159 protein-coding genes and 1 pseudogene (1 of these 160 running past the window's edge) are annotated in these 230,686 nt (G+C 65.2%); 87 read left to right on the forward strand and 73 right to left on the reverse strand.

Annotated elements, in window-relative coordinates; translation table 11 throughout:
- Positions 1–96 precede the first annotated feature (96 nt).
- Positions 97–1,194 carry a sugar diacid recognition domain-containing protein gene (locus PSEEN_RS13325; RefSeq protein ID WP_011534046.1) on the reverse strand — a complete coding sequence of 366 codons (1,098 nt, stop codon included), beginning with the start codon at positions 1,192–1,194 and terminating at the stop codon, positions 97–99.
- Positions 1,195–1,356: 162 nt separating this feature from the next.
- Here PSEEN_RS13325 and PSEEN_RS13330 point away from each other — a divergent pair, with 162 nt between their 5' ends.
- The gene (locus PSEEN_RS13330) at positions 1,357–2,682 is read left to right on the forward strand and encodes an MFS transporter (RefSeq protein WP_011534047.1); all 1,326 of its coding nucleotides are present in this window, start codon (positions 1,357–1,359) and stop codon (positions 2,680–2,682) included.
- Between the two features lie 72 nt (positions 2,683–2,754).
- Here the strand turns inward: PSEEN_RS13330 and PSEEN_RS13335 are convergent, their stop codons facing one another.
- Together PSEEN_RS13335 and PSEEN_RS13340 are read right to left on the reverse strand one after the other, a co-directional pair.
- Positions 2,755–3,858 carry a DmpA family aminopeptidase gene (locus PSEEN_RS13335; protein WP_011534048.1) on the reverse strand — a complete coding sequence of 368 codons (1,104 nt, stop codon included), beginning with the start codon at positions 3,856–3,858 and terminating at the stop codon, positions 2,755–2,757.
- A 17-nt stretch (positions 3,859–3,875) separates the two neighbouring features.
- Positions 3,876–5,240: an APC family permease gene (locus tag PSEEN_RS13340; protein WP_011534049.1), complete on the reverse strand. Its 1,365-nt coding sequence runs from the start codon at positions 5,238–5,240 to the stop codon at positions 3,876–3,878.
- Positions 5,241–5,535: 295 nt separating this feature from the next.
- On the opposite strand from PSEEN_RS13340, the gene PSEEN_RS13345 reads away from it, so the two are divergent.
- Complete coding sequence (locus tag PSEEN_RS13345; protein ID WP_011534050.1) at positions 5,536–6,327, forward strand: helix-turn-helix transcriptional regulator; 792 nt, start codon at positions 5,536–5,538, stop codon at positions 6,325–6,327.
- A 70-nt stretch (positions 6,328–6,397) separates the two neighbouring features.
- On the opposite strand, the gene PSEEN_RS13350 is transcribed toward PSEEN_RS13345, so the two are convergent.
- The 3 genes from PSEEN_RS13350 to PSEEN_RS13360 form a co-directional block, all read right to left on the reverse strand.
- Entirely contained in the window at positions 6,398–7,780 is a 1,383-nt protein-coding gene (locus PSEEN_RS13350; RefSeq protein ID WP_011534051.1) for an aspartate aminotransferase family protein, read from the reverse strand.
- Between the two features lie 22 nt (positions 7,781–7,802).
- Positions 7,803–9,293, reverse strand: a complete 1,491-nt coding sequence (locus PSEEN_RS13355; protein ID WP_011534052.1) for an aldehyde dehydrogenase — start codon at positions 9,291–9,293, stop codon at positions 7,803–7,805.
- A gap of 68 nt (positions 9,294–9,361) precedes the next feature.
- On the reverse strand, positions 9,362–10,210 hold the full coding sequence (locus PSEEN_RS13360; protein WP_011534053.1) for a helix-turn-helix transcriptional regulator: 849 nt from the start codon (positions 10,208–10,210) through the stop codon (positions 9,362–9,364).
- 432 nt (positions 10,211–10,642) lie between these two features.
- On the opposite strand from PSEEN_RS13360, the gene PSEEN_RS13365 reads away from it, so the two are divergent.
- The 3 genes from PSEEN_RS13365 to PSEEN_RS13375 all read left to right on the forward strand — a co-directional run bounded on the left by PSEEN_RS13365 (position 10,643) and on the right by PSEEN_RS13375 (position 13,956).
- Positions 10,643–11,713: an enoyl-CoA hydratase/isomerase family protein gene (locus PSEEN_RS13365; protein WP_011534054.1), complete on the forward strand. Its 1,071-nt coding sequence runs from the start codon at positions 10,643–10,645 to the stop codon at positions 11,711–11,713.
- Between the two features lie 16 nt (positions 11,714–11,729).
- The gene (locus PSEEN_RS13370) at positions 11,730–12,881 is read left to right on the forward strand and encodes an acyl-CoA dehydrogenase family protein (RefSeq protein WP_011534055.1); all 1,152 of its coding nucleotides are present in this window, start codon (positions 11,730–11,732) and stop codon (positions 12,879–12,881) included.
- A gap of 184 nt (positions 12,882–13,065) precedes the next feature.
- Positions 13,066–13,956, forward strand: coding sequence for a universal stress protein (locus tag PSEEN_RS13375; protein WP_011534056.1), 891 nt, complete (start codon positions 13,066–13,068; stop codon positions 13,954–13,956).
- Positions 13,957–14,044: 88 nt separating this feature from the next.
- Here PSEEN_RS13375 and PSEEN_RS13380 read toward each other — a convergent pair whose 3' ends face one another.
- The 4 genes from PSEEN_RS13380 to ptrR form a co-directional block, all read right to left on the reverse strand.
- Positions 14,045–14,566: an acyloxyacyl hydrolase gene (locus PSEEN_RS13380; protein ID WP_011534057.1), complete on the reverse strand. Its 522-nt coding sequence runs from the start codon at positions 14,564–14,566 to the stop codon at positions 14,045–14,047.
- 209 nt (positions 14,567–14,775) lie between these two features.
- Entirely contained in the window at positions 14,776–15,522 is a 747-nt protein-coding gene (locus PSEEN_RS13385; RefSeq protein WP_044488129.1) for a phytanoyl-CoA dioxygenase family protein, read from the reverse strand.
- A gap of 81 nt (positions 15,523–15,603) precedes the next feature.
- A complete protein-coding gene (locus tag PSEEN_RS13390; RefSeq protein ID WP_011534059.1) occupies positions 15,604–16,047 on the reverse strand; it encodes a hypothetical protein in 444 nt (147 codons plus the stop codon).
- 109 nt (positions 16,048–16,156) lie between these two features.
- Positions 16,157–17,029: a putrescine utilization regulator PtrR gene (gene ptrR / locus PSEEN_RS13395; RefSeq protein ID WP_044488802.1), complete on the reverse strand. Its 873-nt coding sequence runs from the start codon at positions 17,027–17,029 to the stop codon at positions 16,157–16,159.
- Between the two features lie 105 nt (positions 17,030–17,134).
- Between ptrR and PSEEN_RS13400 the strand changes: the two genes are divergently transcribed.
- Both PSEEN_RS13400 and panB read left to right on the forward strand, forming a co-directional pair.
- Complete coding sequence (locus PSEEN_RS13400; protein WP_011534061.1) at positions 17,135–18,520, forward strand: aldehyde dehydrogenase family protein; 1,386 nt, start codon at positions 17,135–17,137, stop codon at positions 18,518–18,520.
- 172 nt (positions 18,521–18,692) lie between these two features.
- Positions 18,693–19,502 (forward strand): 3-methyl-2-oxobutanoate hydroxymethyltransferase, encoded by an 810-nt coding sequence (gene panB, locus PSEEN_RS13405; protein ID WP_011534062.1) that lies wholly within the window; start codon positions 18,693–18,695, stop codon positions 19,500–19,502.
- On the opposite strand, the gene PSEEN_RS13410 is transcribed toward panB, so the two are convergent.
- Together PSEEN_RS13410 and PSEEN_RS13415 are read right to left on the reverse strand one after the other, a co-directional pair.
- Entirely contained in the window at positions 19,490–20,884 is a 1,395-nt protein-coding gene (locus PSEEN_RS13410; protein WP_011534063.1) for an aminotransferase-like domain-containing protein, read from the reverse strand. The two genes, panB and PSEEN_RS13410, sit on opposite strands and share 13 nt — an antisense overlap.
- Positions 20,885–20,942: 58 nt before the next feature.
- Positions 20,943–21,842, reverse strand: coding sequence for a helix-turn-helix domain-containing protein (locus PSEEN_RS13415; protein WP_044488132.1), 900 nt, complete (start codon positions 21,840–21,842; stop codon positions 20,943–20,945).
- A gap of 150 nt (positions 21,843–21,992) precedes the next feature.
- Here PSEEN_RS13415 and PSEEN_RS13420 point away from each other — a divergent pair, with 150 nt between their 5' ends.
- The 3 genes from PSEEN_RS13420 to PSEEN_RS13430 all read left to right on the forward strand — a co-directional run bounded on the left by PSEEN_RS13420 (position 21,993) and on the right by PSEEN_RS13430 (position 25,914).
- Complete coding sequence (locus tag PSEEN_RS13420; RefSeq protein ID WP_011534065.1) at positions 21,993–23,351, forward strand: glutamine synthetase family protein; 1,359 nt, start codon at positions 21,993–21,995, stop codon at positions 23,349–23,351.
- A 165-nt stretch (positions 23,352–23,516) separates the two neighbouring features.
- Positions 23,517–24,605 (forward strand): polyamine ABC transporter substrate-binding protein, encoded by a 1,089-nt coding sequence (locus PSEEN_RS13425; protein WP_011534066.1) that lies wholly within the window; start codon positions 23,517–23,519, stop codon positions 24,603–24,605.
- Between the two features lie 13 nt (positions 24,606–24,618).
- Positions 24,619–25,914: an NAD(P)/FAD-dependent oxidoreductase gene (locus PSEEN_RS13430; RefSeq protein ID WP_011534067.1), complete on the forward strand. Its 1,296-nt coding sequence runs from the start codon at positions 24,619–24,621 to the stop codon at positions 25,912–25,914.
- A gap of 3 nt (positions 25,915–25,917) precedes the next feature.
- Here the strand turns inward: PSEEN_RS13430 and PSEEN_RS13435 are convergent, their stop codons facing one another.
- Both PSEEN_RS13435 and PSEEN_RS13440 read right to left on the reverse strand, forming a co-directional pair.
- Positions 25,918–26,223, reverse strand: coding sequence for a helix-turn-helix domain-containing protein (locus tag PSEEN_RS13435; protein WP_044488134.1), 306 nt, complete (start codon positions 26,221–26,223; stop codon positions 25,918–25,920).
- On the reverse strand, positions 26,204–26,587 hold the full coding sequence (locus PSEEN_RS13440) for a type II toxin-antitoxin system RelE/ParE family toxin (RefSeq protein WP_011534069.1): 384 nt from the start codon (positions 26,585–26,587) through the stop codon (positions 26,204–26,206). Before PSEEN_RS13440 ends, PSEEN_RS13435 begins: the two co-directional genes overlap by 20 nt.
- Positions 26,588–26,767: 180 nt before the next feature.
- Here PSEEN_RS13440 and PSEEN_RS13445 point away from each other — a divergent pair, with 180 nt between their 5' ends.
- From PSEEN_RS13445 to PSEEN_RS13470, 6 genes are all read left to right on the forward strand, one after another.
- Entirely contained in the window at positions 26,768–27,445 is a 678-nt protein-coding gene (locus tag PSEEN_RS13445) for a DUF3313 domain-containing protein (protein ID WP_011534070.1), read from the forward strand.
- A gap of 262 nt (positions 27,446–27,707) precedes the next feature.
- Positions 27,708–28,301 carry a DUF1842 domain-containing protein gene (locus tag PSEEN_RS13450; RefSeq protein ID WP_011534071.1) on the forward strand — a complete coding sequence of 198 codons (594 nt, stop codon included), beginning with the start codon at positions 27,708–27,710 and terminating at the stop codon, positions 28,299–28,301.
- A gap of 19 nt (positions 28,302–28,320) precedes the next feature.
- Positions 28,321–28,770, forward strand: coding sequence for a DUF1842 domain-containing protein (locus PSEEN_RS13455; protein WP_011534072.1), 450 nt, complete (start codon positions 28,321–28,323; stop codon positions 28,768–28,770).
- Positions 28,771–28,921: 151 nt separating this feature from the next.
- Positions 28,922–29,839: an AEC family transporter gene (locus PSEEN_RS13460; protein WP_044488137.1), complete on the forward strand. Its 918-nt coding sequence runs from the start codon at positions 28,922–28,924 to the stop codon at positions 29,837–29,839.
- Positions 29,840–29,887: 48 nt separating this feature from the next.
- Positions 29,888–30,499, forward strand: a complete 612-nt coding sequence (locus tag PSEEN_RS13465) for a cell wall hydrolase (protein WP_011534074.1) — start codon at positions 29,888–29,890, stop codon at positions 30,497–30,499.
- 165 nt (positions 30,500–30,664) lie between these two features.
- On the forward strand, positions 30,665–31,519 hold the full coding sequence (locus PSEEN_RS13470; RefSeq protein WP_011534075.1) for a CAP domain-containing protein: 855 nt from the start codon (positions 30,665–30,667) through the stop codon (positions 31,517–31,519).
- A gap of 64 nt (positions 31,520–31,583) precedes the next feature.
- On the opposite strand, the gene PSEEN_RS13475 is transcribed toward PSEEN_RS13470, so the two are convergent.
- Positions 31,584–32,549 (reverse strand): GlxA family transcriptional regulator, encoded by a 966-nt coding sequence (locus PSEEN_RS13475; protein WP_011534076.1) that lies wholly within the window; start codon positions 32,547–32,549, stop codon positions 31,584–31,586.
- A gap of 99 nt (positions 32,550–32,648) precedes the next feature.
- Between PSEEN_RS13475 and PSEEN_RS13480 the strand changes: the two genes are divergently transcribed.
- Positions 32,649–33,260 (forward strand): LysE family translocator, encoded by a 612-nt coding sequence (locus PSEEN_RS13480; protein WP_011534077.1) that lies wholly within the window; start codon positions 32,649–32,651, stop codon positions 33,258–33,260.
- Here the strand turns inward: PSEEN_RS13480 and PSEEN_RS13485 are convergent, their stop codons facing one another.
- The gene (locus tag PSEEN_RS13485) at positions 33,261–34,460 is read right to left on the reverse strand and encodes an MFS transporter (RefSeq protein WP_011534078.1); all 1,200 of its coding nucleotides are present in this window, start codon (positions 34,458–34,460) and stop codon (positions 33,261–33,263) included.
- A gap of 321 nt (positions 34,461–34,781) precedes the next feature.
- Positions 34,782–35,687 (reverse strand): LysR family transcriptional regulator, encoded by a 906-nt coding sequence (locus PSEEN_RS13490; protein ID WP_011534079.1) that lies wholly within the window; start codon positions 35,685–35,687, stop codon positions 34,782–34,784.
- A gap of 74 nt (positions 35,688–35,761) precedes the next feature.
- Between PSEEN_RS13490 and PSEEN_RS13495 the strand changes: the two genes are divergently transcribed.
- On the forward strand, positions 35,762–36,091 hold the full coding sequence (locus tag PSEEN_RS13495; RefSeq protein ID WP_011534080.1) for a cupin domain-containing protein: 330 nt from the start codon (positions 35,762–35,764) through the stop codon (positions 36,089–36,091).
- Here the strand turns inward: PSEEN_RS13495 and PSEEN_RS13500 are convergent.
- Positions 36,079–37,449 carry an MATE family efflux transporter gene (locus PSEEN_RS13500; RefSeq protein WP_044488139.1) on the reverse strand — a complete coding sequence of 457 codons (1,371 nt, stop codon included), beginning with the start codon at positions 37,447–37,449 and terminating at the stop codon, positions 36,079–36,081. The two genes, PSEEN_RS13495 and PSEEN_RS13500, sit on opposite strands and share 13 nt — an antisense overlap.
- A 104-nt stretch (positions 37,450–37,553) precedes the next feature.
- On the opposite strand from PSEEN_RS13500, the gene PSEEN_RS13505 reads away from it, so the two are divergent.
- The 3 genes from PSEEN_RS13505 (at position 37,554) to PSEEN_RS13515 (ending at position 42,654) form a co-directional block, all read left to right on the forward strand.
- Positions 37,554–38,147, forward strand: coding sequence for a TetR/AcrR family transcriptional regulator (locus tag PSEEN_RS13505; RefSeq protein ID WP_011534082.1), 594 nt, complete (start codon positions 37,554–37,556; stop codon positions 38,145–38,147).
- Positions 38,148–38,536: 389 nt separating this feature from the next.
- Complete coding sequence (locus PSEEN_RS13510) at positions 38,537–40,942, forward strand: glucose/quinate/shikimate family membrane-bound PQQ-dependent dehydrogenase (RefSeq protein ID WP_011534083.1); 2,406 nt, start codon at positions 38,537–38,539, stop codon at positions 40,940–40,942.
- A 320-nt stretch (positions 40,943–41,262) separates the two neighbouring features.
- Positions 41,263–42,654: an APC family permease gene (locus PSEEN_RS13515; protein WP_011534084.1), complete on the forward strand. Its 1,392-nt coding sequence runs from the start codon at positions 41,263–41,265 to the stop codon at positions 42,652–42,654.
- Between the two features lie 14 nt (positions 42,655–42,668).
- Here the strand turns inward: PSEEN_RS13515 and PSEEN_RS13520 are convergent, their stop codons facing one another.
- Entirely contained in the window at positions 42,669–43,421 is a 753-nt protein-coding gene (locus PSEEN_RS13520; protein ID WP_011534085.1) for a class I SAM-dependent methyltransferase, read from the reverse strand.
- 105 nt (positions 43,422–43,526) lie between these two features.
- On the opposite strand from PSEEN_RS13520, the gene PSEEN_RS13525 reads away from it, so the two are divergent.
- The gene (locus PSEEN_RS13525) at positions 43,527–44,198 is read left to right on the forward strand and encodes a class I SAM-dependent methyltransferase (RefSeq protein ID WP_011534086.1); all 672 of its coding nucleotides are present in this window, start codon (positions 43,527–43,529) and stop codon (positions 44,196–44,198) included.
- A 58-nt stretch (positions 44,199–44,256) separates the two neighbouring features.
- Here PSEEN_RS13525 and PSEEN_RS13530 read toward each other — a convergent pair whose 3' ends face one another.
- On the reverse strand, positions 44,257–45,165 hold the full coding sequence (locus PSEEN_RS13530) for an NHL repeat-containing protein (protein WP_011534087.1): 909 nt from the start codon (positions 45,163–45,165) through the stop codon (positions 44,257–44,259).
- A gap of 197 nt (positions 45,166–45,362) precedes the next feature.
- Here PSEEN_RS13530 and PSEEN_RS25855 point away from each other — a divergent pair, with 197 nt between their 5' ends.
- The 5 genes from PSEEN_RS25855 to PSEEN_RS13550 all read left to right on the forward strand — a co-directional run bounded on the left by PSEEN_RS25855 (position 45,363) and on the right by PSEEN_RS13550 (position 51,452).
- Positions 45,363–46,421: an RHS repeat domain-containing protein gene (locus PSEEN_RS25855; RefSeq protein WP_158020257.1), complete on the forward strand. Its 1,059-nt coding sequence runs from the start codon at positions 45,363–45,365 to the stop codon at positions 46,419–46,421.
- Positions 46,422–46,529: 108 nt separating this feature from the next.
- A complete protein-coding gene (locus tag PSEEN_RS25860) occupies positions 46,530–48,263 on the forward strand; it encodes an RHS repeat domain-containing protein (RefSeq protein WP_052299099.1) in 1,734 nt (577 codons plus the stop codon).
- A 271-nt stretch (positions 48,264–48,534) separates the two neighbouring features.
- Positions 48,535–49,371, forward strand: a complete 837-nt coding sequence (locus tag PSEEN_RS13540; protein WP_011534088.1) for a bifunctional allantoicase/(S)-ureidoglycine aminohydrolase — start codon at positions 48,535–48,537, stop codon at positions 49,369–49,371.
- A 124-nt stretch (positions 49,372–49,495) separates the two neighbouring features.
- On the forward strand, positions 49,496–50,095 hold the full coding sequence (locus PSEEN_RS13545) for an START domain-containing protein (protein ID WP_011534089.1): 600 nt from the start codon (positions 49,496–49,498) through the stop codon (positions 50,093–50,095).
- 187 nt (positions 50,096–50,282) lie between these two features.
- Complete coding sequence (locus tag PSEEN_RS13550; protein WP_011534090.1) at positions 50,283–51,452, forward strand: MFS transporter; 1,170 nt, start codon at positions 50,283–50,285, stop codon at positions 51,450–51,452.
- Here PSEEN_RS13550 and PSEEN_RS13555 read toward each other — a convergent pair.
- Together PSEEN_RS13555 and PSEEN_RS13560 are read right to left on the reverse strand one after the other, a co-directional pair.
- Entirely contained in the window at positions 51,411–52,460 is a 1,050-nt protein-coding gene (locus tag PSEEN_RS13555; RefSeq protein ID WP_011534091.1) for an alpha/beta hydrolase family protein, read from the reverse strand. The genes PSEEN_RS13550 and PSEEN_RS13555 overlap by 42 nt on opposite strands.
- A 133-nt stretch (positions 52,461–52,593) precedes the next feature.
- Positions 52,594–53,205, reverse strand: a complete 612-nt coding sequence (locus PSEEN_RS13560; RefSeq protein WP_011534092.1) for an FMN-dependent NADH-azoreductase — start codon at positions 53,203–53,205, stop codon at positions 52,594–52,596.
- A gap of 133 nt (positions 53,206–53,338) precedes the next feature.
- On the opposite strand from PSEEN_RS13560, the gene PSEEN_RS13565 reads away from it, so the two are divergent.
- Both PSEEN_RS13565 and PSEEN_RS13570 read left to right on the forward strand, forming a co-directional pair.
- Positions 53,339–54,241 carry a LysR substrate-binding domain-containing protein gene (locus PSEEN_RS13565; protein ID WP_011534093.1) on the forward strand — a complete coding sequence of 301 codons (903 nt, stop codon included), beginning with the start codon at positions 53,339–53,341 and terminating at the stop codon, positions 54,239–54,241.
- Positions 54,234–54,593, forward strand: coding sequence for an MmcQ/YjbR family DNA-binding protein (locus PSEEN_RS13570; RefSeq protein WP_044488142.1), 360 nt, complete (start codon positions 54,234–54,236; stop codon positions 54,591–54,593). The genes PSEEN_RS13565 and PSEEN_RS13570 overlap by 8 nt, the downstream gene beginning before the upstream one ends.
- Positions 54,594–54,695: 102 nt before the next feature.
- Here the strand turns inward: PSEEN_RS13570 and PSEEN_RS13575 are convergent, their stop codons facing one another.
- Together PSEEN_RS13575 and PSEEN_RS13580 are read right to left on the reverse strand one after the other, a co-directional pair.
- Positions 54,696–55,097, reverse strand: a complete 402-nt coding sequence (locus PSEEN_RS13575) for a DUF1294 domain-containing protein (protein ID WP_011534095.1) — start codon at positions 55,095–55,097, stop codon at positions 54,696–54,698.
- Positions 55,097–55,927: an undecaprenyl-diphosphate phosphatase gene (locus PSEEN_RS13580; RefSeq protein ID WP_011534096.1), complete on the reverse strand. Its 831-nt coding sequence runs from the start codon at positions 55,925–55,927 to the stop codon at positions 55,097–55,099. Before PSEEN_RS13580 ends, PSEEN_RS13575 begins: the two co-directional genes overlap by 1 nt.
- A gap of 388 nt (positions 55,928–56,315) precedes the next feature.
- Between PSEEN_RS13580 and PSEEN_RS27320 the strand changes: the two are divergent.
- Together PSEEN_RS27320 and PSEEN_RS27325 are read left to right on the forward strand one after the other, a co-directional pair.
- Positions 56,316–56,987, forward strand: a pseudogene (locus PSEEN_RS27320) (cache domain-containing protein); the annotation flags it as partial.
- 138 nt (positions 56,988–57,125) lie between these two features.
- On the forward strand, positions 57,126–57,860 hold the full coding sequence (locus PSEEN_RS27325; protein WP_373694307.1) for a methyl-accepting chemotaxis protein: 735 nt from the start codon (positions 57,126–57,128) through the stop codon (positions 57,858–57,860).
- A gap of 150 nt (positions 57,861–58,010) precedes the next feature.
- On the opposite strand, the gene PSEEN_RS13590 is transcribed toward PSEEN_RS27325, so the two are convergent.
- Positions 58,011–59,264 (reverse strand): DUF2599 domain-containing protein, encoded by a 1,254-nt coding sequence (locus PSEEN_RS13590; RefSeq protein ID WP_011534098.1) that lies wholly within the window; start codon positions 59,262–59,264, stop codon positions 58,011–58,013.
- Positions 59,265–59,478: 214 nt separating this feature from the next.
- On the opposite strand from PSEEN_RS13590, the gene pnuC reads away from it, so the two are divergent.
- The 9 genes from pnuC to PSEEN_RS13635 all read left to right on the forward strand — a co-directional run bounded on the left by pnuC (position 59,479) and on the right by PSEEN_RS13635 (position 68,631).
- A complete protein-coding gene (pnuC, locus tag PSEEN_RS13595; protein ID WP_011534099.1) occupies positions 59,479–60,045 on the forward strand; it encodes a nicotinamide riboside transporter PnuC in 567 nt (188 codons plus the stop codon).
- Positions 60,042–60,593, forward strand: coding sequence for an AAA family ATPase (locus PSEEN_RS13600; RefSeq protein WP_011534100.1), 552 nt, complete (start codon positions 60,042–60,044; stop codon positions 60,591–60,593). Before pnuC ends, PSEEN_RS13600 begins: the two co-directional genes overlap by 4 nt.
- 294 nt (positions 60,594–60,887) lie before the next feature.
- Positions 60,888–61,328, forward strand: coding sequence for a hypothetical protein (locus PSEEN_RS13605; RefSeq protein WP_011534101.1), 441 nt, complete (start codon positions 60,888–60,890; stop codon positions 61,326–61,328).
- A gap of 1 nt (position 61,329) precedes the next feature.
- Positions 61,330–61,902 carry a hypothetical protein gene (locus PSEEN_RS13610; protein WP_011534102.1) on the forward strand — a complete coding sequence of 191 codons (573 nt, stop codon included), beginning with the start codon at positions 61,330–61,332 and terminating at the stop codon, positions 61,900–61,902.
- Positions 61,903–61,954: 52 nt separating this feature from the next.
- Positions 61,955–63,439 (forward strand): hypothetical protein, encoded by a 1,485-nt coding sequence (locus PSEEN_RS13615; protein ID WP_011534103.1) that lies wholly within the window; start codon positions 61,955–61,957, stop codon positions 63,437–63,439.
- A 66-nt stretch (positions 63,440–63,505) separates the two neighbouring features.
- Positions 63,506–64,186, forward strand: coding sequence for a C39 family peptidase (locus PSEEN_RS13620; RefSeq protein ID WP_011534104.1), 681 nt, complete (start codon positions 63,506–63,508; stop codon positions 64,184–64,186).
- Positions 64,187–64,218: 32 nt separating this feature from the next.
- The gene (locus tag PSEEN_RS13625) at positions 64,219–64,965 is read left to right on the forward strand and encodes a hypothetical protein (protein WP_011534105.1); all 747 of its coding nucleotides are present in this window, start codon (positions 64,219–64,221) and stop codon (positions 64,963–64,965) included.
- Between the two features lie 47 nt (positions 64,966–65,012).
- Complete coding sequence (locus PSEEN_RS13630) at positions 65,013–66,296, forward strand: transporter (protein WP_011534106.1); 1,284 nt, start codon at positions 65,013–65,015, stop codon at positions 66,294–66,296.
- A gap of 145 nt (positions 66,297–66,441) precedes the next feature.
- Positions 66,442–68,631, forward strand: a complete 2,190-nt coding sequence (locus PSEEN_RS13635) for an LTA synthase family protein (RefSeq protein WP_373694306.1) — start codon at positions 66,442–66,444, stop codon at positions 68,629–68,631.
- 190 nt (positions 68,632–68,821) lie between these two features.
- Here PSEEN_RS13635 and PSEEN_RS13640 read toward each other — a convergent pair whose 3' ends face one another.
- From PSEEN_RS13640 to PSEEN_RS13665, 7 genes are all read right to left on the reverse strand, one after another.
- Positions 68,822–69,628 (reverse strand): CpsD/CapB family tyrosine-protein kinase, encoded by an 807-nt coding sequence (locus tag PSEEN_RS13640; RefSeq protein ID WP_044488146.1) that lies wholly within the window; start codon positions 69,626–69,628, stop codon positions 68,822–68,824.
- Positions 69,629–69,639: 11 nt separating this feature from the next.
- Positions 69,640–71,208 carry a GumC family protein gene (locus PSEEN_RS13645; protein ID WP_011534109.1) on the reverse strand — a complete coding sequence of 523 codons (1,569 nt, stop codon included), beginning with the start codon at positions 71,206–71,208 and terminating at the stop codon, positions 69,640–69,642.
- Positions 71,209–71,229: 21 nt separating this feature from the next.
- Entirely contained in the window at positions 71,230–72,345 is a 1,116-nt protein-coding gene (locus tag PSEEN_RS13650) for a hypothetical protein (protein ID WP_044488148.1), read from the reverse strand.
- Positions 72,346–72,372: 27 nt separating this feature from the next.
- A complete protein-coding gene (locus PSEEN_RS13655) occupies positions 72,373–72,930 on the reverse strand; it encodes a polysaccharide biosynthesis/export family protein (protein ID WP_044488150.1) in 558 nt (185 codons plus the stop codon).
- A 314-nt stretch (positions 72,931–73,244) separates the two neighbouring features.
- The gene (gene eppA / locus PSEEN_RS26870) at positions 73,245–73,421 is read right to left on the reverse strand and encodes an EPS-associated small membrane protein EppA (protein ID WP_167535660.1); all 177 of its coding nucleotides are present in this window, start codon (positions 73,419–73,421) and stop codon (positions 73,245–73,247) included.
- Positions 73,422–73,854: 433 nt separating this feature from the next.
- Positions 73,855–74,973: a glycosyltransferase family 61 protein gene (locus PSEEN_RS13660; RefSeq protein ID WP_011534113.1), complete on the reverse strand. Its 1,119-nt coding sequence runs from the start codon at positions 74,971–74,973 to the stop codon at positions 73,855–73,857.
- A gap of 45 nt (positions 74,974–75,018) precedes the next feature.
- A complete protein-coding gene (locus tag PSEEN_RS13665; protein ID WP_011534114.1) occupies positions 75,019–76,173 on the reverse strand; it encodes a hypothetical protein in 1,155 nt (384 codons plus the stop codon).
- A gap of 367 nt (positions 76,174–76,540) precedes the next feature.
- Between PSEEN_RS13665 and PSEEN_RS13670 the strand changes: the two genes are divergently transcribed.
- Positions 76,541–80,326, forward strand: a complete 3,786-nt coding sequence (locus PSEEN_RS13670; RefSeq protein WP_011534115.1) for a dermonecrotic toxin domain-containing protein — start codon at positions 76,541–76,543, stop codon at positions 80,324–80,326.
- 3 nt (positions 80,327–80,329) lie between these two features.
- Here the strand turns inward: PSEEN_RS13670 and PSEEN_RS13675 are convergent, their stop codons facing one another.
- Positions 80,330–82,564: an EAL domain-containing protein gene (locus PSEEN_RS13675; RefSeq protein ID WP_011534116.1), complete on the reverse strand. Its 2,235-nt coding sequence runs from the start codon at positions 82,562–82,564 to the stop codon at positions 80,330–80,332.
- Between the two features lie 147 nt (positions 82,565–82,711).
- Between PSEEN_RS13675 and PSEEN_RS13680 the strand changes: the two genes are divergently transcribed.
- The 4 genes from PSEEN_RS13680 to PSEEN_RS13695 all read left to right on the forward strand — a co-directional run bounded on the left by PSEEN_RS13680 (position 82,712) and on the right by PSEEN_RS13695 (position 89,638).
- On the forward strand, positions 82,712–85,984 hold the full coding sequence (locus tag PSEEN_RS13680; RefSeq protein ID WP_011534117.1) for a dermonecrotic toxin domain-containing protein: 3,273 nt from the start codon (positions 82,712–82,714) through the stop codon (positions 85,982–85,984).
- A gap of 115 nt (positions 85,985–86,099) precedes the next feature.
- Positions 86,100–87,719, forward strand: coding sequence for an NADP-dependent glyceraldehyde-3-phosphate dehydrogenase (locus PSEEN_RS13685; protein WP_011534118.1), 1,620 nt, complete (start codon positions 86,100–86,102; stop codon positions 87,717–87,719).
- A gap of 171 nt (positions 87,720–87,890) precedes the next feature.
- Complete coding sequence (locus PSEEN_RS13690; protein WP_011534119.1) at positions 87,891–88,358, forward strand: VOC family protein; 468 nt, start codon at positions 87,891–87,893, stop codon at positions 88,356–88,358.
- Between the two features lie 86 nt (positions 88,359–88,444).
- Positions 88,445–89,638 (forward strand): hypothetical protein, encoded by a 1,194-nt coding sequence (locus PSEEN_RS13695; protein WP_011534120.1) that lies wholly within the window; start codon positions 88,445–88,447, stop codon positions 89,636–89,638.
- Between the two features lie 97 nt (positions 89,639–89,735).
- Here the strand turns inward: PSEEN_RS13695 and yiaY are convergent, their stop codons facing one another.
- The 3 genes from yiaY to PSEEN_RS13710 form a co-directional block, all read right to left on the reverse strand.
- On the reverse strand, positions 89,736–90,884 hold the full coding sequence (gene yiaY, locus PSEEN_RS13700; protein ID WP_011534121.1) for an L-threonine dehydrogenase: 1,149 nt from the start codon (positions 90,882–90,884) through the stop codon (positions 89,736–89,738).
- A 145-nt stretch (positions 90,885–91,029) separates the two neighbouring features.
- Complete coding sequence (gene ilvA / locus PSEEN_RS13705; protein ID WP_011534122.1) at positions 91,030–92,592, reverse strand: threonine ammonia-lyase, biosynthetic; 1,563 nt, start codon at positions 92,590–92,592, stop codon at positions 91,030–91,032.
- 187 nt (positions 92,593–92,779) lie between these two features.
- Complete coding sequence (locus PSEEN_RS13710) at positions 92,780–93,217, reverse strand: PACE efflux transporter (protein WP_011534123.1); 438 nt, start codon at positions 93,215–93,217, stop codon at positions 92,780–92,782.
- Between the two features lie 317 nt (positions 93,218–93,534).
- Here PSEEN_RS13710 and wecB point away from each other — a divergent pair, with 317 nt between their 5' ends.
- The 5 genes from wecB (at position 93,535) to PSEEN_RS13735 (ending at position 101,970) form a co-directional block, all read left to right on the forward strand.
- Positions 93,535–94,689, forward strand: a complete 1,155-nt coding sequence (gene wecB / locus PSEEN_RS13715) for a non-hydrolyzing UDP-N-acetylglucosamine 2-epimerase (RefSeq protein WP_011534125.1) — start codon at positions 93,535–93,537, stop codon at positions 94,687–94,689.
- Positions 94,686–96,860 carry a cyclic di-3',5'-guanylate-activated glycosyltransferase NfrB gene (gene nfrB, locus PSEEN_RS13720; protein WP_011534126.1) on the forward strand — a complete coding sequence of 725 codons (2,175 nt, stop codon included), beginning with the start codon at positions 94,686–94,688 and terminating at the stop codon, positions 96,858–96,860. Before wecB ends, nfrB begins: the two co-directional genes overlap by 4 nt.
- Positions 96,857–99,859: a phage receptor gene (locus PSEEN_RS13725; RefSeq protein WP_011534127.1), complete on the forward strand. Its 3,003-nt coding sequence runs from the start codon at positions 96,857–96,859 to the stop codon at positions 99,857–99,859. Before nfrB ends, PSEEN_RS13725 begins: the two co-directional genes overlap by 4 nt.
- Positions 99,859–100,698 (forward strand): DUF4434 family protein, encoded by an 840-nt coding sequence (locus tag PSEEN_RS13730; protein ID WP_011534128.1) that lies wholly within the window; start codon positions 99,859–99,861, stop codon positions 100,696–100,698. The genes PSEEN_RS13725 and PSEEN_RS13730 overlap by 1 nt, the downstream gene beginning before the upstream one ends.
- Positions 100,699–100,881: 183 nt before the next feature.
- A complete protein-coding gene (locus PSEEN_RS13735; protein ID WP_011534129.1) occupies positions 100,882–101,970 on the forward strand; it encodes a GGDEF domain-containing protein in 1,089 nt (362 codons plus the stop codon).
- Positions 101,971–102,016: 46 nt separating this feature from the next.
- Here PSEEN_RS13735 and PSEEN_RS13740 read toward each other — a convergent pair whose 3' ends face one another.
- Entirely contained in the window at positions 102,017–103,315 is a 1,299-nt protein-coding gene (locus tag PSEEN_RS13740; protein ID WP_011534130.1) for an ATP-binding protein, read from the reverse strand.
- A gap of 6 nt (positions 103,316–103,321) precedes the next feature.
- On the reverse strand, positions 103,322–104,023 hold the full coding sequence (locus tag PSEEN_RS13745; RefSeq protein ID WP_011534131.1) for a response regulator: 702 nt from the start codon (positions 104,021–104,023) through the stop codon (positions 103,322–103,324).
- Between the two features lie 159 nt (positions 104,024–104,182).
- Here PSEEN_RS13745 and PSEEN_RS13750 point away from each other — a divergent pair, with 159 nt between their 5' ends.
- From PSEEN_RS13750 to mobA, 3 genes are all read left to right on the forward strand, one after another.
- The gene (locus tag PSEEN_RS13750; RefSeq protein WP_011534132.1) at positions 104,183–105,358 is read left to right on the forward strand and encodes an efflux RND transporter periplasmic adaptor subunit; all 1,176 of its coding nucleotides are present in this window, start codon (positions 104,183–104,185) and stop codon (positions 105,356–105,358) included.
- Positions 105,359–105,369: 11 nt separating this feature from the next.
- Positions 105,370–108,492: an efflux RND transporter permease subunit gene (locus PSEEN_RS13755; protein ID WP_011534133.1), complete on the forward strand. Its 3,123-nt coding sequence runs from the start codon at positions 105,370–105,372 to the stop codon at positions 108,490–108,492.
- A gap of 61 nt (positions 108,493–108,553) precedes the next feature.
- Positions 108,554–109,129: a molybdenum cofactor guanylyltransferase MobA gene (gene mobA / locus PSEEN_RS13760; protein ID WP_011534134.1), complete on the forward strand. Its 576-nt coding sequence runs from the start codon at positions 108,554–108,556 to the stop codon at positions 109,127–109,129.
- Between the two features lie 119 nt (positions 109,130–109,248).
- Here mobA and PSEEN_RS13765 read toward each other — a convergent pair whose 3' ends face one another.
- The 5 genes from PSEEN_RS13765 to peaA all read right to left on the reverse strand — a co-directional run bounded on the left by PSEEN_RS13765 (position 109,249) and on the right by peaA (position 115,589).
- Positions 109,249–110,919, reverse strand: a complete 1,671-nt coding sequence (locus PSEEN_RS13765; protein WP_011534135.1) for a fatty acid CoA ligase family protein — start codon at positions 110,917–110,919, stop codon at positions 109,249–109,251.
- A 171-nt stretch (positions 110,920–111,090) separates the two neighbouring features.
- Entirely contained in the window at positions 111,091–112,212 is a 1,122-nt protein-coding gene (gene peaD, locus PSEEN_RS13770) for a quinohemoprotein amine dehydrogenase subunit beta (protein ID WP_011534136.1), read from the reverse strand.
- Positions 112,213–112,231: 19 nt separating this feature from the next.
- Positions 112,232–112,555, reverse strand: a complete 324-nt coding sequence (gene qhpC / locus PSEEN_RS13775) for a quinohemoprotein amine dehydrogenase subunit gamma (RefSeq protein ID WP_011534137.1) — start codon at positions 112,553–112,555, stop codon at positions 112,232–112,234.
- Position 112,556: 1 nt separating this feature from the next.
- Entirely contained in the window at positions 112,557–113,987 is a 1,431-nt protein-coding gene (peaB, locus tag PSEEN_RS13780) for a quinohemoprotein amine dehydrogenase maturation protein (protein WP_011534138.1), read from the reverse strand.
- Between the two features lie 36 nt (positions 113,988–114,023).
- The gene (gene peaA / locus PSEEN_RS13785) at positions 114,024–115,589 is read right to left on the reverse strand and encodes a quinohemoprotein amine dehydrogenase subunit alpha (protein ID WP_011534139.1); all 1,566 of its coding nucleotides are present in this window, start codon (positions 115,587–115,589) and stop codon (positions 114,024–114,026) included.
- 445 nt (positions 115,590–116,034) lie between these two features.
- On the opposite strand from peaA, the gene PSEEN_RS13790 reads away from it, so the two are divergent.
- Positions 116,035–117,528, forward strand: a complete 1,494-nt coding sequence (locus PSEEN_RS13790) for an aldehyde dehydrogenase family protein (RefSeq protein WP_011534140.1) — start codon at positions 116,035–116,037, stop codon at positions 117,526–117,528.
- A 214-nt stretch (positions 117,529–117,742) separates the two neighbouring features.
- Here PSEEN_RS13790 and PSEEN_RS13795 read toward each other — a convergent pair whose 3' ends face one another.
- On the reverse strand, positions 117,743–118,546 hold the full coding sequence (locus PSEEN_RS13795; protein ID WP_011534141.1) for a substrate-binding periplasmic protein: 804 nt from the start codon (positions 118,544–118,546) through the stop codon (positions 117,743–117,745).
- 224 nt (positions 118,547–118,770) lie between these two features.
- On the opposite strand from PSEEN_RS13795, the gene PSEEN_RS13800 reads away from it, so the two are divergent.
- A complete protein-coding gene (locus tag PSEEN_RS13800) occupies positions 118,771–119,049 on the forward strand; it encodes a hypothetical protein (protein ID WP_011534142.1) in 279 nt (92 codons plus the stop codon).
- Here PSEEN_RS13800 and PSEEN_RS13805 read toward each other — a convergent pair.
- On the reverse strand, positions 119,046–119,738 hold the full coding sequence (locus PSEEN_RS13805) for an alpha/beta hydrolase (RefSeq protein WP_011534143.1): 693 nt from the start codon (positions 119,736–119,738) through the stop codon (positions 119,046–119,048). The two genes, PSEEN_RS13800 and PSEEN_RS13805, sit on opposite strands and share 4 nt — an antisense overlap.
- A 216-nt stretch (positions 119,739–119,954) precedes the next feature.
- On the opposite strand from PSEEN_RS13805, the gene PSEEN_RS13810 reads away from it, so the two are divergent.
- Together PSEEN_RS13810 and PSEEN_RS13815 are read left to right on the forward strand one after the other, a co-directional pair.
- Complete coding sequence (locus PSEEN_RS13810; protein ID WP_011534144.1) at positions 119,955–120,356, forward strand: MerR family transcriptional regulator; 402 nt, start codon at positions 119,955–119,957, stop codon at positions 120,354–120,356.
- A gap of 20 nt (positions 120,357–120,376) precedes the next feature.
- Positions 120,377–121,276 carry a hydroxymethylglutaryl-CoA lyase gene (locus PSEEN_RS13815; RefSeq protein ID WP_011534145.1) on the forward strand — a complete coding sequence of 300 codons (900 nt, stop codon included), beginning with the start codon at positions 120,377–120,379 and terminating at the stop codon, positions 121,274–121,276.
- Positions 121,277–121,811: 535 nt separating this feature from the next.
- Here PSEEN_RS13815 and PSEEN_RS13820 read toward each other — a convergent pair.
- A complete protein-coding gene (locus PSEEN_RS13820) occupies positions 121,812–122,339 on the reverse strand; it encodes an MgtC/SapB family protein (RefSeq protein WP_011534146.1) in 528 nt (175 codons plus the stop codon).
- A gap of 367 nt (positions 122,340–122,706) precedes the next feature.
- Between PSEEN_RS13820 and ccoG the strand changes: the two genes are divergently transcribed.
- The 3 genes from ccoG to PSEEN_RS13835 are packed head-to-tail and all read left to right on the forward strand — an operon-like array spanning position 122,707 to position 127,673.
- Positions 122,707–124,116 carry a cytochrome c oxidase accessory protein CcoG gene (ccoG, locus tag PSEEN_RS13825; protein ID WP_011534147.1) on the forward strand — a complete coding sequence of 470 codons (1,410 nt, stop codon included), beginning with the start codon at positions 122,707–122,709 and terminating at the stop codon, positions 124,114–124,116.
- A gap of 50 nt (positions 124,117–124,166) precedes the next feature.
- On the forward strand, positions 124,167–125,576 hold the full coding sequence (gene mapR / locus PSEEN_RS13830; RefSeq protein WP_011534148.1) for a GntR family transcriptional regulator MpaR: 1,410 nt from the start codon (positions 124,167–124,169) through the stop codon (positions 125,574–125,576).
- A gap of 54 nt (positions 125,577–125,630) precedes the next feature.
- The gene (locus PSEEN_RS13835) at positions 125,631–127,673 is read left to right on the forward strand and encodes an ATP-binding protein (RefSeq protein WP_011534149.1); all 2,043 of its coding nucleotides are present in this window, start codon (positions 125,631–125,633) and stop codon (positions 127,671–127,673) included.
- Between the two features lie 6 nt (positions 127,674–127,679).
- On the opposite strand, the gene PSEEN_RS13840 is transcribed toward PSEEN_RS13835, so the two are convergent.
- From PSEEN_RS13840 to PSEEN_RS13855, 4 genes are all read right to left on the reverse strand, one after another.
- Positions 127,680–128,426 carry an SDR family oxidoreductase gene (locus PSEEN_RS13840; protein ID WP_044488154.1) on the reverse strand — a complete coding sequence of 249 codons (747 nt, stop codon included), beginning with the start codon at positions 128,424–128,426 and terminating at the stop codon, positions 127,680–127,682.
- 161 nt (positions 128,427–128,587) lie between these two features.
- Positions 128,588–130,123 (reverse strand): DHA2 family efflux MFS transporter permease subunit, encoded by a 1,536-nt coding sequence (locus PSEEN_RS13845; protein ID WP_011534151.1) that lies wholly within the window; start codon positions 130,121–130,123, stop codon positions 128,588–128,590.
- Positions 130,120–131,313, reverse strand: coding sequence for an HlyD/EmrA/EmrK family protein (locus tag PSEEN_RS13850; RefSeq protein ID WP_011534152.1), 1,194 nt, complete (start codon positions 131,311–131,313; stop codon positions 130,120–130,122). The genes PSEEN_RS13845 and PSEEN_RS13850 overlap by 4 nt, the downstream gene beginning before the upstream one ends.
- 30 nt (positions 131,314–131,343) lie before the next feature.
- On the reverse strand, positions 131,344–131,817 hold the full coding sequence (locus PSEEN_RS13855) for a MarR family winged helix-turn-helix transcriptional regulator (protein WP_011534153.1): 474 nt from the start codon (positions 131,815–131,817) through the stop codon (positions 131,344–131,346).
- 387 nt (positions 131,818–132,204) lie between these two features.
- On the opposite strand from PSEEN_RS13855, the gene PSEEN_RS13860 reads away from it, so the two are divergent.
- Positions 132,205–133,212, forward strand: coding sequence for a FecR family protein (locus PSEEN_RS13860; RefSeq protein ID WP_011534154.1), 1,008 nt, complete (start codon positions 132,205–132,207; stop codon positions 133,210–133,212).
- A gap of 9 nt (positions 133,213–133,221) precedes the next feature.
- Here the strand turns inward: PSEEN_RS13860 and PSEEN_RS13865 are convergent, their stop codons facing one another.
- Positions 133,222–134,541 (reverse strand): Na+/H+ antiporter family protein, encoded by a 1,320-nt coding sequence (locus PSEEN_RS13865; protein ID WP_011534155.1) that lies wholly within the window; start codon positions 134,539–134,541, stop codon positions 133,222–133,224.
- A gap of 251 nt (positions 134,542–134,792) precedes the next feature.
- Here PSEEN_RS13865 and PSEEN_RS27500 point away from each other — a divergent pair, with 251 nt between their 5' ends.
- Positions 134,793–136,940 (forward strand): methyl-accepting chemotaxis protein, encoded by a 2,148-nt coding sequence (locus PSEEN_RS27500; RefSeq protein WP_011534156.1) that lies wholly within the window; start codon positions 134,793–134,795, stop codon positions 136,938–136,940.
- Positions 136,941–137,023: 83 nt separating this feature from the next.
- Here the strand turns inward: PSEEN_RS27500 and PSEEN_RS13875 are convergent, their stop codons facing one another.
- Entirely contained in the window at positions 137,024–137,938 is a 915-nt protein-coding gene (locus PSEEN_RS13875; RefSeq protein ID WP_011534157.1) for a site-specific integrase, read from the reverse strand.
- Between the two features lie 213 nt (positions 137,939–138,151).
- On the opposite strand from PSEEN_RS13875, the gene PSEEN_RS13880 reads away from it, so the two are divergent.
- Both PSEEN_RS13880 and PSEEN_RS13885 read left to right on the forward strand, forming a co-directional pair.
- On the forward strand, positions 138,152–139,333 hold the full coding sequence (locus PSEEN_RS13880; protein ID WP_011534159.1) for an NnrS family protein: 1,182 nt from the start codon (positions 138,152–138,154) through the stop codon (positions 139,331–139,333).
- A gap of 194 nt (positions 139,334–139,527) precedes the next feature.
- Entirely contained in the window at positions 139,528–140,175 is a 648-nt protein-coding gene (locus PSEEN_RS13885; protein ID WP_011534160.1) for a DUF1345 domain-containing protein, read from the forward strand.
- On the opposite strand, the gene PSEEN_RS13890 is transcribed toward PSEEN_RS13885, so the two are convergent.
- Positions 140,101–141,330 (reverse strand): pyridoxal phosphate-dependent aminotransferase, encoded by a 1,230-nt coding sequence (locus PSEEN_RS13890; RefSeq protein WP_011534161.1) that lies wholly within the window; start codon positions 141,328–141,330, stop codon positions 140,101–140,103. The two genes, PSEEN_RS13885 and PSEEN_RS13890, sit on opposite strands and share 75 nt — an antisense overlap.
- A gap of 283 nt (positions 141,331–141,613) precedes the next feature.
- Here PSEEN_RS13890 and PSEEN_RS13895 point away from each other — a divergent pair, with 283 nt between their 5' ends.
- From PSEEN_RS13895 to PSEEN_RS13905, 3 genes are all read left to right on the forward strand, one after another.
- A complete protein-coding gene (locus PSEEN_RS13895; protein WP_044488157.1) occupies positions 141,614–141,877 on the forward strand; it encodes a DUF1652 domain-containing protein in 264 nt (87 codons plus the stop codon).
- A gap of 107 nt (positions 141,878–141,984) precedes the next feature.
- Entirely contained in the window at positions 141,985–142,371 is a 387-nt protein-coding gene (locus tag PSEEN_RS13900) for a VOC family protein (protein WP_011534163.1), read from the forward strand.
- A gap of 76 nt (positions 142,372–142,447) precedes the next feature.
- Positions 142,448–143,017, forward strand: coding sequence for a hypothetical protein (locus PSEEN_RS13905; protein ID WP_011534164.1), 570 nt, complete (start codon positions 142,448–142,450; stop codon positions 143,015–143,017).
- 116 nt (positions 143,018–143,133) lie between these two features.
- Here PSEEN_RS13905 and PSEEN_RS13910 read toward each other — a convergent pair whose 3' ends face one another.
- Positions 143,134–144,813 (reverse strand): MFS transporter, encoded by a 1,680-nt coding sequence (locus tag PSEEN_RS13910; RefSeq protein WP_011534165.1) that lies wholly within the window; start codon positions 144,811–144,813, stop codon positions 143,134–143,136.
- A 173-nt stretch (positions 144,814–144,986) separates the two neighbouring features.
- Positions 144,987–145,766 carry an alpha/beta fold hydrolase gene (locus tag PSEEN_RS13915; RefSeq protein WP_044488160.1) on the reverse strand — a complete coding sequence of 260 codons (780 nt, stop codon included), beginning with the start codon at positions 145,764–145,766 and terminating at the stop codon, positions 144,987–144,989.
- Between the two features lie 167 nt (positions 145,767–145,933).
- On the opposite strand from PSEEN_RS13915, the gene PSEEN_RS13920 reads away from it, so the two are divergent.
- A complete protein-coding gene (locus PSEEN_RS13920) occupies positions 145,934–150,949 on the forward strand; it encodes a dermonecrotic toxin domain-containing protein (protein WP_011534167.1) in 5,016 nt (1,671 codons plus the stop codon).
- 1 nt (position 150,950) lies between these two features.
- Here PSEEN_RS13920 and PSEEN_RS13925 read toward each other — a convergent pair whose 3' ends face one another.
- Positions 150,951–153,455, reverse strand: coding sequence for a UvrD-helicase domain-containing protein (locus PSEEN_RS13925; protein WP_011534168.1), 2,505 nt, complete (start codon positions 153,453–153,455; stop codon positions 150,951–150,953).
- 186 nt (positions 153,456–153,641) lie between these two features.
- Between PSEEN_RS13925 and PSEEN_RS13930 the strand changes: the two genes are divergently transcribed.
- The gene (locus tag PSEEN_RS13930) at positions 153,642–154,340 is read left to right on the forward strand and encodes a pirin family protein (protein ID WP_011534169.1); all 699 of its coding nucleotides are present in this window, start codon (positions 153,642–153,644) and stop codon (positions 154,338–154,340) included.
- Positions 154,341–154,458: 118 nt separating this feature from the next.
- On the opposite strand, the gene PSEEN_RS13935 is transcribed toward PSEEN_RS13930, so the two are convergent.
- Together PSEEN_RS13935 and hisN are read right to left on the reverse strand one after the other, a co-directional pair.
- Positions 154,459–155,409 carry an AraC family transcriptional regulator gene (locus PSEEN_RS13935; RefSeq protein ID WP_011534170.1) on the reverse strand — a complete coding sequence of 317 codons (951 nt, stop codon included), beginning with the start codon at positions 155,407–155,409 and terminating at the stop codon, positions 154,459–154,461.
- Between the two features lie 278 nt (positions 155,410–155,687).
- Complete coding sequence (gene hisN, locus PSEEN_RS13940; protein WP_011534171.1) at positions 155,688–156,479, reverse strand: histidinol-phosphatase; 792 nt, start codon at positions 156,477–156,479, stop codon at positions 155,688–155,690.
- A gap of 229 nt (positions 156,480–156,708) precedes the next feature.
- On the opposite strand from hisN, the gene PSEEN_RS13945 reads away from it, so the two are divergent.
- The 3 genes from PSEEN_RS13945 to PSEEN_RS13955 all read left to right on the forward strand — a co-directional run bounded on the left by PSEEN_RS13945 (position 156,709) and on the right by PSEEN_RS13955 (position 159,181).
- Complete coding sequence (locus PSEEN_RS13945; RefSeq protein ID WP_011534172.1) at positions 156,709–157,359, forward strand: helix-turn-helix transcriptional regulator; 651 nt, start codon at positions 156,709–156,711, stop codon at positions 157,357–157,359.
- A 211-nt stretch (positions 157,360–157,570) separates the two neighbouring features.
- A complete protein-coding gene (locus PSEEN_RS13950) occupies positions 157,571–158,248 on the forward strand; it encodes an HAD family hydrolase (RefSeq protein ID WP_011534173.1) in 678 nt (225 codons plus the stop codon).
- 210 nt (positions 158,249–158,458) lie between these two features.
- On the forward strand, positions 158,459–159,181 hold the full coding sequence (locus PSEEN_RS13955; RefSeq protein ID WP_011534174.1) for a DUF899 domain-containing protein: 723 nt from the start codon (positions 158,459–158,461) through the stop codon (positions 159,179–159,181).
- Between the two features lies 1 nt (position 159,182).
- Here PSEEN_RS13955 and PSEEN_RS13960 read toward each other — a convergent pair whose 3' ends face one another.
- On the reverse strand, positions 159,183–160,172 hold the full coding sequence (locus PSEEN_RS13960) for a bile acid:sodium symporter family protein (RefSeq protein WP_011534175.1): 990 nt from the start codon (positions 160,170–160,172) through the stop codon (positions 159,183–159,185).
- A gap of 167 nt (positions 160,173–160,339) precedes the next feature.
- On the opposite strand from PSEEN_RS13960, the gene ampC reads away from it, so the two are divergent.
- From ampC to PSEEN_RS13980, 4 genes are all read left to right on the forward strand, one after another.
- Positions 160,340–161,479 (forward strand): class C beta-lactamase, encoded by a 1,140-nt coding sequence (gene ampC, locus PSEEN_RS13965; protein WP_011534176.1) that lies wholly within the window; start codon positions 160,340–160,342, stop codon positions 161,477–161,479.
- 3 nt (positions 161,480–161,482) lie between these two features.
- Positions 161,483–162,106: a glutathione S-transferase family protein gene (locus PSEEN_RS13970; RefSeq protein WP_011534177.1), complete on the forward strand. Its 624-nt coding sequence runs from the start codon at positions 161,483–161,485 to the stop codon at positions 162,104–162,106.
- Positions 162,107–162,416: 310 nt separating this feature from the next.
- Positions 162,417–162,749 carry a hypothetical protein gene (locus PSEEN_RS13975; protein WP_011534178.1) on the forward strand — a complete coding sequence of 111 codons (333 nt, stop codon included), beginning with the start codon at positions 162,417–162,419 and terminating at the stop codon, positions 162,747–162,749.
- A 205-nt stretch (positions 162,750–162,954) separates the two neighbouring features.
- A complete protein-coding gene (locus tag PSEEN_RS13980; RefSeq protein WP_011534179.1) occupies positions 162,955–163,377 on the forward strand; it encodes a group II truncated hemoglobin in 423 nt (140 codons plus the stop codon).
- On the opposite strand, the gene PSEEN_RS13985 is transcribed toward PSEEN_RS13980, so the two are convergent.
- The 4 genes from PSEEN_RS13985 to PSEEN_RS14000 form a co-directional block, all read right to left on the reverse strand.
- Positions 163,368–163,673, reverse strand: coding sequence for a hypothetical protein (locus tag PSEEN_RS13985; RefSeq protein ID WP_011534180.1), 306 nt, complete (start codon positions 163,671–163,673; stop codon positions 163,368–163,370). The genes PSEEN_RS13980 and PSEEN_RS13985 overlap by 10 nt on opposite strands.
- A gap of 145 nt (positions 163,674–163,818) precedes the next feature.
- Positions 163,819–164,007 (reverse strand): hypothetical protein, encoded by a 189-nt coding sequence (locus PSEEN_RS13990; protein ID WP_011534181.1) that lies wholly within the window; start codon positions 164,005–164,007, stop codon positions 163,819–163,821.
- 141 nt (positions 164,008–164,148) lie between these two features.
- Positions 164,149–164,469, reverse strand: coding sequence for a YbjQ family protein (locus PSEEN_RS13995; protein WP_011534182.1), 321 nt, complete (start codon positions 164,467–164,469; stop codon positions 164,149–164,151).
- A gap of 127 nt (positions 164,470–164,596) precedes the next feature.
- Positions 164,597–165,484, reverse strand: a complete 888-nt coding sequence (locus tag PSEEN_RS14000) for an O-acetylserine/cysteine exporter (protein ID WP_011534183.1) — start codon at positions 165,482–165,484, stop codon at positions 164,597–164,599.
- A 261-nt stretch (positions 165,485–165,745) separates the two neighbouring features.
- On the opposite strand from PSEEN_RS14000, the gene PSEEN_RS14005 reads away from it, so the two are divergent.
- Entirely contained in the window at positions 165,746–167,143 is a 1,398-nt protein-coding gene (locus PSEEN_RS14005; RefSeq protein WP_011534184.1) for a purine-cytosine permease family protein, read from the forward strand.
- Between the two features lie 130 nt (positions 167,144–167,273).
- Here the strand turns inward: PSEEN_RS14005 and PSEEN_RS14010 are convergent, their stop codons facing one another.
- Together PSEEN_RS14010 and eprS are read right to left on the reverse strand one after the other, a co-directional pair.
- Positions 167,274–170,258: an autotransporter outer membrane beta-barrel domain-containing protein gene (locus PSEEN_RS14010; protein WP_231845320.1), complete on the reverse strand. Its 2,985-nt coding sequence runs from the start codon at positions 170,256–170,258 to the stop codon at positions 167,274–167,276.
- Between the two features lie 176 nt (positions 170,259–170,434).
- Positions 170,435–173,434, reverse strand: a complete 3,000-nt coding sequence (eprS, locus tag PSEEN_RS14015; RefSeq protein ID WP_011534186.1) for an autotransporter serine peptidase EprS — start codon at positions 173,432–173,434, stop codon at positions 170,435–170,437.
- Positions 173,435–173,756: 322 nt separating this feature from the next.
- On the opposite strand from eprS, the gene chrA reads away from it, so the two are divergent.
- Entirely contained in the window at positions 173,757–175,127 is a 1,371-nt protein-coding gene (gene chrA, locus PSEEN_RS14020; RefSeq protein ID WP_011534187.1) for a chromate efflux transporter, read from the forward strand.
- Between the two features lie 76 nt (positions 175,128–175,203).
- Positions 175,204–176,511, forward strand: coding sequence for a substrate-binding domain-containing protein (locus tag PSEEN_RS14025; protein ID WP_011534188.1), 1,308 nt, complete (start codon positions 175,204–175,206; stop codon positions 176,509–176,511).
- A 5-nt stretch (positions 176,512–176,516) separates the two neighbouring features.
- Here PSEEN_RS14025 and PSEEN_RS14030 read toward each other — a convergent pair whose 3' ends face one another.
- Positions 176,517–177,851 carry an ATP-binding protein gene (locus PSEEN_RS14030; RefSeq protein WP_011534189.1) on the reverse strand — a complete coding sequence of 445 codons (1,335 nt, stop codon included), beginning with the start codon at positions 177,849–177,851 and terminating at the stop codon, positions 176,517–176,519.
- Complete coding sequence (locus PSEEN_RS14035) at positions 177,848–178,561, reverse strand: response regulator (RefSeq protein WP_044488165.1); 714 nt, start codon at positions 178,559–178,561, stop codon at positions 177,848–177,850. Before PSEEN_RS14035 ends, PSEEN_RS14030 begins: the two co-directional genes overlap by 4 nt.
- 155 nt (positions 178,562–178,716) lie before the next feature.
- Here PSEEN_RS14035 and PSEEN_RS14040 point away from each other — a divergent pair, with 155 nt between their 5' ends.
- The 3 genes from PSEEN_RS14040 (at position 178,717) to PSEEN_RS14050 (ending at position 180,871) form a co-directional block, all read left to right on the forward strand.
- Positions 178,717–179,055 carry a hypothetical protein gene (locus PSEEN_RS14040; protein ID WP_011534191.1) on the forward strand — a complete coding sequence of 113 codons (339 nt, stop codon included), beginning with the start codon at positions 178,717–178,719 and terminating at the stop codon, positions 179,053–179,055.
- On the forward strand, positions 179,052–179,708 hold the full coding sequence (locus PSEEN_RS14045; protein ID WP_011534192.1) for a DUF3313 domain-containing protein: 657 nt from the start codon (positions 179,052–179,054) through the stop codon (positions 179,706–179,708). The genes PSEEN_RS14040 and PSEEN_RS14045 overlap by 4 nt, the downstream gene beginning before the upstream one ends.
- A gap of 161 nt (positions 179,709–179,869) precedes the next feature.
- Positions 179,870–180,871 carry a TerC family protein gene (locus PSEEN_RS14050; RefSeq protein WP_011534193.1) on the forward strand — a complete coding sequence of 334 codons (1,002 nt, stop codon included), beginning with the start codon at positions 179,870–179,872 and terminating at the stop codon, positions 180,869–180,871.
- An 87-nt stretch (positions 180,872–180,958) separates the two neighbouring features.
- Here PSEEN_RS14050 and PSEEN_RS14055 read toward each other — a convergent pair whose 3' ends face one another.
- Positions 180,959–181,252, reverse strand: a complete 294-nt coding sequence (locus PSEEN_RS14055; RefSeq protein WP_011534194.1) for a DUF1330 domain-containing protein — start codon at positions 181,250–181,252, stop codon at positions 180,959–180,961.
- Between the two features lie 78 nt (positions 181,253–181,330).
- Between PSEEN_RS14055 and ribBA the strand changes: the two genes are divergently transcribed.
- The 5 genes from ribBA to PSEEN_RS14080 all read left to right on the forward strand — a co-directional run bounded on the left by ribBA (position 181,331) and on the right by PSEEN_RS14080 (position 186,934).
- A complete protein-coding gene (ribBA, locus tag PSEEN_RS14060) occupies positions 181,331–182,443 on the forward strand; it encodes a bifunctional 3,4-dihydroxy-2-butanone-4-phosphate synthase/GTP cyclohydrolase II (protein WP_011534195.1) in 1,113 nt (370 codons plus the stop codon).
- 603 nt (positions 182,444–183,046) lie between these two features.
- Positions 183,047–184,072: an ABC transporter substrate-binding protein gene (locus PSEEN_RS14065; RefSeq protein WP_011534196.1), complete on the forward strand. Its 1,026-nt coding sequence runs from the start codon at positions 183,047–183,049 to the stop codon at positions 184,070–184,072.
- A complete protein-coding gene (locus tag PSEEN_RS14070; RefSeq protein ID WP_011534197.1) occupies positions 184,069–184,986 on the forward strand; it encodes an ABC transporter permease in 918 nt (305 codons plus the stop codon). The genes PSEEN_RS14065 and PSEEN_RS14070 overlap by 4 nt, the downstream gene beginning before the upstream one ends.
- Before the next feature lie 6 nt (positions 184,987–184,992).
- Positions 184,993–185,802 carry an ABC transporter permease gene (locus PSEEN_RS14075; RefSeq protein WP_011534198.1) on the forward strand — a complete coding sequence of 270 codons (810 nt, stop codon included), beginning with the start codon at positions 184,993–184,995 and terminating at the stop codon, positions 185,800–185,802.
- A 19-nt stretch (positions 185,803–185,821) separates the two neighbouring features.
- Positions 185,822–186,934 carry an ABC transporter ATP-binding protein gene (locus tag PSEEN_RS14080; RefSeq protein WP_011534199.1) on the forward strand — a complete coding sequence of 371 codons (1,113 nt, stop codon included), beginning with the start codon at positions 185,822–185,824 and terminating at the stop codon, positions 186,932–186,934.
- Positions 186,935–187,040: 106 nt separating this feature from the next.
- On the opposite strand, the gene PSEEN_RS14085 is transcribed toward PSEEN_RS14080, so the two are convergent.
- The 5 genes from PSEEN_RS14085 to PSEEN_RS14105 all read right to left on the reverse strand — a co-directional run.
- Positions 187,041–189,044: a MacB family efflux pump subunit gene (locus PSEEN_RS14085; RefSeq protein WP_011534200.1), complete on the reverse strand. Its 2,004-nt coding sequence runs from the start codon at positions 189,042–189,044 to the stop codon at positions 187,041–187,043.
- A 2-nt stretch (positions 189,045–189,046) separates the two neighbouring features.
- The gene (gene macA, locus PSEEN_RS14090) at positions 189,047–190,201 is read right to left on the reverse strand and encodes a macrolide transporter subunit MacA (RefSeq protein WP_011534201.1); all 1,155 of its coding nucleotides are present in this window, start codon (positions 190,199–190,201) and stop codon (positions 189,047–189,049) included.
- Between the two features lie 86 nt (positions 190,202–190,287).
- Positions 190,288–204,798 carry a non-ribosomal peptide synthetase gene (locus PSEEN_RS14095; RefSeq protein ID WP_011534202.1) on the reverse strand — a complete coding sequence of 4,837 codons (14,511 nt, stop codon included), beginning with the start codon at positions 204,796–204,798 and terminating at the stop codon, positions 190,288–190,290.
- The gene (locus tag PSEEN_RS27100) at positions 204,795–230,276 is read right to left on the reverse strand and encodes a non-ribosomal peptide synthase/polyketide synthase (RefSeq protein ID WP_011534203.1); all 25,482 of its coding nucleotides are present in this window, start codon (positions 230,274–230,276) and stop codon (positions 204,795–204,797) included. The genes PSEEN_RS14095 and PSEEN_RS27100 overlap by 4 nt, the downstream gene beginning before the upstream one ends.
- A 278-nt stretch (positions 230,277–230,554) precedes the next feature.
- A protein-coding gene (locus PSEEN_RS14105; protein ID WP_011534204.1) for a LysR substrate-binding domain-containing protein crosses the window boundary here: on the reverse strand, positions 230,555–230,686 show its end. 750 nt of this gene lie beyond the right edge of the window; only the last 132 of its 882 coding nucleotides appear in the window; its start codon lies off the right edge, out of view — the gene reads right to left on this strand; the stop codon is at positions 230,555–230,557.

The raw sequence follows: 230,686 nt of genomic DNA on the forward strand, positions 1-230,686 counted from the left end.
TGCTGACAGGTGCGCAACACAACGGCCTCGGTCGAATGCACAAAACGGTAGGCCGGTTGTTTGGGCGGTTGCCTGCCCGCGCCCCTCAGGGGCGGATCATTGCGCCGGCAGCAACTGTAGCCCCAGATACAGGCTCAGCATGCCCTCGAGCCGCAAAGGGTCTACTTCCCCCAACTCGGCAACCCGCTCCAGCCGATAACGCAGGCTGTTGCGATGGATTCCCAGAGCATCGGCGCAGGCTTGGCTCTGGCCGTCATGCGCACACCAGGCGCGCAACGTGGCCAGCAGCTGGCCGCTGGCATCCTTGGCACGAATGCGCTGCAACGGTTCGAGCAGCTCGTCCAAGGCATCGTCATTGCGGTGTCGCCAAAGCAGCGCGGGCAAGCGGTAGCGAGTCAGCGACAGCAAGCACTCGCGGGGCAGCACCTCACGGCCGTAGGCCAACAGGTCACGCACGCGTCGGTAACCTCTGCGCAACTGCTCCAGGCTCTGGGCGGGGCTGCCCAGGGCCAGGCGCTCGACCTCCCAACCATGGCGCCGCAGCCGGTCGATCAACCGCGCCTCATCCAGTGCAACACCCGCCGGGCGGCACCACAGCAACGACTGCCGCGCCGGGCTGACGCACCAGCTGTCCGGGTAACGGCTCATCAACCACGCCGACAATGCATCAGCCGGTGGCCCCGATTGCAGTTCGAACAGGCAGGGAATACGTGGCAGATTGGGCTTGAGCCCCAGCTGCTGGGCCTCATCGACCAGCCGTGGCGAGTCACCGCTGCCGCCCAAAAGCAAGGCCAGCAGGTCATCGCAACGCTGGCGCCGCCATTGCTGCTCCACCTGCAGGTGACGCTGGGCCAACAGCATTTCTGCGGTCATGCGCACCAGTTCACCATAGGTGCGCAACTGCTGAGGATCCCCCGTCAACCCCAGCACGCCGATCAACCGGCCATCGAGCATCAACGGCAGGTTCACGCCAGGCTGCACGCCCTTGAGGCACTTGGCGGCCTCCACGTCGAGCTCGACGATCCGGCCGTTGGCCAACACCAGCTGGGCGCCTTCGTGACGGGTGTTGATGCGCTCGGGCTCACCACTGCCAAGGATCAGCCCCTGGCTGTCCATCACGTTGACGTTGCACGGCAGGATGGCCATCGCCCGGTCGACGATGTCCTGGGCCAGGTCGTGGTCCAGCTCGAACATGCAGGGTTCCTTGCAGTGACAGGCTTTGGTCGGCGGCACAGCAGACGGCGGCCGAGGCTGTGCGAAAGCACAAAGACAGCCGCGCTACACTCCCCGAGACTCCTCAAGGCGAGCGCCGGAACAGGCGACGCGGCGACAACCATAACAAAAGAGAACCCGATCATGGCACACAGCCCCGCCCTTGACCAAGGCACCGAGATCACCCGCGACGCGCTGTACCGGCGCGTCACCCTGCGGCTGATCCCGTTCATTTTCATCTGCTACCTGTTCAACTACCTGGACCGCGTCAACGTCGGCTTCGCCAAGCTGCAGATGCTCGACGCGCTGAAGTTCAGCGAAACGGTGTACGGCCTGGGCGCCGGCATCTTCTTCATCGGCTACGTGCTCTGCGGCCTGCCCAGCAACCTGGCGTTGAACCGCTTCGGGCCGCGGCGCTGGATCGCGCTGATGATGATCGCCTGGGGCAGCCTGTCCACCTGCCTGCTGTTCGTCACCACCCCCACCGAGTTCTACACCCTGCGCCTGCTGACCGGTGCCGCCGAGGCCGGTTTCTTCCCGGGCGTTGTGCTGTACCTCTCGCGCTGGTTCCCGGCTGATCGACGTGGCCGGATCATGGCCCTGTTCATGTCGGCGATCCCGGTGTCCGGGCTGCTGGGCGGGCCGTTCTCCGGCTGGATCCTCAACCACTTCGCCGCGGGTCAGCATGGCCTGGCCGGCTGGCAGTGGATGTTCCTGATCCAGGGCCTGCCTACTGTGGTGCTGGGGGCACTGGCGATCGTACTGCTCAGCGATGGCTACCAGAAAGCCGCCTGGCTGACCCCGGCCGAACGCCGGATGATCGAGGCCGACCTCCAGGCCGATGACGCGAGCAAGCCTGCCACCAGCGGCGACAGCCTGCTGGCAGTGCTGACCAACCCGTTGATCTGGACCTTCGGTTTCGTCTACTTCTGCATCCAGAGCGGGGTCTACGCGATCAACTTCTGGTTGCCGTCGATCATCAAGAACATGGGCTTCGACAACCCGTTGCTGATCGGTTGGCTGAGCGCCATCCCCTACCTGCTGGCCGGGGTGTTCATGATCGTCGTCGGCCGCTCGGCGGACCTGCGCAACGAACGGCGCTGGCACCTTGTGGTGCCGATGCTGATGGGTGCCCTGGGCTTGCTGATCGCGGTGAATTTCGCGGCCAACCCGACCATCGCCATCCTGGGGCTGTCGATTGCCACCATGGGTGCGCTCACTGGCTTGCCGATGTTCTGGCCGATGCCCACCGCTCTGCTGAGTGCCGGCGCCGCGGTGGCGGGCCTGGCGATCATCAACTCGGTGGGGCAGATGGCGGGCTTCCTCAGCCCGTACCTGGTGGGGTTCATCAAGGACCAGACCGGCTCGACCGACGCGGCGCTGTATGCGCTGGCGGGGTTGATCGTGGTGGGTAGCCTGGTGGCGTTGCGGGTTTCGCGTGCGGGTCGCAAGGCATTGGTCCAGGCCTAACCCTCGGTGGCGAACGGGGCGACGCTGAAATCGGCGTTGGCCCGGTTCGCCAGCAAGGCTGGCTCCTACAGGTTAGCGAGCGTCCGGCCTCCAGCCCGCTTCATGTAGCGCTGTCAGTAGCGTGTCGGCCTCCAGCGCCGGCACCACCACGCCCCCCTTGCCCTCCATCGTGCGCCCTGCCAGCAAGGCGTTGACGATAGCCTCCTCCACCGCCTCCGCCGCCGCCAGGAACACCGCCGAGATGTGGTCGTTGTTGAGCATGCGCACCTGCGAGCACTGCGCCAGTTCCTGGCGTGCGTAATCGGCTGGCGGCAGTTCCTGGTTGCCGGTGGAGAAGGCCAGGAAAATATCGCCACTGGAATCCTCGGTTCCGCCGCCGGTGCGGGCAATTCCGATCGATGCTCGCTGGGCCAGGCGCTGGCACTGGTGCGGCAACAGCGGCGCGTCGGTGGCGATCACCACCACGATCGAGCCCATGCCCGGCGTACCGGTGCGTTGCTCTGTGAATGGCGATGGCAAGTGCCCCAACTGGCGCCCGACCGGATAGCCGTCCACCCGCAATTCCCGGCGCTGGCCATGATTGGCCTGGACCAGGACACCGACGGTCCAGCCTTGCTCCAGCCGCCTCGAGGCAGTGCCAATGCCGCCCTTGAACTCATGGCAGATCATCCCCGTGCCACCGCCTACCGCCCCTTCTGCAACCGGCCCGGAGCTGGCGGCGTCCAGCGCCTGGGACACCTGCGCCGAGGTCACATGCTGCCCCCAGATGTCGTTGAGCACGCCATCGAAGGTTTCCATCACCACCGGCATGCACCAGTACACCGCATCGTCCGGCAGGCGTTCACGTTCGGCGGCGATCAGCGCGTCGCGCACCACGCCGACGCTGTGGGTGTTGGTGATGGCGATCGGCGTGGTCAGCACGCCGGCCTCGCGAATCCACTCCAGCCCCGTGGCGTCGCCATTGCCGTTGAGCACATGGCAACCGGCGAAGCATGGCTGCAAGCGCGCAGCACCGGCGCGCGGCTCGATCAGGGTCACCCCGGTGCGGACCGGCGCCGGGCGTTGTTCGTCGATCAGGGTGCTATGGCCGACCCGCACCCCCGGTACATCGGTAATGGCATTGAACGGGCCCGGGGTGCCGTGGCCGAGGGTGATGCCCAGTTGACGCGCACGCATGTCTGCTCCTTGGATGTTCACAGTTTCTGGAAGGTCGGGCTCAGCCGACCGTGGGTGCTGTAGAGGGTGACCGACACCGCCAGCAACCCGAGGATGATCAGCAGGTCGCGCCAGGACGCCTCGCCCAGCAGCGTTACCAGCAACCAGCCGGCGCCGCTGACCGCCAGCAGCGCCGGCAATGGCCACAGCGGCATGCGGTAAGGGTGTTCGCGGTCACGGCGCAGTACCCGGCTGCACAGGGCACAGGCGGCGACCACCAGGTAGATCAGCAACAGCAGCAGCACGGTAAACGAGGTCAGTTCCTCGAGGCTGCCGGACAGGCTCAGCAATGCCGAGGGGACCGCCAGGAACAGCGTAGCCAGCCACGGCGATTCCCAGCGTGGATGGATGACGGTGAAGGCGCGGTTCAGGCCCGGCGTCCAGATCGCGTCGCGGCCACTGCTGTACACCACCCGCCCGACCTGGATGACGATGGCGACGATGGCGTTGAACACCGAGAGGAAGATCCCGGCGCTGACCAGGCGCGCCAGGGTGGCGTTGCCATGGGCGGTGAGCAGGTAGCCGATCGGGTCGCCGCTGGCCAGCATCGCTTGCAGCGAGGGCGCGCCGATCAGCAAGGCCGCCAGCGGGATCACCTCGATCGCCACCACCACGACCAGCGACCACAGCACGGCGCGGTGCACGGTGCGCCCGCCGTCTTTCATGTCTTCGGCCAGCAGCACCGCGCCGCCGTAACCGTTGTAGGCGAACAGGGCCATGCCCACCGCGCCGAACACCAGCGCCCAGGGGGCGGCCACCAGCGCGCCCTGTTCCATCACCTGCGGCTGCAACAGGCTGGCGACGGGCTGGCTGGCGTTGCCGAAGCCCAGCACCACGATCACCAGCAGCGCGGCAACTTCGCAGATCAGGAACAAACCCGTGATCCAGGCGTTGAGGCGAATGTTGAGGATCCCCAGCGCGTAGCTGCCCACCACGATCACCAGCGCAACGGCCTGGGTGTCGAAACGGGTGCCCAGGGCATTGTTGAGGTAGGTGGCTGCGCCTGCGGCCAGCACGGGAGGGATGAACAACAACGAGGCCAGCACGGTGAGGAACGTGGCATAACCGGCCAGGCCACCGAACACGCGCTTGGCGTAGACGTACTCGCCGCCAGCAGTGCTGTGGGCGCGCCCTAGCTCGGCGTAGCACCAGGCGAACATCAGCGCCAGGGCCGCGGCCATGATGAAGGACAGGAAGGCGCCACTGCCGGCCTGCTGGATGGCGAACGGGGCGATGACGAACACGGAACTGGCCGGGGTCACCCCCGACACGGTGATGGCGACCACGTCGAACACGCCCAGGCGCGGCTTGAGCGCGCTGGCGGGAGCTTCGCTGGAGCTCATGGCGTTTTTCCTCTGAATTGTTATTGATGGTGAGGGGAAAACCGGTCGCGCGGCCGCTGGACCTGGCTGGACTGTAGGCTGGTGCGGTAATCGGGCCAATTACCTAAAGGGGGTACGCCCCTTGACGGAAGACAAGAAACATCCGAAGACTGGGCATGGCCAATGTAGGAGCGGCTTCAGCCGCGAAGCGGGCAGTACGGTGATGGCACCGGCTTCGCCGGTGTTCGCGGCTGAAGCCGCTCCTACAGGTGTGTGCCATGTCGACATAGACCGCAAATATCAGCAACGGGGCCGCATGCACAACCTGTTCACCGAAACCAGCACCCACGCGGGCTTGGCCCGCACCGTCGAACAGATCGGCCAGCCGCGCTTCTGGCGCCAGTTGATCCTGCTGTTGCAGCAGTGGCTACCGTTCGACAACGCCCTGGCGATGCTCTATCCCCGCGAAGGGCTCCCCAGGGCGTTGGAAATCTACGATGCCCAAGGTGAAGGCAACCCCGAGGCCATGGCCCTCTACCTGAGCGGGCTTTACCAGCTCGACCCGTTCTACCAGGCATGCCAGGAGCACATCGGCGATGGCCTGCACCGTCTTGAAGAGGTGGCGCCGGACCAGTTCCGCCAGAGCGAGTACTACCTCAAGTATTTCCACGACCATGTGCTGGAGGATGAAGTGCAGTTCATCCTGCAGTTAGGTGAAGCCGGAGCGCTGTCACTGTCGCTGGGCACTCGCGAACGGTTCGACACGGCGCGCCACGGGTTGTTGACGGTGATCTGCCCTTGGGTGCTGGCGCTGATGGGCCAACATTGGCAGAGCCAGGCCCAACGCCCCGCCCCGGCCATGGCCAGCCAGGTGCGCGATGCCATGAGCCTGTTCGGGGCGAAGGTGTTGTCGGAGCGCGAGCTGGAGATTGCCCGGCTGATCCTGCGGGGGTATTCGTCGAAGGCTATGGCCGAACGGCTGGCGATTTCGCCGGAGACGGTCAAGGTTCACCGTCGGCATCTATATGCCAAGCTGGATATCTCTTCGCAGCCGGAGCTGTTTTCGCTGTTCTTGCAATCGCTGGGGCATGACCCGGGGGACCCGTGAAATTCGCCGGCAAAGCCGCTCCTGTAGGAGCCAGCTTCGCTGGCGAACCGCCCTCGACCTCTTCCCTGAATCAGAGCCTCCCCACCAACCGAGCCGTCCGGTTCACGGCAATCCGAGTCTTCTCCACCAACTCGTCCAGCTCCGAACGGCTGGCCACCAACGCCGGCGCCATAATCATCCGCCCCAAGGTCGAGCGGATGATCACCCCTTCCTCAAAGCCGAACGTGCGGCACTGCCAGGCCAGGTCGTTCTCATTGGCGAAGCGCTTGCGCGTGTTCTTGTCCTCGGCGAACTGCAACGCCGCCACCAGCCCCGCACCCTGCACCTCGCCGATCAACGGGTGATCGGCGAACACTTCACGCAAGATGCGCTGCAGGTAAGGCCCGGTATCGTCCTTGACCTGCCGCACGATCCCATCGTCACGCAACGCCTTGAGGTTGGCGATGGCAACCGCCGCCGCCACCGGGTGGCCGGAATAGGTCAGGCCATGGGCGAACACCCCGCCCCGCTCCACCAACGCCTCGGCGATGCGCTTGCTCAGCACCAGGCCGCCCATGGGCACATAGCCGCTGGTCAGACCCTTGGCGATAGACAGGGTGTCTGGCTCGAAGCCGAAATGCTGGTGGGCGAACCACTCGCCGGTGCGCCCGAAGCCGCCGATCACCTCGTCGGCGCACAGCAGCACGTCGTACTGGCGACAGATGCGCTGGATCTCGGGCCAGTAGCTTTCCGGCGGGAAGATCATGCCACCGGCACCCTGGAACGGCTCGGCGATGAAGCCCGCGACGTTCTCGGCGCCCAGTTCGAGGATCTTTTCTTCGAGTTGCAAGGCGCAACGACGGCCGAACTCGGCCGGCGTCAGCTCACCGCCCTCGGCGAACCAGTAAGGCTCGTCGATGTGCGCGACGTCCGGAATCAGCCCGCCCATCTCGTGCATGAACTTCATGCCGCCCAGCGCCGTGGCTGCCAGGGTCGAGCCGTGATAGCCGTTCCAGCGGCCGATCATGATCTTCTTCTGCGGCTTGCCGACCACTTGCCAGTAGCGGCGCACGGTACGGATCAACACCTCGTTGGCCTCGGAGCCGGAGTTGGTGTAGATCGCATGGCTGTAATGCCCCGGCAGCAGGCTGAACAGCAGCTCGGAGAGCTCGATCACCGCCGGGTGGGTGGTGTGGAAGAACATGTTGTAGTAGGCGAGCTGGTCCATCTGCGCTGCGGCGGCCGCGGTCAGGTCCTTGCGACCGTAGCCGAGCTGGGTGCACCACAGGCCGGACATGCCGTCCAGGTAGCGACGGCCGTCGTTGTCCCACAGGTACAGGCCTTCACCGCGGGTAATGACCCTCGGGCCTTCGGCGTTGAGTGCCTTCTGGTCGAGGAAGGCATGGATGTGGTGGGCCGCGTCGCTGGCCTGGTAGTCGCGGGTGTCGCGCTTGGGCGAGAAAGGTGCGTTCATTGTTGTTCTCCTCGGGTGAATGTCAGCGCAGCTGGATCCAGGTGGTCTTGAGCTGGGTGTACTTGTCGAACGAATGCAGCGAGAGGTCACGGCCGAAGCCGGACTGGCGGCCGCCACCGAACGGCACGGTGACGTCCAGGGCGTCGACGGTGTTGACCGACACGGTGCCGGCCTTCAGGCGCCGGGCCACGCGGTGGGCACGGTTGAGGTCGTCGCTCCACACCGACGCGGCCAGGCCATAGATACTGTCGTTTGCCAGGGCGATGGCCTGGTCCTCGTCATCGAAGGCGCTGACCGCCAGCACCGGGCCGAAGACTTCTTCGCGGGCCAGGGCCATGTCCTGGCGCACACCGGTGAAGATCGTCGGCGTGATGAAGTTCTGCGAACCGTTCACGCTCAAGCGCTCACCGCCACACAGCAGGCGCGCGCCCTCCTCCCGGGCCTGGCCGATGGCAGCTTCTATACGCGCAGTCTGGGTGGCATCGACGATGGCGCCGGCGCGGCTTGCCGGGTCGAGCGGGTCGCCCGGCAACCATTCGCGGGCCTTCAGCGCCAGGCGCTCGACGAATTCATCGTGGATCGAGCGGTGCACGTACAGCCGCGAGTTCGCCGAGCACACCTCACCCTGGTTGAAGAAGATGCCGAAGGCAGCTTTCTGCGCCGCCAGGTCGAGGTCGCGACAGTCGTCGAACACCAGGTTCGGGCTCTTGCCACCGCACTCCAGCCACACCTGCTTGAGGTTCGACTGCGCCGCGTACTGCATGAAGTACTTGCCCACCTGGGTGGAGCCGGTGAACACCAGGCAGTCCACGTCCGGGTGCAGGCCCAGGGCACGCCCAGCCGTTTCACCGAGGCCAGGCACCACGTTGAGCACGCCTTCCGGCAGCCCGGCCTCCAGCGCCAGCTCGGCCAGGCGCAGCGCCGAGAACGGCGATTGCTCGGCGGGCTTGAGCACCACGCTGTTGCCTGCGGCCAGCGCCGGGGCGACCTTCCAGGCGGCCATGTCCAGCGGGAAGTTCCACGGCACCACCGCACCGACCACCCCCAGCGGCTCCCGGCTGATCATCGCCACGGCGCTGCTGGCGGTGGGCGCGACCTGATCGTAGAGCTTGTCCAGTGCCTCGCCGTACCAGGCGAACACCTGGGCCGCGCCGGGCACATCGATGCTGTAGGCGTCCATCACCGGCTTGCCCATGTTCAGCGAGTCGAGCAGCGCCAACTCCTCACGATGGGCCAGCATCAATTCGGCCAGGCGCAGCAACACCCGCTTGCGCTCGCCCGGTGCCATGCGCGCCCAGGGCCCCTGCTCGAACGCACGCCGGGCCGCGCGCACCGCCAGGTCGACCTCGCTGTCGGCGCAGGCGGCAACCTCGGCCAGGCACTGGTTGGTCGCCGGGTTGATGGCGGCAAAGGTGACGCCGTCACGGGCCGCGACCGGGCGCCCGTCGATCAACGCAGTGGTGATGAAGCTTTGCCGTGCAGCGCGCTGCTGCCAATCGCTTTTCGTATGCACGCAGGTCTCCCCTCCGGCCACACGCAAGGCCGGTGATTGTCGTTATATGGATGCGGTGTAGCGGTGGTTCAGCGCCGTCGCAGGTAGCTTTCCAGCGGGTCCTTGCTCAGGCCTTCCTGGGCCTGGGCGAGCGAGGCGATGAACAGTGAGAACAGCTCGGCCTGGGTGGCGATGTCGAGCTTGGCGTAGAGGTTCTTGCGGTGGGTCTTGACGGTGTCTTCGCTGATGCCCAGGCGCTCGGCCAGCGAGCGCGTGGAATGGCCGCGCAACAGGTACTGGGCGATATGGCATTCGCGCTCGGTGAGCAGCGACGAACCGAAATTGTTCAGCGCCGCGCTGATCTGCCGCCCCAGCGCACTCTCGAAGCGCCCGCCCAGTGCCTCGGCGTCCAGGTGCCCCCAGTGCCGGCGCACCACCGCCACCACCCAGGCGGCGATGCACTTGAGCTCGGCCACCTGGCGACTGCCCAGGCGCCGGGTGCTGCCCAGGGCCACGGCGATGGACAGCTGGGCGTCCAGCGGCACCAGGTAGTTGAGTTCGTCTTCCAGGTGGGCGTGGCGGTAGAACGCGGTGTAGTACTCGCTGCGGGTGAAGTGGTCGGGGGCGACATCGCTCAGGCGGTAGCAGCCGGCGACCACGCCGTCCATGCAGGCACGGTAGAACGGGCACAGCAGGTAGTAGCCTTCCAGGTACTTTTGCACATTGCCTTCGGGCAGCCACGGACCGTCTTCGTCCTTGGCGAACAGTGCCGAGGGCAGGCCCTTGCGCGGATACAGGAACACCGTGATCGCCTGGCACGGCGCCAACTGGTTGAGCGCGGCGAACAGTGCCTCGACGAAACCGGGCGTGCCGATGGCATCGACCACGCGGGCCATCCGGGCGTACCAGTCGGGTGAGTTCAGCTGGGCGTTGCTCATTATTATCGTCCCCGCCAGGGTGAGTACTGGACGGGATTGTTTCATGGGGACGAGGGAGCGGCTATCACCCTTCGGGGTGAGCGTGAGAACGCGCCTCGCCATTGCGGCGCCTGCACGGTCCCTGTGGGAGCGGCCTTGCCGAGGCGTCGGACCGGACGGAAAGGGCCGCAAAGCGGCCCCGGGGATCTTCGCTCAGGATTGAAATCCTGGGGCTGCTACGCAGCCCTTTCGCGACACAAGGCCGCTCCCACAGGTGACGCGCTATTGCTACAGTGCCGCATCGGGCCAGGAATGCGCGAAACGATAAAAATGCACGGCAACCCTGCAGATTTGCCAATTGTGCAGGGCAAATTTGCATGACAGGATCCAGCGACCCGCCCGCGCATTCCAGGACTTCACTTGGAAAATCAATAACAAAGCAGGGAGACCGCGATGACCGCGCACGCTCAACCCTCGGCAACGGATCAGGTACTGGCCGAGGTCCGCAATCACATCGGCCACCTCACCCTAAACCGTCCCGCCGGCCTCAACGCTCTCACCCTGGAGATGGTACGCAGCCTGCAGCGCCATCTTGACCAATGGGCCCAGGACCCACAGGTACATGCCGTGATGCTTCGTGGCGAAGGCCCCAAGGGCTTCTGCGCCGGAGGCGATATCCGCTCGCTGCACGACAGTTTCAAGGCCGGTGAGACGCTTCACGAAGACTTCTTTGTCGAGGAATATGCCCTCGATCTGTGCATCCACCGTTACCGCAAGCCGGTGCTGGTACTGATGGACGGTTTCACCCTCGGTGGCGGCATGGGCCTGGCCCAGGGCTGCGACCTGCGCATCGTCACCGAGCGCAGCCGGTTGGGCATGCCCGAAGTGGGCATCGGCTACTTCCCGGACGTCGGCGGTAGCTACTTCCTCTCCCGCGCGCCGGGCGAGCTGGGTATCTACCTCGGTGTCAGCGGCAGCCAGATCAAGGCGGCCGATGCCCTCTACTGCGGCCTGGCCGACTGGTACCTGGACAGCGAAAAGCTCACGGCCCTGGATGACGGGCTCGATCGCCTGAGCTTCGGCACCAGCCCGCTCAAGGACCTTCAAGGCCTGCTGGCCGGCCTGGGCACCCAGGCGCTGGAAGACGCGCCGCTGGCCAAACTGCGCCCGGTGATCGACCACTTCTTCGCCCTGCCCGACCTGCCAAGCATCCTCGAGCAGTTGCGCGCCGTGGCCATCGGCGACAGCCGCCAGTGGGCGCTGGACACCGCCGACCTGCTGGACACCCGCTCCCCCCTGGCCATGGCCGTGACCCTGGAACTGCTGCGCCGTGGCCGCCACCTGGCGCTGGAAGACTGCTTCGCCATGGAGCTGCACATCGACCGCCAGTGGTTCGAATACGGCGATATCATCGAAGGCGTACGCGCCCTGATCATCGACAAGGACAAGCAGCCGCGCTGGAACCCGCCTACCCTGGCAGGCCTGACTGCCCAGCGGGTCGACCAATTCTTCGAAGGCCTGTGAGCCCGGGAGTACACAGATGCAAGACCTTGAACTGAGCGAAGAGCAGATCATGATCCGCGACATGGCCCGGGACTTTGCCCGCGGCGAGATCGCGCCCCATGCCCAGGCCTGGGAGAAGGTCGGCTGGATCGACGACGAGGTGGTGCGCAAGATGGGCGAGCTGGGCCTGCTCGGCATGGTCGCCCCGGAGCAGTTCGGCGGCAGCTACACCGACTACGTGGCCTATGCCCTGGCGGTCGAGGAAATCTCCGCCGGCGACGGCGCCATCGGCGCGCTGATGAGCATCCACAACTCGGTGGGCTGCGGGCCGCTGCTGGCCTACGGCACCCCAGAACAGCAGCAGGCCTGGCTGCCCAGGCTGGCCACCGGCGAGGTGATCGGCTGCTTCTGCCTGACCGAGCCCCAGGCCGGTTCCGAGGCGCACAACCTGCGCACCCGCGCCGAGCTGGTCGATGGGCAGTGGGTGATCAATGGCGCCAAGCAGTTCGTCAGCAATGCGCGCCGGGCCAAGCTGGCCATCGTGTTTGCCGTGACCGATCCGGAGCTGGGCAAGAAAGGCCTGTCGGCGTTTCTGGTCCCCACCGACAACCCGGGGTTCAAGGTCGACCGCAGCGAGCACAAGATGGGGATCCGCGCCTCCGATACTTGTGCCGTGACCCTGGACAATTGCCGTATCCCCGCCGCCAACCTGCTCGGCGAACGCGGTAAGGGCCTGGCCATCGCCCTGTCCAACCTGGAGGGCGGGCGCATCGGTATCGCCGCCCAGGCGCTGGGCATCGCCCGCGCGGCGTTCGAGGCGGCGCTGGTCTATTCCCGTGACCGCATCCAGTTCGGCAAGCCGATCAACGAACACCAGAGCATCGCCAACCTGCTGGCCGACATGCAGGTACAGATCAATGCCGCACGCTTGTTGATCCTGCATGCCGCACGCCTGCGAACCGCAGGCAAGCCGTGCCTGTCGGAGGCTTCGCAGGCCAAGCTGTTCGCTTCGGAGATGGCCGAGCGGGTGTGCTCCATGGCCATCCAGGTGCATGGGGGGTATGGGTACCTTGAAGACTATCCGGTGGAGAAATACTACCGGGATGCGCGGATCACCCAGATCTACGAAGGGTCCAGCGAGATCCAGCGCATGCTGATCGCGCGGGAGCTGAAGCACTATCCGTTGTGAGCCCATTCGCCAGCAAGCTGGCTCCTACCCCGGACCGTAGGAGCCAGCCTTGCTGGCGAATGCAAGGCGCAGCCTTGCCCGCCGCACCCGACTAGACTCAATGGACGACACCCTGGCCGCAACGCACGGCCAAGGCCAGACAGACCAGGCATGAACGGGGGGCTGCCACACGTGGAGGTGTGCGATGAGCCAGTTCAAGCGGTTGTTCGTCATGCTCGGCCCGCAGATGCGCTACAGCCCTGCCCTGCAACGGGCCGCAGCGTTGGCCGAGTCCAGTGGTGCGCTGCTGGATATCAATATCTTCGTCGACGATGTCGATACTTTCGGCCTGATGAGCGACAGCCGCGAGCGTGAGCGCCTGCTCGACGACAACCGCCAGTGGCTGGCGGATGCGGCGGAACAACTACGCGACAGCGGGCTGGATGTCTCGACCGAACTGCTGCTGACCCGCGACCCGCTGAGCAGTGTCATCGAGCAGATCGAGCGCCTGGGCTGCGATCTATTGGTCAAGGACGTGCAACACGAACCGGTGCTCAAGCGGCTGCTGGTCACCCCCCTCGATTGGCAACTGCTCAAGGACAGCCCGGTGGCCGTGCACCTGGTCAGCGATATCCGCCTGCCCCTGCCCCGCCAGGTCGCCGCCGCGGTCGACCTCAACAGCCATGGTGCGGGCGAGCACCTGGACGAACAGGTGATCCATAGCGCACACGCCCTGGCCCTGCAATGCAACGCCGAGCTGCACCTGCTGCACGTCTGCGACGCGGCCAAGACCCATATCGCCGACTTCGGCGCCGGCACCGTGACCATGCCTGGGTTCGACGGTAGCGTACGCGCGGCCCAGCGGGCAGCGTTCAACCGCCTGGGTGATCATCACGAGATTGCCCTGGAGCGCCGGCACTTCCTGGAAGGGCCGGCGATCAAGGCGATCGCCCACTACATCGCCCAGAGCCGGGTGGATGTGATCGTCATGGGCAACCACCGACACGACGCGATGCAGACGTTCCTGGGGGGCACCACGGCGCATGTGCTGGAGCACCCGCTGTGCAATGTGCTGGCGATCAAGGCCGTGCGCTAAACCACACCCTGTAGGAGCCAGCCTTGCTGGCGAACCACGGTGGCCCGGTTCGCCAGCAAGGCTGGCTCCTACAGGGTCAGGCGTGGGTTCAGAAACCCTTGCTGTAGAACAGCGAGTACGACTCGATGCCGTCGTTCGGCTGCTTGAGGCCGGCGTTGGAGTAATGCATGGCGCGCAGGCCGATCTTCTGGTCGGCCGGCAGTTTCAAACCAAAGCCGATACGGTCTTCGAAGTTGACCGACGAGCCCATGCGCTGGTCGCCCACGTCAGTCTTGGAGAACGCCGCCAGGCCGATACCGGCCTCGATGAACGGGGTGTAGGTGAAGCCGCTGAACTCATAGACGAACACCGGGCTCAACGACAGCGAGTGAGCACCGCTGGCATCGCCCCCTTCCCAGTAGGTGTAGGCCGCGTCCCAGTAGCCGGTCACGTAGCCGGTGCTGCTTTCCAGCCACTTCTTGTCCCAGTCGAACGACAGGCCGATGCGGTAGGTCATGTCGCCCTGACCAGTGGCGCCCACGGCACCAGAGACCTGCGCGGCCTGGGCCAGATTGGCCCCGGCGAAAGCCAGCACGGCGGCTGCCAAGGAAGCGGCGAGACGGGTTTTCATCAATGACTTCTCCTGATGGTCTTCACGAACAGGCCATTGCTTTCCTGGCCTGCGGCAAGCGGGGGCTTCAGCCCCTCGTTGTGCACCTGAGCACCGGCACATCCCACCGGGTCACAAGTGGTAATAATTTTTTGATTATTGTCTGAATAATCTCAAAGTTGAAGTGTTTTGCCACTATTGATGAAGGACAGTTCGTCCCATTCGCAGGTTCAATCGTATTCCGACTCCACATGCTCGCCCAGCAACCTGCGTTGCCTGGGCGTGGCCGCCGCCAGCACCTTGGGGTTGAAGTGCCAGTCGAGATAAGGGGAGAACTTCTGCGCCACCATTCGCCGCCCATAGTGCATCTGGAGCATGTCGCGGATTTGCCCGTTGCTGCGGTTGGCGCCACCGGCGTGCCAGCAATCGCTGCGAAATACCAGCGCGTCACCGGCCTTGCACAGGATGGGTACGGCGCCCTGCCCCTGCCAGCTGTCCTCGCCCGGCCTGGGCGGGCGGCCTGCATGATGGCTGCCGGGCACGACCAAGGTCGGCCCCAGCGCTTGGTCGATATCGCAGAGATAGAGTTGCGCGGTGAGTATCTGCATGGGCTGGGTAAACCTTTGCAGGCTGCTCAGCCACTCGGGCAGTTCCATGGGGAGATGATCCAGGTGCAGCCCCATGCCAGGGTAGCCTGGGTGGCTGCGCCATGCCGTCTGGCCAATCACGTGGCAATCGGCCCCCAGCGCGGCTTCGGCAAGCTCGATCAACGGCGGCAGGTCGAGAAACGGCAACCACAACGGATCGCGGTTGAACACACACTTGTAGTGTTCAAGCAAACCTTGGTAATCCCAGTGGATCGGCTGCAGATCGTCGATGGCACAGCGAAGCAAGGCGATTTGCAGCGGCGCCAGCACACCGGGAATCACGGTGTACCCCTCTTCGCACAGCCCCTGCAAACACGATTCAGTACTCATGCTCTTCCCCTGTAGGAGCCGGCTTGCCGGCGAACCAATCCCCAAGCCAACCCCAAAGAGAACATTTGTACTCCAGTCGAATCAATGCCAATTCAGGTCCACCCTGGCAGGCGTCTTGCCATCGACCGCCACCAGTTGCTGCAAGGTCTGCCCACCCGCCGTGCCGGTTACCCGGTAGTGCCCCGGTGGCAGTTGCACGAAGATCAATGGGCCGACATCCTGCAGGGCCAGCACCGATTGCCCCTGCGCCGACTGGATGTCCACTGCGGCGCCGCTCTGGAACTTGCCATCGCGACCAATGGAAAGGGTGATGTGCAAATCGTAGCCTTGAGTACGACGCAGGGCGTTGGCTTCATCCTGGCCGATGCCACCCTGCAGGTAGCGAATGCCGTTCTGTTGCTGGGGTTGCAGCTGCACGCCCTGCGGGTCGATCGGGGCGTTGAGGTCGGCGGCCGCCGCCAGGGTCCAGGGCATGGCCAGGGCCAGCATCAGTGCCGCGCACAGGCCGTAGTGATGGGTACGCATGGTGCATTCCTCCCTCTGGGGGATGGTCTACACAGATTGGATGATTTCCAGGCGCCGGCGTTCGCAAAACGGCGCGCCGTTAGTCTGTGCATCGCGGCTGAAGCCGCTCCTACAGGGCGGCGTCGCGACGTTCCTCAAGCAGCTTGATGAACATGCTCAAACTGCGCGATACCGTCCCACGCCGCCACACCAGCCAAGTCTTGAGATAGCGGAAATCCTCCGCCATCGGCCAGGCGCTCACCGTGCTGCAACCGGGCATGTTGTCGAGCATGCTGCGCGGCATCATGGCCAGCCCCGCACCGGCGCTGACGCAGGCGAGCATGCCGTGGTAGGACTCCATCTCGTGGATCTTGCCCGGCACGGCCTGGTCGTGGACGAACCAGCTTTCGAAATGGTGGCGGTACGAGCAGTTGGCGCGGAAGGCATAGATGCTCGCGCCATTGACGTCACGGGCGCGGGTCACCGGGGCATGGTTGAGCGGCGCGATGACCATCATCTCCTCCTCGAACACCGGCATGCCCTCAAGGGTCGGGTGCAGCACCGGGCCATCGACGAAGGCCGCCACCAGGCGACCTGACAACACCCCTTCGAGCATGGTCCCCGAAGGGCCGGTGGACAGGTCCAGGTCGACCTTGGGGTAGCGCTGGTTGTAGGCCGCCAGGAGCGCCGGGATGCGCACCGCCGCCGTGCTTTCCAGCGAGCCCAAGGCAAAGGTGCCTTGCGGATCCTCGCCGGCCACGGTCAGGCGCGCCTCGTGCACCAGGTCGAGGATGCGCCGGGTGTATTCCAGGAAGTTCCACCCGGCAGGCGACAGGCGCAGCCGGCTCTTCTCGCGGATGAACAGTTCGACGCCCAGGTCTTCTTCCAGCTGCTTGATGCGGGTGGTCAGGTTCGACGGCACCCGGTGAATGTGCTGGGCGGCAGCGCTGATGCTGCCGTGCTCGGCCACGGCCTTGAACATCTCGAGTTGCACCAGGTCCACAATCATTCTCCAAACGTGAATGTTTCGCTCAGTATTATTCAGTTTTCATTAAAGCGCATCACCCCTAGTCTGGACTCACCCCATCAAAACAATGAGAGTCCTGCCATGAGCGAGATCAGCAGCCTGACCCACGCCATTTCCGTCGACCCCTTCAGCGGCGAACGGATCGGCCACTACGCCTTCGACACCGACGCCGCACTGGAGGCGGCGCTGCAACGCGCCAAGGTGGGCTATGGCCAGTGGCGCAAAGTGTCGCTGGGTCAGCGCAGCGAATACCTGCTCGCCCTGGCGCAAGCCCTGCAGGCCAACGCCGAAGCCTTCGCCCAGATGATCGCCCGCGAAATCGGCAAGCCGATCACCCAGGCCCGCGGTGAAGTCAGCAAGTGCGTCGGCCTGTGCCAGTGGTACGCCGAACACGGCCCGGCCATGCTCGCCCCCGAGCCGACCCAGATCGAGAAGGCCCGTATCGAGTACCGCCCGCTCGGCCCGATCCTCGCCGTGATGCCGTGGAACTTCCCGATCTGGCAGGTGCTGCGTGGCGCCGTGCCGGCCTTGCTGGCCGGTAACACCTACGTGCTCAAGCACGCCCCCAACGTGATGGGCAGCGCCTACCTGCTGGCCGACCTGTTCAAGCGTGCTGGCCTGCCTGAGGGCGTGTTCGAGGTGCTCAACGTCACCCCCGAGGGCGTCACCCGCGCCATCAACGACCCGCGCATCGCCGCCATCACCCTGACCGGCAGCGTGCGCGCCGGCATGGCCATCGGCGCCCAGGCGGGCGCCGCGTTGAAGAAATGCGTGCTGGAACTGGGCGGTTCCGATCCGTTCATCGTGCTGGCCGACGCCGACCTCGATGCCGCTGTGAAAGCCGCTGTGATCGGCCGCTACCAGAACACCGGCCAGGTTTGCGCGGCTGCCAAGCGCCTGATCGTCGAAGAGAGCATCGTCGAGGCATTCACCGAGAAGTTCGTCGCTGCCACCCGTGCGCTGACCGTCGGCAACCCGCTGGAAGAGGCCACCTACATCGGCCCGATGGCCCGCTACGACCTGCGCGACGAGCTCGACGGCCAGGTCCAGGCCACGCTGGCCGAGGGCGCCACCCTGCTGCTGGGCGGGCACAAGCTCGAAGGCGTGGGCAACTTCTACGCACCGACCGTGTTCGCCAACGTCACCCCTGAGATGACGGCGTTCAAGCAGGAACTGTTCGGCCCGGTGGCGGCAATCATCAGCGCCCGTGACGCTGACCATGCCGTGGAGCTGGCCAACGACAGCGAATTCGGCCTGGCCTCGACCATCTACACCGCCGACTACGCCCTGGCCGAGCGCATGACCGAAGCGCTGGACACCGGTGGCGTGTTCATCAACGGCTACTGCGCCTCCGATCCCCGCGTGGCATTCGGTGGCGTGAAGAAAAGCGGGTTCGGGCGTGAGCTGTCGCACTTTGGCGTGCGTGAGTTCACCAATGCCCAGACGGTGTGGCTGGATCGTAACTGATCCTTCTACCGCGATGGCGGGCACCGGCCTTGCCGGTGTTCGCCAGCAAGGCTGGCGCCTACAGAGGTGCGGTGCGCACGCTATCTGGGCTGCAATTGCGTCGTGATCTGTACCTTGAATCCCCCGCCCACAGGCTAATAATCGGACACCTCCAAACACGCCGGAGGTACCGATGAGCACCCTTCACCACCGCCTGACCATCACTGACCTGGCCGCCCTGAAAGGCCGGCAGAAGATCGCCGCCCTGACTGCCTACAGCACTCCCATCGCCCGTCTGATCGACCCGTTGGTGGACTTCATCCTGGTCGGCGATTCGACCGCCATGGTCGCCTACGGCCGCCCTTCCACCCTGGCCATGCGCCTGGACGAAACCATCAGCCATACCCGTGCCGTGGTCGACTGCACCCGGCACGCCTGCGTGATCGCCGACATGCCGTTCGGCAGTTACCAGGCGTCCCCCGAGCAAGCGTTTCGCAATTGCGCCCAGGTGCTGTCCGAAACCGGCTGCGATGCGGTCAAGCTCGAGAGCAATCGCGCCTTGGCCCCTACAGTCGCGTTCCTGGTCGAACGGGGCATCCCGGTGATGGCCCATGTCGGCCTGATGCCGCAGTTCGTCCATGTCATGGGGGGCTACAAGGCCCAGGGGCTGACCGAGGCCAGTGCTGAAACGATTGTCGAAGATGCCCGCGCCAACCTCGCGGCGGGTGCCTTCAGCCTGTTGCTAGAGGGTGTTGCCGAGCCCTTGGCGCGGCGTATCAGCCAACAGAGCCAGCAGCCGTGCATCGGCATCGGTGCCTCACCAGCCTGCGATGGGCAGATCCTGGTCACCGAGGACCTGCTCGGCCTCGGTGGGCCGCAGCAGCCGCGCTTCGTCAAGCAGTACGCCGACCTCACAGCGGTGATTGGCGAGGCCTGCGCACGCTATGCCAGCGAAGTGCGTCAGGGCGAGTTCCCCGAGCTTGCGCACTGCTACGGCAGTTGAGGCGCCTGGCGTATCACTTGGGCCAGCTTGATCAGCGCCCCTTCGATGTCCTGGCGCCAGTCGACGGTGAAGCTCAGGCGCAGGTAATCACGCCAATGGCCGGCCTGGCTGAACACCGAGCCCGGTGCAATGACGATTCCAGCCGCCAGCAACTGCTCGCAGACGGTGTCCATGTCCACCGGCCGCGCGGCCTGCAGCCAGAATGCGGGGCCAGCCACCGGCAAGACCAGCCGCAGGCAGTCCGCCGCATGGCGTTGCAGCAGGTGCGCCATGCGCGCCTGGCTGGCGGCGAGCTGCCCGGTCAGCGACTGCAGGTGGTGATCCAGACGCCCACTGGACAGCAGTTGTGCGATGGCCCGCTGGCGGTAGGCCGGCAGGCGGAAACCTCGGGCGACCAATGCCTGGGCCAGCATGGTCGTTTGCCGACACAGCAGGTAACCAAAGGGCGCCTCGGCGCCGATGCATTTGTCGAAACTGGCAAAGACCAGCAACCGTTGCGGATCGGCATGGTCCCTGTAGCGAGGCTGTGTGGGACAGAGTGCGCCGTAGCTGTCGTTCTCGAACAGCCACACCTGGTGCCTGGCCAGCAGCGTGCACAGGCGCTGCTTGTCCTCTGCCGGCATCACGCCCCCCTGGGGCATGTTGACCGCCGAGGACAGCACCGCCACGCGTACCTGCATGTCGGCCAGCACATGCGCCATTGCGTCGAGGTCGAACCGCCCCTGCCCGTCCAGCGGCACCTCCACGATCTGCAACCCCGCTAGCCGCAATTGCCGCAGTACCAACCAGGAGCACGGTGACTCGACCAGCGCCACCGCCCCGGCGGGTACCAGCGCGCGCAAGGCCAGTTCGAGCATGCTGCGCAGGTCGGCGCCGATGAACACCTGGTCGGCCTGCCAGTGATCCTCCAGGCCGCGGCTGTAGCGGCGTGCCAATGCCTCACGCAGTTCTGGCTCGCCGCATGGCTGATAGGGGGGCGATTCGCTGCGCTGCGCCTGGCGCAGCAGTTCACGCTCGATCATCGCCAGGGGGTGTTCGAGGGCCGCAAGCACGCTCGGCGCATCGCTGCTCAGCGCCAGCATCCCCGGTTGCCGGGCGCTGGCGAACACCCGGTCGACCAGGCTGGCCGAAGGCGCCAGCAGCATTGTCGGCGCACGCGGCACGCTGAAGTAGCCGACCTTGGGCCTGGAGAGGATCCGCCCTTGCGCCTCGAGCAAGGCAAAAGCCTGCTTGCTGCTCGACAGCGAGACCCGCAAACGTCGGCTCACTTCCCGCAGCGACGGCAAACGGTGCACTTGCCCGTGTGGCTGCGCGTCGAGCCAGTCACACAGGTAGCGGTGGACTTTCTGATAGGTAAAACGCGGTGCCTGTGCGGTATCCATACCCGCCCCTCTGCATGACAGCGGCAGGCACCCTAGCAAGTTTTCGCCGTCAGCGCCGCTACTGCCCGCGTCCGCGCCTGAGGGTTTCGCTCGGCAACTCCCTGAACAGCTGCCGGTAACTGTCGGAAAACCGCCCCAGGTGCCAGAACGACCAGCGCATGGCCACCTCGGCCACGGTCGCGTCACCGGCCAGCAGGTCACGCCGCGCGCCGTTGAGCCGGCGCAGCCGCAACCAATGCGCGGGCGGCATGTCGGTAAAGCCTTTGAAGGCATGCTGCAACTGGCGAACCGATACACCGGCGACCGTGGCCAGCTCCACCAGGTTGAGGGTTTCGTCAGGGCAGTCGGCGGCCCATTCACTGACCCGGCGCATGATCGCCCGCGCTTCATCGCGCTTGCCCAACGCATCGCCCTGCAGATGCTGGCCAGCATTGTCGAGGATGAACAGGCAGTCCTCCAGCAACTGCTCGGCCAGCGCCCTGCCCTCCAGCGGGCAGCCGGCCTGGCCCAGACGGGTGAGCGTGGCGCTCAGCCAGTTGCCGAACAATGCGTTCTGCTGGCAGGTCAAGGGCACCATGAACAACCCGCGCAGGCGCTCCACATCCAGGCCATGACGGGCCAGGAACGGCTGGTCGAACACCACAGCCACCTCCTGGTAGTTCTCGGGGGTGATCCAGATGTTGCGGCTGTCCTCGTTGAGCAGGTAGAGGCTGTTTTCGCTGCGGTCGAAACAAAATGCCAACGCGCCGCTGGGGGCGCGGAAGAACTGTTCGACCCGGGTATTGAGGCGCTCCTCGTAGACCTCCACGCCCTCGAGCCCCAGCCAGCGCAACTGGCCATTGAAATGCCCCGGGGACATCTGCCGGTACTGCTGCTGCCAGCCGGGGGTGGCGCGGGTCTGTTCGGTCACATCGGTGGTACGGAAATCCTGGACCTGCAAGGCATTTGGCGCTGTCACGCACTGTCCTATTGCACTCTTTTGGTGCATTCAACGGCGAAAAAAGTGGATAGATCGCCCTCGCGGGCTGCGCCCAAGATAGCCCTCAGCGTCACCCGTGGGAAGTGCCCACTGGCGAACGACGCACAACAACCCAACCAAGAGGTCTGTATGAACGCCCCCTTCGATCAGCTGTCCACCTGGCTGAAAGAACACCGGATCACCGAAGTCGAATGCGTGATCAGCGACCTGACCGGCATCGCCCGCGGCAAGATCGCCCCGACCGCCAAGTTCCTTCACGAGCGCGGCATGCGCCTGCCCGAAAGCGTGCTGCTGCAGACCGTCACCGGCGACTACGTCGATGACGACATCTACTACAGCCTGCTCGACGCCGCCGACATCGACATGGTCTGCCGCCCCGACCCCACGGCGGTGTACCAGATCCCGTGGGCCATCGAGCCGACCGCGATCGTCATCCACGACACCTTCGACAAGCAGGGCAACCCCATCGAGCTGTCGCCGCGCAACGTGCTGAAGAAGGTGCTCAAGCTGTATGCCGACAAGGGCTGGCAGCCGATCGTCGCGCCGGAGATGGAGTTCTACCTCACCCAGCGCTGCGAAGACCCGGACCTGCCGCTGCAAGTGCCGCTGGGCCGCTCGGGCCGTGCCGAAAGTGGCCGCCAGTCGTTCTCCATCGACGCCGCCAACGAATTCGACCCACTGTTCGAGGACGTCTATGACTGGTGCGAGATCCAGGGCCTGGACCTGGACACGTTGATCCATGAGGACGGCCCGGCGCAGATGGAGATCAACTTCCGCCATGGCGACGCCCTCGACCTGGCCGACCAGATCACCGTGTTCAAGCGCACCCTGCGCGAGGCGGCGCTCAAGCACAACGTCACCGCCACCTTCATGGCCAAGCCGATCACCGACGAGCCTGGCAGCGCCATGCACCTGCACCAGAGCGTGGTCGACATCGCCACCGGCAAGCCGATCTTCGCCAACGACGACGGCAGCATGAGCGAGCTGTTCCTGCACCACATCGGCGGCCTGCAGAAGTACATCCCCAAACTGCTGCCGATGTTCGCGCCCAACGTCAACTCGTTCCGCCGCTTCCTGCCCGACACCTCGGCGCCGGTGAATGTCGAGTGGGGCGAGGAGAACCGCACCGCTGGCCTGCGCGTGCCGACCTCAAGCCCCGAGGCGATGCGCGTGGAGAACCGCCTGCCGGGCGCCGATGCCAACCCCTACCTGGCGATCGCCGCGAGCCTGCTGTGCGGCTACATCGGCATGGTCGAGAAGATCGAGCCGAGCGCGCCAGTGCAAGGGCGCGCCTACGAACGGCGCAACCTGCGCCTGCCGATCACCATCGAGGACGCGCTGCAGCACATGGAGGATTGCGAGGTAGTGCGCGAGTACCTGGGGCAGCAGTTCGTCCAGGGTTATGTCGCGGTCAAGCGCGCCGAGCACGAGAACTTCAAGCGGGTGATCAGCTCGTGGGAGCGGGAGTTCCTGCTGCTGAGCGTGTGATTTGCAACGCCCCCTGTAGGAGCGGCTTCAGCCGCGATCACCCGCAAAGCGGGTGCCTGGCACCGCGGTGCCGGCATCGCGGCTGAAGCCGCTCCTACAACGAACGCCGCAGCACCGATTCATCGTTAATACCACGACCAAGAAAAAGACCAACGAGGTGTCGACATGCGTCATCCGAAAGCCCTGATCCCCGCAACCTTCGCCCTGCTGTTCGGTGCCGCCGCCCAGGCCCAGCCGACGGTGAGCGTATACAACTGGACCGACTACATCGGTGACACCACTCTGGCCGACTTCCAGGCCAGCAGCGGGATCAAGGTGGTCTATGACGTGTTCGACTCCAACGAAACCCTCGAAGGCAAGCTGCTGGCCGGGCGTACCGGCTACGACGTGGTGGTGCCTTCGAACCATTTCCTCGCCCGCCAGGCCCAGGCCGGCGCGTTCCTGCCGCTGGACCGCGAAAAACTGCCGAACTGGCGACACCTGGACCCGAAACTGCTCAAGCAACTCGAGCAGAACGACCCGGGCAACCAGTACGCCGTGCCCTACCTGTGGGGCACCAACGGCATCGGTTACAACGTCGACAAGGTCAAGGCGGTGCTGGGTATCGACAGAATCGATTCCTGGGCGGTGCTGTTCGAGCCCGAGAACCTCAAGAAGCTCAAGCAGTGCGGCGTGGCGTTCATGGACTCGCCCGACGAACTGTACCCGGCCATGCTCAACTACCTGGGCATGAACCCGCGCAGCGAGAAGGCCGACGACTACAGGAAGGCCGAGGCCCGCTTCCTCGAACTGCGCCCGTACATCACCTATTTCCACTCCTCCAAGTACGTCTCCGATCTGGCTAACGGCGACGTGTGCATCGCCTTCGGCTACTCCGGCGACGTGCTGCAGGCCGCGCACCGCGCCGAAGAGGCCGGCAACGGCGTCAAGGTCGCCTACAGCATCCCCAAGGAAGGCAGCAACCTGTGGTTCGACCTGCTGGCCATCCCCAAGGACGCCAAGAACCCCGACGAAGCCCTGGCGTTCATCAACTACCTGCTCGACCCCAAGGTGATCGCCAAGGTCAGCAAGACCGTCGGCTATGCCAATGCCAACCCCGACGCCAAGGCCGAAATGGACCCGGCGCTGGTCGACAACCCCGAGATCTACCCGCCCCAGGAAGTGCTGGACAAGCTGTATGTCTCCACCATGCAAAGCCCCGGGATCCTGCGGCAGATGACCCGCTCCTGGAGCAAGATCAAGTCCAACCGCTGAGCCGAGCACACCCATGCCACACATGACTGAACACACCGCTTCCTACTACGCCGCCAGCGCACGCCAGGGTACGCCCTACCCTGTGCTCGACCAGGACCTGCACGCTGACGTCTGCGTAGTCGGCGGCGGCCTGACCGGTGTCAACGCCGCCCTGGAGCTGGCCGAGCGCGGCCTGTCGGTGATCTTGCTGGAAGCCCGGCGCATCGGCTGGGGGGCCAGCGGGCGTAACGGCGGCCAGCTGATCCGCGGGATTGGCCACGACGTCTCGGGTTTTGCCCGGCATGTCGGTCAGGATGGCGTGCGCTACCTCAAGCAGGCGGGTATCGACTCGGTGGCGCTGGTGGCCCGGCGCATCGAGCAGTACGGCATCGAGTGCGACCTGCGCTGGGGCTTCTGCGAGTTGGCCAACACCCCGGTGCAGTTCGCCGCCTTCGAGGAGGAACAGAGCGACCTGGCGGAACTGGGCTACCGCCATGAGACACGCCTGGTCGAACCCAGGCGCATGCACGAGATCGTCGCCAGTGACCTGTACGCCGGTGGCCTGGTGGACATGGGCTCCGGGCACCTGCACCCGCTCGACCTGGTTCAGGGTGAGGCCCGTGCAGCCCATGGCCTGGGCGTGCGGATCTTCGAGCAGAGCCCGGTGCTGCGCATCGAGCACGGCAGCACCGTGACCCTGCACACCGCGCGGGGCAAGGTCCGCGCCCGGAGCCTGGTACTGGGCTGCAACGCCCACCTGGACGAACTGGAACCGCGCCTGACCGGCAAGGTGCTGCCTGCAGGTAGCTACGTGGTGGCCACCGAGCAACTGCCCGAACCGCTCGCTCGCGCCTTGATTCCCCAGAACATGGCGCTGTGCGACCAGAAAGTCGGCCTGGACTACTACCGCCTGACCGCCGACAACCGCCTGCTGTTCGGGGGAGCCTGCCATTACTCAGGACGCGACCCGAAGGACATCGGCGCCTACATGCGGCCCAAGGTACTCAAGGTGTTCCCGCAACTGGCCGACGTGCGCCTGGACTACCAGTGGGGCGGCATGATCGGCATCACCGCCAACCGCTTCCCCCAGGTAGGCCGCCTGGGCCAGTACCCCAACGTCTACTATGCCCAGGGCTATTCCGGGCATGGCCTGAACGTCACCCATTGGACCGCGAAGCTGCTGGCCGAGGCCATCGCCACCGAGCACAGCCATGGGTTCGATGTGTTCAGCGCCGTGCCGCACCTCACCTTCCCCGGCGGAAAGGCCTTGCGCTCGCCGCTGCTGGCGCTGGGGATGTTGTGGTATCGGGTGCGCGAGGCATTGGGCTGAACGCTAGAGAATTACCTGCAACCCTTTGTCAGCGATAAGGTTGAGTAGTTTAAGAGCAGGGCCGGCAGGCCGCGTTTCGCCCTGCTCCCACTTGCGTACCGTGGATGCACTGGTGTGCAGGTGCAGGGCGAACACGGGCTGGCTGAAATTCAGGGCCTCGCGCAGGCGTTTGATGTCCTCGGCACTGAATGCCCTGACTGGCGCCGGGCAGAGCGCCTCGAAGTCACGCAGGGTGATCTTGCCGACCGCGCCTGCCTGTTCCAATGCGCTCAGATCATCACGCAACGATTCAATAAGTTTGCGGGTCACAATGGACCTCCATCAACACACCGCAATCCAGCGCCTTGGCCAAGGCCTGCGGTGACAGTTCCAGAAAAACCCGGCCGGTGAACTGCAGTGCTTTCTGCTCGCTCGACGTGACATTCGCCACATCGTTCTTGGCAAAACCATGCAGAAACACATATCGACTGCCTACACGTGCGGACAGCAGAGTTCGGTATCCTCCACGTTTCCCGATGCCCCATCCGGCGACGCGCTTCTTGTACAGAAGCCCGCCAAGGCTGGCGTCCACAAGGCCGCTTTGCATTTCCGCCACCGCCTTGCACAACACGTTGTCAGGTACGCACTCCCGTACTTGCCAGCGAGCAAACTCCCTTCGCTTGTAGACATCCATGTGTCAACACCTCAAAACATACCCGTAAAGGGCATATTTTTCCAGTGCTGTACGCCACTGGAAAGTCGGCGCATTCAGGCCGTCATGTAGGAATCGGCAATGGCATCGGGCGAGGTGCTGGCCATCCGCCAAGCACCTGCTAGCGTTGTTCTGGCCACTTCCCTCATGGACCTCGTCATCATGAAGCACCTGCCTCGCACCACCCTGTTGTGCGCCGCCCTGCTGGCCTTGGTCGCCTGCTCCAGCAACCGGGTCGACCCCAAGGACTACTCCGGCTTTCTCAAGGACTACAGCCGGCTGAAGCCCGCCGAAAGCGTTTCCGGCGTGCCGGTGATGCGTTGGGTCGACCCGGACATCAAGGCCAGCCAGTACACCAAGGTGTTCATCGAACCGAGCCAGTTCTATCCCAAGCCGCAGCCGACCAATGTGATCTCGGCGCAGACCTTGCAGGAGATCACCCGCTACTTCAACGAAGCGATGCGCCGCGAGCTGGGCAGCGTGCTGACCCTGGTCAAGGAGCCCGGCCCGAACACCATCGTGGTGCGCCCGGCGATCACCGCGGTGTCCACCAGCACAGAAGGCCTCAAGCCCTATGAAGTGATCCCCATCGCCCTGGTGGCGGCGGCGGTCAACACCGCCGCCGGCGGCCGCGACCAGGCCGTGGACATCGCCGTGGAAGCCGCCTTCCTCGATGGCGGCAACCAGAAGGTGTTGGCCCAGGTGGTGCGCAAGGGCAGCGGCAAGGACCTGGAGAACGACACTACGCAGCTGACCCTGAACGACGTCAAGCCGGTACTTGACGGCTGGGCCAGCGACATGCGCCGCAGCTTCGTGGCCATGCGCGACAAAAAGCGCTGAGCCACTCGTCGGAGATAATGCAAAAAAGCCATCACTGCCTGCCGGGCCTGCTTAACTCAAGCGGGCTGCCAGGCAGGCGGCCCGTGTACCACGGATGGGTTGCCCAAGTTGGCTGCCAACAGCCTCTCGCACCCGTCGGCCCGTCTTCATGACGCAGCCCGACGGCCTTTCGAGCGCAAGCCAGCTCGAACTCTCTCCCCTCCTACCGCCTGCGCCAGCTGACATAACCGTTCTTCACTCATTGAATGCAATGGAGGCAATCATGTCTGAATCGCTGCTCGCACCGTCGGAAGCACTCTTCCCGGTGTCCTACCTGATCGGCAACAACCAGCCAGGTGCCCCGCGCCTGCAACTGGACCTGCTGGTCTACACGCCGGACCGCAGTGTCAACGGCCACGCGCTGATCACCCAGGCTACCAACCCTCCGCTGGAGGTGCATGAGGATGTCTGGGGTACCTTCAGCTACCAAGCCGTCCAACCGCCGAGCGAAGGCAAGATCCTGCTGACGGTGCGTGGCAACCACGGTGGTCCGCATGCCAACTCGCCGGTGCAGTTCGAACTGCAGGCGCTGCTCGACCAAGATTGGCAGAAGGGAACGGCCAGCTACCGCTACTACAACGGCCAGCGCTGGATCGAGGAGAACAACGTACCGGTCGTGCTTGAGCTGCAGCGCATCCAGGGACTGGCTGGCGTCAACCTGCAGACCGAACTGCACAACGCCACCCTCGAAGCGGTGATCGCCACTGGTGACGTGGCCCAACTCAAGCAACTGGCCAGCGGCGCCGTGGGCAAGGCCCTGGACCAGGCCCTCGCCTCGACCAAGAGCCCGGCCGCCAAAGCCGCCAAGAAAGCCTGAGCAGACAAGGAGAATCAGCATGGCCATCGGACTGTTCCATACCCGCCTGAACGTCAGCAACGGCTTGCTCGGCGCGCCGAACCTGACCCTCGACCTGCTTGTGAACACCGTGTCGAAGAAGGTCACCGGCAGGGCCACCATCATCCAGACCACCCATCCGGTGCAGGTCTTCCACGCCAACGTGTGGGGTAAATACAGCGAACTGTTGTTCGCCCCGCCCAGCAGCCACTCGATCGTCCTGCACCTGGACGGCAGCCCCAGCGGCCCGCTCAGCCAGATCGCCCAGACCTTCCACCTGCAAGGCCTGCTCGATACCGGCTGGAACAACGGCACCGCCAGCTACCGCTACTTCACCAACGGTCACTGGGTCAACCAGCACGGCCGTGTGCGCAAGGCGCCGGACATCGTCCACCAGCACCAGCCGGCAGAGCGCCTGAAGGCGGCCATCCGCCACCTCGAAAGCGCCTGATCCAGGCAGCGTGACCGTGCGGGAGCCCGTTGGCTCCCGCATCACCTTCAAACAATGCAGTTTTCCTCAACACTCCCTGCAGAAAACAACGTTTTTTCCAACCCTCGCTCCCCGCTAGGCTGTGTCCGTACCCGACCACGGACCCACGCCCATGCTTGCGCTGCTGCTGACCACACTCGTGCCGATCATCCTGCTTATTGCGCTGGGTACCTGGCTGCGGGTACGCGGCTTTCTCGCCGAAAGCTTCTGGCCCGGCGCCGAGCGCCTGAGCTACTACGTGCTGCTACCTTCGCTGTTCCTCCACGGCCTGGCTACCGCCAACCTTGATGGCGTGCCGGTGCTGGGCATGGTCGGCGTACTGATGCTGTCCACCCTGCTCGGTGCCCTGTTGCTGGTGCTCTACCAGGGGGCGGCGAGCCACGATGGCGCCGATTTCACCTCGGTGTTCCAGGGCGGCGTGCGCTTCAACAACTACATCGGCGCCACCCTGGCCGCCGGCCTCTACGGCAGCGCCGGGATCGCTCTGGCGGCGGTGGCCAACGCCGCCATCGTGCCGCTGGTCAACCTGCTCTGCGTACTGGTGTTCGCCCGTTTCAGTGCCCGCCACAGTTCCCCGGCCACGGTGCTTCGGGCGATCTTCGCCAACCCGCTGATCGTCGGCTGCGCTGGTGGCCTGCTGCTGCGGATCAGCGGCCTGGGCCTGCCCGCTGGACTGGAGCCCACGATCAAAGCACTGGGCCAGGCCGCCCTGCCCCTGGGCCTGTTGTGCGTGGGCGCGGCGTTGGGCGGTGCGCGCCTGGGCCAGCAGGCCAAGCCGCTGCTGGCCGCGTCGCTGTTCAAGTTTCTGGTGATGCCGATGACCGCCTGGGGCCTGTGTCGCCTGTTCGGGCTGGGCGGCCAGGCTGCGGTGGTAGCCGTGCTGTTCCAGGCACTGCCGACCGCCTCGTCGTCCTATGTGATGGCCCGGCAAATGGGCGGCAACGCGCCCCTGATGGCGACCATCATCGCCCTGCAGACCGTGGCGGCCGCCGTGACCCTGCCCCTGGTGCTGAGCCTGACGCTGAATTGAGCGCGCACGGCTAGACTCACAGGCACCCTACCCCGCGAGACCTCGACCATGCGCCATCTCTGGATACTGTCCGGCCTGCTCCTGGCCCTGCTCGCAGGCCCGCTCGGCGCGGCCGACAACCAGAAGGCCGCCGTCGCCGAGGACAAGGCGCACAAGCTCGAGGAAAAAGTCGTCGAGGACGCACCGCCGCCCAAGCAGCAGGAAAAGCTCAGCCCGAGCGAAGTGCAGGCGGTCGACCCGGCCGGGCAGGCCCCCATGGATGACAGCATCACTTGCCTGGCACGCACCATCTACTGGGAGGCCAAAGGCGCCGACGCCCAGGACATGAGCGCCGTGGCCAGCGTAGTGCTCAACCGCCTGGGCCACGACGGTTTCCCCGACACGATCTGCGGGGTGGTCAAGCAAGGGGTGGAGAGCAAGAGCTGCCAGTTCTCCTGGTGGTGCGACGGGCGTCCCGACCAGGTGGAAGAAGAGGAGCGCTACACGGTGGCCAAGGAAATCGCACGCAAGGCGCTCAACCAGCAACTGAAAGACCCCACCGATGGCGCACTTTACTTCCATGACCGCAACGTGAGCCCCGACTGGGCCAAGACTTACCGCAAGACCACCGAGACCACGCATTTCCTGTTCTACAAACCCAACCAGGCGCTGGCCAGGTAGCTCGGCTCTGGGAAACCTCACCCAGTGATCGCACTTTTGCCATCATCGACGGTCTATTGCCCCTTTGCCGCACTGCACAGGGCCGGGCCAAAACCCATGCGCTTGTGTAGGATGAGCAGCGCGGGCGGGCTTGCCCCCGACGCTGCCAGTCATAGGGAGATCCACATGCGCGTCCTGTCATCCGTTGCCTGCCTCTTCGGTCTGTCGCTGCTGGCCTCGACCAGTGCCCTGGCCTTCACCGGCGAGGAAGCGCAACTGATCGAGACGATCAACGTCTATCGCAGCCAGGCCCAACGCTGTGGCGGCGAAGCCTCGCTGGAGCTGCCGCCGCTCACCAGCGACACCCGCCTGGCCCTGTCGCCGGAGGGCACCCGTGACCTGCAGCAGGCCATGAGCCGCGCCGCCTACCCCATGGTCAACGTCCAGGCCATCAGTTTGTCCGGCCCACGCGATGCCCAGGCGGCAATGAGGGCCATCGAGGAAAGCTTCTGCCAGGTGGTGCTCGACCCGCAATTCGTCGATATCGGTGTCAGCCAGGAGGGACGCGACTGGCGCATCGTCCTGGCCCGGCCGCTGCTCAGTGGCCGCCTGGGCGACTGGCAGGCCGAGGGGCAGAAGTTGCTGCAGGCGATCAACGCCGCGCGCAACGTGCCACGCCAGTGCGGCGGCCAGCCGTTCCCTGCCGCCCCGGCGCTGGCCTGGAACAGCACGCTGGCTGGCGTGGCTGCCAACCACACACGCAACATGGCCAACCAGAACTTCTTCGACCATATCGACCGCGACGGCCGCACGCCGGGTGATCGCGCCGAACTGGCCGGCTACCTGTACCGGCAGATCGGCGAGAACATTGCCGCCGGGCGCGACACCGCGGGCAAGGTGGTCGATGGCTGGCTGGCCAGCCCCGGGCATTGCGCGACGCTGATGAACCCGGACTACCGCGAGCTGGGGGCGGCGTACGCGGTCGATCCGAAGAGCGATGCCGGGATCTACTGGACGGGGTTGTTCGGTACCCCACAGTAGGCGCAGATGGCATACAACCTGTAGGAGCCAGCCCTGCTGGCGAACGCAACGCGCAGCGTTGCCTTTAACACCCCCTACGCAACGCCAATGCCGTGCAACCGAACCGCCGCTTCACCCACTTGCCCAGATAACTGGCATCCCCCATCCCCACCTCGTCGGCAATCTGCGCCAGGCTGTGGCTTGAGTTGAGCAACCGCCACCGCGCCTGTTGCAAGCGCATTTCCTGCCACCAGGCCTTGGCGCTCATGCCATGACTGGCCTGGAACTGGCGGTCGAGCTGGCGCCGGCTGATGCCCAGTTGCGCCGCGAGCTGTTCAATGGACAACCGCGCCGCCAGGTGATGGCGCATCAGCGCCAGGGCCCGCTGCACCTGGCGCCCCTGCCCTGGCCCAGCCTCCAGAGAACGCAGGGCGTGACGGCTGTCACGGCTTTCGTCCACCAACATGTCCGCCAGGCCTTTCAGCGCCCTGGCCCGCCCACAGGAGCGGGCAATCAGCTCCACCGCCAGATCGATGGCTGCCGTGCCGCCGGCACAGGTGATGCGCGGCCCATCGAAGCAATACAACTGCTCGGTCAGCACCTGCACACCCGGGAAGCTGGCGCGGAACTCGGCCTCATGCCGCCAGTGCACCACGACCTTGAACCCATCCAGCAATCCACAAGCCGCGAGCAGGAAGGCGGCATTGTCGACACAGACCAGCTTCACCCCAGCCTTCACCGCACATCTGAGCAATGCCCGATACGCGGGGGCCAGCACCGCCGTTGCGGTGGCGTTGCGCCCACCGAACAACACCAGATAGTCGAACTCGCGCCACTCGACCTGTTCTGGCGTCACTTCCACCTGCAATACCGCGCCGCTGCTCGACGGCACCGGCTGCCCATCCAGCCCCAGTACGCGCCAGTGGCAGTAGCGCTGGCGGCTGTAGTCTTCGTCATCAGCGGAAAAACGCAGCTTGTCGAGGAACGCGCCCAAGGGCAGCAGCGCGAACTCAGGCAAAGGCAAGATCAGCAGGCGCAGGTCGGGGGTCATGCAGGGCGTCCAGATATCACCATGAATTGACCAGATCATACGCTGTGTCGGTATCGACCTGTTTCATACTGGCACCCTGAAAACACACAAGGCACCTCCATGGCTCTCGATACCTGGCTCATCTACCTGCTTGCCTGCATCGGCTTGTCGCTGACCCCCGGCCCCAACAGTTTGTTGGCGCTCACCCATGGCGCACTCTATGGGGCACGGCGCACGCTGTTCACGATCATCGGTGGTGGCGTCGGCTTCACAGCCCTGATCGCCCTCACCCTGTTTGGCCTGAGCGCGTTGCTGCTGGCCTCGGCATCGTTGCTGACCGTGATGAAGTGGGTGGGCGGCGCCTACCTGGTATGGCTGGGCATCCAGCTATGGCGCACGTCGGGATTGCATCTGCAACCGCTCGAAGCCAACACCCGACTGAGCAATGCCGGCTTGTTCCGCCAAGGCCTTCTGTCTGCCGTGGCCAACCCGAAAGTCCTGCTCTTCTATGGTGCCTTCCTGCCCCAGTTCATCGACCCGAACCGGGGCTTGGCGATGCAGTTCGTGGTGCTGGCGGCGACCTTTGCCTGCGTCGAATGCCTCGTCGAGTGGCTGCTGGCGCGCCTGGCGTTTCGCATCCGCCCCTGGCTGGCCAAGGGCGGCAGGGGCTTCAATCGTTGCTGTGGCAGTCTATTCGCCTTGATTGGTGTAGCGCTGCCTTTGGGGCGCTGATCAGCCCTTTCGCGATATCACCAGGAACACCAGCAGTGCCAGGGCAGGCAGCGCGGCACCCGCCAGTGCCACGCCGCTCCAGCCGAACTGCGCGTAGACACCACTGGCCACCGCCGAACCCACGGCCCCGCCCAGGAAGATGCTGGTCATGTACAGCGCGTTGAGCCGCCCACGGCTGGCCGGGTCGAGTGCGTACACTTCACGCTGGCCGATGACCATGTTCATCTGCACGGCAAAGTCCAGCAGCACACCGGTCAGCCCCAGACCGATCACGCTCATGCCCGGTGCGCTCAAGCCAATCAACAGGGCCACGGGCGCCAGCCCCATTGCCAGCAGCGAGCCGAGCCGTGCGTGCCCCGCGTCGGCCAGACGGCCTGCCATGGGGGCTGCCACCGCCCCGACCGCACCCACCAGGGCGAACAATGCGATCTGGCTCTGCGACAGACCATGCTCACCCGCCAGGGCCAGCGGCACTGCCGTCCAATACAAGCTGAACGCTCCGAACATCAGCGCCTGGTACAGGGCACGCTGGCGCAACAGCCGGTAGCGACGCAGCAACCCGATCAGGGACAGCATCAGCCCGGCATAGCTGGCCTTGTGCTCGGGCACCCGGCGCGGCAAGGTCAGCGTCAACAGCAGGATGATCACGAGCATCACCCCCGCCGCGCCGATGAACACCGCCCGCCAGCCAAAGTGGTCGGCCACCAGGCTCGACAGTGGTCGCGCTAGCAGGATACCCAGCAGCAACCCGCCCATGATGTTGCCCACGATTCGGCCGCGTTGCTGCTCCGGTGCGAGGTGGGCGGCCAGTGGGATGAGCATCTGCACCGATACCGAACTGAAACCGATCAGCAAGGCATAGCCGAGGAACAACTGGCCCTGCCCATGGCCGCTGCTGCCCGCCAGCAACAGGCTGGCGGTGGCCAGCACCGCAGTGGCGATCATCAGCCGGCGATTTTCCAGCAGGTCGGCCAACGGCACCAGCAAGAGCAGGCCCAGGGCATAGCCGAGCTGGGTCAACGACACGATCAGGCTGGCCCGCTCGGTGGACAGCCCCAGGTCCGGGGCGATCAAGCTGACGATGGGCTGGGCATAGTAGATGTTGGCGACAATGGCGCCACAGCAGAACGCCAGCAGCGTGACCAGCGCCCGGCTCAGGCCCGGGGCCGACGGCTGGGCGACAGCAAGGGAGGGATTCATGGGAGGTTGCCTCGGGAAGCATTGGGAAGTGCGTGCATGGTGCCGTGCATCGTCGTTGCAGAGAATCCGGCGCCAGCGCAACGGGCCTTTGCGCCACACGCAACGTTCTCGAAGCAGGCGTTGCGGCGCCTATGAGATCGAGCGCCGCCCGCGCGACGCATCGCGGATGAATCCGCTCCTACCTCGGTTGCAACGTGCCTATGCCGGTTTTGCTGGTACCAAGGCTGACAAACATGGCCTCTGTAGGAGCGGATTCATCCGCGATGCGTCGCGTGGGCGGCGCTCGGCCTTGAGAGCGCTACAAGGTTACTGCCAGGCCCCCTATCCTCCCCCCGCCAGCAGCGCCTCACAGAAACCGACAAAGGCCATCACCCGCCTCGACCCCCGATGATTGGGCAGGTACAGCGCGTTGATGCTGGTGCTGGCCGCCCCGGGGCTCGCCTGCCAATCGCTGAGCAGCCGCTGCAGGCGGCCGGCCTGAACATCCTCGCGCACCAGCCAGTCGGCGAGCAGGGCGACACCACTGCCGGCCATCGCCGCCTCGCGCAGCAAATCGGCATTGGCGCTGCGCAGCGGGCCGGCGACATCCAGTTCCAGCACCTGCTCGCCGCGCCTCAAGCGCCAGGGCCTGGCCGACTGCCCATAGCGAAAGCGCAGGCAAGCGCAGTCAGCCAACTGTCGGGGATGCTCCAGGGGCGGGCGCTGCGCCAGGTAGGCCGGGCTGGCCACCAGCCAGCGCTCGAAGCGCCCCAGCGGGCGGCACACCAGTTCATCGCTGGGCGCCGGCTCCCCCAAGCGAATGGTCATGTCGTAGCGGCCATCGAGCAGGTCGTCGAAGCGGTCGCTGAGGTCGATGTCCAGCTCCATCCCTGGGTGACGTGCCAGGAATGCGCCCAGGTGCGGTGCGATCACTCGCCTGCCGAACTCCACCGGCAGGCACAGGCGCAGCACGCCAACCGGTTCCTCGCCGCGGTCGGCCACGCGGGCATCGGCCTCGGCCAGCGCCTCGAGGATGTCCCGTGCACGCTGGTAGTAACCGGCACCCGCCTCGGTCAGGCTAACCTGGCGCGTCGAACGATTGAGCAGGGCAGCGCCCAGTTCGTTCTCCAGCGCGTCGACCAGACGAGTCACCGAGGAAGTCGCCACCCCAAGCTTGCGCGCGGCGGCGGAAAACCCCAGGGCCTCGACCGTGGCCATGAACACCTTGATCGCCAGCAGCTTGTCCATTGCGATTATCCCTGGGGCAAAACCCGGAACCTTCCTACAATCACCGACGGTAATCAACCACGCACGAGACCACCATGCCCGACAATCTGTTCACCGCCCTGCCCGCCCTCGACCCACAGGCTGCCGAGCAGTTCGACGACCTGCTGCGCCGCCCTGGCCTGCGCATCGAGCGTATTGTCTCCAGCGGCCAGGCCAGCCCGCCGGACTTCTGGTACGACCAGGACGAAGGCGAGTGGGTCGTTGTGCTCAGCGGCAGCGCCGGGCTGCGGCTGGAGCACGAAGCCGAGCCCCGCGTGCTGCGCCCCGGCGATCACCTGGACATCCCCCCCAACTGCCGCCACCGGGTGGAATGGACCGAGGCCGGCGTGACCACGGTGTGGCTGGCGGTGTTCTACGACGCCTGAACCAACGCCTGCCCAGCCGGCCGGGCCTGCAGCCAGTAGAAGCGCCAGGGCAGCAGCAATGCCGCCACGGCCAGACCACAGGCAAAACCCACCCACACACCGACCGCGCCCAGCGCGGAATGGAACGCCAGCCAGTAACTCAACGGCAGCGCCAGCAGCCAGTAACTGACCATGGTCACGCCCACCGGCCAGCGATAGTCCTGCAAACCACGCAAGGCACCCAGCGCAGTGGACTGCAAGCCATCGGCCACCTGCATCGCCGCCACCACCACGAACATCGGCACTGCGATGGCGATGACCTGCGGGTCGTCACTCATGGCCTCGGCTATCCGGCGACCGAACACGGCCAGCAGCACCGTGGCAACGACCATCCAGGCGGTCACGCTGATGAAGGTGGCGCTGCCGATGGCACGCACCCGGGCCTGCTCGCCACGTCCGTGGGCCTGGCTGATGCGGATGCTCACCGCCGCAGCCATGCCCAGCGGCAGCATGTACAGCAGCGCGCCGATCGACTGCACCACCTGGTTGGCCGCCAATGCCGCATTACCCAGCCAACCCAGCATCCAGGCGGCGATCACCACCGCGCCGGCTTCGGCCAGGTAACCCAGGCCCAACGGCCATCCTTCGCCCAGCAGTGTCCGCCAATGCAGAGGTTGCCCGCGAGCAGCCTGGCGATAGCGCGCCAACGACGGCGCCAGGCGCCAGTAGGCAAGGGCCAGCAGCACGGCCAGCGACTCGGCGATCACCCCGGCGATGCCAGCGCCCACCAGCCCCAGCGCGGGCAGGCCGAAATGACCGTGGATCAGGCCGTAGCTCAACGGGATGTTGAACAGCACCGCGCTCATCACCAGCAGCACCGCCACCCATGGGCGGCCAATGGCCTCCAGCACATCCTTGAACACCACCGCCAGGCAGTATGGGATCAGGAACACCGCCATCGCTTGCCAGTACGGGGTCAGCAGCGCCGCATCCGGCAACGGCACGCCCAGCCATTGCAGTACCGGCAGGCTGGCGAGCATTGCCAGGCAGCCGAGCACACCGACCAGCAGCCCATAGCCCAGGCCGGCGCGCAAGGTACGCGCCACGGCGCCCGGATCGTCGGCACCAAAGGCCAGGCCGGCACGCACGCTAAGCGTGGCGAGCATCCCATAGAGCCCGGCATGGAAGATCAATCCAGCACTGGCGGTCAGCGACACACATGCCAGCACCAAAGTGCCGAGCGATGCCAGCAGCACGGTGTCGGTCAGGCTGATCAACTCGGCAGCCGACAGGCCCAAGACCAGCGGTAAAGCCAGGCGCAACAGCCCCGGCAACTCACTCAGCCAGGCGCTCTTCGGGCGCAGAACAGAAGCAGTCACGGTGAAAACCTCCAATTTACATACGCAGCGTATGCTAATGCCATTTATTGACATACGCAACGTATGCTAATTTGCACCACATCGCCTTTCACCTGGAGCTTCCCATGCCTGCCCCCCGTCGCAGCCGCGCCGCCATGAGCGCCGAGACCACCGAGCGGCTGATTGCCGTGGCACGCCGTCAGTTCAGCGAGAAAGGCTTCGCCGCCGTGGTCATGGACGACCTGTGCGCCGAGGCCGATCTCACCCGTGGCGCCCTGCATCACCACTTCGGCGGCAAGGCCGGGCTGTTTACCGCCGTGGTGCAGAGCCTGCTGGAAAACATCAATCAGTTGCTGGATGAGCGCTACGCCACCCATGACGACCCGTGGGAGGGCTATATCGACACCTGCCTGTACTACTACGACCTGCTCCACGACCAAGCCTTGCGCCGCATCCTCCTGCAGGACGCACCCGCAGTGTTGGGCGCGCGGTTGCGCGAACTCGAGGAAGCCAGCTACATCGGGCCCATGGCCCAGGGGCTGGTGGAGTTGCAGGAAGCCGGCAGGTTGCGCTCGTTCGACGCGGTGGCCATGGCCCATCTGATCAATGGCGCGATGGGCGACAGTGGCATGTGGGTAATCGCCCAGCAGGATCCGCAGGCGGCCGCGGAACGGGTGAAAGCAGCGTTGCGCTGTTTGCTGGAGGGGTTGCAGGCTTGAAATGCCTAGGCTGGCAACCATGGCCTGACAGGTGCGGCACGGTTACCCCGCCTCACCCTGTAGGAGCGGATTTATCCGCGATGTGCCGCGGGAGCGGCACTCGGCCTTGACAGCGCAGCAAGACCTCCATCCAGCATCTGCCCGTCTGCGTGCAATCATGGGCCTGGCCCTTGCCGCCCAGAGCAGCCTCTTCCTGCTCGACAAGAGATGACGAAGGCTTCAGGCACATGCCAAGAAGATTGGCAGTGCCTGCAATACCGAGCGCCGTCCGCGCGGCGCATCGCGGATGAATCCGCTCCTACAGATCAGTGAACGTAAAATGTACTAACTTGTTAATTAGCTTGCTAAGGGCATACACTGCGCCGCATTCCACCTGCGAGATCCCTGGCATGAAAGACACACCGCGCGCATCAAGCGCCTCAACCCTGATCCTGGTCGGCCTGGGCGTGGTCATCGCCCTGCTCGGCCTCCTACTGGCGGCCGGCGGTGTCAAGCTGGCCGGCCTCGGCGGCTCCTGGTACTTCCTCGTTGGCGGCTTGGCGATGGCCGTCGCCGGCCTGCTCATCGCCCGGCGCAAGCCGGCCGGCGCCTGGCTGTACGCTGTGTTTCTCGCCGGCACGGCCCTGTGGGCGGTGATCGACGCTGGCCTGGTTTTCTGGCCGCTGTTCTCTCGCCTGTTCATGTTCGCCGCGATCGGCTTGGTGGTGGCGCTGGCCTACCCGCAACTGGTGCGGCGCAAGGCCCGTGGCGCCTATGGCGTGGCCGGCGTGCTGGCCGCGCTGCTGGCGGTCGCCGCCGGCAACATGTTCGTCGCGCACCCCAGCGTTGCCCCCAACGGCAAAGGCCCGGGCCTGACCCCGGTCGAGGCCGGTCATCAGCAAAAAGACTGGGCTCACTATGGCAACACCGAGGGTGGCAGCCGCTTCGCCGCGCTGGACCAGATCAACCGCGGCAACGTCGACAAGCTCAAGGTGGCCTGGACCTACCACACCGGCGACGTGGCCATCAGCGATGGCAATGGCGCGGAAGACCAGCTCACCCCACTGCAGGTCGGCGACAAGGTGTTCATCTGCACCCCGCACAACAATCTGATCGCCCTCGATACCGACACCGGCAAGGAACTGTGGAAGCACACGATCAACGCCCAGTCCAAGGTCTGGCAGCGCTGCCGTGGCATGGCCTACTTCGACGCCACCGCGCCAATCGCCCAACCGACCCAGCCGAACAGCTCACCGATCACCGTGGCCAGCGTTCCAGCCGGCGCAAACTGCCAGCGCCGCCTGCTGACCAACACCATCGACGGCCGCCTGATTGCCGTAGACGCCGATACCGGCGCGTTCTGCCAGGGCTTCGGCAACAACGGCCAGGTCGACCTCAAGGCGGGCCTGGGCGAGGTGCCCGATTCGTACTACCAACTGTCCTCGGCGCCGCTGATGGCAGGCACCACCGTGGTGGTCGGCGGTCGCGTGGCGGATAACGTACAGACCGACATGCCGGGTGGCGTGATCCGTGGCTTCGACGTGGTCACCGGTGCAATGCGCTGGGCCTTCGATCCGGGCAACCCACAGGACCGCAACGCCCCGGCCGAAGGCAGGAGCTACGTGCGCAGCACCCCCAACAGCTGGGCGCCCATGTCCTACGACCCGACGATGAACACCCTGTTCCTACCGATGGGTTCCTCTTCCACCGACATCTACGGTGCCGAACGCAGCCAGCTGGACCACACCTATGGCGCCTCGGTGCTGGCCCTGGACGCCACCACTGGCAATGAAAAATGGGTGTACCAGACGGTGCACAACGACCTGTGGGACTTCGATCTGCCCATGCAGCCAAGCCTGATCGACTTCACCCGAGACGACGGCAAGACCGTGCCCGCCGTGGTGATCGGCACCAAGGCCGGACAGCTCTACGTACTCGACCGCGCCACCGGCAAGCCGCTGACGCAAGTCGATGAAGTGCCGGTCAAACCCGGCAACATTCCCAACGAGCCGTATTCCCCGACCCAGCCCAAATCCGTCGGTATGCCGCAGATCGGCGCACAAACGCTGACCGAGTCGGACATGTGGGGCGCCACCCCCTACGACCAGTTGCTGTGCCGCATCGACTTCAAGAAGATGCGCTACGACGGCCTCTACACCGCGCCCGGCACCGACCTGTCGCTGAGCTTTCCGGGCTCGCTGGGTGGCATGAACTGGGGCAGCATTTCCACCGACCCGGTGCACGGCTTCATTTTCGTCAACGACATGCGCCTGGGCCTGTGGATCCAGATGATCCCGTCGCAGAACCAGGGCTCGGCGGCCTCCGGTGGCGAGGCGCTGAACACCGGCATGGGCGAGGTGCCGCTCAAAGGCACCCCTTACGCCGTGAACAAGAACCGCTTCCTCTCGGTGGCCGGCATCCCTTGCCAGGCACCGCCGTTCGGCACGCTGACCGCCATCGACATGAACACCCGGCAGATCGCCTGGCAGGTGCCGGTCGGTACCGTCGAGGACACCGGCCCACTGGGGATCCGCATGCACCTGCCGATCAAGATCGGCCTGCCGACGCTGGGCGGCACCCTGTCGACCCAAGGCGGCCTGGTGTTCATTGCCGGTACCCAGGACTTCTACCTACGCGCCTACGACAGCGGCAACGGCAACGAAATCTGGAAGGCCCGCCTGCCGGTCGGCAGCCAGGGTGGCCCGATGACCTATGTGTCGCCCAAGTCCGGCAAGCAGTACGTGGTGGTCACCGCTGGCGGCGCGCGCCAGTCGACCGACCGTGGCGACTATGTGATGGCCTACGCATTGCCATAGACCGCATCGCCCCCGTTCGCCGGCAAGCCGGCTCCTACGCTCCAAGGTAGGAGCCGGCTTGCCGGCGAACCACTTCCAAAGCCATCCGCATGCTCCAGGACTTCCCGCAATGCCCCGTTCAATTCGACCTGGCAAAGCGCTATGGTCTGGACAACGGCAATGCGCTGGTAGCGGGGCTGCAGGTCAAGGCCACCTTCTGGCTCCTACAGTGCTGTGCCAGCTTTTTGCTCTGCACCGACCACATTTTTACTAATTTCCCCACCCCGGCCCCTGTTCCACTATCTGGCGCAACTACAACAACAACGAGCGGGGAAACTCTCATGAGTGCAAGTGCATCCGTGCCTGCCAGCGTGCAGCACGATCAAGCCGGTTTTCGCCGGGTCCTGGGGCTGGGATCGCTACTGGCGGTGGCGGTCGGCCTGGTGGTATCGCAAGGGGTGATGGTGATGATGCTCCAGGGCGTCGGCGCCGCCGGCCTGGGCTTCATCGTGCCATTGGGGCTGGCTTATTTACTGGCCCTGAGCTACGCCTGCTCGTTCTCCGAACTGGCCCTGCTGGTGCCACGCGCCGGCAGCCTGTCGAGCTACACCGAGGTCGCCCTCGGACACTTCCCGGCCATCCTCGCCACCTTTTCCGGCTACGTGGTGGTGGCGATGTTCGCCCTCTCGGCCGAACTGCTACTGCTGGACCTCATCATCGGCAAGGTCTACCCCGGCGTTTTCCCTCCGTACAGCGTGGCATTCGGCGTACTGGCCGTGTTCACCCTGCTCAACCTCATGGGCATCGACATCTTCGCCAAGTTGCAGAGCGCCATGGCGGTGGTAATGGTCGTGGTGCTGCTGATCCTCGGCATCGCCGCAATCAGTGAAGGCCATGCCGAGGGCGCCACCACCACGCTGCTGCAAGGTGACTGGAACCCCATGGGCGCGGGCGTGCTGGCCTTGACCGCCATGGCCGTGTGGGGGTTCGTCGGCGCCGAGTTCGTTTGCTCACTGGTGGAAGAAACCCGCAAGCCCGAGCGCAATATCCCGCGTTCGATGATGATCGGCCTGACCGTGATCTTCGCCACCATCGGCCTGTACGGCCTGGGTGCCCTGTTCCTGATACCACGCGAGGCACTGGGCAGCGATGCGCTGCCGCATTACCTGTTCGCCACCACCGTGTTCGGCAAGACCGGCGAAGTGTTCCTGGTGATCGCCGCGGTGACCGCCACCTGCAGCACCCTGAATACCTCCCTGGCCGCCATCCCGAGGATGCTCTACGGCATGGCCTGCAATGGCCAGGCATTCCCGCAGTTCAAACGGCTCAGCCCGCGTGCGCGCACACCGTGGGTGGCGGTGCTGTTCGTCGCGGCGATCACCGGCCTGCCTATCCTGCTGATGGGCCAGGACGCCGCGGCGATCAACCTGTTGCTGCTGTCGGCTGCCCTGGCCTGGTTGCTGGCCTACATCATCGTCCATCTGGATGTGATCGCCCTGCGCCATCGCTACCCGCACCTGACGCGCCCGTTCCGTACACCGTTCTATCCGCTGCCGCAGTTGTTCGGTATCGGCGGCATGCTGTATGCGATCTGGAACGCCTCGCCCAGCCCGGACATGAGCCTGAAGATCTTCGGCACGGCGGGCGTGGTACTGGCGGTGGTGTCGTTGATTGCGGTGGTGTGGATCAAGGTGGTGATGAAAAAGCCGCTGCTGCGGCCTGAACCGCTGTAAAGCGGGCGTGGCGTTCAGCGCTTGCGCCCGATCACGCCGAACGCCACGTCACCGATGTAGATGGCCGCTGTCGCCTGGCGCTCGGCGTCCAGGCGGGCCTGCAAGGTCTCTATGCCGACCTGCCTCGCCGTCGCCACGCCCAGGGCGACGATCCTTGGCAGGCAGGCACGGACGATATCGCCCAAGGCGTAGGGCTGACCGGGTGCCTGTACCAGCAGCTCGGCACGCAGATCCTCGACGGCAAGCCCCGCTTCACTGAAGAGGCGCTGCAGGTTGAAACCGATGTGCAGGTCCGCCCCTTCGAGCGCGATCATTCGCTGCAGCCATTGTTGAGCCTTGCGGTGCAGCGGAAACGGTTCGAGGCAGGCCGGCGCCAGCGTTGCATCGTGCTCCTGGAATACCATCACCCCGCCTGGCAACAGGTGTCGGGCCAGCGCGCGCAAGGCCTTTACCCCATCCGCCTGGTACATCAGTACCCGACGACCAACGATGGCGTCGAACAACCCGAGGCTATCCGGCAGCGCGTACAGGTCACACGGGATGAACATCGGTGCCGCAGCCCCTGCGGGCGCTTCGCGCTGACCTGCGCACGCGAGCGCCCTGGCCTGCTGGTCGACCCCGACCACCGCACCATCACGCCCCACCAACCTGGCCAGCAACCAGGTCACATCGCCTTTGCCGCAGCCCACATCGAGCACCCGCATGCCCGGGCCGATCTCGGCATCGAGCAGCAGCCGGGTGGTGAAATCCGTTGTCGAAAGTGCCATGCGCCGCTCCCTCGCGAAGGAGCGCCAGTGTGCCGAGCAAAGGCTCACAGGCACAAGGGCGAATCTGCTCTATCCTCAACCCACCCCAGCCTGGCGGACCTGACCATGACCACACCCGACAACACCCTGCTACCCAGCTGGCGGCACAATGCACCCGCTTGGATCGAAGCCGTGCGCTCCGGCACCATCGAGTCACGCCGGCAGGTCACCGACCAGGCAATCCTCGTTGCGCTGCTCGCACGCCTGCCGGACCGTGTCCTCGACCTGGGCTGTGGCGAAGGCTGGCTACTGCGGGCACTGGCTGCTCGCGAGGTGCAAGCTGTCGGGGTGGATGGTGAAGCGACACTCGTCGACGCCGCACGGGCGGCGGGCTCGCCAAGCGTTTACCTGGCCAGCTACGCGCAATTGGCTGCAGGCGAAGTGGACATTGGCCGCGACTATGACCTGGTCTGCGCCAACTTCGCCCTGTTGCAGCAAGACATCATTCCCCTGCTCACGGCGCTGCGTGGCTTGCTCAAGCCCGGTGGCAGCCTGCTGATCCAGACCCTTCACCCCTGGACCGTGGCGGGCGGCGATTATCAGGATGGCTGGCGGGAGGAGTCATTCACCGGTCTTGCCGGTGAATGGCGACCGATGCCCTGGTATTTCCGCACGCTGTCCAGCTGGCTGAAGGCGCTGGAAATGGCAGGGTTCAGCCTGGTCGAGCTGCAAGAGCCCCAGCATCCTCAAAGCCCAATGCCACAGTCCCTGCTACTGGTGGCGCAGCGCCTGTCTTGAGCGCACTGCATTCCCCTGTAGGAGCCAGCCTTGCTGGCGAACCACTCCACCGCCGAACTCAGGCCTCAGGCTCACCCTTGCCGCTTTCAACCTCGGCCGTGCTTTGCAAAATGGATGGACTCAACCGCAACACACGATCACGACCGCCCTCGGCCAGCAGGTAACCGCCATGCCCGTCGGGAACGATGGCCTGGGGCGCCTTCAGGTAGCTCAACACCACATGCCGCAAACCATCGCCATCAATGCGCAACAGCCGGGCACGATGGGTGGAGTCCTCGCTGATCCACAGGCCTCTCTGGTCGCAGAGCAGGAAGGTGGGGTTGCGCAGCCCCTCGACCACCACCGGGTCATTACCGTCGGCGCTGAGCGCACGGATCTTGCCGGTGGCCTTCTCGGTGTACAGCAGACGCCCGTCGGCGCAACGCGTCAGGCCTTCGGTCTCGGTCAGGCCGGCGCGCAGCACCTCCAACTGACCGCTGCGCCAGTCATAGCGCATCAGCCGCCCGTCACCCTTACGGTCCTCGATGGCGTACAGGTGATCGCCATCGTTGAACAAGCCCTGAACATTGTTGCCCTCGAACAGCGTCGAGACCTGGCCATTGCGCGACAGGCTGACCGGCGCCCCGCCCACTTCCTGGCTGAACGCCCAGCCGCCATCGACCGCCACCATGCCATCTGGCTTGGACAAGCCTTCTAGAACCACCGCACGCTCACCCGTGGCGCTGATCTGGAGGACGCTGCCCTTGCCGCTATTGAGTTCACGGCTGACCAGCAGGCTGCCGTCGGCCTGGAGCAACAACGAGGCAGCGCGCGTCACCGAGTTGTGCAGCACCTGCACCTCCCAGCCGTTGGCTGCCTGTACCGGGTAGAAGTTCTGCCAGGCGAAGAAGCCCAAGGTACTGGCCACCAGGCCAGCCGTGGTGGCCAGGGCCAGGCGGACAGCTCGCCCGCGCAGGATTTGCGTCATCGAGTCGGCTCCTTGGAAGAGCTCGTGATCCTAGCAAGGTGATGTGAAAAATTTGTCGAAGAGGCCGGTGGTCATGACCCGGAATTAGAGGACGGCCTTGTTCGCCGGCAAGCCGGCTCCTACAGGTGCATATTCCGGTCTCGGCTAACCTTTAGCAGCATGTCGACATGCTCTGCGGCATGATCAAGGAGACTAGGATGAAAACCTCAAATCACTCACTGCACCACGGAACGCCGACGGTGGCGGTCCGCGACAACCGCGGCCTGGCCGTGCGCCAGATTGTCTACCACCGCCACCCGGGTACACCCGATGACATCGACGAGCGCATCACCCGGCACCGGTTCGATGCCTTCGGCCATCCCGTCGATAGCATCGACCCTCGGCTGCACGTCCCCAACTTCACCTATCAGTTGTCAATGACCGGTGAAACGCTGCGCACCGACAGTGTCGACGCTGGTCGCAGCATCGCACTGAACGACATTGCCGGGCGCCCACTGATGCACCTCAGCGCCAATGATGTCGCTCGCTATCACCACTACGAACCGGCCCCACTCGCGGGGCGGCCGTTGCGTGTCACCGAGGGCATGCCAGGAGAGACACCCCGCATCGCCGAACGCTTCGTCTGGGCCGATAACAACCAGGCCAGCAAGGACCATAAACTGGCGGGTCTGCCTGTCCGTAATTACGACACCGCCGGCCGTCTTAGGACCGACAGCGTCGCACTTACCGGCCTGCCGCTGTCCTCTACCCGCCAACTGCTCGCCGCCGACGGCGAAGCCGACTGGCAAGGGGCGGACGAGGCGGCATGGGAGCGCCTGCTGGCGCCGCAAACCTACACCACCCTCGCCCGCGTCGACGCCACCGGCACGCTGCTCGAACAGACCGACGCACACGGGCACCAGCAACACCTGGTCCACGATGTCGCCGGACAACTGGCCAGCAGCTGGCTGACCATCAAGGACGGCAAAAAGCAGGTCATCCTCAGCTCCGTCGAATACTCCGCTGCCGGCCAGAAGCTGCGCGAGGAACATGGCAACGGCGTGGTCACCACCTTTACCTACGAACCCCGCACCCAACGCCTCCTGCACATCCTGGTCGTACGGCCAACCGATGGAAAACGCCTGCAAGACCTGCGCTACGCCTACGACCCGGTGGGCAATGTGATTCACCTGCACAACGACGCCGAAGCGACACGTTTCTACCGCAACCAGAAGGTCGTCCCCGAGCACCACTACACCTACGACACCCTCTACTAACTGGTCAGCGCCACCGGCCGTGAACTGCTCGACATCGCCAAGCAACACCAGAAAAACCGCCCGCCCACCCTCCCGCCCCCCTCCACCGACGGTACCCTCGTCAATTATGTGCGCCACTACTGCTATGACCGTGGCGGTAACCTGACCCACCTCAAGCACAACCCACAAGACCCGCCCAACGCCTACACGATCGAGCTGACGGTGTCCGACCGCAGTAATCGCGCCGTGGACAAGAACGTGACGGAAGACCCCGCGCAGGTCGACACCTACTTCGACGCCGCCGGCAATCAACGCCAGTTGCAGACGAACCAGCAATTGCAGTGGACCAGCCGGGGCGAGTTGGCGCGAGCCGTGCAGATGCCCCGTGACAGTTTGGCGGACGACGAGGAGATCTACCGCTACGACGCCAGCGGCCAGCGAGTGACCAAACACCGCTCGGACCTGGCCTCCGGGACCGTGCGCCGCAACCACGTGCTCTACCTGCCGGGGCTGGAGTTGCGCACCCAGTACAACGATGCGACCGTGGAATCGTTGCGGCACGAAATCATCGTCGGCGCAGCCGGCAGCGCCCAGGTGCGGTTGCTGCATTGGGAAACCGGCCTCCCCCCTGGCATGGCCAACGACACGATCCGCTACAGCTACACCGACCTGATCGGCAGCGTCGCTCTGGAGTTGGGTAAAGACGCGGCGATCATCAGCCAGGAAGAGTACTACCCCTACGGCGAAACGGCGGTGTGGCTGCCGGACAACAGCGTGGAGGCGCAGTACAAGACCGTGCGCTATTCCGGCAAGGAGCGGGATGTGACGGGGCTGTATTACTACGGGTATCGCTATTACCAACCGTGGCTAGGGCGCTGGTTGAGTGCCGACTCGGCGGGAACAGTGGATGGGCTCAACCTGTATCGGATGGTCAAGAACAACCCGACATCATTCAAGGACATGCTTGGGCTCAACCTGGAGGACGCCAACGCCACGGAGAATTCGTCACCGCCTACCCATTTTGAAACCCTACTAAACAGCGCAAAGGGCAAACTCAACGAACAAGTACAAAATCTAAGAATAAAATTATTCAAAGGCCAACTTGAAGGCCTCGGAAAGATACCGGAAATAGCTGAAAGCATAAGCAAACAGATGCATAGCTTTACCCAATCAAAAGCCATGCATATCGCCCTCGAGACCGGGGCAAACTTTGCCTCAGGCTCAGCCAATAGCCTTATAACGATTGCAGCCCCACCCGCTACAAAGTCCTTGGCGAAAAAGGTTGGTGTCGGACTTATAGATGCGCTTACAGACCCTCAACCGATAAGCCCGGACTATGACTTGTTATCAAAAGTCAAGGATGCTTCAGCCAACATAAAAAGAGAGATTATTTCCAAAGTCAAGGACACGATTACAAGCAAGCTACAAGACGTCACCGAAAGCGCTGCCAAGGCAGCCCTAGAAGAAATAATCGGCTTGGATTTAGAGTCTGTCTCGCTTGTCAGCTTATCAAAGTCTTTAGGAAGCGCATACAGCGCCATGAATCTTTCAAGGAGAGAATACCTTGACTTAGTTGATAGCAGCGCAGAAAAAACCATACACTACCTGACAGAATTACACCAAGAGCTCTACGACACCTTCAAAAAACTTGCAAAACCAATAGTCGATATTGAGGGGACATGGCAAGTCGTGGCCCCGAATAATTCTGATGCCACGCCGAGCCTTGGTATTATATCGCCAGACTCCAAAGGCAAGGAGGCCATCTTCCTCGATGACATTGAAAAACCAATCAATAACGGCCTGCGCATTACCAACCTTCTTAGAAAGCGGGTCAGTGACCATCGTAATCACATAAAAAAGTAAGGCGCCTGCGAGCATTCGCCGCGTATCGATCGGCAAGGTGAAACAGGCGAGGCTGCACGACGTTCCGACGCATCGGGCAGCCGACCCTGCTTTCAACTTCGCCTGCACAGCCAGGCGCGGGAACCAGAAATTCAAAAATCGAATGCCGAGCATTTCAACATTTAATTTGTGGATGCCATCAACAGGCTCTTATGCTGTCCACGCATCCCCTGCACGCACCGGCCGGTGTGGAAAAAGGCACGGGGAGAGAACAACAAAGTCGAGACCGTTCATGTCGAAACCTTCCTACTTCGCCCCCCACGGTGGGCACCCGGCTCAGACCGAGCTGCTGACTGACCGTGCCATGTTCACCGAAGCCTATGCCGTCATCCCCAAGGGTGTGATGCGTGACATCGTCACCAGCCACCTGCCGTTCTGGGACAAGATGCGCATGTGGGTCATCGCCCGCCCGCTGACCGGCTTCGCCGAGACCTTCTCCCAGTACATCGTCGAAGTCGCCCCCGAAGGCGGCAGCGAACGCCCTGAGCTGGACCCGAACGCCGAAGCCGTGCTGTTCGTGGTCGAAGGCCAGATCGACATCACCGTCGAAGGCAAGCACCACACCCTGGTACCCGGCGGCTACGCTTTCCTGGCGCCAGGCGCCGACTGGAGCCTGCGCAACAACAGCAAGGCCAACGTCACCTTCCACTGGCTGCGCAAGCACTACCAGAAAGTCGAAGGCTTGCCGGTGCCTGAGTCGTTCGTCACCCACCGTGACAACGCCACCGTCATCGAGATGCCGGGTACCGAAGGCCGCTGGGTCACCACCCGCTTCGTCGACATGGCCGACATGCGCCACGACATGCACGTCAACATCGTGACTTTCCAGCCGGGTGGCGTGATCCCGTTCGCCGAAACCCACGTCATGGAACACGGCCTGTACGTGCTGGAAGGCAAGGCGGTGTATCGTCTGAACCAGGACTGGGTCGAGGTCGAGGCCGGTGACTTCATGTGGCTGCGCGCCTTCTGCCCGCAAGCCTGCTACTCCGGTGGCCCGGGCCCGTTCAGCTACCTGCTGTACAAGGACGTCAACCGCCACGTGCACCTGACCCTGAACCCGCAACGCTGACCGCTCTTCGCCGGCAAGCCGTCTCCCCGTGGGAGCCGGCTTGCCGGCGAACCTCTCCCCGTGGCAACCCATCCGTTTGCCGCGCATACTTGCCACTCTTCCCCTCCCCCGCGCGGTACCGGCCATGAACCGCTACCCCCTGATCGCCGCCCTGCTGCTATCGACCACCCTTCTGGCCGCCGACGCCTGGAACCTCGCCTACGACCGCGAAGGCATTCGTGTCTACCTGAGCGCCGTTGCCGGCTCGCCCTACCAGCAGTTCCGTGGTGTGAGCACCATGAAAGCCAGCGTGCGCACCCTCACCGACCTGCAGGAGAACCTGCGGGTAGCCTGCAAATGGCTGTATGCCTGCGACCAGATGCGCCTGCTCGATGTCGAAGGTGACAGCACCTGGGTCTACCTGACCACCAACCTGCCGTGGCCCACCCTGCCACGGGACATTGTGCTGAAAGTGCGCACCGAGCGCCTGGACGATGGTTCGCTGGTGCGCCATCTGAGCGCCGAGCCTGGCAGGCTGCCCGAACAACCGGGCCTGATCCGCGTGCGTCATCTGCGGGGCGAATGGGTCATGAAGCCGCTGGGTGAACGGCTGACTGAAGTCACCTATGCATTGCAGGCCGACCCGGCCGGCGATGTGCCAGGCTGGCTGGCCAACCGCTTCGTGGTGGATGCCCCAGTCGTCACGTTGAGAACGCTCAGGGCCGTTGCCGAGCGACAACCCTGATCTCTTGGCGCGGCCCTTGTAGGACCGAACGACGCGGTGGATGGCACCGGCCATGCCGGTGTTCGCCAGCAAGGCTGGCTCCTACAGGTTGCAGGGGCTGCGCGGATTATTCGTTAGCCTGCTTCCTTTTTTCCTATGCAGCGGCCATCATGGCGCCACGCCCCACCGCCTGCCCGCGAACGAGCCCATGACCGCGCAACAACCAAACTCCGGCGTCACGCTGCAGATCCTCTCCATCGTCTTCTACACCTTCATCGCCTTCCTCTGCATCGGCCTGCCGATCGCAGTGCTGCCTGGCCATGTACATGATCAATTGGGCTTCGGCGCAGTCATCGCCGGGCTGACCATTGGCCTGCAATACCTCGCCACACTGGTCAGCCGCCCGTTCGCCGGCCGAGTCGCCGACACCCTCGGCGGCAAGCGGGCCATTCGCTATGGTTTGTACGGCATTGCCGGCTGCGGTGTGCTGACCTTGCTCTCGGCCTGGGCTCTCGCCTTGCCCTGGCTGAGCCTGGCGCTGTTGCTGGGTGGACGGCTGCTGCTGGGCATCGCCCAAGGGCTGATTGGCGTCGCCACCCTGAGCTGGGGGATCGGCCAGGTGGGGCCGGAACACACCGCGCGGGTGATTTCATGGAACGGCATCGCCTCGTACGGCGCCATCGCCATTGGTGCACCGGCTGGCGTGCTGCTGGTGGGCAGCCTGGGTTTCGCGGTGCTGGGGCTAGCACTGCTAGCGCTGGCGGTCGTGGCCTTGCTGGTGCTGCGCACGCGCCCTGACGTGCAGGTGGTGCGCGGTGAGCGCCTGCCGTTCTGGGCCGCATTCGGCCGGGTCGCACCTTGCGGCCTGGGGTTGACCCTGGCATCGATCGGCTACGGCACCCTGACCACTTTCGTCACGCTTTATTATCTTGAGCGCGGCTGGGTCGGCGCAGCCTGGTGCCTCAGTGCGTTCGGCCTGTGCTTCATCCTGTCGCGGCTACTGTTCGTCAATGCGGTGAACCGCTTCGGTGGCTACAACGTAGCAGTCGCTTGCATGATCACCGAAGTGCTGGGGTTGACCTTGCTGTGGCTGGCCCCCTCGCCGTTGTGGGCGATGCTGGGGGCCGGCCTGACTGGCTTCGGGCTGTCGTTGGTCTATCCCGCCCTGGGTGTCGAGGCAATCCGCCAGGTCCCCAGCAGCAGCCGTGGCGCGGGGCTGGGCGCCTATGCGGTGTTCTTCGACCTGGCCCTGGCCATCGCCGGCCCGCTGATGGGCGCGGTGGCTGTGCACCTGGGGTACGCCTCGATCTTCGCGGTTGCCGCCCTGCTGGCACTGTCAGGGGTGGCCTTGACCCTGTTGCTGGCCCGCCGCAGCTGAGCGTTCGGCAGGCTCCGGCGCACCCAGCGCCTGGCTGAAGAAGGCCGTGGTTTCGCTGCGTAGCGAACGGTGGATGTAACGACGGTCGACACCGTCGGCATCCTTGCACAGCGCGGGCATGCGCAGGTGTTGCTCGTCATCGCAGGGGGCCATGAACACGAAATGCCCGGCGCCACTGAGCAGGCGGTAGTCCGGCGTGATCGGCAACTTGCGCGCCAGCGCATCGGCATTGTGCTCGAGGGCCAGCAACTGGTCGTTGTCACCGCTGTAGATCAGCACAGGTACGTGCACCCCCGCCAAGGCGTGACGACCGAACATCAGGCTCAACGGTGCCATCAACATCACCGCGCCTACGCGTGGGTCCGCCCGTGGGGCCAGCTCGCTGTGGTCGGCGATCAGCACGCCGTGGGTCTTGCAGGCATCGGCATCCGTAGGGCGTTCCTGGCAATAGCGGCGCAGGCGCTCCAGGTCGGGCCGGGCGCCCGACAGGATCAAGGCGGTTTCACCGCCCGCGGAATAACCGATCACACCAACCTTGCCATCGTTCAGATAAGGCGCCAGCAGCTTGTCTGCGCGCACCGCCGTGATAGCGGCGCTGACCTGCAAGGGGCGCCCGTAGAGATTGCTGAGGGTACCCAGCCGGCTATGGTCCCGGCCGTTGTCACCGGGGTGGACCACCGCCACCACCACGAACCCTTGCCGCGCCAGGCCATTGGCCAGGTCATGCAAGGCCATCGGGCTGCCAGCGTTGCCGTGGGAGATGACCAGCAAGGGAAACTGCCCCATGGCCACCGGTGCGTCTTCTGCTACCCGGGTCTGATAGCCTTCGATGCGCACGGGGCGTGCTTCACCACTGGAAGGGTAGAACACCAGCGCCTGCATGGGCCGGGCATCCACCGGGTCGGTCAGGGTGAGCCGATGCAACCCGGCCACCCACGGCGCCGCGTCGGCCTGGGCCATAAGGCTGCCGAGCAGCACACAGGTGATCAAGGTGAGGAATCTGTTCATGCGCAGGCGCTCCCACGCCCGCATGGCGGACGTATTCGCCAGCTTAGAACCCGTCGTGCTTGGCCAACATGAAAAAAGCATGAAAAAAGCCGACCGGCGCCTTGAGGCGACGGTCGGCTTTTTTACGCCGCGATCAGGCTGCGGCGAACAGCTCACCGGCGATCTGCGCCTGGGCGGCGTCGATGGCCTTGGCGCGGTGCTCCGGGCCATAAGCCAGGCCGTGGGCACGGACGATCTCCAGGTCGGTGATACCGATGAAGCCCAGGAACACTTTCAGGAAGTCTTCGTGGCCGACACCCGTTGGCTGGCCTTGGTGCAGGCCACCGGCGGTGGAAACCAGGATCACCTTCTTGTCACCGCACAGCCCTTCGGGGCCGGCTTCGGTGTAGCGGAAGGTCTTGCCGGCGACGGCGACGCGGTCGATCCAGGCCTTGAGCTGGGTCGGCACGGTGAAGTTGTACATCGGCGCACCGATCACCACCGCGTCGGCGGCCAGGAATTCTTCCAGGGTCTCGGCGCTGAGCTTGGCTTCATGGGCCTGGGCGGCATCGCGCACTTGCTCGGGGGTACCGGCAGCCACCAGGGTGGCGGCGGAGAAGTGGCTGATGGCGTCGGCGGCCAGGTCACGGTAGACCACTTCGATGCCTGGCTCGGCGGCTTTCCAGGCCTCGACCACTTCGCGGCTCAGCTGACGGGAGGCGGAATTGTCGCCCAGGATGCTCGAATCGATATGCAACAGTTTCATGGGACTCTCCTGTGAATGAAGACCGCGGCGGTGGGCGATCACGATGGGGAGAATCCTATCGATACAGCGAATGGCTGATAAGCCAGCAAAAATGCGTTAGTTTGTTCCACTGATGGAACAATGGGATTGTCATATGCAAGACCTCAACGACCTCTTCTACTTCGCCCGGGTGGTCGAAACCGGTGGATTCGCCGCCGCCGGGCGCCAGTTGGGCATCCCGAAATCGCGCCTGTCGCGGCGCATCGCCGAGCTGGAGGAGCGCCTGGGCACGCGCCTGCTGCAACGCACCACCCGGCAACTCAAGCTCACGGCGGTGGGCGAGCGGTACCTGCACCATTGCCAGGCCATGTTGCTGGAGGCGGAAATGGCCGACGAAGTGGTGGCCAGCATGTCCAGCGAGCCCCGGGGCCGGTTGCGAGTTTCTTGCCCGGTGGCTCTGGCCCATGCCTTCCTGCCGGATGTGATCAGCCGCTTTCTCGCCCAGTACCCGCTGGTGCAACTGGACATGGTGCTGCTCAATCGTCGCGTGGACCTGATCTCGGAAGGTATCGACGTGGCGCTGCGTGTGCGCGACCTGGGCGACGAAGACCCGGCCCTGGTCACCCGTCGCCTGCGCCAGGCGCAGATGCAACTGGTGGCCGCGCCGGGCTTCGCCGATCACATCCGCGAACCTTCCGAACTGGCCACGCTGCCCGTGCTGGGTGCGGCCGAGGCTGATCGCCTGGTGCATTTCCGCCTGTTCGGCCCCAACGGGCGCCAGGAAGATGTCGCCCTGGAGCCGCGCCTGGCCATCGACGACTTTGTCGTGCGCAATGCCGCGGTGCGCGCGGGCCTGGGTTTCACCGCGCTGCCGAGCATGTTCTGCGAGCAAGAGCTGGAACGTGGCGAACTGGTTCGCCTGTTGCCAGACTGGTCGCTGCCAGGCGGTTACCTGCAAGCGGTCTACCCGCACCGGCGCGGGTTGCTGCCAGCGGTCAGGGTCTGGATCGACCACCTGGCCGCCTCGTTCGAAGCCTGTGGAGAGCGTTATGTCTGAGAAAAGGATGACCGAAGAGCAGGTTGCAGCTTACTGCCTGGGCTTGCCAGGGGCGCAGGAGGACTACAAGTGGGGTGGAATCCGCGTGTTCTCGGTGGCGGGCAACAAGATGTTCGCGATACAGGGGCTTAACGGCGACGGGCTGGCGTTCAAGGTCGCCGATGAGCTGTTCCTGGGTTATTGCGACCGCCCGGGCATACGCCCGGCGCCCTATCTGGCAAGGGCCAAGTGGATCAGCATGGGGCGCCCCTACCCCATGGGCCGCGAGGAGCTCAGCGACCTGCTGCGCCGCTCGCACCAGTTGGTGGTGCGCCGGCTGCCCAAGCGCCTGCAGGTGGGGATGTTGCTGTAGGAGCCGGCTTGCCGGCGAACACCGGCATGGCCGGTGCCATCCTCCGCATTGCCTGGTTCGCCGGCAAGGCCGGCTCCTACAGGGACCGCGCCAAGCCTGGGATTACACCAGGTGTCCCAACCAGCGCCCACCCAGCAGCAGATGGTCGGCCCAGAACACCTGGTGCAACAGCACGATGCCCCAGAACACGGCCTGATACGACACCTTGCGGGTCTTGTGCCGGAACAGCTGCTGCGCCAGCAGCGCCCCCGGCCAGCCACCCAGAAGCTCACTCGCGTGCAGCACCTTTTCCGGGGTTCGCCAGGCCTGGGTACGTGCCTGCTGCTTGTCCTGCCAGTACAGCAGCAGGCTGACCAGGCTCACCGCCGGATACAACGCCAAAGGTACCCAGGACTGGCCATTCAAGCCCATCTGGAGGCCGCCCAGCACCGGCAACAGGCATAACCCAGCCAGTACCAGAAGCTTCAGGCGTGCGTTGCGCACGCCTTCCTGCTCGCGCGCCATCAGCCGTGCGCCGTCGACCAGTCGACCCAACCGAACTCCCAGGTCGCCAGGATCAGCAAGCCAAAGGCGATGCGGTACCAGGCGAATACCGCGTAGCTATGGTTGGCGATGAACTTGAGCAGCCCACGCACGGCGATCATGGCGAAGATGAACGACACCACGAAGCCCAGGGCGAACACCGGCAAGTCGCCGGGCTGGAACAGTTCGCGGTACTTGTAGCCCGAATACACCGCCGCCCCGACCATGGTCGGCATGGCCAGGAAGAAGGAAAACTCGGTGGCGGCCTTGCGCGACAGCCCGAACAGCAGGCCGCCGATGATGGTCGAGCCGGAACGCGAGGTTCCTGGGATCATTGCCAGGCACTGGACGAAACCGATCTTCAACGCGTGGTGCCAGCTCATCTCGTCGACATGATCGACCTCGATGCGGTGCTGGCGACGCTCCGCCCAAAGCATGATCACCCCGCCGACCACCAGCGCCGCAGCCACGGTGATGGGGTTGAACAGGTATTCATGGATCAGGTCGGCGAACAGCACCCCCAGCACCACCGCCGGGAAGAAGGCGATCAGCAGGTTGGCGGTGAACCGCCGGGCAGGTGCCTGGGTGGGTAGCCCCAACACCACATCGAAGATCTTGCGGCGGAACTCCCATACCACAGCGAGGATGGCACCAAGCTGAATGATGATGTTGAACGCCATGGCGCGTTCGCCGCCAAAGTTGATCAAGTCAGCGACGATGATCTGGTGCCCGGTACTCGAAATCGGCAGGAACTCCGTCAGGCCCTCGACCACGCCCAAGATGATTGCCTGCAAGGCACTCCAAAAATCCATCATTCCCCCAGTGGAGCGCTGCCGGTGGCAGGCCCCTTGTTTTTGATTTGCATGTTCGTGCCATGGAAGGCGAGGCTCTTTTACAGCGACAGCAGGTCGCAAAGCCAGATGAAACGCTCAGTGGACTAAAGGTTTCATCTGGCGCGGCCGAAATCCTAGCAGAGCGCCCCCTTGAAGGCTTGCATTACCTGCAACACGGATTGTCTCGGCAGGCACTTAGCCGTTGGTCGAGTAGGGACTGCCGGCAAAGCATGCTTGGATGCCTTGGATAAAAAGAAAAACACCGGAGTAATGCATCATGAAGACCCTGAGGTCGATGTCGATCAGCCGCCGCCTGTGGCTGATCCTGCTGGTCGCCGTGGCCATGCTGGTGGTACTGGGGCTTTTGATGCTGCGCCAGATCCATGGCGACCTGTATCAGGCCAAGGCCGAGAAGACCCGCCACGTGGTACAGACCGCCGCCGGCGTGCTGGCCTATTACCAAGGCCTGGAAGCTGCCGGCACGCTCAGCCGCGAGGCGGCGCAGCAACAGGCGCTGACCGTGGTGCGTGGCCTGCGCTACGACCAGAACGATTATTTCTGGATCAACGACCTGACCCCGCGGATGGTCATGCACCCGGCCAACCCCAAGCTCGATGGCCAGGACCTCTCCGCCATCCGCGACCCCGACGGCTTCGCCGTGTTCAACGAGATGGTCGCCCTCGCCCGCAGCCAGGGCGCCGGGCCGGTCGATTACCGCTGGCCCAAGCCCGGCGCCAGCGAACCGGTGGCCAAGACGTCCTATATCCAGCTGTTCAAGCCCTGGGGCTGGATCATCGGCTCGGGCGTCTATGTCGACGATGTTCAGGCCGAATTCGGTCGCCAGCTGCGCGACGCCTCGCTGGTGGGCCTGGGCATCGCCCTGCTGATGACCCTGCTGGTGGTGCTCATCGCCCGCAGCATCGCCCAGCCGTTGCAGGAAGCGGTGCAGGCCATGGGCAACATCGCCAGCGGCGAGAGCGACCTGACCCGCCGCCTGGATACCCACGGCCGCGACGAAATCACCCACCTGGGTGAGCACTTCAATCGCTTCAACGGCAAGTTGCAAGGCGTGATCGGCCAGCTGCAGGGCGCCGCCCACGCCCTGGCCGAGTCGGCCAGCCACGTCGGCGACAACGCCGGCTCCGCCCAGGCCCGCAGCGCCCAGCAGTCGTTGCAGATGGACCAGGTGGCCACGGCCGTCAATGAAGTCACCTACGCCGTGCACGATGTGGCCAAGCATGCCGAGCAGGCCGCCAGCGAGATGCGCAACGCCCAGCAGCAGGTTGGCCATGGCCAGCAGGCGATCCATGGCAGCCTGCAGCAGATCGACCGACTTTCGGCGACCATCGACCAGGCCGTCCACGTCATCCGCGAACTGGCCAGCCACAGCACCAAGATCGGCGGTGTGCTCGAAGTGATCCGTTCGATCGCCGAACAGACCAACCTGCTCGCCCTTAACGCTGCCATCGAGGCGGCCCGGGCTGGCGAACAAGGTCGCGGCTTCGCCGTGGTCGCCGACGAGGTGCGCCTGCTGGCCCAGCGCACCGCGCAGTCGACCGCCGAAATCCAGACCATGATCGAACACCTGCAGGGGCAATCCGAGGCCGCCGTGAGGGCCATCGACACCAGCAGCGAGGCTTCGCGCCAGACAGTCGAACAGGCGCGTGAAGCCGGCACCAGCCTCGACGCCATCAGCCAGGCCCTGGGCAACCTGGGCGCGCTGAACGCCTCGATCGCCAGCGCCACCCTGCAACAGTCGCATGTGGTGGAGGAAATCAACCGCAACGTGACCGAGACCGCCGACCTGTCTCAGCAGACCGCCGAGGCGGCGCGCCAGTCCAGCGATGCCGGCGCGGCCTTGACGCGATTGAGCGAGGAGCTTGAACAATTGCTGCGTCAGTTCCGCGTTTAGCTACTAACAAACCGTGACCCATTAACTGGCACGACCTCTGTAGGAGCGGCTTCAGCCGCGATTCCCCGCAGCACCGCGTTGCCTGCATCGCGGCTAAAGCCGCTCCTACACAGAGAGCTGATTTCGAAGCCCAAGGGACTGGGCAATCTCCTACTTTTTCTCGGTATAGGGGTTGCACTTCTTATCTAATGCCTCCTGCTGACTAACGTAGGGCCTCGCCGGTTCCAGGTTCCACTTCGGTTTTTTACGTACCGGTTGGCCATCGAATGTTGCAGCCAGGTGGCAGACCAGCTGCCGGCGCAGGGATCCACCATTGACGCTGTACTGCCGCCATTGCTCGTCGTCTTTGTGCTTGTTGTACAACTCGGCGAACATCCTGTCGGTTTCATCGTCCTGGATTTCCCGTCCGCACGCGGTAGGCACCACCTCAAGCGTCCAGGTTTTCGGGCCAAGCTTCGGATCATCGCGCTGCTCCCAGGTGCTCGATTGGATGTACTTGTCGCAATACTGCTTCGCCGGAGGCGTGGGCGCCGTGCTGGTGCACGAGAACGTGGCTTTACCGTCGGGCGCTTTGGGAAAGTCGATCTTGACGATGTTGCGTTCCTTGCCTGTCTTCGCCTTGTAGTCCGCCGCGTTTTTCTTGGCATCCTCAAGGCCTCGTGCGTCGCTGTAGAAAAAAGCCAGTATCGGCAGTTCGTCAGTTTTCGGATTGCCCAGGCGCAGTTCGGTCTGGGTCTCGAACTGGCGCGTGTTGATGACTCTCCGCGCCTCGATGAACTGCTGGAACGCGGCAGCGCGCTTCTCGTTGTCCTCGGCACTTCGGCCGCGCATGTTGAAGCCGCATTGCCGTTGGTCTTGTTTCTTGTCCTTCTCGTACTTGTTGAACAGTGCCAACCATGCCTGGGAATTACTGATAGGCGGTTTCATGGATTGACACACGGGTTCTTGCGTCGAGGTGGTGTTCTTGTTGTCACCGCAGCCTTGGTCATCCCGGTAATCCGTCCAGGCGTCGTTCGGAAAGGCGCAGTACACATGCACGGGATTCTCCGGTTTCTTGACCAGATCAAACGGTGCAATGAGATAACCATTGTGGGTGCGCATGCCTGGGTCTTCGTAACTGATCCCGTCGGCACGCATCCAGGAAGCGGCAAAGGTCCCCAGTTTCTGCGCTGTCGGGCTGGGGTTCCACACGTGATATTCGCCTTTGGGCGCCCGGTGCGTCCCCCTGATCAGCAACCCTGAACAGTTCGATGCCGGGCCAGAGTCACATCGATTAACGTTGTTGTTGTACAACGTCTCCACGGTCTTGAGCGTTTCCGCGCATGTCTCGGCACTGGCGACCAGGGGCTGTAACAGCCAGGGGGCTAACAGGCAAGGCAACAGCGTGTCGAATCGCTTAGTCATAATGACCTCATCAAGTCTGGTAATTGATGTTCAGTCCTTTGGACGCAAAAACGACTCGGTGCGGCCGCCCTACGCCACAGCCGCAAAGCTGCCAGCTTCCACAGGTGCGGGAAACTGGCAAAAATGACAGGCGAAGGCTTGCACCGGGCTACTGGAACTTGGCGTGCCACAAGGTACAATCGCTGCCCTACCCTCGCCCCTCCAAGGAACGCCGATGTCCGGCCTCGAACTCTTCGCCGCCGTACTCGGCGTCATCGCCGTCTGGCTCACCGTCAAGCAAAACCCCTGGTGCTGGCCGATCGGCCTGGTGATGGTGGTGCTCTACAGCTGGATCTTCTATGAGGTGAAGCTGTACTCGGACATGCTCCTGCAGCTGGTCTACGCGGTGTTGCAACTCTATGGCTGGTGGCAGTGGACCCGCCCCGACCGTGTCGAGGACGCCCGCCAGGTTTCCAGCCTCGGGCTTGCCCAGGTGTGCGGCGGGCTGGGTGTGGGCCTGCTGGGTAGCCTGCTGCTGGGGGCGGTCATGGCTCACTGGACCGATGCCGCGCAACCCTGGCTGGATGCGGCACTGACGGGTTTCAGTCTGGTGGCGCAGCTGTGGATGGCACAAAAACGCCTGCAATGCTGGGCGCTGTGGGTAGTGGTGGATGTGATCTTTGTCGGCCTGTTCCTGTACAAGGGCCTGTACCTGACTGCGGCCTTGTACGCCCTGTTCACCCTGATCGCCGTACGCGGCTGGCTGGAGTGGCGCCGTGACCCAGCGCTGGCCGGCGCATGAAGGTCCTGGTGCTGTGTGGCCCTGAGTCCAGCGGCAAGAGCTGGCTCAGTGGCGAGATCCAGGCGCACTTCGGCGGCGAACTGGTCGGTGAGTACGTTCGTCACTTCATCGACGAGCAAGGCCGCGATACCTGTTACGCCGACATCCCCGCCATCGCCCGCGGCCAGCTGGCCTGGGAAGACAACGCCCGCGCCCGCCAGCCGGAACTGCTGATTCTCGACACTCACCTGCTGAGCAACCTGCTGTGGAGCCGGGCGCTGTTCGGCGATTGTCCGGCGTGGATCGAGCAGGCACTGCTCGCACGACGATATGACCTGCACCTGCTGCTCGACCCGATGGGTGTCGACTGGGTGGGCGATGGCCAGCGTTGCCAGCCCGAGTTGAGTCAGCGCCAGGCGTTCTTCGACGACAGCCTTCATTGGTTGCAACGCCACCAGCAATCTCACCAGGTCATAGGCGGTGATTGGCCACGCCGCAGCGTAGCTGCCTTGAGCGCCGTGCAACGCCTGCTCGACGGGAAAACGCCGGATTGCGCCACCGAGTGTTAAGTCGCTGACACACTCCATGCACCTAAGTGCCCGTTACTGGGCGTCGCTCGCCCGCCCGGGGGCGGAGTGTCACGCCGGTGAAACAGCCCCGCAAGCCCGTTTGAGGGGGTAAACACTCCCCGAGGCTCGCATTGCCCGAGCGTCTGTCTCATCGCTGAAACAGCGGATTCCTGGCGCCCTCACCTTTGCAACGCAACCCATTGATTCTCAAGAATTAACAAAAACCGGCACATCTTCTGCTTTCTTCCCGGCAACGCTGAGCAGGGCCAGCGACCTGAAGAAGGAATTGCCATCGTGAGGACACCGAAAAAAGGCATCAATAGCCTCCTGCTGGTCGGTTGCGCACTGGCCTGCGGCGTGAGCGTGCCCGTGTACGCCGACAACGGCATCATCGTCATCACCCGCGATGTGCAACCGCGCATCGCCACGACCCGCCCCCTTGCCCCCGACCCTTACCCGACCACCGCCAATGCCAACCCGTCGGCGCATATCCTCACCCAGACCAACGAGCTGAGTGATGGTGACTTCGCCGGCATCAGCAGCGGTTCGGGCATCAGCACCCTGATCACCCAGCAGACCAACAACATGGGCGCCAACATCAGCACCCAGAGCCAATTGCCGAACCTGGCCGGTGGGCGCGGTGCCGGGTCCGGCGGCAACGGCATCTCCAACATGGTCAACTCCGGCGTGCAAAAGGGCATGGGCGCGCTGAATATCCTGACCCGAGGCCAGTGACATGAAGCACACCATGTTGCTTCTGGCCGCGCTGTGCAGTGCGTCGGCCTTTGCCCAGGGCCCAGTGGTCAACAACGCCAATATCGACAACTCCGGGGCCCAGTACCAGGGCAACGTCGGTGTCAACCAGGCCGCCGGCGACCAGCAGCAACAGGCCAACGCCCGGGCCTTCGCCATTGGCCATGACGCCAATGCCAGCACCCAGATCCGCCAGCGGCTGCGCAGCCAGGTCGACCCCACAGTCGACGCCCAGGCCAGTATCAAGGGTGATTCGTTCAGCCACGGCAGTGGCGCACTGGGTGTCAACCAGAGCGCCGGTGCCGCCAACCAGCAAGCCAACGCACTGCGCATCAGCATCAGTGCCCAGCCGCAAAGCATCGACGACAGCGTCCTTCTGCAACAGAACGTGGCGCTGATCAACAGCTCCGATCCGACTGACCTCACACCCGGCCATCGCCAGGTCACTACCAGTGACCAGGCATTCACCGGTAGCCGTGGGGTGGTTCAGTTGAATCAGAGCGCCGGGGTGGGGAACCAGACGGCTAACACCCTGAGCGTACGGGTCGCCAATTGACCCAAACAGGTAAGAACAACACTTAACCTAAAATAAAGTACGGAGAATCACCATGAAACCCTCGATGGCACTCAAGCCTCTGGTTTTCGCAATTGCTGCGGTCATGGCTGTTGCTGTACAAGCTGGGCAGAATGATCGGCGTGGCAACCACCACGGTCACTATGACCCACCTCCAACCAAGGTAAGCGTCACCGCCACCGCCAAGGCGACTGACGTGCAAAGAAGTACCAACAACAAGATCAAGAACGAAGGCACCATCAACAATGCCGAGATGAGCAGCTCCGCCGCCGGTGCGAGTGGCAACGTCGGGGTCAACGTGGCGGCCGGTAACGGCAACCAACAAGACAACGCCGCCGCCATCGCCAACGCCGGCTCCGATCTCGGTGACCGGGACAATGCCTTCGTCTTCGGCAATGCCACTGCAACCGCCAAGGTCGACCAGACCAGCACCAACAACAAGGTCTATAACTGGTCGACCCAGAACTCCGCCGTCATGAGTGGTTCGGGTGATGGCAGCAGCGGCAACGTGGGTATCAACATTGCCGGTGGTGATCTCAACCAGCAAAAAAACACCATGGCCATTGCCAACAGCAACGCGCCACTGGGTAATGCGACCGCCACTGCCTCCGCCAACCAGAATGGCCCTGGCCTGGTAGTGGAAAACAACGCCGACCGCACCTACCGTGTGGACACGCTGACCTTCACTACCACGAAGAGCGGTTCGTCCTCGCGTAGCGGTTCGTTCGACGCCAGTGTCGACAAGAGCTCCAGCTCCAGCTTCAGCGTAGCGGGCAACAGCAGCAGCAGTGCCAGCGGCTCCCACAGCAGCAGCTCAAGTGGTTCGAGCAGCAGCAGCGCCAGTGGCTCGCACAGCAGCAGCGCCAGCGGCTCCAACGACTGGACTGCCAATGGTTCCAGCAGCTCGAATGCCAGTGGTTCGTCGAGCCGCGACCACAGCTCGTCGTCTAGCGCTTCGCTGAACGCCTCGCTGGATGCCAGCGCTTCGGGCAGTGCTTCTTCGTCCGAAACCGCCGGTCGCTTCACCCGCTCTCGCAGCGCCGAGTTCGATGCTTCTCTGAACGCCTCGCTCGATGCGTCGATCGACAAGTCGCACGAGTCGTCCAGCAACTCGTCCTACGACAAGTCCCGTGACTCGTCGTTCGACAAGTCGTTCAGCTCTTCGTATGACCGCAGCCGTGACTCGTCGTATGACAAGTCTCGCGATTCTTCGTACGAAAAAGCACACGAATCGGCGTGGGAAAAAGCCAACGCTTCGGCCTTCGAGAAATCCGGCGAGAAATCTTCGGAGTCTTCGGACAGCATCTCGAAGAGCTACAACGAAGCCAGCGATTTCTCGCTTAGCAACTCCGTCTCGTTCCAAGTGCTGACCCCGACCGGCTGGGCCAACCCTGTGACCAACACCGCAACCCTGAGTGGTTCGGTCAACGGTGGCAGCGGCAACCTGGGCGTCAACGTGGCAGCCGGTGTGGGCAACCAGCAGAGCAACTCGCTGGCCATCTCCAACACCTCGATGTAACAGCCGTGGCCTGGAGGCCCCCCTCGGGGGGCCTTCTTCACGAGGGAACCAGGGGGGACAGGGAAAATGCGCATTATCGCCTTGGTATTTTTGCTGTGCGTGGCCAGTGTGAGCGAGGCCGCCCAGATGCCGCTGTCCGTATTGCCGGGTGGCGCAATGATCTACAAGCCAGTGCAAAGCATCCGCGAGCGTAAATTCGTCGACCTGGTGCAACAGAAGACCGACTTCAGCTGCGGCGCCGCGGCGCTGGCAACCATCCTGCGTCAGGCCTACTGGCTCGACGTCGATGAAGAACACATCATCAAGGGCATGCTCGAACATGCCGACCAGGACCTGGTGCGGGTCCAGGGCTTCTCCATGCTCGACATGAAGCGCTACGTGGAAAGCCTCGGCATGCGCGCCCGCGGTTACCGGGTGGCCCCCGAGACCTTGAACAGCATCCGCATCCCCGTGGTGGTGCTGATGGACATCCGCGGCTACAAGCACTTCGTGGTCATGCAGCGGGTCGACAAAGGCTGGGTCTATATCGGTGACCCGGTGCTCGGCCACAAACGCTTCACGGTCGAGGACTTCGTCAAGGGCTGGAACGGCATCATCTTCGCCGTCATCGGCCAGGGCTACGACAAGAGCAACGCCTTGCTCGACCCACCGCTGCCGCTGTCCGCCAAGAACCGCATCAATAACTTCACCCCGGTGCAAGACGCTGAGCTGATCGATTTCGGCTTCATCCGCAGCGACTTCTTCTGATGAAAAGGAGCACCACGCTCCGGGAGCATCCCATGAATACGCGAACCTGGCTGGCACTGGCGTGCCTGGCCGCCAGCCTGTCGACTCAGGCAGAGACCTTCAAGCCCATCGAACTGAAAGACCAGGAACTGGCCAACCTGCGCGGCCGCTACGTGTTGCCGGGGCGCATCGTCAGTTTCGGCATCGTCATGACCAGCACCTGGCAGAACGCCAATGGCGAGGTGATCGGCGCCACGTCCTCGATGCAGATCCAGCATTCGACCATCACGCCGCAGTTCTATGTGTCGATGATCAATGAAAAAGGCAATGGTTCCTCCTCTTCGCAGAGCACTGGAACCGGCACAGTGACGGGTGGTTCCGGCCTCGGCACCACCCAGGGCGTCACCCAGGTCGTGCGCGCGGCCGGTGACTTCAACGCGGCCCAGAACAATGTCGACATCAACGTCTCCAAGGGCAACGAGGCGAGCACGACGCAGCCACAGGGGCAAGTTCTGGCTGCCGGCTCGACGGTGATGGGTAGCAACGGTGCCGGCACACTGAGCGTTTCCGCCAGTAATTCGGGGCTGCAGCTCAATATCGACGCCGGCAACAACCAGGGCAGCAGCCTGCAGCGCCTGGCCCAGGGCGGCCTGATGCAGAACACCACCTTGCTCGGCTCCGGCAACCGGGTGAACAACCTCACCTCCCTGAATATCGTGCTGCGCGACGGTGCGGCGGCAGCCGGATCGGTCGGTACCAATCTTGACCAGCTCAAAGGCCTACGCACTTCCGGATACTGATCTACGCTCAGTCTCATCTTTTGGTAGTCAGAAGGGACGGCTAACTCATGCACCGATTGTCGACACTCCGCGCTATTGTCTGTTTGAGTACCCTGGCCCCGGCCGGTTTGCTACACGCGGCAACGGACCCGCAGGTCGAAGCGCTGAAACAGGAACTCATCCAGTTGAAGCAGCGCTACGAGGCACAACAGAACGCGCTGATGGTGTTGGAGCAACGTCTTCGCCAGGTCGAGGAAGCGCCGCAGGCCGCGCCACCCAAGCGCCTGGTTCGGTCCCCCGCGGAGAAGGTCAAGGGCGCGCAGACCGTGGCTTCAGGGGCGCCGGGCGCCTCTGGCAGCTCGTATGGCCAGTCGCTCAAGGACGACTCTGAACCCGCGCAGAGCGTGTCCAACCTGTATGACGAGGCCAGCGGTTTCTTCGGTGGCGGCAAGTTCAGCGTCGAAACCGGCCTGACCTACTCGCGCTACGACACCCAGGCACTGGTGCTCAACGGTTTCCTGGCGCTGGACTCGATCTTCCTCGGCAACATCAACATCGACCGCATCAAGGCGGATGTCTGGACACTGGACCTGACCGCACGCTACAACGTCGACCAGCGCTGGCAATTCGACGTCAACGTTCCGATCGTCTATCGCGAGTCCACTTACTCCTCCGGCGGCGTTCAGGGCTCCGGCAAGAATGCCTCCGACGCGAGCGTTACCCGCGACCCTGAGATCGGCGATGTCAACTTCGGCGTGGCCTACAAGTTCATCGATGAATCGGAAAACTGGCCCGACGCCGTCGCGACGCTACGGGTGAAAGCCCCGACCGGCAAGGACCCCTACGGTATCAAGCTGGTCCAGGCCGACCCTTCCAACGACAACCTGTTCGTGCCCGAAAGCCTGCCCACCGGCAATGGTGTCTGGGCGATCACGCCAGGCATCTCGCTGGTCAAGACCTTCGACCCGGCCGTGCTGTTCGGCAGCCTGTCCTACACCTACAACATGCAGGACTCGTTCAGCGACATAAGCCCCACGGTCAACACCAAGGTGGGGGGTGATGTGAAACTGGGTGATTCCTGGCAGATCGGCGGCGGTATCGCATTCGCCCTGAACGAGAAAATGAGCATGTCGTTCTCGGTCACCGACCAGTTCGCCCGCAAGAGCAAGATCAAGCAGGACGGCGGTGACTGGCAGTCGATCACCAACAGCGACTACAACGCCGCGAACTTCAACGTCGGCCTGACCTTCGCCGCCTCGAACAACCTGACCATCGTGCCCAACCTGTCCATCGGCCTCACCGAGGACGCGCCGGACTTCGCCTTCAGCCTGAAATTCCCCTACTACTTCTGACCTTGCCAGTTGAATGGGCCCGCCGTGCGGGCCCATCATTTGGTAACCAGCCTTGTCCTACAGACGCTGCGTATGCGTGGCCTGATATCATTCGGCACATTTATGTGACGATTTGATGGCAAGAAGGAACGCTTACGTGAGAAACATGCTTGGCCACCCCCGCGCCCGGTTGCTCGCCCTGGCCACGCTGGTGCTGGCCATTCCCCTGGCAGCACGCGCCCTGCTGGGCTGGTCCGACCCGCTGGGGTACCTGTCCGACCTGGCAATCGGCAGCCTGCTGGTGTTGCTGTTGCAGCGTGCGCCACTGTGGCTGGCGCTGCCCGTGGTGCTGGCCTGGGCCGGCCTGCTGGTGGCTTCGGCGGAGCTGGTCAGCGCGGTCGGGCGCCTGCCCAACCAGACGGACCTCACCTACCTGTTCGATCCGCAGTTCATGGAGAATTCCACCGGTGGCACCCTGGCCAGGCCTTGGTTGCCGTGGCTGCTGGTAGGCGCCCTGCTCGCCTGGCTGGCGACAGCCTGCTTCGGGAAGCGTCAAGGCGCAGCCCTGCCGCGCAAGGCATGGGCCGTGCCGGCGGTCTTGCTGGCGATGCATTGGGGCAGCCAACAGCTCGCGCCGTCGGAGGCCGATCAATGGCGCCAATACAACCTGCCACACCAACTGCTGTCGGCGGCAGCGGGCCAGTTGCAGCAGCGGGCCCAGGTGCTGGTCGTGGGGGAAACACCCGTCACACCGCTGCCCATTGCCGGCCTCACCCAGGCCGACCTGCACGGCCAGCGGTTGTTCGACGGCCCGGGCGCGGCGCGCAACCTGCTGATCATCACCGTCGAAGGCATCCCGGGCACCTATATTCGAGCGAACCGTCAGGCCGTGGGTGGCCCGTTCGATGAAGAGCTCATGCCCAACCTCAGCCGCTGGGCCGAACGCGGCATGAACACGCCCGACTACGTGTTGCACACCCACCAGACCATTCGCGGCCTGTACGCCATGCTCTGTGGTGACTACGACAAGCTGGCCAACGGCACCCCAAAAGGTGTCGAACTGCTGACCCAGAACGTTCGCAATCAAGCCTGCCTGCCCGCGCAATTGCGCCAGGCCGGTTTCAGCACCCACTACCTGCAAGGGGCCGGGCTTCGCTTCATGGCCAAGGACCGGATCATGCCGCACATCGGTTTCGACCAGGTGCACGGCCTCGAGTGGTTCAGCAACGCGAACTACCTGGAGTTCCCTTGGGGCAAGGACGATCGTGCGTTCTTCGAAGGCGCCCTGGATTACGTGGGCCAGCTGCGCAGGCAGCCACAACCCTGGATGCTCACCTTGCTGACCGTGGGCACCCACCAGCCCTACTCCGCACCTGACGACTACCTACAGCGCCATGCCACCGCCAAACAGGCCGCCGTCGCCTATCTCGACGACGCCCTGGGCAGTTTTCTCGACGCACTGGAACGCGAAGGGGTGCTGAAAGACACCCTGGTGGTCGTCACCTCGGACGAGTCCCACGGCATCGATGGCGTGCGACTGGCCTCATCGTGGGGCTTCAACCTTACCCTGGCGCCTGAGCAAGCACAGCTGCCCAGACTCAACAGAGGCACCTACGGCCATGTAGACCTGACTGCCTCGCTGCTCGACTACTTCACCCTGCCGATCCCGGCGGCGCTGGCGGGGCGTTCGTTGTACCGTGATTACGCTACCGGCCGCGAAATGATCGCCTACACCAACGGTGTGCTGCGCTACCACGACGGCCAAGGCACGTTCAGCGAATGTGATTTCCAGCAACGCTGCCGGCGCTACGCCAGCGAAGGTTTCATCACTCGCCAGGCCCGCTTTCTGGGCCATGGCGAGCACACCCTCGGCCCGCAGATCAACTTGCTGGCCGCCACCCTCGACCAGTCGCTGCTGAACACCCCGCTCAACCTGCGCTACCAGTTCGGCGGCCCTGCGCCCATCGCGCTGCAGGACCGCATTCGTGACGACTGGGCGGACAACCTGATTGGTGCGCAATACCTGGAAATGCCCGAGGGCTCGCGTACCCGGGTACGCGTCAAGATCCGGGCGCTCGACCCGAAACACGAAGCCTATATCCAGTTGAAGGCCAAGGAGCGTGAGCAGGATGTCGCGCTGGGGCTGCCCGAAGAAGTACGGGTAACGGCCGACCAGCCACTGGAAATGGAGTTCGACTTCGACAACCCGAGCGAGCGCAAGGCGTTCTCCTTCCACCTGCTGGGCTATGGTGGTGGTGAAGTCGAGGTGAGTGATTTCAGCGTGATTACCGCACTGCCAGGCGAAGAAGAAACCCTGGAGGAGCGCGTGGACGGACATATCGCCCAATCCACCTGACAGCGATTGCCTTGCGGCGTTCTCGAGATCGGGCGCCGCTGCGCGCCGCATCGCGGATGAATCCGCTCCTACAGGCGATCGAGGCGACGGCAAGTCGCGTCGAGAAAACCGGTCCTGTCAGGCATGGCCACGTTGTAGGAGCGGATTCATCCGCGATGCGCCGCGCGCGCGGCGCTCGGTCTCACAGGCGCTAGTAGTAAGAACGCTTCTGCGGCTCCGCCTTGTTCAGCACCGCGCCGATCAGGTTGGCCGTGGCCAGGTGATACAGGCAGTCCTCGATCTCCTTCTTGCTGTTAACGCCGTTGGCAACCACCAGCAACACGCAGTCGAATTTGGGCAGCACAGTGATCGCATCGTCGGAACTGAGCAGCGGCGGCAAGTCGAAAATGCAGATACGCGACTCGTAACGTTCGCGCAGATCGCTGATCAGGTTGCTCACTTTCGGGGAAGACAGCATCTCCGTGGACAACGGGATCGGCTCACGCGTTGGCAGTACCACGAAACGCGGCAAGGTCGGGTTGACCATGACCTCTTCGAGCCCGGACTTGCCGGCCAGCAGCTCATTGAGTGCCTTGTCCATCGGCAGCCCCAAGGCACTACCGACTCTCGGGCGACGCAAGTCGAAATCCACCAGCAGCGCCGTCTTGGTCGTGTGGTGAGCGATGCTCATGGCCAGGTTGATCGACAGCACCGTCTTGCCGGCCTCGGGCGTCGGCGATGTAATCGCCAGGGTACGCCACCCCTTCTCTTCCATGGTCTGCAGGATCTGCGTGCGCAGCAGGTCGAACGCCCAGCTCATGTTCGAGTTCTTGTTGTAAGCCACGATTCGATTGCGCTCCAGATGCTCGGCGCGCAGAGGCACGACCTTGGTCTGCACATAATCGAAGGGACCCAGCAGTTCATGCTGCTCCACCAGTGGCACGGGCTGCGGCGTCTCCGAGGCACCCGGTGAAACCTGATGGAGGTTCTTTCCAACAACTGGCGTAATCCTGTCCATCGTGACCTTCCCTATGCAAACCGAGCCATGGCTTTGAACAGCAGAACATCCAGCGGCATATAGAACAGGTGGACGACCACCAGCAGGATAGCCACCAGCAGGATACCCACGCTGACCAGCATCACCCGCCATTTCCTGCGCCGAGCCAGATCCGCCTGAGTGGAGATGTAGGGAACAGCAACCAGCACACGTTTACCCAGGACGCTCTCCAAGGCCCCCACACCGCGTATGCGCTGGTTCAGCAACTCCAGCAGCATGACCAATGCACCACCACCAGCCGGTGCCAGCACCAGGCCAAGGGCGACGATTTTCTTGCGATTGGGCTTGACCGGCTTCTCGGGCATCAGCGGGGGTTCGAGCAGCACGAAGCGTTCAGCCTTGTTTTCCTGCTCCAGGCTCTCGGTGATCTTGGCGCCCATTTCCTTGGCGCGGATCTCCTCGTACTTCTTGCGTGCGTTGTCGTGATCGCGCATCAAGGTGACCAGGCCACGTTCGACCTGTGGCGCTTCGAGGATCTGCGCCTCGTAGCTCTCCATCTTCTTGGTCAGCTCGCGCTTCTGCTGGGCCAACGAAGCGATCGTGTCCTGCGCAGCGACAATCTTGGCCCGGGCGCGGGCCACGTCGAGGCTGACCGATGCCGCCGCCAGGCCCTTGCCGTCGGTGGCACCCTCAAGCGCTTGGATCTTGCGCTGAATCGCGACTACGTCTGGGTGTGCCGGGGTGTATTTGGTCAGCAACCGGGTGTACTCGGCCTTGAGGCTGCCCAGATCCTGCGGCTGCTCGGCGGCCGAGGGGCGAGTGCCGTCGGGGCGAGTGGCCAGACCCGCGTTCGCCGCCGAGAGTTCGAGTTCCAGGTAGCGCAGCTCTTCCTGGGCATTCTTGTAGTCGCGATCCACTTCCCGGAACTCCAGCTCCGAGCGTGACAACATGCTCATGCGCAGTGACTGATTCTCGGGCAAGGCATTGGCGTGAGCCTGTTTGAAGTCCGCCAGCTGGTTTTCCAGCGTGGCCAACTCGCTACCCAGCTTGTCGGCTTCCTGAGTCAGGAATTCGGTGGTTTCACTGGCGCGCTCGGTACGCTGCTTCATGTTCTCGTTGAGGAACAGCGTCACCAGCTCGTTGGCCACTTCCTTGGCGACTTCCGGACGCTTGTGCTCGAACGACACGCTGAACGCCACGGTGGTCTCGCCCCGCCCCTTGACGAAGGTGCTGAGGGTGGTCACGACGATGGCGTTGCGCATCTGGTCGATCTTGTCGGCTTCGCTGAATTGCCGGCCCTTGTCAGCGAACAGGTTGTACTTGTCGATGATCTGCAGCAGGTTCTCGCGGGTCATGACCCGTTGGCGAATGACCTCGATGCGCTCATCGGCGAAGCTGTTGTTGTTGGCCGACACCAGCTCCGGCGAGATCTGCTGCGACTCGACCAGGATGGTGCCGGTCGATTGATAGACCGGCGGCACGGTGACCGCCACACCCACCGTCGCCGCCAGTATGACCACCGCCGTTACCCCCAGTAGCAGGGCCCGGTCCTTGATGATGGCGATGTAGTCTTTCAGGGACAGTTCGTATTCAGATTTCATGGCGGCCACCCAACTGAGGATTCAGAGGTCGGGAAATCTATAAGTCAGCGTCAGTCCAGCGATCGTAGCTTGGGCATCGGGCGAGCCATTTTGTTGGCGCTCCTTGTACATCAACGATAGGCGCAGATCCCAAAAAGGCGAGAATTGTCGACTACCCCAGATGCTGTAAGTCTGCAGCGTGTTCGGCGTCTGCCCCTTGCTGTCCTGCCAGGCTGCGTCGACACCCACGCGGTTGAGCTCGCTGAGCGCGTAGCTCCAACTGCCCCGGATCATGTCCAGTTCGGCGAAACCGCCCTCGGCGCTGGCGACGGTGCTGCGCTCGGCACTGAGGCTGGCATCGGTGCGCAGGCCCCGGTAATTGAGCAACACACCACCTTCTCCGCGGCGCTGGCCAGAGCCGGATACCTGGCTGACGCCAAGATGAACGACGGTTTCCAGTTGATCGGAGAACTGATACTTCATGCCGATGGTCGGCGTGTAACTGTTGGTGGCCACAGCCCCCGCGCTGGTCTGCTCCGGCTCATAGCGCCGTACCCGCATGCTGGTGAAGACGTCGGTGCGTTCGCTCCAGGCATAGGTGTACTTGAGCGTGTTCGCGTACTCGTCGAAACCGGTCAGTGACGGGATGTCATAGCGTGCGTGGTTGTAGGTGGTTTCGTTGTCCAGGGTGCCCCGCTCGCTGAGCGCATAGCTCCAGTCCGCAGTTAGCGTGCTCAGCTTCTGCGTGCCATCGGTGGTGACCACGCCGGTATCCAGCACGGTGCCGGAGAGTGTCGAGCTCTCGATGTACTGCCCACTCAAGCCGAAATGCCCGCGCTCGGTCTCCCGCCGCCAGCCCAGGCTGAGGTCGGGGTCCTCGCGATTGCCCAGCACGCTGGTGTCGGAGGAATGCAGCACGTGCGCCCCCAGCCCCAACCGCCACTCATCGCGGTCGAAGGTGCCGACCAGGCTATAACGTGGCTCGATGATCGTTCGCATCACACCCTTCTCGTCCGAGGTCAGGAGCAATGGGTTGCTGTCGTACTCGACGGTCGTGGGGACCACGACCGAGGATTGCCAGATGGACGCTTGGGCCAAGCCCGTGTACGGCAACATCAGTAACGCTGTTGCAACACTTGTTGTTCGAATAATAGGCACTATGCGGTCTTAATAAGTCGAGCAGGCTCATGGGACGACCAAGGTGTCGCCCGCCTGGAGTTGAAAGTTGGTGGAAAGGTCACGGCCGGAAACCAGGTCCTTGTAACGTACCGGCAGCACTTTTTGGTCGTTGCCCTGGATGCGGATAACCTTGATGTCGCTTACGTCCGCGAATTTGTCCAGTCCGCCCGACAGGCTCAACGCCTGGAGCACGGCGGTCGGCCCAGCCATCGGTACAGGGCCCGGTTTGATGACTTTGCCCTGGACATAGACGACATTGCCGGCCGGGTTGATGATGTCGACACTGACATTCGGCTCGGCAAGGTAGGTTTTAAGCTTGACGCTGATCTTCTGTGCGGCCGTTGCAGCATCCAGCCCGGCTACATCGACTCGGCCAGCCAATGGGAAGGTGATGCTGCCATCGGGAAGCACGGTGGTTTCCCGCCGCAGGGTATCCTCCTGCCAGACGGAAATCAGCACCTTATCACCGGGGCTCAACAGGTAAGGGGTTGTCGGTTCGTTGGCGCCAGATGCACCAGACCACAGCATCAGCACGCCCAGCAGGGTAAGCAGCAAACGCACCATGAGGGGTCCCTCCGGCCAACGGGTGGCCATGCAAAAGAGCACTGAACGAGAACAGCACACTACCTCTTCGCTCCGCTTCGCAGCCACACGGCTCGCTGCGGTGACCCCGATCATCCTGGAGGTCCGCTTGCCAGTTCAGCCACCACCCGAAAGTTATGGTGATGGCTGTTGATGCTGGCTAGTGGAATATAGCAATCGCCCGGGAATTCTCAAGCGCTTGACAGTACTGTCGGTCAGCCTTGACCGTCGATTTGCTGACACCAGCCTGGGAAGGTGCTTGGATCGGGTCAAGCTCAAGCCTTCCAGGCAGGCCGTCAGATCCGTTTTCTATTCGCTACCGCGACAAAACCGATGACGGCGAAGCCAAACAGCCAACCTGCCGTCGCCAGAGGAATGACACTGGACTGATTGATATAAGAATCGGCCGCTCGCGCTGCGCCACTAATAAGCACCAACAGGAAAATCGACTTGATGAACAGTGTCGAGCGCATATTCCCCTCCTGGAAAGAGGACAACCGTTGTAAGTGAGCGGTAGTTTCCATCGCTGGTAAATTGAGCTTATGGGCACAATGACATTACGTCAACGATCCGGCACCATAATAAAAATCAATCGGACATCATCGCGCTCGTCAAAATCCCGCCAACAAATAATGCAACTGTCTTTCCACACATTCAACGCATGAGTCTTTTGATGAATACCAAAGCAATTAAGCATTCAAACACTTTTGCGTAGCAATCCTGCCAAAGGTATGTCGTTATGATCCTTGCTTGCCGCCGTACAGAACACAACACAGTGTTTCATCGGCGAGCATCCAGCGAGAATGATTTTGCTTTCCGCTCATTATTTGACACGTTGCTGCCGCCATTGAAACACGTGCAAGAATCCGGCCTGTTCATGCTTCAGGCGCTAACAACACAAGCGTCTCAGGATGGCAAAAGGTCCAATGTGCGTTCGACCTCGTCGATATCGATCCTGAAACCTTCGCCTTCCGGTACGCCGACCACGAAGGCATAGTGCTGATGGTCCCGGTCGGTCAGGTACTTGTAGTAACTGACAAAACGGTTGGGGGGCTGCAACGCCAGCAAGGTGCAGCCTGCCTGCATGACGTTGACGCCATGGACCAGCTGGCTCCCTTCGACGCCGATCACCACCCGCGCCCCCGCACAGGCCGCGATGATGGTCGGGACATCGTTCTTCATCGGATCGATGACCCGAAAACCCCGGTGTTTGCGCAGGTGCTCGGCAATCTCCAGCTCGTTGCGCAGCAAACGCAGGTCACCGTCACTACCGCGCAGGATGAATACGCCGGGATGCGGCGCATGCGCCACATGCGACAGCAGTTTGTCGCCCATGGCCCGGTAGCGCAGGTGTCGACTGCAGTTATTGCTCAGGTCGTCGAACAACACCAGTTCGCGGATGAACGCGCTGCGCAGCCGCAGTGGCTGCATCCCCAGCCAGTCTTCGTAGGCCGGCCCTTGGGTGAACAGTGGAAATCGCTTGGATGGCGCGGTAGTGATCGGAACACCCTCCTCGCATGCAAGGGCGTAGGTCGGGCAGTCTTCCATCAGCCAGGTACCGAACCAGGTATTGCCGTTCTGCGTGCAGTAGGCCGCCGCCCGTTCAAGCTCATGCTCGACGATGATCCGCGGGAACGTGCTCGGTTTCAGCGACAGCCAGTGGCTGGCTTCACCCTTGTACAGGGCGCCGTCGACCAACCAGACATCCTTGATCAGGTAGCCCCGTGTCGGGCCTTGCTCCGTGGTGATGCCCCCTTCCATGGTGCGCCCGGGGTGCACATAGGGGTAGAAGCGCTTGCCCTCCCAACCGGTCACCCGCTCCATCTGGTTGGGCAGGTAGAACGCCGGGGGCGAGAGCGTGGTTTCGCCCGGGGCAATGTCCCAGCTTTTAGCCGCCACGCGCTTGATGTCCAGGTCCGCCTTGCGTGCGAGGCGCTTCCTCGCCATGTACCTGTAGGCAGCGAGGGTCCAGGCCTGCCGACTGGCTACGGGCACTTCGCCGAGCTTCGTGATATCGCTTTCCATGAGGCGTCCTCCCTTGAGGATGGCGTCGGTGTGCCGGCGCTGGGCTCAGTTGGAAAAGATGCGTTCCATCGAGGGGGGCGACTGCAAATTGGCGTAACGCGTGCGCAGGGTCTCGAGGAACTGCTCGCCAGCGCGACCCGCGCCGTAGAGGTAGATCTTGTGCAGGCCGCCAAAGACCATTTCGTGATAACGGTCGGCGACTTCCTCGTCACTGGCTTCATCCGGCAACCCCAGGTGAAGTGTCAACTTGCTGCCTTCCACGGCGAACAGCGGCGTGTCCCAGAGGAACTGCGCCACGCCGGTCTTGGGCAGGCGCACGAACATGTAGGCGTGATTGCCCAGTGAGTCGATGTCGCCACCACGCCTTCTCTTCCACTTCAACAAGCCATCATCCGGCCGGGCCAGGCATAGGCCAATGTCGTAGTAGTCGAAACCGTGCTCCAAAGCCCACTCCAGCGCCATGAAGGTGGTGATGGAGTTGACCTCGCGCAAGCGCTTGGCATCCGAAAACACCGCCTCGCAATAGCCGAAGCGTAAGGTGCTCCAGTACCGTTTGCCGCCCCGGGTGATCTCGCACCCCAGGTGGCAGGCCACCACCGCCCCCTCGAAGGTGATCAGGTCCAACCGCCCTACCCCCTTGGCCAGGCGAAATACGTCGTCGGTGGGAAACTGCGCCGCATGGATACCCTGGCGTGCCGTGGCATAAGGCCGCAGCAGTTCCCTGTCGGCCATGGCGATCTCTTCATCGTCAAGGGTCTGGCGCATCTGGTACAGCGGCCGGTGCTTGCGAATGCTGCGACGCAGTTCGCTGTCGTAACGGGCGGTTATCTCGTCGAGGGAACGCCCCAGGGGCACCACGGCACTCAGGTAATGAGGCACGTTCAACGCCCCTGACGTGGGCATTTCACTGACCACGACCACATGACCGGATGCAGTCGAGCGACTTTCGCCTTCCGCGACCGGCACATCCCCATGGGATTTGCCGCCAATCAGCAACTTGGCCATGGCCCGTTGTTGTTTTCTACCGATGTAGAGAATCTCGTAGGGGCTTTCCTGCTGCAACTTGAACCTGGCGACTTCCCAACGCCAGAAGCAGGCGCGACTGAGCAGATCCCGCAGTTTGTTAGAAGCATTTCTTATTTCGTAGCGCAGGGAAGGTGATAGAAGTGTCCGGGCAATGGCCGCCAAGTGCGCTTTCATGTCTTCTCCGATGTCCATGCATGCTGCCGGTGGGGCAGATCAGAAAAAGTGGCTTACCCTTGGATATCGCACGTAATTCTTTGATAAACATGACAAACACTTAGCAAGCTGCTCACATCCAGTAACAAGTAAAGATGCGCGACTCGACCTTGGCAAGCGGCCAATTGACATCAATGCTGGTTTTTTAATGACGTCAATTTTTTTATCAGAGCGCTCGTGATTGTAAAACCACCGCTTATAACTACTGCTTCGGTAGAGGTAACGTTTCCCTTATCACGTCCAAGACTGAAAACACCCAGCGTTATGTGCTGCGGGTACACGAGGCGGATGGTGTCTGCTTGCCGCTTCCTTTTACAGGAGCAGCACAATGCCGAACGACATCCCCCATCAGTTGCTGTTGCAGCAACGTTTGCCCACCTGGGCACACCAGGCCACCGCCAAGCAGTGGCGGCTCCTCACGAATGCCCTGGCACCCGTGCAGGGCACCACCGAACAACCCCCAGGCTGGTTCGCCAACGCGGCCCCGGACCTGCGCGAGCAGTTACAGGCCAGCCAATCCCGTCTCGTCCGATCCCAGCAAGCCCTGGCACGGGCGATCAAACCTCTGCGTCAGATCAGCGAGTTCGCCGAGCCGCTGCTTGCAGACCGCTTGCACACGGAGCACGGTTTCGACCACCCACTGCGCAATACCGAGCTGATCCGCATCCATCACCGCTGGACCCACCAGGTGGATGTCGCTCACCACGAGCGCAGCACGCTGCTCGAAGCCGCCCTGCACAACTTTGCCGACAACCTCACCTTCAGCCGTGACAGCGCACTGGCACCCAGCGAAGGCATCCAGGTGCACAAGACCACCGTGACCGGCCAGACCACGCTCGGTGACAGCGAAACCTGGGTGGACGTCGCCATGGCGTCGGAAACCTACACGATTGCCGCCCTGGGGCTGTCACCGGAGGACTTCGCCCGGACGTGCCGCGAGCTGGACCTGGGTCAACGCTACCAGGATCACCTGGCGTCTGTGTTCGCGCCATCCAAGGTTGCCAAGCTCTCTAAGCAGGTCTACAGGGACCAACTGCGCCTTGCAGCGGACATCGGCTTCCTGCGCCATCGCCTGACAGGGGCCGCGCTGGACACGCTCAAGACGCTGCTCGACAGCGGCACCTCCCTGCCTTGTACCCGGCTGAGCCTGTTCGACATCCCCCTGCATGAAGTCCTGATCATGGATGCCGGCGAATCCGGCCTGCTGGTCAGCCTCCCCGGACAGGACCAGGCGCTTCGCCAGTTCACCGGCATGGACAGCGTACACGAGCAACTGTGCAATGACCTGCTCGATGCGGCGTTCCGCCAACGGTTCCTGGACTACGTGCCCCGCCTGCAGCAGGCCACGTTTCTCGACCGCCTGCGGCAGAACCTCGATGCCAACGGCAAATCGCCAACCGACCAGCATTGGCCACGTCGCGCCCAGGCAGACCTGCATATGGCGCAGCTACCGGTAACAGGGGAGATTTTCGATTTTCTGCACAATGACCATGTAGCCCGTCTTCAGGCCGAGGCCCGGCTGTTTGCCGTACCCACCGCAGACGCGGATGAGCGGGAACGCAAGCGGCGCCTGGCGTTGTGGGAAAGCGCGGGCCTGGATGCGCTGATGATTGCCGGCTTCTTCGTTCCCGCCGTGGGTACGTTCATGCTGGCGGTCACCGCCTTCCAACTGCTTGATGAAGCCTACGAAGGCTACGAAGCCTGGCACGCAGGCGACCGCCATCTGGCCTTGCGCCATCTTGAAGCGGTGGGCCTGAACCTCGGCCTGATGGCCGGGCTGCATGTGGCCGGCAAGGTCTTGCCCAGGCTTTTCAACAGCCCGTTGCTCGAAGGCCTGGACCCGATAACCCTGGATGACGGCAGTCAGCGGCTGCGCAAACCCGATCTGGTCGCCTATCAAAGCCCGGTCGAGCTCCCTGACACGGTGCGGCCCAACGCCAAGGGGCAGTACCTGCACCAAGGCCAGCATTTCATTCGTATCGAAGGAAGCACCTATCGCCAGGCGCTGGACAGCACTACGGGACGCTGGCGAATCGTCCATCCGCAACAGGACGACGCCTACCGCCCCTGGCTCGAACACAACGATGAAGGTGCCTGGCACGTCGATCAGGAGGAACCTCAGCGCTGGAGTGATATCCAGTTACTCCGCCGCCTGGGGCCCGGACTTGGCCTGGAGGCATTCGACGACGCCGAACTGCTGGCGGCCCTGGACATCAGTGGCGTCGACCGCGCTCGACTTCAGGAAGTTTACTTGGCGAACCAGCCGACACCCGCTCTGCTGGCTGACACCCTGGTGCGAATGGAAATGGCCAGAGGCTTGCCCGAGCTGGGATCCGAAGCCCTTGAAAGCCTGTATGCAAGCCAGGCTGCAAGCACAATGGAACAGCAACTGATGCAGGCTTGTCCGCGCCTGACCACCCCATTGGCTCGAAGATTGGTGGCACGCCTGTCGGCGCAGGAACGCAGTGCCTGGGTCACGGGGGATCAACTGCCCCCATGGTTACTCACCCAGGCAGCCGAGACGCAAGGACAGCTACCGATCGTCCGCGCGATGGAAGGCCTTTACTACCCGGCCCTGACCAGCCCCGACAGCGAGCGCCTCATGCTGGATTGCCTGGAACGATTGCCTGGCAACGCTGGCGAACTGCGCATTGAACTGCGCCAATCCCGACCGGACGGGAACCTGCTCGCCAGCACCGGGCCTGAGCAGGCGCGCTGGCGGCGCGTACTGATCAAGTCCGCCGACGGCTTCGAAGTCTACACAGGCGATCGGCCTGTCGCCGGCCGCCCACACCGTTCGCTGCTCGATGCGTTGCATGAAACCCTTCCCGAGGCCAAGCGCGAGTCATTGCAAGCGGACAGTTCCGAGGTCCTGGGCGGGCTGCTCAGGCAGCAGGCCGTGCAAGCGCGCGGTGACTGGCCACACCGTCTCTGGGGGCTGAAACGTCCATCGCCGCGCCCTGGCCTGCGCGGCGGAAAACCGCTGACGGCTCAACCGGTGCTGCAATCTCCACGCAATGCATTGTTCGCCCGTTACCGCCGTCTTTACCCCAGGGTCAGCGACCGGCAGATCAGCCAGGTGTTTGCCAACTGGCGACAGCGGCTGATCGCGCCGCAAGCCGAACTGCTTGTCCGTGAACGCTCACTGCGCGACTTGCGTGAGCGATTGGGCGCCTGGGCAGGCGAGATACCGCGCCGCCGCCGCGCGGCACGTGCCATCCTCAACGCCTGGCGGCGCAATACCTTTGCCTGGTTGATCGACGGACGGGCGCTGCATAGCCTCGACCTGTCCGGGCTGGCGCTTGAAAACCGTGACATCGCCGACCTCATGCTTTCCGAGGGCTTCACCCATATCGAGGACCTGAACCTGAGTGACAATGCGGCACTCAGCCATCTGCCCGAGCCACTGCTCAGCGCCTTCCCGCGCCTCACACGCTTGAGCCTTGGCAATTGCCGGTTCACCCACCCTCCGCATGTCGCTGAACCTTCGCAATTGACCTGGCTGGACATGGAGTCCAATCGCGTGACCTGGGATGATCGCGCCCAGGCCGCGCTCGACCGCCTACCCAACCTGGCACTGCTGGACCTGAGCGGTAATCCGTTGTTGCGCGCACCCGCACTCGACCGTCTGCCAGGCTTGCGATCGTTGATGCTCAATAACGCGCACTTGAGTGAACTGCCCAGCGGCCTCGGGCAATTGCGCCAGGCCCTGTTGCTGGACCTTTCGAGCAATACGTTCGAGCGCCTGCCGACAGGCTTCGAGGTCCCTCCCGACGTCGGCAATCCCCTGGCGTTGGAAAGTGACTGGCTGAACCCGGTGATACGCGAGCAGATCGAGAACTATTACCAACAACACGGTATCGACCTGCTGGTCAGTGACTTCGACTACCAGGAACTGTTGCACGACGCCAGCCCTGCCCGCCTGGGCTTATGGCAAAAGCTGCCTTTGCACTATCGCCGGGACTTGCGCGCCATCCTGGACTCCACGCCGTTCGATCGCGATCCGGCCGCGACCCGCGAGGCGCTCTGGCAGCGGATAATCCGCATGGACAACGACCCGGCTTTCCTGCAATACGCCCTTGACCGGCCAGCGGCCGAGCTGCTCGACCTCTGACCGTCATGCACCACGGCGGCGGCTTTCATTGGCCGCCAGCCAACGCGCCAGGTCGGCGGCGGGCATCGGACGCCCGAACAGGAAGCCCTGGCCCTGATCGCACCCGGCATTGCGCAGGAAGTCAAACTGGGCCTGGGTTTCGATACCCTCGGCGGTGATCCTGAAACCCAGGGCATGCCCCAGGTCGATGATTGCCCTGGCCACGGCCACGGCGTCGTCGTCCTCGGGCAAGTCCTTGATGAAGGCCCGATCGATCTTCAGGTGGTCGATCGGCAGGGCTCGCAGGTAGGCGAGCGACGAGTAGCCGGTGCCAAAGTCGTCCACTGCGGTGGCCACGCCCATGGCCTGCAACTGGGCGAGCACCGCACAGGCTTGCTGCTGGCTCTCCATCAACAGGCTTTCGGTGATTTCCACTTCCAGCAGGTTGGCCGGCAGGCCGTGGCGCTCCAGCGCCGACGCCAGGCTGGTGACATAGTCGCTGCGCTCGATCTGCAAGGCCGCCACATTGATCGCCAGCGGCCCGGGCAAGCCATCGCCGGCACGCCAGGCGGCCAGTTGGGCACAGGCCAGCTCCAGCACCCGCTCGCCCAGCGGAATGATCAGGCCGGTGCGCTCGGCCAACGGAATGAATTCGGCCGGAGACACCAGGCCATGGTGCGGATCACGCCAGCGCAGCAGTGCCTCGACACCTTCCAGTTGCCCACTGAACAGGTCGACCTTGGGCTGGTACCACAGCTCGAACTCGTTGTGCTCCAGCGCCCTGCGCAGGTTGCGTTCCAGCTCGAGACGTTGCTGCAGGCGCTCGGTCATGTCCGGGTGGTACGGGCGCCAGGCGTTGCGCCCGCTCTCCTTGGCCGCGTACATGGCGGTGTCGGCGTGGCGCAGCAGGCTGTCGGCGTCTTCACCGTGCTGGGGGCTCCAGGCCAGGCCGATGCTACCGGTGACCAGGGTGGCATTGCCGTTGAGGTCGAACGGCCGCTGCAGGCAACGCAGCAAGGCGCGGATCTGGTGCTGCACCTGCCCCTGGGCACCCTGCAGCATGAACACGAACTCGTCGCCCCCCAAGCGGCATACCCGATCCTGGCTATGCAGTTCCTGCAGGAAGCGCGCGGTGGCCTGCTGCAGCAACAGGTCGCCCATGGGATGGCCGAGGCTGTCGTTGACTTGCTTGAAGCCGTCGATATCGAGCATCAGTACCGCCAGGCCATGGTCCCGCAGGATGGCCTCGGTCAACTGTTGCTGGAACAGCACACGGTTGGGCAACCCGGTGATGGTGTCGTAATGGGCCAGACGTTCCAGTTGCGCCTGATACTGGCGCAACTCGCGGTTACGCAGTTCAAGCAAACGCTGCTTGCGGTTGAGCTGGGCGACGAACAGGCTGAACAACCCGGTGCAGCTCAAGGCGAACAGAAACAGCGGCGAGGCGAACAGGTCCAGCCCCGCCGCGCTCGCCCGAGGCGCGGCCACCAACTGCCAGACACCGCCGGGCACATCGACGGTCATCTTCACCTGGGACGCTTCGAACAACCGGGGGTCGCCCCAGATCAGCGCGCCATCGGCACCCTTGCCGTCGACACCGCGCACGGCCAGTTCAAACTCGGTGTCCGGGCGCAACCCGGCGGTCAGCAGCAGCCGGTCGATATCGGCCACGATCGACACATTGCCCCAGTAGAACTGCACGCCACGCTTGCCCGTGATGAACACCGGGCGTCGGTAGATCAGCGCCCTGCCGCCCTGGTACAGCTGCAGGGGGCCAGCCAATACGGGCCGTGCCTGGTTGCGCGCCGATTGCAGGAGCGGGAATTGATCCGGCAACTGGCGATAGTCCAGCCCGATCAAGCGCTCATTGCCCTGCATCGGGTAGACATCGAAGATCACATCCCCCGGCGCCAGCGCGATATGACGCATGTAGGGCACCGACTGCAAGGCATCGCGGGCCATGCCATGGAAATGCGCCGGGCTGATGCCGCCATCGGCGGCGATCAACTGGGCAATGCCTTCGGCTTCACCGAACGCGGCGCCCAGCTGAGCCTCCAGCGCCCCGCGCATCCCGGCCAGGCGCGCGGCAAGGTTGCCCAGTTGTTCGTTGCGTTCGCGCTGCGCATCGAGGTAGCCGAGGGCAACCGACAGGCCGATGCCGATCAGGGCGAAGCCGACCGGCAGCAGGCGGTTAAGCGTTTGGCGCAGCGCACCCGGGGTGGGCGGCGGCGCTTCATGGGAGAGTTGGGAAAGGGTCATAGTCAGGCGACGAAAGGCTATTGAGCGGTTATCGGCGCGGCGCGAACGAAATTGAGGTTTCTTTTGCCACTCGGCCGGCGCCAGACCTATGTACGACCTGCGGCGCCGCCACGGCGGGTCTGATGGGCCTTTTGCAAGGAACCGCACATGGACGCGAACACGCTCACCCCACACCAGGCTCTCCTCGAACGCCAACTACCCACCTGGACACAGGACGCGACTGCCGAACACTGGCAGCGGCTAGGTGACGCTATCACGCCGGCACAAGGCCTGCCCGGCGCCGAAGCCGACTGGTTCGCCGGTGCAGCGCCCCATCTGCGCGAAGCCGTGGAGGCCAGCCAAGCACGCCTGATGGGCTCGCAGCGCTTGCTGGCCAGACAACTACGCGGCCTTATGAGCATCAACGCGTTCGCCGAGCCCCTGCTCGCCGAACGCTTGCGCAATACCCACGGTTTCAGCGCCCCACTGCGCAAGGCCGGCCTGGTATGGCTGAAGCACTTCTACACCTTCCAGGTGTATGTCACCCATCATGAGCACCGTAACCTGCTTGAAGCGGCCCTGCAGAACTTCAGCGACCAGGTCACGTTCAGTTGGGACAGTGCCCTTGCCCTGGACACTGACTGGACAGCGCTCAAGACCACCGTGATGGGCAAGACGACGCTGGGGGACAGCGAAACCGAGGTGGACATCGCCCTGCCTTCGGAGCAGGTGACCATCAAGCCGCTGGCGCTCTCGCCCACCGCGTTCGCCAGGACCTGTCGCGAGCTTGATATTGGCCAACGTTACCAGGACCATCTCGATACCCTGTTCGCGCCCTCGGCCGTTCGCCAGGCGGCGGTCAGCGTCTACCGTGACAGTCTGCGCCTGGCGGCTGATCTTGCGAGCATACGCCGTCAACTCGATGGTTCGGCATTGGATGCCGTGCGATCACTGCTGAGCGACGGTAGCGCGTCCCCCTGCAGGCAGCTGAGCCTGTTCGGCGTGACCTTGCACGAAGCCGTCATCATCGAAACCGTCGCGCCTGGCCTGCTGCTCCTTTTGCCCGGGCAACAGCAAACGCTGCGCGCCTTCGCCAACCTTGATGCGCTGCATGGGCAATTGCGCTCGGACCTGTTGGATGCCACGTTCCGTCGACGCTTCATGGATTTCGTGCCGAGCGCGCAACGCGTCCAGTTTTCCAGCCGGCTTCGGCAGAACCTCGATGCAAGCGGTGACACACCCGATGATCAAGCCTGGCTGTTGCGCAACGGTGCCGACTTGCACCTGGAGACCTCACCCATCACGGGTGACCTGTACGATTTCCTGCACGATGACCACCTGGCGCGCCTCAAGCGCGAGGCCAGGCAGGTGGCCGTACCCACGGCCGATGCCGACGAGCTGGCCTACAAGGCGCGCAAGGCCCTGTGGAACCGTGTGGGTCTCGATGCACTGATGATCGCAGGCATGTTCGTACCGGCCTTGGGCACGCTCATGACCGCGGTGATTGCCTACCAATTGCTGGATGAGGCCTATGAAGGCTACGAAGCCTGGCAGGTCGGTGACCGCCACGAGGCCCTCGGCCACCTCGAGTCGGTCGCGCTCAACCTGGCGATGATCGGCGGCCTGCACCTCGCGGGTAAAGCCGTGAACAAACTTGGTTCGAGCGCATTGATGGAAAGCCTCGCTCCGGTCACCCTCGACGACGGCAGCCAGCGCCTGTGGCGACCGCTGCCAGGGCGTCTTCTTCAGGACTACCCGCGACTGCAAACACCCATGGCCAGGCGCCTGCAGACCGAAGGGCAACTGCCGTCGAAAGCCACTTCATCGGTGCAGGCCGACTCGACCCGCCAGTTCCTGAACAGCGCGCTGGAAGGCCTTTACCTGCCCGAACAGGCCAGCGCCGACAGCGAGCGCCTGATCATCAATGCCCTGCCCCAGCTCCCCGGCTGGCCTGCGCAACTGCGCCTCGAGCTGCGTGCCGCCTCGCCCCGAGGTACGGTGCTGATGGCCTCGGGCGCCGAGCCGGGCAGCCGTGCCTGCGTGGTGATCAAGTCCGCAGAAGGTTACGAGGCCTACCTCGAGGAGCGACCGGCGCCGCAGCCTCGGGACCATGACCTTGCCAGGGTTGCCCTCCATGCACTGTCCCGCAGCGACCGTCAGGCTATGGGGCTGGCGCACGATGATATCGATAGCCTGCGTGGGGCGATCCATCGCCTGGTGGCGTCTGATAATACGCGTGCGATGCGCCTGCTCGAACCCTCTGCGGTGGGCTGGGCACCGCGCGGCGGGCTGTCGGGCGGAATGGAAGAGGCGGCCCCGCGCATCGACATCGGTGCGGCGTTCCGACGCTACCGGCAGCTCTATCCCGAGGCCGCTGACTTCCAGATCAACGAACAACTGACGCAATGGGTGGAGGCTGGCCTGGACCCTATGCAACAGATGGCCGACCTGGAGCGCCAGCTCATGGACTTTCGCGCAGCACTGCGCGCCTGGGCAGGCGATAGTCCGTTGCGTCATGCCGCCGTCCGCAGACTGGTGAGCAACTGGCAGCGTGTTGCGGAGTTCACCGAGGAGGAAGGGTACGCCGTACACTTGCTCAGCCTGTCCGACCTGGCGTTGACCGATGACGACCTGGCCGCGCTGGCGTTGCCGGACCGTTTCGAGCATATCCGGCGCGTGGACCTCTCCGGCAACCGCGACTTGACCGAGCTGCCTGCTGAGTTCCTCGAACGATTTACCCGGCTGGAGCGCCTGCACCTGATGGACTGCGGGCTGACACAGATCCCCAACATCGCTGTGCCGGAGTCGCTGCAGTGGCTCGACATGCAGGGCAACCGGATCGCCTGGAGCGATTCCAACCAAGCGGCACTCGATCGCCTGAGCGGCCTGCAGCTGCTGGACCTGTCGCACAACCCTCTGGTCCGAAGCCCCGACCTCAGCCAGTTGAACAACCTCGACATGCTCAACCTAAACCACAGTGAGCTGGTGCAATGGCCTGCGGGCATGCGCAGTGACGACGGCTGGCAACCCACGGTGTTCGACCTGCGCGACAACCGCTTCGCGAGCCTGCCACAAGACTTGCAACTGTCTCGCGTTGCCGCCCAGAACCTGTGGTTGGAGAGCGACGAGCTGAGCGAACAGGTCAGCCAGCAGATCCAGGCCTACTACGACCTGCACGGCATCGACCTGCTGGTTGCCGACGTCGACTATGAGGAAATACTCGAAGACACCGACGTCGCCGACTGGGGCATCTGGAACGATTTGCCACTGCCCTATCGCCGTGAGCTCCGAGGCCTGCAGCAATTGCCCGACTACAGCCAGCCACAATTGTGGGAACGGCTGCGCACCTTTACCGATCCTCGGGTAAGAGACTATGCCTTGTCGATCGGCGCAATGAGACTGCTGGAGGACGAGGTGTTCCCTCCGCCCTTCGAGGAGTGACCCCAAGGCCGGTGCTACCCGCCGCTTCATGAGCCAGACTGGTGTTTTTAAGCCGGTGAGCGCATGCTCACTGGCTGAAGCGTTTCATCATCTGGATTAGAGAGGTGCAGTGCCCATGGACCGTCTGCTCGATTCGTTGTTTCCCGCCCCTGAAGATGTTCCCGAAGCCTGGCGCCTGGGCGAACCTCTGGAACAACGTGATTACCTCGTCGCCGGTGAACTCAGGCGCTGGGACGGCCCGCTGGCCACGGTACGCAGCCCGGTCTGGCTGAAAGACGGCGACGGTGAGCGCCAGGTGATCCTCGGCAGCGCCCCGCTGCTCGATGCCGACACCGCGCTCACCGCCCTGGACGCCGCCGTCGCCGCCTATGACAAAGGCCGTGGTGCCTGGCCGAACATGCGCGTGGCCGAACGCATCCAACATGTCGAGTCATTCCTGGCACGTATGCGTGAGCAGCGCACGGCCGTGGTCAAGCTGCTGATGTGGGAGATCGGCAAGAACCTCAAGGATTCGGAAAAAGAATTCGACCGCACCTGCGACTACATCGTCGACACCATCAATGCACTCAAGGACCTCGACCGCCGCTCCAGCCGCTTCGAACTGGAGCAAGGCACCCTTGGCCAGATCCGCCGGGCACCGCTGGGCGTGGCGCTGTGCATGGGCCCCTACAACTACCCGCTTAACGAAACCTTTACCACGCTGATCCCGGCGCTGATCATGGGCAACACCGTGGTGTTCAAGCCGGCCAAGTTCGGCGTGCTGCTGATCCGCCCGCTGCTCGAGGCGTTCCGCGACAGTTTCCCGGCCGGGGTGATCAACGTCATCTACGGTCGTGGCCGCGAGACGGTCAGCGCCCTGATGGCGAGCGGCAAGGTCGACGTGTTCGCCTTCATCGGCACTCATAAGGCCGCCAGCGACCTGAAGAAACTGCACCCGCGCCCGCACCGCCTGCGCGCAGCCCTCGGCCTTGACGCCAAGAACCCCGGCATCGTCCTGCCGCAGGTCGACCTGGACAACGCCGTGGAAGAGGCCGTCACCGGCGCGCTGTCGTTCAACGGCCAGCGCTGCACCGCCTTGAAGATCCTCTTCGTGCACGAGGATGTGGTCGAGCCGTTCCTCGACAAGTTCCAGCGCAAGCTGGCCGCGCTCAAGCCCGGCATGCCCTGGGAACCGGGGGTGGCCCTGACGCCGCTGCCGGAGCCTGGCAAGGTCGACTACCTCGATGGCCTGGTGGCCGACGCCACCGCCAAAGGCGCCAGGGTACTCAACGAAGGGGGCGGCCAGAGCCGTGGTTCGTTCTTCTACCCCGCCCTGCTCTACCCGGTCAGCCGTGACATGCGGGTATACCACGAGGAACAGTTCGGCCCGCTGGTGCCAGTCGTGCCCTACCGTGACCTGCAGACGGTGATCGACGATGTGCTCGACTCCGACTACGGCCAGCAATTGAGCCTGTTCGGCAACGACCCCGAGACCATCGGCGCACTGGTCGACATCTTCGCCAACCAAGTGGGGCGCATCAACCTCAATGCCCAGTGCCAACGTGGCCCGGACACTTACCCGTTCAACGGCCGCAAGAACAGCGCCGAAGGCACGTTGTCGGTGCACGACGCACTGCGGGTGTTTTCCATCCGCACCTTGGTGGCAACCAAGTTCCAGGAATCAAACAAGCAACTGATCAGCGAAATCATCCGCAACCGGCAGTCGAGTTTCCTGACCACCGACTACATCTTCTGACGACCCGTTCGCCAGCAAGCCGCTTCGCACGCTCCTGTAGGAGCCGGCTTGCCGGCGAACCGCCCTTTTTATAGACAAACGATCTAAGGCGACTGTCGATTTCCTGCGCGTTTGAACGACTCTAAATCACCCAGGTGTTGCAACCCACCCACGTGAAAGGAGCTTACGAAAATGGCAGTCAAACCTATCCCCGAAGGCCAGCACAGCATCACCCCCTACCTCGGTATCGAGGGTGCCGCCAAGGCCATCGAGTTCTATAAGAAGGCCTTCAACGCCGTCGAGATGTTCCGCCTGGAAGGCCCGGATGGCCGGGTCGGCCATGCGGAACTGAAAATCGGTGACTCCTCGCTGATGCTCGCCGACCCGTGCGACATGCCGGACAGCCTCAAGGCCACCCAGAGTATCAAGGACCCCGCCGTCGGCCTGCACCTCTATGTCGAGGATTGCGACAAGACCTACGCCCAGGCCATCGCCGCTGGCGCCAAGCAGGTCACTGAACTGAAGGACCAGTTCTACGGCGACCGCAGCGGCGCCCTGAAGGACCCGTTCGGCAACGTGTGGTTCGTCTCCACGCACAAGGAGGACCTCAGCGTCGAGGAGATCCGTGCCCGCGCCGCGAAGATGTTCGCCGGCCAGTAAGCCCCAGGCCCCAAGCCTCAAGCCACGGTTGAAAGCATCGCCGCTTTGCTTGAAGCTTGGGGCTCGTAGCTTGGAGCTGCTTCTCAATGCGTATCATCGAAAAATCCGGCGCGCAGGTGCGCAGCCTGACCCTGGCCGAAGAGGAACTGTTGGCCGGTTTTTCCGCCGGCACCCTGTCCGGCCCCCGCCTGCTGCAAGCCAATCAACTGCTCATGAAGGTGCGCGGCGCCAACCAGTGGCTGGCCTGCGACTGCCGCAAGGATGCCCTGCCGGTGCTCAACGTCACCCTCAACGGCAACACCGGCACACTGTTCCTGCGCAACAACCCCGACACCCCGGAGCATGCCACAGGCTGCCCGTTCACCAAGGATCCGCGGGAAGCCGGCGAGCACAGTGATGAAATCACCCAGCCCGCCGCCTGGCTGGCACCGGATACCCCCCTGCGCCTGCTCGGCGACTACCGACGTGCCAATGACAGCGAAACGACCGCTTCCCCTCGCGAACCGGGTGAGCGCCGTGAGCAGCAGCGCTTGTTGTCCTTGCTGCTGACCTGGATCGAGGCCAGCGGGCTTAACGTCTACGCCACCCATTTGAAGAAAGACCTCACCGCACAGTTCGCCGAACTGCGCGGCGTTGCCAGCCGCTATCCGTTGCTGGAGCGGGTGCCGGCCAGCAACTACCTGGAAACCCGCCTGGACATGAAGCACATGATGATGCTCAAGGCCAAGCTGCGGGAAGCCACGGTGTTCGGCAACCACCGCCGCCATGGCCTGCTGCTCGACTGCGTCGAGCAGATCAAGGGGCGCAAGGTCGTCACGGCTCGCAGCGAGGACGGCTTCGATTTCCAGGGTAATCACCAGTACTGGGGAGGCAGCCGGACCGACGGTCCGTTGCTGGCGCTGGCGCTGTACTCGCCGGCCACCGCGGGCAGCCATTTCTATGAACTGATCCATGTGGCCAGCGTGCCAGTGTTGTCACGGGCGCATCTGTTCCCGGTCTACCGCGATGAAGAACGCGAGCCGCTCAAGGCATTGGTGTCTTTGATCGACTGGATGGCGGGCAAAGGCGTGAAGGTATTGATGCGCCGGCCGGTGATCGGTGGCCAGGTGATGGATGAGCTGGTGCTGACCTCGGACCAGGACCGCGTGCTGTCGGTGTCGTTGCTCGAGCAGCCGCTGGGCCCGGAGCCGGACGCCGAGAACTTCAAGCGCTACGCCGACTTCAAGAGCCTGGAGACCTTCCGCAAATATGTGGCGGGGTTCTTCATGCGCGAGCGATAGGGTGCCGGCCTGTAGGAGCGGCTTTAGCCGCGATCACCCGCGAAGCGGGTGGTGGACACCGCGGTGCCTGCATCGCGGCTGAAGCCGCTCCTACAAGCTAGAACGCCGCCTTGAAGATCGCCTCGATCTCCACCTGGCTCGCCACCCGTGGGTTGGTCAACCCGCAGGCATCTTTCAGCGCATTGGCCGCCAGCACCGGCACATCCTCGACCTTCACCCCCAGCTCCGCCAACCCGTCCGGGATACCAATCGCCGCCGCCAGGTGCTCGATGGCCGAGATCGCCGCGCCAGCGCCCTGCTCCGCATCCAACCCGCACACCTTGGTGCCCATCGCCTTGGCCACATCGCGCAGGCGCGCCGCGCTGACCTTGGCGTTGAAGCGCTGCACATGGGGCAGCAGCACAGCGTTGCACACACCATGGGGCAGGTCGTAGAAACCACCCAACTGGTGCGCCATGGCATGCACGTAGCCGAGCGAGGCGTTGTTGAACGCCATGCCCGCCAGGAACTGTGCATACGCCATGTTCTCCCTTGCCTGCAGGTTGCTGCCGTCCGCTACTGCCTGGCGCAGGTTGTCGCTGATCAGGCTGATGGCCTTGAGCGCGCAGGCGTCGGTGATCGGCGTGGCCGCCGTCGAGACATACGCCTCGATGGCGTGGGTCAGGGCATCCATGCCGGTGGCGGCGGTCAGCCCCTTGGGCATCCCGACCATCAGCGCCGGGTCGTTGACCGAGAGAATCGGTGTGACGTTGCGGTCGACGATGGCCATTTTCACATGGCGTGCCTCGTCGGTGATGATGCAGAAGCGCGTCATCTCGCTGGCCGTGCCAGCGGTGGTGTTGATGGCGATCAGCGGCAACTGCGGCTTGCTGGAGCGATCCACACCTTCGTAATCGCTGATATGACCGCCGTTGGTGGCGCACAAGGCGATGCCCTTGGCGCAATCGTGGGGCGAGCCGCCGCCCAGCGAAACAACGCAGTCGCAGCGCGATTGCCGAAGCAGGGCCAGGCCTGCCTCGACATTGGCGATGCTCGGGTTGGGCTTGGCGCCGTCGAACACCACCGAATCGATGTCACGCATCGCCAGCATGCCGGCGATACGTTCGGCCACGCCGGCCTTGGCCAGGCCCTGGTCGGTGACGATCAAAGCCTTGCGCAGGCCGTAGCCGGCAATGGCGGTCATCGCCTCGTCCAGGCAATCGATGCCCATGATGTTCACGGCGGGAATGAAGAAGGTGCTGCTCATGGCCGGGTCCTCTCACGCTGACGGTTTGCCTTGAGCATCCGCCTGAACGGCAACAGGCATCTTGACCCAGGACAATGCGCCACGCCTGTCCGGCACGCATGGCTCTTTGTAGGAGCCGGCTTGCCGGCGAACGACACCCTCCACATCACCCCAGGAACAACTGATACGCCGGATTCTGCGTCTCATCCCAATACCGATATCCCATCTCGTCCAGCGCCCTGGGCAACCCCTCCAGTTCATCGTCCGGCACTTCCAGCGCGGCAAACACCCGCGCCTCCGCCGCACCATGGTTGCGGTAATGGAACAGGCTGATGTTCCAACGCTTGCCCAGCCGTTCAAGGAAACCGAGCAAAGCACCCGGCCGCTCCGGAAACTCGAAGCGCAGCACCCGCTCATTGACACCCGGTGCCGCGTGCCCGCCCACGGTATGGCGCACGTGCAGCTTGGCCAGCTCGTTGTCGGTCAGGTCGAGTACCTGGTACCCCTGCTCGCCCAGGCTGGCCAGCAGCTGCTGGCGCGGATCGTGTTGCGGATGGGTCTGCACCCCAACGAACAACCGCGCTTCCTTGCCCGGGTAATAGCGGTAGTTGAACTCGGTGATCTGGCGCTTGCCCAGGGCCTGGCAAAAAGCGCGGAAGCTGCCGGGCTGTTCGGGGATGGTCACGGCAATCACCGCTTCGCGCTGCTCGCCCAGCTCGGCACGCTCGGCGACATGGCGCAGGCGATCGAAGTTGACGTTGGCGCCAGAGTCGATGGCCACCAGCGCCTGCCCCTGCACACCCTCGCGGGCCACGTACTTCTTGATCCCGGCCACCGCCAGGGCGCCGGATGGCTCGGTGATCGAACGGGTGTCGTCATAGATGTCCTTGATCGCCGCACACAGCTCGTCGCTGCTGACCGTCACCACCTCGTCAACGAAGTGGCGGCACAGCTCGAAGCAGTGGGCGCCGATCTGGGCCACCGCCACACCGTCGGCGAAGGTGCCCACCTGCGGCAGGATCACCCGCTCACCCGCCGCCATGGCGGCCTGCAGGCAGTTGGAGTCTTCCGGTTCGACACCAATCACCTTCACCTCGGGGCGCAGGTACTTGACGTAGGCGGCGATGCCAGCGATCAGCCCGCCGCCGCCAACCGGCACGAAGATCGCGTGCAGCGCACCGGGGTGCTGGCGCAGGATCTCCATGGCCACGGTGCCCTGCCCGGCGATCACGTCCGGGTCGTCGAACGGCGGCACGAAGGTCGCGCCGTCGCTGTCGGCCAACGCCAGCGCGTGGGCCAAGGCATGGGGGAAGCTCTCGCCATGCAGCACCACATGCCCGCCACGGGAGCGAACGCCCTCGACCTTGAGCGAGGGCGTGGTGGTGGGCATGACGATGGTGGCCTTGATGCCCAGGTGTGCGGCGGCCAGGGCCACGCCCTGGGCGTGGTTGCCGGCCGAGGCAGTGATGACCCCGCGCTCGCGCTGGGCGGTCGTCAGGCGTGACAGGCGGGTGTAGGCACCGCGGATCTTGAACGAGAACGTCGGTTGCAAGTCTTCGCGCTTGAGCAGCACTTGGTTGCCCAGCGCCGCGGACAGCGCGGGCGCCACTTGCAAGGGCGTCTCGATGGCCAGGTCGTACACGGGCGCAGCGAGGATGCGGCGTACCTGCTCGGACAGCAGTTGCTGGGGCGTTACGGGGGTACGGGGGCTGACGCTCAGATTGGTCATCGGTGACTCCTGGTTCTTGTTTGAAGTGCCCAGGAGTCAGAGAGAAAAAACCCGCCTCCAGGGCGGGTTCGGTGCACGTACGCGCTAGCCCGCCAAACCGATAATGGCGGTAATAATAATGCTGGCGGCGAATGGGTGCGGGAATGTGTTCATGGGTCGGGAACTTAGCGTGGGCGATAGCGGCGCGTCAACACCCTTTCGCGGCCTCCTGTGCAGACACGGGCACATCGAACACCTTGTCGAACCCCCACTGGAACACGAAGGCATAGACGAAGAAGAACACGAACAACGCCAGGTTGGTCACCAACGCTGCCCACAGGCTGATGCCCAGCCAGTAGGCCACCAACGGCAGCAGGATCAATACCAGCCCGCCCTCGAAACCCAAGGCATGCAGCAGGCGGCGCATGAAGGTGCGGCTGCGTTTGTGCTGGCGTGCCTCCCAGCGCTCGAAGAGCCAGTTGTAGGCCATGTTCCAGCCCATGGCGATGGCCGACATGAGGATCGACAGCACCGTCGACTGGGCCATGCCGGCGCCAAACGCCAGCTCCAGCGCCGGCGCCACGCAGGCCACGGCGATGGCTTCGTAAAGGATGGCCTGGACGACCTTGCGTGCCTTGCCTTGCATGTGCGGCTCCCTGAAGAAAAGACCTACAAATTTACTAGAAGCAGCCTGTAGGAAAAAGCCTGAAATACATTGTTAACTGATCATTCAGTCAAGATTCGCTAGCATAAACGTTTCCGCACCACCCTTCTCCCTGGCACACGAACGATCGCCGGGCCTCTTCGGCCCTGGCCTTCAGACACGTTCGGCACTGGCCTATCGCCACAGTCTGCGACGGCCCCCGCATTGGACAACCCCGCATTCGGCTGCTTGTATCTATGACTTGCAAACAGCGGCAAGTCTTACCCCTTCGTCCAGGGAATCGTACGAGGAATTAGACGATGGCTCACACCGTCATGATGGTATTCGGTACCCGCCCTGAAGCAATCAAGATGGCCCCACTGGCCCGTGTGCTACGCACCTGGCCCGGGATCGACCTGCACATCTGCTCCACCGGCCAGCACCGGGAAATGCTCGAGCAGGTACTCACCGCGTTTGGCCTGAAGGTTGACCAGGACCTGCAGGTGATGACCCAGAACCAGACCCTCAACGGCCTGTCCCGCGACCTGCTGGACAAGCTCGACCAGGCCTACGAGCAGGTCAAGCCCGAGATCGTGCTGGTGCACGGCGACACCACCACCAGCTTCATCGCCTCGCTGGCCGCCTTCCACCGGCACATCCCCATCGGCCATGTCGAGGCCGGCCTGCGCACCGGCAACCTGCAGCAGCCCTGGCCCGAGGAGGCCAACCGGCGCCTGACCGGGGTGCTCGCCGACCTGCACTTCACCCCCACCCGTGATTCCGATGCCAACCTGATTCGCGAAGGCGTACCACCCGAGCACATCGAGGTGACCGGCAACACGGTGATCGACGCCCTGCTGTGGATGCGCGACAAGCTCAAGCACGACAACTGGCGCCCCGCCGCCGATTCGCCGCTCAATGTGCTGCGCGACGACCAGCGCATGGTGCTGATCACCGGCCACCGCCGCGAGAACTTCGGCAGCGGCTTCGAGCGCATCTGCCTGGCCCTGGCCGAACTGGCCCTGCGTTATCCGGACGTGCAGTTCCTCTACCCGGTGCACCTCAACCCGCAGGTGCAGCATGCCGTGTACAGCGTGCTGTCCGGGCGCGAGAACATCCACCTGGTGGCGCCCCAGGACTATCCGCACTTCGTCTGGCTGATGAACCGTGCCCACGTGATCCTCACCGACTCCGGTGGTGTGCAGGAAGAGGCGCCCGCGCTGGGCAAACCGGTGCTTGTGCTGCGCAAGGTCACCGAGCGCCCCGCCGTGCTCAAGGGCGGCACGGTCAAGCTGGTCGGCACCCTGACCGAACGCATCGTCCATGAAACCAGCCAACTGCTCGACGACCCGGCCGCCTATGCACGCATGGCGCGGGTATTCACCCCGTTCGGCGACGGCCACGCCAGCGAACGCATCGCCGAGCGCCTGACCCGCTGGTTCGCCGACCAATCCGCCACACGGGACAACGCATGAGCCTGGCTTTCATCGACTTCCTCACCTATGTCCTGTTCGGCCTGAAGATCCTCGCCATCGTCCTGGCCACGCTGATGTTCGTGCTGGGCCTGGACGACCTGTTCATCGACCTGTGCTACTGGGGCCGCAAGCTGATCCGGCGCTTCCGCATTTACGACAAGTTCGAAAAGGCCGACGAGAAACGCCTGTTCGAGGTGCCGGAAAAACCCCTGGCGATCATGGTCCCGGCCTGGAACGAGGTGGGCGTGGTCGGCGAGATGGCGCGCCTGGCGGCCTCGACTATCGACTACGAGAACTACCAGATCTTCGTCGGCACCTACCCCAACGACCCACAAACGCAGGCCGACGTCGACGCCGTGTGCCTGCACTACCCCAACGTGCACAAGGTGGTCTGCGCCCGCCCCGGCCCCACCAGCAAGGCCGACTGCCTGAACAACATCATCGACGCCATCCTGCGCTTCCAGCAGGACGCGCGCATCGAGTTCGCAGGTTTCATCCTGCATGACGCCGAAGATGTCATCTCGCCCATGGAACTGCGGCTGTTCAACTACCTGTTGCCGAACAAGGACATGATCCAGATCCCGGTGTACCCCTATGCGCCGGAGTGGAAGGGCTTCACCGCCGGGCACTACGTCGACGAGTTCGCCGAGAACCACGGCAAGGACGTCATCGTGCGCGAGGCGCTCACCGGCCAGGTGCCCAGCGCGGGGGTCGGCACCTGCTTCAGCCGCCGGGCAATCAGCGCGCTGCTGGAGGATGGCGACGGCATCGCCTTCGATGTGCAGAGCCTTACCGAGGACTACGACATCGGTTTCCGCCTGAAGCAGAAAGGCATGAAGTGCATCTTCGCCCGCTACTCGATCACCGACCCGGCGCTGGCCCTCAAGCAGGACTGGCGCCCCGGCATGAGCCGCGAATTCTCCCAGGTGATCTGCGTGCGCGAGCACTTCCCCCGGGACTGGCAGCACGCCATCCGGCAGAAGTCGCGGTGGATCGTCGGCATCGTGTTCCAGGGCACCAGCAACCTCGGCTGGAGCCGCAAGGGCGCGCTGAACTACTTCCTCTGGCGCGACCGCCGCGGGCTGTTCGCCTACCTGCTGAGCTTTTTGGTCAACCTGTTGCTGCTGGTGCTGCTGGCGATGTGGCTGGTCACGGTGATCGCGCCGGAGTCGTGGCGCTTCATGTCGATCCTCGGCGACAGCAAGCTGCTCTCCACCCTGCTCTGGCTCAATGGCCTGCTGCTGGTCAACCGCCTGTTCCAGCGTGGCTGGTTCGTGACCCGCTACTACGGCATCTTCGAAGGATTGCTGTCGGCGCCGCGGATGATGTGGAGCAACTTCGTCAACTTCTTCGCCAACCTGCGCGCGCTGCGCCAGGTCATGGAGATGGGCGACTCGCGCCGGGTGGCCTGGGACAAGACCACCCACGAGTTCCCCGCCCTCGCTTCGCCGGCGCGCACGCCCCTGGGCCAGCGCCTGGTGGAGAAAGGCCTGATCAACGAAGAACAACTGCACCAGGCGATCACCAGCCCGGTGCGCCGGCGCCTGGGCCGCGAGCTGCTGCTGCGCGGCTGGCTGAACAGCGAGCAACTGGCCGAGGCCCTGGCCGAACAGCTGGACTTGCCGTGGGCGCCACTCAACCCGTTCAAGATTTCACCGGTGCTGATCAAGCAACTGCCACGCAAGCTCGCGACCCACTACGGTGTGCTACCGGTGGACGAAGACGGCGATACCCTGGTGCTGGCCAGCGAAAGCCCGGTCAGCCAAGTGTCGCTGGGGGTCATCAGCCGCCAGCTCAAGCGTCCGGTGCGCGCCCGACTGGCGCCTCAGGGGCGGGTAACGCTCGGCCTGCGCTACCACTACCCGAGCGAATGGCAAAAACCCGAGACCCGCGAGATGCTCGCCGTGCTCGAACGCCGCCAGGACGACGCCAGGCTGCTCGAAGACGTCAGCACCCACCAGGTGATGCTTGGCACCCTGCTGCAGGTGCGCGGCATGGTTCCGGCGACCCTGTTCAACCAGGCGCTGATCGACTTCGACCCCGAGCGCCAGAGCCTGGGCGAACACCTGATCAGCCGCGGCATCATCACCGAAGAGATCCTGCAGCAGGCTCTCGCCGAACAGGCCAGCGAACAGCAGGCCGCCTATGACCTGACCCGGGAGGTGGCATGAAGCCCCGTCTTTCCCTGACGATCGCCAGCCTGCTGCTGTGTTCTTCCGCCCTCGCCGCCCCGACGGCCCCCATGACCGACTTCCAGCGCTTCACCAGTTTCCCGTTCATGGAGCGCGGTTACCGTGAAGCGCAGAAGGACAACTGGCCCGAGGTCGAGCGCCTGACCCGCCATGTGCTCAAGCGCGTGCCCAACAACAACGAGGCCCGCGCCCTGCTGGCCGAATCGCTCGCGCACCAGCGCCGCTACAAGGAAGCCGAGGCGATCGCCGAGGACCTCGACGATAACCCCGAGCATGCCGATGCCCTGCTCGAACTGCGCCTGACCTGGATCGAGCAGGATCCGCCGCCGGCCAGCCAGGTCGAGGGCTGGATCGCCAGCAGCAACAGCAACCAGCGCATCCGCCTGTGGCAGGCCTATAGCCTGAGCCTGGCCAAGTTCGGCGGTGCGCGCCGTGCCCTGGACTGGCTCAACCAGTTGCCACCGCGCGACGACGGCATGGTGCTGCGCCTGGCCCGGGGCAACTTTTCCGAACAGTTGCGCAACTGGGGCGAAACCATCGACCAGTTGCAACCGCTGGCCGACAAGGGTCAATTGCCGCCGGAGGACTGGCAGCGCCTGGCCAACGCCTATATCCAGCAGGTCGATGAAAAAGGCCTGAACAAGCTGCTGGCCAGTGCGCCTTCGCAAGAGGCCGCCACCCGTGCCCGCCTGGCCATGGCCGACCGCGCCATCGCCATGGGCCACAACCAGCAGGCCGAACGCTGGCTGCACAGCGTGCCGGCCGATCAACTTCAGCGGCCCGAACAGCGCAAGCAGTTGTGGGAATTGGCCCGCGAAGGCGACGACGCACCGCTGGTGCAACACCTGAGCAACGAGTTGCAGCGCCCCTGCCTGGAAACCGTCGACTGGCTGTCGCGCAAGGACCTGGCCCTGGCCCGCGAACAGCTCAAGGGCTGCCAGGCCAGCGACAACCCACGCTCGTACGCCATCCTCAAGCAGCGCCTGTATGGTGACCCGCCCCAACCTGCGCAGCCACGCACGGCGGCGCAGTGGGAGCAGCGCTACCGCCAGACCGGCGACCTCGCCGCTTTGGAACAAGCCAGCTTCATGCTGCTCGACCAAGGCCACGGCGAGCGCGTCCGACAACTGTTGGCACAAGCCTATGACCGCCGCCAGGGGCGCCTGACGCCCTCGCTGCTGCAGCGCCTGGGCAATCTCTATGCGCGCAACGACAGCCCGCTGGACACCCGACGCATGCTTGCCCTGATGCCCCGGGTCGATGCCGCCACCCGGGGCCTGCTGCTCGGCCGCCTGGCCGAGGCCGGTGAGTGCGAGGCCGTGCGTGGCGCGATACCGGCCAACCCGACCGAAGCCGGCCAGTACCGTGCGCTGGGCCGCTGCGCGATGCCCGACCAACCCGGCGAAGCGGTGGTCTACTACCAGGCCGCTGACCGCCTCGGCGACCCAGGCAGCCGCCTGCCCTTGGCCTACGCCCTGGAGGCCTCCGGTGATTCGCAAGCGGCCTTGCCGATCTGGAACAGCCTGCCCGCCAGCGCCTGGACCGACAATGCCCGCCTGACCGCCGCGCGGGGCGCGCTGAACACTGGCGATGCCAGCAGCGCCCGTCGCCACTGGGACGCGGCCGCGCACAACAGCGCCGACGACTGGGCGCTGGGCGCCGCGATTGCCCAACGCCAGGGCGACCTGCCACAAGCCTTGGCCTTTCAACGCGAAGCCCTGCGCCATAACCCACGCGCCGACCACTACTACGCTGCCGCTGGCACCGCCCAGCAGGCCGGTGACACCGCCCAGAGCACCGCTTGGCTGGCTGAGGCCGTGCGCATGGCCCCGGACCAGCCGCGCTACCGCGCCGACTACGGCATGCGCCTGGCCGGCGCCGAGGACAAGGCCCAGCGTCGCCAGTCGATCCCCTACCTGGAGCAAGCCACCCGCGACTTCCCCGAGGACTACCGCCTCGGCGAAACCCTCGCCCTGCGCTACGACGAGGTCGAGAACAGCGCGGCGGCCCGCCGCGAACTGCGCCGAGTGCTGGATGTGGAGCAGAACCTGGTCGACGGCGATGACGAATACGGCAGCCTGGAAGCGCGCAAGTATCGCCAGCGTCGTGCCCACGAAACCCTGTCGCGGCGCGACAGCGTCACCCTGGCCAGCACCTGGTCGCCTGCCGGCACTTCCACCAACGACCGCTTCCTCGACAACGGCACCCGCAGCGGCAGCTCGCGCAAGGCGCAGTCGCAGAACGTGCAACTGGCAATGTGGGACCACGCCCTGGGCGAAGAGCCCAGCCGCAACGGCAGCACCCTGTCGGTGTACGGCCGGGTGTTGTTCGGCGGCCAGAGCCGCACCGACTACGCCCAGAGCATGGGCACCGGCGTCGGCCTGCGCTACAAGCCGCTGGGCCAGGCCAACCTCAACCTGTATGCCGAGCTCTACCACCAGCGCCAGGTCGACAGTGACCACTACAGCGGCCTGAGCCTGGGCGAGCTGCTCAGCCCGGCCAAGGTCGGCGGCAACTGGGGCGACCTGCGCCACCATGCGGAATCGAGCAACGACCTGCTGCTGCGCGCCACCGCCTCGTTCCTCGACCAGGGCAGGTACCGCAACGACTGGCGCATCGACGAAGACGACTGGGATGAACGCTTCCTTTATCTGGACGCCGCCTGGTGGACCCGCGCCGGCGACCATGCCTGGCTGTCGCGCTTGCAGCAGGGCCATGCCTGGAAGCTGCCCAGCCAGTCGCCGCAGACGATCATGCCCTACGGTTTCCTCGAGTTCTCCAGCCAAGACCCCAGCAACGACTGGCGCCAGGATGCCCGCGCCGGTGTTGGCGTGCGCTGGCAGTGGTGGTTCGACGACGACCGCTACAACGCGTACCGCGGCTCGTTGAAAGTGCGCGCCGAGTACCAGCAGGCGCTGGGCGGCAACCTCTATGAACGCGCCAACGGAGTGCTGCTGGGTGTGGAGATGAACTTCTGATGCGTACCTTCCTGGCCATCTGCCTGCTCGCCCTGTGCCTGCCCGCCCAAGCCGACCAGCGCCTGTTCTACCAACCGCTGAACCGCGACGCGGACGTTACTCCGGCGCAATGGCAACAGCTGTGGCGCGCCACCGTGGCCCAAGGCGGCAAGACCCTGATCGTGCAGTGGAGCGCCTATGGCGACAGCGACTTCGGCGCCGCCCGGGGCTGGCTGGCCAACAGCCTGCGCGAGGCCCGCGCCCAAGGGCTGGAGCTGGTACTCGGGCTATACATGGACCCGGCGTACTACCAGCGCCTGCAGGAACTCGACGGTGAAGGCCTGAACAGCTACTTCAAGGCCCAGCTGGGCCGCTCGCTCACCCAATACCAGCAACTGCGCACACGTTGGGAACTGCCAGTCAGCGGCTGGTACCTTCCGCTTGAGCTGGACGACCTGCATTTTCGCGACCCGGCTAGACGTGATGCGCTGCGCACACAGCTGCAAGCCTTCAATCGGCAACTGGACAAACCCCTGCATATCAGCGCCTTCAGCGCAGGCCAGCTGTCACCACGGGTCAATGGCGCGTGGCTCGATCAACTGGCAAGCCTTGGCCTGAGTGTCTGGTGGCAGGACGGCGCGGGGACCGGGCGCTTGGCGCCGATGGTGCGCCAGGGCTATGAACAGGCGCTGCCCTGCCGGGTGGGAATTGTGCGCGAAGCGTTCCGTCAGGTCAGCCATCCAGGCCAACCTTTCCGTGCGGAGCCGGCACAGCCCGCCCTCAACGGAGGCTGCCATGCCGAAGCGGTGTTCGCCCTCAGGTACAGGCCCTGGGCCAAGGGCGTGCTTTCCTACCCCTAGGCACAGCGATGCATGGCACCGGCGCTGCCGGTGTTCGCGGGTAAACCCGCTCCTACAGGGGTCGCACCGTATCTGTAGGAGCCGGCTTTGCCGGCGAAAGGGCCAGACCGATCAACACCAAACTGTCGCCTTCACACAAGCCGTGAAAGCGACAATAAACCTGAAGGACCTTGCCGGCCCACCATGTACAAGACCCTGGAAGCCCACATCCGCCAGCAGGTCGCCCCCGCCGCCCTGCGCGCCGAGTTCCGTCAGCACGAATTCGAGGCGATGCGCCGCTTCTGCCTGCTGATCTTCTGCATCGGCATCGCCATCTGGCTGGTCTTCGACCTGATCGTCAGCTACCTGGGCGGCCAGGGCTTCACCTGGTTGTCGGGCCTGTTCATCGCCCTGCTGTGCAGCCTCACCGTGGTCCTGGGCTTCACTCGCAAGAGCCAGCACTTCGACGTGCTCAACCTATTGTTCGTGGCGGTGATCACCCTGGCCATGCGCCTGGTGATCGAGGGCATCCCCATCGTCCTGCGCCCAGTGTGGCTGGTGCTCGGGGTGTCGACTGTGCTGTACACCGTATCGGTGTTGCCGGTGCGGCGCTGGTCGTTCTTCTGCGCCATGGGCATCACCTGGCTCATGCTCAACCCCTTCTTCCACACGCGTATCGCATTGCTGGAACTCGAGGGGGCGATGCTGTTCAGTTATGCGCTGTGCCTCAGCGGCCTGGTGACCTACAGCTACCTGCGCCTGCGCCAGGCCAAGCTGCACAATTTCTACCTGACCAAGGTGCTGCTGGAGCAAGCCTATGTCGACGCCCTGACCGAGATCCCCAACCGCCGCTCGTTCATGGCCAAAGCCGAGAAGCAGCTGCAGCAAGCTGGCCCTGGGCAGTTTTTGGCGATGATCGATATCGACAACTTCAAGAAGGTCAACGACCGCTTCGGGCATGACATCGGCGATGAAGTGCTCAAGCGCGTGGCGGGGCATATCAAGGCGGCGATGGTTGGTTTCGAGATCGCAAGGCTGGGTGGTGAGGAGTTCGCGATCTTTTTCCAGGGGCTGAATGAGCAAGGGGCCGAGGAGCAGGTCGGGGCCCTGTGCCAGCGAGTGCGCGAGGATGCAGCGGAGCATCCGGTGACCATCAGCATCGGGCTGACCCGGGTCGACAGCGGGGATACCCTGACCCTGGCGCTGATCCGTGCGGACCAGGCGTTATATGAGGCCAAGCACACGGGCAAGGACCGATTCGTGGTGTGGGACCACCGTCTTGCGGATGCCTGACGTGCGCTGTTCGCCAGCAAGGCTGGCTCCTACAGGCTGATCGGTGTCAGCCCGCCGGCAGTCGAATCCTGAATTGTGCGCCCCCCAACGCCGACTGCGCCACGGTCAGCGTCCCCCCCTGCCCCTCGATGGCCCGGCGACTGATCGCCAACCCCAACCCAAACCCGCCGGTATTGCGATCACGGCTACGGTCCAAGCGATAGAACGGCTGGAAGATCCGCTCGCGTTCTTCGGTCGGGATACCGATGCCATCGTCCTCCACCGTCAGCAGGCAGGCACCATCTGCTTCCAGGCGCAAGCGCAGCAGCAGGCTCTCGTCACAATAACGCATGGCATTGCGCACCAGGTTTTGCACCGCACGCGCGGTCAGGCGAGGGTCGAGCACGAAGCGCGGCAGGTTCGCGTCGGCGCGCACCTCCCACTGGATGCCACGGCTGTCGAGCTCCTCGGCGAACCCTCCCAACACACTGTCCACCAGCTCCAGCAACGACACCTCGACCCGCTCGCGGGCCTGGTCGAGGCTTTCCATGCGGCTGTAGGACAGCAGTTCGAGCACCAGCTCGTCCAGCTCACGCACATGGCCCACCAGTTCCAACAGGCGCTTGCGGCTGGGCGGCGGCACTTCGTCGAACAGCAGCACCAGGCCGAAATCCAGGCGGGTCAAGGGGGTGCGCAACTCGTGGGATACCGCATTGAGCAGTTCGCGCTGCTGGTTCACATGGCGCTCCAGGTCACTGGCCATGGTGTCGAACACTCCGGCCAGTTCGCCGATGTTCGAGCGCGGCGAGATATGCGTGCGCTCCGACATTTCGCCATGCCCCAGGCGCCGGGCGGTTTCCTTCAGCCTTTCCAGATCGCGCCAGTGCGGCCATACCCACAACAGCAGGCAGCCGAGCATGGCCGCACCGATCAGCACGGTCACGCCCCAGGACAGCACGTTGATGTCCAGCGGGTCGTCCGGTGAATGCAGGCGCACCATCCACTCCCCGTCCAACGCCGCCAGCGCCGTTTCGTAGTAACCCCAGTCGGCCAACCGCACCACGAACAGGCCATGCTCGATCCGGGCTTTCTCCTCGGGGCTCAGGTCGGCGTCAGCAATGCGCTCCAAACGCACCTCCAGCGGCTTGAACACCGTGGCGAGGTCTTTTTCCACCACCGGCCACTGCTCCCGTGGCACCTGCTGGAACTGGCGCACGATCAAGGTCTGTACGCCCTTGGCCTGCTCGAGGTTGTAGGCCACGAAGCGGTCATGGAACAGCCCGACGATGGTGTCGGGAATCAACGCGATAGCGCCGGCATAGGCGACGATGATCACCAGGTACAGCCGCACCAGGATCTTGAGCATGGCCTGTCAGTACTCCCACTCGACCCGGCTGAACAGGTAGCCCTTGCCCCACACGGTCTTGATCTTGCGCGCTTCGCCGGCGTTGTCGTCGAAGCGCCGGCGCAGCTTGGAGATGGCCACGTCCACCGAACGGTCGGTGCCGTTGAACTCGATGCCGCGCAATTGCTGGAGAATGCGGTCGCGGCTCATCACCTCGCCGGCATTGCGCGCCAGCACCACCAGCAGGTTGTACTCGCCGCTGGACAGCTCCACCTCCTCGCCGCGCCAGCTGACGCTACGCTCGGCCAGGTCGATGCGCAGGCCGCCGACCTGGATCAGGTCGCTGTCCAGGCGCGGCTCGTTGACGCTGCTGCGGCGCAGCAGGGTGCGCACGCGGGCCAGCAAAACCCGGGGCTCGCAGGGCTTGGTGACGTAGTCATCGGCGCCCATTTCCAGGCCCAGCACCTGGTCGTGGCTGTCGTCGCGGGCGGTCAGCATCAGGATCGGCAGGCACTGCGTCTCCTGGCGCAGCAGGCGGCACACCTGCAGGCCATCCAGGCCCGGGAGCATGAGGTCGAGGATCACCAGGTCCGGTTTCTGCCGACGGAATTCGTCCAGCACATGGTCGCCCCGGGCAATCACCCGGACATGGAAATCGTTGCGTTGCAGGTAGCTGGCGATCAGCTCGGACAGCGCGCTGTCGTCTTCGACCAGGAGAATGTTGGGCATAAAGTGAATTTGACGAAAGATTGAAGTCAGGCAGGATATAGAATCCTGCGCCAGGCGCCGCCAACGCTTCACACTTTTTCACATACCGCCTACACAGCTTAACAGCGGTCACGCGAACGGCTGCCTTAACATACGCTCGATCAATTCCGGAAGATCTGTATGTCCACTCCACGCTCCCTGCGCCTGCGCCCCTTGGCGCTGCTGGCGCTGATGACCCTTTCCCTGGCCGGCTGCAATGACGCCACCGAACAGGAAGAACAGGCCCCCGCCCCCCAGGTGCGGGTCGAAACCCTCGCCGTCCAGCCGCTGGCCATCAGCACCGAGCTCAGCGGCCGGATCCTCGCGCCACGCACCGCCGAAGTTCGTGCCCGGGTGGCCGGCGTGGTGCTCAAGCGGGTGTACCGCGAAGGCAGCGACGTCAAACAGGGCGATGTGCTGTTCCTGATCGACCCGGCGCCGTTCAAGGCCGACTTCGACAGCGCCCGCGCCACCCTGGCCAAGGCCGAGGCGACCTTGTACCAGGCACGCCTGCAGGAGCAGCGCTACCGCGAGCTGGTCGACGACAAGGCGGTCAGCCGCCAGGAATATGACAACGCCCGCGCCGCCTTCCTCCAGGCCGATGCCGAAGTCGCCGAGTCCAAGGCAGCCTTGGAACGCACGCGCCTGAACCTGGGCTATGCCACCGTTACCGCACCGATTTCCGGGCGCATCGGTCGCGCCTTGGTAACCGAGGGTGCCCTGGTCGGCCAGAGCGAAACCACGCCGCTGGCCACTATCCAGCAACTGAACCCGATCCACGCCGACGTCAGCCAGTCGACCCGCGAGCTCAACGCCCTGCGCCGGGCGTTGCGTGCCGGCGAGCTGCAACAGGTCGGCCAGGACCAGGTCAAGGCCACCCTGGTGCAGGATGACGGCAGCGCCTATCCGCTGCCCGGCAAGCTGCTGTTCTCCGACATCAGCGTCGACCCGAGCACCAACCAGATCACCCTGCGCAGCGAGTTCCCCAACCCCGACCTCGACCTGCTGCCCGGCAGCTACGTGCGCGTGCGCCTGGAACAGGCCGTGCAGCCCCAGGGCATCAGCGTGCCGCAGCGGGCCATCCTGCGTGACAGCGCCGGCGTGCCCAAGGTGCTGGTGGTCGATCACCAGGACCGCGTCAGCGAACGCCCGGTGACCCTGGGCAGCGTCCAGGGCGACCGCTGGATCGTCAGCGAGGGCCTGGCCCCGGGTGATCGCGTGGTGGTCGAGGGCCTGCAACACGTCAAGGCCGGCGACCAGGTGCAGGTCGACGAGCAACCGGGCGCCACCGCCGTCGCCCAACACAACGGCCAATGAGGGCCTGATCCATGCCGCAGTTCTTCATCGACCGCCCGGTGTTCGCCTGGGTGGTCGCCCTGTTCATCCTCCTGGTCGGCGCCCTGGCCATCCCGCAACTGCCGGTGGCCCAGTACCCCGACGTGGCGCCGCCGCAGGTGGAAATCTACGCCGTCTACCCCGGCGCCTCGGCGGCGACCATGGACGAGAGCGTGGTCAGCATCATCGAGCAGGAGCTCAACGGTGCCGATAACCTGCTCTATTTCGAGTCGCAGAGCAGCCTGGGCAACGCCACCATCACCGCCAGCTTCCAGCCCGGCACCAACCCGGACATGGCCCAGGTGGACGTGCAGAACCGCCTGAAGGTGATCGAGTCGCGCCTGCCGCGCCCGGTGACGCAACAGGGCCTGCAGGTGGAGAAGGTGTCCACCGGCTTCCTGCTGCTGGCCACCCTCACCTCCGAGGACGGCAGCCTTGACGAGATCGCCCTGTCGGACATCCTCGCGCGCAACGTGATGAACGAGATCCGCCGTATCAAGGGCGTCGGCAAGGCGCAGCTGTACGGCTCGGAACGGGCCATGCGCATCTGGATCGACCCGGCCAAGCTGGTCGGGTTCAAGCTCACCCCCAACGACGTGGCCGAGGCCATCGCCGCGCAGAACGCCCAGGTTGCCCCTGGCAGCATCGGCGACCTGCCCAGCCGCCCGACCCAGGAAATAACCGCCAACGTGGTGGTCAAGGGCCAGCTGAGCACCCCTGAAGAGTTTGCCGCCATCGTCCTGCGCGCCAACGCCGACGGCTCGACGGTCACCGTGGGCGATGTCGCCAGGGTCGAGATCGGGGCCCAGGAATACCAGTACGGCACCCGCCTCAACGGCAAGGCCACCAGTGCTTTCAGCGTCAAGCTGTCGCCGGGTGCCAACGCCATGGAAACCGCGGCCCTGGTCAAGCAGAAGCTCGACGAACTGTCGCGCTACTTCCCGGCCGGCGTGAAGTACGACATCCCCTACGACACTTCGCCATTCGTGAAAGTGTCGATCAAGCAGGTGATCAGCACCCTGGTCGAGGCCATGGTGCTGGTGTTCGCGGTGATGTTCCTGTTCCTGCAGAACTTCCGTTACACCCTGATCCCGACCCTGGTGGTGCCGGTGGCGCTGATGGGCACCTTCGCGGTGATGAACGCACTGGGCTTCTCGATCAACGTGCTGACCTTGTTCGGCATGGTGCTGGCCATCGGCATCCTGGTGGACGACGCCATCGTGGTGGTGGAGAACGTCGAGCGGATCATGGCCGAGGAAGGCCTGCCGCCGAAGGAAGCCACGCGCAAGGCCATGGGCCAGATCAGCGGTGCCATCGTCGGGATCACCCTGGTGCTGGTGGCGGTGTTCCTGCCGATGGCCTTCATGCAGGGCTCGGTGGGGGTGATCTACCAGCAGTTCTCGGTGTCGATGGCGGTATCGATCCTGTTCTCGGCGTTCCTCGCCCTGAGCCTCACGCCAGCCCTGTGCGCCACCCTGCTCAAACCGCTGGAGAAAGGCGAGCACCATGAGCGCAAGGGTTTCTTCGGCTGGTTCAACCGCCGCTTCGAGGGCATGAGCAACGGCTACCAGCGCTGGGTGACCCACGCCCTGGCCCGCAGCGGTCGCTACCTGCTGGTCTACGCCGCACTGGTGGCGGTGCTGGGCTACGGCTTCAGCCAGCTGCCCACCGCCTTCCTGCCCACCGAGGACCAGGGCTACACCATCACCGACATCCAGCTGCCGCCAGGCGCCAGCCAGGCGCGCACCATCGAGGTGGCGCGGCAGATCGAAGCGCACAACACAGAGGAGCCCGGTGTGGCCAACACCACGCTGATCCTTGGTTTCAGCTTCTCCGGCAGTGGGCAAAACGCGGCCCTGGCCTTCACCACGCTCAAGGACTGGTCCGAGCGCGGTGCTGATGACAGCGCCCAGTCCATCGCCGACCGCGCCACGATGGCCTTCACCCAGTTGAAGGACGCCATTGCCTATGCAGTGCTGCCACCGCCGGTGGATGGCCTGGGCGAGTCGACCGGTTTCGAGTTCCGCCTGCAGGACCGTGGCGGCATGGGCCACACGGCGCTGATGGCAGCCCGTGACCAACTGCTGGAACAGGCGCGCAAGAGCAAGGTGCTGGTCAACGTACGTGAAGCCTCGCTGGCGGAAAGCCCGCAGGTGGAACTGGAGGTGGACCGCCGCCAGGCCAATGCGCTGGGGGTGTCGTTCGCCGACATCGGCGCCGTACTGGACACCGCAGTGGGCTCCAACTACGTCAACGACTTCCCCAACCAGGGCCGCATGCAGCGGGTGGTGGTGCAGGCCGAGGGCGACCAGCGCAGCCAGGTCAAGGACCTGCTGAAGATCCATGTGCGCAATAGCGGCGGCAAAATGGTCCCGCTGGGCGCCTTCGTCAGCGCCCACTGGCGCAGCGGGCCGGTGCAGCTGACCCGCTACAACGGCTACCCGGCGGTGTCGATCTCCGGCGAACCGGCGGCGGGCCACAGCTCGGGCGAGGCGATGGCCGAGATCGAACGCCTGGTGGCGCAGTTGCCGGCCGGCGCGGGCCTGGAATGGACCGGCCTGTCGTTGCAGGAGCGCCTGTCCGGCAGCCAGGCGCCGCTGCTGATGGCCTTGTCGCTGCTGGTGGTGTTCCTGTGCCTGGCCGCACTGTACGAAAGCTGGTCGATTCCGACCGCGGTGTTGCTGGTGGTACCCCTGGGCGTCTTGGGCGCGGTGCTGGCGGTGACCCTGCGCGGCCTGCCCAACGACGTGTTCTTCAAAGTCGGCCTGATCACCCTGATCGGTCTGTCGGCGAAGAACGCCATCCTGATCATCGAGTTCGCCAAGGACCTGGTGGACCAGGGGCACGACGCGGTGGACGCCGCGATCCAGGCCGCACGCCTGCGCCTGCGGCCGATCGTCATGACCTCGCTGGCGTTCATTCTCGGCGTGGTGCCCCTGGCCATCGCCAGCGGCGCCAGTTCGGCCAGCCAGCAGGCGATCGGCACCGGGGTGATCGGCGGCATGCTCAGCGCCACCTTTGCCGTGGTGTTCGTGCCGGTGTTCTTCGTGGTGGTGATGCGGTTGGCTGGGCGCAAGTCCGCTAAGGACGCAGTGGTCACCGCTCGCGAAGCCTGACTGGACAAGCGCCCCGTTGAGTGAGAGGGTTCCCGGCATCGACTGCCCGGAACCCTTTTTCATGTCCACTGCCCTGCCCCTCTGCTCCATCCTCATCCTCGCCGGTGGCCGTGGCCAGCGCATGGGCGGCCGCGACAAAGGCCTGGTGTCCTGGCATGGCGAGCCGCTGGTGGCCCACGTGCAACACGTGGTACGCGAGTTCTCCGACGATGTGGTGATTTCCTGCAATCGCAACCAGGAGCGCTACGCCCTCTACGCAGACCAGTTGGTATCGGATGCCGAGGTGGATTTTCCCGGGCCGCTGGCCGGGGTGATCACCGGGCTCAAGGTGGCACGGCATGAGTGGGTGGTGATGCTGGCGTGCGATGCACCGTTGATTGACCAGGCGCTGATCGAGGGGCTGTTGAGGTTGGCCGTCGAGCATGACAGTGCGGCCATGGTGCGCCAGGGTGGGTACTGGCAGCCGATGTTCAGCGTGCTGCCGCGCCGGGTGCTGCCGATGCTGGAGCATGCGTGGGCAGCCGGTGAGCGCAGCCTACAGAAAGCCTTGCTGGGGGCGGTGCCGGTACAGGCGCTGGAATGCGCGGAAAATGACCAACGCCTGAGCAACTTCAATAGCCCGGAACTTCTGCTGTGATCACCACCATGGCCGACGCGAACCTGTAGGAGCGGGCTTGCCGGCGAACAAGCCGTGACACGTCGGTTGCCTGTAACGGCCCTTTCGCCGGCAAGCCGGCTCCTACAGGACTGTGCGACCTAACGCGCAAGCTCCGCGATGCTGATCTCGCGCATCCTGAACTTCTGCACCTTCCCCGTCACCGTCATCGGGAACTCGTCGACGAAACGGAAATGGCGCGGCACCTTGAAGTGCGCGATCCGCGCCTTCGCCCATTCGCGCAGCTCATCCTCGCTGGCGGCATGCCCGGGGTGCAAGCGCACCCAGGCGACGATCTCCTCGCCGTACTTGCTGCACGGAACGCCAATCACCTGCACATCGGCCACCGCCGGATGGGTGAAGAAAAACTCCTCCAGCTCACGCGGATAGATGTTCTCCCCGCCGCGGATGATCATGTCCTTGCTGCGACCAACGATGCGCACATAGCCCTGCTCATCCATCACCGCCAGGTCGCCAGTGTGCATCCAGCCATCGCTGTCGATGCTCTCGGCCGTGGCCTTGGGGTTGTTCCAGTAGCCGATCATCACGCTGTAGCCTCGGGTGCACAGTTCACCGACCTCACCGCGTGGCAGCGTGGCGCCCTCACTGTCGATGACCTTGGTTTCCAGGCGCGGCTGGGTGCGACCGACGCTGGTCACGCGGCGCTCGAGATCATCGGCGGCGCCCGTTTGCAGCGATACCGGGCTGGTCTCGGTCATACCGTAGGCGATCTGCACCTCACCCATGTGCATCTCGTCGATCACCCGGCGCATCACCTCGATCGGGCAGGTAGCACCGGCCATGATCCCGGTGCGCAGGCTGGACAGGTCGAATTCGCCCCGGCGCGGGTGGTCCAGCTCGGCGATGAACATGGTCGGCACGCCGTAGAGCGCGGTGGCGCGCTCCTCGGCGACCGCCTGTAACGTGAGCAGCGGGTCGAAGGCGTCATTGGGGTAGATCAGGGTGCTGCCATGGGTCATGCAGCCGAGGTTGGCCATGACCATGCCGAAGCAGTGGTACAGCGGCACCGGTACTACAAGACGGTCGTGCTCGGTGAGGCCCAGGCTTTCGCCGACCATGTAACCGTTGTTGAGGATGTTGTGGTGGCTCAGTGTCGCGCCCTTGGGGAAGCCGGTGGTGCCGGAGGTGTACTGGATGTTGATCGGTTCGTGGCGGTGCAGGCTGGCCTGGCGTGTGGCCAGTGCCTGCGGGTTGACCGCTTCGGCCCGTGCCTGAAGCGCGGTCCAGGCCAGGAAGCCCTTGGGCGGCTCGGCGGCCAGGCTCACCACCCCGCGCAATTCGGGAAGGCGCGCGCAGGCGAGCTCGCCGCAGCCGCTGTCGACAAGCGAGGGTGCCAGTTCCAGCACCATGGCGTGGTAGTCGGAGGTTTTGAACGCATCGGCACAGATCAGCCACTTGCAGCCAGACTGGCTGAGGGCATATTCCAGCTCGCTGGTGCGGTAGGCCGGGTTGATATTGACCAGGATAGCGCCGACCTTGGCGCTGGCGAATTGGGTGATGCACCATTCGGCGCCGTTCGGCGCCCAGATCCCCAGGCGTTCGCCAGCTTGCACGCCCAAGGCCATCAGGGCACGGGCATGGCGGTCGACAGCCTCGGCCAGTTGCCGCCAGGTGAAGCGCAGCTGCTGATGGCGGACCACCAGTGCCTCGCGGTCGGGGAAACGGGCGACGGTGGTATCGAAGGCGTCGCCGATGCACTGGGTCAGCAGCGGTTTGTCCGGGTTGCCCTGGGTGTGGCTTGGCTGGGTCATGGGCTGCTCTTGTTGTTCTTGTGGTGGGTGATGCGGACATAACCCATTGATTTGACGCGACCTCTGTAGGAGCGGCTTTAGCCGCGATCACCAGCAACGCTGGTGCCAGGCACCGCGGTGTCTGCATCGCGGCTGAAGCCGCTCCTACACAGCGAAGGCCGCGACACCGAACTAACGGACGAACACCTGCGGCGTGGTGGTCGACATGTCGCCACCCGGCAGCTTGATGTTCCCGACTTTCTCCAATGTATTCGGGTCGAACACCGCCAGGTCGTTGAACGTGCCGCCCAGATACAACTTGTCACCGGCCTTGTCGAAGGTCACGCAGTAGTAGGTATGGTCCAGGTTGGCGGCCTTGACCAGCTTCTTCTGCTGGATGTCGTAGCGGGCCAGGCGGTTGAGCACCCCGTACATCTGGTTCGGGTCCTTCGGCGAACGCAGGCCGGTGAAGTACAGCTCGGTGAGTTCGGCAAACTCCTGGGTGTGCGCCTTGCCGGTCTTCAGGTCGATGCTCAGGTAGCCGTACAGGGGCTCGGCGGTGGCCGGGTCCTGCTTGGCATCCTTGAACTTGGCGATGGTGTAGAGCATCGAGAACTCGTGCCGGGCGCTCTGGTGCGGCCAGAAGTACAGCACGTCCGGCGCGCTGTAGCCGGGGCGGTTCCAGGTACGCAACGGCAGCGCCACGCTGTACTGGCCAGTCTTCACGTCCATCTTGTAGATGTCCGGCCCGGCCACGTACAGGCTGCCGTCGTCGGCCGCGCGCATCAGGTAGACCTGGCGCGGCATCGGGAAGGTGCGCACCGGTTTGGCATCCAGGCCATCGGCGGTACTGAACACTTCAAGGCGCGGCGGCTTGACCACATAGTGGTCGTTCAGGCGCTGGCTGGGGTTGACCGTGGCATACACCTCCTTGCCGTCGGGGCTGATGGCGAACGAGTACATCGCCTTGCCCACCTCGCCCGGCACGCTGGACAAGTTGGCGTGGAAGGTGGTCTTGCAGCTGTCCAGGTCGATGCCGTAGATATCGGCGAAATGGTTGTTGAGCACATAGGCGGTGCGGTTGTCCGGCGCCATCATCGCCGTGCCGGGGCCAAATGAATCGGGCATGCGGCAGGTCTTGTACAGCGTGTCGCTGGCCACCTCGACCACGTGCAGGTTGTTCGGGTAGTTGGTGGCGATCAGGTACTCATGGCCGGCCTTCAAGGCCTTGCCGGCGTCATCTGCCTGGGCTGCCCAGGTGCAGGCCGAAGCGACGACGGTGAGCGCGAGCTGCGCGCAAAGTCCAGGTTTCATGCGGTTTCCCCTTGTCGTTCTATTTGTCTTTCGGGAATACGGTGCCCAGGTTGCGCCAGTCTTCCTGGGAGTTGGTCGCCTGGGCGTTCCAGTCCTGGTAGGTGCTCATCATGTCCGGCACCTGGGCCGGCCACCAGCAGGGGTCGGAACAGCCGTACAGGTCGGCTTCCATCGGCTGGCACAGCGAGCTGACGCCACCGAAGGCGTCCACCTCCCAACCCGGGTCGGTGGTGGCGGTGCAGCCGGCCACGGCACTCATGGCCAGCACTTCTTCGACGCGGTCTTCGGCGGCGGCCTGTTCGAGGATGCGCGCCTTGTTGTTCAGCGGTTTGAGGTGCTTCATGTCAGTGCGCCTTCCGGGGAGTGATGTAGCGATCGATGAAGGCCGGGTTGGTGGCCATGATGCGGCTGTAGACCTCGATGCCGAAATCGACCCAGTCGCGCATCAGCTCGCAGTAGTGGTAGGTCGGGTGCTGCGGGTCGCCGTAGCGGGCGTAGCTCTCGTGGTAGCAGCCGCCGGAACACAGGTTGCGGATGCGGCAGCTGTCGCAGCCGGTACCGCTGCGGTCCAGGCGCTGTGAGAGGAAGTCGTTGAGCTGTGCCTGCTTCACACCCTGGTGCACGTTGCCGAAGGTCGGCAGGCTGGAGCCGGTGAAGCGATGGCAGAGGTTCAGCTCGCCTTCGTGGTCCACGGCCAGCATCTTCAAGCCGGCACCACACGGCAGGGCCTTCTTGTGGCCTTCGTGGATATCAGTGATCAGTTGGTGCAGGTTGGAGAAGCCGATGTTGCGGTGCTCCAGCGCTGCTTCCAGATAGTGCCGGCCCAAGGCCTTCATGTTGGCGAACACCTGCACCAGTTCGTCACCGGTCAGGTTGAAGTCGGCCATGTCGCCGGAGGTCACTGGGGCGAAGCCCACTTCAGCGAAACCCAGCTCGTTGAACAGATGGTTCCAGATGGTCTCGACATCGGTGATGCCGCGGGTCAGGGTGACCCTCGCGCCCACCGGCCGGCTGCGGTAGCGCGACAGCAGCATGTCGGCCTTGCGTCGCACCACGTCGTAGGTGCCCTGCCCACCCACGGTGATGCGGTTGCGGTCGTGCACGGTCTTCGGCCCGTCGATGCTGACGGACAAGCCGAAACGATGGGCGTCGAGCCAGTCGACGATCTCCTCGGTGAGCAGCGTGGCGTTGGTGGTCATGATGAACTCGACCTGCTTGCCTGCCTCGGCGAAGCGCCGCTCGCAGTAGGCGACCATGTGCTCGATCAGTGCCCGGTTGGACAGCGGCTCGCCGCCGAAGAACACCACGCTGTAGCGCGCTTCATCGGGGGACTCCCTGAGCAGCATTTCCACCGAGGCCTCGGCGGTGGCACTGTTCATCTTGCGGCCTGCCGAAGGCTTGTCGAGGTCTTCCTTGTAGCAGTAGGTGCAGCTCAGGTTGCAGCCGGTGTTGACGTTGAGCACCACGGTGTTCAACGCGGTGCGCTCGACCCGCTGGAGCGCGATCTCCGGCGTCAGTGGCGAGCCGTCGCTGACCACTTCCAGGGCAATCAGCTCGCGCAGGGTTTCCTCGATGTCCTGCCCGCTGAACTGCTGGCCGAGGTGCTGCATCAGTTCCTCGGCGGAGCAGCCCTGGCGGCGCAGGGTGTCGATGATGCCGCCGGTCACCGCGTCGGCGGCGAACAGCGAACTGCTGGGGATATGGAACAGCATGCGGTCGGCATCCACCTGCACTTCATGCAGGTTGCGTTCGACCAGGTTCAGTAGTGCGCCCATGGCGACCTCCCGATAATCGATTCGTCAGGTTGATGCCTACGGCAGCGGCGGATTGTTCCAGCGCTGCACGGTGACGATCAGATGCCCCTCGCCCTGCTGGCCGCCATCGGCGAGCGTGGCGATCACCTTCAGGTTGCCGGCGTTGTTGGTCATCATCTTGCGCTCGGGGTTCGGCCCCGCACCGCCCGGCACGAACACGCCGTCGGGTTGCATCTGCCCGGCGAACTTGAGGTCTTCGTCCTCGACGGCCCGCTCGTTGAACGGCTCGACCTTCCAGGTGGCAGGCAGGTAGCCGATGCGCAGTGGCTGGCCATTGGCATCCTTGCCCCAGGCCTCTGCCTCGAAGCGGCCCTGGACCTTGGGCACCGAGGCACCGTTCTCGCCGATGCGGGCGATGGAGAACGCCGGCACCACCTTGACCTCATCGACCTTGTCGTACACCGCCAGCTGCACGCCCTTGAGCGCGCCCAGCGCCACTTCGCGCTGGCCCACGGCGGCATCCTGGGCGGCGCGCGCCTTGACCCGGATCAGCGTCGGGGTCGACTCCAGCACCTCGGTCACCTCCACGCCCGCCCCCAGCACCGGCGTGCCCGACAGGTCGCTGCCCACCAATGAGATCTCGCTGTCGCTACCGGCCTTGATGAACGCCGGCTGCACCGCCAGCAAACGGGCCTGGCCAGCCTTGGAGGCACTGAAGTCCAGGCCGCGTTCATCGTGCTCGGCCTCGAACATGCGGCCTTTCATCTGGCCGTCGATGGCCGCGAACACCTGGCGCAGGTTGGCTTCGCCGACCTTGACGTTGCCGCGCCACTCGTAGCCGTTGTAGAGGATCGCCGAACCGTTGCCGTTGAACGGCGTGCCGTCGGCATAGGTGCCCTTGACCTCGACCTTGAAGGTGTCGCCCTGGCCGGCGCTGACGCTCATCACCCCGCGCACATCGCCCTTGGCCAGCATATGGCCGCTGAACGCCCACTGCCCGGCCAGGGCCTCGGCCTTGGGCCGGTCCTTGAGCCACTCGGCCCAGGCCGGGTTGTCGAGGGGGAAGCGCTTGGCCAGTTCCGGCACCATCTGCTTGAGGGCGATATCCAGCCAATCACGGTCGCGGGCTTGGGCCTGGTATTCGAGGGACGGCCACTGGCTGAGGTGGAAGTTGACCAGGTGTTCCCACTCCTGGGCCGGACGTCGTTGCAGGGCGACCCGGGCTCCGGAGTGGCAGCGCCCGCACATCTGGCTGAGTTGATCGTCGAAGTGCTCGACGGTGTTCAGCCGCCGCTCCATGGCGTAGCGCACGCCCTCGGTCTCGCTGGGCGCCAGGCCCTGCTTGTCGGCCAGGTACTTGACCAGGGTGCGGCGGTCGTCGTCGCTGATCGAAAGGCCGTGCATCACCTGCATGCGGGCGATGCTCATCAGCCAGCCTTCCGGGGTCTTGCGCTGGTGGCTGATGCGGCTGTAGCTGTCATTGCCCTCGGGGATATGGCACCCCATGCACTTGCTCTGCAACAGGCTCGGGCCCTGCTCGGCCGCCATGGCCTGGGCGGACAGCAGTGCGGTGGCGACCAGCGCCAGTGTGCCCGCCCGCCGCCGGAGTCGAGTCGTCTTCAAGATCAGACCTCCACGGTGTTGTTCTTATCGTTTTTCGCACGCTTGGGTACTGCGGTGTGCATCTGACAGTGGCGATACAGGAAGTGTGCCAACTGACGCAAAAATCTTGTGGATCAATCAGTTGAGAAGATTTTGAGCGACATTCGACAGGCCACGGGGCGCTGGTGAACGTTCCATTTCGCGACTGAGTGTTTCACCTTGAGACACCGGCCCCGACCGATGGGCGAGATCCCTGTAGGAGCCAGCCTTGCTGGCGAAATGGCCGCCACGGTCACCTGTTCCATCGCTGTCTCAACGGTGTCTCAATGTGCAACAGACCGGTTGCCTCACTGCCTCCACTCCCGCCCTGAAAGTATCGAACTATCAAATGCTTGCATGGCCCAGCGGGTATTGGCACGGCCATTGCCGATAGCTGTGCACACCCAATGACAAGAGGCACCGCCCCATGCATTCCGAACTGCCCACCCTCCCCGCCACCCGCGCCTTCCTCGCGCGCAAGCTGAAGATGCGCATCGGCGCCGACTGGCAGGACGCCGCCAGCGGCCGCACCATGGCCTTGCGCAACCCGGCCACCGGCGAGGTGCTTGGCGAGGTGCCGGCCGCCGCCTCCGAGGACGTGGACCGGGCGGTGCAGGCAGCGCGCCAGGCCTTCGACGCCTCGCCCTGGAGCCGCCTGCGTCCGCGGGAGCGGCAGAACCTGCTGTGGCGCCTGGCCGACCTGATGCAGCGCGACGCCCAGGAGCTGGCCGAACTCGAATGCCTGAACAACGGCAAGAGCGCCGCCGTTGCACAAGTGATGGACGTGCAACTGGCGATCGACTTCCTGCGCTACATGGCCGGCTGGGCGACCAAGCTCGAGGGCAGCACCGTCGAGCCGTCGCTGCCGCTGATGCCCAACGACGAATTCCACGGTTTCATCCGCCGTGAGGCGGTGGGCGTGGTGGGTGCCATCGTCGCCTGGAACTTCCCCCTGCTGCTGGCCTGCTGGAAACTCGGCCCGGCCCTGGCCACCGGTTGTACCCTGGTGCTCAAACCCGCCGACGAGACGCCGCTGACCGCCCTCAAGCTGGCGGAGCTGATCGACGAAGCCGGCTACCCGGCCGGGGTGTTCAACGTGGTCACCGGCACCGGCCTCGAAGCCGGCGCCGCCCTCAGCCGCCACCCCGGTGTCGACAAGCTGACTTTCACCGGCTCCACCGAGGTCGGCAAGCTGATCGGCAAGGCCGCCATGGACAACATGACCCGCGTCACCCTCGAGCTGGGCGGCAAGTCGCCAACCATCGTCCTGCCCGACGCCAACCTGCAGGAGGCCGCCGCCGGCGCCGCCACGGCGATTTTCTTCAACCAGGGCCAGGTGTGTTGCGCCGGGTCAAGGCTGTACGTGCACCGCAAGCACTTCGACAACGTGGTCGCCGATATCGCCGGCATCGCCAACGGCATGAAACTGGGTAACGGCCTGGACCCTTCGGTGCAGATGGGGCCGCTGATTTCGGCCCGGCAGCAGGAGCGGGTGACCGGCTACATCGACCTGGGCCGGGAGCTGGGCGCCACCATTGCCTGCGGTGGCGAGGGCTACGGCCCGGGCTACTTCGTCAAGCCGACGGTGATCGTCGATGTCGACCAGCGCCACCGCCTGGTGCAGGAAGAGATCTTCGGCCCGGTGCTGGTGGCCATGCCGTTCGACGATATCGACGAAGTGCTGCGCATGGCCAATGACAACCCTTATGGCCTTGGCGCGAGCATCTGGTCCAACGACCTGGCGGCGGTGCACCGGATGATTCCGCGTATCAAGTCCGGCTCGGTATGGGTCAACTGCCATAGCGCACTGGACCCGGCGCTGCCGTTTGGTGGCTACAAGCTGTCCGGTGTCGGCCGCGAGATGGGCGCGGCGGCGATCGAGCATTACACCGAGTTGAAATCGGTGCTGATCAAACTCTGAATCCGCATTGTCTTTGCGATCAAGCGCCGCCGCGCGGCGCATCGCGGATGAATCCGCTCCTACAGGTTTGTTTCGGGCCATGCGCCGCGGTACGTTGCAACCTGTGTAGGAGCGGATTCATCCGCGATGCACGCGTGAGCGGCGCTCGACTTCGAGACCACTGCATGTTGCTCGCCTGGCAGTTGGTCGCGGTGATCCAACCCTCTACCGAGCCTCACTCCTGATGCTGCTGTTGCTTCCACAACGCCAGGTTCTGCGCCAGCCACTGCTCGGGCAACGGGCTGGCGACGATCTCCTGCATCTTTTCCGCCATTTGCTTGCGCAACGCCGGCTGGTTGCAGGGCGCATTGCGCGACAGCGCCAGGTACAGGCCCTCGCTGGAAACCGGCGGCTCGAGTACTTCAAGGCGCTTATCCATGCCCTGGGTCTCGGCCAGCGCCATGCCAGGGTAACGCTCGTAGATCACATAGTCGTTGCGCTTGAGCAGCAGCTTCTGGAACGCCTGCGCCGCGCTGGGTACCGCCTCGAGGTTGAGGTTGGCCCGGGCGTAGTCATCGAACTGCTGGCCGTAACTGTTGTTGACCAGCGTCCCCCCGCTGCGCCCTTTCAGGTCCGCCCACCACGAATAGGCAAAGCCATCGCCCTGACGCACCCAGACCACACTGGGGGTGTTCAGGAAGGCGGGCTTGATGAAATCCATGACCTGCTGCCGCGCCCGGGTGAGGAAATACCCGGCCAGCATGTCGATGCGCCCGGTGCGCACCTCTTCCTGGGCCCGAGACCAGGGACCTGCATACACCACATCGACCACCAGCCCCAGTTCTTCTGCCAGGTGCTTGAGCAAGTCGGCGTTGGCGCCGATCAGTTGCTCAGGATTATGCGGATCTCGCCAGAGATACGGAGGGTACTCGGGGTTGCCCGTCGCCTTCAGATGCCGGCAGTCATCCGCCGCCTGCACGCCCATGGCCATCAGCGCCAGGACCAGGCACAAGGACTGGCACACATTACGTCCGCTCATTTGCGACCCTCGGCTCATTGGACATTCGGTGGAAGTGAGTGGACGGGGTCCGGTGCCGCTCAGGGCACAAATGGCACATTCTGCACGACAAATGGCCACTAGCCACTCCCCACTGGAGCCTCTGTGCTGCGGTACATCGTCACGCTGCGCCGCAGTGGCGAAACGGCTAAGCTGAACAGGCCAATTTCACACAGGCCTGGGGCCTGTCCAGCAAGAGCTTTGACATGACCGACAGACCTGCCTCCTGGCTATTGCTCTGCACCCTCGCCCTGGGCTTGGCCATTGGCGCGGGCTGCTCCAGCAAAGCCCGTTACGCAACCGCCAACGCTGGCTCCAACTGCTATGCCAAGGCCATGCCCAGCAATGGTGAAGGGGGCCTGGCCTTCGGTAACACCCTGGCCATGGCACGCAAGAAGTCCATGGACAGTTGCATCCGCTACGCCGGCCGCTCCGGCGGCACACCCGGCACCTGCCAGGTGGTGCTCGCCCAGTGCAAGCGCTAGCTGAGCGCCTTCACCGCCTCGTCGATCAGGTTCGCCACATCGGCCGCCCTTGACGCCAGGGAGGCATGGCTGGCATCCAGCGTGATGACCTTCTTCGCGTTCAATCGATCAGCCATCTTGCGTTGGTTGTCCGGGTGGATCATGTGGTCGGCGCTGGAAATCTGGTACCAACTCGGCTTGTCCTTCCAGGCCGGGTTGGCGATGGTGTCGCCAAAGGTGCTGGCCAGCGGCGCCTTTTGTGTTACCCCCATGACCAGTCCATCCTCCTTCGGCAGATCCTGGCAGAAGCTTTCATGGAACTTGTCGGCCTTGAGCCATAGATAGCCATCGCTGTCCGGCGCCAGGTTGGGTGCTGCGGCGGGAAGATGCTCCTGTGTGATGGCACCAGGGCTTTCGCCCGCGTCCGGCGCGAACGCGGCAATGTAGACAAGCCCCTTAACATTGCTCGCATTGCCTGCCTCGGTGATGACCGCACCGCCATAGGAGTGCCCCACCAGCACCACTGGCCCCTCGATCTGCGCGACCACCTTGCGAGTGCGTTCGACATCGTCGGCCAGCGACGTCAGTGGCATTTCCACGGCCCGCAGGCCTGTGTGGCCCTTGCGGTCCAGCTCGACGATAACCCGCCCCCAATGGGCGGCGCCGCCCCAGAAACCGTGGACCAGAACAACTGTGGGCTTACTGCTCATGAAGGCATTCCCTCGTAAGGTGGCATGGCTGGAAAACGGGTGCGTCACACCCGTCGGAACAGCATAGGTGAGTGGTGCAATGGCGATAGATCAAAGCCATTGGCCGCCGCCCGCGCTCATTCCCAAAGCCACTGGATTCGTGCGATTCAATCGCGAGCTTGACGTATACGTAAACCTGGCTTTAGGTTATCCCCATTCCTCCCGCCGAGCCCCAGCATGACCAGCCAGACCTACAGCATCTCCGACCTCTCCCGCGAACTGGACATCACCACCCGCGCCATTCGCTTCTATGAGGAGCAGGGCTTGCTCAGCCCTGAGCGCCGCGGCCTGGAACGCATCTATTCGGCACGCGACAAAGTGACCCTCAAGCTGATCCTGCGCGGCAAGCGCATCGGCTTCTCGCTGGCCGAATGCCGCGAGCTGATCGGCCTGTACGACCCTACCGGTGGCAACCTCAAGCAGCTCAACAGCATGCTCGCCAAGATCGCCGAACGCCGTGCCCAACTGGAGCAGCAGATGCTCGATATCCAGCAGATGCACCTGGAACTGGACACCGCCCAGGAGCGCTGCGAGCAGGCGCTGGCCGCCACCCTGAACCAGCAGCACCCCAACCGTTGATCAGCCACAGGAACCCCGCCATGTCATTGCCAGAAAAAGTCCGCCTGGTCGAAGTCGGCCCGCGCGACGGCCTGCAGAACGAAGCCCAGCCCATCAGCGTCGCCGACAAGGTGCGGCTGGTGGACGACCTTACCGATGCAGGGCTCGGCTACATAGAAGTGGGCAGCTTCGTTTCGCCCAAGTGGGTGCCGCAGATGGCCGGCTCCGCCGAGGTGTTCGCCGGTATCCGGCAACGTCCAGGTGTAACCTATGCGGCGCTGGCGCCCAACCTGCGCGGTTTCGAGGATGCGTTGGCGGCCGGCGTGAAGGAAGTGGCGGTGTTCGCCGCCGCCTCCGAGGCGTTCTCCCAGCGCAATATCAACTGTTCGATCAGTGAGAGCCTCAAGCGCTTCGAGCCGATCATGGAGGCCGCAGGCAACCACGGTGTACGGGTGCGCGGCTATGTGTCCTGCGTGCTCGGCTGCCCTTATGAAGGTGCGGTCAAGGCCGAGCAGGTCGCCCCGGTCGCTCGCGCCTTGCACGACATGGGCTGCTACGAAGTGTCGCTCGGCGACACCATCGGCACCGGCACCGCCGGCGCTGCCCGCCGCCTGTTCGAGGTGGTCGCGGCCCAGGTGCCCCGTGGGCAACTGGCCGGGCACTTCCACGACACCTACGGCCAGGCCCTGGCCAATGTCTATGCCGGCCTACTCGAAGGGATCGCGGTGTTCGACAGCTCTGTGGCCGGCCTGGGCGGCTGCCCTTATGCCAAGGGTGCCACCGGTAACGTGGCCACCGAGGATGTGGTGTACCTGATGCAAGGCTTGGGTATCGACACTGGCATCGACCTCGACCGCCTGATCGGTGCGGGGTTGCGAATCAGTGAAGTGCTCGGCCGTGCCACCGGTTCGCGGGTGGCGCGGGCGCGCGGCGCGCGCTGAGTCACACGGATGTCACGCAACTGTGGGTGGAGTGTTACCGCCCACAGATCGCATAGGGAAAATTCGGGTAACAGGGAAACAATTCGACAGAATTTCACTGGCTCGAATTTTCAGCAATTCTATCAAGTCATTGATTTTAAAGGATTTTAAAAAGTTGGCACGGCACCTGCTTTATCTCTGGCATAACAAGAACAAAAAACGCGACACCCAATAAGAACAATAGAGAACGGCTCTGACATAACAAGAACAACACGGCAGAGGCGTAGCAAGCAGATTTTTTTGGAGTCGACGTGCTTTTCAGGGGTTCGCCCCGCAACCTGACACAGAACAATAAAACTACCTGCAAGGTAGCGGCAGTCACGGTTGGATCACGTTGGATGAACGCAGGTCAGCGCTCAAAAAAATACGTTTGCTCTTGGCCCCGGGTAGGGGCCCTGCGGTACCGAGGCAACGGCTGACAAAAACAACAACAGGCCCGTCTCCAATAATAATAAAAGAGCAGGCAACAACGCTTTGAGGGGAGCTTCGGCTCCCCTCAGTGCTTCCTGCCCTCGTCCTTCTCGTGCTCCCCCTCGCGTTCACCTTCCACCTTCTCCACCAGCACCGGCATGCTGCACAGCACCAGCAGCGCCAGTACCGTGCTGATCAATGCCGTTGCCTCGCGCCCCATGCCTGCGGCGGTGCCGATAGCGGCGGTCATCCAGAGCCCGGCGGCGGTGGTCAGGCCTTTCACATGACTGGTGTCCTGGCCATGCCCCTTGAGAATGGTGCCGGCCCCCAAGAACCCGATACCGGCAACGATGCCCTGGATGATCCGGCTCAGCGCTTGCTCGTCCGCGCCAGCCATGCCCGGGGCAAGCACGAACAGCGCCGCCCCCATGCACACCAGCATGTGCGTGCGCACACCGGCCGCCTTGCCCTTGCTCTCGCGCTCGAAGCCCAGTACGGCACCCAGCAATGCCGCCATCAGCAGGCGCAGGAGCACCTGTGTCACTTCGTGCTCATCGGTGATATCGGCGAATTCGGCTTGCAGCGTCGTCCAGATGGCTTCCCAGGTCTGCATGGTCACACCTCCCCCTCTTTGGCTTACCCAGCCCTTGTAGGAGCCGGCCTTGCCGGCGAAGCAGGCACCGCGGTGCCTGGCACCGGCCATCGGTGTTCGCCGGCAAGGCCGGCTCCTACAAGGGCCCATGTTGCTGTAGACCCCTGTCCATCCGCTGAGTGCACCGCAGTCCGTCCAGTGACCGGCGCAGGTGCGGTAGATAGCCGCAGGTACCTGCTGATAAACCCTCAAGGTTGTGTAATTCGAGGGGTTGACGCTGCACGCCACGCATCTGATATGGTTTTTATCGTGATACCTGAGTCTGTGCTGCAAACAGATCGGGCGCCATAGTGCCCAGGCCTGATCGAGGCCTGATGAGCGATGAACCATGAGCGATAGAATCCCCTTCCGAGTCATCGAGATTGCCCCCGCCGCCGCCAACAAGAGCAAAAGCCAAGCGGACGGCAGCATTCACACCCGCAGCTTCACTGGCTTCTACCGCACCCTGCGGGTCGCCTTCGCGGGCCTGTTGTTCGCCCTGTTCTTCGGCACGGCGTGGTTGCAGTGGAATGGCCGCCAGGCCGTGCTCTGGGACCTGGCCGAAAGCAAGTTCCACATCTTCGGCGCGACCTTCTGGCCCCAGGACTTCATCCTGCTCTCCGCGCTGCTGATCATCTGCGCATTCGGCCTGTTCGCCATCACCGTATTCGCCGGCCGTGTCTGGTGCGGCTATAGCTGCCCACAGAGCACCTGGACCTGGCTGTTCATGTGGTGCGAAAAAGTCACCGAGGGTGACCGCAACCAGCGCATCAAGCTGGACGCCGCCCCCTGGGGCCTGAACAAATTGGCCCGGCGCGGTCTCAAGCACGGATTGTGGCTGGCCATTGGCGTGGCCACCGGGCTGACCTTCGTCGGTTACTTCACGCCGATCCGCCCACTGGCCCAGGAGCTGTTCACCTTCGAGCTCGGTGGCGTGGCGCTGTTCTGGGTGCTGTTCTTCACCGGCGCCACCTACATCAACGCCGGCTGGCTGCGTGAGGCGGTGTGCATGCACATGTGCCCCTATGCCCGCTTCCAGAGCGTGATGTTCGACAAGGACACCCTGGCGGTGGCCTACGACCCGAGCCGCGGCGAATCCCGCGGGCCGCGCAAGAAAGGCAGCGACCCACGCAGCCAGGGCCTGGGCGACTGCATCGACTGCACCTTGTGCGTGCAAGTCTGCCCCACCGGCATCGACATTCGCGACGGCCTGCAGATGGCCTGCATCGGCTGCGCCGCCTGTATCGATGCTTGCGACGGGGTGATGGACAAGATGGGTTACGCCCGTGGCCTGGTTGGCTACAAGTCCGAACACAACCTGCAGGGTGGCAAGACCCACTGGCTGCGCCCTCGCCTGCTGGGCTACGCCACCGCCCTGGTGGTGATGATCGGCGCGCTGGTGGTGGCCCTGCAGATGCGCCCGATGGTGTCGATGGATGTGATCAAGGACCGCGGCCTGTTCCGTGAGAATGCCCTGGGCCAGATCGAGAACATCTACTTGCTCAAGATCATCAACAAGACCCCGCAACCCCAGCACTATCGCCTACGCCTGGTGGATGCCGACGGCTTCGAATTGCACGGACGCACCGAATTCACTATCGCGCCCGGCGAGATGAGCGAACTGCCGGTGTCGGTGGCGATGCTGGCCGACCGCCCAGCCAGCAGCTCCCAGGAGCTGGCCTTCGAAATCCAAGACAGCGATCAACCTGGCGTGCGCAGCGTCGCGACGAGCCGCTTCGTGGCGCCGATGAACCGTTGATCCCTTACACTGCCCCTCACCTTGCCTGCAGGTTGCGACAGATCATTACAATGAAACGCTACGAACGATTCGCCGACGACATTGCCGAACTGATCCGCTCCGGGGTGCTCGGCCCCGGCCAGCGCGTGCCCTCGGTACGTTATGCCAGCCAGACCCACGGCGTCAGCCCGTCCACGGTGTTCCAGGCCTATTACCTGCTGGAGCGCCGTGGCCTGATCCGCGCCCGGCCGCGCTCGGGCTACTTCGTCAATGCCCACGCCCCACGCCCATTCAACGAACCCCAGGCGCAGGCGCCGGCCAGCGAATCCACTGACGTGGATGTCAGCGGCCTGGTGTTCTCCATCCTCGATTCGATCAAGGATCCGCACACCGTTCCGTTCGGCTCGGCCTTCCCCAGCCCCACCCTGTTCCCCCTGCAACGCCTGTCGCGCTCGCTGGCCAGCGCCAGCCGGGCGATGGACCCGCGCATGGTGGTCACCGACCTGTCGCCGGGCAACCCGCAACTGCGTCGGCAAATTGCCCTGCGCTACATGGTCGGCGGGCTGATGCTGCCGATGGAAGAACTGCTGATCACCAACGGTGCGCTGGAGGCGCTGAACCTGTGCCTGCAGGCGGTGACCCAGCCCGGCGACCTGGTGGCCATCGAGGCGCCGGCCTTCTATGCCTGCCTGCAGGTGCTCGAGCGCCTCAAGCTCAAGGCCGTGGAAATCCCGGTGCATCCGCGCGAAGGCATGGACCTTGGCGTGCTCGCCAAAACCCTGGAAAAGCACCCGGTCAAGGCCGTGTGGTGCATGACCAATTTCCAGAACCCGGTTGGCGCCAGCATGCCGGAGGCGAAGAAACAGCAACTGGTCGAGCTGCTGCGCCGCCATCAGGTGCCGCTGATCGAAGACGACGTCTACGCCGAGCTGTACTACTCGCAGCAAGCACCGAAGCCGGCCAAGGCCTTCGATACCGAGGGGCTGGTGATGCACTGCGGCTCGTTCGCCAAGAGCCTGGCCCCGGGCTACCGCATCGGCTGGGTCGCCGCCGGGCGCTTCGCGCAGAAGATCGAACGGCTCAAGCTGATGACCTCGCTCTGCGCCTCGATGCCGGCCCAGGCCGCCATCGCCGACTACCTGCAGCACGGCGGCTATGACCGCCACCTGCGCAAGCTGCGTTATGCGCTGGAAGGCCAGCAGGCCAACATGCTCGCCGCCATCGCCCGCCACTTCCCGGCGCAGACCCGCGTCAGCCAGCCTTCCGGCGGCTATTTCCTGTGGCTCGAACTGCCCGAGCAGATGGATGCGCTGAAGCTGTTCCACATGGCCCTGGCCCAAGGCATCAGCATCGCGCCGGGGCCGATCTTCTCGCCGACCCGACGCTTCGGCAACTGCATCCGCCTGAACTACGGCAGCCCCTGGGGCGATGGCCCCGAACAGGCCATGGAGACCCTCGGGCGGATCGTGCGCTCGTTCTAGCCGCCGACGGGCCGGCAGGCTACAGTGGGGCCTCGCCCTCCTGCGGACACTCGCATGCCCGAACGTGAACTCCATGAGCTGCGCCAGCGCAATGCCGAGCTTGAGGCTCAGCTGGCGCAGCTGCAAGGTATCGATAACAGCCTGTACCGTTTCTTGTTCGACACCATGGACGAAGGTTTCTGCGTCATCGAGTTCTTCGATGGCCCCCATGGCCCGCTCAGCGACTACATCCACGTCATCGCCAACGCCGCCTACGCCCGCCATGCCGGCATCCCCAATGTGGTCGGGCAGAAGCTGCGGGAGATGGTGCCCGACGAAGCCGACGACTGGGTGGCTCGCTACGGCGAGGTGCTACGTACTGGCCAGCCGTTGCAGTTCGAACAGGAACTGGTAGCCACCGGGCGGGTACTGTCGGTCACCACCTTTCGCATCGAGCCCGCCGAAAGGAACCAGGTCGCCGTGCTGTTCAAGGATGTCACCGAAAAACGCCGCGCAGAGACCGCGCTGCAGCAGCTCAACGATCATCTCGAGCAACGCGTTGTCGCGGCGCTGGCTGAACGCCGCCTGTTCGCCGAACTGGTTGAACGAAGCGTGGCGCGTGTGCAGGTGCTGGACACTTCGCTGTGCTTCCTGGCCGTCAACGCGCGGGCGGTAAAGGACTTCGAGTTCCTGTTCGGTCGCAGTGTCAAGGCAGGTGACAGCCTGGTCGAATGCCTGTCCGGTTTTCCCGAGGAGTGCGAACGCTCGGTGACGCTCTGGCGGCGGGCACTGGCCGGAGAAAGCTTCATCGAAGTGATCCAGTACGGGAGAGGAGAACGACAGCGGCATTTCGAGCTGCGTTTCAACCCACTGCGTGATGCCAGCGACGCGATTGTCGGTGCTTACCTGTTCGTCTACGACATCAGCCGCCAGGTCAGCGAGCAGCAACGTCTGCTGGAGGCCGAGGATGCATTGCGTCAAGCGCAGAAGATGGAGGCTGTCGGCCAGCTTACCGGTGGTATCGCCCACGACTTCAACAACCTGCTTGGGGGCATCCTGGGCGCCCAGGAGCTGGTTCGCCAACGCCTGGAACAGGCACGTCTGGACGATATTCCGGCCTTGCTCGACACTGCAGGCGATTCCGCGCGACGGGCCGCGGCCCTGGTGCATCGATTGCTGGCGTTCTCCCGTCGCCAGACCCTGTTGCCACAGGCCACCTCGGTCGGTGCGCTGATCCTCGACATCGAGGAACTGATCCGCCGCAGCGTGGGCCCGGCCATCGCCGTCCATGTCGGTTGCGCCCCAGGCCTGTGGTCGACGTTCATCGATCCACCGCAACTGGAAAGCGCCCTGCTCAACCTGTGCATCAATGCCCGCGACGCCTTGCCCGATGGAGGGCGAATCGAGATCCGTTGTGAAAACCTGTCGCTCGACACAGAACGCGCCACTGCATTGGACCTCGCGGCAGGCGAGTACCTGCAACTGAGCGTCGAAGACAACGGTCGCGGGATGCCAGCAGAGGTCGTCGAACGGGCCATCGACCCGTTCTTCACCACCAAGCCGCTCGGCCAGGGCACGGGGCTTGGGCTGTCGATGGCCTTCGGTTTCGTGCGCCAGTCGGGTGGCCAGTTGCAGATCCAGTCGACGCCGGGAGCAGGCACGCGGATCGATCTCTACCTGCCCCGCCACCCTGAAGCGCCCAAGGCACCGGAGGCCCGCCCGGTGGCCGAACGGCTGGCGCACCCTGGCCGGGCGCGGATCCTGCTGGTCGAGGACCAGGCGGCGCTACGCCTGGTCATTGGCGAGGTACTCGATGAATTCGGGCATGACGTGGAAGGCGTCGAGCACGGCCCGGCCGCTCTGGCGCTATTGGCGCACGGCTTCGTGCCGGACCTGCTGATCAGCGATATCGGCCTGCCGGGCGGCCTCAACGGGCGCCAGGTCGCCGAGGCCTGCAGAGCCCGGCATCCTGACCTGCCGGTGCTGTTCATCACCGGCTATGACGAGAGCGCGGCACTCAGCGACGGGCAGTTACCGGCGCGCACCGCTGTGCTGCGCAAACCGTTCGAGCTGCCAGCGATCGCCGACCTGGTCGCGCAGCTGCTGAGCGCCGGGTAACCGGCGTCAGCGCCCGCCACTCAGGTCGATGAAGGTGCCCGTCGAGTAGGACGCCTTGTCCGACAGCAGCCAGAGGATCGCCTCGGCCACTTCCTCGGGGCGCCCGCCGCGCCCCATGGGCAGGCCTGGCTCGAGCTTGGCGACGCGCTCGGGGTCACCGCTCAAGGCGTGGAAGCCGGTATGGATATAGCCCGGCCGTACGCCATTGACGCGCACGCCCTCGCTCGCCACTTCCTTGGCCAGGCCAATGGTGAAGGTATCCAGCGCCCCTTTGGAGGCGGCGTAGTCGACATACTCGTTGGGCGAGCCCAGGCGCGCGGCCATGGACGAGACGTTGACGATCGCCCCGCCCTGCCCGCCATGGCGCCGCGCCATGCGCAGCAGGGCGTGCTTGGCGCAGAGCATCGGGCCGACCACGTTGGTCTTCATGACCTTGAGCAGACGGAACTCCGACATCTCTTCCACCCGGCCCTGCTGGCCGATAGTGCCCGCATTGTTGACCAGCGCGGTGACCGGCCCCAGCTCATGGTCGACACGCTGGAACAACTGCACCACCTCGTCCTCGACGCTGGCGTCGGCGCGCACGGCAATGGCCGTGGCACCTAGCTCGCGAACCTGGGCCAGCACCGTTTCGGCGGCCTCGTCGTTGGCGTGGTAGTTGATGCAGATGCGATAACCCTGTTGCGCCGCCAGCAAGGCGGTGGCGGCGCCGATGCCCCGGCTGGCGCCGGTGATGACGATGACCTTGTCCATGGATATGCCAAATTGCTCGGAAAAGACCTGCAAGATTAGGGGAAACCCACCGCCTTGATCAATGCCACGCCATCCCCTGTAGGAGCCAGCTTGCTGGCGAACCGCTTCAACACCGTGTGGCCTGGTTCGCCAGCAAGCTGGCTCCTACGGTTTTTTTTATGTCAGTGCCCTGCCGACGCGGGCCCGGCCTTGGCGGTGAAAGGCGGCTTGGCCAGCCACACCAACAGGATCAGCCCGGCGAACACCCAGGTCAGCAAGGTGAAATAATCCACCGTCGACATCATGTAGGCCTGACTGTTAAGGATCTGCTCCAGTTTCGCAAAACTTTGCGGGCTGGCCCCACCCAACTGCTCCAGGGAATGCCGGGTGGCCGGGTCGAAGGTGCTGATGTGCTCGCTCAGGTACGCATGGTGCTGGTCGGCGCGGCGAATCCAGATCCAAGTGGTCAGCGACGCGGCGAAGCTGCCGCCCAACGTGCGCAGGAAGGTGGCCAGCCCCGAACCATCGGCGATCTGGTGTGGCGGCAGGTCAGACAGCAGGATGCTCAGGGTCGGCATGAAAAACAGCGCCACACCGATGCCCATGAACAACTGCACCAAGGCGATATGGGTGAAGTCCACCTCGCTGGTGAAACCGGCGCGCATGTAGCAGCTGGTGCCGATGGCCAAGAACGCGATGCCGGCCAGAACGCGCAGGTCGAAGCGGTGCGCATACTTGCCGACGAAGGGCGACATCAGTACCGGCAACAAGCCGATCGGTGCCACCGCCAGCCCCGCCCAGGTCGCCGTGTAGCCCATCTGCGTCTGCAACCACTGGGGCAGGATCAGGTTGATGCCGAAGAACCCGGCATAGCCGCCCACCAGCACCAGCGTGCCGATGCGGAAATTGCGGTGCACGAACAAGCGCAGGTTGACCACCGGGTGGCGGTCGGTCAATTCCCAGATGATGAAGATCGCCAGGAACACCACCGAGATCAACGTGCCGACGACGATGAACGACGACTCGAACCAGTCCAGGTCGTTGCCCTTGTCCAGCACCACCTGCAACGCGCCGACACCGACGATCAGGGTCAGCAAGCCGATGTAGTCCATCGGCTGGCGGCTGGTGACCACCGGCCGCGCGCGCATCTGCTGGCGCACCACGGCGGCGGCGAACAGCCCGATGGGAATGTTGATGAAGAAGATCCACGGCCAGCTGTAGCTGTCGGTGATCCAGCCGCCCAGGATCGGCCCGGCGATCGGCGCCACCACGGTGACCATCGCCAGCAACGCCAGGGCCATGCCTCGCTTCGCGGGTGGGTACACGGCAATCAGCAGGGTTTGCGTCATCGGGTACAACGGCCCGGCCACCACCCCCTGCAGCACCCGGAAACCAACCAGTTCGGGCATCGACTGGGCGACGCCGCAGAGGAACGAGGCCAGCACGAACAGCAGCGTGGCCCAGATGAACAGTTTCACCTCGCCGAAACGCCGGCTCAGCCAGCCGGTCAGCGGCAAGGCGATGGCGTTGCTCACCGCGAACGAGGTGATCACCCAGGTGCCCTGCTCGTAGCTGACCCCCAGGTTGCCGGAGATGGTCGGCAAGGCGACGTTGGCGATGGTGGTGTCGAGCACCTGCATGAAGGTCGCCAGCGACAGGCCGATGGTGGTCAACAGCAGGCTCGGCGGGGTGAACTGCGCGGGGGCCGCCTGGCTCATCGCTGGGCCGTCTTGCCGGCGGCGCTGTTATCGTGGATCAGCCGGGCGATCAGGTTGTCGGCCTCGACCAGCTGGCGGTCATACACTTGGGTGGTGTAGCTGGCCTGTTGGGGTGGCTGCTGGGCCAGGGCCGGGCCGCTCTGGTCGTGCAAGTCGACTTCGGCGATGGTCGACAGGCCGATGCGCAGGGGGTGGTCTTTGAGCTGGTCAGGGTTCAGGTGGATGCGCACCGGCACACGCTGGACGATCTTGATCCAGTTGCCGGTGGCGTTCTGCGCCGGCAGCAGGGCAAAAGCGCTGCCGGTGCCGGCCCCCAGGCTGTCGACGGTGCCGTTGTACTTCACCTCGCTGCCGTACAGGTCGGCGCTGATCTCCACTGGCTGGCCGATGCGCATGTCGCGCAGCTGGGTTTCCTTGAAGTTGGCGTCTATCCATACCTCGTCCAGCGGGATCACCGCCATGGTCGCGGTGCCCGGTTGCAGGCGCTGGCCCAGTTGCACCGTGCGCTTGGCCACGTAGCCGGTGACCGGCGCCACCAGGGTGGTGCGGGCATGGTCGAGGTAGGCCTGGCGCAGGTCGGCGGCGGCGGCCATCACTTCCGGGTGCGAGGACACCACCGTGTCGTCGACCAGCGCGGTACTGGTGTTGAGTTGCTGGCGCGCGCTGTTGAGCGCGGCCTGGGCGACGGCCAGGTCGTCGCGAGAGTGGGCGATTTCTTCCTGGGCGATGGCGCCGCTGTCGGCCAGCACCTTGCGTCGGTTGTAGTTCTGCTGGGCCTTCTGCAGCTCGGCCTGGCGGGTTTCCAGCTGGGCCTTGAGCGAATCGACATTGCTGTACAGCCCGCGCACCTGGCGCACGGTGCGCGCCAGCTTGGCCTCGGCAGCCTGCAGGACCACCTCGCTGTCTGCCGGGTCGAACTGCAGCAGCACCTGGCCGGCGTGCACCAGGTCGCCGTCATCGGCACCGATGCTGGTGACTGTGCCGGTGATCAGCGGGGTGATCTCCACCACGTTGCCATTGACGTAGGCGTCGTCGGTGCTTTCGTGCCAGCGCCCGACCAGGCTGTACCAGGCCCAGGTGCCGGCACCGGCGAGGATCAGCAACAGCAACAGGGCGAGCAGCCAGGCCTTGCGCTTGCGTGTGTTGTCAGGCGCGACGGCGGGTGTGGAGGTGTCTGCGGGAGTGGCCATGGCGGTACCTTGGAGAATGCGTGACAGGGATCAACGATCGCCGAAGCGGCGGATCGTCAGGGGGTCGCCGGCACTGATCAACACCTTGGCCAGCAAGCCTTCGAGGGTCTTGAGTTCTTCGGGCTGCAGCACCCCGACCAACTCGTTCATCGCCGCCGCGCCCACCTGCGGCAGGCGGTCGGCCAGGCGCTGGCCGTCGGCGGTCAGGGCCAGGCGCACCTGGCGACGGTCGTCCGCGCAGCGATGGCGCAGGATCAGGCCCTTCTGCTCGAGGCGGTCGAGCATGCGGGTCATCGAGCCGCTGTCCAGGCCCAGGTAGCGGCACAGTTCTGCGGGGGTATCGACCTGGTACTGGGTAACGATGATCAGCACCTTGAACTGCGCGGCGGTGACGCCGTCGGCTTCGAGGTGCCAGTCGAGGATGCGATCCTTCAGCAGCGCCGCACGACCCAGCAGCATGCCGATGGTGCAGGTCTGGAAATTATCCGGGGTGAAATGGGACATCGGGGGTCTGCTCGGGCAATTGTATGAAAATATTACTGCCTAGGCAGTGAATGTCAAAGCCTTGATTAGCTGGCTAACAAAAAATTCATGGATGGAGCAAAAACCACGGCTTTGACGCGGCTTCTGTAGGAGCGGCTTCAGCCGCGATCACCTGCGAAGCGGGTGCCAGAAACCGCGTTGCCTTCATCGCGGCTGAAGCCGCTCCTACGCCCGCAACCCCAACCCGTTCACCGTCCTCGGACTCGACCTCGCTGATCGCCCGCCCCTGGCCCAGATACGACCCATCCTCATATGCGACGATTTTTCCTACAATTGATAGTCATTCGCCATTAACACGTTCTCGACAGGCCCGCCCGGAGGTAGAATGCCGCAAAACCGGGAGCCGCAATGAACCAGGACCGCCACATTCCCAGCGAAGACGATGCCATCACCGATGCCGCCGCGCACTGGTGCATGCGCCTGCACGCCGACGATTGCACGGCGCTCGAGCGCCAGGCGTTCAGCCAGTGGCTGGCCGCCGACCCACGGCATGCCGAGGAATACCAGGCGATGCTGGAGATCTGGCAGACCGCTGATCTGCTGCCGCGCACGGCCACGGTCGTCGAGCTCAAGCCCTCGAGACCACGGCAGGCGCCAGCGCGCCATTGGCGCCCTTTCGCCTCCGCGGCGGCAATTGCCCTGCTCGCCCTGCCCCTGGCCGGCTGGGTTGGCTGGGAGCAAGGCTGGCTACCCAATAGCTACCAGCACTTCGAAACCACCGGCCAGTTGCAGCAGGTGCGCCTGAGCGACGGCAGCAGCGTCGAGCTGAACCTGCACAGCGAACTGCGCTACCTGAACTTCAAGGACGAGCGCCGTGCCACCCTGGTCAAGGGCGAGGCATTCTTCAAGGTCGCGCACGACAGCAGCCACCCGTTCATCGTCCGCGCCGGCAACGGCCAGACCCGAGTGACCGGCACCCAGTTCAACGTGTGGAAGTACGAGGATCAGGTCAAGGTGACCCTGGTGGAAGGTTCGGTGCTGGTGAGCAGTGCCGGCAACGCTGGTGGCTACCGGCTTGGCCCGGGCATGCAGGCCAGCTACGACAAGGGCGATTTCGAGCCCCAGCTGGCCCAGAGCGACGACTACGGCAACAACCTGGCCTGGCGCAACGGCAAGCTGGTGCTGGACAACCTGAGCCTTGCCCAGGCGCTGCCGCTGATCAACCGCTACCTCGACAAGCCGCTGCTGCTGGCTGACGACAGCACCGCTGGCATTCGCATCAGCGGTATCTACAGCACCACGGAAGTCGAACGCCTGGTCGACACCCTGCCCAAGGTGCTGCCGATCTACCTCACTCGCAGCAAGGACGGCAGCACCGTCCTCAACCGCATCGTCCCGGTCCCCAGCCGCAGCTGAGGCCCTGCTTCAGAGGATCATCGCAGCCAGCCAGCCGAAGGCCAGCAATGGCAGGTTGTAGTGGATGAAGGTGGGCACCACGGTGTCCCAGATATGGTGATGCTGGCCATCCACGTTAAGGCCTGCGGTCGGCCCCAACGTCGTATCCGAAGCGGGTGAACCAGCGTCGCCCAACGCACCCGCAGTACCAACGATACACACGATGGCGAGCGGGTCGAACCCCAACTGGACACACAGTGGCACGAAGATCGTGGCCAGGATGGGCACGGTCGAGAACGACGACCCAATGCCCATGGTCACCAACAAGCCGACCAGCAGCATCAACAGCGCCCCGACGCCCTTGCTGTGCCCGATCCATTGCGCCGCAGCCGAGACCAGCATCTTCACCTCGCCCGTGGCCTTCAGCACCTCGGCGAACCCTGCCGCGGCAATCATGATGAAGCCAATCATCGCCATCATCTTCATGCCTTCGGTGAAGACGTCGTCGCTGTCCTTCCAGCGCACGATGCCCGACAGGGTGAAGATCAGGAATCCGACCATCGAGCCGATGATCATCGACGACAACCACAATTGCACGACGAATGCCGCGGCCACGGCGAAGACAGCGACCAGCAAGGTCTTCGGGTTGTAGCTTACTTCGACCTGTTCGACCTGCTCGATTCGCGCCAGGTCGTAGTCACGCTTCTTGCGATAGCTGAAGAACACCGCCAGCAGCAATCCCACCACCATGCCGGCTGCCGGAATGGCCATCGCCCGGCTGACATTGATACCGCTCACGTCAACCCCTGCACGGCTGACGTTGGCCAGCAGGATTTCATTGAGGAAGATGTTGCCGAACCCCACCGGAAGGAACATGTACGGCGTGACCAGGCCAAAGGTGATCACACAGGCGATCAGCCGTCGATCGATACGCAGGCGAGTCAACACATACAGAAGCGGTGGCAGGAGCATGGGAATGAAAGCGATGTGAATCGGCAACAGGTTCTGCGAACAAATGGAGACGAGCAGGATCAAGTAGATCAGTGCCCACTTGACCCGGCCTCCCTCCGCGCGACCCTGGTGGTTCACCATCGCCAGCGCGCGGTCCGCCAAGGCATGGGCCAGCCCGGACTTGGCAATGGCCACAGCGAACGCTCCCAGCAACGCGTATGACAGTGCCACCGTGGCGCCACCACCCAGGCCACCATTGAAAGCTACAAGCGTTCCCTCAACACCCAGTCCACCGACCAGCCCCCCCGCCAAGGCGCCGATGGTCAGCGCAATGACGACATGCACGCGGCAGAGACTCAGGACCAGCATGAGCCCGACCGCGGCGATAACAGCATTCATGGTATGCAAACCTCTTTACTACAGACAAAAAGTGGGTATTCCGGCAGCAAGCGGCGGCCAGACCCAGGCATGTTGTATGAAAGGCGCACACTCTGAAGCACGAATTAACAGAAGTCAAAGGCGTCTGTTTCGCGCCATGGCGTAGGAATAGGTCCAGGCCTTACACTTTAAATTGAACGTTTGAATAAAGAAAAAACTTACCCCGCCGATACAGCCTGCAGCATCAAACCTATTAGAACGGAATTGCCCCAATGCCTTCGCTGCGACAACTCTCGATTCAATGGAAGATCACCCTGCTGGCAGGCCTGTGCCTGGCGGCTATCGTCACTCTGCTGGTCGGCCTTTCGCTGTACCGCATGGACCACAGTTCGGACCTGGTCAAGGCCAGCAGCATGAAGATGCTCACCGAGGCGGCCCAGTCGCGCATCGAGTCCCAGGGCGAAGTGCAGGCCCTTAACATTCGCCGCCAGTTCATGGACGCCTACCAGTACGGCGCCGGCTTCGCCCGCCAGGTGCTGTTCCTGCGCGAGCAGGCGGAAAAGCGCTTCCTCGACGCCTACGACCTGCGCCAGGACATGACCGCCCAGGTGCGCGCGGCCCTGCAGGCCAACCCCGACCTGCTGGGGCTGTCGCTGGTGTTCGAGCCGGGTGCGCTGGACGGCAAGGACAAGCTGTTCGCCGGCCAGAGCGAGCTGGGCAGCAACGAAACCGGGCGTTTTGCCCTGTACTGGTCGCAGCCCCGTGCCGGCCAGTTGACCTCGATGGCCCTGCCCGAGCACGACATGGCCAACACCGAGATCGGCCCCAGCGGCCAGCCGGCCAACACCTGGTGGGTGTGCCCGCGCAGCAGCGGCCAGGTCTGCGTGGTGGAGCCGTACTTCTATGACATCGACGGCCAGCGCGTGCTGATGACCAGCATCGTCTTCCCGCTCAAGGCCAACGGTAAAGTGATCGCCACGCTGTCCATCGACATCAACCTCAACAGCCTGCAGGCCCTCAGCCAGACAGCCAGCCGCAGCCTGTACGAAGGCCGCACCACGGTCGGCATCCTCAGCCCGGTCGGTTTGCTGGCCGGCTACAGCGCCGACGCCACCAAGCTGGCCCAGCGCTTTGACCAGGTTGACCGCGCCCAGGGCGCCGAGATGGTACGCAAGCTCGGTGAAGGCAAACTGCAGATCCTCCACGACCAGCAACGCCTGAAAGTACTGGCCGCATTCGAGCCGATCCCTGGCGGCAAGCCCTGGGGCGTGCTGCTCGACGTCCCGGAAAGCGCCCTCACCGGCCCGGCCGAAACCCTCAAGGTGGAACTCGACGCCCTCAACACCAGCGGCACCCTGCTGGAGCTGGGCCTGGGCCTGGCCGCCGCCATCGCCGGCCTGCTGCTAGTGTGGCTGATGGCCCGTGGCGTGACCCGGCCGATCCTCGGCGTGGCGAGCATGCTCAAGGATATCGCCAGCGGTGAAGGTGACCTGACCCGCCGCCTGCAGTACGCCAAGCAGGACGAACTGGGCGAGCTGGCCGGCTGGTTCAACCGTTTCCTCGACAAGCTGCAACCGACCATCGCCGAGGTAAAGCGCTCGGTGCAGGCCGCCCGTGGCACCGCCGACCAGTCGGCGGCCATCGCCGCCGAGACCAGCGCCGGCATGGAACAGCAATACCGCCAGGTCGACCAGGTGGCCACCGCCTCCCATGAAATGAGCGCCACCGCCCAGGACGTCGCCCGCAGTGCCGCCCAGGCCGCCCAGGCCGCGCGCGAGGCCGACCAGGCCACCCGCGAAGGCCTGGCGGTGATCGACCGCACCACCACCAGCATCGACACCCTGGCCGCCGACATGAGCAGCGCCATGGCCCAGGTCGAAGGGTTGGCGCAGAACAGCGAGAAGATCGGTTCGGTGCTGGAGGTGATCCGCTCGATCGCCGAGCAGACCAACCTGCTGGCGCTAAACGCCGCCATCGAGGCCGCCCGCGCCGGTGAAGCCGGCCGTGGCTTCGCGGTGGTCGCCGACGAAGTGCGCAACCTGGCCCGCCGCACCCAGGAATCGGTGGAGGAAACCCGCCAGGTGATCGAAGCCCTGCAGGCCGGCACCCAGGTAGTGGTGGGCGCCATGGACAGCAGCCATCGCCAGGCCCAGGGCGGTGTCGAACAGGTCGGCCAAGCCGTCACCGCGCTGCAACGCATCGGCCAGGCCGTGACGGTGATCACCGACATGAACCTGCAGATCGCCAGCGCCGCGGAAGAGCAAAGCGCGGTGGCCGAGGAAATCAACAGCAACGTCGCCACCATCCGCGACGTCACCGAGTCGCTGTCGGGGCAGGCCAACGAATCGGCGCGGGTCAGCCAGTCGCTCAACAGCCTGGCCAACCAGCAGCAAGGCTTGATGGACCAGTTCCGCGTCTAACCCTCACCCCTTGGCAGGCTGGCCCCCCTGTAGGAGCCAGCCTTGCTGGCGAACACCAGCAAAGCCGGTGCCAGAACTGCCCCTCAATAGTCGAACCGCTCCACCGCCCGCCGCCGCTCATTGTCATCCCGCCGGTCGTACCCCGCCGTGGTCTGGATGTTGGCGTGGTGCGCCAGCTTCTGGGCGATCGACAGGTCGTGTTCCTCGATCACCCGGGTGATGAACGCGCGGCGAAAATCATGGGGCATGATCTTCGCCCCCACCTGCGCCCCACGCTGGCGTGCGATGTAGTAGATGGCGTGCTTGGTAATTCGTGCACGGGTGATGTGGCTGCCCCGTCGAATACGGTTGAACAAGAACGCATCGTCGCACTCCCCCGCCGGCAGGTGCTGGCGGCGCAGGTCGAGCCAGGCCTGCAGCTTGTCGAACGCCCAGCCCGGGGCGTACTTGATCAGTTCGCGATTGCCCTTGCCCAGCACCTGCACGCTGCGCTCGTCGAAGTCGACCTGGTCCAGGTTCACATCCACCGATTCCGACTTGCGCATGCCGGTGCCATACAGCAGCGCCAGGATCGCCGCATCGCGCACGCCCTGCGGTCGCGGGTCGGCAGCACAGACATCCATCAGTTCACGAATCAGGCTGCGCCGCAAATTGCGCCCTGCCGGCAGGCGACTGCCGCTGGCCGGCTTGATTTCACGGATCTTCAGCAGATGCTCGTGCTCGACCAAGCCCTGGCGCCAAGCCTCGTTCATGACCCCGCGCACCGCGTTCACATACAGCGAGGAAGTATTCGGGGCATAGCCATCCGTGCGCAGGGCCGCCACCAGGGCGATCACATGGCCGGGCTCGAGATGGTGCCAGGGCACATCGGCGATATCGCAATCGACGAAACCCAGGCGATCGGCGGCATCCTGGAGGATGTAGCGCATGGTCAACTGGCTGGACGGCGCCAGGCGGGCGAGGTACTGCAGCAGCGGGTTGCGCAGGAGGTCGGTCACAACGGGAATCCTGTAGCGGAGCTTCGGCGCGGGAAGGCAGCGTAAAGCAAAAACAAGTCTCAATGACCACGATGGAAGTCAATATGACAACAAAATCGCAAGGTCATTATGACAACAAAACTGCCATCATCTTGATATTCAAGGGTTTCAGCGATGGCACGAATCGTGATGGTACCCCATTCACTTACGCTGATCGAACCAAGGCGCTTGCTCATGCTCATACAGCCGATCACCGCTCGCCCACGCCAGGCCCTCTGGGCCCTGGGTTTTCGCCCGTTCTTCCTTGGCGGCAGCCTGTTCGCCTTGCTTGCCCTGTTGCTATGGGCCGGGACACTGACCGGCACGCTGCAAGTTTCACCTGCGGGGGGCATGCTGGCCTGGCACCGCCATGAAATGCTCTATGGCTTTGCCGCGGCCATCGTAGCCGGCTTTCTGCTGACAGCCGTGCAGAACTGGAGCGGCATCCCCGGCCTGAGCGGCCGCCCCTTGGCGGGCTTGTTCCTGCTCTGGCTGCTGGCGCGGGCAAGCTGGTTCCTGCCCTTGCCGCCGGCGCTGCTGATCGTGCTCCAAGGCGCCTTCCTGCCCCTGGTGGCCGTGGCGTTGGCACGGCCGATCATCCAGCGCCGCCTGCGCAACAATTACCCCATCGTGGTACTGATCCTGCTGTTGTCGGCCTGCCAATGGCTGGCACTGGCCGGCTGGCTCAACCACGACGAGCGCTGGCAACGGCGTGGCGTGCTCGCCGGGCTTTGGCTGGTGGCGGCAATGATGAGTGTGATCGGTGGCCGGGTGATCCCTTTCTTCACCCGTCGCGGCCTGGGCAACATGGCCCCGGCGCCGACGCGGCCCTGGCTAGATCGCACCTGCCTGGCGGCCAGCGTGGCACTGCCCGTCAGTTACCTGGCAGGGGCCAACGATACGCCACAATCCTTGATGGCTTTGCTGTTCGGCGCCCTGGCCATGCTGCACGGAGTACGCCTGGTACTCTGGCACGACCGCGGCATCTGGCGTGTGCCGCTGCTGTGGTCGCTGCACCTGGCCTATGCCTGGCTGGTACCGGCCTGCCTGGGGCTGGCGGCGTGGCATGCCGGGGTGGCTATCAACCCGAGCCTGGCGGCCCATGCACTCACGGTCGGCGCCATGACCGGACTGATCGTGGCCATGATGGCGCGGGTCAGCCTTGGGCACACCGGGCGGCCATTGCAGGTGCCACGCAGCATCGGCTGGGCATTCGCGCTGATCCAGTTCGCGGCACTGGCCCGGGTGGCACTGGTGCCGTTCACGTCGCTGGGGCTGGGCCTGTCGGTGCTTTTGGGTTGTGCGGCGTTGCTGCTGTTCCTGTGGCATTACCTGCCGATCCTGACGCGCCCCAGGATAGATGGCATGCCGGGATAGCGAAACACCTGCGATGCTTACATGTTGTAGGAGCGGCTTCAGCCGCGATCACCCGCGAAGCGGGTGCCAGACACCGCGTTGTCTGTATCGCGGCTAAAGCCGCTCCTACAAAATATTTGTTCCAGGGGGAGCAAGTGGGCATTGCTCGTCGTGTGGTCTACAGTTGCAGCGCACCCCTCCAACGCCGAGACAGCATGGCCTTCCACCACCTCACCCGCACTCACCCGCGCCTCAGCATCGCCATCCTGGCCGGCCTTCTCGGCGCCTGGTTGATCCCCGCCGACGATACCGTGCAACACATCCTCGCCGGCTGGAATCTGGGCGTGTGGCTTTATCTGCTCATGGTCCTGTGGCTCAGCCTGCGGGCGACGGCGGCCAAAGTGCGCCAGGTGGCCAGCATCGAGGACGAGAACGCAGGCCTGGTGCTGGTCACCGTCATCGTGGCGGCCATCGCCAGCCTCGCCGCAGTGACCTTGCAACTGGTGTCCAGCCGTGGCCTGGAGGGCGGCGCGCTGGCCCTGCACTACCTGTACACCGGCCTGACCGTAGCCGGGTCATGGCTGCTGATCGGCTGCATCTTCAGCCTGCACTACGCGAGGCTGTTCTACACCGGCGATCGCCACGAGCCGCCGCTGCGCTTCCCCGACAACGAGCGCAATCCGGACTACTGGGACTTCCACTACTTCTCGTTCACCATCAGCGTCGCCGTGCAGACTTCGGATATCGGTGTCGGCGGGCGCGCCATGCGCAAGGCGGTGCTGGCCCATTCACTGGTAGGCTTCGTGTTCAACACGGCGATCCTGGGCTTCACCATCAACATCGCCGCCGGCCTGCTCGGCTAGCACTCGCCGGGCACAGGCGACGATGCGCCGGCAAGCCTCCTCCAGCACCTCGGCATCCAGCACCAGCCCCAACCGCACATGCCCCGCCGCGCTTGGGCCGAAGGCATCCCCCGGCAACAGCGTCACGCCCTCCTCCAGCAGCAGGCGCTGAGCGAAGATCTGGGCGCTGAGCCCGCTGCCACGAATATCGAGCATGACGAACATGCCGCCCGCTGGACGATGTACACGCACCCCCGGGCAGCCTTCCAGCGCCGCGCAGACCCGGTCCCGCCGCTGGCGGTAGGCCTCGCGCATCCGCCGTACCTCCGGCAAGTCGCGTTCCAGCGCCAGGCGAGTGGCCTGCATGACGAACTCAGGCAGGCCGAACAGCATGGCCATGGCCAGGTTGCCCAGATGCGCCGCCAGCGCCTTGGGCCCGATCACCCAGCCCACTCGCCAGCCGCTCATGGCATGGGACTTGGACAGGCTGTCAATCACCACGCAGCGTTCGGCCATGCCCGGCAAGCTGAGCGGGCTTGGCGCCGGGCCGTCATAACTCAGGTTGCGATACACCTCGTCGCACACCAGCCACAGGTCATGCTCGCGGCACAGTTGCGCAAGGCTCGCCATGTCGGCCGCATCGATGATCGCGCCGGTAGGGTTGTGCGGGCTGTTGAGCAGCACGCCGCGGGTACGCGGGGTGATGGCCCGGGCCACGGCGCCTGGGTCAAGCCGAAAGCCTTCTTCCGAGCTTACCGCCACGGGTACCGCCTGCGCGCCGCAAGCACCGAATACACCGTGGTAGGTGACATACATCGGCTCAGCGACGATCACCTCGTCGCCGGCCTCGAACAGGCACTGGAAAGTCGCGTACAAGGCGCACTGGGCGCCGGCGGTGACGACCACTTGGTCCGGGTCGAGGGGCAACTGGCGGTCGCGCACGATGGCCTCGCGCAACGCCAGGCTGCCGCGCACATCGCTGTAGTGGGTGTCACCCTGCCGCAAGCTGGCCACCGCCGCCTCGACCACTGCTGACGGTGTGTCGAAATCCGGGTCGCCCATCGACAGCAGAAAGATCTCGCGCCCCTGTCGGCGCAGGGCCAGGGCCTGGTAGTGGATATCCCAGGCGGCGGCCGCCTCGCCGGCGATGCGTTGGGTGAGCGTGGAAAACCGCATGGCTACCTCCCTGTCTGCCCGACCCGCACCGCTGGTCCGAAATTGCTGCCAGTAAACATAGCAGAGCCGGGCGCCTCGCCAGCGCCCGGCCCATAGGACAAACGTTTGCCCCGGTGGACGCCCGCCGACCGGTCACGATGACAGCAGTGTGACCACCGTCATGCATTAGCACATTTGCCATATTTTCCAGGGAACACTGCCATGGCAGGTGCTATGGTTAATTCCCGACGGCCAGGCACGGCCATTTCAATCACCGCGTTCAGGTACGAACAAGGAGGCTGGCATGAACAAGATGACGTTCCCCAACGCCTGCCAGGTGATGCGTTGGCATTTTCACCCGCTTGGGTTCGAAGCCAGCATGGATGCACCTCGCAGCATGATTGCCCGGCTCTTCGATCGGGCCACGGGCGTGACACTGCTGGCCATCGCCGGCATCCCCTGCACGGCGATCATGGCCGCCGCCGATGTCGAGCGCATCATCGAGGCCGTGGAAGCCGAGCTGGAAACCTTCGACCTGGTCGGCAACGCGCTGCACGACGCGGTCTGATTTCAATCCCCGCTTGCGAATGACTGGAACGGCCGTGGTATCCCGCTGGCCAAATACCTGGCAACGTCTTTAATTGCTGTTACGCCCCTTCACCCTGGTGTGAGCCTATGAAGATCGTGGTCACCAGCATTCTCGTCGACGACCAGGCCAAGGCCCAGGCGTTCTATCATCACGTACTGGGTTTCCAACCCAAGCATGACATTCCGATGGGCAAGCACCGCTGGCTCACCTTCACTTCCCCCAACGACCCCAACGGCGTCGAGCTGTTGCTCGAACCGGATGCCCACCCAGCGGCAAAAGCCTACAAGACCGCCCTCAAGCAGGACGGCATCCCCGCCACCTCATTCGGCGTGCGCGATATCCAGGCCGAGTACGTCCGCCTGTGCGCCGCAGGCGTACACTTCACCCAGCCACCGACGGTGGCGGGACCGGTGACGGTCGCGGTGTTCGACGACACCTGCGGCAACCTGATCCAGATCGCCCAGCGTCACTGAGGAAGTGGTTGGCGACCTACGCTCAGCCCATCTACATTGCTGACTTCACCCAGCGCAGTCACAACAAGGAAAACCCATGCGCTACGAGTTCAGCGAAGTCCTCAACGACCTGGTCGACTACTTTCTTCTCGGCGACATCCAACTGCTCGAACACTTCAAGGAGCAACACGACCTTCCCGACGACCTGGCCCGGGCTTTCACCCAGGGCGACAGCGGCGACCAAGCGGTACGGGAAGGCGTGATCCTGCCCCTGGCCGGTATCGACAACCTGCCCTACCGCATCGTCTTCAGCCTCGACAGTGAAACACCGGCCTTGCTCGCGCCCGGCAGCCGCCTCAAGCACCAACGCAAAGGCCATGTGCTGCGGGTTGAGAACCGCGCGCTGATGCTGTTTACCTGGCGCGTGCTGCAGCATTTCACCCGCAAGACCATGGGCGACCTGCTGGCGCGCTACCAGGAGCCGGGGCGGCCGATCATCGAGCTGGACAATGGCTGGTACGACGTCGAGGTGCTGGCGGGTGCCTTGGTGCGGGACGGGCTGTACGAGCCGGCATTCGAGTTCGTGTTGACGAAAACCCTCGGTCCTCGCGCCGAGGCCGAGGTAGACACCGGTTACCGCTATGGCCTGCGTGGGTACTTCGACTGAGCACAGGGACGTAGGAGCGGCTTTAGCCGCGATGCAGACAACGCGGTGCCTGGCAGCCGCTTTGCGGGTGATCGCGGCTGAAGCCGCTCCTACTGGTCCTGCCAAATAAATGGATATCAGGTGTGTTGAATGTCCCTGTCCTTGGTCTCCGGCAGGAAAAAGATCCCCAACACCGCCGTCATCACCGCGATCACGATCGGGTACCACAAGCCGTAGTAGATATCCCCGGTCGCCGCCACCATGGCGAACGCCACGGTGGGCAGGAAGCCGCCGAACCAGCCGTTGCCGATGTGGTACGGCAACGACATCGAGGTGTAGCGGATACGCGCCGGGAACAACTCCACCAGCCAGGCGGCGATCGGGCCGTAGACCATGGTCACGTAGATCACCAGGATGGTCAGCAGCAACAGCACCATCGGGTAGTGGATCTTCGCCGGGTCGGCTTTTTCCGGGTAACCGGCTTCCTTCAACGCAGCCCCGAGACTGGCCGTGAAGGCATCACTCTGCGCCTTGAAATCGGCCGCCGCCAGGCTGCGACCATCGAAGCTCGACAACACCCGCTCACCGATGCGCACCTGGGCGACGCTGCCGGGCTCGGCCGCCTGGTTCTCGTAGGGGATGGCGCGCTTGGCCAGCAGGCTCTTGGCGATGTCGCAGGAGCTGGTGAAGCGGGCCTTGCCCACCGGGTCGAACTGGAACGCGCATTGCCCGGGGTCGGCCACTACCACCACCGGGTTCTGTTCCTGGGCGACGAACACGTCCGGGTTGCCGTACTCGGTGAGCCCCTTGAAGATCGGGAAGTAAGTCAGCGCCGCGATAATGCAGCCGGCCATGATGATCGGCTTGCGCCCGATACGGTCGGACAGGCTGCCGAAGATGATGAAGAAGGGTGTGCCGATCAACAGCGAGCCAGCAATCAGCAGGTTGGCGGTCTGCGGATCGATCTTGAGCATCTGCAGCAGGAAGAACAGTGCATAGAACTGCCCCGTGTACCACACCACCGCCTGCCCAGCGGTGCCGCCCAACAGCGACATGATCACCACCTTCAGGTTGTCCCAGCGTGCGAACGACTCGGTGAGCGGCGCTTTCGACGCCTTGCCCTCGGCTTTCATCTTCATGAACACCGGCGATTCGTTGAGTTGCATGCGGATATACACCGAGATCGCCAGCAGCAGGATCGACAGCAGGAACGGGATGCGCCAGCCCCAGGCCTCGAACGCCTCGGTGCCCATCGCCGTGCGGCAGGCCAGGATCACCAGCAATGACAGGAACAACCCGAGCGTGGCGGTGGTCTGGATCCACGCGGTGAAGAAACCGCGCCGGCCCTTGGGTGCATGCTCGGCCACATAGGTGGCCGCGCCGCCATACTCGCCGCCCAGCGCCAGCCCCTGCAGCAGGCGCAAGGTGATGAGGATCACCGGTGCAGCCACACCAATGGCCGCGTAACTGGGCAGGATACCCACCACTGCGGTGGACAGGCCCATGATCACGATGGTGATGAGGAAGGTGTACTTGCGCCCGATCATGTCGCCCAGGCGACCGAACACGATGGCGCCGAACGGCCGCACCGCAAAGCCTGCGGCAAACGCCAGCAAAGCGAAAATGAACGCAGTGGTTTCGTTGACGCCGGCGAAGAAGTGCTTGGCGATGATCGCCGCCAGCGAGCCGTACAAGTAGAAGTCATACCATTCGAACACGGTCCCCAATGAAGAGGCGAAGATGACCTTGCGCTCCTCCCGGGTGATGCCACGTTGGGGCGCGCTACTGCCCGTGGATGCGCTGTCGAGGACCGCCATGGGTCGCCTCCGTCTGGTTGTCGCGGGCCGGAGTGTCCCAATCAGATGAAGCGCACGCACCCAGGCCCCAGGGCTTTACCGGTTGCGCGAAGCACGACGAGGCAGGCCTCGGATCGCGGCAAGGTCACCTGAAGCATAATCGGCTTTGTCGGGATAGCCAGCGTGCCCTACGTTCACGCCAGGAAACGGACGACCTCGTCAAGCACCCGAGGCATCTGCTCGCGGTGCGGCACATGCCCGCAACCCGCCAGGATCGTCTTTCGACTTGGCCCTGCGGCCAATCGAACGAGACGTTCGGGATGGGCAAGGCTGCCGAACTCGTCGTTGTCGCCATGCAGGCAGAGCAACGGGCTACGCACCTGCGCCAGCACGCCGTCGAGGTTCCAACTGGCAAAGTCCGCCGACAGCCAGTTGTCGATCCAGGCACGCAGCACCCACTCGGCCTTGTCACCGTGGTAGCGCTGCAACCGCTGCAGTTGCCCAGGCTCGGCGAACTGCCGTGCAGCCGCGCGAATACCTTCGAGCGTGCGCGCCTCGGCGAACGCCTGGGCTGACTCGGTGATCAGGCCCAGGCAGTACTCAGCATGGGCCGCGGCACACGCGATGGCCATGCCGCCACCGACACTGTGGCCGAACACCAGGAACTGCTCGATGCCCAACTGCCGGCGCACCGCGGCGAACCCCTGGCAAGCTTCTGCCTCGACAAACCCCACGCGCAGTTGCCCCGGGTGAGTGTCGGAGTAGCCGAAGCCCAAGCGGTCGTAGGCGATGACTCTGCAACCGGTGGCCTGGGCAAGGCAGGCGGGGAAGTCACGCCAAAGTGCCACGCAACCGAGTGAATCGTGCAACAGGATGATTGGCGCGCCCTGCTCCACCGCCGGTAGCCAGCTCTGGGCATACAGCCGCCCTTCAGGCAGGTCGATCCAGTGTTGCTGCACTGTGATGTCGGTCATTCGGGCTCCCGTGCCGGGTGATGGACGAGCCGCCATCCTAAACCGCAAACAGCGCACAAGCCCATCGAACATTGCCACAGAGGGGCGCTGCCCCGGTTGGAATATGCACCACCCCAGCCAGGACCTGCTGCCGTTGAATGGTCGCCCACCTCTCACGGAGTACGACCATGCACGGTATCGATCCCCCCTACCACCAGCGGCAGATCCTGCGCAGCTTGCCCGGCTGGAGCAAACACCTTCACCACACGCACGCCAGCAGACTGCTGAAGCATGCCCACGGGATACCTGTCGACGAAGAAGGCCAGTTCCCGGACTGGTTCACCCAGGCCACTGCCGACCAGCAAGCCAACCTGCGCGATGCCATCAGCCACCGGGCCGCCAGCCACAAGGCATTGGCCAAGGCGCTGAAAGACCTGCGCGGCATTACCGAGTTCTGCGAGCCCTTGCTGCAGGCGCGACTGGGCATTACGGCCTCGCTGACAGAAGCACAGTTTCGCTTCCAGCCCTTCACGCCTGGCCTGGAAGGCGAGTTTCCCGATCCGGATGGCTCGCACGATACCCCCCATCCGCCGTCCTTGACCGAACAACCGACCGGCGACGCGACCCTCACCAGCCTGCTGGAAGCTGCCCTGCACAACTTCGAGGGCATGGCCGAAGTCGGTCCGTTCAGCACGCTCCAGGCCAGCGCCACGGACAGCGCCGAGCTGCCTGGGCTAACCGCCAGCCAGTTCGTCGCGCACTGCCGTGCGCTTGACCTGGGCAAGCGCTACCAGGCGCATCTGCAAAGCGTCTACGGCGGTGACCGCGCAGCCCTGGTAAAACCATCATGGATCCAGGCGCAGCGCGACGAACTGACCGTGAAGTGCGTCATCGCGAACCTGCGCGGCAAACTCACCGACACTGGCTACCAGGCGCTGCGCCAGTTCTGCGTCGCCGATACCGCCCCCCACTACGGCAACCACCCCATCGTGGCGAAGACCCTGACCATGCTCGGTGTCCAGCTGCACGATCTGATACTGCTAGCCCCCGAGGGCATGACGACGCCCCCCTACATCGCCTACCTGCCCTTCGATGACGAGCATCCAGTGCAAGAGTTCGCCAACTTGCTGGCGCTGGGCAGGCACATCCGCCAGCGCCTGCTGGAGCCCGCCTACCGTGAACGCTTCCTGGAGCATGTCGCGCTGGAGGATCGCCCGACACTGTCCAGGAAACTGATGGCCAGGCTATTCGACAGCACCCATCCCGATGTGATCCCCCTCGAGCCGCCTTCACCCGCTCTCGGCGAGACCGAGCCCGGTACACATCCCTGGCAAGGGCAGGTGGCCGACGAGGGGCAAGAAGAAGATGGCGCGCTGCGCCCCACCCGCTTCCCGGCGCTGGCGGTGCATGAAGTGCCGATTGCCTTCCCCGTCTGGCCCAAACTCTTCAATGCCCATGTCCAGCGCCTGCAGGCTGATGCCCGCGGGGTGGCGGTGCCAACGGCGGACATGGATGCCAAGGCACGGGCCGAACGCCTGGAGCATTGGGCCGAAAGGGGGCTGACGCTGCTCAATGTCGCCGCCATGTTCGTTCCCGGCCTGGACGCGGTCATGCTGGCCGTGGGCGCCGCGCAGGTCATGGCCAGCATTTTCCATGGTTTCGAGGCCTGGTCCGAAGGTGACAACGCCGAAGCGGTGACGCAGGTCGAATCGTTGCTCGTCAACCTCGGCAGCGTCATCGCCATCGCTGGTGTCGCCAAGCTGGCCAAGGCCTCCGGTTTCGTCGACTGGATGGACAGCATCTGGCTCGACGGCGAGGAGCGCCTGTGGCACCCAAACCTGGAGCAGTATCGCAGCCCGGTCGAACTGCCCGCAGACCTGCAACCAGACGACGAAGGCATCCTCAACCATGGCGCGCGACACTTCATCGAACGGGGTAACGACCTTCACGAAGTAGCAAAGGATGCCCAAGGGCATTGGCGCATCGTTCATCCGAACGACCCGCAGGCCTACAGGCCACGCCTCGAGGGCTATGGCGATGGCGCATGGCGCGCGGAACACGAGCGCCCCCAGGACTGGAGCCGCGTCGAGCTGATGCGCCGCCTAGGCCCGCTCGGTAAAGGGTTGAAGGATGAAGACCTGCTGGCTGCGCTGGACAGCACGGCGCTGGACCGCGGCGTGCTGGAGCGGGCGCATGCCGATGGCAGGCGCGCCCCGGCGCTGCTCGAGGATACCCTGAAGCGACTGAAAGCCGACATGACGGCCGACGACATCATCACCCGTACCCGTGAGGGCAGCCCGCTGGCTGCCTACAAGCAATTCGCCGCGACCGTGCTGGGCGAACTACCTGGCTGGCCTGACGATGTAGTGCTGGAGGTGTTCGACGGTACCGAGACAATGGGCAGTGCGACGCGCTATGGACGCAACCAGCTGGGTGACACACTGATTCAGCTGACCCGCACCGACCTGGACAACGGCGACTTGGCGCGCGTCGTCCTCGAGCATCTGGACGAAAGCACGATCAACGCATTGTTGCCTGAGGCTACCGACACCACGCAGCGCCAGCAGGCCCTGCGCACGCTGATGGCTGACCACCTCACGACCAAGCGCCAGTCGCTGTTCGACAGCCTCTACGCCAGCCCATCCGTGGCCACACTTCCCTCGGTCGAGGCCATTGGCCGACAGTTCCCATCATTGCCCAGGCGAGCACTGGAGGAATTGGTCGGACACGCCAACACCCTCGAGCGGGAAGCCCTGCTTGCTGGCCGCGTCCCCCTGCGCATTGCCGAGGAAGCTCGTCTGATGCAGGCTCGAGTGCGCCTTGACCGTGCCATTGTGGGCCTGCACCGAAACACCCTGGCCAACGCCGACAGCCAACTCATCCGTGCCGGCCTGCTTGCCGAACATCCACAGTGGACCGCCGAACAGTGTTATCACGCCGCATTGGCCGATCGCCCGCGCGCTGCTCGCCTGATCGGCCAGCAACCCGTACGCGTGGGCTTTCGCTCGCCGCTGCGCCTGAGCGATGGACGTTATGGCTACCCCTTGAGCCCCGGCATATTTGCCTCCCGGGCCGAGCGTGAACTGCACGCGTTGTATCCAGGCCTGAGCGACCGCGCACTGCGACAACTACTCAACACCCTGCGTGCCAGGGGGAATGTGAGCGAGCAGATTCAGGCACTGCGCATGCAATTGGACGGGCTGCGCAAGCAACTCGCCGAGTGGGCGAGAACCGGTGCAAGCGACTGGGGCGAGGAAGTCGGGCAGTACTACACACGAGCCGCCGATCGGCTGATACGCGCTTGGCAGAGAATGGAAGGCGAGACACTCAGCCTGGAGAGCCTGGCACTCGATGCGCTGCCGTCGCTTTCAGCGCGTTTCGACCATATCACCGCATTGGAGCTGGAAAATCTCAATGTGACCGAGATGCCTGCCGACTTCCTGCAAGCGTTTCCGTCACTCCAGCGAATCGACGTCAGAAGCAGCCCGCAGATGAGCGTTGCCTCGGTGATAAACGCCTTGCGCCATGCGCCACAGTTGCGCGAACTGTACTTGAGCGGCACGCGCCTGGCGCAGTTGCCCGCCGAGGCAGGTGAAGTCCTGCCGGGCCTGGGCCAGCTGCGCAGCCTCTGCCTGCCACGCAACAGGCTGACACTCGTGGCGGACGATATGCAATTACTGACAAGTCTACGCCTGGAAACCCTCGACCTGCGTTCCAACCGCATAACACTGGACGCGGCCAGCGCAGGTCGCTTCCGCGAGCTGGGCGAGCTTCGTCGCCTGCGCCTGAGCAACAACCCGTTGGTCATCAGCCCCAACCTGACCGGCCTCGACAACCTCGCCACCCTGCTTTTGGACAACTGCCGGCTCGAGCAATGGCCCACGGGGCTCACCGGCTTGATGCAGCGCACACCGTGCATGCTGCGCGAGCTCGACCTGAGCGTGAACCGTATCGCGCAGGTGCCCGACATGCAGCCCCTGCTGGCATCGCCATATCTGGACCTCTTGATGGCAAGACGCGGCCCTTACCGCTGGCGCTTCAACTACAACCCCCTGGAGGAGCACGTCCGCCAAACCCTCGAGGTGGTCGGTGTATACGCCGAGCCGCTGCCTGAGGTCACGGACCAGCCGCCCGCGCCCACTGCGGCGACAGTGCCACGCATCAACTGGCTGGACCACGCGACCGCCCCCCAGCAAACAACCTGGAAGGCATTGTTCGATGAGGACAGGCACCCCAGCCTGCGGCAAGTCGTCGAACAGGCCGGCATGTCCGCCAGCGCCTGGCGTCAGCCCAAGGCATTCGCCCGCCAAGTCTGGACGCTGCTGGAGCGAGCTGCTGCCAGCACCCGCTTGCGCAAACGCCTGGAGCAGATCGCCGGCGAGTTTCCAGTATCCTGCGGCGACGCCGGGGCCGATGCGTTCGGCACCCTGCAGATCGAAATCATGGCCTATGACGAAGCCGGCGGCGCACAGGTGGCCACACCAGCGCTGTTCCAGTTCTTCCGTCGCCTGTTCCGTCGCGATCAGGTCAACGCACTGGCCCAGTCGCTGTTCAACGCCCGCTTGGCCAGGCGCAATGCCATGCGGGCCGTGGACGCCTGGCGCGTCCTGCCACTGGGAGAACGCGGCGTGAAGCCGACGGTGCCGCCCCTTCACTCTCTCGACACCCTGTCGGACGAGGTGCTGCTCAATGGTCTGGGCCAGGGTCTCGATCTGATCGAAATACGCCTGGCCCTACGCACGGGCTTGTCACAGAGACTCGACTTCCCCGAACTCCAGCAGGACATGCTGTACCGGGACACCGCCGACATCTCAGCCTGGACCGAGGAGGCGATAGGCGACGAAGTCGAGACACGGGACCTTGATGCCCAGTCGCGGCGCCAATGGATTTCGCGGCAACCAACCTGGCGGCGCCTGCTGCACGCAGAATACCGCGCCAGGTTCGATGCCCTCAGGAAACCCTGGGACGTAGGCATGGACTATCTGGAAGGGAACGAACTGGAAGAATTGCTCGAGGCGCCGGTGGTGGATGCGCTCTCGAAAGCACTGCAGCGCAGCCCGCTGGGCGATGATGGCTTGCCACTGCGACTGGAGATCGCCAGCGACCAGTACCTCGAGGGCATGAACCGCATGGCGCTGGGCCTGGAAGAGGACGAAGACGCCCTCTACCTGAAGCTGACCGCGCGCCGCGACCCCAACGACTGACCTACAGGCCGCGCAGGTCTTCGAAGAAGGCCTGCCGCCCCTGCACCTGGCTCGACGCCCGAGGCTGACCAGCGGCCTCGCCGTTGGGCTTCTCCACATGCCAATAGCAGTGCCTGACCGCACGCGTGACCGCGACGTAGGCCAGGCGCTGCACTTCTTCTTTTTGCGCCGTGTCGAATGCCTGGGCATCCCCCGGCTTGCCCAGGCCGGCCAGCCGGTACACCTGGTTCTTGTAGGGCGAGCTGGTCTGGTACTGGCAGTCCCCAAGCATGAACACGGCATCAGCCTGCAGCCCCTTGGCACTGTGGTAGGTCAGCTGACGAAGACGGCGCTGCGCTGGCGGCAAGCTAGAATCAACGTTAAGTACTGAACTTAATTCTTTTTCAATCAATAGCTTATCGCTACTTTTTCGAAACAACATCATCACTGTTTCGCCGCGTTCGTAATGCTCGATCAAGGTTTGCGCCAACGCCGCCTCGTCCCGCTCGAAGACCTTCACCGGCGACAACGGCAACGTGGCCGCCAGCCCGCTCGCCCGGGCCTTCTTGCCGGCAATCGCCGGCGCGCCCTTCACCAGGTGTTCTGCGGCATCGATGATGTGCTGCTGGCTACGGTAGTTCTCCACCAGCATCACTCGGGTGTTCGAAGGCGACGGGAACGCCTTGGTGAATTCCATGAAGTACTTCGGCGAGCTGCCACGCCAGCCATAGATCGACTGCCAGTCGTCACCCACGCACATCAGCGAGGAATGCTGCGCCGCCCGCCCGACATGCCTGTCCGGGCCACGACGACGAATCTCCGCCAGGCTGGCACGCAGCCAACTGACGATCTGCGGCGAGACGTCCTGGAACTCGTCGATCATCAGGTGCGCCAGCGGGCGCAGCAGCGGGTCGGGTAATAGCGCCAGGTTTTCCGGATTGTTTTCGCCGAACAAGGCGAACATGCGGTTATAGGTCATCACCGGCGGCGACTGCGCCATCAGGTGCGCCTCCAGGGCTTTCCAGTACAGCGCCAGGGCCTCGAAGAATGCCGCGTCGCTGTCCCCTGCGGGGAAACTCATGGCGGTCACGGCGACGTTGACATCCAGGCCGAGGTTCTCAATGAAGCTGGCGGCGGTGACAAAGGCATCGAGCAGCGGGGCCGGTGCCAGTTCACCCTTGACCTTGTACTCGAAGCCCGGCCCGGCCATGGCATCGCCAGCGAGCGATGCCGCCAAGCGCTTTGCCGAAGCATAATTATCCAACCATATCAGAGGCTTGTCGCAGAAAGCTTGAAGCAGTGTGCGCTTCACCGCCCACTCCGCCCGCACCGTCAGCTTGGCGCCAGGCCGCTGGTACTGGGGGCTCTCGGACGGATCGAAGCCCAGGACCACCCAGGCATCTAACCCCTCCAGGCGACCTTGCACATGGAAACGACTACCGCGGATCTGCACCGTGTCGCGGCAGGGCTCGATGCCCTTGATCGGCCAGGCGCCGGCGGCGAACCACAGGTCCTCGATCACATCGCACAGTTCCTCGTCGCGCTGGGCCGCCAGTTGCGTGACCTGTGCGCGCTTCTGCACATCCGGGTGCTCCGGGTCCAGCGGCTTGAGCAGCAGGGCTTCCTGGCGCAGCAGGCCGATCAACTCGGCGAAGCGAGGGCTTTCGGCCAGCAACGCGCTATAGCAGAGATTGAGCTGCTGGCGCTGGGCGTCGTTCAATCGCAGGTCGAACGGGTTGCTCTCGGCGTTGGCTTCACCACCGGCGGGCATTTCATTGCCCAGTGCCTCGAACGCGCGAACCTGGGCGAACCCCGGCAAACTGCGCACCAGCGGCAGGATACGCGAATGGAAGGTGCGCACCAGCTCACGACCTTGAGCCGGCGACAGTTCGATCTGCCATAGCGCGAACACCTGCAGCAAGCGCTGGATGAAGTCCTTGCGCGACTCGCGGGTGAAGGTCACCACGGTCATGGCATCCAGTTCGAAGCCCAGGTAATGGCGCAACAGCAGGATCCGCAGCACCAGGGAAGTCGACTTGCCGGCGCCGGCCCCTGCCACCACGCAGGTGGACGGCGTGTCGCTGAAGATCAGCTTCCACTGCGCCGCGCTGGGTTGGGCCGAGGCTGGCAGGCGCTGGGCCACGTCGGCCTTGAAGCGCTTCTTCAGCTCGGCCGTCAACGGCAGGCGCCAGTCGTCGAACAGGTTGTCGTCCTGGCCCGGCACGCCCGAACCGTCGGGCCGGCTATCGCGAATCACCAGCACCTGACGCCCGGCTTCGTAGCCCTCCACTCGCCCGCGCTCGTAGCCGTCACGCAGGCCATCGGCATGGCCGTTGCGCAAGCCATCGGCATGGCCGAGGAACCACGAGTCGCGGTGCTGAGCCCGCAGGCGGCTCAAGCCACGCCCCAGCAAGCGTGCAGCGAGGCGGCGCAGCCAGGGCAGTTGGGCGGGCGGGGTCAGGTCGGCCGGAGCCTGGGGATGCTCGTGAGACACGGTCACTCCATTGAAAATTGAAACAGCAGGCATGTTCGCCTCATCCGCAGCAAAGCGCCAGCGAATGCTTATGGATCAGTGAATTAGGCGATGAATCGCATGCGCTACAGCACCTTTATCATTCAATAATCTGATAATAACAAGCCGATATTTACGCTTTTTTTCGATCTTTAGGCCGCGCATCATGGCCCCATTCCACCGAATCAGAGGAGCATCATCATGCTGCAACTGCGACCGTTCGAAAGCCTGGGCCATGCCAACCACGGCTGGCTCGATGCCCACCACCACTTCTCGTTCGCCGAGTACCACGACCCGGCACGGGTGCACTGGGGCAACCTGCGGGTGTGGAACGACGACCTCATTGCCGCTGGCAGCGGTTTCCCGCCGCACCCGCACCGCGACATGGAAATCATCACCTATGTCCGCGAAGGCGCCATCACCCACCAGGACAGCCTCGGCAACAAAGGCCGCACCGAAGCGGGCGACGTGCAGGTGATGAGTGCCGGCAGCGGCATCGTCCACAGCGAGTACAACCTGGAGAAGGTCGATACGCGCATCTTCCAGATCTGGATCATCCCGGAGAATGTGGGCGAGGCGCCGTCCTGGGGCACCCGGCCATTCCCCAAGGGCGAGCGTGGCGAAGGTTTCGTGACCCTGGCCAGCGGCCGCGAAGGCGATGAAGAGAGCCTGCGCATCCGCACCGATGCCCGCTTGGTGGCCGCTACCTTGCGTGCCGGGGAAAGCGCCGAGTACCGCTTCGACGCCGGACGCCGTGGCTACCTGGTGCCCGCCAAGGGCTTGATCGAGGTGAATGGGCTGCAGGCCAAGGCCCGCGATGGCGTGGCGATCGAGCAGGAAAGCGTGCTGAGGGTGACTGCGCTCGAGGACAGCGAAATCGTGCTGGTGGACGTGGCCTGACTCAGCGAGATCTGACGCGAACTCTGTAGGAGCGGCTTCAGCCGCGATGCAGGCACCGCGGTGTCCGGATCGCGGCTGAAGCCGCTCCTACAGATCCGTCGTTCTCGGCGAACACGCGTCATTCGCGCCGCCTGAAGGTCTCCGACGGCAGCTCGCCAAACTGCTGCCGGTAGCTTTCCGAGAAACGCCCCAGGTGCAGGAAGCCGTAGTCCAGCGCCAGCTCGGTCACACTGCGCACACCGCAGCTGGCATCGCCCAGGCACGCCCTCACCCGCTCCAGCTTGCGCTGGCGGACGTACTGCTTGGGTGTGGTCCCCAAGTGGCGATCGAACAACCCGTACAACGACCGCAAGCTCAGGTTCGCCTGCTCTGCCAGCGTTTCGGCGCTTAGCTCGAACTTCAGGTTGTCTTCGATATACCCCAGGATCCTTTCCAGGCCCGCCCCGCCCAACGACTCCCGGCGCACATTGGTGCTCATCAGCGTCAGCAGCTTGCTGGCGACGATCTGGCTGTAGTGCCCCTGCACCCGAGGCAACGAGTCGCGGACCTCGGCTTCGTTGCAGACCATCCCCAGCAGGCCGAGAAAGCCTTCAAGCTCTTCCAGCCGGTAGTGATTGCGCAGAAAGCGCACGCCACCGCTGGGCCGCTGCCAGCGCTGCTCGTCGCAGATCGAGTCGAGCAGACGCACCGGCACCTTGAGAATGAACTTCTCGCAGTCTTCGGAGTAGGTCAGGTCCACCGGGTCGTCCGGGTTGATCAGCAGCAGCTCGCCCGGCACCAGGTAGTGCTCGCGCTGGCGACCGCGCCAGAGGCAATTGCCGTTGAGCAGCACCTGCAGGTGGTAGATGGTTTCCAGCGCCGGCGAGGTGACACGCACGCTGCCGCCATAGCTGATACGGCACAGGTCCAGCTCGGCGAACTTACGGTGGCTCAGGCTGGCCTGGGGGTGGGTGGTGCGGGACAGGCCTATATGATGCTGGCCCACATGCTGGTTGACGTAGTCGGACACCGCATAGGGGTCGGCGCGGTGGAACACGCAGCTTTGCTCGCTCAACAGGCGGCTTTCCATGGGCAAGGCACTCGCCATCGTTATTGTTATGGGCGCCGTATCCTGCGGCCCGGGCGGGCTGCGAACGCGGTCGGTCACGGTTATTCTATCCAGCCGCCACAGGCGTGTCGGGGCAGACGACGGTCGGCTGATAGCGCTCACACTAAGCAAAAAGCCCGGTTATGGGCAATGCGACCGGAGCAAACGATGGGCGGATAGCGAACGGCGGCCCAGGTCACGAAGTTCGATTATCGGACAGTGCCTGGGCCGCTTGCTGGCGGGTGCTCAGCAGGCCGGCATCACATGGCGTGACGCAGCATCTGCACCACCTGCGCATGCAGCGCCTTGTCACCACAGGCCACCACGCAGCCACCGTTTTGCGCCGAGCTACCGTCCCATGCCGTGATCACCCCGCCCGCCCCTTCGATGATCGGCATCAATGCCTGCACGTCATAGGGCTGCAGGCTCGCCTCGACGATCACGTCGACGAAGCCCGACGCCAGCATGCAGTAGGCGTAGCAGTCGCCGCCGTAGCGCATCAGCCGGGCCTGGCCAGCCACCTTGTGGAAGGCCGCTTGGCGCGCCTCGGTGTCGAACATGTCGGGGGTGGTGCACATCAACGTGGCCGAGGCCAGGTCGGTGCAGGCGCGGGTTCTCAGGGGGGTGCCACTGCGCCAGGCACCGTCCGGCGTTCCGACGAACCGTTCACCGGTGAACGGCTGGTTCATCACACCGATCACTGGGCGGGTACCGTCGTTGAGGGCAATCAGCGTGCCCCAGAGCGGCAGGCCGGTGATGAAGGCGCGGGTGCCGTCGATCGGGTCGAGCACCCAGGTCAGCGGGCTGCTGCCCACGGCCTCGCCCTGCTCCTCACCGAGAATGCCATGGTCCGGGTAGCGTGCCTGGATCAGCCCGCGCATGGCATCCTCGGCGGCTTTGTCGGCCACGGTCACCGGGTCGTACAAGCGCCCGCCCTTGTCCTCGACCCCCAGGCTTGCGCGAAAATACGGCTGGATCGCGGCGGCAGCGGCATCGGCCAGCTGTTCGGCGAAGCTGCGGAATTCGCCAATCTGTTCTGCGCTCAGGGACATGGAACGGGCCTCGTTGTGTGCAAAGGGCTTGCATCATACCCGACTGCCTGCGGAACCGAAGCCGCCCGACAACAACCGATGTTGTCATGCCATTATTGCCGCTTCATTTAACCGTCACTGAATCGTTGTACTAGGATAGCAAGCAGCTCCAACGGCCGTGCCGCCAACCAAGGATGCTGGTTACTGGCGTGCACGGGCCTTCGTTCCACAGCACATCATGGATGACACGATGAATTCGCACCTGCTTTTTCCGCAGATCGGCAAAGTCATAGCCAGTACCGGCAGCCGTCACTTCCCCCAGCGGTTGCACGACCTGATCCAGACCCACTTGACCATCGATGCCACGCTTATCCGCCAGATGCGGGTGGCCTCTTCCTGCTCTTCGCGCCCTGACGCCACCTTGCTCAGCGAGGCCGTGTTCAGTGCAGGCGAATCGGGCAATGCCTTCGATGACCCGGCACGCCTGCACCTGGCACGGCGAAAGGATGGCTACCGCTACGAGATCACTGTCCTGCGGGCCGACCCACGCTACGGGTTTTCCGCCGTCGAACGCAGCCGCCTAGAAGAAATCTCCCCGCTGCTGCTGCCGATGCTCGAAAAGCACATCGATGCCCTGCAGCCCACGCCACCTGAGGTTGGCGAACCAGAAAGCCTGGAGCAGCGCTTCATCGAACGCCTGCGCCAGGCCGACATCACCTTGTCGGAGCGGGAGATGCAGGTATGCAAGGGGCTGCTCGCCGGGCGCACGGCACCACAGCAGGCCGAGCATCTGCAATTGAAGGTCAACACCGTCGAAAGCTATCTGCGAAGGGCGGCGATCAAGCTGGGGATCAGTGGCCGGAATTCGTTGATGCGCTGGATGTATGCACAGAGCGATTGAGTCGAGTTAACCCATTGATCTGACGTGATCTTTGTAGGAGTGGCTTCAGCCGCGATCACCTGCGAAGCGGGTGCCCTCATCGCGGCTGAAGCCGCTCCTGCAGAGAACGCGGCTCCCGCCGCGCACAACTGAAACGTTTCACAACCACCCACCGGTTGCGGCTAGAATCCCCTGGACCACCCACTGTGCAATCGCCTCGCCAGGATACCCGATGCTGACCGCCCTGCTGTTCGACCTCGATGGGACCCTCACCGATACCGACACCCTGCACCTGCAGGCTTTCCGCAAGCTGCTGCACGACCATGACGGCCGCGCCCTGACCCAGGAGCAGTTCGACACGCAGGTCAGCGGGCGCTCCAACGGCCTGCTGTTCGCTGACCTGTTCCCGCAGGCGGACACCGCGGAACGCCAGAGGCTGGCGGAGCGCAAAGAGGCGCTGTTCCGCGAGCTGTCACCGAGCCTGTCGCCGCTGCCCGGCCTGCTCGACCTGCTGGCGCACGCCGAACAGCACGGTATCGGCATGTGCGTGGTGACCAACGCACCGCGCCTGAACGCTGAGCACATGCTGGGCGCCATGGGCCTGGACGAGCGCTTCAAGCATGTGCTGGTCGCGGACGAGCTGGAACGCCCCAAGCCCGACCCGCTGCCCTACCTCACCGGCCTGCAACGTCTGGGGGCCAACGCTGGCCAGGCACTGGCCTTCGAGGACTCGCTGCCAGGCGTCAAGGCGGCCGTCGATGCCGGGATCTTCACCGTGGGGCTGGCGACCACCCAGCCTGCCGAGCGGCTGCTCGAAGCCGGGGCGCAGCTGGTGATCGCGGACTACGATGATCCACGCTTGTGGGCGCTGATCGAGCAGATGCAAACGCAAGTGCGCGATGTTCTGTAGGAGCGGCTTCAGCCGCGATGCGGGCATCGCGGTATTGGGCACCCGCTTTGCGGGTGATCGCGGCTGAAGCCGCTCCTACAACGGTCGTATCAGGCCAACGGGGCACGGGGCACCGCCCCTCACCATTCGTCGGCCACGTACAGGCCACTGTCGATTCCATCGCCATCCCATTCGACCACAGGTTGAACCCCTCAACCTGGAGTCGCCCCCATGACCCACCCCAAGCACGCCGTGGTCTCGCGCAGCCAATGGCTCGCCGCCCGGCAGCAACTATGGCTGCACGAAAAGGCCTTCACCCACCAGCGCGACGAACTGGCCGCCGCCCGCCGCGCCTTGCCTTGGGTGAAGGTCGAGCAGGATTACCGCTTCCACGGCCCTGACGGCGAGCTCGGCCTCGATGGGCTGTTCGCCGGCCGCAGCCAACTGCTGGTCTACCATTTCATGTTCGCCGAAGGCTGGCAGGAAGGCTGCCCGGGCTGTTCCTTCCTGGCCGACCATTTCGACGGCGCCAACCTGCATCTGGCGCATCACGACGTGTCGTTGGTCGCGGTGTCCCGCGCGCCTTATGCCGAGTTCCAGGCGTTTCGCCAGCGCATGGGCTGGCGCTTCCCTTGGTTCTCGTCCCACGGCAGCCGCTTCAACCAGGACTTCGGCGTGAGCGTCGCCACCGATGGCACAGCCCAGTACAACTACGAGCCCTACACGGGCAGCGAAAATGAGCTGCCCGGGCTGAGCGCCTTCTATCGCGACCCGGATGGCAGCCTCTACCACACCTACTCCACCTATGCCCGTGGCCTGGACATCCTGGTCAACGCCTACAACTTCCTCGACCTGGCGCCAATGGGCCGCAACGAAGCTGGCACGATGGACTGGGTGCGCCACCACGACCGCTACGAAGGCGCCGACGCCAAGCCGCACTGCTGCGCGAAATGAGTCAGGACGCCACCGCCTCGTTGCGGGCCTCGTCCCGCGCCGCGTAGCGCTGGGCCAGCACCGCGCAGACCATCAGCTGGATCTGGTGGAACAGCATCAACGGCAGGATCATCGCCCCGATGCCCCCGCCGACGAACAACACCTGGGCCATCGGCACGCCGGTGGCCAGGCTTTTCTTGGAGCCCGCGAACAGGATGGTGATGCGATCCTCGACGTTGAACCCGAACACGCGCCCGAGCAAGCGCGTGCCCAGCAGCACCACCGCCAGCAGGATGCCGCACACCGCGAACAGCCCCGCCAGATGCTGCGCCGAGACGCTGTGCCACAGCCCGGTGACCACCGCTTCGCTGAAAGCGGTGTAGACCACCAGCAGGATCGAACCCTGGTCGACCATTTTCAACCAGCGGGCATTGCGCCGGACCCAATCGCCGATCCAGCGGCGGGCGATCTGCCCGGCGACGAAGGGCACCAGCAGCTGGAGGGTGATCTTGAGCACGGCATCCAGCCCCGACCCGGTGTCACCGGAGGCACCGAGCAGCATCATCACCAGCAGCGGCGTGAGGAAGATCCCCAGCAGGCTGGATGCCGCGGCGCTGCAAATGGCCGCCGGCACGTTGCCACGGGCCAGCGAGGTGAAGGCGATCGCCGACTGCACCGTGGCCGGCAGCGCACACAGGTACAACACCCCCAGGTACAGCTCGTTGCCCACCAATGGCACGAACAGCGGCTTGAACGCCATGCCGAGCAAGGGGAACAGCACGAAGGTGCAGGCGAATACCAGCAGGTGCAGGCGCCAATGGCCGGCGCCGGCGATGATGGCCTCGCGCGACAGCTTGGCGCCGTGCAGGAAGAACAGCAGGCCGATGGCCAGGTTGGTCAGCCAGCCGAACAGCACCGCGCCCTCGCCCGAGCAAGGCAGCACGGTGGCGATGAACACCACCCCGAGCAACGCCAGGGTGAAGTTGTCGAAAAGCATGCGCAAATACTTCATCACGTATTCCGTCTTGTCATTGTGCAAGCCCGGACGATAAGGTCTGCGCTTTTCCCGCGCTAACGCCGGAACCCCTGGCAATGTCGCCCAACGGACACCGGGGCAGGCCACAGGCCACCGATGTTCGGTACTTTCCCGCAGCGCAATTCGACAAGGACTGCTTTCCCATGAAACACACCCGCCACCTCTGCCTCACCGCCACCCTGGCGCTGGTCAGCCTGCCCACCCTGGCCGACAGCCTGCAATCGACGGTCGATGGCGTCATCCAGCCACTGATGCGCGAGCAAGGCATCGCCGGCATGGCCGTGGCCCTCTACGTCAATGGCGAGTCGCACTACTTCAACTACGGCTACGCGAACAAGCAGGAAAAACAAGCGGTGACCCGCGACACACTGTTCGAAGTCGGTTCGGTGAGCAAGACCTACACCGCCACCCTGGCCGCCCTGGCCGGCGCCGAAGGCAAGCTCGACCTCGCCGCGCCCGCCAGCCGCTACCAGCCGGCCCTGGCCGGTACGCCCATCGGCAGCGCCAGCGTGCTGGAACTGGGGGCCTACAGCGGCGACTGCCTGCCGTTGCAATTCCCGGACGAAGTGCAGACCGACGAGCAGGTCCTGGCCTTCTACCAGCACTGGCAGCGCCGGTTCGAACACGGCACCATGCGCTGCTACTCGAACCCCAGCCTGGGCCTGTTCGGCAACCTGGCGGCGCGCGCGCAACAACGTCCGTTTGCCGAAGTGATGACCCAGGATGTGCTGCCACGACTGGGCCTGCATCACACCTACCTGGAGGTGCCGGCCAACGCTCGCGGGCTGTATGCCCAAGGCTACGACGCCGCCGACAAGCCGGTGCGGGTCGGCCCCGGCCCCTTCGCCGACGAAGCCTATGGCATCAAGACCAGCGCCAGCGACATGCTGCGCTACGTCCAACTGCAGGTGCGGCCGAACGAACTCGACCCGGCGCTGCGCAAGGCCATCGCCATCACCCACGCCGGCTACTTCCAGGTCGGCGCCATGACCCAGGGCCTGGGCTGGGAGCGCTACCCGTATCCGGTGGCCCTGGACACCTTGCTGGCGGGCAATGGCGCCAACATGATCCGCGAGCCCCAGGCCACCAAGGCCCTGGTCCCCAGCCTCCCCGCCGAGCCCGCCGCCTGGTACAACAAGACCGGCGCCACCAACGGTTTCGGCGCCTATATCGCCTTCGTGCCCTCGAAGCAGATGGGCATTGTCCTGCTCGCCAACCGCAACTATCCCAACGAGGAACGCGTGCGCGCCGCCCAACGCATCCTCGCCAGCCTGGAGCGCTGAAACATGTTGAGAATCCTCGGCAAGGCTTCATCGATCAATGTGCGCAAGGTGCTGTGGACCTGCACCGAGCTGGGCCTGCCCTATCAACGCGAAGACTGGGGCAGCGGCTTCCAGGCCACCGACACGCCGGAATTCCTGGCCCTGAACCCCAACGCCATGGTGCCGGTGATCGTTGACGGCGACTTCGTGCTGTGGGAGTCGAACAGCATCCTGCGCTACCTGGTCAACGCGCATGGCGGCGCCCACCTCTACCCTGCCGCGCCGCGCGCCCGCGCCGCCGTCGACCAATGGCTGGACTGGCAGGCCACCGACCTCAACGACGCCTGGCGCTATCCGTTCATGTCCCTGGTGCGCCATTCCCCCGCGCACCAGGACCCTGCATTGCTGGCCGCTGCGAGCGCCCAGTGGACCGCGCGGATGCGCCTGCTCGAACAGCGTCTGCAAGCCACCAACGCGTATGTGGCCGGCAGCGACTTCAGCCTGGCCGACGTGGCCATCGGCCTGTCGCTCAACCGCTGGCGCCGTACGCCGCTGGAGCACCCGCCACTGCCAGCGCTGGAGGCGTATCACGCGCGCCTGCGCCAGCGCGCGGGCTTCCTCGAGCACGGCGACAATGGAACCCCATGAACTAAAAGCAGGATTGTCCGACAAGATGTAGTGCTAAAAAATATTCACTACAAAACTGTTGACGCCCTTCCCGGGCCTTGTGCATGATGAGGCCGTCTCCCCGATCGGGAGCGGTGGCAAGGGTGTTCCAGACGGCCTGCGCGGTAACGCAGGCCGTCCGTGGAGAGGGAAACTGCCCAGAAGGCAGCGTGAGAAAGCCCCTGTTGCGATGCTGCTGTAGCAGCCTTGGTTAGTGCGCTACATGGTGTAGCGCCGAATGTGAACTTCACCTGCGAAATTCACCGACGAATAGAGTAATGGGGGCTTTGATATGATGAACCTGAACAACAATCCGACCATCCACCAACTGGCCCAGCTGTTCGCCGCGCGCAAGGACAGCCTCGACGACCACCTGCTGTGGGTCAGCCAGTCCGGCGAGGTCCGCCTGGACCGCCTGCCGCCCAACACGGTCGAAGCCGAATTCGAATCGCACATGCCCAGCATGCGCGCCCGCTTCAAGGTCTACCGCCGTGGCCAGGGCTACGTCGGCAAGAAGGCCGCCGCCGACACTACCTTCGTCGGCCGCGTGCTCCAGACCCTGCAACAAGAATGGCCTGCGGCCCGTGAGCGGCAAGCAATCAAGGTGATCGACTCGCTGAACTGAAACAGGTTCAACCAGTAGTACGCCGCTTCTTGAGCCCGGCCTAACCGCCGGGCTTTTTCATGCCTGCTAGTGTCCTGTCTCGGAAATAAGCTGTTCATTTTTGGCGGCGTCTTGGGCGCCCGGCCGGCGTTGCCACTCGCCAAAAAGTGAACGTATTTCCGAGACAGGGCACTAGAATACTGCTCTTTTCATCAAGGAGCGCCCGATGAACACCCCTGCCTTCGGCACCGATGACGCCTCCTACCAGGCCGCTGGCGGCATCGATGGCCTGCGCCGCTTGGTCGATGACTTCTACCGGCTGATGGAGCAAAACCCGGCAGCCGCCAGCGTGCGCCGCATGCACCCGGACGACCTGTCCGGCTCGCGTGACAAGCTGGCGTGCTTTCTCAGCGGCTGGTTGGGCGGGCCGCGCCTGTACAGCGAACGCTACGGTTCGATCGCCATCCCTTCGTTCCACGCCCAATGGCCGATCAGCGAAGCCCACTCCGCCATCTGGCTCGACTGCATGGCCCAGGCCATTGCCCTGCAACCCTGGTCAGGCGAGTTCGCCGAGTACCTGCTGCGTCAGCTGCGGGTGCCTGCCGAGCGCATCGTCCAGGCCAGCCGCAACCGCCACGCTCAGGCCTGAAGCCGCCGCGGCAGCAGCTCCGGCAGCGGCAACGCGCCGGTGGCCAGCGCACGGGCGCGATCCACACCCCAGACCAGCGCACGGGTCATGGTCTCGCCGGGGCGCGCGGGGTAGTACTCCTCCAGCAAGGCCTTGCCGTTGCTGGCATACAACCCGAGAAACAACTGTGTAGCGCCAAGACGCGACAAACGCACCTGCACATCGAGGCTGGTGCCGTCGCTCAGTTCTTCGTCGTGGCTGCGGCTGTGCAGTTGCGCATCGGCCCACTGCCAGTAGGTCTCTTCCCTGATTCGCATTGAAATCAATACTCCGTTTGGTCAAATGCCGCGCAAGAAAAACACAGTCGCAAGCCTGCGGCGAGGGCGACACACCGATACCATGAGCAGGATCAAGGAATGCAAAAAAAACCCCGCCGTTGGGCGGGGCGTTGTGTGTGTCGGCTTACTTCCTGGCGGGGAAACGAGGCGTGAAGCGACCTTTCTTGGCGCGCTGCAGGTGTGCCGGTGGCAACTGCTCGGTCTCGTCCAGGGTCATGTTGGCGAAGCCCAGGCGCAAGAACGACTGCCCGCAGCGCACCTGGTTGTTGATCGGGAAAGCATCGTTCAGGTCTTCGAAATAGGATTCGCTCATGCCCAGACTCCCTCAAGCGGTGACCGTGCCGACAAACAGCTCGTTTGCCTAGATAAACAGCGGTCCGATGAAGTGAGACTAGTTGGTCATTTGCAGACCTGTCGGACAATCCAGCATTCCCCGACCGATGGCAAACTTACATCACTTCAAGCGCACCGCCGTGCCGGTGGCGAAGACCACGACCATGCCACCTTGCACCGACGGCATGCTGATCTCGAAGTCCACACCCACCACTGCATCGGCTTGCAACTGCCGTGCCCGCGCCTTGAGTTCCTCGGTGGCCTGCTCGCGGGCCTCCTTCAGTGCGCTCTCCAGGGTCTGCGAACGGCCGCCGAAGAAGTCGCGAAAGCGTGCGAAGAAATCGCGCACGAAGTTGATCCCCTGCACCGATTCGGCGCTGACCACGCCGAGGTACTCGGCGACGGGGCGGCCTTCAAGCTGGCTGGTGGTGCTGATGATCATGGGCTTGCTCCTTACAAAAAGAAGGCGATGCTAACAAATTAAACGCACGTAGGAGCCAGCCTTGCTGGCGAACCGCGGCGACGGGGTTCGCCAGCAAGGCTGGCTCCTACGGGAATTGTGGCGTCTTTCAGTGGGCGGTGGCGGCGCGCAGTCGCTGCCCCAGGCGTGGCCCGAACACGTTGATCAACAACCCCAGCATCACCAGCAACGCCCCCCAGCACTGCGCCGTGCTCAGGCGCTCCCCCAGCAGCACGGCGGAAGAACTCAGGCCAATCACCGGCACCAGCAACGAGAACGGCGCCACCTTGCCCGCCGGGTGGCGCGACAGCAATGTGCTCCACAGGCTGTAGCCGACCATGGTGGCGACGAAGGCCAGGTAAAGGAGCGCCAGCACCGAGCTCCAGCTGATATTCACCAGGGCATGGCCAATCCGTTCGGGCCCTTCCAGCCACCAGGACAGTGCGAAGAATGGCAAGGGCGGAATCAAACCGCCCCAGATCACCAGCGCCACCAGGTCGACCTTGCCGAAGCGCCGGGTGATGATGTTGCCCATGCCCCACATGGCGCCGCCACACAGGGTCAGCAGCAAGGCGATCAAGGGCACGTGGCTGCTGTTCTCGCTACCGATCACCGCCAGCCCGCTGGCCGCCACCAGCAACCCCAGCACACTGGCCAGGCGAAGCCGTTCACCGAGGAACAGCGCGGCGAAACCGAGGGTGAAGAACGCCTGGGATTGCAGCACCAGCGAGGCCAGCCCCGGCGGCATGCCGCTGTACATGGCCTGGAAAAGGAAGGCGAACTGGCCCAGGGAGATCGTCGCGCCATACGCGATCAACCAGCGCCAGGGCAGGTTCGGCCGTTTGACCAGCAAGGCTGCCGGGAAGGCCACCAACAGAAAGCGCAATGCCCCCAGCAGCATGGGCGGCAGGCCATCGAGGCCAACCTTGATGACCACGAAGTTGACGCCCCAGGCGATGATCACCACCAGGGCGATCAGCAGGTCCTTGAGTGGCATTGCACGCATTCCTTCTACAGGCTGTTATCGAAATATTTCGTTACAGCATAAGGTCAATCGTCTGCCATAGACCAGCACAGTTGGCCTTCAGCCTTGCGCAACAGTCGGCTGTCATGGCCCCGGAAACGGGGCTGAAATTGACGTCATCCTTCACTTGACCAGACTTGTATATACATGCTCATATCAAACCTCGGTCATCCGCCCTGCGTTGCGCCGATGGCCGCCGCCCCTCACAAAAACAACGAAGCGGAGCCCTCCCCAATGTCCAGCAAACCTGTAATCGAGCGGCGCTCGATCGACTACATCCCCGAGTCTGAACGCCATGGACGGGTGTACAGCCAATTCACCTTGTGGCTGGGAGCCAACCTGCAGATCACCGCGATCGTCACCGGCGCACTGGCCGTGGTGTTGGGCGGCGATGTGTTCTGGTCGCTGATCGGCCTGCTGATCGGGCAACTGGCCGGCGGCACGGTGATGGCCCTGCACGCCGCCCAGGGGCCGCGCCTGGGGCTGCCGCAGATGATTTCCAGCCGGGTGCAGTTCGGTGTCTATGGCGCGGCCATACCCATGGCCTTGGTATGCCTGATGTACCTGGGGTTCACTGCCACCGGCACGGTGCTTTCCGGCCAGGCCATCGGCCAGTTGCTCAGTGTCAGCGACAGCACCGGCATCCTGATCTTCGCCGGGGTGATCGTGCTGGCCACGTTGGCCGGCTACCGGGTGATCCACTGGATCGGGCGCCTGGCCAGCGTGCTGGGGATCATCGCCTTCATCTACCTGTTCAGCCGCATCCTGATGCTCGCCGACATCGGCCAGTTGCTCGACAACCGCCATTTCAGCTGGGGCAGCTTCCTGCTCGCGGTGTCGCTGGCGGCGTCCTGGCAGATCGCCTTCGGCCCCTACGTGGCCGACTACTCGCGCTACCTGCCCAGCAGCACGTCACCGGTCAAGACCTTCCTCGCCGCCGGCCTGGGCTCGGTGATCGGCGCCCAGGCCTCGATGATCCTCGGCGTGTTCGCCGCCGCCATTGCCGGCGGCCAGTTCTCAGGCCGCGAAGTGGCCTATATCGTCGGCCTGGGCGGTGCCGGCACCACCGCGGCGTTGCTGTACTTCTGCATCGCCTTCGGCAAGGTGACCATCTCCACGCTCAACAGCTACGGCAGCTTCATGTGCATCGCCACGATCATCAGCGGTTTCCGTGGCCACCTGCACATCAGCCGCCTGCAGCGCCTGGTGTTCGTGCTGGCGATCGTCGGCGCGGCGACCCTGGTCGCCCTGCTCGGCCAACATTCGTTCCTCAGTGCGTTCAAGTCGTTCATCCTGTTCCTGCTGACCTTCTTCGTGCCCTGGAGCGCGGTCAACCTGGTGGATTACTACTTCATCACCAAAGAGCGCTACGACATTCCGGCGCTGGCCGACCCCAACGGCCGCTACGGGCGCTGGAACTGGCCAGGTATCACTGTCTACACCTTTGGCGTGCTGGTGCAGATGCCCTTCATCGACACCAAGCTGTACACCGGGCCCATGGTCGCGCACCTGGGTGGCGTGGATGTGTCGTGGCTGATCGGGCTGGTGGTGCCGAGCGTGCTGTACTACTGCGTGGCCCGGCGTCGCGCCGGCGAGGCGCCGTTGCACATCATCGTGCCTGAGGCACGCTGATCACTTGTAGAAGCGATGGGGTGCCTCCCGCTCATGGCGCTGAACGCCCCCATCGACTTGACCGCGCCCACGAACCTGTTGCCAGGTTCGTGGGGCAGGTACAACACCTTGTCTATCCGTTGTCGGGGCCTTAGAACGCCCAATCCAGGGTCAGGCCGACCCCGTGGCTGTTGTCGCGGCTACCCAGCAGCCCGTTGTAGTCCAGGTTGACCCGGGCCTGTTGGCCCAGGGCGACCCCCGCCCGCAAGCCGACCACCGCTGCATCACGATCCAGGGACAGCGCCTGGACCTTGTAGGTATCGCCCTGGCCAGCGAAGGCCAGGTGCTGGTCAGCCCCGGTGGAACTCAGGTTGTGCTGCCAGCCCAGGGTGGCGGAAAGCTCGACTGCCTGGCCGCCGGACAGTTGCAGTTGCTTGCCGGCACGCATGCCCAGGGTCGACAGCCAGGCATCGCGGTTGTCCTGCCCACCCTTGAGCGCGGCAGCGCCGCCATGTTCCTTGAAGCTGTCGCTGTCGATATGCACATAGGCCAGGTTGGCGAACGGCTCCAGCGCCATGCCCGGCACGGCCACCTTCCAGGCAGCTTCGCCGAACACCTGGGTGCTCTGGGCATCACGCTTGCTCTTCAGGCGATCGCTGACCTCGTTGTACTGCAGCTCGCGCTTGGTATCGATGCGGTGCCAGCTGTGGCTGCCGCCCAGGCTCAGGCGCACTTGCTCCAGTTCCTTGCCGGCATAGGCACCCAGGTGGTAGCTGTCGACGCTGGCCGAGGAATGACGACCATCGCCCATGCTCAGCGAACTGTCGCTGTAGCCGGTGAAGACGCCAATGCGGGTATCCTCGCTCACCTGCCCATCGGCCCCCAGCAACAGGCCGCCAATGGAGGTGCTGTAGCGCGCGCGGCCGGAATCACCGTCGGCCTTGCCCCAGGCACCCAGGGCCTTGACCCACAAGCCGTTGCCCTGGCCATCCACGGTCGGCGCGGCGAGACGGGTACGCTCGCCCATGGCGTCGCGCAACTGACGGCTGTCGTTGAGCAGCAGGTTGCCCACCGCCGGGTGGATTTCCCCGGACAGTTGGTCGAACGCCTGCCGGGCGCTGGCGGCATCGGTCGACAACAGCAGGCTCTCGTAGACCGGGTTACCCGCGCCGAGTCCATCGGCGGCCGTGGCCACCGCACGCTGGTTGGCGGTCAGGCCAACACTGGCGAAGCTGGCGCTGCGTTGCACCGCCAGTTGCACCCCGTTGCCGCTATAGGCCAAGCCGCCACCGAGGAACAGCAAGTTGGACTGCACGTTGGCGAAACTGCCCTGCACGCCGCCCGCGGCGTCCAGAATGTCGAACTGACGCCCCACCAGGCTCGGCGCCTGCTGGGCTTGCAGCGAAACACCAGGATTCTGCAGGTCCAGGGCCAGGTTCGCACCGCCCAGGGAAACCTGGCCACCGCTGACTAGGCGGTCGCTGCCCGTGGTATCCACCTCCACGGCATAGGTAGAGCCTGGCTGGAAGGTTACGTCGGAACTCACCTGCAAGGTGCCGATGGAGTTGCCTGGCGCGACCACGCCACCGGGGTTGACCACCAGCGCGCCGATCCGGCCATTGCCGCCCAGCACGCCACCGGCATTGACCGCCACCGTCGATTGCAGCGAACCATTGACCGCCAGCCGTCCCTGGTTGACCAGGGTCGGGCCGGAGTAGGTGTTGTTGCCGCTGAGCACCAGGGTGCCGATGCCCTGCTTGGTCAGGCCGCCATGGCCAGAGATGTCGTTGCTCCACAGGTCCAGCCCGCAACCCAGGCTGTTGCAGAGCCGCTGGGTCGGCTTGCCGGCATCCACCACGGCGCCGATGCCCGGCAGGTCGACCACGAATTGGCTCGGGCCGTAGCCACCGGCGATGCGGAACTCCTCGGGAATGTCCTGTTCGGTGACCAGCATGCCCGGGCCACGGATCCCTTTGTCCAGGTTGATCATGCCCCAGCCGTACAAGGCATCGATGCCGGGCGCGCCCATGTCGGTGGCGGTGGTGCGCAGCACGCTGGCGATCTGTGCGCCGTTCATGTAGGGGAAGCGCTCCATCAGCACCGCCGCCGCGCCGGCGGCATGGGGCGCGGCCATCGAGGTACCGTTCTTGTTGGCGTAGCCCTGGGTCAGGTCTGCCAGGCTGGTACCACCAATCACTGCGCTGTAGATCCGGGTGCCGGGGGCTGATACGCAGAAGCTTGCGGTATAGCCGCAACGGGAAGAGAACGTACTGGCCAGGTAGGGGTTGGCGCTGCTGGTGTCAGGGTTCTGCTGCAACGCCGCCACGGTCATCCAGTTCGGGGCGATGTCCGGGACGAAATAGCCCAGCCCGGCAATCGCATCGGGGTTGTTCAGGTTGTAGTCGTTGCCGGCGGCGAAGATCGTCAGGACCCCGCTGCGAGCGGCGGCGATGGCCCCGTCATAGGCGCCGCCGGGCAAGGTGCCCAGCAGCGGCTGGATCTGCGCGAACTGCGCCCGGGCATCATCCACGGTGAAATGCGGGAAGTCCGGGTTGCGGCCGCCCTTGGCGAAGCGATCGGTGATGCCGATGCCCCAGCTGTTGTTGATGATCCGCGCACCGCTGGTCACCAGGCTGTCCCAGCCGGCCTTGTACACCGCGCCGTCGTTGCCCAGGACGATGCCATCCTCGGGGCCGGGGTCGCCGTTGTCGGCGCTGATGATCTGCGCAGCGTAGGCCACGCCGTGCATCGACTCGCCGTCGCGGTTACCGGCGGCGATCCCGCCGACGTGGGTGCCGTGGGAGCCAAGCTTGCCGTCCGAGCCCACCGACGGGCTGCCGTCGTAGCGGAACGCATCGCCGGCCTTCACCGGGATGTAGGGGTCGGTGTATTGGCGGATGCCGCTGGTGACCAGAGTCACGATCTTGTCCTTGCCGGCGAACTCGGGGTGCGGGGCGTAGACCGGCTGGTCGAAGATCCCCAGTTTCACCCCCTTGCCACTGAAGCCGGCGGCATAGGCGCTGTCGGCGTGAATCGCCCCCAGCCCCCAGTCGGCCTTGAACTCGTCACTGCGCCAGCTGCCGATGTCACCGAGGCGGCCACTCTCCACGTAGGGCGCGGCCTGGGCCGTGCCCATCAGCGCCGCCCAGCCCACCAACGCCCGCCCCAGCGGGGCCAGGGCCCAGCCCTGCGCGAACGCGCTGTCATCCTTTCTGACTTGCTTCACTACGACCTTCCTTAGTTGCATTGATGAAAAACCGCGTTGGTAAAACTCCGTATTGCAACGCCCGGCACCACCCGTGCCATGGCGCTTCAGAAACGCCATTGCAGGTTGAGCCCCGCGCCATGCTGTTGCTCACGACTGGCCAGACGCCCCTGGTAGTCCAGGCTCAGGTCCAGGTCGCGGGTCAGCCCCACCCGTGCCTGGAGCCCCACCAGCGCGGCATCGCGCAAAGCTGGCGCAGTCTCCACCCGGAATGCTTGGTCGCTGCCGGCGAAGGCCAGGTGCTCGTGGTCCTGGGTGCCGCTCAGGCGGTGCTGCCAGCCCAGGCTTGCCGCCAGTTGCAGGTCCTGCTGCGGGCCCAGCTGCCATTGCTGGCGCCCACGCAGGCCCAAGGTGCTGAGCCAGGCATCACGCTGCTCGTCACCGGCATGCAGCGCCGCAGCGTCGCCCTTCTCATGGAAGCCGTCGCGGTCCAGGTGCTGGTAGGTCAGGTTGGCGAAAGGCTCCAACTGCAGCGCCGACACAGGCAGGCGATAGGCCGCCTCGGCGAACAGCTGCTGGCTGCGGGCATCGACCCGTGCACGCTGGCGGCCGGACACTTCACCATAGGCCAGGTCGCGCCGGACCTCGGCACGGTGCCAGCTGTAGCTGGCGCCCAGGCTCAAGCGCAACTGGTCCAGGTCGTGGCGGGCATAGGCGCCCAGGTGGTAGCTGTCGACCGTGGCCCGGGAGTGGCTGCCGCCCATGCCCAGGGAGCTGTCGCTGTAGCCTGCGGCCAGGCCGGCCCGGGTCTGCTCGTCGAAGTCACGGTCCAGCCCCAGCAGCATGCCGCCCAGGGAGCTGGTATAGGACTCGGTGCCCTGCACGCCCTCGATCCGTCCCCAACTGCCCAGGCCCTTGAGCCAGAGCTGGGTCGAACCTGGCTCGCCTGCGGTCGTTTCGGACGCATTGGCATTTAGCGCAGCGCCTTGCACACGCTCACCGAATGCATCGCGCAAGACCGAACCCTGGCTTAGCAGCATCGAATCCAGTGCCGGGTAGATTTCCCCGGCCAACTGCCGCAGGCCGTCCCGGGCCTGGTCCGCCGAGGTCGAGAGCAGCAGGCTTTCATACACGGGATTGCCCGGCCCCAGCCGCTCCACGGCGCCGCCGCTGGCGCGCTGGTTGGCCGTGGCAGCGACAGCGTCGAACGTCGTGCCGCTGCGCATTATGTCCAGCTCGATGGCGTTGGCCGAATAATCGAGCACGGTTCCCAGAAACAGGTAAGCGGGCTGGACCTGGGCGAAGCGCCCGTTGACGCCACCCGCAGCCTGCAGGATGTCGAACTGGCGCCCTACCAGGCTGGCTACCGGGCCACCGGCCAACAGGTTCGGCCGCGCCTGGGGCTCCAGGCTCAGGTTGGCGCCACCGACACTGGCCTGGCCGCCCACCACGAGCCGGTCACTGGCCGAGGGCGACAGCTCCACCCGGTAGGTCGAGCCCGGTTGCAAGTCGAGGTTGCCGGCGACATTCAAGGTACCGATGGAGTTACCTGGCGCCACCACGCCCCCGGCGTTGGCCGTCAGGGCACCGATGTGCCCGTTGCCGCCCAGGGTTGCGTCTGTGTTGACTGTTACCGCCGATTGCAGGCTGCCATTGACCACCAGCAACCCGCCATCGACCCGGGTCGGGCCGCGGTAGCTGCTGTCCCCCGTGAGCTCGAGCCACCCGGCCCCGGACTTGACCAGGCTGCCCTGGTAGACCCGCTGCGCGGCAGCTGCGTCGCGGGCCATGCCCACGGCATAGTCGCTGCGGTCCTGCTGGCTGGCGCCCGGGGCCAGGCCATGCTCCCAGCCGCGATCCTTGAGGGTCTGCTGCCAGGCTTGGCGCTCCGCGGCGTCCTCGGCCTGACGCTGCACCAGGGCCTGGTCGGAGATGCCGTTGCTCCAGCTATCGCCCTGCCCGCGCCCCAGGTTGACGTCGAACTCACCCAGCAACTGCCCTGGGCCGTGCAACGCCCGGCCCAGGTCCGGGACACCCCACCCCACCCGGTCGCTGGGCCCCTGGGTCGGCGAACCATCGAGCTGGCGCGAGGTGGTCAGCAGCACTTGCAGGGCCTGCTGGTTGCTCAGGTAGGGGTAGCGCTCCATGACCAGGGCCAAGGCCCCGGTGGCATGGGGCGCGGCCATCGAGGTGCCGTTGTAGGTGGCGTAGCCGCCCCCGGCAATGGTGCTGGTGATCGCCGCCCCCGGAGTCGCCAGGCACCAGTACTTGGCGATGCCGCACTGGTTGTATTTCTGCTGGTTGTTCTTGTCCAGGCCCGACACCGCCAGCCAGTGGCCTTCCAGCTCCGGCTGGAAGTACGGCAGCGCCGAGCGAACGCTGGCATTGGCATAACCGCTGTTGCCGGCGCTGAACACATTGATCACGCCACGGCGCGCCACATCGCCGGCAGCGTCGAGCCAGGTGCCTTGTTGGAAGTGCTGGGCATAGGCTGCGCGCAAGCCACCCAGGGTCTGGTAGCTGACATCCTTGGGCTGGCTGCCCCAGCTGTTGTTGATGGCCCGCGCCCCGGCGTCCACCAGGGCATCGTAGACCGCCTTGAAATACTTCGGGTCGGGGCCGGGGCCGAACAGGAAACTGTCGTTTTTGTTGGTGTTGCCCACGTAGACCTGGGCATTGAAGGCCACGCCCTGCATGCCAGCGCCATCACGCGCCGCGCCCATGGTGCCGGTGACATGGGTGCCATGGTTGTCGTTGGCGCCATTGAGCACCCCGGACACACTGAACGGGGTGCCGTCCAGGTACTGGCCGGTGGCGGTCACCGCGTGAAAACGGCCCGGGCTGGCCTCGGGATGGGCGGCATCGAACCCCGAGTCCAGGGCACCGATGCGGACCCCGGCGCCGGTGATTCCGGCGGCGTAGGCCTGGCTCGCCTGCATGCGCTCCAGACCCCAGTCCTGCTGGTATTCGGTCGAACGCCAGCTGGCGGGATCACCCGGACGGCCGGTTTCTTGATAGGTAGCTGCTGCCGGCAGCGGCAGCCCGGTGGCAAACGCCAGGCACAAGGTGCCGGTCAGCCTCTTGAGCTGATCACATCTCACATCCATGTCGATGACTTCTCTTGTTTTTGTTGTTGGGTCGCCCGTTCCTGGTCGCCCGGTGTGTCACTGCATTGCTCGGCCGCACGCGTGCGGCCCTATCGAACCAGCGGCGGTTGCCCGCGCCCGGTCAGGTTACTTCGGCCTCAGGCCAAAAAGGTAGCCTTCGGTTACAAAAATTGTGAGCTTCTGAAATTGGTCACACTATGTCAATCGGCGTTGATGCATAGACAGCAGCGTCCGCTGTTCAACGCGACGCCCTGTTGTTCAGAATGCGCCCTGAATACCGGTTGCTTTTGGCGCAATTCAGATTCAAGCGAGAAGTCCCGAAATGGTTGATACCACCTCCACACTGAGCGAACAGCCACCCTCCCAGGCTACACGGCGGCCGATCGGCTTGTTCGAAGCCTTCCTGTTTTGGCTCAAGTTGGGGTTCATCAGCTTCGGCGGGCCCGCCGGGCAGATCGCAATCATGCATCAGGAACTGGTCGAGCGGCGGCGGTGGATCAGCGAGAAACGCTTTCTGCATGCGCTGAACTACTGCATGTTGTTGCCTGGCCCCGAGGCTCAACAGCTCGCCACTTACATCGGCTGGCTCATGCACCGCGCCTGGGGCGGTGTGATTGCCGGCGCCTTGTTCGTGCTGCCTTCGCTGTTCATCCTGATCGGGTTGTCCTGGGTCTACGTCGCTTTCGGTGAGGTGCCCGTGGTGGCCGGAATCCTCCATGGCATCAAGCCGGCAGTCACGGCGATCGTCATTCACGCAGCCCACCGGATCGGCTCGCGAGTGCTGAAAAACGGTGTGCTGTGGGCCATGGCCGGGGCCGCGTTCGTTGCCATCTTCGCCCTCAACGTGCCGTTCCCATTGATCGTGTTGGTTGCCGCCATCGTTGGCTATGCAGGAGGCCACTTTGCCCCAGGCAAGTTCTTGATCGGCGGCGGCCATGGGGCGATCAAGGAACGCGTTGGCCCGGCCCTGATCGATGACGACACCCCACCGCCGCCGCATGCACGCTTCAGCTGGGGGCGCCTGCTGCGTCTGCTGCTGGTCGGTGCCGCGCTCTGGGCCCTGCCCATGGGGCTGCTGACGCTGACATTCGGCTGGGGTGGAACCCTGACGCAAATGGGCTGGTTCTTCACCAAGGCCGCCCTCTTGACCTTCGGTGGCGCCTACGCGGTATTGCCCTATGTCTACCAGGGCGCGGTCGGGCATTACGGTTGGCTGACACCGACCCAGATGATCGATGGCCTGGCCTTGGGGGAAACCACGCCAGGCCCCCTGATCATGGTGGTCGCCTTCGTCGGCTTTGCAGGGGGCTACCTGCACCCGATGTTCGGCACTGAACAGCTGTTCCTTGCCGGTGCGGTTGCGGCGAGCCTGGTCACTTGGTTCACGTTCCTGCCGTCGTTCCTCTTCATCCTCGTCGGTGGCCCGTTGGTGGAGTCGACGCACAATGAGATGAGGTTCACCGCACCGCTGACCGGCATCACGGCGGCTGTTGTGGGGGTGATCCTCAATCTGGCCCTGTTCTTCGGCTACCACGTGCTTTGGCCGGAAGGTTTCAGTGGGGCATTCGACTGGCCTTCGGCGGTGATCGCAGTGGCAGCGGCAGTGGCCTTGTTCCGCTTCAAGCGAGGTGTGATCCAGGTGCTGCTTGCCTGCGCCCTGGCCGGGCTGGCAGTCCACCTGTTGCGAGCTTGATACCGGCAGGCCCGTCATCTGACCGTCACTCAACTGTCGTAATCTGCGGTGCAACTCCGTGCCAAAGGTCCCCGGCATGCGTCGCCTGATTCCACTGCTGCTCTGCCTGCTCCCGGTGCTGGCCATGGCCGCCCCCCTGCAACTGCGCATTCAGGGCTCCAACACCATCGGTACCGCGCTGGCCCCGGCACTGGTCGTTGGCCTGCTGGAGAACCAGGGCGCCAGCGCGATCGAGGTGACGCCCGGGCCTGTGCCCAACGAGACGCTCGTCAACGCCCGGGACCGCGACAACCAACCGCTGCGTATCGCCATCGCCGCCCATGGCACCAGCACCGGCTTTGCCGCCCTGGCCAGCGGCGAGGCCGACCTGGCGACTGCCTCGCGGCCGATCAGCAATGCCGAAGCGCAGCAACTGCAGGCCCTGGGGGACATGCGTGGCGCCCGTAGCGAACAGGTCATCGGCCTGGACGGTGTGGCGGTGATCGTCCACCCCGACAACCCGCTGTCGCAGCTGAACACCACGCAACTGGCGCAGGTCTTCTCTGGGCAGGTCCAGCGTTGGGAGCAACTGGGCGTGCCTGGCGGGGCCATCCACCTGTATGCCCGTGACGACCGCTCCGGCACCTTCGAGACCTTCAAGGCCCGGGTACTCGACCCGCAACACGGCGAGCTGTCGCCCCAGGCGCGACGCTTCGAATCGGCCGACGCGCTGGCCGGGCAGGTCCTGGCCGACCGCCAGGCCATCGGCTTCAGCGGCCTGGCCACGGTGCACGGCGCCAAGGTGCTGGCGGTGGCCGAGGGCGACGCGCCCGCCCTGCCCCCCAGCCTCGCCCTGGTGGCGAGCGAGGATTACCCCGTGTCGCGCCGCCTGTTTTTCTACCTGCCCGGCAACGCCAAGCCCCTGGCCCGGGCGCTGGCCGAATTCGCCCAGAGCCCCGCCGGCCAGGCCATCGTCGCCGAGCAGGGCTTCGTCGCCCAGCAGATCAAGGCGCTGCCGGTCACCGTCCAACCCGGCATGCCGCCGCGCTATCGTGCGCTGGCCAGTGAAGCCCGGCGCCTGACCGTGAACTTCCGTTTCCAGGAAGGCAGCGCCAGCCTCGACAACAAGGCCCTGCGTGATGTGCAGCGGGTCGGCGACTACCTGCGCCACGCCGGCAAGTTGCATGAGCAGGCAGTACTGGTAGGTTTCGGCGACCCCAAGGAAACCCCGGGCCGCGCCGCCCTGCTCTCGCGCCTGCGCGCCATGGCGGTGCGCCGTGAACTGGCCCGTGCCGGCGTGGAGGTCAAGGACGTGGCAGGCATGGGCGATGAGCTGCCGGTGGCCGGCAACGACCTGGAACAGGGGCGCTTGCGCAACCGGCGTGTCGAGGTCTGGGTGTACTGACCCGCTCAGCGGTCATCAGGCAGTTCGACCCGGGCCACCAACCCCGCACCACTGCGGTTGCGCAAGGTCAGCTCGCCCCCCTGTTCACGCACGCTGGCCCGGGCGGCCGACAAGCCGAGACCAACACCGCCGGTGTCGCGATTGCGCGACCCCTCCAGCCGGTAGAACGGATCGAACACACGCTCCAGCGCCTCGTCGGGAATGCCCGGCCCCCGGTCACTGACCTCGATGACGATCAGGTGCGCACCGCGACTCAGCGCGATCTGCGGGTCACGCGCATATTTCACGGCATTTTCCAGCAGGTTGACGATCACCCGCTTGGTCGCCAGCGGGCGGCCGTTATGCACCAGGTGCGCAGGGCCGCTGTACTGGACGGCAGCCTGCTGGTCGCGGTAGTCGTCGACGAGGGTCTGCAACAGCTCGGCCAGGTCGTAGGCGGTGCGCTGCTCCAGTTGCGTGCCTTCGCGGAAAAACGCCAGGGCCGCGTTGATCATCGTCTGCATCTCGTCGACATCGCGCACCAGCTTGCGTTGATGGTCGGTGTCCTCCATGAATTCGCTGCGCAGGCGCATGCGCGTCAACGGTGCGCGCAGGTCATGGGAGATGGCCGCGAGCAGGTGGGTGCGCTCGCGCAGGAAGTGCTGGATCTGCGCCTGCATGGTGTTGAAGGCGATGATCGCCTGGCGAATCTCCTCGGGGCCTTCGACCGCGATGGGCGGCGCCTGCAGGTCGCCACCGAAACGCCGCGCCGCGCTGGCGAAGCGCTGCAGCGGGTTGGCCAGTTGGCGGGTGGCCCACCAGGCGACCAGCAGGGTCGCCACCAGCCCCAGGCCGATGACCACCGCCAGCCGCGCCGTCACGCTCAGGCCCCAGCTGCGCTCCGGCGGCACGAACGACAACCAGCTGCCGTCGGCCAGCGCGACCAGCGCCGCGTAGTGCGCCTCGGCGCTGCCCGCTGGCCAGTCACCCGGGTTGTACACCGCGATGGCGCGCTCAGACCCCAGCAATTGCGCCATGGCCGGCACCTCTCGCGAATAGAGCTGCGTGCCCGGGCCAGGCAAGCCGAGGTCACTACGCTGAGTGCTCCAGCGCACCTGCAAGTTGGGTGTGCTCGCCGCCTGTGCCAATTGCAGGCGTAACGAAGCCGGCGCGGTCTCGATCACCCGAGTGGTCACGGCGATCTGCTCGAGCAGGCCGGTGCGTTCGATGGGCGGGCGTGCCCAGTTGCCGGCCACCTGGACGAACAAGGCGTTGAGCGCCAGCGAGGCCAGCAGCGCGATGAAAATGGTCAGGGCGATCCGCCGCCTGAGCGTGTCGCGCCCGAGCAGGCGCCAGATCACGAGCGGGTCACCTTGGCGGTGAACAAATAGCCGCCATTGCGCACGGTGCGGATCAGGTCCGGGCGCTTGCTGTCGGGCTCGATCTTGCGCCGCAGCCGGCTGACCTGCACGTCGATGCTGCGATCGAAAGCGTCATGGCCCTGGCCGCGGGTCAGGTCGATCAGTTGCTCGCGGGTGAGGATGCGCTGGGGGTGCTCGAGAAACACCACCAACAGGTCGAATTCGGCACCGGACAGCGGGATCATCACGTTTTCGGGCGAGCGCAGCTCGCGGCAGGTGATATCCAGGCGCCATCCGGCAAAACCGATCACCGGCCGGGCGGCCTCGCCTCGCGGCACCTGCTCGCCGGCGCGACGCTGCACGGCGCGCAGGCGGGCCAGCAGCTCACGGGGGTCGAAGGGCTTGGTCAGGTAGTCATCGGCGCCCAGCTCCAGGCCGATGATGCGGTCGCTCAGCTCCGCCATGGCGGTGAGCATGATGACCGGCACCCCGACCTGCGCCCGCAGCTTCTGGCACAGGCTCAGGCCGCCCTCGCCCGGCATCATCAGGTCGAGGATGATCGCGTCCGGGCACTGCCGCTCGATCGCCGCCCACATCGACTGGCCCTCGGTGGCCAGGTCCACCTCGTAGCCCTGCTGGACGAAGAACTGCTTCAACAAGGCAAGGATTTCCACGTCGTCATCGACGATCAGCAATCTGCTCACGGTCATACCGGTCCAGGAAAAAGGCGTATCTAAAACCATTGCAAGGCGCAGGTCATATATTTCAATCGCGCAACATTTCATCACGCCCGACATGTTCCAGACATCACCTGGCAAAAATAGTCCTACACCCTGCGGGCCTTCAACTTACACGAGGGCTCATCATGAAGATCACCGACACATGCCAGCGCACCGACCGACACGAGGGCATCGCCCCCCTGGTGCTCAGCGCGCGCACCACGCATCGCGGGCAATCGGGTTCGCTGCTGGTGCAGCAGGTGAGCCTGGACCTTGCGGACGATCAGGGCCGGATCACCCTGCGCCGCTACTTCGAACACTACGGCCCAGAGTCGGGTGAATGGGTCGAGTACTGCCACAGCGTGCCGACCCGGGACCTGGTCAACTGGCTGATGGCCCACGGGCAACTGCACATCCATGAATCGCGGGACGCTGCCCCGCTTCAGGCCGGGCAGGCAACGCCGCAAGAAGGCGCGCGCCCATGAGCCGCCGTCATCTGCTGGCGATGGTGCTGACCAGCACCCTTGGCCTGTCGGCTTGCAGCAGCAAGCCGGCGCCGTCCGGCTTTCTCAGCGACTATAGCCTGCTCACAAGGCAGCAGACGCCGTCGGACCAGACCGTGCTCAGCTGGGTCGACCCAAGATGGCCAAAGGGTCGTTACATCGAGGTTTACCTCCAGCCGAGCCAGTACTACCCCGCCCCCACGCCCAGCACACGCATTCCCCAGGCCACCCTAAGCGCCATCAGCCACTACTACGACGCGACGCTGCGCAGCGAGCTGGGCAAGGTGATGACCGTGGTCGACAAGCCCGGTCCCAACACCTTGGTGGTCAGGCCAGCGATCACCCACGTCAGTGCCTACACCCAGGACCTGCGCTGGTTCGAATGGTTGCCGGTCACCCTGGTTGCCGCAGGGATAAGCAGTGCCACGGGGATGCGTGATCGAGACAGCGACATCGGCACCGAGCTGGTTTTCGAGGCCGGTACCAGCGGCCGGGTCATCGCCGAAGCCATGCTCAGCGGCACCGGGACGCCGCTGCAAAATGACGCGCAGACAATGACCGCCGACAACGTCAAGGCCGTGCTCGACGGCTGGGCGGTCGGTTTGCGCCAAGCGTACGCGGCGAATTACCGGTAATGGACACCCCCTGGAAGCAATGAAATGTAACAGCCTGGTCCAGGCACCTCCGGCATTCACATCTAGTATCAACTCCATGTGATGCCGGGCCCCTCTGACGGTTTGCGCCGCCATGTCGGAATCACTGTTGCCTAGCAACGTCGACAATCAAGGAGGGGCTCATGACAGCTCTGCATACATTCCTCACCGATTCGTTCCTCGGCACCAGCACTTGGTTGTGGCTGGTGTTCATCGTCATCGTCATCGGCTTGCTGGTGCTCGACCTGGGCGTGCTGCACCGCCAGGAGCGCGAGATCGAGATGCGCGAAAGCCTGCTGCTGTATGCCGGCTACTTCAGCGTCGGCGTGCTGTTCGGCGCATGGGTCTGGCATGAACTGGGCGCCCAGGCGGCGCTGGAGTTCTACACCGGCTTCCTGGTCGAGCAGTCGCTGTCGATGGACAACGTGTTCGTCATGGCGATGATCTTCAGCTTCTTCGCCATCCCCCGCCGCTACCAGCACCGCGTATTGTTCTGGGGCATCCTCGGGGTGGTGGTGCTGCGGGCGATCATGATCGGCGTGGGCGCGGCGCTGGTGCAGCACTTTGCCTGGGTGCTGTACATCTTCGGCGCCTTCCTGCTGTTCACCGGCGTGAAGATGGCGCTGGCCAAGGACGATGCCCACCCGGACCTGGCCAACAACCCGGTGCTGCGCTTCGTGCGCCGGCACATGCGGGTCACCGAGCAGATCCATGGTCCGCGCTTCTTCGTGCGCCTGACACCTCCCGGGGCGACCAGGGCGATTCGCTACGCGACGCCGCTGTTCCTGGCCCTGGTGCTGATCGAACTGGCCGACCTGGTGTTCGCCGTCGACAGCGTGCCGGCGATCTTCGCCATCACCCAGGACCCGTTCATCGTCTACACCTCGAACATCTTCGCCATCCTCGGCCTGCGCTCGCTGTATTTCGCCCTGGCGGCCTTGATGCACCGGTTCATCTACCTCAAGTACGCGCTGGCGATGGTGCTGATCTTCATTGGCTGCAAGATCTTCTACCACGGGCTGGTGGGCAAGGTGCCGGCAGCCTTGTCGCTGGGGGTGACGTTCGGGTTGCTGCTGGGTGGAGTGTTGTTGTCGCTGTTACGTACCCGTGGCCAGCGGGCCGATTCAGCCAATGCCGATAAGTGATCCACGGCCTGTTCGCCGGCAAGCCGGCTCCTACGGGTACAACGCAAGCCTTGGTAGGAGCCGGCTTGCCGGCGAACAGGCCGTGGATCAGGGCGCAACGCCCTCGACGATGATCACCCGCGCCTGCGCGACACCCTGGCGATGCCGGCAAGCCGCCTGGTACAGGTCCGAGTGATAGCAGGCCACGGCCTGTTCATACGAATCGAACTCGATCACCACGCTGCGCTGGGGCGCCGCCCCACCTTCCATCGCCTCGCTGCGCCCGCCACGGGCCAGGAACCGCCCGCCAAACGCGGCGAACGCCGCCGGGGCGCGCTGGGTGTACTGCTGGTACTGCTCGGGGTCGGTGACATCCACATGGGCGATCCAGTAGGCCTTCATTCGTCGTGCTCCTGTTGCAAGGTGAATTGTGTATTATGGTATACCATACTTTTCACCCGACCACCGTGAGCGTGCAGCATGGCCTTCAACAGCATCGAAGAACTCCTCGAAGACTACCGCCAAGGCAGGATGGTCCTGCTGGTGGATGACGAGGACCGGGAAAACGAAGGCGACCTGCTGATCGCCGCCGAGCGCTGCGACGCCCTGGCCATCAACTTCATGGCCCGCGAAGCGCGGGGCCTGATCTGCCTGACCCTGACCGACGAGCACTGCCAGCGCCTGGGCCTTGAACAGATGGTGCCCAGCAATGGCAGCGTGTTCAGCACCGCCTTCACGGTGTCGATCGAGGCCGCCAGCGGTGTCACCACCGGCATTTCCGCCGCCGACCGGGCGCGCACCGTGGCCGCGGCCATGGCAGCCGATGCCCGCCCCGAGGACTTGGTGCAGCCCGGCCATATCTTCCCCCTACGCGCCCGCGAAGGCGGCGTGCTGACCCGCGCCGGCCACACCGAGGCCGGCTGCGACCTGGCACGCCTGGCCGGCTTCAGCCCGGCGTCGGTCATCGTCGAGGTGCTCAACGACGACGGCACCATGGCCCGGCGCCCGGACTTGGAAGTGTTCGCCGCCCGCCACGGCATCAAGATCGGCACCATCGCCGACCTGATCCACTACCGCCTGAGCACCGAGCAGACCATCAAGCGTATTGGCGAGCGCGAGCTACCCACCGTGCACGGCACCTTCCGCCTGGTCACCTACGAGGACCACATCGAAGGCGGTGTGCACATGGCCATGGTGATGGGCGATATCCGCCGCGAACAGCCGACCCTGGTGCGGGTGCACGTGATCGACCCGCTGCGCGACCTGGTGGGGGCCGAGTATGCCGGCCCGGCCAACTGGACGCTGTGGGCGGCGTTGCAGAAAGTCGCCGAGGAAGGCGCCGGGGTGGTGGTGATATTGGCCAACCATGAGTCTTCGCAGGCCCTGCTGGAACGGGTGCCGCAGCTCACGCAGCCGATGCGGCCCTACCAGCGCGGGCAGTCGAAGGTGTATTCGGAAGTCGGCACCGGCGCGCAGATCCTCCAGGACCTGGGGGTGGGCAAGCTGCGCCACCTCGGGCCACCGCTGAAATACGCGGGCCTGGCTGGGTATGAGCTGGAAGTGGTGCAGAGTATTCCGTTCGAGGGCAGCTGATAGTTGTGGTGCCTGCAATCGCGGGGCTGGCCAGTGAATGCGACTGGCCGTTGGGCGCAAGGCAATGGTGCGAGTGGCGACGGCCACGTGCCTGGCGATGGCCTGGCAGTGCTCTTGAGATCGAGCGCCGCCCGCGCGGCGCATCGCGGATGAATCCGCTCCTACAGCGGTTGCAACGTGCCTATGCCTGACAGGCCATGGGTTGGTATGACGCGATCTATCCATTGGCGCTACCGCCCTGTAGGAGCGGATTCATCCGCGATGCGCCGCGCGAGCGGCGCTCGGTCTCCAAGGCGCTGCAACGCTGACGCCGAACACCTTGAACCCGCTGGCACCAAAGGTGCGGCTGCTGGCGGGTTCGCCGGCAAGCCGGCTCCTACAAGGGCTAACCGCCATCCTGGGCAATCCGCTGATGGCCGGTCGCGTCGGATGCTTGCGAAAAGTTTGGAATACCATAATATGATATCCCGTACACCTTGATAGCTGCCGGCCACACCTACACTTCAGAAACGGCCATGCATCACCCGTTTGTAGCTGCTCCCCGAACACATTTGGCGGGCGACAGAGCCCGCCTCGAATAACAAAAGCAACGAGGGCGTAACCATGCTGTTGAGCAAACGAGTAACCGCAGTGCTGGCTGCCAGCCTGCTGACCCTGGCCTGCCAGGCCACCCAGGCGGCCGACAGCCTGAACTTCGTCAGCTGGGGCGGCACCACCCAGGACGCGCAGAAACAGGCATGGGCCGAGCCCTTCTCCAAGGCCACCGACATCAAGGTCGTGCAGGACGGCCCCACCGACTACGGCAAACTCAAGGCCATGGTCGAGAGCGGCAACGTGCAGTGGGACGTGGTCGACGTCGAAGCCGACTTCGCCCTGCGCGCCGCCAGCGAGGGCCTGCTCGAACCCCTCGACTTCACCGCCATCCAGCGCGAGCGCATCGACCCGCGCTTCGTCTCCGACCACGGCGTCGGCTCGTTCTTCTTCTCCTTCGTGCTGGGTTACAACGAAGGCAAGCTCGGTACGAACAAGCCGGTGGACTGGAGCGCGCTGTTCGACACCAAGACCTACCCCGGCAAGCGCGCCCTGTACAAATGGCCGAGCCCCGGCGTGCTGGAACTGGCCCTGCTGGCCGATGGCGTGCCGGCCGACAAGCTCTACCCGCTGGACCTGGACCGCGCCTTCAAGAAACTCGACACCATCAAGAAAGACATCGTCTGGTGGGGTGGTGGCGCCCAGTCGCAGCAACTGCTGGCCTCGGGCGAAGCCTCGTTGGGGCAGTTCTGGAACGGCCGCGTGCATGCCCTGCAACAGGACGGCGCGCCAGTCGGGGTGAGCTGGAAACAGAACCTGGTCATGGCCGATTTCCTGGTCATCCCCAAGGGTGCGAAGAACAAGGACGCGGCCATGGAGTTCCTGGCCAACGCCAGCAGCGCCAAGGGCCAGGCCGACTTCGCCAACCTCACCGCCTATGCGCCAGTCAACCTCGACAGCGTCAGCCAGCTGGACCCGAAACTGGCCCCCGACCTGCCCACCGCCCACGCCCCGGACCAAGTGACCCTGGACTTCGCCTACTGGGCGAAGAACGGCCAGGCCATCGCCGCCCGCTGGAATGAGTGGCTTGTCAAATGAAAGTCGCCATCAACGCCCTGCATAACGCGCAAGGTGCCCCCAGCGGCACCGGCGCGCCCACGGCGACCTCGCGCCGCCAGCCGCTGGGCCAGCGCTGGCGCGGCAGTCGCAACCTGCTGCCGGCGCTGCTGTTCCTGGGGCTGTTCTTCTTCGCGCCGCTGATTGGCCTGCTGCTGCGGGGGGTGCTTGAGCCCGTCCCAGGCCTGGGCAACTACGAACAGCTGTTCGCAAACTCGGCCTATGCCCGGGTGCTGTTCAACACCTTCTCGGTGGCCGGCCTGGTCACCCTGATCAGCGTGCTGCTGGGCTTCCCGCTGGCCTGGGCGATCACCCTGGTACCGCGAGGCTGGGGCCGCTGGCTGCTGAACATCGTGCTGCTGTCGATGTGGACCAGCCTGCTGGCGCGCACCTACTCCTGGCTGGTGCTGCTGCAAGCCTCGGGGGTGATCAACAAGGCGCTGATGGCGCTGGGCATCATCGATGCGCCGCTGGAGATGGTGCACAACCTCACCGGCGTGGTGATCGGCATGAGCTACATCATGGTGCCGTTCATCGTCCTGCCGCTGCAGGCGACCATGCAGGCCATCGACCCGATGGTGCTGCAGGCCGGCGCCATCTGTGGCGCCAGCCCGTGGACCAACTTCTGGAAGGTGTTCATACCGCTGTGCCGCTCGGGGTTGTTCTCCGGCGCGCTGATGGTGTTCGTCATGTCGCTGGGTTACTACGTGACCCCGGCGCTGCTGGGCGGCGCGCAGAACATGATGCTGCCGGAGTTCATCGTCCAGCAGGTGCAGTCGTTCCTCAACTGGGGCCTGGCCAGCGCCGCCGCGGCGTTGCTGGTGCTGATCACCCTGGTGCTCTTCTACTTCTACCTGAAGCTGCAACCGGAATCCCCGGTCGGCAACGCGAGGTAAGCCGCCATGCTCCTGACCCCCAACGCCATGGGCCGTCCGCTGCGCACGGGCCTGTACCTGACCACCGGGCTGATCGCGGCCTTCCTGTTGCTGCCGATCCTGTTCATCGTGCTGCTGTCGTTCGGCTCTTCGCAGTGGCTGGTGTTCCCGCCACCGGGCTGGACGCTCAAGTGGTACGGCCAGTTTTTTTCCAACCCCGAGTGGATGGACGCCGCCCTGGCCAGCCTCAAGGTCGCCGTACTGACCACGGTGACCGCCGTGGCCCTGGGCCTGCCCACCGCCTTCGCCCTGGTGCGCGGGCGCTTCCCCGGCCGCGAGCTGCTGTACGGGTTGTTCACCCTGCCGATGATCGTGCCGCTGGTGATCATCGCCGTGGCGGTGTACGCGCTGTTTCTCAAGCTGGGCTACACCGGCACGCTGGTGGCCTTCGTGGTCAGCCACGTGATCGTCGCCCTGCCCTTTACCATCATCTCGATCATCAACTCGCTCAAGCTGTTCGACCAGTCGATCGAGGACGCCGCGGTGATCTGCGGCGCCTCGCGCCTGCAGGCGATCGTCAAGGTGACCTTCCCGGCCATCCGCCCGGGGATGATCGCCGGTGGCCTGTTCGCCTTCCTGGTGTCCTGGGACGAAGTGGTGCTCAGCGTGATGATGGCCAGCCCCGAACTGCAAACCCTGCCCGTGAAGATGTGGACCACCCTGCGCCAGGACCTGACCCCGGTCATCGCCGTCGCCTCGACGCTGCTGATCGGCCTGTCGGTACTGATCATGGTCATCGCCGCCGCCCTGCGCCGGCGCAACGAAGTCAGCGCCTGAGCGCCCGGAGACAACAACAATGAGTGCAGTGATCAAAGACGATGCGCGCGGCTTGCCCCTGGTCAGCCTGCGCAACCTGAACAAGCACTACGGCGACTTCGCCGCGGTGGACAATATCGACCTGGACATCCAGGACGGCGAGTTCCTCACCTTCCTCGGCTCCAGCGGCTCGGGCAAGTCCACCACCCTGTCGATGCTGGCCGGGTTCGAGACCCCGAGCAGCGGCGAGATCCTGGTCCAGGGCCAGTCGCTGGTGAACGTGCCGCCGCACAAGCGCGGCATCGGCATGGTGTTCCAGCGCTACTCGCTGTTCCCGCACCTGAACGTGCGCGACAACATCGCCTTCCCCCTGGCCATCCGCAAGCACAGTGCCAGCGAGATCGCCAAGCGCGTGGACGCCATGCTCAAGCTGGTGCAGTTGGAGCCGTTCGCCCACCGCCGCCCGGCCCAGCTCTCCGGTGGCCAGCAGCAGCGCGTAGCGATTGCCCGGGCGCTGGTGTACGAACCGCGCATCCTGCTGATGGACGAGCCGCTCGGGGCGCTGGACAAGAAGCTGCGCGAGGACCTGCAGGACGAACTGCGCCAACTGCATCGCCGTCTGGGGATCACTATTGTCTACGTGACCCACGACCAGGAAGAGGCGATGCGCCTGTCGCAGCGCATCGCCATCTTCAGCCATGGGCGCATCGTGGGGCTGGGCACGGGCTACGACCTCTACCAGAACCCGCCCAATGCCTTCGTCGCTTCGTTCCTGGGCAATTCCAACTTCCTGCGGATCACGGCCAGCGGTAATGGTGCGGGCCATTTCGAGGGGCAGCCGGTGGCGATTCGCCTGACCCCGGGGCTGGCCAGCGGGCAGGACGCACAGATCATGGTGCGGCCGGAGAAAGCCGTGGCCCTGCCGCTTGAACAAGCGGCACGCGAAGCGCTACCCGGAGGGTGGAACGAAGTGGACGCCCGTGTCGGCGAGGTGCTGTTCCTGGGGGAAAGCCAGACCTGCCATGTAGTGACCCAGGGCGGGACGGAGCTGACGGTCAAGGCGTTGTCCGCCGCCGGCATGCCCATGCAGCCAGGTGATCGGGTCAAGGTGCGCTGGGCGGTGGCGGATGCCTGCGTCTATACCGAGCTGTAACGCAGACCTGCGAAAGCGCAGGTGAATTCACCGACGCTTTCGCCGGCAAGCCGGCTCCTACAGGGTGCGCGGTATCTGTAGGAGCCGGCTTGCCGGCGAGCGGGCCTCAATCCCGCGCCAAGGCCTCGATCGGGTCCAACCGCGCGGCATTCCTCGCCGGCACGAAGCCGAACACGATGCCGATCAGCGTCGAACACACGAACGCCGTCACGATCGACCCCAGCGAGAACACCATCTCCCACTGCTTGACGAACAACGCGAACAGGTAGCCGATCCCGTACGACAGCCCGATCCCGATCACCCCGCCGATCAGGCAGACCATCACCGCCTCCACCAGGAACTGCTGGCGGATATCCGACTGCCGCGCCCCCACCGCCATGCGGATGCCGATTTCGCGGGTGCGCTCGGTGACCGATACCAGCATGATGTTCATCACCCCGATGCCCCCCACCACCAGCGAGATCACCGCGATCAGCGACAGCAGCAGGGTCAGCGAGCGGCTGGTCTTCTGCACCGTCTGCATGATGCTGTCGAGGTTGTTGGTGAAGAAGTCCTTGGTGCCATGGCGCTGCAGCATCAGTTTGTTGACCTCCTCCTCCACCCGCTTGCTCGGCAGGCCGTCCTTGATCCGCACGCTGATGCTGTCCAGGTGGCGCTGGCCAAGCACCCGCCCGGCGGCGGTCTCGTAGGGCATCCACACGTTCAGCGAGTTGCCGGCGACGAACAGGTTCTTGTTCTCGGCGGTCACGCCGATCACCGTGCACGGCAGGCTGCCCACCAGGATCACCTGCCCCAGTGCCTCGACGCCGGGCGCGAACAGGCGCTTGCGGGTGTTGTGGTCGATCACCACCACCTGGGCCTGGCGCCGGGCGTCGTCGGCGCTGAACACGATGCCCTCGGCCAGGGGAATGTTGCGCACCTGGAAGTACTGCTCGCTGACCCCGTTGAGCTGCACGTCGGCGTCGATGTTGCGGTAGCGCACCAGCGAACCCTGGCCGATCACCGGGGTGGCGCTGTCGACGTAGTACAGCTCGTTGAGCGCGGTGACATCGGCCGGTGACAGGGTCTCGATGGCCTTGGCGCGGCTGTCGCCAAAACTTTTGCCCGAGTAGATGTCGATGGTGTTGCTGCCGATCGCCTGGATATCCTTGAGCACATAGCCCTTGGCGCCCTCGCCGATCGCCGAGATCGACACCACCGAGGTGATGCCGATGATGATCCCGAGCATGGTCAGCAAGGTGCGCATGCGGTGCGAAATCAAGGCGATCCAGGCCATCTTGAAAGCCTCGCGGAACAGCCCGAGGCTGGCCACCAGCCGCCGTGGCGCCCGTTCGGCGGCCGGCTGCACCTCTTCAACCGGCTTCGCAACTTCGCGTACCGTGCGCCGATCGTCGACGATCTGTCCGTCACTGACTTCGATGATGCGCTCGGCATGGGCGGCCACCTTGGGGTCGTGGGTCACCAGGATCACCGTGTGCCCGGCGGCGTGCAGCTCTAGCAGGATGTTCATCACTTCCTTGCCGCTGGCGGTGTCCAGGGCCCCAGTGGGCTCGTCGGCGAGGATCACCTCGCCGCCGTTCATCAGCGCCCGGCAGATGCTCACCCGTTGCTGCTGGCCACCGGACAACTGGCTGGGGCGGTTCGCCAGGTGCCCGGCCAGGCCCAGGCGCGTCAACAGTTCGCGAGCCCGTTGGTGGCGCCCGGCCTGGGGCACGCCGGCGTAGACCGCGGGGATCTCCACGTTGCGCAGGGCATCCAGGTGCGGCAGCAGGTGGTAGCGCTGGAAGATGAAACCGAAGTGGTCGCGCCGCAACGCGGCCAGGGCGTCATCGTCCAGGTCGCGGGTTTCCTGGCCGTTGACCTGGTAGCTGCCGCTGCTGGCGTTGTCGAGGCAACCGAGGATGTTCATCAAGGTCGACTTGCCCGAACCCGAGGCGCCGATGATCGCCACCAGTTCGCCGGCACGGATCTGCAGGTTGATGTCCTTGAGCGCCAGGAACTCACGGTCGCCCGCCATGAACCGCCGGCTCACGCCCGCCAGGCGCAACAGCGGCTGGCCTTGCTCTGTCGCCCGCGTTCGCTGCGGCGACCATTCGACAGTCATGTTCATGGTCACGCCCCCGACTCACCGGTAACAGGTTCGCCGATCACCACCCGGTCACCCTCGTCCAGGCCGGCTTTGACCTGCACCTTGACGTTGTTGTTGATCCCGGCCTGCACCTTGCGCACCTGGGCAAAACCCTTGGCGTCGAGCACCCGCACCGCGAAACTGCCGTCCTTGTCGCGCGCCCCCAGCGCCGCCACCGGCACGGTCAGCACCCCTTGCGCGGTGTCGAGGACGATGCGCACCTGGGCAGTCATCGAGATGCGCAGGCGGTGCTCGGGGTTGGGTACCTCGAACAGCGCGTTGTAGAACACCGCGCTGGCCTGGCGGGAAGCACCGCTGCTCTTGTCGCTGCTCTCCAGGTAGTTCTGCGGTGCGGGTTCGGTGCCGCGCAGCTTGGCGTAATACCGCTGGTCGTCGCCGAGGATGGTGAAGTACACCTGCTGGCCGGGGCTGATATGGATTACGTCGGCCTCGGACACCTGCGCCTTGATGGTCATGGTGTCCAGGTCGGCGAGCTTGAGCAGTATCGGCGCCAGCTGGTTGGCGATCACGGTCTGGCCTTCCTGGGTGACGACCCCCACCACATGGCCGTTGATCGGCGCGACGATGCGGGTGTAGCCCAGGTTGACCCTGGCCGTGTCGACCTGAACCTGGGCGCTCTTGATCTGCGCATCCAGCGACAGCAGGTTGGCCTGCTGCACCTCGTACTCCGACTCGGCGTTGTCGAAATCCTGGCGCGAGATCGATTCGTCCTCCTGCAGCACTTCATAGCGCTCATAGACCCGCTTGGCCTGCTTGAGCTTGGCTTGGGTCGAACGCCGTTCGGCCTGCAGCTTTTCCGCGTCCACTTCGGCCTGGCGCAGGGTGTTGCGCAGTACCAGAGGGTCAATCTCGGCCAGCCATTGGCCCTCGGTGACCTTGTCGCCCAGCTTGACCTTCAGTGACTTGAGCTGCCCGGAAACCTGGGCGCCGACATCCACCTGGCGAATGCCTTCCAGGGTGCCGGTGGCCAGCACCGCGTTCTCGATGTCGCCCCGTTCGACCGTGGCGGTGATGTATTGCGGCGGCTTGGCCGGCGCCTGCACCGCGTACAGCACGATACCGGCGACCAGGGCGGCCGCGGCGCCCAGTGTGATCTTGCGAAACTTCGACTTTTCCATGAGTGCCCACTACTGATCAGAGAGGGGCCGCGCTGCGGCCCTTTCGCGACACAAGGCCGCTCCCACAGACAATCCTTCGCCTGGCTTCACGACAACCTCGTCTTCAAGGCCAAGGCCTGGCCGTCATGCCACCACGCCGCCAGGCTGAACACATCCGGCACCTTGAGGATGCTGAAGTGGTTGCCTGGCCCCTGCCATACCTCCAGTTTGGGCATCAGTTGCCGCCAGCCCTCCTCCATGGCCCGATGTTCGTGCTGGTTGCCGGCGGCATCCAGGGCCGGGTCGGTCACCAGCACCAGCCGCGCCAGGCCGTCGAACTGCGCCTGTGGCCGATAGACCGTGCGCAACGCACTGGCGAAGGTACGTACCACGCCCGCCAGGGCCTGGGGGGTGGAGCGCGACGGCAACAGCCCGACCCGCACCATGGCCCCGTGCAGCTGGTTCAATTGCGCCTGGTCATCCGCTTCGGCGAAGGCTTCGGCGGCAATGCCCAGCGACTTGCCGGTGGACAGCTGCAACGACTCGACCAGCCGCTGCAGGGCTTCGGTGAAGGTGTACGGCTTGCCGCAACCGCCACCGCCGCCCGGCGCCTCGCTGTCGATCAGGGTCAGTGATCGCACCTCACGGCCCTTGGCCTGCAGGCGCGCCGCCATGGCATACGCGACCCAGCCGCCAAACGAATGCCCGACCAGGTTCACTGGCCCCTGGGGGTAGAACGCCTCGATGGCCCGCACATGGCAGTCGGCCGCAACCTCCACGCTGCTGTGCGGCACCTCGCCAGCGGCCAGGCCCCGCGCTTGCAGGCCATGCACCGGCCAATCCTGGCCCAGGGCCTCGGCCAGGCCGATGAAGCTGGTGACGCTGTCCCCCGCGCCCGGCACGCAGAACACCGGCACATGCCCGGGCGTGCCGCTCTGGATCGCCAGCAACGGCTGATGGGCTGGCAACGCGTGGCCTTGCGCGGCCGCCATGGCCTGGGCGATGGCCTCGCCGAGCACAGCAGCGTTGGGCGCCTGGATCAGGCTTTGGTGGTCGCCGGGTACCGTCAGGCAATGCAACACCTGCCCCGGCAGCGCTTCGGCCCAGCCCAGGGTCGGGCTGTCGCAGGGGACGCTGTTCTCGCGCTGCTCGGCCTTGAACAGGTGCAACGGCACCGGCAGCGGCGCCAGGTGGTAATGGGCCAGGGCATGACCATGGGCGACATGGCGCTCGAAGAAGTGGCGCAGTTGCTCATCGCTGGCCTGGGCCAGGCCCGGCACCAGCAATTGGCGTTCGCGGCAGTGGGCGAGCAGCGCATCGAACGCCCTGCCGTCGGTTTGCAGCGCCTCGACTTGCGCCAGTTGCGCGGCCCCCGCCTCCCCTTGGTCCTGCCAATGCAACTGGCAATGCTGCAGCAATTGCGCTTCGGCCTGCCGCGGGCCTTGCCAGCGTGCCTTGCCCTGGTCGACCAGGCGCGGCACATAGGTGTCGATCAGGCCGACGAAGGCCACCGCTTCGTCCGCCCCCAGCAACTGGGCGGCCACCTCGTAGGCCAGCACCCCGCCAAACGACCAACCGGCCAGGTGGTACGGGCCGTGGGGCTGCACCGCCCGAATCCGCCGCACCAGGCGCGCCGCCAGGCATTCCAGGGTATACAGCTGCGGCTGGCCGACGGGCACACCGGGCAAGCCGTAGATCGGGAAGTCACCCGGCACATGCCGCCCCAGGACCGGGAAGTACAGGTCCAGGCCGCTGAACTCATGCAGCAGGAACAGCGGCGGTAGGCTGCCCTCGGCACGCACGGTGACCAGGCTGTCGTCGTCACCGCCTGGCTCGCGTTCGTCCAGGCGCTCGGCCAGGGCGGCGATGTTCGGATGCTGGAACAACTCCGCCAGGGTGGTGCGCAACCCGTTGCGCTCCATCTCGCTCACCAGGCGGATCGCCAACAGCGAATGCCCGCCGAGCTCGAAGAAGTTGTCATGCCGACCGACCCGTTCGACCTCCAGCACCTGCGCCCACAATGCCGCCAGGGTGTGTTCCAAGGCGCTGGCAGGCGCTTCGAAGGCGGCCACCAGCATGTCCTGCGCGCCGGGCAGCGGCAGTGCCTTGCGGTCGACCTTGCCATTGTTGGTCAGCGGCAACGCCTCCAGTGCCACGAAGGCCGCCGGCAGCATGTACTCCGGCAGCCGCTCGCGCAGGAACGCCCGCACCTTCAGGCCGTCGAGGGCCGGATCGTGACGGGTGAACCAGGCCACCAGGCGCAGCGGCCCCTGTTCCAGGCGCAAGGCCTGGACCACCCCTTCATCCAGCCCCGGGCATTGGGCCAGGTGCTGCTCGATCTCGCCCAGCTCGATACGGAAGCCACGGATCTTGACCTGGTCGTCGTTACGCCCCAGGCATTCCAGCTGGCCGTCCGGGCGCCAGCGCGCCAGGTCGCCGGTGCGGTACATTCGCGCGCCGGGAACCGGGCTGAACGGGTCGTCGAGGAAACGCTCGGCAGTCAGTTGCGGGCGTTCGAGGTAGCCCAGGGCCACGCCGTCGCCGCCGATGTACAGCTCCCCGGTCACCCCTTCGGGCAGCACCCGGCCCTGGTGATCGAGCACATACACCGTGGTGTTGCCGATGGGGCGGCCAATCGGTACATGCTCGGCGTCCTCGGCCAGCGCCCGCACTTCGTGGGTGGTGGCGAAGGTGGTGGTTTCCGTGGGCCCGTAGCAATGCACCAGGCGCAGGGCCGGCGCCTGGGCCAGCAAGCTGCGGAAGGCACCGGGGTCGCCGCGCTCACCGCCGCACAGCAGGATGCGCAGCCCGGCCAGGGCTTCGGGGATCAGTTGCACGTACTGGTTGAACAGCGCGGTGGTGACGAACAGCACACTGGCGCCGCCCTCGCGCAAGGTGGCGCCGAAGCGTACCGGCTCCAGAAGCGTCTGGTGATCGATCACCAGCACCTGGCCACCGTTGAGCAGCGCGCCCCAGACATCCATGGTGGCAGCGTCGAACGCCGGGTTGGCGGCGAAGGCGATACGGTCCTGGGCATTGAAGTCGGCGTAGCCGTTGTTCAGCACCAGGCGGGTGATGCCGCGATGCGCGACACGCACGCCTTTCGGCGTGCCGGTGGAGCCGGAGGTGTACATCACGTAGGCCACGTCGGCAGCGTCCGAGGCCAGGCCCGGGTTGTGCCCGGGCTGGTCGTCGAGCGCCAGGCAGTCGAGGTCGACGCGCCGCACCCCCAGGTCCCCGGCAATGCCGCCAAGGGTCAGCAACGCCACCGCCTGGCAGTCCTGCACCATGAACGCCTGGCGCTCGGCGGGCGCGTTGATGTCCAGCGGCACATACACCGCGGCGCACTTGAGCACCGCCAGCTGGGCCACCAGCAATGGCAGCGAGCGCGGCAGCAGGATCGCCACATGATCACCCGGCACCACGCCTTCGCTGATCAGCCAGTGGGCCAGCTGGTTGGCCTGCTCGTTGAGCTCGGCGTAGGTCAACTGGCGTTCGTCGTGCACGGCGGCAGGGGCCAGCGGGTGGCGAGCCACGCGCTGTTCGAACAGGCGTTGCACCGGCTCTTCGCGCGGGTAGTCGCGGTCGCTGGCGTTGTACTCGACCAGCAAGCGCTGGCGCTCCTCGGTCGGTACGATACCAAGCCGCTCCAGGCCCTGCTCCGGTGCCGACTCCAGGGCTTGCAGCAGCCCTTGCACCGCGTGTTCGAGATAGCCGCACAGACGGCGGGCGTCGATGCCTGGCGCGCACTGGGCAGAGAGGCAGAACGCCTCGCCCAGGTCGTCGATGCTCAGCACCAGCGGATAGTTGCTGCCTTCATGGGCCTGCAACAGCTGGATGCCGGCCCAGGCCTGCGCGGCCTGCGTATCGGCACGCACCGCCGCGGCGCTGTGACGATAGTTCAACAAGGTACTGAACAGCGGCGCCCCAGGTGGTAGTGCGCTGCAACGCTGGGCCAGGGCGAGCTGGGCGTGTTCATGCACCAATAACCCGGTCAGGCGGCGATGGGTGTCGAGCACCGCCTCGCGCACCGGCAGGCCGCCGACGTTCAGGCGCAGCGGCAAGGTGTTGATGAACATCCCCAGCGCCCGCTCCACGCCCTCGCCACCCTGCAGCCGGCCCAGCAGCACGGTGCCGAAGACCACGCTGTCGCGCCCCGACAGTTGCCCCAGCACCAGCCCCCAGGCCAGGTGCAGCAGGCTGGCGGCGCCGACGCCAAGCTGGCGGGCCTGCTCGCGCAGCCGGCGTGACAGCGCATCGTCCAGCATTTGCCGGACCTCGGCCTCGGCATCCGGATGTGGGTGTGGATGGACGCCGTAGGCCAAGGTCGGCTCGTCGATATCACCCAGCTGTTCGCGGAAGTAGGCCTCATGCTGGGCCTCGTCCGCGCCTTGCAGCACCTGGGCGATGTAGTTGCGGTACGGCACCGGCGCGGGCAGCCGATGGGCTTCGCCGAGCAGGCAGGCCTGCAGTTCGGCGCGCAGCACGTCCTGGGCGACGTGGTCCATGACCATGTGGTGGAACAGCAAGGTCGCCTTGATGGCACCGTTCTCCCCGGCCGGGTGGTGCACCAGGCGCAGCAAGGGCGCGCGGGTCAGGTCCAGGCGCAGGGCCGGCGCTTCGCCGACGCCGATGGCCACGACCTCCAGCGGCGCCTGGCGCCAGACCACCTGCACCGGCTGCGCCAGGCCCTCCCAGTACAACGAGGTGCGCAGGATGTCGTGGCGTGCGATCACCTGATCCAGCGCTTGCTGCAACGCCGCCAGGCGCCCCGCATCGTCCACCAGGAAAGTGACTTGCTGGACATAGGGGTCGGCCCCCTCGCTGGCCAGGTGGTGGAAGTGGATACCTGCCTGCAGGGGGCCCAGGGGGTAGATGTCCTGCACATTGGCGACGCCTCCCGGCACACTGGCGACGATGCGGTCGATGGCCTGTTGCTCCAGCGTGATCAGGGGCAACAGGCCCGGGGTGATGTGGGTGCAGTCGTCGCCAATGCGGTTGGCCGGCACCTCTGCCTCGAACACCTGGCCGAGGGTGGCGGCCAGGGCCGCCACGGTGGGCTTGTCGAACAGCACGCGGATATCCACCGTCATGCCCTGCGCACGCAGGCGCGAGGTCAGGGTCACGGCCAGCAACGAATGGCCGCCCAGTTCGAAGAAGTTGTCGTGCCGCCCTACCCGTTCCACACCCAGCAGCTCGACCCAGAGCTTGGCCAGCAGTTCCTCGGTCGCGCCTTCAGGGGCCTCGTAGGCCCGGCTCTGCACCGCCTCCGGCACTGGCAGCGCCTTGCGGTCGAGCTTGCCGTTGGGGCTCAGCGGCAGCGCGTCCAGATGAATGAACTGCGCCGGTACCATGAACTCCGGCAACCGCGCCAGCAGCGCCGCGCGCAGCACCTCCGTGGGTTGCGGGGTACCGGTGCAGTACGCCACCAGGCGCTGCTCACGGGCCAGCACCACCGCTTCCTTGACCCCCTCGATGGCGGTCAGGCAGGCCTGGATCTCGCCCAGCTCGATGCGCAGGCCACGCAGTTTCACCTGGTCATCGTTGCGCCCCAGGTACTCCAGGTTGCCGTCGGCCAGGTGCCGCGCCAGGTCGCCGGTGCGGTACAGCCGCGCGCCCGGGCGGGTGCCGAACGGGTCGTCGAGGAAGCGCTCGGCGGTCAGTTCGGCACGGTTGAGATAACCGCGGGCCACCTGCACGCCACCGATGTACAGCTCGCCCGCCACGCCTTGCGGTACCGGCTGGCCGTGGCCGTCCAGCACGTACAGCGTGGTATTGGCGATCGGCTTGCCGATCGGCGTGTTGTCCGGCGCCGTCATGCAGTGCCAGGCACTGACGTCCACCGCCGCCTCGGTCGGGCCGTACAGGTTGTGCAGTTCGACTGTCGGCAACTGCGCGTGGAAGCGTCGCACCAGCGCCCCAGGCAGGGCTTCGCCGCTGCACAGCACACGCTTGAGGCGTTCGGGCTGGACCGCGCCATGGGCGAGGAACACGTCCAGCATCGATGGCACGAAGTGCAAGGTGCTGACCTGCTCGGCGCGGATGACCTCGCGCAGGTACTCCGGGTCGCGGTGGCCACCGGGCCGGGCCATGACCAGACGGGCGCCGGTCTGCAGCGGCCAGAGGAATTCCCACACCGACACGTCGAAACTGAACGGGGTCTTCTGCAGCACCACGTCGTCCGCGCCGAGCTGATAGGCGTCCTGCATCCACAGCAGGCGGTTGACCACCCCGGCGTGCTCGTTCATCACGCCCTTGGGCAGGCCGGTGGAGCCGGAGGTGTAGATCACATAGGCCAGGTGGCGTGGGGTCAGCCCCTTCACCACCGGTGCCTGCACCGGTTGCTCCAGCCAGCTTGGGCGGTCGAGGTCGATCAGCGGCACCGTGGCGGCCTCAGGCACGTGGCGCGTGGCCGCGTGCACCAGCACCACCACCGGAGCGCTGTCACTGAGCATGTGGCGGATGCGCTCGGCCGGGTACTCCGGATCTACCGGCACATAGGCGCCACCCGCCTTGAGGATGGCCAGCAGGCCGACCACCATCGCCAGGCCGCGCTCCACGCAGATCGCCACGCGATCGTCAGGTTTCACGCCCAGGGCGATCAGGTGATGGGCCAGGCGGTTGGCCTGTTCGTCGAGCTGGCGGTAAGTCAGCCCGCCCTCTTCGGCTTTCACCGCCACGGCGTCCGGGGTGCGTCGCACCTGGGCTTCGATCATCCCGTGCAGGGTCTGTTCGAGGTCGTAGTCCGCCCGTGTGTCGTTGAAGCCCACCAGCAGTTGCCGACGCTCCGCCGCACCCAGCAATACCGACTCGGACGGGATCACGTCACCCGAAGCAATGAAGCTCCAGAGCAGTTGCTCGAAATAACGGGTATAGCGCTGCACCGTCTCGTGGTCGAACAGCGCCGTCGCGTAGACCAGCGCGCCGACGAAACCGTCGGCACCTTCGCCCATGCTCAGGCTGAGGTCGAACTTGGCCACGCGGGCCTCGGCCTCCAGCAGCGAAAGCGACAACCCTTCAAGGCGCAGCGGCGGCTGGCCGACAGTGCCGTCCCAGTCCAGCGCGGCCTGGTACAGCGGCGTATGGGACAAGCTACGCGGTGGGCGCAGCAATTCCACCACTTGCTCGAACGGCACATCCTGATGGTCCTGGGCGGCGATCACCACCGCCTTGACCCGGGCGAGCAAGGTGCCCAGGTCCGGCGCCCCCGAGGTGTCGATGCGCAAGGCCAGGGAGTTGACGAACAAGCCGATCAAGCCTTCGACCGCAGCTTGCCGACGGTTGGCCACCGGCGTGCCGATCACCACGTCATCCTGGCCCGACAGACGCGCCAGCAGCACCGCCCAGGCGGCGGTGAACAGCATGAATGGCGTGATCCCATGGCGGTGGCAGAGCGCCTTGAGCTCGGTGCTCAGGCGTGGGTCCAGGCTCAGGTCGACACGCTCGCCGGTGTAGTCCTGGTGCGGCGGGCGCGGCCGGTCGCTGGGCAGTGCCAGCAACACCGGCGCACCGGCCAGTGCCTGGCACCAGTAATCGCCCTGGCACTGCAATTCGTCCCCCGTCAGCCAGCGGCGCTGCCAGATGGCATAGTCGCCGTACTGGATCGCCAGGGGTGCCAGCGGGTCTTCGCCACCGGCGGCGAGCGCCGGGTACAAGGCCGCCAGTTCCTGGGTGAGCACGCCCACCGACCAGCCGTCGGCGACGATATGGTGCAGGGTGAGCAGCAGCACGTGGTGATCGGGTGCCAGGCACAGCAGACGGCCACGGATCGGCAGTTGATGCGCCAGGTCGAACGGTAGCGCTGCCTCCTCCTGGGCCAGCGTTCGCAGCAGTTGGGGCTGCCCGCGCAGGTCGTGCCAGGCCAGGGCGAAGTCGCCATGCCCGGGCACCACCCGCACCCGCGCTTCGGCGCCCTCCTGGTTGAACTGGCTGCGCAGGCTCTCGTGGCGCTCGACGATGCGCGCCAGGGCGCGTTCCAGCGCCGTGCGGTCCAGCGGCCCGCGCAACTCCAGGCCCAACGGAATATGGTAGGCGGCGCTGGCATCGCCCATCTGCGCCAGGAACCACAGGCGCTGCTGGGCGAACGACAGTGGCTGGGACTGGCCCCGCGCCGCCGCCTCCAGCAGCGGCAACGCCCGGCCCTGGTTGCCCGCCACTGCCGCCGCGACGGCCTGCAGGCGGTCATCGGCGAACAGCGTGCCCAACGCCAGCTCCAGGCCCAGGCGCTGGCGCAGCTGGCCGACCATGCGCATGGCCAGCAGCGAGTGGCCGCCCAGTTCGAAGAAGCGGTCCTGGCGACCGACCCGCTCGACCTGCAGCAGTTCGCTCCAGAGCTGGGCCAGGGCAACTTCCAGTTCGCCTTCGGCGGCTTCGTACGTTTGCTCGGCCAACGCCTCGCGTTCGGGTGCCGGCAGCGCACGGCGGTCGACCTTGCCGTTGGCGGTCAATGGCCACGCTGTCAGCCGTACCAGCGCCACCGGCACCATGTAGGCCGGCAGGCGTTGCAGCAACACGGCCCGCAACTCGGCGGGCGTCGGCGCCTCGCCCCGGGCGATGAACCAGGCCACCAGCCGTGGCTGGCCCGCTTGCGCCTCGTGGGCCAGTACCAGGGCCTCTTCGATACCCGGCATTTGCAGCAACTGGGCCTCGATCTCGCCGAGTTCGATGCGCCGGCCTTGCACCTTCACCTGGTCATCGTTGCGCCCCAGGTACTCCAGGGTGCCGTCGGCGTTCCAGCGTGCCAGGTCACCGGTGCGGTACATACGCGCCCCCGCTGTTTCGCTGAACGGGTCGGCGAGGAAGCGTGCCTCGGTCAGGTCGGGGCGATTGAGATAGCCCCGCGCCACGCCCGCACCGCCCACATAAAGCTCGCCCGTTGCACCGGATGGCACCAGTTGCAGGGCCTCGTCGAGCAGATAGGCGCGGGCATTGGCGATCGGCCTGCCGATATCCAGCGCGCCGCCCGGCAACACCAGCCCGGACGTGGCGACCACGGTGGTTTCGGTGGGGCCGTAGTTGTTGACCACCACGAAGCCTGGGTCACTGTTGAACTGACGCAGGCGATCGCCACCGATCAGCAGGGTGCGCAGGGTCGGGTGCCGCAACCCTTGGCTGAGGGCGTACTCGGCCACCGGGGTGGGCAGGAAGGCCACCTTCAATGGTTGCGCCAGCCACCAGGCCAGCATCGCGTCGAGCTGCTCGTTGCCCAGCGGCTCAGGGGGCACGTGCAACACCGCGCCGGCGCACAGGGCCGGCCAGACTTCCCAGGCCATGGCGTCGAAACCGAAGCCGGCAACGCTGGCGGTGTGGTCCCCAGCCCTCAGTTCGAAGGCCTTGCGGTGCCAGTGGACGAGGTTGGCCAGGGCCCGGTGTTCGACCATCACCCCCTTGGGCTCACCGGTGGAGCCGGAGGTGTAGATCACATAGGCCAGGTGGTCGGGGGTCAGGCCCGCGACCACGGGGTTGTCGTGACGCGCCGGCCAATCCGGCTGGTCGAGCGCCAGCAAAGGCGCCTCCAGGCCTTCAAGACGCTCGAACAATGCCCGCTGGGCCAGCACGACCACCGGCGCGCTGTCACTCAGCAGGTAGCGCACGCGCGGGTCGGGATGGGCGGGATCCACCGGCACATAGCCGGCCCCGGCCTTGAGCACCGCCAGCAAGGCAACCAAGGTGTCCAGCCCGCGCCGCGCCACCACCGCCACGCGGTCGTCGGGGCGCACACCCAGGTCGATCAGGTGATGGGCCAGGGCATTGGCCTGGCGGTTCAACTCGCCATAGCTCAGGGTTTGCTCGCCGGCCTTGGCCGCCAGGGCTTGCGGTGCCTGGGCCACCTGGGCCTCGATCAGGCCCGGCAGGGTCTGGCCGCGGGGGAAGGCCCGAGTGGTGTTGTTGAAGCCGTGCAGCAGGCGCTTGCGCTCCGTGTCGCCGACCAGCGCGACGGCGGCCAGCGGTTGCCGGTCATTGTCCACCATGGCCTGCAGCAGCGTTTCGAAGTAGCCGGCAAAGCGCTGCACGCTGGCCTGGTCGAACAGCGCGGTGGCGTACTCCAGGCTGCCGACCAGCGCCTCGCCTTGCTCGCCCATGTTCAACGACAGATCGAACTTGGCCACCTGGATGCCCTGTGCCACAGCTTCCAACTGCAGCCCTTCCAACTGCAGGACGGCGCCATCGGCGGCCAGCCAGTTGAGGGTGGTCTGGAACAGTGGCGTATGGCTGAGGCTGCGTGCCGGGCGGACGATCTCCACCACTTGCTCGAACGGCAGGTCCTGGTGCGCCTGGGCCTGGAGCAGGCGCTGCTGCACCTGGGCCAGCAAGGCTTCGGCGGACGGCGCGCCCGCCAGGTCGATGCGTATCGCCAGGGTGTTGACGAACAGCCCGACCAGAGGCTCCAGCTCGGCCCGGCCACGCCCGGCCACCGGGCAGCCCACCACCACGTCGGTTTGGCCGGCCAGGCGGGCCAGGGTCGCGGCCCAGGCACTCATCAGCACCGTGTACAGGGTCACCTGGTGACGCTGGGCCAGGGCACGCAGGCCCACCGCCAACGGCTCGTCCAGCCGCAGCACCAGGCTGGCGCCGCTGAAGTCCTGGCGTGCCGGGCGCGGCCGATCGCCGGGCAGGCTGAGCAGGGTCGGCGCGCCATCCAGGGTTTCACGCCAGTAGTCGGCCTGGCGCTGCAGTTGCTCGCCCGCCAGCCAGCGGCGTTGCCACACGGCATAGTCGCCGTACTGGATCGCCAAGGGTGGCAGCGGGTCTTCCAGGCCTTGGCGCAGGGCCGGGTACAACGCACCGAGCTCGCGGGTCAGCACCCCCAGGGACCAGCCGTCGGCAACGGCATGGTGCACGGTCAGGGCCAGTACATGGTGCTGCTCGCCCAGGCGCAGCAGGCTGGCGCGCAGCAATGGCCCGGCAACCAGGTCGAAGGGCGCGACGGCCTCGCTGCGCAGGCGTGCGGGCAGGTCCTTCGGCGCCAGTGTCTCGCGGCGCAGCCAGCCCGGTTGCGGGGTCGCATCGACCCGCACTTCGGCGCTGTCGCCACAGGGCACGAAGCGGCTGCGCAGGGTTTCATGGCGCTCGACAATACGCAGCAAGGCGCGCTCCAGCGCCGTGGCGTCCAGCGCCCCGCGCAGGCCCAGGGCCAGCGGCATGTTGTAGGCCTGGTTGCCGCCTTCCAGCTGGGCCAGGAACCACAGGCGCTGCTGGGCGAACGACATCGGCAGGGCCTGCTCGCGATCGATCGCCACGATCGCCGGGAGGTCGCTGGCGCTTGCGTTGGCCAGCACCTGGGCCAGCGCGGCCAGTTCGGCATTGGCGAACAGGTCGGCCAGGGCCAGTTCCACGCCAAGGCGCTGGCGCACCTGGGACACCAGGCGCATGGCCAGCAATGAGTGGCCACCCATTTCGAAGAAGTGATCGTGACGCCCGACCCGCTCGACCTTGAGCAGCTCGGCCCAGATCGCCGCCAGGGCGGTTTCCACTTCGCCCGTTGGTGCCTCGAAGCCGCGGCGGATCACATCGTCGTTGCCCGGCTGCGGCAAGGCGCGGCGGTCGAGCTTGCCGTTGGCGGTCAGTGGCAGTACGTCCATTTGTACATAGGCTGACGGCAGCATGTAGTCCGGCAATTGGCCTTGCAGGTGTTGGTGCAGCTCGGCGATGGCCTGCTGCCCGGTGAAGTAGGCCACCAGGCGCTTGTCGCCCGGGCTGTCCTCACGCAGCACCACAGCCACGTCACGCACACCTGCGCACGCTGCCAGGCGTGCCTCGATCTCACCCAGCTCGATCCGGAAACCACGCAGCTTGACCTGCTGGTCGGCACGGCCCAGGTAGCGCAAGGTGCCGTCGGCCTGCCAGCAGGCCAGGTCGCCACTGCGGTACATGCTCCCGCCGTTGAACGGGTCGGCCAGGAAGCGCTCGGCGGTCAGCTCCGGTTGGCCCAGGTAGCCCAGGGCCACGCCGTCACCGGCGATGTACAGCTCACCCACCGCGCCCACCGGCAACAACTGCCGACGGGCATCGAGCACATAGCAGCGGGCGTTGCCGATTGGTTTGCCAATCGGGATGCTGCCCTCGCCCACGCTGACGATCTCGTGGGTGGTGCTGAAGGTGGTGGCTTCGGTCGGGCCGTAGCCGTTGAGCAGGTGCTGCGGCGCGCCATCACGCAGCACGCGAGCAATCACCGCCGGGTCCAGCACATCGCCGCCGACCATCAGGTAGCGCAGCCTGCGGAACGCCGGCAGCAGGTCGTCGGCGAACTGGTGGAACAGTCCGGCCGTCAACCACAGCACCGTCACGCTCTGGGCCAGCAATTCATCGTGCAGGGCCTGGCGCGACAGCACCTGGTCCTGATCGATCACCACCACCGCGCCGCCGTTGAGCAGCGGCGCCCACACCTCCAGGGTACTGGCGTCGAACGCCGGGTTGGAGGCGAACGCTACTCGATCCTGGCTATTGAAGTCGGCGAAACCGTTGTTGATGGCCAGCCGCACGATGGCCCGGTGCGGCACCTGCACCCCTTTCGGTGTGCCGGTGGAGCCGGAGGTGTACATGATGTACGCGGCGCTGCCGGCGTCCACCGCCAGGTTCAGCGGTTCGCTCGCATAGCGGCCCAGGTCGAGCCGGTCCAGCTCGAACCGACGCCCGCCCTCGATTTGCGGCTGGTCGCTGTGGGTCAGCAACACCACGGCCTGGCTGTCCGCGACCATGAACGCCTGGCGCTCGACCGGCGCGTTACCGTCCAGCGGCACGAACACTGCCGCGCATTTGCTCACGGCCAGCTGGGCCGCCAGCAGGTCGAAGGAACGGGGCAGCAGCAAGGCCACCCGGTCGCCGGGTTGCACGCCATGCTCAAGCAGGCAACGGGCCAGGCGATTGGCCTGGGCCTCGAGCTGGGCATAGCGCCAGCGTTGCTGCCCATGCACCACCGCCAGCGCCTCAGGGTTCAGGCTGGCGTGCGCCTCGAACAGCGCATGCACAGCGCTGTCGCGCGGGTAGTCGCGCTGGGTGTCGTTGAACTGCCGCAGCACCCGCTCGCGCTCGCCTGCGGGCAGCGCAACCAGGCTGTGCAGCGATGTTGCCGGCGCGTGCTCCAACGCCTCGGCCAGTTGCTCCAGGACAACCTGCAACAGTTGGCAGACCAGGCGTCCGTCCACACCCGGCACCGCCTGCACGGTCAGCGAGAAGCCGCTGCCCAGGTCATCGACGCTGACCACCAGCGGGTAGTTGGTAGCCTCGGCGGAATGCACGATCTCGATCCCCGCCCAACCGCTGCGCAAGACCTCCGCGCTGCCCGCGTGCACGCTGTGGCGGTAGTTGAGCAAGGTGTTGAACAACGGCGTCGGCGCCGCCACGCCACTGCAGCGCTGGGCCAGGGCCAGCGGCGCGTGCTCGTGGCGCATCAGGGTGCTCAGCCGCTGGTGGGTAGCCTTGACCGCCGTGGGCAGGTCGCCGCTCGCCAGGTCCACGCTGAACGGCAAGGTATTGATGAAGATACCCAGGGCCCGGTCGGCGGCTTCGGCCCCGACCAGGCGGCCCATCAGCACCGTACCGAACACCACGTGGTCACGCCCGGCCAGCACGCCCAGCACCCGCGCCCAGGCCAGGTGGAACAGGCTGGCGACGCTCACCCCCTGGGCCCGCGCCTGGTTGCGCAGGCCTTGGCACAGGGCCGGTTCGAGGGGCTGTACCTGCTCGTCCAGCGCCGCGCCATCGCCCTGCACATCACCCAGGCCGTAGGCCAGGGTCGCCTCGTCGATCGCGCCGAGCATGTCGCGGAAGAACGCTTCGTGCTCGGCTTCGCTCACGCCCAGCAGCGCCTGGGCCACATGGTTGCGGAACGGCACCGGGCGACCCAGTTGCTGAGGCTGGCCCAGCAGGAAGGCGAGCATTTCATGGCGCACCACGTCCAGGGCGCTGTGGTCCAGGGCGACATGGTGGAACTGCAAGGTCGCCCGTACTCGACCATCCACGTCCTCGGGCTGGCATTGCAGGCGGATCAGCGGTGCCTGGGTGAGATCGAAACCGGCCTCGGGCGCCTCGCCTTCAGCCAGTTGTGTCACCCGTAACTCGGCCTTGCGCCACACCACCTGCAACGGCTGGTCGAAATCCTTCCAGTGCACCGAGGTGCGCAGGATGTCGTGACGGTCGATCACCCCTTGCAGGGCTTGGGCAAAGGCTGCCACGCGCTCGCGGCTGGCGAACACGAAGGGCGCCTGCATCACGTAGGGGTCATGCTCGCCGGCACTGGCGTGGTGGAACAGCATGCCTTGTTGCAGGGGCGCCAGCGGGTAGATGTCCTGCACGTTGGCGGCGCCACCGGGGATGGCGGTGACCAGACGATCAATGGTCGCCTGGTCGAGCTCGACCAGGCTGAGCATGGCCGGTGTGATCCGCGTGCAGCCGGGCGGGATGCGGTTTTCCGGCACCTCGACCGCGCCCTGGCGGGTGGCCACGTATTCACCTCGCTCGAGCATCGCCAGCAGCGTCGGCTTGTGCTCGCGCAGTTGCGCCACCAAGGCCGCGTCGGTCAGGGCCTGGCGGTTGCCCTGGACCACCAGCTGGCCATCCTTGAGCGCCAGTTGCACGTTGTTGGCTGTCAGTGTTGCCAGTAGTTCGTTGATGCTCACAGGACGATCTCCATTCTGTCTGTGATGGCGGCATAACCTGCCAGCGTCGGTTGTTCGAACAGGGTGCGCACGTCGGCTTCCAAGCCGGCTTCGCGCAGCCGCGAGATCAGGGTCACGGCCAGCAGCGAGTGGCCACCCAGTTCGAAGAAGTTGTCGTGCCGCCCTACCCGTTCCACACCCAGCAGCTCGGCCCAGAGCTTGGCCAGCAACGCCTCGGTCGCGCCTTCGGGGGCCTCGTAGACGCGGCTCTGCACCGCCTCCGGCACTGGCAGCGCCTTGCGGTCGAGCTTGCCGTTGGGGCTCAGCGGCAGCGCATCCAGGTGGATGAACTGCGCCGGCACCATGAACTCCGGCAGCCGTTCCAGCAGCGCCGCGCGCAGTACCTCCGTGGATTGCGGGGTACCGGTGCAGTACGCCACCAGGCGCTGCTCGCGGGCCAGCACCACCGCCTCCTTGACCCCCTCGATGCCGGTCAGGCAGGCCTGAATCTCGCCCAGCTCGATGCGCAGGCCACGCAGTTTCACCTGGTCATCGTTGCGCCCCAGGTACTCCAGGTTGCCGTCGGCCAGGTGCCGCGCCAGGTCGCCGGTGCGGTACAGCCGCCCGCCCGGGCGGGTGCCGAACGGGTCGTCGAGGAAGCGTTCGGCGGTCAGTTCGGCACGGTTCAGGTAACCACGGGCCACCTGCACGCCGCCGATGTACAGCTCGCCCGCCACACCCTGCGGCACGGGTTGGCCGTGGCCGTCCAGCACGTACAGCGTGGTATTGGCGATCGGTTTGCCGATCGGCGTGTTGTCCGGCGCCGTCACACAGTGCCAGGCACTGACGTCCACCGCCGCCTCGGTCGGGCCGTACAGGTTGTGCAGCTCGACTGTCGGCAGTTGCGCCTGGAAGCGCCGCACCAGCGCGCCGGGCAAGGCTTCGCCGCTGCACAGCACGCGCTTGAGGCGTTCGGGCTGAACCGCGCCATGGGCGAGGAACACGTCCAGCATCGATGGCACGAAGTGCAAGGTGCTGACCTGCTCGGCGCGGATGACCTCGCGCAGGTACTCCGGGTCGCGGTGGCCACCGGGCCGGGCCATGACCAGGCGGGCGCCGGTTTGCAACGGCCAGAGGAATTCCCACACCGACACGTCGAAGCTGAACGGGGTCTTCTGCAGCACCACGTCGTCCGCGCCGAGCTGATAGGCGTCCTGCATCCACAGCAGGCGGTTGACCACCCCGGCGTGCTCGTTCATCACGCCCTTGGGCAGGCCGGTGGAGCCGGAGGTGTAGATCACATAGGCCAGGTGGCGTGGGGTCAGCCCCTTCACCACCGGTGCCTGCACCGGTTGCTCCAGCCAGCTTGGGCGGTCGAGGTCGATCAGCGGCACCGTGGCGGCCTCAGGCACGTGGCGCGTGGCCGCGTGCACCAGCACCACCACCGGAGCGCTGTCACTGAGCATGTGGCGGATGCGCTCGGCCGGGTATTCCGGATCGACCGGCACATAGGCGCCACCCGCCTTGAGGATGGCCAGCAGGCCGACCACCATCGCCAGGCCGCGCTCCACGCAGATCGCCACGCGATCGTCGGGTTTCACGCCCAGGGCGATCAGGTGATGGGCCAGGCGGTTGGCCTGTTCGTCGAGCTGGCGGTAAGTCAGCCCGCCCTCTTCGGCTTTCACCGCCACGGCGTCCGGGGTGCGTCGCACCTGGGCTTCGATCATCCCGTGCAGGGTCTGTTCGAGGTCGTAGTCCACCCGCGTGTCGTTGAAGCCCTGCAGCACTTGCAGGCGCTCGGCCGGGGCCAGTACCGGCAGTTGCAGCAATGGCTGCTCCGGCTGCTCGTCCAGCGCCTGGGCCATACGCTGCAGCACCTGGCTCAACTGCTCGCAGATCCGCACCGCGCCGACCTCGACCGGGGTCATGGCCACCAGGCGGAAACGCTCGCCGATGCTGTCCACGTTCACCCCCAGCGGGTAGTTGCTGCGCTCCTTGCTCTCCAGCGTCTCGATGCCTTGCGCGGCCTGGCGCTGGGCCTCGCTGGCCTGGCTGCCGTGGCGATAGTTGAGCATGGCGCTGAACAGCGGCGTCGGCGCGGCCACGCCACTGCAACGCTGGGCCAGTGCCAGCGAGGCATGCTCGTGGGCCAGCAAGCCGCTCAGGCGTTGCTGGGTGGCCTGCGCCGCCTCGCGCAGGCTCAGGCCGGCCAGGTCCAGGCGCAGGGGCAAGGTGTTGATGAACATGCCCAGGGCCTGCTCGGCCCCTTCACCACCTTCAAGACGGCCCAGCAGCACAGTGCCGAACACCACGCTGTCACGGCCGCTGGCGACGGCCAGCAGGCGTGCATAGGCCAGGTGGAACAGGCTGGCGACGCTGATGCCCAGGCGTCGGGCCTGCTGGTGCAGGTGTGCGGCCAGGTCGTCGTCAAGCCACAGCTGCGCCTCCTCGATGCTTTGCACATCCACCTGCACGTCAACCAGGCCGTAGGGCAGGGTCGGCTCGTCGATATCACCCAGTTGCGCACGGAAGAACGCCTCGTGCTCGGCCTGGCTGACGCCCAGGCGTGCCTGGGCTACATAGTTGCGGTACGGTACACCCGGCTCGCTCGGCACCGGCGCCCCTTGCAGGTAGCCCGCCAGTTCGCGGCCGATCACCTCCATCGCCACATGATCGAGGACGATATGGTGAAGCCGCAGTGCCGACAGCAGGCCAGGCCCATTCGGGTCCTGCCAGTGATACAGGCGCACCAGCGGTGCTTGCTCCAGCGGCAGTGCATGCGCGACTTGCGCCTCGTCAGCCACTTCGAACACCGCCAGCGACGTCCGCCGCCAGACCACCTGCACCGCCTGGGGCAGGCCTTCCCACAGCACCGAGGTGCGCAGCACATCGTGCCGGCTGATGACCTTGTTCAAGGCATCGACAAAGGCCTCCAGTCGCTCACGGCTGGCGAAGGCCATGCGTGAGCCGAGCACATAGGGGTCGTGCTCCGGTGCACTGAGGTGGTGGTAGAGAATGCCTTCCTGCAACGGCGCCAGTGGGTAGATGTCCTGCACGTTGGCCGCGCCGCCCGGCACCGTGGCGACGATACGGTCGATGGCGGCTTGCTCCAGCGCTACCATAGGCAGCATATCCGGCGTGATGTGGGTGCAGTCGGCCGGGATCTGGTTGGCCGGGACCGCAACCTGGCGGCTGTGGCCGAGGGTAGCGGCCAACGCCGCCACCGTCGGCTGGCCGAACAGCGTGCGCACGTCGGCTTGCAGGCCGGCCTGGCGCAGGCGCGCAGTCAGGCTCACGGCCAACAGCGAATGGCCGCCCAGTTCGAAGAAGTTATCGTGCCGGCCTACTTGCTCGACACCCAGCAACTGCGCCCAGATATCGGCCAGCAGTCGCTCGGTCTCGCCCTGTGGTGCTTCGTACTCACGCCCCTGCACATCCGGCACCGGCAGCGCCTTGCGGTCAGGCTTGCCGTTGGGGGTCAATGGCATCGCGTCGAGGTGGATGAACAGCGCCGGCACCATGTATTCCGGCAACTGCGCCAGCAACACTGCGCGCAGGTGATCGGCCGCTTGTGGCTCACCGGTGTGGTACGCCACCAGGCGCGGGCCGCTGTGCGGATGCTCGTGCACCAATACCAGCGCTTCGCGTACACCCGCAATCCGGTTCAGGCAGGTCTCGATCTCACCCGGCTCGATGCGTAGGCCACGCAGCTTGATCTGGTGATCAGTGCGGCCGAGGAATTCCAGCACGCCGTCTGGACGTTGACGTACCAGGTCGCCACTGCGGTACAGACGCTCACCTTCAACGAACGGGCTGGCGATGAAGCGCTCGGCCTGTTGCTCCGCCAAGCCGAAGTAGCCGCGCGTCACCCCGGCACCGCCGATGTGCAGCTGACCGGCCACACCGAATGGCACCGGTTGGTCATGGGCATCCAGTACGTACAAGCGGGTGTTGTCGATGGGTCGACCGATCGGCAGCGGGCCATGTGGCAACGGATCCTGGGGTTCCAGGGTCCAGGCACTGCAATCCACCGTGGCCTCGGTCGGGCCGTAGACGTTGTGCAAGCGCGCCTGCGGCAGGCGCTCGCGCACCTGGCGGGTCAGCGCCTCGGTCAGCTCGCCGCCGCCACAAACGATATCGGTGAGGCTGCTGCAGCGGTTACCGACCTGTTCGAGGAACTGCTGCAACAGCGCCGGCACGAATTGCACCACGCCGACCTGCTGCTGCTCGATCAGCTCGACCAGATACTGCGGGTCGCGCTGCCCATCCGGGCGCGCCAATACCAGGCGCAGCCCGCTGCACAGCGGCCAGAACAGCTCCCACACCGAGGCGTCGAAGCTCACCGGCGTCTTGTGCAGCACTGCACCCGACGTTGGGAACAAGCCCGCACTCCAGTGCACCAGGTTGACCACGTTGCGGTGCTCGACCATCACGCCTTTGGGCACGCCGGTGGAGCCAGAGGTGTAGATCACGTAGGCCAGATGGTTCGAGGTAAGACCTGGCACCTGCGGGTTGCTGGCCGGCAACGCCGCCCAAGTCGGCTGGTCCATGTCGACCAGTGTCACCGGCGAGCCCACCAGGCCACGGGTAGCGCCCTGTACCAGCACTGCCCGCGGCTGGCTGTCGCCGAGCATGTGGCTGATGCGTTCGGCCGGGTAGTCCGGATCGACCGGCACATAGGCGCCACCCGCCTTGAGGATGGCCAGCAGACCCACCACCAGCGACAGGCCGCGCTCGACACAGATCGCCACCCGATCATCAGGTTTCACCCCGAGCGCGATCAGGTGATGGGCCAGGCGGTTGGCCTGCTCGTTGAGCTGGCGATAGCTGAGCTCACCTTGCTCGGCCGTGACCGCTATCGCCTCAGGCGCCTGGGCTTCAATCAGGCCATGGAGTGTCTGCGCAACGTCACGGGATACCTCGGTACGGTTGCAATCGAACAGCAGCCGACGGCGCTCCTCATCCTGCAACACCGGCAATTGCAGCACCGCTAGCCGCTGCGGCTGATCCAGCGCCTCGGCCATGCCGAGCAACACCTGCCCCATCTGCCCGCAGACACGCGCCGCCCCTACGTCGGCCGGGGTCATGGCGACCAGGCGGAAGCGGCCGCCGATATCGTCCACGCTCAGGCTCAGCGGGTAGTTGCTGCGCTCGCTGCTCTCCAGCGTCTCGATGCCCTGCAGGGCCAGGCGCTTGCTCTCGCTCGCCTGGCTGCCGTGGCGGTAGTTGAGCATGGCGCTGAACAGCGGCGCCGGCGCGGCCACGCCACTGCAGCGCTGGGCCAGGGCCAGCGAGGCATGCTCGTGCACCAGCAGGCCGCTCAGGCGTTGCTGGGCGGCCTGGGCCGCCTCGTGCAGGCTCAGGCCCGCCAGGTCCAGGCGCAACGGCAGGGTGTTGATGAACATGCCCAGCGCCTGCTCGGCACCCTCGCCGCCTTCCAGGCGCCCCAACAGCACGGTGCCGAACACCACGCTGTCGCGGCCACTGGCGGCGGCCAGCAGCCGTGCATAGGCCAGGTGGAACAGGCTGGCGACGCTGATGCCCAGCTGCCGGGCCTGACGCCGCAGGCGCGCGGCCAGGGCGTCATCCAGCCACAGCTGCGCCTCTTCGATGGCCTGGCCGTCGATCTGCACATCGCCAAGGCCGAACGGCAGGGTCGGCTCGTCGATATCGCCCAGTTGCGCGCGGAAGAACGCCTCGTGCTCGGCCTGGCTGATGCCCAGGCGCGCCTGGGCCACATAGTTGCGGTACGGCGCGCCGGGTTCGGTCGGCGCCGGCAGCCCTTGCAAGTTGTTCACCAACTCCTGGCCGATCACCTCCAGCGCGGTATGGTCGAGAACGATATGGTGGAACTGCAAGGTCGCCAGCAGGCCTGGCCCCTGTGGGTCCGGCCAGTGGTACAGGCGCACCAGCGGCGCCTGCGCCAGCCCGAGGGCATGGGGCACCGCCTGCGCGTCGGCCACCGCGAACAGCGCCAGCCGAGCCTCGCGCCAGACCACTTGTACGGGTTGCGGCAAACCGTCCCACAGCACCGAGGTGCGCAGTGCGTCATGGCGCGCGATGACCCTATCCAGTGCCTCGGCAAAGGCATTCAGCCGCTCACGGCTGGCGAAGGCCATTTGCGAGACCAGCACATAGGGGTCGTGCTCCGGCGAACTGAGGTGGTGATAAAGGATCCCCTCCTGCAGCGGCGCCAGCGGGTAGATGTCCTGCACGTTGGCCGCGCCACCCGGTACCGTGGCGACGATCCGGTCGATGTCAGGCTGTTCCAGCGCCACCAAGGGCAGCATCGAAGGCGTGATACGCGTGCAGTCGGCCGCAATGACGTTGGCCGGCACCTGCACTCGACGGTTCTGGCCCAGCGTGGCGGCCAGTGCCGCCACGGTCGGCTGGCCGAACAGCGTGCGCACGTCGGCTACCAGGCCCGCCTGGCGCAGGCGCGCGGTGAGGCTCACGGCCAGCAGCGAATGGCCGCCCAGTTCGAAGAAGTTGTCGTGCCGCCCCACCTGCTCGACGCCCAGCACCTCGGCCCAGATCGTCGCCATCGCGGCCTCGGTTTCGCCCACGGGTGCAACATAGGCCTGCTGCGGCTGGATTGACGGTTCCGGCAGAGCCTTGCGGTCGAGTTTGCCGTGAGGCGTCAGCGGCAGCGCCTCCAGGCGCGTGAAGGCCTGCGGCACCAGGTGCGCCGGCAGGCTGGATTGCAGGCCCTGGCGCAAGATTTCGACATCGACCGGCGCCGCCTCGGTGAACCAGGCCAGCAGGCGTTCGTTGCGCACCAGCAGCACGGCGTCGGCGATGCCTGCCTGGGCTTTCAGCGCTGCTTCGATCTCGCCCAACTCCACCCGTACGCCGCGAATCTTCACCTGGTCGTCGTTGCGCCCCTGGTAGTCCAGGGTGCCGTCGGCATTCCAGCGCACCAGGTCGCCGCTGCGGTACATCCGCGCGCCCGGCTCAGTGCTGAACGGATCAGTGAGGAAGCGCTCTTCGGTCAGGTCGGGACGGTTGAGGTAGCCCCGGGCAACCTGGGCACCACCGATGTACAGCTCGCCGATCACCCCCACTGGCACCGGCTGGCGATGTTCGTCCAGCACATAGGCGCGGGTGTTGGCGGTTGGCTTGCCGATATGCAGCGCAGCGCCCGGTTGCAGTTGCCCGGACGTCGCCACGACCGTGGTTTCGGTCGGGCCGTAGTTGTTGACCAGGGCAAAGCCCGGGTCGCGGTCGAACTGGCGCAGGCGATCACCGCCCACCAGCAGCGTGCGCAGGGTCGGGTGCTGCCGCTCGCGGCGCAGCGCCTGCTCGGCCACCGGCGTAGGCAGGAAGCTGACCTGCAACGGCTGCTCCAGCCACCAGTCGAGCAGTTCGTCGACGTGTTCGCCGCCGATAGGGGCAGGCGGCACGTGCAGCACCGCCCCGGCACACAGCGCCGGCCAGGCCTCCCAGGCCATGGCATCGAAACCGAAACCGGCGACGCTGGAGGTATGGCCGCCCGCCCCCAGTTCAAAGGTTTCGCAGTGCCAGTGCACCAGGTTGGCCAGCGTGCGGTGCTCGACCATCACGCCCTTGGGCTGGCCGGTGGACCCCGAGGTGTAGATCACATAGGCCAGCTGACGGTCATCCAGCCCTGCCACGACAGGGTTGCTGTCCGCTTCACCGCGCCAGGCCTTGCCGTCCAGCGCCACGGTCGCCACCTCGCCCACCAACGCTGCGGTCGATGACTCGACCAGCACCAGCGCAGGCGTGCTGTCGCTCAGCAGGTAGGCAATACGCTCGCCCGGATACCCCGGATCGACCGGCACATAGGCGGCACCGGCCTTGAGTGCGGCGAGCATCGCCACCAACCGCTGCGGGCCTCGTTCAAGGCACAGCGCCACCCGGTCGCCACAAAGGACACCGCGCTTGATCAGATGATGGGCCAGGCGGTTGGCGCGCTGGTTCAGCTCGCCATAGCTCAGCCGCTGCTCACCCTGCACCACCGCCAGCGCTTGCGGCGCCGCGATGGCGAAGGCCTCGACCCGCGCATGCACGGTCTGCCCCTGCAGGTAGGCCTTGCCGGTGGCATTGAAGCCCTCCAGCACCCGGTGCTGTTCGGCGGCGTCGAGGATCGGCAATGCATCGACGCGAGCCCCACCGCCTTGCTCCAAGGCCTGGACCAGTTGTGCCACCGCGCCAGTCATCCAGCCCGCGACCCGCTCGGCACCGATGCCGTGCTGGGCCAGCACGCTCAGGCTGAAGCCCTCGCCCAGGTCGTCCACGCTCAAGGTCAGCGGGTAGTTGCTGCGCTCTTCGCCACCGAGCTGGTAGATGCCGTGGAAGCTGTCGACATCGGTCGCCGCACCTGCCGCGCTGTGGCGGTAGTTGAGCAAGGCGCTGAACAACGGCGCCGAGGCCGCCACGCCGCTGCAACGCTGGGCCAGTGCCAGCGATGCATGCTCGTGGCCGAGCAAGGCCGACAGCCGCTGGTGGGTGACAGCGACTGCCTCGCTGGCACCCGCCGCCGTCTCGATGCGCAGCGGCAAGGTGTTGATGAACACGCCCAGTGCCCGGTCGGCGCCCTCGCCGCCTTGCAGGCGGCCCATCAGCACGGTGCCGAACACCACGTCATGTCGCACGGCCAGCACGCCCACCACGCGGGCCCAGGCCAGGTGCATCAGGCTCGCGGCACTGACCCCGCGCTGACGCGCCTGCTCGCGCACCCGGCGCGCCAGCGCCGGATCGAGCAGGTGCCGCGCCTCTTCGATGTCGCCCCCGTCGCCCTGCACATCGGCCAGGCCCATGGGCAGGGTCGGTGCGTCGATATCACCCAGCAAGTCGCGGAAGAACGCCTCGTGCCCTGCCTCGGCGGCGCCCAGGCGCACCTGGGCCACATAGTTACGGTAAGGCACCGGGGCCGTCAGCAGGTGCCCACGACCGGCCAGCAGCGCCTGCATCTCGTGGACGATCACCTCCATCGCCGTGTGGTCCAGGGCCAGGTGATGGAAGTGCAGGATCGCCACCACCCGGCGCTGGGCCGGGTCTGCGGCATAGGTCAGGCGCAGCAGCGGCGCGCGGCTCAGGTCCAGGCGCTGGCGACGGGCATCGAAGTGCGCCTGCAGGCGCTCGACCACGGCGGTCTCGCCCAGCCCGGTCACCTCGTTCACTTCGAGCCTGGCCTGGCGCCAGACCACCTGCACCGGCTCGTCCAACCCGTCCCACACCACCGAAGTGCGCAGGATATCGTGGCGATCGATGATCTGTTGCAGGACAGCGGCGCACGCCTGCAGCCGTGTCAGGTCATCGAACGCCAACCGCGATTGCAACAGGTAGGGATCGCCCTGCTCGGCGCTCAGGTGGTGGTAGAGAATCCCTTCCTGCAACGGCGCCAGCGGGTAGATCTCCTGCACGTTGGCCGCGCCACCCTGCACCGTGGCGACGATGCGGTCGATAGCCACCTGGTCGAGGTCGATCAGGCTGAGCATGTCCGGGGTGATGTGGTTCGCGCCCACCGGTACGCGGTTACCCGGCACCTCGACCTCACGGCCACTGCCCACGGCGGCGGCAAGCGCGGCCAGGGTCGGCTGGGCAAACAGCACGCGCACGTCGGCAGTGAGCCCGGCCTTGCGCATACGTTCGATCAGGCTCACCGCCAGCAGCGAGTGACCGCCCAGTTCGAAGAAGTGATCGTGGCGGCCGACCCGCTCGACCTTGAGCAGCTCGGCCCAGATTGCCGCCAGAGCGATTTCCACCTCACCCTGCGGTGCCTCGAAGGCACGGCTGACCACGGACGCGCTATCCGGCTGTGGCAATGCGCGGCGGTCGAGCTTGCCGTTGGCGGTCAACGGCAGTGCATCCAGTTGCACATAAGCTGACGGCAGCATGTAGTCCGGCAATTGGCCTTGCAGGTGTTGGTGCAGCTCGGCGATGGCCTGCTGCCCGGTGAAGTAGGCCACCAGGCGCTTGTCGCCCGGGCTGTCCTCACGCAGCACCACAGCCACGTCACGCACACCTGCGCACGCTGCCAGGCGTGCCTCGATCTCACCCAGCTCGATCCGGAAACCACGCAGCTTGACCTGCTGATCGGCGCGCCCCAGGTAACGCAGGGTACCGTCGGCCTGCCAGCAGGCCAGGTCGCCGCTGCGGTACATGGTCCCACCGTTGAACGGGTCGATCAGGAAGCGCTCGGCGGTCAGCTCAGGCTGACCTAGGTAACCCAGCGCGACCCCATCGCCGGCGATGTACAACTCACCCACCGCACCTACCGGCAACAGCTGTCGGCGAGCATCGAGCACATAGCAACGGGCGTTGCCGATCGGCTTGCCGATCGGGATGCTGCCCTCGCCCACGCTGACGATCTCGTGGGTGGTGCTGAAGGTGGTGGCTTCGGTCGGGCCGTAGCCGTTGAGCAGGTGTTGCGGCGCGCCGTCACGCAGCACGCGAGTAATCACGGCTGGGTCCAGTACATCGCCGCCGACCATCAGGTAGCGCAGCCTGCGGAACGCCGGTAGCAGGTCGTCGGCGAACTGGTGGAACAGCCCCGCCGTCAGCCACAGCACGGTCACGCCGTGGGTCAGCAGTGTGTCACCGAGGGCCTGGCGCGACAGCACCTGGTCCTGGTCGATCACCACCACCGCGCCGCCATTGAGCAACGGCGCCCACACTTCCAGGGTGCTGGCGTCGAACGCCGGGTTGGAGGCGAACGCCACCCGGTCCTGGCTATTGAAATCAGCGAAACCATTGTTGATGACCAGCCGCACGATGGCCCGGTGCGGCACCTGCACGCCCTTCGGCGTACCGGTGGAGCCGGAGGTGTACATGATGTACGCGGCGCTGCCGGCGTCCACCGCCAGGTTCAGCGGTTCGCTCGCATAGCGGCCCAGGTCGAGCCGGTCCAGCTCGACCCGACGCCCGCCCTCAACCTGCGGCTGGTCACTGTGGGTCAGCAACACCACGGCCTGGCTGTCCGCGACCATGAACGCCTGGCGCTCGACCGGCGCGTTGCCGTCCAGCGGCACGAACACCGCCGCGCACTTGCTCACGGCCAACTGGGCCGCCAACAGATCGAAGGAGCGCGGCAGCAGCAAGGCCACCCGGTCGCCAGCCTGCACGCCCAGCTCCAGCAGGTAACCCGCCAGGCGATTGGCGTGCTGGTCGAGCGCGCGATAGCTCCAGTGGCGCTCGCCATGGATGACTGCCAGCGCCTCGGGGCTGGATTCGGCGTGCGCCTCGAACACCCCATGCAGCGCCCTGTCACGCGGGTAATCGCGTCGGGTGTGGTTGAACTGGCGCAACACCCGTTCGCGCTCAGCTGCAGGCAATGCGACCAGATCGTGCAGTGGCGTCACGGGCGCGTCTTCCAACGCTTGGGCCATCTGTGCCAGGGCGGCCAGCAACAGTTGGCAGACCAATGTGCCGTCCACTTGCGCCACCGCCTGCACGGTCAGGGAGAAACCGCTGCCCAGGTCGTCGACACTGACCACCAGCGGGTAGTTGGTGCGCTCATGGGCAGTCAGCAGCTCGATGCCCACCCAGGCGTCGTGCTGCTCGGTACTGGCGGCGGCGCTGTGACGATAGTTCAGCAGGCTGGTGAACAGCGCCTGCGAGGCCGGCACGCCACTGCAGCGCTGGGCCAGTGCCAGCGACGCCTGCTCATGGGTCAGCAACTGCGCCAGGCGCTGGTGGGTCAGGCGCACGCCGTCGGCCACGCTGGCGGCATTGACGCTGACCCGCAGCGGCAAGGTGTTGATGAACATGCCCAGGGCCTGCTCGGCCCCTTCGCCGCCTTCAAGACGGCCCAGCAGCACGGTGCCGAATACCACCTCTTCGCGGCCGGACAACTGCGCCAGCACCTGGCCCCAGGCCTGGTGCACCAGGCTGGCGACACTGATGCCCAGTACCCTGGCCTGTGTGCGCAAGCGTTGTGCCAGGGTGATATCGAGCACATGGTGATGGTCGTGCACCTGGCCGCCATCGCCGCGCACGTCGCGCAGGCCGAACACCTGCGTCGGTTCGTCGATATCGCCCAGCAGTGTCCGGAACAGCGCTTCCTGCGCTGGAATATCGGCCCCCAGGCAGGCCTGGGCCACATAGTTGCGATACGGCACGCCTGGTTCGGCCGGTACCGGTGCCCCTTGCAGGTAGCCCGTCAGTTCGCGGCCGATCACCTCCATCGCCACATGGTCGAGGACGATATGGTGCAACCTAATTGCAGCCAACAGGCCTGGGCCCTTCGGATCCTGCCAGTGGTACAGGCGCACCAGCGGCGCCTGCGCCAGCGGCAAGCCATGCGCCACTTGCGCCTCGTCGGCCACTTCGAACACCGCCAGCGCCGTCCGCCGCCAGACCACCTGCACCGCCTGGGGCAGGCCTTCCCACAGCACCGAGGTGCGCAGCACGTCATGCCGGCCGATGACCTTGTTCAGCGCATCGACAAACGCATCCAACCGCTCGCGGCTGGCGAAGGCCATGCGCGAACCCAGCACATAGGGGTCGTGCTCTGGTGCGCTGAGGTGGTGATAGAGAATGCCCTCCTGCAACGGCGCCAGCGGGTAGATGTCCTGCACGTTGGCCGCGCCGCCCGGCACCGTGGCGACGATACGGTCGATGGCGGCTTGCTCCAGCGCTACCATAGGCAGCATATCCGGCGTGATGTGGGTGCAGTCGGCCGGGATCTGGTTGGCCGGGACCGCAACCTGGCGGCTGTGGCCGAGGGTAGCGGCCAACGCCGCCACCGTCGGCTGGCCGAACAGCGTGCGCACGTCGGCTTGCAGGCCGGCCTGGCGCAGGCGCGCAGTCAGGCTCACGGCCAACAGCGAATGGCCGCCCAGTTCGAAGAAGTTATCGTGCCGGCCTACTTGCTCGACACCCAGCAACTGCGCCCAGATATCGGCCAGCAGTCGCTCGGTCTCGCCCTGTGGTGCTTCGTACTCACGCCCCTGCACATCCGGCACCGGCAGCGCCTTGCGGTCAGGCTTGCCGTTGGGGGTCAATGGCATCGCGTCGAGGTGGATGAACAGCGCCGGCACCATGTATTCCGGCAACTGCGCCAGCAACACTGCGCGCAGGTGATCGGCCGCTTGTGGCTCACCGGTGTGGTACGCCACCAGGCGCGGGCCGCTGTGCGGATGCTCGTGCACCAATACCAGCGCTTCGCGTACACCCGCAATCCGGTTCAGGCAGGTCTCGATCTCGCCCGGCTCGATGCGCAGGCCGCGCAGCTTGATCTGGTGGTCGGTGCGGCCGAGGAACTCCAGCACGCCATCTGGACGTTGGCGTACCAGGTCGCCACTGCGGTACAGGCGGTCACCTTCAACGAACGGGCTGGCGATAAAGCGCTCGGCCTGTTGCTCCGGCAAACCGAAGTAGCCGCGCGTCACCCCGGCACCGCCGATGTGCAACTGGCCGGCCACACCGAATGGTACGGGGTGGTCATGGGCATCCAGTACGTACAACCGGGTGTTGTCGATCGGTCGACCAATCGGCAGAGCGCCATGTGGCAACGGATCCTGCGGTTCCAGGGTCCAGGCACTGCAATCCACCGTGGCCTCGGTCGGGCCGTAGACGTTGTGCAGCCGCACCTGCGGCAGGCGCTCACGCACCTGGCGGGCCAGCGCCTCGGTCAGTTCGCCACCGCCACAGACGATATCGGTGAGGCTCGTGCAGCGCTTACCGACCTGTTCGAGGAACTGCTGCAACAGCGCCGGCACGAATTGCACCACGCCGACCCGTTGCTGCTCGATCAGCTCGACCAGGTACTGCGGATCGCGCTGGCCATCCGGGCGCGCCAGCACCAGGCGCAGCCCGCTGCACAGCGGCCAGAACAGCTCCCACACCGAGGCGTCGAAGCTCACCGGAGTCTTGTGCAGCACAGCACCCTCGGCCGGGAACAACCCGGCGCTCCAATGTACCAGGTTGACCACGTTGCGGTGCTCGACCATCACGCCCTTGGGCACGCCGGTGGAGCCGGAGGTGTAGATCACATAAGCCAGATGGTCCGAGGTCAGGCCAGGCACCTGCGGGTTGCTGGCCGGCAACGCCGCCCAAGTCGGCTGGTCCATGTCGACCAGTGTCACAGGCGAGCCCACCAGGCCACGGGTAGCACCCTGTACCAGCACCGCTCGTGGCTGGCTGTCACCGAGCATGTGGCTGATGCGCTCGGCCGGGTAGTCCGGATCGACCGGCACATAGGCGCCACCCGCCTTGAGAATGGCCAGCAGACCCACCACCAGCGACAGACCACGCTCGACACAGATCGCCACCCGATCATCGGGTTTCACCCCGAGCGCAATCAGGTGATGGGCCAAGCGATTGGCCTGTTCGTTGAGCTGGCGATAGCTCAGTTGCGCGCCATCCGCCTGCACGCCAATCGCTTCAGGCTGGCGCTCGGCCTGCCGTTCAAACAGCGCATGCAGAGGCTGCGTCAGATCGTGGTCTCGTACGGTCGCGTTGCACGCCCGGTGCAGATGCTCACGCTCCTCGGGCAACAGTACCGGCACTTGCAGCAGTGCTTGCCGGGGCTGCGCGTCCAGGCCTTCGGCCAGGGCCTGCAGCACCTGCCGCAGTTGCGCGCAAATCCGCGCGGCGCCCACCGACGCCGGGGCCATGGCCACCAGGCGCAGCCTTTCACCCATGTCGTCCACGCTCAGGCTCAGCGGGTAGTTGCTGCGCTCCTGGCCATCAAGGAACTCGACCCCCTCCCATTCCAGGCGCCGCGCCTCGTCCACTTCACTGCCGTGGCGGTAGTTGAGCATGGCGCTGAACAACGGCGCCGGCGCGGCCACGCCGCTGCAACGCTGGGCCAGGGCCAGTGAAGCATGCTCGTGCACCAGCAACGCACTGAGGCGTTGCTGGGTCTGGCGCACGGCTTCTTCAAGCGTCAGGCCTGCCAGGTCCAGGCGCAGCGGCAAGGTATTGATGAACATGCCCAGGGCGCGCTCGGCGCCCTCGCCCGCTTCCAGGCGCCCCAGCAGCACGGTGCCGAACACTACGCGGTCGGTGCCGCTGACCGCGGCCAGCAGGCGTGCATAGGCCAGGTGGAACAGGCTGGCGACGCTGATGCCCAGGCGCCGCGCATGCTGCCGCAGGTGCGCGGCCTGGGTGTCATCCAGCCACAGCTGCGCCTCCTCGATGGCCTGGCCATCGCCCTGCACATCGCTCAGGCCGAACGGCAGGGTCGGCTCGTCGATATCGCCCAGCTGCACGCGGAAGAACGCCTCGTGCTCGGCCTGGCTGACGCCCAGGCGCGCCTGGGCCACGTAGTTGCGATAAGGCACCGGTGCCTGGAGCGGCGCGCCAGTGCCTTGCAAGTAGCCCAGCAGCTCCTGGCCGATCACCTCCAATGCGGTGTGGTCGAGGACGATATGGTGGAACTGCAACAGCGCCTCGACACGCTGATCGCCCGTCGCCGGACCATGGAGCAGGCGAATCAGCGGGGCCTGCCCGATGTCGAGTGACTGCCGGTTGCGCTCATCGAGCGGCGCGACCTGCAACGCAGCCTCGCGCCAGACCACCTGTACCGGCTGCGCCAGGCCATCCCACAGCACCGAGGTACGCAGCACGTCATGCCGGGCGATGGCTTGGCGCAGCGCGTCGGCAAATGCGTGCAGGCGCGCCGGGCTGTCGAAGGCGATGCGCGATTGCAGCACGTAGGGGTCGTGCTCCGGCGAACTGAGGTGGTGGTAAAGGATCCCCTCCTGCAACGGCGCCAGTGGGTAGATGTCCTGCACGTTGGCCGCGCCACCCGGCACCGTGGCAACGATCCGCTCGATATCAGATTGTTCCAGCGTCACCAAGGGCAGCATGTCCGGCGTGATCTGCGTGCAACCGGCCGGGATCAGGTTGGCCGGGACCTGCACCTGACGGCTTTGGCCCAATGTGGCCGCCAGTGCCGCCACCGTCGGCTGGCCGAACAAAGTGCGCACGTCGGCGTCCACGCCTGCCTGACGCAAGCGCGCGGTGAGGCTCACGGCCAGCAGCGAATGGCCGCCCAGTTCGAAGAAGTTGTCGTGCCGGCCGACCTGCTCGACGCCCAGCACTTCGGCCCAGATCGCCGCCATTGCGACTTCGGTATCGCCCACTGGCGCGACATAGGCTTGTGGCGCCTGGAGCAACGGTTCCGGCAGTGCCTTGCGGTCGAGCTTGCCGTGAGGGGTCAGCGGCAACGCGTCCATGCGCGTGAAGGCCTGAGGCACCAGGTGCGCCGGCAGACAGGATTGCAGGCCCTGGCGCAAGGTGTCGACATCGACCGATGCCGCCTCGGTGAACCAGGCCAGCAGCCGCTCATCGCGCACCAGCACCACGGCATCGGTAATGCCCGGTTGAGCCTTCAGCGCCGCTTCGATCTCACCCAACTCCACCCGCACACCGCGCACCTTCACCTGGTCGTCGTTGCGCCCTTGGTAATCCAGGGTACCGTCGACGTTCCAGCGCACCAGGTCGCCGCTGCGGTACATCCGCGCGCCCGGTTCACGGCTGAACGGGTCGGCGAGGAAGCGCTCCTCGGTCAGGTCGGGACGGTTGAAGTAGCCCCGGGCGACCTGGGCGCCACCGATGTACAGCTCGCCGATCACCCCTACCGGCACCGGCTGGCGATGCGCGTCCAGCACATAGGCCCGCAGGTTGCCGATGGGTTTGCCGATATGCAGCGCTCCCCCCGCAAGCAACGTACCGGCCGTTGCCACCACCGTGGTCTCGGTCGGCCCGTAGTTGTTGACCAGGGCAAAGCCCGGGTCGCGGTCGAACTGGCGCAGGCGGTCACCGCCCACCAGCAGCGTTTGCAAGGTCGGGTGCTGGCGCTCGCGACGCAGCGCGTGCTCGGCCACCGGCGTGGGCAGGAAGCTGACCTGCAACGGCTGCTCCAGCCACCAGTCGAGCAGTTCGTCGACGTGTTCGCCGCCGATGTGGGCAGGCGGCAAGTGCAGCACCGCCCCGGCGCACAGCGCCGGCCAGACTTCGAAGGCCATGGCGTCGAAACCGAAGCCGGCAACACTGGAGGTATGGCTGCCCGCCTGAAGCGCGAACGCTTCCTGATGCCAGTGCAGCAGGTTGGCCAAGGTATGGTGTTCGACCATCACGCCCTTGGGCTGGCCTGTAGAGCCCGAGGTGTAGATCACATAGGCCAGCTCACGATCATCCAGCCCCTGCACGACGGGGTTGCTGTCCGGCTCATCGCGCCAGGCACCGCCATCCAGGGACACGGCAGGCACCTCGCCCACCAGCGTCGCCGTGGATGCTTCGACCAGCACCAGCGCGGGCAGGCTATCGCTCAGCAAGTAGGCGATACGCTCAGCCGGATACCCCGGATCGACCGGCACATAGGCGGCACCGGCCTTGAGCACGGCGAGCATGGCCACCAAGCGTTGCGGGCCCCGTTCAAGGCATAGCGCCACCCGGTCGCCACAGGCAACGCCGTGTTCGATCAGATAATGGGCCAGGCGGTTGGCGCGCTGGTTCAGCTGGCCATAGCTCATCCGCTGCTCGCCCTGCATCACTGCCAGCGCCTCGGGTGCCGCCACGGCACAGGCCTCGACCAGCGCGTGCACGGTCTGGCCCTGAGGATAGGCCTTGGCGGTAGCGTTGAAGCCCTCCAGTACCTGGCGCGACGCCTTGTCATCGAGCATAGCCAATTGGTCGAGCGCCTGCCCTGGGGCGTGCACCAGCGCCTGTACCAGGCGGGCCAACACATTGACCATCCCGGCCGCGACCTGGGCGGCATCGATGCCTTCGACGGCCAGCACGCTCAGGCTGAAGCCCTCGCCCAGGTCGTCCACGCTCAAGGTCAGCGGGTAGTTGCTGCGCTCCTCGCCGCCCAGCAGCCGCACGCCCTGCCAGATGCCCTCGCCGTCGCGGGCGGTTTCGCCTGCGCTGTGGCGATAGTTGAGCAAGGCGCTGAACAGCGGCGCCGAAGCCGCCACGCCGCTGCAGCGCTGGGCCAGCGCCAACGGCGCGTGCTCATGGCCGAGCAACGCCGACAGCCGCTGGTGGGTGGCCTGCAACGCCTGTTCCAGCGGTTGCGAGGTCTCCACCCGCAGTGGCAGGGTGTTGATGAACATGCCCAGCGCCCGGTCGGCGCCTTCGCCGCCTTGCAGGCGGCCCATCAGCACGGTGCCGAACACCACGTCATGCCGCCCGGCCAATACGCCCACCACGCGGGCCCAGGCCAGGTGCACCAGGCTCGCGGCGCTGACCCCGCGTGCGCGGGCTTGCGCACGCAGCGCCATGGCCAAAGCGGGCTCCAGGGTCAATCCGGCGTGTTCGATGCGACCGCCATCACCCTGGACATCGGCCAGGCCGAACGGCAGGGTCGGCTCGTCGATATCGCCTAGCTGCTCGCGGAAGAACGCCTCATGGCTGGCCGCGTCATCACCGAGGCACACTTGGGCGACGTAGTTGCGATACGGCACCGCGGCCGGCAAGCTGGCGCCCCGGCCATCGAGCAGTGCCTGCATTTCCTCGCCGACCACGGCCATGGCCGCGTGGTCCAGGGTCAGGTGGTGGAACTGCAGGATCGCCACCCATTCGCCGTGGCGTGGGTCCTCGGCATAGACCAGCCGCAACAGCGGTGCCCGCGACAGGTCCAGGCGCTGCTGGCGGGCATCGAAGCGCGCTTGCAGCTGCTCGATCACGGCTTCCTCACCCAGCCCGCTGACCGCGACAGTCTCCAGCCGGGCCTCGCGCCAGACCACCTGCACCGGCTGCGCCAACCCCTCCCACACCACCGACGTGCGCAGGATGTCGTGCCGCGCGATCACCTGTTGCAAAGCCTGCGCCCAGGTTTGCAGACGCGCCAGGCTGTCGAAGGCCAGCCGTGACTGGAGCAGGTACGGGTCGCCCTGCTCGGCACTCAGGTGGTGGTAGAGAATCCCTTCCTGCAACGGCGCCAGCGGGTAGATCTCCTGCACGTTGGCCGCGCCGCCCTGTACCGTGGCGACGATGCGGTCGATAGCCACCTGGTCGAGGTCGATCAGGCTGAGCATGTCCGGGGTAATGTGGGTCGCGCCCACCGGTACGCGGTTGCCCGGCACCTCAACCTCACGGCCACTGCCCACGGCGGCGGCGAGCGCGGCCAGGGTCGGCTGGGCAAACAGCACGCGCACGTCGGCAGTGAGCCCGGCCTTGCGCATACGTTCGATCAGGCTCACCGCCAGCAGCGAGTGGCCGCCCAGCTCGAAGAAGTGGTCGTGACGGCCCACCCGCTCGACCTTGAGCAGCTCGGCCCAGATTGCCGCCAGGGCGGTCTCCACTTCGCCTTGTGGCGCCTCAAAGGCACGGCTGATTACATCTTCGCTGCCTGGCTGCGGCAACGCACGACGGTCGAGCTTGCCGTTGGCGGTCAGCGGCAGTGCGTCCATGTGTACATAGGCCGACGGCAGCATGTAGTCCGGCAGTTGGCCTTGCAGGTGCTGGTGCAGCTCGGCGATTGCTCCATGGCCGGTGAAATAAGCCACCAGGCGCTTGTCGCCCGGGCTGTCCTCACGCAGCACCACGGCCACGTCACGGACACCCGTGCACGCTGCCAGGCGCGCCTCGATCTCGCCCAGCTCGATGCGGAAACCACGCAGCTTGACCTGCTGGTCGGCGCGACCCAGGTAGCGCAAGGTGCCGTCGGCCTGCCAGCAGGCCAGGTCGCCGCTGCGGTACATGGTCCCGCTGTTGAACGGGTCGGCCAGGAAGCGCTCGGCGGTCAGTTCGGGCTGACCCAGGTAACCCAGGGCCACGCCATCGCCGGCGATGTACAACTCACCCACCGCGCCTACCGGCAACAGCTGTCGGCGAGCATCGAGCACATAGCAACGGGCGTTGCCGATCGGCTTGCCGATCGGGATGCTGCCCTCGCCCACGCTGACGATCTCGTGGGTGGTGCTGAAGGTGGTGGCCTCGGTCGGGCCATAGCCGTTGAGCAGGTGTTGCGGCGCGCCGTCACGCAGCACGCGGGCAATCACTGCCGGGTCCAGTACATCACCGCCGACCATCAGGTAGCGCAGCGTACGGAACGCCGGCAGCAGGTCGTCGGCGAACTGGTGGAACAGCCCGGCGGTCAGCCACAACACCGTCACGCCCTGGGCCAGCAGTTCGTCGCGCAGGGCCTGGCGCGACAGCACCTGATCCTGGTCGATCACCACCACCGCACCGCCGTTGAGCAACGGTGCCCACACCTCCAGGGTGCTGGCATCGAACGCCGGGTTGGAGGCGAACGCTACTCGATCCTGGCTATTGAAATCAGCGAAACCGTTGTTGATGGCTAAACGCACGATGGCCCGGTGCGGCACCTGCACACCCTTCGGCGTGCCGGTGGAGCCGGAGGTGTACATGATGTATGCGGCGCTGCCGGCATCCACCGCCAGGTTCAGCGGTTCGCTCGCGTAGCGGGCCAGGTCGAGCCGGTCCAGTTCGACCCGACGCCCGCCCTCGATCTGCGGCTGGTCACTGTGGGTCAGCAACATCACGGCCTGGCTGTCCGCGACCATGAACGCCTGGCGCTCGACCGGCGCGTTACCGTCCAGCGGCACGAACACCGCCGCGCACTTGCTCACGGCCAACTGGGCCGCCAGCAGGTCGAAGGAACGGGGCAGCAGCAAGGCCACCCGATCGCCAGGCTGGACGCCACCTTCGACCAGACAACGGGCCAGCCGATTGGCCTGGGCATCAAGTTGGGCATAGCTCCAGTGTTGCTGACCATGCACCACCGCCAACGCCTGCGGCGTGCGCAGGGCATGCTCTTCGAACAGCCGGTGCACCGGCTGGGCACGCGGATAGTCACGTACCCTGGCATTGAACTGGTGCAACATGCGATCACGCTCGGCTGCCGGTACGCCATGCAGGCTGTGCAAGGCGGTCGAAGGCGCCTGTTCCAACGCTGTGACCACCTGTTCCAGGGCCAGGTGCAGCAGCTGGCACACCTGGTCTCCCGCCACCGGCGTCACCGCCTGAACCGTCAAGCGCAAATCACTGCCGAAGTCATCGACACTGACCACCAAGGGGTAGTTGCTGCGTTCCTGCGCCACCAGCAGCTCGATGCCTTGCCAAACAGGCCCCTGGTTTGGCTGCCCCACGCTGTGGCGGTAGTTCAGCAGGCTAGTGAACAACGCCTGCGAGGCCGGCACGCCACTGCAGCGCTGGGCCAGCGCCAGCGACGCCTGCTCATGGGCCAACAACTGCGCCAGGCGTTCATGGGTCAGGCGCACGCCATCGGCCACGCCGCCGGCACCGACACTGACCCGCAGCGGCAAGGTATTGATGAACATGCCCAGTGCCCGATCGGCGCCCTCGCCCCCCTGCAGGCGGCCGAGCAGCACGGTGCCGAACACCACCTCTTCGCGGCCGGACAACTGCGCCAGCACCTGGCCCCAGGCCTGGTGCACCAGGCTGGCGGCACTGACACCCAGCGCCCTGGCCTGCTCGCGCAGGCGTGCGGCCAGCGTCGATGCCACAGGCAGGCGGCTGTCGCTCACCGGCCGGTTGCCGACCGTGGCCTCGCGCAGGCCGTACACTTCGGTCGGCTCGTCGATATCACCCAGCAGCTCGCCAAACAGGGCTTCATCACCCTCAGGGTCCGCGCCCAGTCGCGCCTGGGCGACGTAGTTGCGGTAGGCAATGCTCGGTGGCAAGTCGTCGCGCCCCTGCAGCAGGGCCCCGACCTCGGCCACCAGTTGCTCCACGGCCGTGTGGTCGAGCAGGATGTGGTGCAGTAACAGGGTGGCCTCCAGACGGCCACCCTCGACCCGGCTGCTCAGGCGCATCAGCGGCGCGCGCCCAAGGTCCAGGCGTGGCACCTCCAGCGCCGGGCTCAGCAGCAGCGGCGCCTCGCGCCAGACCACCTGCACCGCTTCCTCCAGGCCCTGCCAGTGCAAGCTGGTGCGCAGGATGTCGTGACGGGTGATGACTCGGTTCAACGCCGCCAGAAATGCCTCCAGCTCAGCCTGCCCGGCGAAGGCGAAGCGCGCCTGCACCACGTAGGGGTCCGCGCCTTCGCTGGCCAGGTGGTGGTAAAGGATGCCCTGTTGCAGCGGGGCCAGGCCGTAGATGTCCTGGACATTGGCCACGCCACCGGGGATACGCGTCAGCAGCGTGTCGATGGCGTTCTGGTCGAGGCTGGCCAGGGGCAGCATGTCCGGGGAGATGCGTGCGCAGTGTGGGGGGATGAGGTTGGCCGGTACCGTGACAGGCGCCTGCCCGCCCACTGCGGCGGCCAGCGCTGCCACGGTGGGCCGGCCGAACAGGACGCGCACATCGGCATTCAGCGCCTGCTGGCGCATCCGCTCCACCAGTCGAACCGCCAGCAGCGAATGCCCACCCAGCTCGAAGAAATTGTCATGCCGCCCTACGCGTTCCACGCCCAGCAGCTCCGACCAGATGGCCGCCAGCCGCTGCTCGGCCTCGCCCACGGGCGCCTCGTACTGTCGTGGTTGCGCCTCCGGTGCCGGCAATGCCTTGCGGTCGAGCTTGCCGTTGGGGGACAACGGCATGGCGTCGAGGTGCATGAACAGCGCAGGCACCATGTACTCCGGCACGCGTTCCAGCAGTGCGTCACGCAGGTGTTCGGCGGGCTGCTCCACACCGCAGTAATAAGCCACCAGGCGCGGGCCGCTGTGCGGATGCGTATGCACCAGCACCAGCGCTTCGCGCACACCCGCGACGACATTCAGGGCCGTCTCGATCTCGCCGGGTTCGATACGCAGGCCGTGCAGTTTGATCTGCTGGTCGGTGCGGCCAAGGAACTCGAGGACGCCGTCCTCGCGCTGGCGCACCAGGTCGCCACTGCGGTACAGGCGGTCACCCTTGACGAACGGGCTGGCGATGAAGCGCTCGGCCTGTTGCTCCGGCAAGCCGAGGTAACCGCGCGTCACCCCGGCACCACCAATATGTAGGTGCCCCGCAACGCCCCAAGGCAATGGCTGGTCGGCACTGTCCAGCACGTACAGCCGGGTGTTGTCGATCGGTCGACCGATCGGCAGCGGGCCTGGTGGCAGCGGATCCCGTGGTTCCAGGGTCCAGACACTGCAGTCCACCGTGGTCTCGGTCGGGCCGTAGACGTTGTGCAAGCGCGCCTGCGGCAGGCGCTCGCGCACCAGGCGGGCCAGCGCCTCGGTCAACTCGCCGCCGCCGCAGACGATATCGGTGAGGGAAGCGCAACGCGCACTGCCCGCCTGTTCGAGGAACTGCTGCAGCAGCGCCGGCACGAATTGCACCACGCCAACCCGCTGCTGTTCGATCAGCTCGACCAGGTACTGCGGATCGCGCTGCCCATCCGGGCGCGCCAGCACCAGGCGCAGCCCGCTGCACAGCGGCCAGAACAGCTCCCACACCGAAGCGTCGAAGCTCACCGGGGTCTTGTGCAATACCGTGCCTTCGGCCGGGAACAACCCGGCGCTCCAATGCACCAGGTTGACCACGTTGCGGTGCTCGACCATCACGCCCTTGGGCACGCCGGTGGAGCCGGAGGTGTAGATCACGTAGGCCAGGTGGCGCGGGGTCAGCCCAGGCACCAGGGGATTGTGCCTTGGCAATGCGCCCCAGCTCGGCTGATCGAGGTCGACCCTCGGTACCTCGGCGGTCCCTGGAACCGCACGCGTGGCAGCGTGCACCAGCACCGCGACCGGCGCGCTGTCGCCCAGCATGTGGCGGATGCGCTCGCCCGGATAGGCCGGGTCGACCGGCACGTAGGCACCGCCGGCCTTGAGGATGGCCAGCAGGCCGACCAGCAGGGACGGCCCGCGCTCGACACAGATCGCCACGCGGTCGTCCACCTTCACACCCAGCCCGATCAGGTGGTGGGCCAGGCGGTTGGCCTGCTCGTTGAGCTGGCCATAGGTCAGCTGCCCGTCTTCGGTCTGGACCGCGATGGCCTGCGGGTGCGCCTGGGCCCGGCGCTCGAACAACGCGTGCAGCGGCAAGTCCAGGTCATGGGACACTGCCGTGGCATTGCAGTCCGCTACCAGGTGCTGGCGCTCCCCGGATGTCAGTACTGGCAGGCACAGCAATGGCAAGTCCGGCTCGCGCTCCAGCGCCTCGACCAGACCTTCGAAAACCTGCCCCAACTGCTCGCACAGGCGCTCTGCCCCCCAGGCGACAAGCGCCTGGACCGTCAGGCGCAGATCATCGCCAAGGTCATCGACCGCCAGGCTCAACGGGTAGTTGGTCCGCTCCTCGGCACCGACCACATCGATGCCCGGCGCCACCGCGATCACCTCGGCGGCGTCGCCCGCTGCACTGTGCCGGTAGTTGAGCATGCTGTTGAACAACGGTGTCGGCGCGACCACGCCGCTGCAGCGCTGCGCCAGGGCCAGCGGCGCCTGCTCGTGGCCCAGCAGGGCGGTGAGCAGGCGATGGGTGGCCAGCAACCCCTCGCGCACCCCCTGCCCGCCCAGGTCAACGCGCAGCGGCAAGGTATTGATAAACATGCCCAGCGCCTGTTCGCTGCCCTCGCCAGCCGCCATGCGCCCGAGCAGCACGCTGCCGAATACCACCGATTCACGCCCGGACAGCGCCCCGAGCAGGCGCGCCAGGCCCAGGTGCATGACACTGGCCGGGCTCACCCCCAACAGACGTGCCTGGGTACGCAGACGGTGACTGAGCGCGGGCGCCAGGGTCAGCCGTGCTTCTTCCATAGGCTGGTTGCCCACTTCGTGTACAGCGAAAGCAAGGGTCGGCTCATCGATGTCCGCCAGCATCGTCCTGAAGAACGCTTCATGGGCCTGTTCATCGCGGGCCAGGCGGGTCCTGGCCAGCAAGTCGCGGAACGGCACGGGGGCTGGCAGTTGCTCACCTTCACCGGCCAGGCAGGCCTGGATCTCCCGGCGCACGATGTCCAACCCGGTGTGGTCCATCACCGTGTGGTGGAACAACAACAGCGCCACCACCTGCCCGCCCTGCTCGACCGCGTGCACCAGCCGCAGCAGTGGTGCCTGGCCAAGGTCCATGCGGTAGTGGCTGGCGTCATGGCGTGCACGCAGCTGGGCCAGTGTGTCCCCCTGCCCCTCGACGCCGATCCGCTCGCTACTGAGTGGCGCCCGGCGCCAGACCACCTGCAATGGCTCGTCCAGACGTTCCCAGACCAATGCCGTGCGCAGGATGTCGTGGCGCTGGATCACCCAATCCAGCGCCTCGGCGAACGCCTCGAGGTGTGCTTCGCTGGCCAGGCGCAACTGCGCCTGCAGGATGTACGGGTCGCCGTCGTGGCTGGCGAGATGGTGGTAGAGCATGCCCTCCTGCAAGGGGGCCAGGGGGTAGATATCCTGCACGTTGGCCATGCCGCCCGGCACCGTGGCGACGATGCGGTCGATGGCCGCCTGGTCGAGGTCGACCAGTGGCAACATGGCCGGGGTGATGCGCAGCGCCGGGCTCAGCCAATCGTTGTCCTGAGCCGCGAGCATCTCCAGCAAGGCCCGCTTGTGCGCCGCCAGGGCGTCCCACAAGGCGTCGTCGAGCGCATCGTCGTCACCATCGACGATCAGGTCGGCCTCCTCGCGCTGGAGCCTGATTGCACGGGTGGAGAGCGCTGCCATGAGTTCGCTGAAGAGCATCGGTAAGCATCCTGCTTTGCCAGTCGGAAATGCTCGGAACGCTAATGGATCGGGGGTGGGGGGGATGACATGGGAAGGGGGGACAAAGGCCTGCCTTGCCTGGGCGCCTTGCGGCGCATCGCGGATGAATCCGCTCCTACACATACCTCGCAGACCATGGTCGTAAGCCCTGTGCCTACGACTGTAGGAGCGGATTCATCCGCGATGCGCCGCGCGGGCGGCGCTCGATCTCATAGGCGCTGCAACGCTTGCGGCGAACACCTGGAAATGGCTGACGTTCAAAGCGCGTTGACCGCCAGCAGCTGCGTCAGCACATCGGCCAACGCCTTGACCATCACATCCGCCGTCGGCCGATGCACGATCACGATTTCGTAGCTATCGACCTCCGGCAGCCCCTGCGCGCTGCCCAG

It is taken from the genome of Pseudomonas entomophila L48, assembly GCF_000026105.1.
GTDB classification, from domain to species: domain Bacteria; phylum Pseudomonadota; class Gammaproteobacteria; order Pseudomonadales; family Pseudomonadaceae; genus Aquipseudomonas; species Aquipseudomonas entomophila.

Bases quoted from the DNA above. Each gene is read 5' to 3' on its own strand.
- PSEEN_RS13325 (WP_011534046.1), bottom strand. From the start codon at position 1,194: ATGTTCGAGCTGGACCACGACCTGGCCCAGGACATCGTCGACCGGGCG.
- PSEEN_RS13330 (WP_011534047.1), top strand. From the start codon at position 1,357: ATGGCACACAGCCCCGCCCTTGACCAAGGCACCGAGATCACCCGCGAC.
- PSEEN_RS13335 (WP_011534048.1), bottom strand. From the start codon at position 3,858: ATGCGTGCGCGTCAACTGGGCATCACCCTCGGCCACGGCACCCCGGGC.
- PSEEN_RS13340 (WP_011534049.1), bottom strand. From the start codon at position 5,240: ATGAGCTCCAGCGAAGCTCCCGCCAGCGCGCTCAAGCCGCGCCTGGGC.
- PSEEN_RS13345 (WP_011534050.1), top strand. From the start codon at position 5,536: ATGCACAACCTGTTCACCGAAACCAGCACCCACGCGGGCTTGGCCCGC.
- PSEEN_RS13350 (WP_011534051.1), bottom strand. From the start codon at position 7,780: ATGAACGCACCTTTCTCGCCCAAGCGCGACACCCGCGACTACCAGGCC.
- PSEEN_RS13360 (WP_011534053.1), bottom strand. From the start codon at position 10,210: ATGAGCAACGCCCAGCTGAACTCACCCGACTGGTACGCCCGGATGGCC.
- PSEEN_RS13365 (WP_011534054.1), top strand. From the start codon at position 10,643: ATGACCGCGCACGCTCAACCCTCGGCAACGGATCAGGTACTGGCCGAG.
- PSEEN_RS13370 (WP_011534055.1), top strand. From the start codon at position 11,730: ATGCAAGACCTTGAACTGAGCGAAGAGCAGATCATGATCCGCGACATG.
- PSEEN_RS13375 (WP_011534056.1), top strand. From the start codon at position 13,066: ATGAGCCAGTTCAAGCGGTTGTTCGTCATGCTCGGCCCGCAGATGCGC.
- PSEEN_RS13380 (WP_011534057.1), bottom strand. From the start codon at position 14,566: ATGAAAACCCGTCTCGCCGCTTCCTTGGCAGCCGCCGTGCTGGCTTTC.
- PSEEN_RS13385 (WP_044488129.1), bottom strand. From the start codon at position 15,522: ATGAGTACTGAATCGTGTTTGCAGGGGCTGTGCGAAGAGGGGTACACC.
- PSEEN_RS13390 (WP_011534059.1), bottom strand. From the start codon at position 16,047: ATGCGTACCCATCACTACGGCCTGTGCGCGGCACTGATGCTGGCCCTG.
- PSEEN_RS13400 (WP_011534061.1), top strand. From the start codon at position 17,135: ATGAGCGAGATCAGCAGCCTGACCCACGCCATTTCCGTCGACCCCTTC.
- panB (WP_011534062.1), top strand. From the start codon at position 18,693: ATGAGCACCCTTCACCACCGCCTGACCATCACTGACCTGGCCGCCCTG.
- PSEEN_RS13410 (WP_011534063.1), bottom strand. From the start codon at position 20,884: ATGGATACCGCACAGGCACCGCGTTTTACCTATCAGAAAGTCCACCGC.
- PSEEN_RS13420 (WP_011534065.1), top strand. From the start codon at position 21,993: ATGAACGCCCCCTTCGATCAGCTGTCCACCTGGCTGAAAGAACACCGG.
- PSEEN_RS13425 (WP_011534066.1), top strand. From the start codon at position 23,517: ATGCGTCATCCGAAAGCCCTGATCCCCGCAACCTTCGCCCTGCTGTTC.
- PSEEN_RS13430 (WP_011534067.1), top strand. From the start codon at position 24,619: ATGCCACACATGACTGAACACACCGCTTCCTACTACGCCGCCAGCGCA.
- PSEEN_RS13440 (WP_011534069.1), bottom strand. From the start codon at position 26,587: ATGGATGTCTACAAGCGAAGGGAGTTTGCTCGCTGGCAAGTACGGGAG.
- PSEEN_RS13445 (WP_011534070.1), top strand. From the start codon at position 26,768: ATGAAGCACCTGCCTCGCACCACCCTGTTGTGCGCCGCCCTGCTGGCC.
- PSEEN_RS13450 (WP_011534071.1), top strand. From the start codon at position 27,708: ATGTCTGAATCGCTGCTCGCACCGTCGGAAGCACTCTTCCCGGTGTCC.
- PSEEN_RS13455 (WP_011534072.1), top strand. From the start codon at position 28,321: ATGGCCATCGGACTGTTCCATACCCGCCTGAACGTCAGCAACGGCTTG.
- PSEEN_RS13460 (WP_044488137.1), top strand. From the start codon at position 28,922: ATGCTTGCGCTGCTGCTGACCACACTCGTGCCGATCATCCTGCTTATT.
- PSEEN_RS13465 (WP_011534074.1), top strand. From the start codon at position 29,888: ATGCGCCATCTCTGGATACTGTCCGGCCTGCTCCTGGCCCTGCTCGCA.
- PSEEN_RS13470 (WP_011534075.1), top strand. From the start codon at position 30,665: ATGCGCGTCCTGTCATCCGTTGCCTGCCTCTTCGGTCTGTCGCTGCTG.
- PSEEN_RS13475 (WP_011534076.1), bottom strand. From the start codon at position 32,549: ATGACCCCCGACCTGCGCCTGCTGATCTTGCCTTTGCCTGAGTTCGCG.
- PSEEN_RS13480 (WP_011534077.1), top strand. From the start codon at position 32,649: ATGGCTCTCGATACCTGGCTCATCTACCTGCTTGCCTGCATCGGCTTG.
- PSEEN_RS13485 (WP_011534078.1), bottom strand. From the start codon at position 34,460: ATGAATCCCTCCCTTGCTGTCGCCCAGCCGTCGGCCCCGGGCCTGAGC.
- PSEEN_RS13490 (WP_011534079.1), bottom strand. From the start codon at position 35,687: ATGGACAAGCTGCTGGCGATCAAGGTGTTCATGGCCACGGTCGAGGCC.
- PSEEN_RS13495 (WP_011534080.1), top strand. From the start codon at position 35,762: ATGCCCGACAATCTGTTCACCGCCCTGCCCGCCCTCGACCCACAGGCT.
- PSEEN_RS13505 (WP_011534082.1), top strand. From the start codon at position 37,554: ATGCCTGCCCCCCGTCGCAGCCGCGCCGCCATGAGCGCCGAGACCACC.
- PSEEN_RS13510 (WP_011534083.1), top strand. From the start codon at position 38,537: ATGAAAGACACACCGCGCGCATCAAGCGCCTCAACCCTGATCCTGGTC.
- PSEEN_RS13515 (WP_011534084.1), top strand. From the start codon at position 41,263: ATGAGTGCAAGTGCATCCGTGCCTGCCAGCGTGCAGCACGATCAAGCC.
- PSEEN_RS13520 (WP_011534085.1), bottom strand. From the start codon at position 43,421: ATGGCACTTTCGACAACGGATTTCACCACCCGGCTGCTGCTCGATGCC.
- PSEEN_RS13525 (WP_011534086.1), top strand. From the start codon at position 43,527: ATGACCACACCCGACAACACCCTGCTACCCAGCTGGCGGCACAATGCA.
- PSEEN_RS13530 (WP_011534087.1), bottom strand. From the start codon at position 45,165: ATGACGCAAATCCTGCGCGGGCGAGCTGTCCGCCTGGCCCTGGCCACC.
- PSEEN_RS25855 (WP_158020257.1), top strand. From the start codon at position 45,363: ATGAAAACCTCAAATCACTCACTGCACCACGGAACGCCGACGGTGGCG.
- PSEEN_RS13540 (WP_011534088.1), top strand. From the start codon at position 48,535: ATGTCGAAACCTTCCTACTTCGCCCCCCACGGTGGGCACCCGGCTCAG.
- PSEEN_RS13545 (WP_011534089.1), top strand. From the start codon at position 49,496: ATGAACCGCTACCCCCTGATCGCCGCCCTGCTGCTATCGACCACCCTT.
- PSEEN_RS13550 (WP_011534090.1), top strand. From the start codon at position 50,283: ATGACCGCGCAACAACCAAACTCCGGCGTCACGCTGCAGATCCTCTCC.
- PSEEN_RS13555 (WP_011534091.1), bottom strand. From the start codon at position 52,460: ATGAACAGATTCCTCACCTTGATCACCTGTGTGCTGCTCGGCAGCCTT.
- PSEEN_RS13560 (WP_011534092.1), bottom strand. From the start codon at position 53,205: ATGAAACTGTTGCATATCGATTCGAGCATCCTGGGCGACAATTCCGCC.
- PSEEN_RS13565 (WP_011534093.1), top strand. From the start codon at position 53,339: ATGCAAGACCTCAACGACCTCTTCTACTTCGCCCGGGTGGTCGAAACC.
- PSEEN_RS13570 (WP_044488142.1), top strand. From the start codon at position 54,234: ATGTCTGAGAAAAGGATGACCGAAGAGCAGGTTGCAGCTTACTGCCTG.
- PSEEN_RS13575 (WP_011534095.1), bottom strand. From the start codon at position 55,097: ATGGCGCGCGAGCAGGAAGGCGTGCGCAACGCACGCCTGAAGCTTCTG.
- PSEEN_RS13580 (WP_011534096.1), bottom strand. From the start codon at position 55,927: ATGGATTTTTGGAGTGCCTTGCAGGCAATCATCTTGGGCGTGGTCGAG.
- PSEEN_RS27325 (WP_373694307.1), top strand. From the start codon at position 57,126: ATGGACCAGGTGGCCACGGCCGTCAATGAAGTCACCTACGCCGTGCAC.
- PSEEN_RS13590 (WP_011534098.1), bottom strand. From the start codon at position 59,264: ATGACTAAGCGATTCGACACGCTGTTGCCTTGCCTGTTAGCCCCCTGG.
- pnuC (WP_011534099.1), top strand. From the start codon at position 59,479: ATGTCCGGCCTCGAACTCTTCGCCGCCGTACTCGGCGTCATCGCCGTC.
- PSEEN_RS13600 (WP_011534100.1), top strand. From the start codon at position 60,042: ATGAAGGTCCTGGTGCTGTGTGGCCCTGAGTCCAGCGGCAAGAGCTGG.
- PSEEN_RS13610 (WP_011534102.1), top strand. From the start codon at position 61,330: ATGAAGCACACCATGTTGCTTCTGGCCGCGCTGTGCAGTGCGTCGGCC.
- PSEEN_RS13615 (WP_011534103.1), top strand. From the start codon at position 61,955: ATGAAACCCTCGATGGCACTCAAGCCTCTGGTTTTCGCAATTGCTGCG.
- PSEEN_RS13620 (WP_011534104.1), top strand. From the start codon at position 63,506: ATGCGCATTATCGCCTTGGTATTTTTGCTGTGCGTGGCCAGTGTGAGC.
- PSEEN_RS13625 (WP_011534105.1), top strand. From the start codon at position 64,219: ATGAATACGCGAACCTGGCTGGCACTGGCGTGCCTGGCCGCCAGCCTG.
- PSEEN_RS13630 (WP_011534106.1), top strand. From the start codon at position 65,013: ATGCACCGATTGTCGACACTCCGCGCTATTGTCTGTTTGAGTACCCTG.
- PSEEN_RS13635 (WP_373694306.1), top strand. From the start codon at position 66,442: ATGCTTGGCCACCCCCGCGCCCGGTTGCTCGCCCTGGCCACGCTGGTG.
- PSEEN_RS13640 (WP_044488146.1), bottom strand. From the start codon at position 69,628: ATGGACAGGATTACGCCAGTTGTTGGAAAGAACCTCCATCAGGTTTCA.
- PSEEN_RS13645 (WP_011534109.1), bottom strand. From the start codon at position 71,208: ATGAAATCTGAATACGAACTGTCCCTGAAAGACTACATCGCCATCATC.
- PSEEN_RS13655 (WP_044488150.1), bottom strand. From the start codon at position 72,930: ATGGTGCGTTTGCTGCTTACCCTGCTGGGCGTGCTGATGCTGTGGTCT.
- eppA (WP_167535660.1), bottom strand. From the start codon at position 73,421: ATGCGCTCGACACTGTTCATCAAGTCGATTTTCCTGTTGGTGCTTATT.
- PSEEN_RS13660 (WP_011534113.1), bottom strand. From the start codon at position 74,973: ATGGAAAGCGATATCACGAAGCTCGGCGAAGTGCCCGTAGCCAGTCGG.
- PSEEN_RS13665 (WP_011534114.1), bottom strand. From the start codon at position 76,173: ATGAAAGCGCACTTGGCGGCCATTGCCCGGACACTTCTATCACCTTCC.
- PSEEN_RS13670 (WP_011534115.1), top strand. From the start codon at position 76,541: ATGCCGAACGACATCCCCCATCAGTTGCTGTTGCAGCAACGTTTGCCC.
- PSEEN_RS13675 (WP_011534116.1), bottom strand. From the start codon at position 82,564: ATGACCCTTTCCCAACTCTCCCATGAAGCGCCGCCGCCCACCCCGGGT.
- PSEEN_RS13680 (WP_011534117.1), top strand. From the start codon at position 82,712: ATGGACGCGAACACGCTCACCCCACACCAGGCTCTCCTCGAACGCCAA.
- PSEEN_RS13685 (WP_011534118.1), top strand. From the start codon at position 86,100: ATGGACCGTCTGCTCGATTCGTTGTTTCCCGCCCCTGAAGATGTTCCC.
- PSEEN_RS13690 (WP_011534119.1), top strand. From the start codon at position 87,891: ATGGCAGTCAAACCTATCCCCGAAGGCCAGCACAGCATCACCCCCTAC.
- PSEEN_RS13695 (WP_011534120.1), top strand. From the start codon at position 88,445: ATGCGTATCATCGAAAAATCCGGCGCGCAGGTGCGCAGCCTGACCCTG.
- yiaY (WP_011534121.1), bottom strand. From the start codon at position 90,884: ATGAGCAGCACCTTCTTCATTCCCGCCGTGAACATCATGGGCATCGAT.
- ilvA (WP_011534122.1), bottom strand. From the start codon at position 92,592: ATGACCAATCTGAGCGTCAGCCCCCGTACCCCCGTAACGCCCCAGCAA.
- PSEEN_RS13710 (WP_011534123.1), bottom strand. From the start codon at position 93,217: ATGCAAGGCAAGGCACGCAAGGTCGTCCAGGCCATCCTTTACGAAGCC.
- wecB (WP_011534125.1), top strand. From the start codon at position 93,535: ATGGCTCACACCGTCATGATGGTATTCGGTACCCGCCCTGAAGCAATC.
- nfrB (WP_011534126.1), top strand. From the start codon at position 94,686: ATGAGCCTGGCTTTCATCGACTTCCTCACCTATGTCCTGTTCGGCCTG.
- PSEEN_RS13725 (WP_011534127.1), top strand. From the start codon at position 96,857: ATGAAGCCCCGTCTTTCCCTGACGATCGCCAGCCTGCTGCTGTGTTCT.
- PSEEN_RS13730 (WP_011534128.1), top strand. From the start codon at position 99,859: ATGCGTACCTTCCTGGCCATCTGCCTGCTCGCCCTGTGCCTGCCCGCC.
- PSEEN_RS13735 (WP_011534129.1), top strand. From the start codon at position 100,882: ATGTACAAGACCCTGGAAGCCCACATCCGCCAGCAGGTCGCCCCCGCC.
- PSEEN_RS13740 (WP_011534130.1), bottom strand. From the start codon at position 103,315: ATGCTCAAGATCCTGGTGCGGCTGTACCTGGTGATCATCGTCGCCTAT.
- PSEEN_RS13745 (WP_011534131.1), bottom strand. From the start codon at position 104,023: ATGCCCAACATTCTCCTGGTCGAAGACGACAGCGCGCTGTCCGAGCTG.
- PSEEN_RS13750 (WP_011534132.1), top strand. From the start codon at position 104,183: ATGTCCACTCCACGCTCCCTGCGCCTGCGCCCCTTGGCGCTGCTGGCG.
- PSEEN_RS13755 (WP_011534133.1), top strand. From the start codon at position 105,370: ATGCCGCAGTTCTTCATCGACCGCCCGGTGTTCGCCTGGGTGGTCGCC.
- mobA (WP_011534134.1), top strand. From the start codon at position 108,554: ATGTCCACTGCCCTGCCCCTCTGCTCCATCCTCATCCTCGCCGGTGGC.
- PSEEN_RS13765 (WP_011534135.1), bottom strand. From the start codon at position 110,919: ATGACCCAGCCAAGCCACACCCAGGGCAACCCGGACAAACCGCTGCTG.
- peaD (WP_011534136.1), bottom strand. From the start codon at position 112,212: ATGAAACCTGGACTTTGCGCGCAGCTCGCGCTCACCGTCGTCGCTTCG.
- qhpC (WP_011534137.1), bottom strand. From the start codon at position 112,555: ATGAAGCACCTCAAACCGCTGAACAACAAGGCGCGCATCCTCGAACAG.
- peaB (WP_011534138.1), bottom strand. From the start codon at position 113,987: ATGGGCGCACTACTGAACCTGGTCGAACGCAACCTGCATGAAGTGCAG.
- PSEEN_RS13790 (WP_011534140.1), top strand. From the start codon at position 116,035: ATGCATTCCGAACTGCCCACCCTCCCCGCCACCCGCGCCTTCCTCGCG.
- PSEEN_RS13795 (WP_011534141.1), bottom strand. From the start codon at position 118,546: ATGAGCGGACGTAATGTGTGCCAGTCCTTGTGCCTGGTCCTGGCGCTG.
- PSEEN_RS13800 (WP_011534142.1), top strand. From the start codon at position 118,771: ATGACCGACAGACCTGCCTCCTGGCTATTGCTCTGCACCCTCGCCCTG.
- PSEEN_RS13805 (WP_011534143.1), bottom strand. From the start codon at position 119,738: ATGAGCAGTAAGCCCACAGTTGTTCTGGTCCACGGTTTCTGGGGCGGC.
- PSEEN_RS13810 (WP_011534144.1), top strand. From the start codon at position 119,955: ATGACCAGCCAGACCTACAGCATCTCCGACCTCTCCCGCGAACTGGAC.
- PSEEN_RS13815 (WP_011534145.1), top strand. From the start codon at position 120,377: ATGTCATTGCCAGAAAAAGTCCGCCTGGTCGAAGTCGGCCCGCGCGAC.
- PSEEN_RS13820 (WP_011534146.1), bottom strand. From the start codon at position 122,339: ATGCAGACCTGGGAAGCCATCTGGACGACGCTGCAAGCCGAATTCGCC.
- ccoG (WP_011534147.1), top strand. From the start codon at position 122,707: ATGAGCGATAGAATCCCCTTCCGAGTCATCGAGATTGCCCCCGCCGCC.
- mapR (WP_011534148.1), top strand. From the start codon at position 124,167: ATGAAACGCTACGAACGATTCGCCGACGACATTGCCGAACTGATCCGC.
- PSEEN_RS13835 (WP_011534149.1), top strand. From the start codon at position 125,631: ATGCCCGAACGTGAACTCCATGAGCTGCGCCAGCGCAATGCCGAGCTT.
- PSEEN_RS13840 (WP_044488154.1), bottom strand. From the start codon at position 128,426: ATGGACAAGGTCATCGTCATCACCGGCGCCAGCCGGGGCATCGGCGCC.
- PSEEN_RS13845 (WP_011534151.1), bottom strand. From the start codon at position 130,123: ATGAGCCAGGCGGCCCCCGCGCAGTTCACCCCGCCGAGCCTGCTGTTG.
- PSEEN_RS13850 (WP_011534152.1), bottom strand. From the start codon at position 131,313: ATGGCCACTCCCGCAGACACCTCCACACCCGCCGTCGCGCCTGACAAC.
- PSEEN_RS13855 (WP_011534153.1), bottom strand. From the start codon at position 131,817: ATGTCCCATTTCACCCCGGATAATTTCCAGACCTGCACCATCGGCATG.
- PSEEN_RS13860 (WP_011534154.1), top strand. From the start codon at position 132,205: ATGAACCAGGACCGCCACATTCCCAGCGAAGACGATGCCATCACCGAT.
- PSEEN_RS13865 (WP_011534155.1), bottom strand. From the start codon at position 134,541: ATGAATGCTGTTATCGCCGCGGTCGGGCTCATGCTGGTCCTGAGTCTC.
- PSEEN_RS27500 (WP_011534156.1), top strand. From the start codon at position 134,793: ATGCCTTCGCTGCGACAACTCTCGATTCAATGGAAGATCACCCTGCTG.
- PSEEN_RS13880 (WP_011534159.1), top strand. From the start codon at position 138,152: ATGCTCATACAGCCGATCACCGCTCGCCCACGCCAGGCCCTCTGGGCC.
- PSEEN_RS13885 (WP_011534160.1), top strand. From the start codon at position 139,528: ATGGCCTTCCACCACCTCACCCGCACTCACCCGCGCCTCAGCATCGCC.
- PSEEN_RS13890 (WP_011534161.1), bottom strand. From the start codon at position 141,330: ATGCGGTTTTCCACGCTCACCCAACGCATCGCCGGCGAGGCGGCCGCC.
- PSEEN_RS13895 (WP_044488157.1), top strand. From the start codon at position 141,614: ATGAACAAGATGACGTTCCCCAACGCCTGCCAGGTGATGCGTTGGCAT.
- PSEEN_RS13900 (WP_011534163.1), top strand. From the start codon at position 141,985: ATGAAGATCGTGGTCACCAGCATTCTCGTCGACGACCAGGCCAAGGCC.
- PSEEN_RS13905 (WP_011534164.1), top strand. From the start codon at position 142,448: ATGCGCTACGAGTTCAGCGAAGTCCTCAACGACCTGGTCGACTACTTT.
- PSEEN_RS13910 (WP_011534165.1), bottom strand. From the start codon at position 144,813: ATGGCGGTCCTCGACAGCGCATCCACGGGCAGTAGCGCGCCCCAACGT.
- PSEEN_RS13915 (WP_044488160.1), bottom strand. From the start codon at position 145,766: ATGACCGACATCACAGTGCAGCAACACTGGATCGACCTGCCTGAAGGG.
- PSEEN_RS13920 (WP_011534167.1), top strand. From the start codon at position 145,934: ATGCACGGTATCGATCCCCCCTACCACCAGCGGCAGATCCTGCGCAGC.
- PSEEN_RS13925 (WP_011534168.1), bottom strand. From the start codon at position 153,455: ATGCCTGCTGTTTCAATTTTCAATGGAGTGACCGTGTCTCACGAGCAT.
- PSEEN_RS13930 (WP_011534169.1), top strand. From the start codon at position 153,642: ATGCTGCAACTGCGACCGTTCGAAAGCCTGGGCCATGCCAACCACGGC.
- PSEEN_RS13935 (WP_011534170.1), bottom strand. From the start codon at position 155,409: ATGGAAAGCCGCCTGTTGAGCGAGCAAAGCTGCGTGTTCCACCGCGCC.
- hisN (WP_011534171.1), bottom strand. From the start codon at position 156,479: ATGTCCCTGAGCGCAGAACAGATTGGCGAATTCCGCAGCTTCGCCGAA.
- PSEEN_RS13945 (WP_011534172.1), top strand. From the start codon at position 156,709: ATGAATTCGCACCTGCTTTTTCCGCAGATCGGCAAAGTCATAGCCAGT.
- PSEEN_RS13950 (WP_011534173.1), top strand. From the start codon at position 157,571: ATGCTGACCGCCCTGCTGTTCGACCTCGATGGGACCCTCACCGATACC.
- PSEEN_RS13955 (WP_011534174.1), top strand. From the start codon at position 158,459: ATGACCCACCCCAAGCACGCCGTGGTCTCGCGCAGCCAATGGCTCGCC.
- PSEEN_RS13960 (WP_011534175.1), bottom strand. From the start codon at position 160,172: ATGAAGTATTTGCGCATGCTTTTCGACAACTTCACCCTGGCGTTGCTC.
- ampC (WP_011534176.1), top strand. From the start codon at position 160,340: ATGAAACACACCCGCCACCTCTGCCTCACCGCCACCCTGGCGCTGGTC.
- PSEEN_RS13970 (WP_011534177.1), top strand. From the start codon at position 161,483: ATGTTGAGAATCCTCGGCAAGGCTTCATCGATCAATGTGCGCAAGGTG.
- PSEEN_RS13975 (WP_011534178.1), top strand. From the start codon at position 162,417: ATGATGAACCTGAACAACAATCCGACCATCCACCAACTGGCCCAGCTG.
- PSEEN_RS13980 (WP_011534179.1), top strand. From the start codon at position 162,955: ATGAACACCCCTGCCTTCGGCACCGATGACGCCTCCTACCAGGCCGCT.
- PSEEN_RS13985 (WP_011534180.1), bottom strand. From the start codon at position 163,673: ATGCGAATCAGGGAAGAGACCTACTGGCAGTGGGCCGATGCGCAACTG.
- PSEEN_RS13990 (WP_011534181.1), bottom strand. From the start codon at position 164,007: ATGAGCGAATCCTATTTCGAAGACCTGAACGATGCTTTCCCGATCAAC.
- PSEEN_RS13995 (WP_011534182.1), bottom strand. From the start codon at position 164,469: ATGATCATCAGCACCACCAGCCAGCTTGAAGGCCGCCCCGTCGCCGAG.
- PSEEN_RS14000 (WP_011534183.1), bottom strand. From the start codon at position 165,484: ATGCCACTCAAGGACCTGCTGATCGCCCTGGTGGTGATCATCGCCTGG.
- PSEEN_RS14005 (WP_011534184.1), top strand. From the start codon at position 165,746: ATGTCCAGCAAACCTGTAATCGAGCGGCGCTCGATCGACTACATCCCC.
- PSEEN_RS14010 (WP_231845320.1), bottom strand. From the start codon at position 170,258: ATGGGCACGGCCCAGGCCGCGCCCTACGTGGAGAGTGGCCGCCTCGGT.
- eprS (WP_011534186.1), bottom strand. From the start codon at position 173,434: ATGGATGTGAGATGTGATCAGCTCAAGAGGCTGACCGGCACCTTGTGC.
- chrA (WP_011534187.1), top strand. From the start codon at position 173,757: ATGGTTGATACCACCTCCACACTGAGCGAACAGCCACCCTCCCAGGCT.
- PSEEN_RS14025 (WP_011534188.1), top strand. From the start codon at position 175,204: ATGCGTCGCCTGATTCCACTGCTGCTCTGCCTGCTCCCGGTGCTGGCC.
- PSEEN_RS14035 (WP_044488165.1), bottom strand. From the start codon at position 178,561: ATGACCGTGAGCAGATTGCTGATCGTCGATGACGACGTGGAAATCCTT.
- PSEEN_RS14040 (WP_011534191.1), top strand. From the start codon at position 178,717: ATGAAGATCACCGACACATGCCAGCGCACCGACCGACACGAGGGCATC.
- PSEEN_RS14045 (WP_011534192.1), top strand. From the start codon at position 179,052: ATGAGCCGCCGTCATCTGCTGGCGATGGTGCTGACCAGCACCCTTGGC.
- PSEEN_RS14050 (WP_011534193.1), top strand. From the start codon at position 179,870: ATGACAGCTCTGCATACATTCCTCACCGATTCGTTCCTCGGCACCAGC.
- PSEEN_RS14055 (WP_011534194.1), bottom strand. From the start codon at position 181,252: ATGAAGGCCTACTGGATCGCCCATGTGGATGTCACCGACCCCGAGCAG.
- ribBA (WP_011534195.1), top strand. From the start codon at position 181,331: ATGGCCTTCAACAGCATCGAAGAACTCCTCGAAGACTACCGCCAAGGC.
- PSEEN_RS14065 (WP_011534196.1), top strand. From the start codon at position 183,047: ATGCTGTTGAGCAAACGAGTAACCGCAGTGCTGGCTGCCAGCCTGCTG.
- PSEEN_RS14070 (WP_011534197.1), top strand. From the start codon at position 184,069: ATGAAAGTCGCCATCAACGCCCTGCATAACGCGCAAGGTGCCCCCAGC.
- PSEEN_RS14075 (WP_011534198.1), top strand. From the start codon at position 184,993: ATGCTCCTGACCCCCAACGCCATGGGCCGTCCGCTGCGCACGGGCCTG.
- PSEEN_RS14080 (WP_011534199.1), top strand. From the start codon at position 185,822: ATGAGTGCAGTGATCAAAGACGATGCGCGCGGCTTGCCCCTGGTCAGC.
- PSEEN_RS14085 (WP_011534200.1), bottom strand. From the start codon at position 189,044: ATGAACATGACTGTCGAATGGTCGCCGCAGCGAACGCGGGCGACAGAG.
- macA (WP_011534201.1), bottom strand. From the start codon at position 190,201: ATGGAAAAGTCGAAGTTTCGCAAGATCACACTGGGCGCCGCGGCCGCC.
- PSEEN_RS27100 (WP_011534203.1), bottom strand. From the start codon at position 230,276: ATGCTCTTCAGCGAACTCATGGCAGCGCTCTCCACCCGTGCAATCAGG.